We start from the raw sequence: 230,686 nt of genomic DNA, 5'->3' as shown, positions 1-230,686 counted from the left end.
TGGCAAAGCCATCAGGACAGCATTCAGCAACTGACGAAAAACACCATCACCACGCTACCGGAGATGATGGAAGAACTGAAAACCATCCGCCAGCAGCAAACAGCGATGGATCGCGAAGAGAATGAATTGGGTGTTTCCTGTATCGCCGCCCCGGTGTTCGATATTCAGCAACGGGTGCCTTATGCGGTGTCGATTTCACTGCCTACCGCCAAGCTGCAACAGATCGGGGTGAAAAAGCTGATGGGTCCGGTGGTCGCCACCGCCCGTGCGATTTCGGAGGAGCTGGGATACGTGGTAGCGCAAAAGGCGTGCACGTTACCGTAAAAAAATCCGTACCGTAGCGGCGCGATTTATCGCGCAGGTTTTACACCCCAAAGGTCAAAAGCGCGCGATAAATCGCGCCGCTACGCATGAGATGACGTTCCGCTACTGGTCGTTGGTAAAGCGCCCTACAATCGTCGCGGCGCCGAGTGCATGCCCTTTCAGTTTAGCGACCAGTGCATCATGGGTCAGCCCGGCCGGTAAGCTGTTGGCGGGTAGATCGGTCGCGACCAGCACAAAGTTATAGTGATGTATGCCACTCCCCACTGGCGGGCATGGGCCGTAGTAATGGTTGGTGCCGGGTGAGTTTTTCCCACCGGTATAACCAACGCCTTTCGCCAGTTCGCCCTGTGCAAAGGCGCTGCGATCGGCCGCGATGTTATAGGCCACCATATGCGTCACCCCTAACCCTTTGCCACCCACCGGGTCGGTGATCATCAACGCAAAACTGCGCGTGCCCGCGGGCGCATTTGACCAGCTCAGTGCCGGTGAGACATTTTCCCCGGTACAGGAGGGATTCCCCTGCGCATTTCCGGCAAACTCCTTATTCAACATCGCGTTATCGGTAAAATCGGGCGACTGTAAGGTAAAAATCGGGGCTGCCATCACCGAGGCAGGCAACAGCGCCAACATCAGCGCGCGCTTAAGCATAACCATCATTCACTCCTGTTGATGAAAAAACCGACCAAAGAAACAAGTATATACGCTCGCTTTCGCTACACTGCAAAACGCACCTCCAGTGAAATCAGGGAAACCGGATGTCAGACGCAGCCCTTCAACACTTCTTACCCACCACCCAGGCATGGTTCCGGGCGGCCTTTGCTGCGCCTACGCCCGTCCAGGTTGAAGCCTGGCAGGCCATCGCCAGCGCTAAAAATTGCCTGGTGATTGCGCCGACCGGATCGGGCAAAACCCTCGCCGCCTTTTTGCATGCCATCGATGCGCTATTCCGTGAACGCAGCCAGCCAGCAACCGTTGCCCGCAGCCATAAAACCCGCATCCTGTATATTTCACCGGTGAAGGCCCTGGCCGCCGATGTGCAACGCAACTTGCAACTGCCGCTGGCAGGCGTGGAAGCACAACGCCGCCAGCAGGGCGAAGCGGAAATCGCCTTGCAGGTAGGCATGCGTTCGGGCGATACACGCAGTGCCGAACGGGCGCAGTTACAACGTCGTCCGCCCGATATTCTGATCACCACACCCGAATCGCTGTTCCTGATGCTGACGTCCAAAGCACGTGAAACGCTGCGCGGGGTATCTACGGTGATCGTCGATGAAGTGCATGCCGTGGCGGGCAGCAAACGCGGTTCCCATCTGGCGCTCAGTCTGGAACGACTGGATACGTTACTGGCGCAGCCGGCACAACGTATCGGGTTATCCGCGACCGTGCGCCCGCCCGAGGCCGTGGCGCGTTTCCTCGGTGGCGCGGGTGAAACCCTGGTGGTCAATCCAGCGGCCACGCGGCCGTTGCAACTCACCATTACCGTACCCGTGGCGGATATGACCGATATCCAGCAGCGTCCCGATGCCCAGGCGGCACAGGATGGCACCCTGGCCGCCGGATCAATCTGGCCGCATATTGAAGCGGGCATCCTTGACGAAGTGCTCCGTCACCGGGCCACGCTGGTGTTCACCAACTCGCGCGGGCTGGCGGAAAAACTCACCGCGCGACTGAATGAACGCTATGCCCGTCAGTTGGGCGAGCAGCCGACCGAACCGGAAGCCGCTTTTGGCTATGGGTCTTTTACCGGTGGCACGGAAAAACGCGCGCAACTGCCCGATAACCTGATTGCCCGCTCGCATCACGGTTCAGTATCGAAGGAACAACGGCTGGAGATTGAGAACGCCCTGAAAGCAGGCGAGCTGCGATGCGTGGTGGCGACCTCCAGCCTCGAACTGGGTATCGATATGGGCGATATCGACCTGGTGATTCAGGTCGGGGCACCGCTGTCGGTTGCCAGCGCATTGCAACGCGTCGGACGCGCCGGGCATCAGGTGGGCGGTACACCAAAAGGAATTTTTTGGCCACGCACCCGGCGTGATTTGCTGGACACTGCCGTGACGGTCGAGGCGATGCTGGCTGGCGAGCTGGATGCGATTGCCCCGCCCCATAATCCGTTGGACGTGCTGGCCCAACATACCGTGGCTGCGGCGGCGATGGAGACGTTGCAGGTTGATGACTGGTTTGCGCTGGTACGCCGCGCCGACCCTTTCCGGGCGTTGCCACGCGCAGCCTTTGAGGCAGTGCTGGATATGCTCTCCGGGCGTTACCCTGCGGATGAATTCGCCAATCTGCGCCCGCGCATCATCTGGGATCGGCACAACCATACCCTGAGCGGCCGTCCGGGTGCGCAACATCTGGCTGTCACCAGCGGCGGCACCATCCCGGATCGCGGCATGTTCAGCGTCATGTTGCCGGAGGGCGAAGAACAAACCGGCGCGCGGCGCGTTGGTGAGCTGGATGAAGAGATGGTGTATGAATCGCGGGTTAACGACATCATCACCCTCGGAGCCACCTCCTGGCGTATCCAGCAAATCACCCATGATCAGGTGGTGGTGGTGCCCGCCCCCGGACGCTCAGCGCGTCTGCCATTCTGGCATGGCGAAGGTGTGGGCCGTTCTGCCGCATTAGGTGAAGCCATTGGACGCTTTCTGCGTGAAGTGGATCAGGGCGCGCCGCTGACCGACACGCTGGATGAGCATGCCCGGCATAATATTCAGACGCTGATCGCCGAACAACATCAGGCCACTGGTGTACTCCCCACTGACCGCGCACTACTGATTGAACGTTGCCGGGATGAAACCGGCGACTGGCGCGTGATTCTGCACTCGCCTTATGGTCAACGCGTGCATGCGCCCTGGGCGCTGGCGGTGGCGGATCGGATTGCTCGGGTGATGGGCATCGATCCCGCCGTCGTAGCCAGTGATGACGGGATCGTTGCGCGTTTTCCCGACAGCGATGGCCGTGTCCCGGGCGCGGAACTGTTCCTGTTTGCACCCGATGAGCTGCAACGGGTGGTGAACCATGCCGTTGGTCAGTCCGCGCTATTTGCCGCCCGCTTCCGCGAATGTGCCGCCCGCGCCCTGCTGTTGCCACGCCGTAATCCGGGCCAGCGTTCGCCACTATGGCAGCAGCGATTGCGCGCCGGACAGTTGCTGGAAGTTGCGCGCCAATTCGATGATTTTCCCATCCTGATCGAAACCGCCCGTGAATGTTTGCAGGATGTCTATGATCTTCCCGCCCTGCATCGTCTGATGGCGCGTTTGCAACGGGGTGAAATCCAACTGGCAGACGTCACCACCGAATCCCCCTCTCCCTTTGCTGCGCCGCTGCTGTTCGGTTATGTAGCGGAATTTATGTATGCCAGCGATGCTCCCCAGGCAGAGAGACGCGCATCCATGCTGGCGCTGGACAGCAAGCTGCTCAAGAGACTACTCGGCGAAGTGGATATGCGTGAGCTGCTGGACACCACCCTGGTGGCACGCGTGGAACAAGAGTTGCAGCGCCTGCCTGCCGGGTATCACGCCACCAGCATTGAAGCGCTGTCGGACCTGCTGCGCGAAGTGGGTCCGTTAACCGACGCAGAACTGGCGCTCCGCTATAGTGGCGATGCACCACTGGCCGAGGGCTTGCAAGCCTTACAACTGGCGCAGCGCATCTTTTCCGTGCGCATTGCCGACCAGCAACGCTGGGCGCTGGCAGAAGATGCCTCGCGTCTGCGCGATGCGCTGGGATGCCACGTGCCGGATACCCTGCCGCCTGCGTTGCTCCAGCCCGTGACGCGCCCCTTGTATGACCTGCTGCACCGTTATGCCCGTACCCATGCGTTATTCACTGCTTCTGAACTCGCTCACCATTTCGGCCTGGGTGTCGCCGTGGTGGCCGATGCGCTGGGGGAGCTGCGTCAACAGGGCAAAGTCATCAAAGGTGATTTCACCCCATCAGACGATGAAGAGCCGCAATGGGTGGCAGAAAATGTGTTTCGTCGCCTGCGCCTGCGCTCACTTCAGGCCGCACGTGACGCCACCAAACCGGTTGATCCAGCGGTCTATGTGGCACTGCTGCTGGAACGTCAGGGGGTCGTCAGCGATGCCAGCGCCCGCCAGACACAAGGGGCTTTTAGTGGCGTCAACGGCGTGGTACGCGTGATCGAACAACTGGCGGGAATTGCCCTGCCTGCCGCGCTCTGGGAAACACACATCCTCCCGGTGCGGGTGCGTGATTATCAACCGGCGATGCTGGATGAGCTGCTCTCCAGTGGCGAAGTGGTGTGGCATGGCCAACGCGCACCGGGTGCCGCTGAGGGGCTGGTATCGTTACATCTGAGCGAGTATGCCGCCGAGACCTTACCGCCTGCGGATGAAGGCAAGACCATCGCGCTGACACCGTTACAACATCAGATCCTGACGCTGTTGCAGGACGGTAGCGGTTGGTTTGTGCGCCAACTGATCCCGCGCCTCGCGCAAGACAGCCCCGACCCGGCACTGATTTATCAAGCCATGTGGGATCTGGCCTGGCGCGGTTATCTCACCACCGATACCTGGTCGGCGTTACGCAGTGTCACCGGTCATGTCAACTCGCCACGCCCGCGCCCGGCTCGTCCCAGCCGTCATCGCCGGGGACATGCCGGATACGCCGCGCCTGCCAGCCGGATTGCCAGTGGCCCTGGTCTCACTAGCATGGCGGGACGCTGGTCGTTGTTAGCGCGATCCGCGATTGCCGACACTGAACGCGCCCTGGCGCTGACGGAAAATATGCTCGATCGCTTTGCTGTGGTGAGTCGAGGTGCCGCCATTGCCGAACAGGTACCCGGCGGTTTCCCGGCGTTGCAACCGGTACTGCGTGGCCTGGAAGATAGCGGGCGCGTGTTGCGCGGACGCTTTGTGGCCGGTATGGGCGCTGCACAGTTCGCCGACCACACGGTGATTGACCGCCTGCGCCAACTCGCCAGTCATCAACGTCTGACCGGCAGCCCGGTTGCCCTTGCTGTACTCGATCCCGCCAACCCCTTCGGCGTGCAATTGCCGTGGCCCCTGAGCCTGGCCGGGAATCGTCCCACCCGCCGCCATGGCGCGCTGGTGGTGATCGGCCATGGTCGTGTGTTGTTGTATCTGCCGCAAGGGGGTAAGGAACTGATGACCTTTGCGTCTGCCGCTACGCTCGATGAGCAACATGCGGCGGTGCTGGCGCTGGGCGCGGCGCTAAAACGGGAAAAACACCTTAGTTTTACCCTCGAACGGGTTGACGATCAGCCCGCCGGGCAATCCCCGCTGCTGGCCGCGCTAAAAGAAGCGGGGTTTTCCCGCGTGCCACGGGGGTACAGTTGGTATGGCTAGTAGCGGCGCGATTTATCGCGCGGATTTTTCATGCATCGCGCACGAAACAGCGCGATAAATCGCGCCGCTACGAAAGTCAGTAGCTCACCACCGTTACCCAGTTCGCATCTCCCCCGGCGGGTGCGCTGCCGACATGTTTCAGCACTCCGCTGCGTCGATTGATGGCGTAGCTGCCGGTGACGTTGCTTTTCTCTCCACTGGCAATCAACCAGCGCCCGTCGGGCGAAATCGCAATCCCGCGCGGCTGTTTTTCTACCGGCCAGCTGCCGATTAAGGTCAATTTTCCGTCCTCTTTATTAATGCGATAACCCGACACCGTGCTGGTGGTACGTTCCGTCACGTACAAAAATCGGCCGTTGGGGGTAATACGAATATCCGCTGACCAGATACGAGGCGTGGGATCGTTATAATCAGCCAGGCGCTCGCGACCCTGTTGCAGATGGTATTGCGTGGCCACCGCGTTGGGCCACTCGGCGATCTTTTTCAATGCCCCGTTGGGTTGACGCTGGAATTGGGTAATGATGCCGCCCATCTCACCAATGTTGTAGAGATAACGGTTATCCGGTGACATCACTGAATGGCGTGCGCCATTGTTGGCCTCAGTTTCCACGTATCCCTCACCAATCGGTGTCAGGCTGCCGTCCTGAGTAAGATTGAGTTGCAGCACCCGATCCGTCCCCAGGTTGCCGACATAGACCGAGCGGCCGGTCGCATCACTGATCACCGAGTGCGCCGCGTGGCCGGTTTTGTATGCTGCGACCGGTGGCGCAATGACCTTGCCGTCACCCGCCAGACGATAGACATGCACCACATCGCCATCATAGGAGGAACCCAGCAGGAAACGCCCCTGGCTGTCGGTGCTGATGTAAGGGTAACTGGCTGCGGCTGGGGTTTCGCTGGCCTGCAACAAATCGCCGGTTTGCGCATCAATTGTCCAGCTCATCAACCTTAAGGGCTGACTGCGAATCGCAGCGTACAGGCGGTGATGATCGGCACTCAGCGCCATCGGCATCACTTTCCCCCCTGCGGAGGTTTGTCCAAGTAAGGTCAGCGCACCGGTTTTCTCATTCAGACTGTAACGGGCAATGTTGCCGTCACTGGCTTCGGATACATAAACAAAGGTTTGCGCCAGCAAGGGCGCACTAAATGTCAGCGCAGAGAGGAGCGCCAGACGTAGAGCAATTTTCATTATTATCTCCGTGATTCAGGAGCAACCCCACACAGGCCGCTTAACCGCCTATAGATATAAGTGGCGTAAAGGTCACCGGGTAATGTGTGATTGCCTGACTCGCTTTGGGCATCCTGCCAAAGAGCGTACTATTTCAATGGGTTATTGATTATTAACTTAAAAAGTTTAATCCAGGATTGTGCACTGGCTCACTGGTGGCGGATGGCTTAACATCAGGGCAATGATGATGGCAATGGAGTCCCGAATGTCGAGTTTGCGCTTGTTGGTGTCCCAGTCCAACGACCCCTGGTTTAACCTTGCGGTGGAAGATTGTATTTTCCGCCAGATGCCGACCACCCAGCGCGTGCTGTTTCTCTGGCAAAACGCGGAAACCATCGTGATTGGGCGCGCGCAAAATCCGTGGAAAGAGTGCAACACCCGACGTATGGCAGAAGATCACATCAAACTGGCACGCCGCAGCAGTGGCGGTGGTGCCGTGTTTCACGATCTGGGTAACTGTTGCTTTACCTTTATGGCCGGCAAGCCGGAATACGATAAAAGCGTCTCGACCGCCATTATTCTCCAGGCGCTGGCAAGCCTGGGTGTCAGCGCAGAGGCGTCGGGCCGTAACGATATTGTGGTGAATGTAGCAGGCGACGTCCGCAAAATCTCTGGTTCTGCATACCGCGAAACGCCCGATCGCGGTTTTCATCACGGTACTTTTCTGATGAACGCAGATCTGTCACGGCTGGCGGATTATCTCAATCCTGACGTCAAAAAATTGCAGGCCAAAGGCATCACCTCGGTGCGCTCACGTGTCGCCAATCTGGTCGAGCTGATGCCGGATATCAGCTATGCAAAAATTTGTGACGCCGTCACGCAAGCCTGGTTCACTTACTATCAGGATCAGTGCCAACCCGAGTTTATCTCCCCTGAGGCACTACCTGACCTGCCCGGCTTTGCTGAACAATTTGCCAAACAAAGCAGCTGGGAATGGAATTTCGGCCAGGCACCGGATTTCTCTCACCTGCTCGATCAGCGCTTTGCCTGGGGCGGCGTGGAAATCCATTTCGACATCGAACGCGGCAGCATTAGTCGCTGCCAGATCTTTACCGATAGTCTCAACCCGGCACCGCTGGAAACACTGGCAACCCGTTTGAGCGGCATCGCCTACCGCCCGGAAGCCGTGGCTGCGCAACTGATGCGTCTGGAAAGCGAATTTCCCGCACAGCAAACCGAACTGGCGCAACTTGGGCAATGGTTGCTTGCCAGCTTGCGTTGAGCAGATTGCACTCCATCACCATATGGTTATAATGAATTAACCAAATGGAGGTGTACGATGAAACAATTCACACTCCCGGCCACCCCTGCCGCGCCCGAACGTTTGTGGCAGTTTGCCGGGCTAACCAGCGCAGATGGCGTGCAGTTGATGGGCCAGATTGATGCGGGCCTCGACGGTTCCGTTGCCAGCCGCATCGTGTCATGGGCGCGAATAACGCAGGCTGATCTGCGCCATATGACCGGCATTCCCGGTACCACCTTTACCCGTGGGCTAAAAAACCGTTTTACCTCGGAGCAAAGCGAGCGCCTGGTACGCTTTATCCGCGTGATGGATCGCGCGGTGGAGTTGTTTGAAGGCGACCGGGAAAAAGCGCTGCAATGGTTGAATGAACCGGCGCGCGCCCTCGGGAATCAGAAACCGGGCGATATCGTCTCGTCTGAAACCGGCGCGTATGAAGTACTGAAACTGATCACCCGCCTTGAGCATGGTGTCTATTCGTGAAGTTATACCGCATGACCAAAACCCGCTTTCTCAGTTCAGCCTGGAGCGGCTACGGTGCCAGGGAAGGTGGCGGGCGCTGGAACAGCATCGGTGTCTCAATGGTTTACGCTTCCGAGACCGCCTCGCTTACCATGCTGGAAACCCTCATTCATCTGCAAAGCGCCAGCATTCTCGATTTCTTCACGCTGTTAAGCATCGACGTCCCGGACGAGATGATCCAATGGATTGATGCTGCGCAATTACCGCAGGACTGGGCCGCAGCGCAGGCACCCGCCGCGCTGCGCCAGTTTGGTGATTTTTGGATCGACAGCCAGGCGTCAGTCGCATTACGCGTGCCCAGCGCGCTGTCTCCGGTAGAATTTAATTACCTGCTCAATCCGGAACATCCGCAATTTACGGCTCTGGTTAAAAATGCGGTAGAAATCCCCTTTCGTTTCGATGCGCGTTTTGCACGCTGAATTATTTAAACAGCACCCCCATTTCCTCATTATGATTATAAATACAAATATCGCGACCATGTTGTTTGCCGTGATACATGGCTTTATCCGCCAGCTCGATGCTTCTTTCCAGTGAACCGTCATCACGCACCGGCGCAACACCAAAGGTGGCGGTGACATTAATAATGTGGTGTTCATAGGAAAAGGTTTCATTACGCATTCTTTTCATTAAGCGTTCAACGAGTTTTTTGATATCAGCCAGACATGGCGCTTCAACTAAAATAACGAACTCCTCACCACCATAGCGATAGCATTTTTCGCATTTCCTCATGGTCTCCAGCAGCAACTGCGCCAGACCTTTCAGCACCGTATCACCGCCATTGTGACCATATTGGTCATTCACTGTTTTAAAGTGGTCGACATCGAGAATAATGACATAGAGGGTGTGTTCGGTGAGGGCGCAACGCTGCTGCAAGCGTTCAAAATCACTGATCAATTTACTGCGCATCGGTAGTTCGGTAAGCGCATCGTAGCTACTGCGGCTCGCCAGCAGCCGCGTCTTGTAGCCGTCGAGCGCATCGAGGAAGCTTTTCTGTTTTTGAAAATATTCCTCCAGCTGGGGATGGGTAAAGCTATTCGCATTGATCGCTGTGATAATTTCCCTGACCGCATCATGCATTTTTATATGGCTATCGGAGATGCGTAAGAGATCATTGTCATTAAAATTATACTTAATTAGCATGGCATCGATCCACTTACCAAAGTCACAATAGCCGTGTGAATGTGGGTCTGCCAATGACTTATCAAAATTACCGCCAAATAAACTGATTTCCAGTAACCGATTTGACCATTCATAGTGGTTTTTGATAGCGTGATTTAAGCTGGCAATATCGACTTCAATGTCATAAATAGTTCGTTGCATTTTTCCTCCAGGATTTTTAAAACTATGGACAAGCTTACAAAACCCACCTTATAGATTTGATTGTTTTTGTAAAAAAGAATCATCCTGGTGACTAATTTTTAATTTTATGATCAGAGAACAGTTTTATCACGCAAGTTGCTGATCTTCGGCGCGGGGAATAAATAAAACCTTTTCGCCAATGTTTTATTTGTCGATCAGCGCGATGAGTTGTTAAATATTCGGGCTAAATATGAGTAAAGAAATGTCGGCGCACCGCCATGATGCGCGCACTTATCTCAACCGCTCTCTGACAAACCCGGTGAGCGCTTTTAACGCCGGGGGCACCAGTCGGTGACCCGGATAGTAAAGACACAGCTCGCCAAGATTGACCTGCCACTCAGACATCAACTGAACCAGCCTGCCAGCCTGCACATCTGCCGCCACATGACGCTCTGACATACAGGCGATGCCCAATCCCCCGGTGACCGCTTTCTGTGCCGAAGCCAGATCGTTCACAATCAACTGTGGCTCAACCTGCACCTTATAGCTATGTTGCTGATGACTCAGTTCCCAGCGATAAATGCTGCCATCAGCCATGCGCATACAAATACAAGCATGCTCGTGCAACGCCTGTGGCTGCTCAGGCGTGCCGCAACGGGAGAGATAATCGGGCGACGCCACCAGAATCATGCGCAACGGTGGTGTCAGTTTGACCGCAATCATATCTGCCGGGATATCATCCGCCAGACGGATACCCGCATCAAAGCCCGCCGCAACAATATCCACCTTCTCCTTCTGGCTGTGGATCTCCGCACGAATTCGTGGATAGCGGGCGAGAAACGGCAGCAGAATTTCGTCATACCAGAGCGCACAGCTTTCCGGCGGCACATTAAGACGCAACGTACCGGCCGGATCGGCGGGTTGACTGGCAATTTCTTCCGATGCGCTGCGGATCACCTCCACCGCCGGGGCGATCTTCAGGGTAAAACGCCGCCCGGCTTCCGTTAACCCCACGCTGCGCGTAGTCCGGTTGAACAGCCGCACCCCCAGCCGCTTTTCCAGTGCCGCGATGGCGTTGGTCACCGCCGAAGGTGAGATTTCCAACTCACTGGCTGCCCCGCTAAAGCTGCCGCGACGCGCGACGGCCAGCATAATTTCAAGTTCACTGATACCGGTTCGATTCATCGATTATTCCGTCAGACGCAATACCCTTTGCAGGCTAAGGCGGATTATAGCGCCAATGCTCGCGTGCTACCTTGCTCTGCCTACCCGCTTAATAAGGAGAACCGCCAGATGCGCACCTTCGAACACATCTATATTAATGGCCGCTTTGTCACCCCGGCGGGCACCGAGTGGCTGGATATTATCAAACCTGCTGACGGTAGCGTTATCGGTACAGCCCGACTGGCAGATGAAACCGATGCGTTACACGCCATTGCGGCGGCCAAAGCCGCTTTTAGCGATTTTTCTCGTCTGAGTGTCGCCGATCGCCTGGCACTGCTGGCGAACATGGTCGAAGTCCTGCAACAAAGCGAAGACGAGTTACATCATGCCATTCGCGAAGAATATGGCGCGCCCGCTTCACGTTCGCAATGGATGGCGACGTATCCGGCAGCGGTAGTGCAACAGGTGATGGCCGAATTGCGCGCCTACCCCTTTGTGCAGCAGGCGGGACGCGCCACGGTGCAGATGTTACCGCTGGGCGTTGCCGGTCTGATCACGCCATGGAACAGCAACGCCGGGTTTATCTGCCATAAACTGGCGACCGCCATCGCGGCCGGATGTACCACGGTGATTAAACCGAGTGAGTTCAGCATCTGGCAAACTGACGTGGTGACCCGGGCGCTGGATCGCGCCGGATTGCCGCCCGGCGTGTTCAACATCGTTACCGGACGCGGAGCCAGTGTCGGCCACGCCATCAGTACCAGCCCCGATGTGGCGAAAATTTCCTTTACCGGATCGACCGAGACCGGCAAAGCGATTCTGCGCAATGCCGCAGACAGCTTTAAACGCGTTACGCTGGAGCTGGGAGGGAAATCCCCAACGCTGATTTTACCCGATGCCGACGCGCGCTCTGCTGCCGAGCTGGCGGTACAGGCAGGATTTATCAACAGCGGGCAGGCCTGCATCGCCGGTACCCGGATTCTGGTGCCGCAAGCACGGAAAGCCGAGTTTGAGCGTGAACTGACCGCCGCAGTGCAACGCCAATCTTCCGGTGATCCTTCAGACGCAGCCACGACCATCGGTCCGATGATCAATCAGCGCCAGTGGGAACGCGTCCAGCGTTACATTGCGCTGGGTGAGCAACAAGGGGCGCGTTTGTTGGCCGGTGGCACTGGGCGGCCTGCGGCTTTGACGCACGGCTGGTATGTTAAACCCACCCTGTTCAGCGATGTCAGCAATGACATGACGCTTGCGCGTGACGAAATCTTTGGTCCGGTGCTGTGCATGCTGACCTATCGTGATGAACAGGAAGCGATCGCCATCGCCAATGACACCCAATATGGTCTGTCGGCGCTGGTGATTGGCGCGGATGAAACCCATGCCCGCAACGTGGCTGAACAGATTCTGGCCGGAAGAGTGATGATCAATACTCTGGCACATGAACCCCGCGCCCCCTTTGGCGGATTCCGTTGTTCGGGCATCGGCCGCGAGATGGGACAAGCCGGGATTACGGCGTTTCTGGAGTCACGGGCGCTGACCATCGCTTAATAACAGAATTTGTCGTAGCGGCGCGATTTATCGCGCAATTCCGTGTGCTGTGGCGGAAAAACCGGCGTGATAAATCACGCCGCTACGAAATGTGCCCAATCAGGCCTTCGCCTCCTGCAACAATTGCTGAATCACCTTTTCCTGTCCGGCATAATCCCCTTCACCAAACGCGGTGTAACGCAGTTGCCCGTGAACATCGAAAATGTAATGTGCTGGCCAGTACATATTGCCGAAACGGTTCCAGATAGCGTAATTGTTATCGGCCACCACCGGATACGACAACCCCCACTGCTTAATGGCACGCGCTACCGCCGCCGGATCGCGCTCCCATGGATACTCCGGGGTGTGGACACCAATCACCGTCAGGCCATCCTGCTGATATTTCTTCGCCCAGTCACGCACATGCGGCAGCGTGTGCTGGCAATTGATGCAGTCATAGGTCCAGAAATCAATCAGCACGACTTTGCCTTGCAGATCCGCCCGATTGAGCGGTGCGCTGTTGAACCAACCGGTTCCCCCCGCCAGTCCGGGGAATGCACTCTGCGTCTGTTCAACCACCGGCACCGGAGTGATCTTCGGTGCACTTGTTGGCAGAAAGTGACTCAGACGTTGCTCAAGATTCTGTGCCAGTTGCGGTCCCGCCTGCACCAGCCCTTGTCTGCCGCTGGCAAGTAACACCACGGAAGCCAGCATCAACACGCCAGCGCCCTGCCGCAAACGTGCCATCACCGTTAGCCCGAGGCGCAGACGGGTCAGCAATCCCCGTCCAGCAAACCACAGCAGCGCCAGCATCAGCGCACAGCCGCTGCCATAGGCAATCAGCAAGACGCCTGGCGAAAGCGGATCTTTAGCCGTAATGGCAAGGCTGAGAATCGCCCCCAATACCGGCCCGGCACAGGGCGACCACAACATGCCAATCGCCAGTCCCGCCAGCAAGGCAGCCGTCAGTCCGCTGCGGCGATGGCTGGCATCATTGATTCGGTTACCCAACAGCATCAAGGGTGCGGTGATGATCTGTGCTGCCCGCGTGGAGAGCAGCGTGATGGCGGTCAGTGCCAGGAACAACAGCGCCAGCCAGCGGCCCGCTTGCGTCACCTGCACTACCCAGTTGCTGGCGACCGAGATCAACAGCGATATCAGGGTGAAGACCAGCACCATCCCCACCAGCAAGGCTGCCATCTGCCCTTTTTTGCCACGAACGCTGGCAAACACCAAGGGGATCACCGGCAAGGTGCAGGGACTCAGCAGCGTCAGCATCCCAGCGAGAAACGCGATAATGAATGACATAGATATTCCCCCCGCTGGGTTATTGAGCGTTGCTACTGTCGACCGCCTGAGTGATGATCTGCGCGACGCTGCCAGGATGACTCAACATTGAGGTGTGGCTGGCCGTCACGCTACGGGTGTGCGCATGAATGTGCTGCGCCATCGCCCGCTCCAGGTCGGGATTGATCATGCGATCCTGGCGACTGACCAGATACCAGCTCGGTTTTTGCGTCCAGGCCGCCTGGCTGACTTTGTCACCAAAGGCAGCGGCGCGGATCGGCCCCTGGGTCACGCTCAGGATTTTCTGCTGCGAAGCCGGGCTATCTTCGGCAAAGTCCTTCGCCACCGTCGCCGCAGGCAAATAGAGGAATCCGTCCGCTGTTTTGGCGATATCTGCGCTACCCGCCGGGGCAGGAAAACTGCCTGCCAGGTCACCGGTTGATTGTCCGGCGTTCGGTGCAAAGGCAGCGATATACACCAAACCTTTGACATGCGGATCGTTCCCGGCTTGGGTGATCACCGTACCGCCCCAGGAGTGTCCCACCAGCACCACATCGCCTGATGCGCGTGCGATGGCGCGCTGGGTGGCGGCCACATCATCCTGTAACGAGGTCAGCGGGAGTTGAACGGAAATCACCTTCAGGTGGTGAGATTGCAGTTGCGGGATCACCCGGTTCCAGCTGCTACCATCGGCAAAAGCGCCGTGTACCAGTACCACGGTGTTGACCGGTGCCGCGAGAGCAGCACATGAAGCGGACAAGGTAACAGCAGCGAGTGTACTTAACAGAAACGTTTTCATCAGAAACCTCGTGAACATGATTGAGTGAAATTAGCCACTGCGTCATCTGGCAGTGGGTGTATTTAACCCGTCAGATGTGTTCACGCTGTTTCCACCACCCCCGGTTTTTGTCGCCTTGCGTGTCGGGAAGTGGCGTTGATACATAACGCTACAAAGTTGCAGCTCGCGCTTTAGCCCGGCAAGAAAATCTCCACATCCAACCCGCCCTGTGCACGGTTACTTAATGTCAGGCTACCGGCCATCTGATTGACTAATTGCGAAGCGATCGCCAGCCCCAACCCGGTACCGCCGGTATGGCGATTGCGGGAACTTTCCACCCGATAAAAGGGTTGCAGCACGGCCCCCAGCTCCTCTTCCGGGATACCTGGCCCGTTATCGCGCACATGAATCTTCATGCCGCCATCCGCCATTTTTAACAGCTCGACCTCAGCCTGATGGCCAAATTTCAGCGCATTATCAATCAGGTTAGTCATGATGCGTCGCAACGCCTGCTGACGAATGCTGAAATTATCCGGCCCGGTGCAGGGTGAAAAGCTGACCGCTTTGCCGACGTCCTGATAATCACAGGCGATGCTATCAAGAAACGCATTGAGGCTGACCCGGTGCGGCGTCTCATCCGGTATCTGCGCCGAGCGGGCGTAATCAATGCCCTCGCGTACCAGGCGGCTCATATTGTCTAAATCGCCCAGCAATTTGTCGCGCAGTTCGGGCTGTTCCGACATTTCTACGCGCAGCTTCATCCGGGTGATGGGGGTTTGCAGATCGTGGGAGATCGCCGCCAGTATCTGCGCCCGCTCCTGCAAATGATCCTGAATACGCAACTGCATGGCGTTAAAGGCGCGCGCGGCTTGCTGCACCTCTGCCGGGCCATTTTCCGGCATGATGCTGGCACGGGCGCTGGCCGGTTTTAATTCCTCAACCGCCTGAGTGAAACGCATAAAAGGCCGCACCACCTGGCGCACCGCGATCCAGGCACAGGCGGCCAGCAATATCAATTGCGCAAACAACACCACCGGCAACCAGCGGGCGATAGCAGGCATACGCGGCCAGAGATCCAACGTCAACGGCGCGCCATCATGCAGAGTAATATGCGCCTGAATATGCAGGCGCGGGCCAGGTACATTGGTAAAGGTCAGCGGATACTGCCCGCCGAGCGTCTGTTGCAGCGAGCGGATGGCATCGCGCGCGCGCCAACTATCCGGCCAGGGACCGGGCTGCCCGGCCGATAACGCGTAGCGGTAATTGCCGCGTGCCAGCTTTGCCAGCCAGGCGGGACGCTCTGACGGGGAGAGGTGATCGAGGATCGCTACGCTGGTGGCAACATCGTATTCAAGGTTACCCAGCATCACCGTTTTGGCGCTACTCATCCGCTCAATCATCAGACTGACCACCGTCATGCCGTTCGCCAGCACCAACCCAAGCAGCACGATCAACACCAGACGCGACAGCAGCGAACGCGGCCAGAGCGTCATAAGTTCACCTCTTTAATGGTGACCGGCGCGGCCAGCACATAGCCTTCGCTGCGCACCGTTTTGATGTAGGCCGGTTCACGGGCGTCCTCGCGCAGCCGTTGACGCAAACGACTGACCAACAGGTCAATCGAGCGTTCAAACAGCTCCGCATCGCGCCCCTGGGTCAGATTCAACAACTGGTCACGGGTCAACACGCGCTGCGGATGATCGAGAAACACCCGCAGCAAACGGTACTCCGCCCCGCTCAACGCCACAATCACCCCGTCGTTATCCAGCAGATGCCGCGCCGAGGTATCCAGTTGCCAGTCACCAAAGGCAATCAGGCGACCGGTTTCCGTGATTTGCAGGTTAGGCGGCAACGCGCGGGTACGCCGCAGAATCGCTTTGATCCTGGCCAGCAATTCACGCGCGACAAACGGTTTGATCAGATAATCATCCGCGCCCATTTCCAGCCCGAGGATGCGATCGCTGTCTTCACTGCGCGCTGTCAGCATCAAAATCGGCAGGTTGCGCTGTGGATCGCTGCGCAGCTGACGGCACAAGGTCAAACCATCATCGCCGGGCATCATAATGTCCAGTACCACCAGGTCCACCGCATTCGCCGCCAGCACGGCACGCATTTCACGGCCATTGGCAGCACCGGTGGCGCGATAGCCGGATTTCATCAGATAGTCGGTGATCAATTCGCGGATGTCCCGGTCATCATCAACAACCAGGATGTGATCAATGTGCTCCAAAACAACCTCCTGCCAGGGCGAAGACAAAAAAGACCGGTAATAAAATACCGGCCTGACAATAACTTATTACCACAAAATTACATTTTTGCCGCATCGACCACTGCTTTCACAAAATCCTGTGGGTCTTCGGCGGGCGGGTTATGACCAATATTGCCGCTAAAGGTGCGATGCTCATATTTGCCGCTGAATTTTGCCCGATAGGCGGAAGGAGCCGGATGCGGTGCACCATTGTTGTCCCCTTCGATGGTAATGGTGGGTACGCTAATCACCGGCAGCGTTGCCAACTTTTGCTCATAAGCGGCATATTTCGCTTCACCCGCTTCCAGCCCGATACGCCAGCGATAGTTACTGACCGTCACGGCGACCTGGTCCGGGTTATCCAGCGCCTGCGCGCTTTGGTTAAAGGTCGCATCACTGAATTTCCAGCCCGGCGACGCCTGCTGCCAGATTAATTTGGCGAAATCATGGGTGTTTTTCGCATAGCCTTCACGACCACGTTCGGTGGCGAAATAGAACTGATACCACCATTGCAGTTCGGCCTGAGGCGGCAACGGTTTTTTGCCGATCGCCTGGCTGCTGATCAGATAACCACTGACAGAAACCAGCGATTTCACCCGTTCCGGCCACAGCGCCGCAACGATATCTGCCGTGCGTGCACCCCAGTCAAACCCGGCAAATACCGCCTGTTTGATCCCCAATGCGTCCATCAATGCCACGGTGTCAGCCGCCAGTGCTGAGGGCTGTCCGTTACGCGGGGTACTGGCCGAGAGAAAGCGCGTAGAACCGTAACCACGCAGGTAAGGCACGATCACGCGATAGCCCTGTGCTGCCAACTGTGGCGCAACCTGAGCATAGCTTTGGATATCGTAGGGCCAGCCGTGTAACAGAATCACCGGCTGCCCATCACGCGGGCCAATATCGACATAACCGACATTCAACACACCGGCTTTTACCTGGTGGATGGTGTGGAATGCCTGGGCGTAATCGGCCTCGGTCGGGGCAGCCACCGCAGCAGTGGTAGCAAACAGTGCAGTCGCGGTCATCAGGGTAGCTAACAGTGATTTACGTAACATGGCGGTATCTCCAGAAAATTTGAGGTGTAAGTGACAACGCCTGAATTACACCACCCCGATGTATAGGGCTTGTTTCTGCCTGGGCGGATTTTTGCCTCGCGATGTATTGGTGAGCGAGGCAGATACAGTGCGATACAAATCCCCTTGCCCCCGTAACGGCGCGATTTATCGCGCGTTCATTCACCTGATGCGGCAAAAACCTGCGCGATAAATCGCGCCGCTACCGAACCTGGCATTATTCGATTTATCGCGCCGCGAAAATTTTCCCTCCGATCTGTGCGCTCGATCTCCAATCGCCGTGAAGTTATGAGATATATCTATTAACACGATATATCTAAATTTATTACAACAACACTGAGCGGTACCCCTTTTATCTGAAAGAGAGAACATACCCATGCCACAGATCGATGAGTTGGTTCTGGAGCCACCTTTCAACGTGACGCGTGCCAGTCATGTTGTCCTGAACGTTCGCGACCTTGAGGTCAGCAAGCGCTTCTATACCGATTTAATCGGATTGGTGGTCAGTGATGAGGATGCGTCCAGCGTGTATCTGCGCGGATTAGAGGAACGTGGGCATCACAGCCTGGTGTTGAAAAAGGCCAGCGATACCCACTGCACCCGCATCGGGATGCGCGTTCGTTGCGATGACGATATCTATAAAGCAGAAGAATATTTCGCTTTGCAGGGCAAGGAGACACGCATCGTTGAGGTGCCTTTTCAGGGCTTAACGCTGCATGTGACCGACCATGTTGGTGTGCCGCTGGAATTATGTGCCTCGATGGATGCCTGTGAACGCATGCTGAAAAACTATCAGCACTATCGTGGAGCCAGCGCCCAGCGCCTCGACCACTATCAGTTACAAACCAGCGACGTGCGTAAGGCGTGGTCGTTTTATCAGCCGTTGGGTTTTCGTGTCAGTGAATATACCTGGTCGCAGGTGGAACAAGATCAGCACCTGTGGGGCATCTGGCTGCAACGCAAAGGCAATCCTCACGACATCGTCTTCACCCAGGGACCTGGGCCACGCCTGCACCATTTTGCCTACACCTTGCCCGATACCAACGACATGATCCGCGCCTGCGATGTCGCTGGCGCACTCGGCTACGCACCGCAACTGGAGCGTGGTCCGGGCCGTCACGGCATTAGCGGTGCCCTGTTCGTCTATTTCCGCGATCCCGATGGGCATCGTATCGAACTGTTTAATACCCACTACCAACATATCGACATCGAACCGGCACTCGGCTGGAATCTGGCCGATCCCAAACGTGCCGACCAGTGGGGACTCCCGGCACAAAATAAATGGTTTACCGAAGCGACACCGTTCGCCAACGTGCCGGTCATTCAGCCGGAAACCCCGATCGATCCGCCCACGCTGGAGCGCTTTCTCGCCCTTGCTAATGATGGCTAAGCGCCTGCATCAGGCCATAACGCTAAATCCTGTGTGAAATCAGCTATTGGGAGAATGGATCGTGAGTACATTTATTCAAAACCCGCTGGTGCGGATTCTGGTTGCCTACGCACTCGGCGTGATGGCAGCAATGACCGTCAGCGAAGCGGTAACGGAATTGGGTTCGATTGCGCAAGAGTTTCATGTCTTTGAACACAGCCAGATCGGCCTGATCATGTCGCTGCCGTCGTTGATGGTGGCCCTCGGCGCACTGCTGGCGGGTTACATCGTCGACCGCGCCGGTGACCGGGTGGTGTTGCTGATCGGGGCCGTGGTGATCGTGTTGGGGGATGTCTGCGTGGTCGCCGCCCCATCCTTTAATCTGCTGCTGGCCGGGCGCATCGTTACCGGCATCGGTTATGTATTAACTGCCGTGGCCGCCGTGACCTTGTTGATCCGTATCACCACCGGCAAACAGCGCAATATGGCGATGGCACTGTGGTCCACTTTTGTGCCTGCCAGTTTTCTGCTGCCGTTCCTCTCTGCCGGGCTGGCTGACCATTTTGGCAACTGGCGCGCGGCCTTTCTGGCGCACTCAGTCCTGACGCTGGCCCTGGCGTTTGTCGCGACCGTCAGCTTGCCGCGCCGCACGCCTGAAGAGAAAGCGCAGTTCTCCCGTACCCGCGGTTTACGTTCCGTACTGCGCAGCCCGCTGATCTATCTGCTGGGGATTTCCTTCGGTGCCGATGCCTTTCTGCAAACCGGCATTATCTCCACCCTCGCCCCGTATCTCGCCAAACGCTACAGCGTGCCGCTGCTGGAAGTTGCCCACTGGAACGTGGTGGCGATGGTGTGTAACGGCATCGGCTGCCTGATGGTTGGCGCACTGCTGAATCGGGGCGTCAAAGCCGCCGCGATTGGTGTGGTGGGCCTGGTGCTGACCGGTGCGCCCGCACTGGCGATTTTCACTCTGCCGCTCGGCTTTATGTTCTCCATCGGTGCCTCCTGGCTGTTTATGTTCGGCAGCGGTTTGCTGGTGGGCATGTGGGCACTGGCTCCGGTGGTCGCGCCGTCACGCGAAAGCATCGGGGCCACCAGCGGCCTGATCACCCAACTGACGCTGGTCGGCGTGTTCTTAGGCCCACCGTTGTTTATCGCCGCGCAGAACAGTGACAACCCACAGTCGCTGGCGCTGCTGGTGATTGGCGGACTGGTCGTCTGCCTCGCCGGATTGCCGATCTGGCTGCGCGATGTACAGCGTCAGACCGGTCACGATCTCAAAGCTAATACCCTGAAAAGCCACAGTTAACTCTGAATAACAAGAGGAAGTCATTATGTTGGATATCGTCATCATTGGTGCTGGCCCGGCTGGCCTGGCTGCTGCTCTACGTCTGCATCAACAGGGTTTTCGCCCGCGCCTGTTTGAAGCCGTGGCCGAAATCAAACCACTCGGCGTCGGCGTGGATATCAAACCCTACGCGGTGAAAGAAATCACCGAAATGGGCCTGTATGACGCGTTTGTCGACATCTCGGTAGAGGCCAAAGAATCCATTTTCTATACCGGCTACGGCCAGCAGATTTTCGCTGAACAGTGCGGCAAGCATATGGGTTACGAATATGACCAGCGCTTTGTCCATCGCGGCCATCTGCAAATGATGTTGTACCGAGCGGTGCAGGAACGCCTGGGCGCGGACGCCATCACCCTCGGTTGCCGTTGCAGCCATTTCGAACAGGACGACAGCGGCGTCACCGTACATTTCGATACCCGTCTCAACCCTAATGCGCCGCAAAGCGTGCGCGCGGATGTGGTGATCGGCGTCGACGGCATTCGTTCGGTGGTGCGCAGCAAATTGCTGCCGGAATCTGCCCGCAGCCACTTCTCCGGTCTGACCTTATATCGCGGCGTCACGGTGATGCCTCCGTTCAAAACCGGCGGCAGCATTCTGCATATTGGCGATCCGATTCGTCAGGGCACGCTGATCGTTTATCCGATCCAGAACAACGTCGATGGCAAAGGTAATCAGCTGGTGAACTGGGTGATTGAACAGGACGAGAAGCCACAAAGCGAAGAAGACTGGAACCAGGAGACTGGCGTCAAAGAGATCGAGCATGTGTTTGACGACTGTCAGCTCGATTTTATCGATGTCAGCGCCATGATCCGCAACGCCCGTGAATGCTACCTGTTCCCGCTGATCGACCATGACCCGTTACCGCAATGGTCATTTGGCCGTATCACCCTGCTCGGCGATGCGGCTCATGCCATGTATCCGCGCGGTGGCAACAGCGTCTGTCAGGCGTTTGTTGATGCCCGCGTCATCGCCGAAAAACTGGCCAGCATCGCCGACCCGGTCGCCGCGCTGCAAGCCTACGAGCTGGAACGCCGCGAGAAGGTGAACTGGCTGGTGCTGGCATCACGCGGTGAAGGCCCGGAAGTGGTGCGCCGTATCGTCGAAGAACGCAGCGGTGGTAAACCGTTCGACGACATTGAAAAAATCTTCCCGCACGAAGAAGCCCTGTCGATTTTCAGCGAGTACCACGCCAAAGCCGGTATGCGCATCCCGACAGAAAAAGAGACCGACCAACCGACGAAATACCAATCGGTTTTTGCCACCCAAAAATAATTTACCCCCTTAATTGAGACAGAAAGGAACTGACTATGAGCAAGATTATCGATGCCAACATGCACTGGCTGCCGGGCGAGCTGTTTTCTGACAAGAAACTGCTGAATTCATTTCTCGACTGCGTGCCAAAACAGTATGGCGTGCACACCCGCGTGGAGAAAATTGAAGGCAAGGAACTGAGCCAGCTGATCATCGAGCAGCCGAAAGGCTTTGTTAACCTGAACTATGCCGAAGGGCAATACACGCTGGAAAGCCAGTTGGCGGATATGGAGAAAGCCGGGGTCGACCATGCCATTTTCCGTCTGCCGGTATGGCAGGAGTGGCTGGATCTGGAGACCTGTAAAGAGGTCAACACCCGTATGGCGGAATACGTGAAGCGCAGCGAAGGCCGCATGTCCGCGTTGGCGGTCGTGCCACCGTGGGGCACCGACGATTGCCTGCGCGAAGTGGATCGCTGCCTGAATCAACTCGGTTTCCGTGGCGCGCAGATCGTGGCGCACTACGGTCAAATCTATCTCGACGATCCGGCCTTCCGTCCGTACCTGACGTTCCTCAACGATCTTAAGGTACCGGTGGTGGTCCACCACACCCCGCTGCCAGTGGACTTCAACTCGGTGCTGCCTTACACCAACCAACGTCGCCAGTTTGGGCGCTGCGTGGATCAGGCAACAGCGGTCGGTCGCGAGCTGTTCAGCGGCATGTTTGATGAGCTGCCCAATCTGCGTTTTATCCACTCCATGTTGGGCGGCGCGTTCTACGCCTTCGCCGATATGCTGGTACCGCCACAACATCAGTTTAACGATGCAGTGGATCGTTTCCAGACCGGCACGGGCAACCTGCGCGCGCAGTTGAGCAACAACATCTTCTTCGATACCTCCGGCGCGCCGCAATGGGGTAAAGCGCAGCTGGAAGCGGCGGTGAAGGTGATCGGCGGCAAAAACATCCTGTACGGCAGCTCCTACCCGATCCGTAAGGACTGGTTCTTCAAAGGCATTGAAACCATTGAGAGTCTGGATATCAGCGCCGAAGACAAAGCCAACATTTTGGGTGGTAACGCCGCGCGCATGTTTAACCTGGCATAACGCGCCACGGCGCTGCGTCAACGCCGTAAACCCTCCTGTGTCTTGAAAACTGCTCAGCCTTCATGCTGGGAGCGGCGGGCTTCTGCTCGCCGCATTTTTGCCAAAATAGGGAGAAACCCCGTGGAACGACCGCAATTTATCCGCTTTTCCGCCGAACAAGGTCAGGTAGATGCTTATGGTTTAGTCAGTGGAGCTGGCGTGATTGACCTGACGCGGCACTTTGCCGATCGCTGGCCGACACTGGATGCCGTGATCGCGGATAACGCCCTCGCCGCGCTGGCCGCCGAAGCGCAACACCTGCCGGTGGATTATGCCCTGAGCGAAATCCAGTTTGAGATGCCGCTTCAGCAACCGGGCAAAATTCTGTGTATCGGTGTCAACTATCCTAACCGCAACGCCGAATATAAAGACGGACAGAGCGCACCGGATTACCCGTCGATGTTCGTCCGTTTTCCTGAATCACTCACCGGACATCAGCAACCGCTGCTGCGCCCTGCCGAGAGCGCACAGCTTGATTACGAAGGTGAAGTGGTGATCGTGATCGGCAAATCTGGCCGCCGCATCGCCGAAAATGCAGCGTTAGACCATATCGCCGCTATCACCGTCGGCAATGAAGGCACGGTGCGTGACTGGGTGCGGCACAGCAAATTCAATGTCACCCAGGGCAAAAACTTCTATCGATCCGGCGCGATTGGCCCGTGGCTGGTGCCCTTTACCGATGCTGCGCAGATCGCCGATATCCGTCTGACCACCTATGTTAACGGCGAGCTGCGTCAGGACGATCGTACCCGCAACATGACCTTCTCATTTAGCTGGATCATCGCCTATATCTCGACCTTTATCCCGCTCAATCCTGGCGACATCATTTTTACCGGCACCCCTACGGGCGCGGGCGCGCGTTTCGAACCGCCAATCTGGCTGAAGCCTGGCGATGTGATTGAGGTGCATGCTGAAGGCATCGGCACCCTGCGCAACCACGTTCAGGATGAGGTGTAACCATGTTAAGCCAGAGCGAATTGTTAGCCGCCGTCGCGGCGCTGGATCAGGCCGAGCGCCATCGCAGCCAGACCGGATTGCTGTCACTGCGCTACCCGGAGATGACGCTGGATGACGCTTATGCGGTGCAGCAGGCGTGGGTGCGACAAAAAATTGAGGGTGGCCGGAAGGTGATTGGCTGGAAGATTGGCCTGACCTCCAAAGCGATGCAGTACGCGCTGAATATCGACACCCCTGATTCCGGCGTGCTGTTCGACAACATGGTGTTTGATGACGGGGCCACCATCCCGGCTGACCGCTTTATCCAGCCACGTATCGAGGCGGAACTGGCCTTTGTGCTCAACGCACCACTGTGCGGGCCAGGCGTGGACGTTGAAGCGGTATTGGCCGCCACCGCTTATGTGCTACCGGCGCTGGAGATCCTCGATACCCGCATCGTGCGTAGCGATGCTGCCAGCGGCAAAGCGCGCACTATCGTCGATACCGTCGCTGATAATGCCGCCAATGCAGGCATCGTATTAGGCAGCCAGTTGTTCGCGCCAGAAAATGTCGATATGCGCTGGATGGGCGCGATTGTGGCACGCAATGCCACCGTCGAGGAGACCGGGCTGGGTGCCGGCGTGCTGAACCATCCGGCACGCGGTATTGCCTGGCTGGCAAACCGGCTGGCGCACTATGGTGACCACCTTGCCGCCGGGCAAATCGTCCTCGCCGGTTCGTTTATCCGTCCGATTGAAGCCCGTCATGGTGACACCATTCATGCTGACTATGGCCGCCACGGTTCCGTCAGCTGCTACTTTGCGTGAGGTAACGATGTCCGCACCCATCAATGGTTTTAAACAGGCGCTACACAACAAACAGCCGCAAATTGGCCTGTGGCTGGCGCTCGCCAGCCCTTACAGCGCCGAAATTTGTGGCGGGGCCGGGTTTGACTGGTTGCTGCTGGATGGCGAGCACGCCCCTAATGATGTGCCGCTGTTGATGCAACAGTTGCAGGCCCTGGCCGCTTCCCCGGCCCATACGGTAGTTCGCGCGCCAATGGATGCCCCCTGGCTGATCAAACAGTTGCTGGACATTGGCGCGCAGACGCTGCTGATCCCCATGGTGGAAAGTGCCGAACAGGCGCAGAGGTTGGTGCAAGCGGTGCGTTATCCGCCGCACGGCATACGCGGTGTGGGTGCAGCGCTGGCACGGGCCTCGGCCTTTAATCGCACGCCAGATTATCTCACCACCGCCAATGCACAGATTTGCCTGTTGCTACAGGTGGAGAGTCGTGCCGGGCTGGCGCAGCTGGATGCGATTGCGGCGACCGACGGGGTCGATGGCGTATTTATTGGGCCTGCCGATCTGGCAGCAGACATGGGGTTTCCCGGCAAGCCGGGTGCGCCGGAAGTCCAGGACGTGGTTGAAGCGGCGTTGGTGCGTATTCAGTCACATGGCAAAGCGGCGGGAATATTAAGCGCAGATCCAACGCTTTGCGCCCGTTATCTGGCGCTGGGCGCGACCTTTGTGGCGGTGGGCAGCGATGTCGGGTTGTTGGTGAAAGCCACCTCAGCACTGGCGGCGGATTTTCGTTAGCCGCACTGATCTGCGCGATAAATCGCGCCGCTACGGACCGGGCAAATTTCGGTAGCGGCGCGATTTATCGCGCGGTTTTTACCTTAAACCGGCTGCCATATCACTTCCAGCGTTTCGCGCACCGCAGCCTCTTCCAGATGACGCACCAGAATATGCTGCATCTCGGTCAACTTCTCCTCATTCAGCGCGGTGAGGGTGACGCGAAAAATGCCCTCCAGGACTTCCATGCGGACTTCGCCCATACTCATGCGAAAATGGCCGCTGTTCTCATCCATCACCACCGGCGTGCGATGCTGAAAGTGGCTACCGAGGCGGCGCAGAAAACGCTCGCCATTCGGCGTCACGATATCCGCCACACATTTTGCCGCCCCTGCGCTTAAAGTGGGCGCATTCAGCAACGCTTCGATCTGGTTGGCGGCAACATGGATAATCTCCCCGATACGCGTGACCACCTGATCCGCCACCGGCTCCATTTTGGCACGCAGACTGAGCGCACGTTTCAGATGATCCATCGCCTCAACAATCGCCTGCGGCGACTTGCCATGCCCCTGCGCCTTGGGCACCACGCGCGCCACCAGCATATCAATCACGGTTTTATTGGCGCTGAGGAATGCATTCCCTTCGTCGGTGATGCGGTAGCGTTTACGGCCACCCTTCTCTAAATCGATTTCGGCGTAGCCGCGATCGTACAGCCAGGTAAGCGCCGGATAGAGCACGCCAGGGCTGGGTTTGTAGGTGCCGCCCAGACGTTCATTCACTTCATGAATCAGCTCATAACCGTGGCTGGGCTGTTTGGCGATAATCGCCAGCAACAGCAGGCGCAACTCGCCGTAATCGAAAGCGCGCGCCCGGCGACCCGTTTTGCCAGCCGCAGGCTGCGTATCCAATTCGCTTTGTCCAACCATGACTGCCCCCACGCAGTTGTCCGAATAACCACACAATGATCACTGAATTTAAATATATCGAAATTTCCGACATAGTCCAAGTCGTTACAGCAATCGTTTCCGTTGAACAGGGAATATAGAGAAAGGTGCGGGCAGATACAATCACTGCCCGCAATGAGGGATTAGCGATCGAGGACGGCGATAAAATCGCACTGAATTAAGGTATTACCGCTGAAGTTCCCGTCCAGCGCATGGCGCGCCGGACGCGAGTTCTCGTCCGGGAACGCCGCCAGCCAAAAGTGATTCACCACCTCACGCTGCGATTTGTCCTGCATCCAGAGTGTCACCTTGATCACATCGTTCAGCGTGCCCCCCGCTGCCTTGACGATGCTTTCAATATGGCTAAACATCAGCGCGCACTGCTGAGCGAGATCGGCGGGCACCTGCTGGGTCTGCGGGTCACGTCCGTAGATCACCCCGGAATACAACATCGCCCCTACCCGACACGCCGCCGGGATCGGATTGGCATGGGGGAAGGCGTCAATATAGATACTTTCGCGACGGCTCATATCATCTCCTGATTAATAATCATCATCGGCCATTTTCGCGCCAAAGCGATACACCAGGCGCAGACGTTCCGCATGGTAGTTCCCCGTCACCTCATTGGGCGAATGGACGTAGTCAAATTCGAACTCCAGATGCAGACGCGGCGTGAGGTTATAGCCAAGGATCATAAAGGCGGCGTTGATGTTCTCCGCCGGTAACGGATAGTAGATCCCGCTGGAATCCTCCAGCTCCAAACGCGTCACGCCGAACACCCCAAGATACTTTTCATCATGGTAGGCATAGCGTAAGGCAAAGGCCTTGCCCGGCTGGTTGGTGGTGACCATCGACACCAGCGGCTGCCCACTCTCCAGCGGGGTATGATCATAAATCCCGTAGCTGTAGGGGGCGAAGAAGCCGCCATTGAGGAAGGCATCATCTTTGCGCGGCACATAAGTGGCGGCGAAATACAGATCGTGATTGCGGGTTTTCATGCCGATACGCCCCGAATAGAGGTCAGTATCGATATTGTGATAAGGATACGCCTGGTCGCTGGCATCCCATTCATGCAGATACTGCGCGCCCCAGTACGGCGTCCAGTTGCCGAATTTCAACGCTGAAACCGGTAGCTGGACCCCACCGTAGCCGAGTTGGGCGCGTTTATCGAAGTTGTAGTACCAGGCTTCCGCCACCGTATTCCACTGCTGACCGTAGCGCAGCCCCACCGTAGTGAAGCCGTCGCTGTCCACCGACGGCATGCTGGTGTCCTCGATTTCTGGATTACCGGCATCGCCTTTGCCGAACTGGTCGGAACTTTCCGGTTTGAAGCGGTAGATGCGATACGCATTCAGTTTCAGATCACCTTTTTCATCAAAGGCATAGCTGCCGCCGAACCCCTGATACAACGCCGGGATCATGGTCCAGCCTTCGCCTTCATTGGCAAACGGCGTATCCAGACCAAAACGTCCTCCCTGGAGATCAAAGCCATACCCCTGATAGCGCAGGAAAGCTTTCCCCAGTACCGTGGTATTTTCCGACGGCAGATAGATTTCAGTACGTTCCGGGTCGGAAGGATTCAGCCCGAGGTTATAAGCGCCATAGACCCCGACCCCGGCGCTAAAACCGCCAATCTCAGGACTGCGATACTGGATATCACCGCCCGCCGAGCTGGTCCGTTTATTGACCTGAGTACCGCTGAACTCTTTAAAAAAGGTCATGGTTTTCAGCTCGCCGGAGATGTTGCCTTGTGCGAGCCAGTCATTAAAGCTGTCGGAGTCTGTTGCAGGTGATGCCTCCGCACAGCAAGTACCGCAGAACAACGCCAGAGGCACTACGGTTAATGCAGCAATTTTGGCTTTTTTGTGAACATGCATTGCCTGATAACCTCGTCATTAATGATGTGTAGCAGCGCGATTTATCGCGCAGATTTTTCTCAAAAGCGGCAAGATAACTGCGCGATAAATCGCGCCGCTACCAATTTGGGACACAGCGAGGCCGTCCGAAATCCCTGCCGGGAACGGTTAACGGACGCTGTGGGTTATCCGGGCAGAACGACGTCACCCGGTACGACAGGAATTCAGGCGTTGCGCCTGAGCTTACTTCTGCAACTGCGACAACAACGCCTTGCCGTAGTCGTTTCCGTTGGGAATCCGGGTAATGGTGTGGATATGGAAGCGCGCCGGTTCTTCATTGGTCAGCCACATGCCGCTGTGATGATCAAACTCCAGCATCACTACCGGGCTTTGCAGCCGGTAATAGAACACATCGTCATCACCACAACCGCCAATCCAGCTCCACCAGGTATCATCGAGATGCGCCTCAATCTGTTGCAGGCGCGCCGCGCGGGGCGCATCGGGTAGAAAACCGAGAAACACCGCCACCAGCGCCATTACTTGCCGACGCTGTGCCGGGGTAAACTCCGCCACGCACACCCCTTCCAGCGGGATCACCCGGTTATCCTGAAACGCGCCGCCGAGATGCCGCTGATCGGCAAAGTTGAAACGATCAGCAGGCATGGCGGGGTCTTCCATTAACTGATAAATCGTGGCGCGATGTTGCTGACGGGCGCTGAGCGATTGCATCAAGGCCAGACCGAGCTGTTCCTCTGCGCGAAACAACACACAATCGCTGGCATCACCACGGGCAATCACATTGGGTTCGACGCCAAAAAAAGTTGGGGCGATCACCAGTTGCCGCCCGACGATAAAACAACAAAACGCCACATGATGACCGTAAATCGACCAGCCCCATGGCTGAGTGGTCGATGGCGTGCCAAACAGCAGAAAATGGAAACTCCAGCGGTTCATAATGTGGGTGAGATCGTACAGTTCACCGAGAAAATGGTTAGCATCCATCACCTGCTGCACCCGGGTAAAACCCGCCGCGCTGGTACAGCTACGCAACAGTGACCAGAATGCCTCATGGGTAGCGGCGGTGGTTTCATCCAACCGGACGCCGTAATCATTGAACGGAATCTCCGGGTTGTACCAGGCGCGCCACTGCGGCGCATCTATGGCATAACTCACCTGTTGTTGGCGGGTGCGATCGAGCGTGGCAAACAGCGCCTGCGCCGCCCTCACCGCCTCATCTGACGCAAAACCTTCATCCTGCAAGGTAAAAAGATCGGGCTGCACCTCGCCGTCGCGGGTAATGCCGCGAAAAGTTTCATCCAGCATCGCCTGCCAGTGAGCTTTGAGTTTCTGGGCTTTTTCCGTTGCCAGCATCCGTGCGCCGTAGGTGTGCAGATCAACCCCGCGCGCCAGTCCGATACGTTCGGCATCGTTGGGCATCAGATAATCGCGAAAATTTTGGCTGGTCATAACCGTTCCTCAACCACCGGATTTTCAATATGGCCAAGACCTTCAATCTCCAGCCGCATCACATCTCCCGGCTGCAAGAAGCGTCCGGTTGGTGCACCGATGCCGGAAGGTGTTCCGGTCGCCAGAATGTCGCCCGGTTCCAGTGTCATCACGGTTGAGAGGTAGGCTATCTGCGCGTAGATGTCGTAAATCATGTCGCCACTGTCGGCGTGCTGGCGTAGCTCACCGTTCACGTACAGCTTCATCTCCAGCCGCAGCGGATCGGGGATCTCATCGGCGGTGGTGATCCACGGGCCAATCGGGCCGTGGGTGTCGAAGGATTTGCCCAGCGTGAAGGTCGGCGATTTGTGCAGCCAGTCTCGCGCCGACACATCGTTGACGATCAGATACCCCGCAATCACGCTGGCGGCATCGCTGGCGCTGACATGGCGGCAGCGCTGGCCTATCACCACCCCCAACTCGATTTCGTAATCCATTTTCTCGCTGGCGGCCGGTTTCACCACCGGGGCGAAGGGGCCATTAATGCAGGAGACTTGTTTGTTAAACCACAGCTGGCTTTCCGGGATCGGAATCCCCGCCTGACGCGCCTCTTCAGCGTGTTTACGGTAATTCATGCCAATGCCAAGGAATTTCTGCGCATCCTGAATCGGTGCTTCCAGTTGCACCGCAGACAGGGCGAACGCCGGGCTATGGACCGCGTCCAGGCGCGGGCGCAGCGTCGCCAGGCTGGTCAGCAATTGGCGCATCGAACCACTCACGCCAGGCACCCCGGAGAGGTCAATCACCTGATCACCCACGACCTTGCCAATACGTGTGCGGCCCTGTTCGGTAAAACGTACCAGTTTCATGTTGTTTTCCTTTGCTGTCAGACCTGATGAGGCGTTAATTGCGAGAGCAAAATTTGCCAGCCGGAGGAAGTGCGGCGTAGCACCAGCGTCGAGAAACCGTAGCGCTCCGCCTCTTCTCCCGTTTCCAGCCGTCGTACCCGGTTGCGCGTGTCACCGCTGAGGATGGCAATATCACCTTCCAGCCGGATATCGGGCGCATCACGCTGAATGGCGACAAAACCGCCCATGCGTTGCACATGCGCCAGAAATTGCGCTTTGTTGTGCACCAGGCCGGTGCTGTGGATATGCACTAAATCGTCGGCCAACATGCGCTCCAGTCGCGGCAGATCGGCGTGGATTAACGCCTGCTGACGCTGTTGTTCAAACTCAAGTAATTCCGCACGCGTGTCGTTCATCAGATCAACCCCGGATAAGAGCCGCCATCCAGCTGTAAATTTTGGCCCGAAATAAATCCAGCCTGCTGGCTGCACAGAAACGCACAGGCCGCACCAAACTCTTCCGGCGTGCCATAGCGCCGGGCGGCGATGGATTGCACATTGCGCTCCCGCGCCTGTTCGCGACTAATGCCCTCTTTGGCGATCAGCCGTTGCAGCATAAATTCCTGGCGCGGGGTGTCGATACGCTCCGGCAACAGGTTATTAATGGTGACGTTGTCACGCACCACTTCCTGGCTGATGGCTTTACACATTGCCGTCAGGGCCGCGCGTGCCGAGGTGGACAGCCCCATCATGTAGTGCGGGGTTTTGACCATCGCCGAGGTGATGTTGATGATGCGGCCAAAATGCCGCGCCTGCATGGCGGGTAACCAGGCGCGGATCAGTTGAATAGCCGGAATAAAATTGGCCTCCATCGCCTCGCGCAATGCCGCAGCTTGCCAATCCGCCAGCGCGCCAGGTTGCGGCCCGGCATTGTTGGTGACCAGGATATCGATGGTGGGCAACGCCGTGAGGATGGTATCGCGCCCGGCGGCACTGGTTAAATCCGCGCAGATATAGCTGACCTGCGCCGCAGGATGCTGCTCACGCAAACGCTGCGCGGCCTGCTGCAATTTGGCCTCATTGCGCCCGTTCAGGATGACATGCACGCCTTCCGCCGCCAGCGCCTGCGCGCACGCCAGGCCCAACCCCTGCGACGATGCACAGATAAAAGCGAGTTTGTTACCAATGCCCAGATCCATGATTGCTCCCGGAAAACATTGCGTTGATGAGTGTGCGATAACGAATAATTAGATATATCTAGTATTACGATATGTCAGAATATTGCACGGCTCCGCCTGGCAAAACTCAGAGGCGGGTCACGGATCGTTAACAAGATGTGAAAAATGAGCGAGGGTGTGGAATGCGGTCAGGTCGGCCTCAATGCCGACCCGGGATGATTGATAAATATAGGGATTTTAAGGGTGCGCCTGCATGCGCACCCTTGCTTATTGCCCGCTGACCGTGCCGCTCATCACGGCGGGGGCATCGGCCTGTACCAGGAAAGCGATCAACGTAGCGTCACGTTCGCCGCGTATTGCTGGCAGAGAGACGGCATCGCTGATGGCATCCCCCTGGTGCAGACGCTGATCACCGACCCGCACCACGCCTTCCAGCAAGGTGACCCAAACGGCAAAACCTTCGCGTTGCGGGATCGCCAACTGCTGATCGCGTTCCAGTTTCAGGTCGTAGACATACACCGCCTGGCGCAGTGTCAGTGGCGCATCACTGCCTTCAGGCCCGGCCAGTAACGTCCAGGCATTCAGCGCCGCACCCTCGGATCGGGTAAATTGCTGGACACGGCCTGCGCCACCTTCCTGCGCCGGACGAATATAAGCCTGCAACATTTCCGTGTCGATCAATGGCGCGGACTCCTCATGACGCAGGCCATCACCGGCACTGACCACCATTACGCGTTTGGCGTTCAACGGAGTACGTTCACCATTTTCATGCTGGTGCTGAGAAGAGCCACGCCAGACATAGGTGAAGATCTCATCGTTCTGATGGCGGTGCATCGGCACCTGCGCCCCGGTTTTGAGTGTCATCTGGTCGATGATCGCCAGCGGACCAAAGGCTTCACCCGGGCGCTGGCGGCGAATGGTGAAAGGGCCATATTCAAACAGTTGGTCGCGCTGTGCGCGTAACAGGTTCATGGTCAGTCTCCGTGAATGCGGTTTGATGCCACCATGATAAAGAAGGCAGGCGTCCACACCAGTAGGTCGATTTGCTGGCTTACGTCAAAATTTTTGACAATAGATAATTAGTCAACACGGGCGAAGTTGCGTAAAATAACCTTTTATTTTCCGCAGGCCAGTCATCATGAACCGCAAAGATCAAATTCTTGACGCCGCTGAACAATGCATGCGATTAAAAGGCTTTCATCAGACGTCAATTCAAAATATTGCCAGCCAGGCCAATATTAGTGTGGGGTTAATCTATAAATACTTCACGAATAAAGAGTCGATCATTGAAGCGCTGGTACTGAATGTGGTGCAGCGTTTAAAAGATATGCTGAAAAAAGATCTTGAACAGATTGCCACCTCTGACGTGCAGCAACACCTGCCGCTGATCTCTGCTGATCTGGTGCCGAGTGAGCTGGAAAACAGTATTGTTTTATTAATGGAGGTGTCGTCAGAAGCGATGCGCAATGCGCGGATCAAAGCCATTCTCAGCGATGCCTGGCAAACGTTAAAAGACAATTTTATTGCGCAGGAGAAGTCGCTCTACCCGAATAAAGACGCCAGTGTGATTCAAACCCGCTTATATGTGCTGTCGATGATTATTGATGGCATTATCATCCGTCGCTGTATGAAAAAACGCGAGATCATCCCGGCGTTTGTGCCGTTCTTTGACGGTATCATCAACGAGGTAAATATTAACGTTGCACAACAGTAAGTTAAAACAGAAGATGGCGAGTCAGGATAGCGCTAATCCGCTCCAGTTCCCGCTGATTGAGATCATTATCAGCAAAAGTACGGTTGGCAGCACCATCGATTAATAACAACAAAAAGTGAATTTTATTTAAGCGCGTTTCCGCTGTCATTTCTGGTGATCGTTGCTGCAACAGATTATCCAGCGTAGCAACTAATTGCTGTTCCTCATTAGCCAAAATATCGCGAATGGCATCATTACGCGAGGCTTCTGAATACATTTCGAGTAACAAGCATTGGTCCTGTAATGACCAGTCCTGCCAGAATGCCGAGTCTCTGACAATAATATCCTGAACCCGAGGCTGCTGCGTAAGTTTGTTTTGCAGAAAAATCCGCCAGTCAGCCGCAATCACTTTTACCGTTTCGCTGACTAATAATTCCTTGCTGCTAAAATAACGATATATTTGCCCGGCACCCAAGCCACTTTCGGCGCTAATATCCGCCATGCTGGCACCATGAAAACCAGAACGACTGAAACAGACTTTTGCCGCAGCAATAATCAGCTGTTTACGCTGGTGCAAAAAATCTTGCTGGTCTGCCCTGGTCAAATTTAATTCCTTAAATGCAAAAAACTGCGCGATAAATCACGCCGCTACGTATCCGCCCCTGTCGTTAAGGTGCGGCATAATACAGCACGCGGATTTTTGCCGATAGCAGTGGCAAAAATCCGCTTACATTTTACCGTGGGCCGACACGAAATCGGCCCGGGGTGTGGCTTACAGCTTCAGTTCAGATTCTTTCAACGCCGTACCGCCGCCCATCACCTTGTAGAAGGTGATCAGGTTCTGGTAATACGCCTGCTGCGTGCTGACCAGGCTGGTACGCGCAGTGTAGAGCGTGCGCTGCGCGGTCAGCGCATTCAGGTAAGTATCGATCCCATTGCGATAACGCAGATCGGCCAGGTGATAATAGGTCTGCGATGCCGCGACGTTATTACGCTGGCTGGTCAACTGATCATTGATGGTACCGCGTCGTGCCAGCGCATCCGCCACTTCCTGGAAGGCGGTTTGCACCGCTTTCTCATACGCCGCCACGTAGTATTCCTTCTGCGCTTTGGTGTATTTCAGGTACGACACGTTGTAACCACCACTGAAGATCGGCAGTGATATGCTCGGCGCGAAGGACCAGATCCCGGCACCGTTTTTGAACAACGACGAGAGATCGGAGCTGCCGACACCGCCACTGGCGGTCAGCGAGATGCTCGGGAAAAAGTTGGCCCGTGCCGCGCCAATGCTGGCATTGGCTGACTTCAGGTTATGCTCCGCTTCCAGCACATCCGGACGATTCAGCAAGGCATCGGATGAAATTCCGGCAGGAACTTCACGGAACGCCTGTCCCAGCGCATCGATATTGGCCGGTAACAGGTTATCCGGCACGCTGCGCCCCACCACCAGGTCCAGCGCGTTTTTGTCCTGCGCCACATCGGTGGTGTAGCTGGCAACATCCGCCATGGCTGACTGGTAAGTGGTTTCCGCCGACGAGACATCCACCATCGAAGCCGTGCCATGCTCCATCTGCTTACGCGTCACCTCCATCGACTGACGTGCGCTTTCGGCCGTCTCTTTGGCGATCGCCAGATTGCTGCGATCGGCTGCCAGCGTCAGCCAGTAATCCACCGTATTGTACAGCACGGTCAGACGCGTGCTGCGTGCCCCCTCCAGGGTGCTGAGGTAGGTTTCATACTGTTCGCGCGTCAGACTCTGATTCTTGCCAAACAGATCCAGTTCGAACGAGCTGACGCTGCCTTCCGCACTGTAAGAGTTGCTGATCGCGGTCTGATTGCCCTCGCCGGTCAGCGCACGCGAACGCGTGCCACTGAGTCCGGCGCTGATGGTCGGGAACAAGTTAGAACGTTCCTCGCCATACTGCGCATGGGCCGATTTCACGCTGGCTACCGCTTCACGCAGATCGCGGCTGCTATCCAGCGCCATCGCCACCACCTGACGCAACTGGGGATCAAGAATATATTCCTGCCAGCCAATATCACGGTAGTTAGCCGCCTGCGCACCTTGCAATGAGCGATAGGCATCCCCGCTCGGCGTGGTGGTGGCAACCGGTGACGCCGGACGTTTGTAGTCCGGGTCGAGTGACATACAACCCGCGAGGAAACAGGGTAAAAACACCACCAAAAATTTTGCTGACATGTTATTCCCCCGTCTTCTCAGCAGATTCAGTGTGGCTCGCATGACTATGCGGCAGGCCTGGGAACACACGACGGACCAGCACAAAGAACAGCGGGACTAAGAAAATGGCGAGCAGCGTGGCGGAAATCGTCCCACCGATGATGCCCGTACCGATGGCGATACGGCTGTTCGCCCCTGCACCGGTGGATATTGCCAGCGGCAGTACCCCGGCGGTAAACGCCAGCGAGGTCATAATGATCGGACGCAAACGCATGGCGGCCGCATGAACCGCAGCTTTCACCAGGTTTTCCCCTTTACGGTAATTCTCCTCCGCAAATTCGACGATCAGGATGGCGTTCTTCGCCGACAGGCCAATGATGGTCAGCAGCGCCACCTGGAAATAGACATCGTTTTCCAGCCCACGCAGCGTCACCCCCAGCAGCGCACCGAATACGCCGAGTGGCACCACCATCATGACCGAGAACGGCACCGACCAGCTTTCATACAGCGCTGCCAGACACAGGAACACCACAATCAGCGAAATGGCGTACAGCGACATCGCCTGGTTACCTGACAGGCGTTCCTGATACGACAGGCCACTCCAGGCATAGGTGGTGCCCGCCGGCAGTTTACTCGCCAGTTTTTCCATTGCCGTCATCGCATCACCCGAACTTTTGCCAGACGCAGCAGAACCTTCGATTTCATAGGATGACAGACCGTTGTAGCGCGACAGCACATCCGGGCCGTAAGACCAGTGTGAAGAGGAGAACGACGAGAATGGCACCATGGTGGTGTTGCCATCGCTGTCGGTACCGGCGACAAACCATTTATCGATATCTTCCGGTTTGCTGCGGAAATCCTCGTCACCCTGCATGTAGACCTTTTTCACCCTGCCACGATCGGTGAAGTCATTGACGTAAGTACCGCCAATCGCCGCGCTGAGCGTGCTGTTGATATTGCTGACCGACAAACCAAGCGACTGCGCTTTTTCATCGTCGATATCCACCTGCAACTGCGGCAGATCCGGCAAGGTATTCGCACGCACGCTGCTGAGTACCGGGTCCTGATTGGCGGAGGCGATCAGCTGGTTGCGCAGTTTGAGTAAATCGTCGCGAGTGGTGTTGCCGCGCGCCTGCAACTCGAAGGTAAAGCCGTTCGACTGGCCCAGACCGGAGATCGACGGTGGCGACAGCACAAACACCTGCGCATCGCGGATACCAGACAGATTCATCATGGCGCGACCGGCGATAGCGTCGGCGGTGTTTTCCGCCCCTTTACGATCGTTCCAGTTCTTCAGGGAGATAAAGCCAATCCCCGCATTCTGCCCGCTACCGGCAAAGCTAAAGCCATTCACCAGCATGCTGACGTTGACGTTATCTTTCTCTTTGGTGGCGAAGTATTGCTGAATCTGACGACGTACTTCGCTGGTGCGGTTTTCGGTAGCCCCCGGTGCCAGCGTGTACTGCACCATGATGTAACCCTGATCTTCGGTCGGCAGGAAGCCGGTCGGCAGACGCAGGTACATAAAGGCACAGCCAATCAGCAGCACCGCGTACAACAACAGATAACGCACCGAGCTATGCACCACATGGCCGACTTTCTCCTGATAGCGCGCCTGGATTTTTTCGTAGCTGCGATTAAACCAGCCGAAGAACCCTTTCTGGCCGCTTTCGTGATCGTGCGGTTTCAACAAGGTTGCACACAATGCTGGCGTCAGCGTCAGCGCCACCACCACCGACAGCACCATCGAGGAGACGATAGTGATGGAGAACTGACGGTAAATCACCCCGGTGGAACCACTGAAGAAGGTCATCGGCAGGAATACCGCAGACAGCACCAGCGCGATACCAATCAACGCACCGGTAATTTCCTTCATCGATTTTTCGGTGGCTTCACGCGGTGGTAGCCCTTCTTCGCGCATCACACGCTCGACGTTTTCCACCACCACGATGGCGTCATCCACCAATAGCCCGATGGCGAGCACTACCCCAAACATCGTCAGGGTGTTGATTGAGTAGTTAAACACCGCCAGCACCCCAAAGGTGCCCAGCAGCACTACCGGCACGGCAATCGCCGGGATCAAGGTGGTACGGATGTTTTGCAGGAACACAAACATCACGATCACCACGAGGATGATGGCTTCCACCAGCGTTTTAACCACTTCCTCAATCGAGATTTTGACGAAGTCGGTGCTGTCGAGCGGATAGGCAATGTCATAGCCGGTCGGCAGGCTGGAACGGAACTCATCCACGGTGTTTTTCACGTTCTCCGCGGTGGAGAGCGCATTGGCCCCCGACGCCAACTGAATCGCGATACCCGATGCCGGATGGCCGTTAGCCAGCACGTTGGCGCTGTAGTCGTCATCGCCCATTTCCACGCGTGCGACGTCACTCAGGTGCACCACCGAACCGTCGGTCTGGCTCTTCAGCACGATATTGCGGAACTGTTCCGGCGTTTGCAGACGTGAACGGGAACGCACGGTGGCGACCAGTTGTTGTTCTTTGCTCGCCGGTTGTGCACCAATTTGCCCCGAAGACACCTGGGTATTCTGTGCTTCCAGCGCGGTTTCCACGTCAGAAGGCATCAGCGAATAGGAGGCCAGTTTGGCCGGGTCCAGCCAGATACGCATGGCGTATTCTGCACCAAACACCTGCACGCTACCGACGCCTGGCAGACGCGCCAGGGTATCTTCCATGTTACTGACCAGGTAGTCGGCAACATCGGACGAGGTCGCTTTGTCGTTTTTGTCGTACAGCGCCATGATCAACAGGAAGTCGCTCTGCGCCTTCTCGACCGTCACACCCTGCTGGGTCACGGCGTCGGGCAAACGGCTCTCCGCCTGTTGCACTTTGTTCTGTACCTGCACCTGAGCGATATCCGGATCGGTGCCCTGCTCAAAGGTGACGGTGATTTTGACCTGACCGGTAGACGCGGTACTGGTGGAGGAGAAGTAGAGCAAACCGTCGAGGCCGGTCAGCTGCTGCTCAATCACCTGGGTGACACTGCTTTCCAGCGTCTCCGCTGACGCACCGGTATAGGTGGCCTGGATACTGATTTGCGGCGGTGCCACATCAGGATATTGCGCAATCGGCAGGTTTTTGATGCTGAGGATACCGAACATCATAATGCAGATGGCGATCACCCAGGCAAAAACCGGCCGTCGGATAAAGAACTGAGCCAACATAATCAGTTCCCTCCGCTGGTGTTCGCGCTGGCATCAGTCGGCGTAGTGGTGCCTGTTTCAACCGCTTTCACGGTCTGCCCCGGCTGTACTTTACCGGTTCCTTCAACAATCAGTTTATCGCCGCTTTGCAGACCGCTGTCGATCAGCCATTTGTTGCCAATCACCCGATCGGTCACTACCGCACGGCTTTCCACTTTGTTGTCTTTATCCACCACCAGCGCAGTCGCATTGCCTTTCGCATCGCGGGTAATGCCTTGCTGCGGTGCCAACAGCCCATCATTTTTCACACCGTTGCTGACCGTGGCGCGCACATACATGCCTGGCAACAATTGGTGATCCGGGTTGGGGAAAATAGCCCGCAAGGTGACGGTACCGGTTGATTCATCCACTGACACTTCCGTCAGTTCCAGCTTACCGGTGCGATCGTAGGTTGAACCGTCTTCCAGTTGCACCGTTACCGGCACTTCGTCAGGGTTTTGGTGCAGCGAGGCCTGCTGACGTTTAAGTTTCAGCAATTGCACGCTGGACTGCGTCAGATCGACATAGATCGGGTCCAGCGCACGAATGGTCGCCAGCGCAGTGGTCTGCTCTGACGTCACCAGCGCGCCTGGCGTCACGGATGAAATACCAATGCGGCCACTGATGGGCGCTTTAATTTGCGTGTAATTCAGGTTGATGCGGGCGCTCTCAACCGCCGCTTTATACTGCGTCACTGACGCCAGGTTTTGCTGGTAAGTGGCTTCCGCATCGTCAGCATCCTGACGGGAAACGCCGTTTTCTTTCACCAGCGCCGCATAGCGTTCGGCTTTCAGTTTGCTGCTTTTAACCACGGCGACGGCATTTTTTAGCTGTCCGACCGCTTCGTCATAACTGGCCTGATAACTGGCAGGATCGATCTGATAAAGAACCTGACCGGCTTTAACCTCATCACCCTCGGTAAACAGACGCTTCTGGATAATGCCGCCGACCTGAGGACGCACATCCGATGTCATGGTGCCGGTAACACGTCCTGTCAGTTGACTGGTTATGGTAACCGGCTGCGTTTGGAGCGTTGTTACGCCAACTTCCGTGACCATTGCCCCGGGGTTGTTCTCTGCACTCTGGTCACAGGCGACAATCAAAAATGCCAGACCTGCAATAACATACCGCTGAAAAACCATCATGGTAATCCTATAGTGAACGTTCATTCTCAGCGCAGGAGTTTAACAAACAACCAGCAAAACGTATGTAAGCAAAACGAAAAGAGAGAATTTAATGACCTTGTATTGCGTGCCAGATTGTCAGCGGTGAGGGTTGTTGAATAAGCAACATGCTCTACATTGATATAAATAATCGTGCATTCACCACCCGTCACTCAATTATTTATGGCCCTGATTGGGTTAATAATTTGCTGTCGACGGGGGCCACTTTTTTTTCGTTAAGATTACCGATGGGAGATAAACCATGCTGGTCATCGCCATTATCCAACACACGCCAATCTGGGTGTGGATTCTGTTTATCTATCTTCTTTCACGCGGTATCAAAGCGCTTAAAACGCGTGAAGTGCCGGTCAGTAAACTCTTCCTGATCCCGGTGTTATTCCTGCTGTGGGCGATTCATGGGGTGTTTATGGAAACCCACTGGCCGCTGGCCGCGCTGGGTGCCATGCTGGTCGGATTATTACTGGGCGGCCTGCTGGGGGCGCTGTTGGGACGCCGTAATATGCCCACCACGCCAAGTCATCAGCCAGGGATGATAATTCGCCCCGGCTCCGTGCTACCGCTTATTTTTATGCTGGTCGCCTTTATTGCCAAATACGTGCTTTCGGTGTCGATTGTTTTACAACCAGAGCTGATGGATTCACTCACCTTTAATCTGACGCATGGCTTAATTAGCGGTTTAACGGCGGGCGTGTTCTGGGGAAATATGCTGATTGTGTTTATTCCGTGGTATCGGTCACGCATAAAGCCGGCTTAACAGGTTCCGTAGCGGCGCGATTTATCGCGCATTCTGACAGCAACGTCAAAATCAAATACGCGCGATAAATCGCACCGCTACAGGGGGCATTTTTTACACGAAACGCTGCAACGCTAGCAACGGACTGGTGAGCGGGCGTTGTCCCTCCGGGAAGTCCTGCGCCGCCACGGCCATCGATACCTGCGCCAGCGCCACATGGTCAGCGCCCTGCTGACGCGCCTGCTCAACGGCGTCTTTGATCAGACGGCGATAGCCCTGCTGATCGCCTGCTTTGAAGATCGCCCACGCATCAGGAATCAGACGCACTTCCGGTGGCCGTCCGGCTAACGTCGCCGGGCAAAACAGCGCCGTGGTGGCCGCCAGCGTGGATTCTGCGGCGCACAGTACCCGTGATTTACCGCCACGGCGATGCACTTCATCAGCCAGCATGCGATCGGTGCGATACACCACACAACCATTGGCCTCATTGTGAAAACTATCCGCGACCGGTCCCAGCGTAGAACAGGTAATCAGAATCGCATCGAACCAGGGGGTCAGGCTGTGCAGCAGCGCCGTAAGCTGCGCCTGCTGTTCGCGGGTCATGCCGCCGCTCAATTCAGCTTCAGCCAACAGATGCGGCATCACCAGATGGCTTAAGGCGGTTGGCGCGATACCCAGGCTGGCCGCCGCCTGATCAAAGATGGCAATATTACTGGCCGCGGTGTGTAAACAAGCGATAGTCACAGGAAATCCTTTTGTCATGATCAACGAGGTAGCTCACTATCCTGCTTAGCTGCATTGCATTAGTCACGAAATTTCATCAGAATTATTTCACATTGCCATCAGTAGCTTATCCGCAAGCCGTGTAAAGCATGGACCTGAACCTTGTCGCCTTTATCATCGCCATCTTACCGGTTGCCTTGTCACCGGGAGCCAGTTTCACCCTGGCAATCAACAATACCCTGACGGCAGGCAGCCGGGGTCTGGCTGCGATCATTATCGGCACTGCGCTGGGTATTTATACCCACGCGCTGCTGATTGGCTCCGGTATCAGCGCCCTGCTGCTGCATTCCCCCACCGTTTTTACCTTGCTGAGTTTCGCCGGTACGGTTTACCTGTTCTGGCTTGGGGTGCAGTTGATCAAGCGGGGGCGCAATGTCGCCTCGCCCTATGTTTCCCCTCACCCTCGTCGCACCAGCGTGAAAGAGGCGTGGCTGGCGAATGTACTGAATCCCAAAGCGGTGATGCTCTACCTGACCGTGGTGTCGCAGTTTGCCGGAAAACAGGGGGCGCTCGCCCATTTTTTGCTACTGGCAACGGTCCATATCCTGATCATGAGCCTGTGGCTGATCGTGGTGTGCTACGCGCTGCTGACCTCGGCAAAACTGATCAACATTCAGAAAATAGGTTTCTTTATTAACGTTATCGGCGGTGCGGTGTTGGTGATTTTCGCCATGCACAGCTTCGCCCAATTGCTGCTAAAACTGATGGGACTGTCATGGTAACACCCGCACTTTCTCTGGCCGATCTCGGCCCGCGCATCTGCATTCTTGGCCCGTCGAACAGCGGTAAATCCACGCTGGCCCACGCCATTGCGCATAAAACCGCGCTACCGTTAGTCCATCTCGATCAACTTTATCATCTGCCCAATACCCACTGGCAGGCGCGTGGTGAAGCCGAATTTCTGCAACTGCATCAGGCGGCAATCGCTGAACACCGTTGGGTGATGGACGGAAACTATGTACGTTGTCTGCCCGACAGGCTGGCGCGGGCCACCGGTTTGATTCTGCTCGAAATCAGTACCACCCGCAGTGTGTTACGCTATTTTCGTCGGACATTACTGGATGCACAGCGGGTTGGCGGTGTCGTTGCCGCAGGCCAACAGGAGCGTATCAGCTGGGAGATGCTGCGTTACCTGTTGTTATACACGCGCAGTAAGCAACCGCGTAATCGTGAGATGTTCGCTTCGTGGCAGCAGCCAAAACTGTTGCTCTCTTCCGCAGCGGAATTGCAGGCCTGTTATCAGGCGTGGGGATTAACACGTTAACCCCTGACCGTAGCGGCGCGATTTATCGCGCATTCAAAATCAAAGACGCGCGATAAATCGCGCCGCTACGGATGAAAATGCCCGGTCCGTGTTGCGACAAGGCATCTTTTTCAGCTTACTTCAGGCGGAATGCCACCACGCTGTCACCTTGTTTGGTGCCAAGTGAACCGTGACCACCGGCAGCAATCACCACATACTGCTTACCATCTTTACCCATAAAAGTGGCTGGCGTGGCTTGTGCGCCTGCACTCAGTTCGGTCTGCCACAGCAGTTCGCCAGTGGTGCTGTCGTAGGCACGGAAGAAGTTATCTGCCGTCGCGCCATGGAACACCAGGTCACCTGCCGTCACCAGCGGTCCACCGTGCGCCACCATCCCCATCGGGAAACCAATCGGGAAGCGCCCCGGCAGGAAACTGGTGTTGAGGTTTTTGGTGGTGCCGACACGACGCAACCATTCGGTTTTGCCGCTCTTCAGATCCACGCCCACCATACGGCCCCAAGGGGGTGCGATGCACGGAATCCCGAGGTCGGAGGCCAACTGTTGGATATGGATGGCATAATCACCGTGGAAGTTTTCATTCCAGTATGGCTGACCATCTTTGGTGAACATACGTTCCGTGGCCGTCTGCGGGGTACGCTTAATCAAGGTGTATTTGTAAGCGAGGCGCACCGGTGCCGCAATCAGCAACTGACGTTGTGGGTCAACCGCCACCGACCCCCAGTTGAACACCCCGATATTGCCCGGGAAGATCAATGAGCCTTGTTCGGTGGCCGGCGTCCACGGGTTGCCATCGTAACGCAGAGTGCGGAAGTCGATACGGCATGACATCTGGTCAAACGGTGTGATGCCCCACATCGATTTTTCCGTCAGCGGCTGCGGAATAAAGTTCAGGCTGGAGACCGGCTGTGTAGCCGCAAACTTCTCGCCCTCTACGCCACCGGTCGTCGATACCGGCACCTGATTCACCGGATAAACCGGTTGTCCGGTAAGGCGATTCAACACGAACAGGTTGCCGGTTTTGGTCGGCAGGATGACCACCGGTTGACGATTACCCTGATAATCGATATCCACCAGCGACGGCTGTGACGGATTATCACGGTCCCACAGATCGTGGTTCGAACTCTGATAACGCCATTTGAAAGCACCGGTGTTCAGGTCCAGCGCCACCAGCGCATCACGGAATTTCTCGGTATTGCTGTTCGCATCACGCTCGATACCGACTTCATCCGGTGAGGCGTTGCCAAACGGCACATACACCAGACCGTTTTTCAGGTCGGCGCTCAGGGTGCCCCAGGCAACCGGCGTATCCTGCGGATAGGTTTGACCCGCCGCAATTGGCGCGGTGTTTTCCGGGTTAGCCGGGTCGAAGTTCCACACCAGGCGGCCCGTCTGCACATCATAGGCACGGATCACCCCTGACGGGTTGCCGCTGTTGAAGCCGTTATCCATCACGGAACCGCCGACGATCACCAGATTGCCAGCCACCAGCGGCGCAGCGGTTTGCATCAACGCATGTGGGCGCACTTCGCCCATGTTGCTGTGCAGATCCACGACACCCTTGTTGCCAAAATCAGCGCAGGGTTTGCCGGTATCCGCGTCCAGCGCCACCAGTTGAGCATCGGTGGTGGCGTTAAAGATCCGCTTACGGCACAGGGCCGGATTAGCCGCCGCGTTGTCCGTGGCGGCTGGCGTCTGCTGGTAATAGCTCACGCCACGGCAGGTCTGGTGCTGCTGCAAATACGACCGATCTTTCGCCGGGGTATATTTCCACTTCACCGCACCAGTTTCCGGGTCAAGTGCATGGACTTCATTATGCGGGGTACAGAAATAAAGCATGCCGTTGGCTTTCAGCGGCGTGGCTTCGAAGGTGTATTCGCTGGCATCATCACCCTGACGCAGGTCGCCGGTGTGATAGGTCCAGGCCACTTCAAGATCGTTGACGTTCTGTCTGGTGATCTGATTCAACGCTGAAAAACGCAGACCGTCGGTCGAGCCGCCGTAAGCGGTCCAGTCGTTCTGCGCGCCCTGCTGGTTACCCGGTACACGTTCATTGCTGATGGTGCCTGCCTGCGGCAGTGGATCGTAGAAGCACAAGCCAATCACTACCAGAATCATCACGATCACCGTACCACCCAGCAGCGGATGAAAACGACGTTGTGACTGATACAGCGGCTTCACCACCCACGGCATCGCCAGCCACAGGCCGATGACGCCAAACAGGTCACCACGGGGAATCCATTGCCACTTATCAAAGCCCACTTCCCAGATAATCCACACCAACGTAATCCACATCAGGACGGCATACAGCGTCAATGCACTACGTTGTTGTCTGAACAGTAAAATCGCGGTGATCAGTAACCCAACCGCCATCAGTGCATAGAATGCACTTCCTCCCAGCATCAGCAACTTACCGCCCATATAGAGCAGCGCGATGCCCAGTATCGCCAGGACGATACTGGTAAGTTTGTTAACCATGCTTATCCCTCAAGCTTTGCAAAATTAGCTAAATTCTCTTAAAAGAAACCTACAGATGTTCAACATAATTTTAACTAACGTTAAGGAAATGCTAAACAGCATGTCCAAACGTATCGTAAGAAACGCTTATCAATTTAGCGCAGCTAATTTCAACCTGCCGTAGCGCGCATCAATCTGTGATTGAAATCACGTTTCATTATTGATGGGGATAATTAATCATTAGTAAGGATAAATAGCATCTTTTGTTCATTCAGCGATTAACAATCATCCCGATAAACCTGCGCAATAAATCGCGCCGCTATGCAATCTGCATCATTTTGCATCAAATGAATTAATTTAACCGGTCAGTTTTCGTGCATTGCGATTATTCCCATCCAGGCTTCCTTGCTCCATTGCTATGACGGCAATTTTATTCACTTTTTAATTAACCTCGCACCTGACGGTTATTTATTAATGATAAGAGACTGCGCAGGATGGGTATTTTGAGAGTTTCCTCAGCCTCTCTCTCTGACAACGTTGTGATATAAGTCACGCGACTGTTCTGGAGCAGGTCTGCTGATAACAAGAAGGTTAATGATGATCAGTGCCAATTCACTTTATCGCAAATTACGTTTCCCCTTTAAGTTCACACATGCTGCGTTGAAATATCCCCGTGCCAATGCCCGTGTCAAACAATATAAGGTACTGTCACCCGAGCAAACAATTGACCTGCTGTTAAACAATGATCACCTCTCCATCAGCCGCTACGGCGATGGTGAGCTGGAGATGACATTGTTTAAAAACATTGGTTTTCAGGCATTTGACGAACGGTTATCGATCCGCTTAAAAGAGATTTTGCGCCGGGGCGTCAATCATAACCCCAGCTGTTTATTGTGTCTGCCCGATGCTTTCCGCAGCACACGCAATATGCGCTTCGGCTCTGCCCTGTTCTGGTTCTTTCATAAGGCATTTTGCTTTCTGCGTTATGAGCCATTATTAAGTAGAAAATATTTATACGGCAACACCTCAGTCACCCGCCCTTATCATGACTATAAAGACAAAACGTTGTCTGGGGTGATTTTTGCCAAGTTCCAGCAATTATTTAAAGACAAAAAGATTTTAATTGTGGAAGGCAGTGGCACGCGTTTAGGTATGGGCAATGATTTATTAGCGGGCACACGCGAAATAAAGCGCATTACCACCCTGAACCGTAATGCCTTTTCGGTCTACAACGATTTATACAGTGCGGTACTGGCCCATGGCCGCCATTTTGACATGGTACTGATTTCGCTTGGCCCCACGGCAACGGTGTTGGCGTATGATCTCAGCCAGCAGGGAATTCGTTGCATAGACAGTGGACACATTGATATTGAATACGAATGGATGCGCAGCGCCGCACGCGACAAGGTGCAGGTGGCCGGGAAGAACGTCAATGAAGTCGGCGTGTTGTTAAGTGACGAGCTGGTCGACACCGATGAACACTATCGCAGCCAGATTCTGCAACATGTCGGATTGGCAGCGGAAGCGGTGCCAACGCCCTCTCCCCTGCGCCAGCCGATGATGTAAAACAGCAGGCAGCCGTGAGCGCTGTGCCAGCTATCGCCGTGGACAGCGTCTCTTTGATCTCAGGCAATCTCAAAAAATGGCTTTTTTGAGATTGCCTGAGATCATCCAAAAGAAACGTTATCGCGTCACGACGTTAGCCGTTCACCTAACTGGTGACGCTGGCAAAACGCAGCAATGTCGCCGGACTGAAAATCGCCGAGATGCGCCATCAGTTTCTCCAGCGGCCAGTGCCACCAGGCAATTGCCTGCAACTGCGCGGCAATCGCCGGGGTAAAACGCATACGGATAGGCTTGGCCGGAACACCACCGACGATGGTGTAAGGCGCGACATCTTTGCTCACCACCGCGCCCGCCGCCAGTACCGCACCATCACCTACCGTTACGCCTGGCAGCACGATCACACCATGACCAATCCACACATCGTGGCCGATGATCACCCGGTCGGCACGTCGCTCGGCAAAAAATGCACTGTCACGCTGCGCGTGGCTGTCATAGTACTCAGGACAATAGGTAAAGCGATGTTGTGAAGCACGATCCATCGGATGATTTGGCGCACCGATGCGCACCTGATTGGCGATCGCCGTAAAGCGACCGATTTGGCTATCAGCGATGCAGCAGTGTTCACCTACATAGGAAAAGTCGCCCAGTTCGCTATATTCGAGATAACTGTGGGCGAGGATTTCACACTGTTGACCAATGTGGGTTTCGCGCATACGCACGCTGGGATCAATGACGGTTTGTTGCAGTTTGGCCGGTTGCACAGCAGCGAGTGCCATAACGAAAACTCCATAGTGGTCAGAGGTCTGGATAACTGCGCTGCGCGAGGGCAGCAACGAGACATTAACCTAACCGGACAAGATGACAGCCAGATGGCAAATGTGCCATCTGGCGTCGCGTTTATGGCCGTGCTGCCGTGCCATCCGGTAAACGTGCATTGGTCCACTCCGGCAGACCACCGGAAACCGGATACTTCGCCGCCAGCGCCTCGTCGATATCCACTCCCAGCCCCGGACGATCGCTCAGGTAGGCGTAGCCACGATCAATTTCCGGGCATCCCGGGAACACCGCCTGGAGCGCGTCATTGACCGGGGTATATTCCTGAATCCCGAGATTGGTAATACTCATATCGATATGCAGATTCGCCGCCACGCCAACCGGCGAAATATCGCCCGGACCATGCCACGCGGTCCGCACGCCGTACAACTCCGCCAGTGTGGCGAGTTTCTTCGCCGGAGTGATGCCACCAATGGTGCTGACATGGCAGCGGATGTAATCGATCAATTGCTGCTGGATTAGCGGCTTCCATTCGTTGATCTGGGTAAAGAGTTCCCCCATCGCTATCGGGGTGCTGCTCTGCGCACGCAGTTTACTTAACCAGTCGATATTCTCCGGTGCAACCGGGTCTTCGAGGAAAAACAGCTGATACGGCTCAAGGGATTTAGCCAGCTGAATCGCCGCGATCGGCGTGATGCGCTCGTGTACGTCGTGGATAAATTCCACACCGAAACCCAGCTTGTTACGCAGGTGATCGAACAATCGCGGCACCGCACGCGCATAGGCATCCGGGTCAAAATAAACCCCGTGGGTCTGGCTACGCGGCGACACTTTAGGCTGGATATTTCTCGCCCGTGACAGTTTTCCAGCGATCAGACGCAGATCATCGGTGCCAGCTCCCCCGTACATGCCTACCTGGCAACGGACATACTGATAGCCTTCTTCCATCCGTGCGCGAATATTATCCTCAACCTCCACTTCATCCGCGCCATCGCAGTGCCGGTACAGGGCAATACCATCGCGGCATTTACCGCCCAACAGTTGATATAGCGGCAGGTTGGCGAGTTTGCCTTTGATATCCCACAACGCCATGTCCATTCCCGACAGGGCATTGTTCATTACCGGGCCATTGCGCCAGTAGCCGCTGACCGCAGCAGACTGCCACAGGTCTTCGATCCGTGCCGGATCTTTGCCGATTAAAAAGGGTTTGATGTAGTTTTCAATCGCGGCCGCCACGGCATAAATACGTTGCGTAAAGGTGGCACAGCCCAAGCCGTACAGTCCTGGCTCGCTGGTTTCGATCTTGACCACGACCAGATCAATCCCCCCTGGGGCGGTAAGGATGGTTTTGACGTCGGTAATTTTCAGCTCACTCATGAAATCCTCACTTATCCTGTATGATGTCCTACATGTTATGCGGTAAAAAAAGCCCGTGACGGGCTTTATAGATTAAGAATTGTGACGCACGTCTTCGATGGCATGCACGTTGTGGGTCATGGCACTGTTCAATGTCTCGGTGGCCAGCGTCGCATCCCGGTTTTTCAACGCCATAAATACCTTGATATGCGCTTCCACACTCTCCAGGGTAATACCCAACACCCGGTTCAACTCCTCAAGGTAATGCACATAGATCCCCTTCAGAGACTCCATGACGTGAATAAACACCTTGTTATGGGAGGCTTTGACGATCGCCAGGTGAAAATCATAATCCGCCAGCGAATACTTTTTATAGTCATCGCGGCTGACCAGCATGCGATTCAACGCCTTTTCCAGCGCCTGCACATCGTCATCTGTCGCATTCTGCACCGCCAGCTCCATGCAACGGAATTCCACCGTCTGGCGAAATACCCGCATATCATCGAACTCTGCCTGTGACAGATGCAGGATCGGCGCATTATCACTGAAGGCGTCGTAGCGTGCGAGGTCGCGGGTCACATAGGTCCCCTTCCCCTGATGCGTGACCACCACGCCCAAATCACGCAGCTTCTGTACCGCACTGCGTACACTGACGCGGCTCACCTGAAAGGTCGCGGTTAGCTCTGCTTCAGAAGGCAACTTGCAACCTGACTCCCAGACGCCGTTCTGAATGTTTTGCTTCATTTGTTCGTAGATAACGTCGACGACATTATGCTTTTGGATACTTTCCAGACTCACCGGCTGCTCTCACTTGTCCTACATGTATGAGGTTTTAACGTTTCAGGGTACGACTGACAAGGGAAAAATGTTCTCCTGATGCAATGCTCACCACCCAAAACCACCATTAAATCATTATATTTCATTACTTTAACAAAAGTTTCATTGATTTTCGTCAAGACATTCTCTGCGCAAAACTGTGAGCTGATCGGCAATTACTGACCCTGGTAATTGCTGTCGTTACTGGCTTCACGTACAACGTCCCCATGCAACTTGTTAGTCATGTTACATCAAGGGATAAATTTCTATGCAAAGCTTATTTAACCTCAGCGGCAAAACCGCGTTGATTACCGGCTCTACCCGTGGCCTTGGCCTGGCTTATGCGCAGGGTCTGGCACAGGCTGGCGCTCGCGTGATCCTAAACGGCACCCGTGAAGAACCTATGCAACAGGCGCTGGCAAACCTCAGGGAACAGGGCTGTGATGCGCGCGGATTCCTGTTCAATGTGGCGGATGAGGCCGAAATCGAAGCGGTTTTCGCCCGGTTAGATGCCGAGCAGATCGCGGTGGATATCGTGATCAATAACGCCGGGATTCAGTTCCGCAAACCCATGCTGGAACTGGCGCTGGCCGACTGGCAACGCGTACTGGATGTCAATCTGACCAGCGCCTTTCTGGTGGCACGGGCGGCGGCGCGACGCATGGTGGCACGTAACAGCGGCGGCAAGATTATCAATATCGGATCGCTAACCAGTGAAGCCGCCCGCGCGACTGTCGCGCCCTACACCGCTGCCAAAGGCGGAATCAAGCTGCTGACCAAATCGATGGCGGCCGAATGGGCACCGTTCAATATCCAGAGCAACGGCATCGGGCCGGGCTACATCCTGACCGATATGAACGCCGCCCTGGTCGATAACGCAGCATTCAATCAATGGGTGTGCAACAGCAACCCTTCCGGCCGCTGGGGTAAACCTGAAGAACTGATTGGCACTGCAGTTTATCTGGCTTCTGACGCCTCAAATTACGTCAACGGTCAGATGATCTACGTCGATGGCGGCTGGCTGGCGACCCTGTAACGCCTGCATCACTACACCAATAAAAAAACCTTCACGCTAAAGGCTGAATATGAAACCGACTCGTACCCGACTTTCTGTTCTGGCGATGCTGTTCGTTGTAACGGCAATTAATTATATGGACCGGGCCAACCTGTCCGTTGCTGGCTCTCATATCCAGGGAGAGTTCTTCCTCTCAGCCACCCAACTGGGGCTGCTGTTCTCGATGTTCACCTGGTTCTATGCCATGAGCCAAATCCCGGTGGGCTATCTGCTCGACCGTATTGGTTCGCGCTGGTTGTATGGCAGCGCCATTGTATTGTGGAGTGTTTTCACCCTGTTGATGGGCCTGGCATCGCATCACTTTTTCACCACCGCCACCGCTTCATTTATGATGTTGCTGGTGTGCCGTGCGTTGATCGGTGTGGCGGAAGCGCCCTCTTTCCCCTCCAACACCAAGATCATCGCCACCTGGTTCCCCGACCATGAACGCGCCCGCGCCACCGCCACCTACTCCAGCGCGCAATATATCGGTCTGGCCCTGCTCACCCCGGCGCTGTCGTTTATTGTCAGCCAGTGGGGATGGGAGATGTCGTTTTACATCTCAGGATTGATTGGCATTGTGTTCGGCATCTACTGGTTGATCGCCTATCGCGACCCGCAGCACAGCTCCCGCGTCAACAGCGCGGAACTGGCAGTGATTCGCCAGGGCGGTGGCTACGGTGCCAATAATCCGTTGAATCACAACTCCGGCGTTAACTGGTCGTCGGTGCGTTATATCCTGCGGCAACGTATTACCTGGGGGCTGTTTATTGCGCAGTTCGCCGCGTCCTCAACGCTCTACTTTTTCCTGACGTGGTTTATCGTTTATCTGGAGAAAGGGTTGCACCTGTCAATTGATAAAGCCGGGATGGGAGCCATGTTCCCCTATCTGATGGCGATGGCGGGTGTGCTGTGCGGCGGCACGTTAAGCGATATGTTGCTGAAACGCGGCCACACCCGCACCTTCGCACGCAAGCTGCCGGTGATGGCGGGTATGCTGCTGACTTGTTCCATTGCACTGGTGAATTTTTTCCAGGACAGTCCGGTGATTGCCATCGCCATCTTGTCCATCGCTTTCTTTGCCAATGCCTTTTCCAACCTCGGCTGGGTGGTGTGCAGTGACGTGATCCCGCGTCATTTGATCGGCACCATTGGCGGCTTCCTGAATATTTTCGGCAATCTGTCCGGCATCGTCAGCCCGATCATTATTGGCGTGATTTTGCAGCGCACACAGAATTTCCAGTACGCGATGTGGTACATCGCTGCCGTGGCCCTGTGCGGGTTCCTGGCTTATCTGTTGCTGGTCGGGAAAATCGAGGTGCTGATGCCCCCCGGTGAAAAAACCACGGAAAACGCGAACCCTCGTTTTGATACTCCATCCGATTTACAGAGAGAAGCATGATGCAACAGAAAACAGTCAAAGCCGTTGTTGTCAGCGCCGCGCATGATGTGCGCTGTGAATCCCGCGACATTACATGGCATGATCATCAGGTGCTGGTGCGCGTTGAACGAGGCGGCATCTGCGGTTCCGATATTCATTACTACCAGCATGGCCGGGCCGGGATGTCGGTTTTGCAACAGCCAATGGTGCTGGGGCATGAGTTCGTCGGTATTGTCGATCAGGCTCCGGCGGATAGCGGTTTGCAGTCAGGCCAACGCGTGGCGATCAATCCCTCGCAGCCCTGCCAGCAGTGCGCGTTTTGTCTTGAAGGCAAACAGAATCTCTGCCGTTCCATGCGTTTTATGGGCAGCGCCCAATTCTATCCGCACGTTAACGGTGGGTTTGCCGACTATGTTGCCGTCAACCCGGTACAGTGCGTCCCCTATCACGCCAGCGCCGATGCCAAAATCATCGCCTTCGCTGAACCGCTGGCGGTGTGCATCCATGCGGTGCGTCAGGCGGGAGATTTGACCGGTAAACGCGTGCTGGTCACCGGAGCGGGGCCGATTGGGTGTCTGGTGATTGCCGCCGCGCTGGCCTCGGGAGCGACCGAGGTGATGGCGACCGATATCAGCGCACGTTGTCGCGATCTGGCACAGCAAATGGGGGCCAGTCTGACAACAGACCCACGCGACAGTGATATCACTCAAGGCTGGATGGAAAATGGCGGTGCGTTTGATGTCTGTTTTGAAGCCTCAGGAGCATCCGCAGCCGTGGCTTCCGCCGTCAGCTTTACCCGCCCCGGCGGCATTATCGTGCAACTGGGGATGGGGGCATCTGACGTGAACTACCCGATCGGCCCGCTGCTGGTGAAAGAAGTGCAGCTACGCGGTTCTTTCCGCTTTACCGGGGAATTCACCACTGCGGTGCGCTGGCTGGAATCCGGCAAGATCAATCCTTTGCCGCTGCTTTCCGCTGAGATAGCGATGACCGAAGCGGTCAGTGCGCTGGAACTGGCCGCCGATAAAGAACGCGCAGCCAAAGTGCAACTGGTGTTCTGAAGCCTGTCACGGCGCGATTTATCGCGCCGTGACGTATCATTGCTTCAGCAGTTGCTGTCCGGCGTTCTTCTCCAGTCGCCAGACATTGATCAGCGAACACGCCACCAGCAGCGATATGCCGATAAAGGCCACATTGACATCCGCCTGACCCGGCACCGTGCTGTCGCGCCATCCCATTGAGATGCGCATCAGCAGCGCCGAAATTGCGATACCCGCACTCATACTGAACTGGAAAAAGATACTGAAAATCACCGAGGCATCCGCCATTTTCTCCTGCGGCACGTCGGCGAAACCAAGGCTGTTGTAACAACTGAATTGCAGCGAGCGCGTCAGCCCACCGATAAACAAAATGGTAGCGATGGCGAAATAGCTCAGGGAGGGGCTAAGTAACACACAACTCAGGACCGCCAGCAGACTGATCAGGCCATTCCACAGCAAGATGCGCCGGAAACCAAAACGGTTCATCAGCCAGGTGGTGGCCGGTTTCATCGCCAGATTCCCGGCAAAAACCCACAACACCATCGAACCTGCCTGCACGGCGCTCCAGCCGAAACTGAGCTGAAACAGCAGCGGCAACAGGAAAGGAATGGCGTTGATCGACGCCCTGAAATACGACCCGGCAATTGCCGTGCTGCGGAAGGTGGGTATGGCGAGCGTACCAAACGGCAACAGCGGTGCCGGATGACGCAGGCTGTGGCGATAGCTCAGCACCGCGCTGGTCCCCCCCAGCAATATCAACAGTAATCCGCTGGTCAGTTCGCTGTGACCCAGCAGTTCCAGTCCGCTGACCAGCGTCACGCAGGCTAAGGCGGTATAGACAAAGCCCTGACCATCAAACGCGCGCGTCGCGTTGTTACGGCTTTGCGGCACCAGCCACCAGGTAGCAACCAGCGCCAGGATGCCTAACGGAATATTCAGCCAGAAGATCCACGACCAGTGTCCGTAAGTGACGATAAAACCGCCAAGCGGTGGCCCCAGTACCGGCGCAATCAGTCCGGGCCAGGTAATCACGGCGATGGTTTTCACCATCTGCTTCTTTGCCGTCACCCCCAGTACCACCATGCGGCCAACCGGCACCATCAGCGCGCCGCCGATGCCCTGCAACACCCGGCTAAAGGTGAAAAATGGCAAGTTGTCGCTAACGCCACACAGCACCGACGCGAGGGTAAATAACAAAATCGCGGCGGCGAACAGGTTGCGCGCGCCAAATCGTCCGGCCAGCCAGCCGCTGATCGGGATAAATATCGCCACCGCTAATAAATAGGCACTGATGCCAACGTTCAGTGCCACCGGCCCAACAGCAAACTCTCGCGCCATTTGTGGGATGGCGGTGACAATCACCGTGGCATCAAGGTTTTCCATAAAGAAGGTCAGCGCCACCAACAGCGCCAGCCAAAGCGTGCTGCCAGCCGGGGCGGAGGGTTGCGACGAAGGGTGTGGCATTCCGTTGGCGTCCTGTTCAGGTCAGAAAATACGTGCAGAATTCCACACCTTAGCATGTTGCAGCACGATTTATCGCACCCCGGCTTAAAACACGCGCGATAAATCGCGCCGCTACAGTGCCAACCACCGTACCGCCACATCCAACAACACCTGGGCACCGGCGCTGACGTGCTCCGGCTCCGCCCACTCTTCCGGGGCATGGCTGATACCCGCGCGACAGGGAATAAAAATCATCGCCGACGGGCAGATCGCCGCCAGATAACGCGCATCATGCCCGGCGGCAGAAAGCAGTGGAATGGCCGGATAGCCGCGAGCATCAGCGGACTCGGCGATCCACTGCTGCAAACGTTGATCAAAGGCGTTCGGTGCCGCCTCGCTCAAACGCGTGATCGTGACATCACAGGGAGACGCCAGCTCGCCAATGCGCTGCTCGGTCTGCGCCGTGAGTTCTGTTAACCGCTGAGGGTGCGGATGCCGCAGATCGATGCGAAACGTCAGCTTATCCGGGATCACCGAAGGGGCATTGGGCTGCATCTCCAGCCGACCAATGGTAAACATCACCTGCGGGTCGGCCTCACCCACCGCTTGATACAGTTGCTGCGCCATACCGGTAAAACAGCGCAACACATCTCGCCGCGCCGTCATCGGCACCGTCCCGGCATGACCTCGTTCTCCTCGCAGCGTCACCTGCCAGGTCACTTTGCCCTGGATCCCCGTCACCACGCCGAGGGTCGCGCGCGCCTGCTCCAGTTGTGTCGCCTGCTCAATATGCGCTTCCAGATAGGCCGCGGGGGGATGCACACCAGAATAACGCGGCAGCGGCACGGCCTGCCGCAGATGATCCAGCGCCTGCCCCACGGCGATCCCCTGCGCATCGGTGACGGCGCGGATCGTTGCCAGCTCACGCGCCCCGGCGAAACAGGCAGAACCCATCATCCCCGGCGCAAACCGTGAACCTTCTTCATTCATCCACGATACCGCTACCACATCACAAACGGGCTGGATGCCGCCTGCGCGCAACACCGTCAGTACCTCCAGCGCCGCCAGCACACCGTACACACCGTCGAATCGCCCGCCGGTGGGTTGGCTATCCAGATGACTGCCCAGCAGCAACGGCGCAGCCTGCCGATCGATTCCGGGTAAAATGACAAACAAATTACCGGCCGCATCGCTGCACATCTCCAGATCGCTGGCCTGCGCCCAACGCAACATCAGCCGCCAGCTTTCTGCTTCCTCGCTGCTCAGCGCCTGCCGGTTGACGCCATCACCGGGTATCGCGCCGATCTGCGCCATCGCCATCAGCCGCTGCCACAGGCGTTCCGCGTTAATCTTCATACTTACTCCTTGTCCCGCCGGGCAATCAGTCGGTACGCATAATCTGCGCGGGATTGGCGCGCGGATCGCGCACGCCCCAGTGACCACTCTCCACCTGAGCAAAGAACTCTGCCAGTAACTGATTAAACAGCTGTGGCTCCTCCAGATTCAGCGTATGCCCGGTCTTGGGCAAGATCGCCAGTCCGGCGGCCGGCAGATGCTTTTTCAGGTACAACCCGGGTTGCAGGCAGTGATCGTCTTCATCCCCCACCATGATCAATACCGGCAACATCAGCGCTTTAATCTGCGCTTCCAGTTGATAAAACGCCGGTCGGCGCGCCTGCACGCCGCGCATGGTGAGCGAAGCACCCAGCGAGTCATGCTCTGCCAGGCGGTCGGCAAAACGTTGCCAACCCAGTGGGTCTTTGTTCTGGAACTGGACGCGGCTGGCCCCCAGCGCATAGGTCGGCGCGAACTGTTTGGCCCCCTGGCGGGCAAAGTTTTCACCGACTTGCAGTGAAACCTGGCGAAAATAGGCTTCGGTTTCCGGTTCACAACCGTAACCGGCACCGGCAATGATCAGTGACAGCGCGCGCTCTGGCGCATTCAGGCCAAAATGCAGTGCGGCAAACCCACCCATCGACAAGCCAACAATATGCGCCTGCGCGATACCCAGGCCATCCAGTACCGCCAGCGCATCCTCCACCGCCCGCTGTTGCGAATAGGCGTCCAGATCGTGCGGCACCGATGACGGTGGATAACCGCGCGCAGCATAGGTGATGCACTGGTAACGGCGGCTAAAGGCATGGATCTGCGGCTGCCAGCTATCATAATTGCCACCAAATTCGTGGATAAATAGAATCGGTGTCCCTGTGCCGTGGCATTCGACCCACAGCTGAACATCATCATTGGTGGTGATATACATGGAGTGATCCTCAGAATGGTTGGCGAAATTCACGTTGCTGCGCCGCCTGCGCCACCATATCCGGCAACAACGCGGCAAATTTCTCCGCCCAGGCGGCAGGTACGGTGGTGCTGACCTTGATAAAACGATCGCCGAAGGTGGCGGTGTGATAACCGCCATGGCGGATCTGAATACCCTGTTGCAGGTAGCACTCCACCAACGCTTCCGGGCGGATATCGGCCCCCGTCACATCAATCACCAGGAAATTGCCACCAGAGGGATAAACCGGCAGCGACAGACCCGGAACCCCGGCCACCGCCTCAGCGATGCGTGCTTTGTTACGTTGATCTTCCGCCAGCAGCGTCGCCATCCACTCGGCTTTCACCGTTAACCCGGCTTCAGCGGCACGCTGTGCCGGGACACTGGCCCCCAGCACGCCACCGTTGTAGGGTGCCAGCTCAGCCAGCAACGCCGGGGCGGCAATCAGCGCCCCAACGCGCAATCCCGCCAGCCCCAACCATTTGGAAAAACTCACCGACATCACCACCTGCTCGCTATCCAGTCCCAGCGCGGCGACATGCTGCGGCGCAAAATCGCGGTAGGTGCAATCATGGATCAACAACGCATTGTGGCGACGGGCAATGGCGATAAAGGCCTGCAACTCTTCGCGGCTGTAATGAATACCCAGCGGATTATTCGGGTCGACGAGATAAATCAAGGCGGTGTTGTCGTCCACCGCCGCCGCCAGCGCTTCCGGCGTCAGGCGATAGTGACAATCGGCATTCCAGATCGGGATTTGTATCACCTGCGCACCCATTTGCTCGGCAAACTGACACGGCCACTTCCAGCTGGGATCGGTGGTGACAAAGGTGGTGCCGGGACGACAGCGCGCGCGACACAGGGTCGCCAGCGCATTCACCCCACCATCGGTTACCATCGCCTCCACACCGCTGATGCCAATGTCGTCCACGATGGCACGCCGCAGCGACTCAAAACCGAGCGGTGGCGCATAGGCGTTAAATTCGGCGGCTGCCACCGAGGTATGCAGCGCCGCCTGCACCGCCGGATGGGGGGGTAAATGGTTGGTGTTCTGCCCCATCCAGATCAAGCCTTCAGTGGCAAACAGGCGATCGAACCAAGCGTTACGCGTATAGATATCAGACATGCTGCGCTCCCGGTTAGATGACCGATCCACGCGCAGCAATGCCGCCGTCGATAGTGATATTGGTGCCGCTGATGTAACCGGCGCGATCGGAAGACATAAACGCCACCAGATCCGCCACCTCTTCTGAGGTCGCCGGACGTTTGCCCGGATAAAGCGCGAACAGTTCTTCCCAGCGGGCTTCATCGCCCAGCATATCGATCGCTTTGCGTTTCATGATTTTCAGCATGCGATCGGTGGCCACCGGGCCAGGGTTGATACCAATCACGCGGATACCGTCATCAAGGCTGCGGCCTCCCAGCGCTTTGGTAAACGACATCAGCGCCGCATTGCCAGTACTGCCCGCGATGTAACTGGCATCCCAGTTTTCTCCCGAGTTACCAATCACATTGATGATCACGCCACTTTTCGCCGCTTTCATTTGCGGGTAATACAGACGGCACAGCGAAATGTAGCCAAAGACTTTGAGATCAAAGCCAGCGCGCCATGCCTGATCGTCGACGATATCCAGCGATCCGGCAGGGATATCACCGGCGTTGTTGACCAGGATATCAATCGCGCCAACTTCCGCCGCCAGTGATTCCATCGCCGCGGTCGAACTCAGATCTTTTTCATACACCGTCACGCTGACGCCATATTCCGCGATCAACGCCTGTTGCAGGTCGCGCATCGCCGCACCGTTGCGCGCCGCCAGATGCAAGGTACAACCTTCCGCTGCCAGCACGCGCGCCGTTGCTTCACCAATGCCTTTTGATGCACCGGTGATCAGTGCGCTTTTGCCGTTCAGATTCAATTTCATGTTGTGCTCTCCTGATTAGGTATACAAGACAAAGCAATTTGCATACCAGGAAAGTCAACAGCTGTCAGGAAAACCCGGCGATAAAGTCCACGAGGTCATCGCCTAACAAGGTTAAATGCTTGCGCATCGCGTCGTGCGCGGCATCCGCATCATTACGGGCAATCGCCTCCAGAATCGCGCCATGCTCCTCCAGGGTTTTATTCACGCGCCCCGGATGAAAGGTGACACGGCGGCGGTAGACACCCACGCGGTTACGTAAGGCGCGCGTCTCTTCCGCTAAAAATTCATTGCGGGCAAAGGCATAGATCGCCTCATGGAAATTGAGGTTCATATCATAAAAGGCCGCTGGCGAGATCGAGGTGCCCTGATCCGCCATCTGCTGTTGGATCTGCCGCAGTTGCGCCAGTTGATCCGGCGAAATTCGCCGTGCCGCAAGACGCGCGCACAGGCCTTCCAGCTCGGCCATCACCTGGAACATTTCCAGCAGCGTATTCATACTCAACGCCCGCACCATCACGCCCTGGCGGCCATTCAGATCCACCAGCCCATCTGCCGCCAGTAAGCGAAAGGCTTCACGTACCGGGGTGCGCGATACCTCAAAGCGCGCGGCAATTTCCTTTTCATCCAACCGCTTACCCGGTTCCAGTACGCCACTGGCGATCTCTTTTTCCAACGTCTGTTTCAGGCCATCCGCCAGCGACGTTCCCGTCAGACGGGAGAGGCTTTTTTGCTCACTCATGGTGCTTTTTGCTCGTCAGGTTGCACTGATATGATCCGTTTTGCATACCTTAACATCAAACAGGTATACATGCTTTATTTCACTTCATCGTGCGTATTGTCGCTGATTTCTGGCGTGGGTCAATGCCCTTTACGGAAGCTGGCACACATCCTGCAAGTCACCAACCGTAGCAAAGCCATTAAAAGGGCGATGCGATGTATACATAGAAGGATTACCAAGACATCACCAGGCTATTTGACACCCGAGACCAGAGGATAACCCCATGCCAAGACTCACCTCGCAGTTCGTCCGCCGTTGTCTGACAGGATTGCTGTGCACCGCGCTGCTCAGCAGCGTCGCGCAAGCGGCCCAGGAGAAAGTGTCCGTGCGCCTGAAATGGCTGGCGCAGGCGCAGTTTGCCGGTTTTTATGTGGCCAAAGCCAAAGGGTTTTATGAACAACAGGGGCTGGACGTCACCATCAATCCGGGTGGCCCGAACATTAACGTCGAGACTTTAGTGGCTTCCGGTGCCGATACCTTTGGCCTGGCGGGCGGCATGGAGAGCGTGTTGGCGGCACGTGAGAAAGGGTTGCCGATTGTCGCGCTGGCGATGTCACAACAGCGTACCCCGTTTGTTTTCGTCACCTATGCCGATTCCGGTATCAACAGCTTTAAAGATTTTAAAGGTAAGAAAGTGTCGGTGTGGTTTACCGGCGTGCAATATCCGCTGCTGGCCTCGCTCGGCGCGGCGGGTCTGAAGAAAGAGGATATTACCCTACTGCCGCAGTCGGTTTCGCTTAACCCGTTTATTGATAAGCAGGTCGATGTCGCGACCGTCACCCTGTACAACGAATACAACACCCTGAAAGAGAAAGGCGTTACTAACCTCAAACTGATCTCACCCGATGATGTCGGCGTCACCACTCAACAGGATGCGTTGATCACGTCAAAAGCGATGGTGGAAAAACACCCTGAACAGGTACAGGCGTTTGTGAATGCCACGCTGGAAGGCTGGCAATACGCGCTGACTCACCGTGCTGAAACCATCGATATTCTGATGAAAACCAACCCGAGCCTCAACCGTCAACATCAGGTCGCGATGCTCGATAGCGTCGCCAAACTGATGTACCCGCAAGGATCGCCAGGGCTGGGCAATGTCGATATGCCGAAAGCCGAGAAGATGATGAAGCTGCTGGTGCAGTACGGCGCACTGAAGCAACCGGTGGATGTGAATCAGACCTTTGATCTCAGCTTCTGGCAACAGGTCCCGACGCAATACAAAACCCTTAACTGATATCTGCACGGAGAAGCCTGATGACCGTGGCACCGAAAAAACATCTGCCGTTGTTGCAGTTGGATAATTTATGGAAACGCTTTGGCGATGCGCAGCAACCGGTGATCGCCGTCTCAGGCGTCAATCTGACGGTGAATGAAGGCGAATTTGTCACCCTGGTCGGCCCTTCCGGCTGTGGCAAGTCGACGCTGTTTAACATGATTGCGGGCCTGCTTGATCCCGACAGCGACGGCGCGATCCTGTTTAAAGGCCAGTCGCAGCAGGATGGCGAGCTGTTGGGCAAAGTGTCGTTTATGCCGCAACGCGATCTGCTGCTGCCGTGGCGCACCATCATGGATAACGCGATTCTGGCGCTGGAGTGTGAAGGCGTGCCGCGTAAAGAAGCGCGCAAACGCGCCGAGGCGCTGTTTCCCAGCTTTGGTCTGAGTGGTTTTGAGCAAAGCTATCCGCATCAACTCTCCGGCGGGATGCGTCAGCGCGTGGCGCTGATGCGGACCTTCCTGTTTCAGCGTGATCTGATGCTGCTGGATGAACCCTTTGGCGCGCTCGACGCTCTGACCCGCACCCTGATGCAGCGCTGGCTGCTGAATCTGTGGGAGCAGAACCGCCGCACCATTCTGTTTATTACCCACGATATTGATGAAGCGATTTTCCTTGGCAGCAAAGTGGTGGTGATGAGCGCGCGTCCCGGCACCATCAAATGTATTGAGCCGATTGAGCTGCCACGCCCACGCACCCCGGACATCGTCACCTCCGCCGAGTTTATCGCCATTAAAAAACGGCTGCTGGACGCAATCGAGGAGGAGAGCATGAAGTCGTTTCGCTTTACCCAGCATGAGGCGCAATCATGACCAAACGCCTGCTGACTCACCCGCTGATGGTCACAGTGTTGCTGGTGCTGTTGTTCTGGCAAGGCAGCGTCACGCTATTTTCCATCAGCCCGCGTTATCTGCCGTCGTTACTCATGGTTGCGCAGGATATCCGGGCTAACGCCGATCAACTGCTGGTCAGTACCGGACGCACCGCGCTGGAAACCCTGCTCGGTTTTGCCCTGGGATCGGCCTTTGGCGTGGCCTGCGGCATCCTGTTTTTTTACGTCAGCTGGATCGATCGCGCCTGGTTTCCGTTGTTTGTGGTGTCACAAACCGTACCGGTGATCGCCTTTGGCGCGCTGGTGGTGATTTGGTTCGGTAATACCTTGTTCGCCAAGGTGATGATCGCCTTTTATTTGACGTTTCTCCCGGTCACGTTAAATACCAAACGCGGGCTGCAAATGGTCGATCCATTACATATCAGCCTGCTGCGCAGCTTTGGTGCCAGTGGCCTGAAGCGTTTTCTGGTGTTGCACTTCCCCGCCGCCGCCCCCGCGATTTTCGTCGCCCTGAAACTGGGGATCTCTCTGAGCCTGGTCGGCGCGATTGTCGGTGAATGGTTCGGCGATACGGTGGGCCTTGGCGTGCTGTTGATCCAGTCGATGTACAACGAAGACGTGGTGCGTATGTGGACGCTGATCGTCATCTGTGGGCTGACCGGCGCGTTGCTGTATGGCGTGGTGGAGCGCTGCGAGAGGAAACTGGCATGGTGGGGAAAATAACCGTGACACGCAAACTTCTGCCGCCGCTGGTCGGCGTGCTCAGCCTGATCCTGTTGTGGGAAGGCAGCATCTGGTTGTTCAACATCCAACCCTTTGTACTGCCCTCGCTGCATAGCATCGTGCTGGCGATTATCAACAACGGCAGCAGCCTGTGGATTTCCATGGGCTGGACGCTGGTAGAAGCCTTAAGCGGCTTTGTCCTTGGGCTGCTGGCCGGTCTGGCGCTGGCGATACTCATGACGGTGTTTCGCACGCTGGAAGCGATGCTGCTGCCGCTGGCGGTGGCGATTAACTCGGTGCCAACCGTGGCGTGGATTCCTCTGGCGCTGATCTGGTTTGGTATGGGCGCGCTGTCGAAAATCGTGCTGGTGATCCTCGCGGTCAGCTTTGTGATTCTGGTGAACAGCCTGCATGGGTTGAAGCAAGCCGACCCGCAGATGATCAATCTGATGCGCAGCTTTGGTGCCAGCCGCCTGACCATCATGCGCAAACTGCAACTCCCCGCCGCGCTACCCAACATCGTCAGTGGCCTGCGCGTGGGCCTGGTGCGCAGCATTATCGTCGCCATCGTCGCGGAAATGCTCGGCGCGTACCAGGGTATCGGCTGGACCATTTTCCAGTCCACACAGCAGGTGGATCTGCTTACCGTCTGGGCCGCCGTCGTCGTCTCTTCACTGGTCAGCATCGCGCTCTATGGCCTGCTGGCCTGGCTCGACACAACCTTTATCTGGTGGAAATAATCATGACGCAAACCGAACAGCAACTCCGTATTCAGCTTGCCGCCTGTTACCGGCTGGTGGCGCATTTCGGCATGGATGACTTGATTTATAACCATATCTCGGTGCGCCTGCCGGGGCCGGAGCACCATTTCCTGATCAACCCGTATGGGCTGTTTTTTTCTGAAATTACCGCCTCCAGCCTGATCAAAATCGACCTGGAAGGCCATGCGCTGGAAGCAAGCGACTATGAAGTAAACCGCGCCGGGTTTGTGATCCACAGCGCGATCCACGCCGCGCGTGAAGACGCCATCTGCGTGTTGCATACCCATTCGGATGCCGCGACGGCGGTGTCGGCGCTGGAAGAAGGGTTACAGCCGGTGAGCCAGTTTGCCATGCATTTCTGGAATCGCCTCGGTTACCACGCCTATGAAGGCGTGGCGCTGGATACCGACGAGCGGGCACGACTGGTGCGCGATCTCGGTCCGCATCAGGTGATGGTGCTGCGCAACCACGGCATTCTTGCCGCCGGTCGCACCATCCCGGAAGCCTTTATGCTGGCCTATTACTTCGAACGTGCCGCCCGCATTCAACTGATGGCTCAGGGGAGCGGCAGCAAGCTGTTGTTGCCACCGGAAGCCGTCTCCGAAAAAGCCGCCCGTCAGTTTAACCAATGTGAAGGGGATATCCGCCTGCGTGGTGAGCGTGAGTGGCCCGCCTTTATCCGTCTGCTGGACAAACTTGATCCCAGCTATCGTCAGTAAACATTCAGGAGGTTACCGATGTTAGAGTTACGCCCGTTGACAGACCATATCGGCATGGAAGTACTGAACGTCGATGCCACGCAGCCGATTGATCCCGCCACCTTTACCGCGTTGCGCGACGCACTGAATACCCACTCGGTGCTGTTATTACGTAATCAGCCGGTGACGGAAGCCCAGCATGTCGCGTTTGCGCGTGAGTTTGGCGAGCTTCAGGTGCATGTGCTGAGCCAGTATCTGACCACCCCCTACCCGGAGCTGTACGTGTTATCGAATGTGAAGCAGGACGGCAAACCGATTGGCAACCATAAAGAGGGCTGGAACTGGCACTCCGACTGGTCTTATTACGAGGTACCCTGCTTTGGCTCGGTGCTGCACGCGGTGGAAGTGCCACCCGTCGGCGCGGATACGCTGTTTTCCTCGATGTTTGCGGCTTATGATGCGTTGGACGACGACACCAAACGTCTGATCCAGCCGCTGAGCGCGGTGCACTCCTACTCCACTTACTACGCCAAAGCCTTTGCCGATCGTGAGCCGCTAAGTGCCGAGCAAAAAGCCGCCACACCGGATGTGGTACATCCGCTGGTACGTCGCCATCAGGAAACCGGGCGGCCTTCGCTGTTTGTTGGACAGGACATTGTTAAAGAGATCGTCGGCCTGACACCGGAAGAGAGCACAGCGCTGCTGGCGCGTCTTAATGCGCATGCCATCAGCGAAACCTTTACCTATCGCCATAAGTGGCAGGCGCACGATCTGCTGATCTGGGACAATCGCTGCACCATGCACCAGGCGACCCCCTATGACGATGTTGCTTACCGTCGCGTGATGCATCGCGCCACGGTGAAAGGCAGCGAACGTCCACAGGCGATGGTGTAAATCATGGCGCAATCCGGCGAACGACTGCATCGGGCGTTGCTACAGGCATATAAGCAACGTCATCTGAATAGCCTGAGCTGGCTGGCTGCTGAATCCGCGCTGGCACTTGCCGCTGCTGGCAGCGATGCGCCGCTTGCCGGTTTGCCGTTGGTGGTTAAAGACAACATTGATGTCGCAGGTATGCCGACCAGCATCGGCACGGCGCTGCTGGCGGAAGAACCTGTCAGCCACAGCGCCGAATTGATCGTCCGCCTGCAACAGGCAGGCGCGATTATTATCGGCAAAGCCAACATGCATGAGCTGGCTTCCGGTACCAGCGGGTTGAATGCAGCACGGGGCGATGTGCGACACCCGTTTCTGCCTGGCCGAGTGGTGGGCGGCTCCTCCAGCGGCAGTGCGGCCGCAGTAGCCGCGGGCATTGTCCCGGCCAGCATCGGCACCGACACCGGCGCATCGGTGCGGCTTCCCGCCTCTTTCTGCGGGTTGATCGGTTTTCGTCCTTCGCTGTTGCGTTATCCACAACAGGGCATCGCACCGATCTCGCTCAGTCGCGACACCGCCGGTATTCTGGCGCAGCGGATGGATGATGTGCTGGCGCTGGATAGCGCTATCAGCGGCGAATCCGACCACCCCACGGTGGCGCTGGCTGATTTACGCCTTGGCGTACCGCGTGCGCATTTCTGGCACGGTTGTGAGCCTGCGGTGGCAGCAGCGGCGGAAGCGGTATTGCAGCAACTGCGCGATCGTGGCGTCACCTTGATCGAAGTGGAAATCGCCCAAGTAGCCCAACTGGCAGTGCAAGCCGGGTATCCTCTGGCCTCATTTGAGATGCTGCGCGACCTACCGCGCTATCTGCAACAACGCGGTAGTCAGTACAGTTTTGCCGAGTTGAAACAGGCGGTGCAAAGCCCCGATGTGCAGGCATTGTTAGCCGATGCCGCCACGGTCAGCATGGAGCAATATCATGCGGCGATTACGCACTGGAAACCGCTGCTCACCGCTCGCTATCAGGCGGTTTTCCAGCAACATCAGCTTGATGGCCTGATTTTCCCTACCGTCCCGTTGTTGCCGCCCCCGCCAGCAAAAGCCAACACGTTGTTTCGTCAGCTGATTGCCAATTGCGAACCGGCCACCGTGGTGGGCCTGCCGTGTATCAGCCTGCCGCTGGCGCAGACGCCTGATGGCATTCCGGTGGGTATCGAGTTGCAGTTTGCCGCGGGTGAGGATCGGCGATTGCTGGCAGTGGCAAGCGTCCTGCTGGCCCGCTAGCAACGAAAAAAGGCGGAGTGGTCAGCTCCGCCTTGATTCAAGTTCCGGTCAGTGCGCCTGGCCGGTCAGTTGCAAAAGGGCAACGATGATCTGCAAGATAACCCGGACTAAGTCCAACAGTAATCTGACAAGTTCCATCACTTTCCTTCTCCTGTGACAGGAGCGCGCCTTACAGCATTCGGGACTTTGACTCCACCCGCCGAACGCCTTAGCACATCTGTGATGAGTGCTGAGCGGCGCTCATTGTGAAAGCCACAGGCCAGCACCACCTGATACCTGCCGGGATTTTGACAATCCGCGCCCCTGGGAGTCATCAGTAAGCAATGAGATCACGCCCGGCACTCAACACCTGTATAACCATACAGTATATTCTCCAAACTTGAAATCTTTCTCTGCACAATTTATGATTCGCCTTGTGATGAGTGCTGAGCACCCCGTTCACCACACGGTTACCAGCCGATGAGTGAACAAAAAAAAAGGATTTGGCGTTGCTGCCAAATCCTTTTTTATTGCCCGGCGTTTAGCCGCGCTCTCAGGACTTATCGGCCGGTAATGTCACCCAATACCCCGGCTGATACGGCAGCGGCAGGAATTTCTCGTGAAATTCACGGAAGGTCGCGTCCGGATCGAGATCGGCAAACAGCGCCGGATGCAGCCACTTCGCCAGTGCCTGAATGGCGACAAACTGGTATGGGCTGTCGTAGAACTGATGCCAGATCGCGTGGGCATTACCGTTGTGCGCCACCGGCAGGGTTTTAAATGCATCACGCATCATCAACGTGCGCAGACGCGCTTCGGCTTCTTGCGTGTCAGCCCCTGGCCCCACACCGACCCATTTACCCACGGTGTTGTAGTTCTTCCAGTTGGCTCCGGTCACCACGACCACTTCCGGCTGACTGGCGATAATCTGTTCGGGGTTCAGGGTACCAAAGGTGCCCGGAATCAGATCCTTCGCGATATTACTGCCTCCCGCCAGCTCGACCATCTGACCAAAGTTCTCGTTGCCAAATGACATGCAGCACTCGTCGGTATAACCCCCGGCCCGGTCGATCATCACTTTCGGGCGTTTGCCGTTAAAGTTCTTCAGGCGATCGGTCACTTTGGCAATCGCAGCGCGGCGGAAAGCGATAATCTCTTCCGCGCGCTGTGGCTTATTGACCAGCTCCCCCATGATGCGGATGCTCTGCTCGGCATGCTCCATCGGCTTTTCACGAAAATCGATAAATACCACCGGAATGCCCACCGCCTGCAACTTCTCGATCAGTTTGCCTTCATCGGTCGCGGCTTTGGATTCAAGGTTCATCAGCACCAAATCGGGTTTCAACGTCAGCGCCTGCTCAACGTTGAAGGTGCCATCTTTTGCACCACCAAACGTGGGTAACTGCTTGATCTGCGGATAGCGTTTTTCATAGGCCATGTAGCCATCGTAATCCGCCTTGTGGAAATCATCGCGCCAACCCACGACACGCTGGAAAGGCGCTGTGGTATCGAAGGCCGCCAGCAGGTACATCTGCCGTCCTTCACCCAAAATGATACGTTTTGACTCCTGCGCGACTTCCACCTGCCGTCCGGCCACATCGGTAATAACCTTGGCGGACGCATGACAGGCGACCGTCAGTAACCCCAGCGCTAACATCCAATTCTTCATGTGATCTACCCATACAAATGATAATGATTATTATTAATGCATTTCGCGGCGTCACTATTACCTGGCGCAAGCAAAATGAAAAGCCTCGGCGACACATTTTTTTACATCCAGCACGCTGTGTCGCCGCTCACAAAACGCCCGGCTTTCGTGAAAACCCTCACAACACCCCATGCAATTGCCCAATTTATCGCCGCCATTTACCGCATTTTGGCTAATGCGTTAACCAAAGGTGAACGCTAGATTAAAAAATGAAACAACGTTTTAATTTATTTTTAACGCCCAGGCATGGGCATGGACATGTGTTACCGGAGGAGTTGCCGTGAAGATCAGCGCCATTGATGTCACCCTGTTCAGTTACCCCACCCGTCGCGTATCCGACAGCGCCGGGCATTCGCATCCCGGGCCGGAGAGCGATGCGCAACTGGCAATGCTTACCCTGACCAGCGAAGACGGCCACTGCGGCTATGCCTTCGCCCCGGCGGAGGTGGTACGACCGCATGTGGTCAACGCCTTCTTCCGCAAAGTGCTGCTGGGGCAAAATGCCTTTGATCGCGAGCGGTTATGGCAGGAGTTGGTGCACTGGCAACGTGGCAGCGCCCACCAGTTAACGGAACGCGCCCTGTCGGCGGTGGAACAGGCGTTATGGGACCTGATTGGCCGTAAATTACAGCTTCCGGTACACAAACTGCTCGGCGGCTACCGTGAAAAAATTCCCGCCTATGGCAGCACCATGTGTGGCGATCAACTGCCGGGTGGCTTATCAACCCCCGATGAATACGCGCAATTTGCCGAGCAACTGGTAGCACGCGGCTATCGTGCTATCAAGCTGCATACCTGGATGCCGCCCGTGTCGTTTGCTCCCAGCCCGACCATGGATATCAAGGCCTGTGCGGCGGTGCGTGAAGCGGTTGGAGCGGATATCGCCCTGATGCTGGATGGCTACCACTGGTACAGCCGCAGCGATGCCCTCACCATCGGCAAGGCGCTGGAAAAACTCAACTTCACCTGGTTTGAAGAACCGATGGAAGAAGAGAGCATGGCGTCTTATGCCTGGCTGGCAGAGAACCTGAGCATTGATGTGCTCGGCCCGGAAAGCCTTGGCGGCAAACATCACAGCCGCGCTGACTGGGTACGAGCGGGTGCCTGCGACATTCTGCGTGCCGGTGCCAACGGCGTGGGCGGTATCGCTGCCACCCTGAAAGTCGCCAGTCTGGCCGAAGCCTTTGGTATGGACTGTGAAGTCCACGGCAACGGTGCCGCCAGCCTTGCGGTGGTGGGTGCCATCCGTAATTGCCGCTGGTACGAACGCGGCTTGCTGCATCCGTTCCTCGACTACGAACACCCCCCTGCATATCTCAACAGCCTGGTCGATCCGATGGATAACGACGGCTTTGTTCATCTGCCAACCCGACCCGGACTGGGCGAGGATATTAATTTCAGTTGGATTGAAACCCATACCCTGAATCGCTGGTAACACACCGACACAAGCAGTACGGCAAACAACAATAAACCTCTGACCTGCTGGACTTTGCTTATGAATCTTTTGCTCCGTTGCACAGCGTGCTGCATAGCGCTGCTGCTGGCGGCCAGCCCCGGTTTGCGGGCCGCCACGCCGGATGATCAGTTGATCGTCGGCATGAATATGAACAACCTGTTGACCCTCGATCCCGCCGCCATGACTGGCAATGAAGTGGTCGGTATCGTGGTGAATTTGTATGACGGGCTGGTGGAGCTGGACCCTCGCCAGCTCACCCACGTGCGTCCGGCGCTGGCGGAACGGTGGGAAATCAGCCCTGATCATCGTCAGCTCACCTTTCACTTACGTGACAATGTCACCTTTCATTCCGGTAATCCGCTCTCCAGCGCCGATGTGGTGTGGTCGATGCGCCGGGTATTGCACTTGAATCTGGCGCAGGCGTCGGTGTGGAAATCCTACGGTTTCAGCAAAGACAATGTTGACCAGATGATCACCAACCCGGACGCACGCACCGTGATCTTGCGTCTGCCGAAAGCCAACGATCCGATGCTGGTGCTGTATTCACTGGCAGCGCTCGGCAGCATGGTGGTACTGGACAGCAAAACCGTGCAGGCGCATGCCAGCAACGGTGACTGGGGCAACCGCTGGCTAACCACCCATGAAGCCGGATCCGGTCCGTTCCGCCTTGATGTCTGGCAGGCGAAAGACGTACTGCGCATGAACCGCGATCCTGACTACTGGCGTGGCGCGCCGAAATTGTCGCGCGTGGTGTTCCGCCATTTACAGGAATCGCAGACACTGCGCCTGATGATGGAAAAAGGCGATATCGATATTGCCAGCAATATGGCCATCCCGGATGTCAAAGCGCTGCGCCACGATGCGGATCTCACCGTCGATGCGGTGCCAAAAGGCACGATTTACTATCTGGCGATGAGTATGAAAGACCGGCATTTCGCCAATGCCAAAGTGCGCGAGGCGGTACGCTATCTGGTGGATTATCAGGGGATCAATAAAAGCCTGCTGGCCGGTTATGGTGAACTGCATCAGCGTCCTATCCAGGCCGGGATGCCTGCCACGTTGCCGGACCCGGGTTATACGCTGGATATTCGCCGCGCCAAAACGTTGCTGGCGGAGGCCGGTTATCCTGACGGGTTTGATACCACCCTGCGCGTGCTGGCTGACCAGCCATTTCTCAATATCGCCATCGCCATTCAGTCGACGCTCATGCAGGGCGGCATTCGCGCCAAAATCATCACCGGCACCGGCAACCAGATCTACGGAGCGATGCGTGAACGGCAGTTCAACCTGCTGGTCGGGCGTGGCGGCAGCGGCGTGGAACCCCATCCCCACTCCAGCCTGCGTTCGCTGGTCTACAACCCAAACAACGCCGATAGCGCCAGACTGACCAATTTTCAGGGCTGGCGCACCGGTTTCTACGACGCCCAACTCAACCAGATGATCGACCAGGCCCTGCTGGAGCGTGACAGCGCCCGTCAGCAGCAGGATTACTTCGCCATTCAACGCCGCTACGACCAACTGATTCCGGCGTTGATGCCGATTTCACAAATGGTCGATTCCGTGGTGGTCAATAACCGGGTGCAGGATTATGTCCCACACCCGTCCGCCACCACCTTCTTACGTGACGTGTGGAAAACCCCGGATAGCCTGGCGGGAGGTACACCATGAAACTGACGCGAAGCCACTGGCGGCGCATCCGTAGCCGTGGATTGCAGGTGTTGATCACCCTGATGGGGCTGCTGCTGTTGACCTTTTTTATTGGCCGCGTGATGCCGCTCGATCCGGTACTGGCGATTGTCGGACCAGACGCCGATCACGCCACTTATCAGCAGGTTTATCACCAGCTTGGCTTTGATAAACCCCTGTGGGTGCAGTTTGCTATCTACCTCAATGGCCTGCTGCACGGCAATCTCGGCATGGCGCTACTGACCGGCCAGCCGGTGGTCAACGATATCCTGCGCGTCTTCCCGGCGACGGTGGAACTGGCGACGCTGGCGATTGTGATTGGCACCGGGTTGGGCGTGCCGCTCGGCGTTTGGGCGGCAGCCCGGCGCAATGGCGTGGTGGATTACATGGTGCGCATTATCAGCCTCGCGGGCTACTCCACCCCGATTTTCTGGGTGGGTATGGTCGGGCTGCTGCTGTTCTATGCCCATCTGGGCTGGGTCGGTGGGGCCGGACGGGTGGATTTCAGCCTCGACGGTGTGGTGCCACGTCGCACCGGGCTGTTGTTGGTTGATGCCTTACTGGCCGGTAATGGCAGCGTATTCGCCAGCGCGCTCAATCACCTGATCCTGCCCGCTTCCCTGCTTGGCTTTCACTCGCTGGCATATATCAGCCGCATGACGCGCAGTTTTATGCTGGCACAACTGTCGCAGGAGTTCATCCTGACGGCTCGCGTGAAGGGGCTGACCGAGTGGCAGGTGATCTGGCAACACGCCTTTCGCAATATCCTGGTGCAGTTGTTGACGGTGGTAGCGCTGGCCTACGGATCGCTACTGGAAGGCGCAGTGCTGATCGAAACGGTGTTTTCCTGGCCGGGATTTGGTTCTTATCTCACCGGCAGCCTGATGCTGGGCGATATGAATGCGGTGATGGGCTGCGTGCTGGTGGTCGGCCTGATTTTTGTCCTGCTCAACCTGGTTTCTGACCTGCTTTATCAGGTATTCGACCCGAGGACTAAAGTATGACGATTTCGCTGGATACCCCTCACACCAGCGCGGCGCAGGAGCGCCTGGCACGTTGTCGCCGTCTGGCGCGGCGCAGCGGCCAGTTTCTCTGGCGGATGGCCTGCAATCCGCTCACCGCGATTGGCGGCGCGATCATCCTGCTGTTGCTGGTGACGGCGTTATTTGCGCCATGGATCGCGCCTTACCACCCGCTGATTCAGGATCTCAATAACGCCCTCAGCCCCCCCAGTGCGCAGCACTGGTTTGGCACCGATGAGTTTGGTCGCGATATCTTTAGTCGCCTGGTGTGGGGGGCACGCATCACGCTGTATATCGTGCTGCTGGTGTCGGTCACGGTCGGGCCGCTTGGCCTGCTGCTCGGTGTGAGCGCCGGTTATTTTGGCGGCAAGGTGGATAGCGTGCTGATGCGCGTCACCGATATCTTTATCTCCTTCCCCAGTCTGGTGCTGGCACTGGCTTTTGTCGCCGCACTCGGCCCTGGTCTCGAACATGTGGTGATCGCCATTACCCTGACCGCCTGGCCGCCGATCGCCCGTCTGGCCCGTGCCGAAGCGCTGTCACTGCGTCAGGCCGATTTTATCTCTGCGGTGCGTTTGCAGGGGGCCTCACCACTGCGGGTGCTGTGGAAACATATCGTCCCGTTGTGCCTGCCGTCGGTGATTATCCGTATCACCATGAATATGGCGGGCATCATTCTGACCGCCGCCGGGCTGGGCTTTCTTGGCCTTGGCGCACAGCCCCCCGATCCCGAATGGGGCGCGATGATCGCCAGCGGACGCAGCTACATGCTGGAGTGCTGGTGGGTAGTGACGGTGCCGGGTCTGGCGATTCTGGTGAACAGTCTGGCGTTTAATTTCTTAGGAGATGGCTTACGTGACATCCTCGATCCCCGTAGCGAGTAAGGCCCAGCCCTTGCTGGATGTAGACGATTTACAGGTCAGTTTCGCTCATGGACGCCAGCTCACCCCGGCGGTACGCGGCGTTTCCTTCCAGCTTGGGCAGGAGAAACTGGCGATTGTTGGTGAATCCGGTTCCGGTAAATCCACCGTTGGCCGCGCCCTGTTGCAGTTGCATCCACGCAGCGCACGCATTACCGCGCAGCGCATGCACTTTGCCGGGTTGGATTTGTTGCACGCCACCCCGGCTGAGATGCGTGCCATCCGCGGGAAACGTATCTCGATGATCATGCAGGACCCGAAATACTCCCTTAACCCGGTGGTGCGCATTGGCGAACAGATTGCCGAAGCCTGGCGCAGCCATCATCCCGGCCAGCGAGACGAGGCGCGACAACGCGCGCTGGCGATGCTGGAGGTGGTGCGCATCCGCGATCCTGAGCGGGTGTATCAACTCTATCCGCACGAAATCTCCGGTGGACAGGGGCAACGCGTGATGATCGCCATGATGCTGATTACCGACCCGGAGCTGGTGATCGCCGATGAACCCACTTCGGCGCTGGATATTTCGGTGCGCTTACAGGTGCTGGGATTGCTGGATGATCTGGTGAAGCAACGCGGACTGGGACTGATTTTCATCAGCCACGACATCAATCTGGTGCGCCATTTTTGTGACCGGGTACTGGTGATGTACGCCGGACGCGTGGTCGAGTCATTAGCTGCCGCCGAGTTGCATCAGGCACAGCATCCCTACACCCAGGGGCTACTGGCGGCGCTGCCCGATATCGACCAGCGCCGCCCCCGACTGCCGGTGCTGCAACGTCAGGCCAGTTGGCTGCAACCTTAAGGAGAACGCATGAAACCGATGATCGGGGTACAGCATCTTAACCTCAGTTTTGGCGAAGACGAGCAGCGCCATCAGGTGTTGTTTGACGTTAACCTCGCGGTACGGGAAGGTGAAATCTTCGGCCTGGTGGGCGAATCCGGTTCCGGCAAAACCACGGTGCTCAAGTGCCTCGCCGGATTGTTTACTCACTGGCAAGGTGAGTTAATGATTGACGGGCAAGCGCTGGCACACCGCATTACGCGACCGCTGTGTCGCAAAGTGCAAATGGTGTTTCAGGACCCTTACGGTTCGCTGCATCCGCGTCATACCCTTGGCGATATTCTTGAGGAGCCATTGCACATTCATGGCATCGGTCAGCGGCAACAACGGGTGGTCGCCATGCTGGAAAAGGTCGGTCTGAACCGTGCCTGGCAGACGCGCTATCCCCATCAGCTTTCCGGCGGCCAGCGCCAGCGCGTGGCGATTGCCCGCGCCCTGATCCTGGAACCGCGCGTGTTGCTGCTGGATGAGCCGACCTCGGCGTTGGATGTGTCGGTGCAGGCGGAAATCCTCAATTTACTGAGTGACTTGCAGCAACAGGAACATTTGACCTACCTGATGGTCACCCACGATCTTGGGGTGGTGGCTCACCTGTGCCATCGTGTTGCGGTGATGCAACATGGCAAAGTGCTCGAAACGCTGGATGTGGATGCGTTGGTGGCGGGACAGGCGGCGGTGCCGTATACGCAGATGCTGGTGGAGGCGAGTCGACATCCGGAGATAGCTGCGGTTTGATGCCCGGCGGCCTTCTGCCCTCACCCCAGCCCTCTCTCGCAAGCGGGAGAGGGAGATGTGCTATATGCTCGATCGGTCCCCTCTCCCGCAAGCGGGAGAGGGAGATGTGCCGCAAGCGAGAGAGGAAGATGTGCCATATGCTCGATCGGTCCCCTCTCCCGCTTGCGGGAGAGGGTTAGGGTGAGGGTTAACGCGCCACCACCTCACGCACAAAACGCACAATCTCGTCGTTCTGCCCATGTTCGAACAGACAATGTTGCAGGCGCGGGCCGCTCAGCGCGGTTTTCACCAGTTCAGGATCAATCGCGCGCAATGTGTCGAGATAATGTTCTTTGACCACCGCCGCTTTGACCTGGTTAAGGATACCGGCGTTACGCACCTGCGGCTCTTTGCGCTCTGGTGGATAACCCAAACCTTTCTCACCGGTGAAGGCTTTCTCGAAGATAAAGCGCAGGTTGAGTTCCGCACCCCAGCCAAAGCCTTTGGCGAAGGGCAGCGACAAGGCATTGCCGTTGTTGATTTGGGCAAACAGATAGGCATCCGCCGGATCGATGCAGTAGCCACACACCACGCCGGGATGGATATTCAGCGACATCAACGCGCCCTGCCCGGTGCCACAACCGGCGACCACAAAATCCACCGCGTTGCTGTTCAGCAGCACGCTGGCCATGATGCCGAGGTGAATATAGGTCAGATGATGATCCTGCTCGTCGCTCATGCCGACGTTAAACACCTGATGGCCCAGCGGTTGTGCCACCGTCTCCAGTTGAGTTAACACGGTGGCGTTTTTCGCCGCCTGGCTGTTTTCCATCATTAACGCGATTTTCATGATCCATCCTTCAGATTAAATTGAAACACCGTTTCATTTTAATCAAAGATGATTAAAATGCAGCACTGAAATGCCTTTTTGCTTGTGAGTTATGTCACACAACTGCGAGGAATGACGATGTTTATCTACCGCAATGCCACGCAGGTTGAGGATTTGGGAAATGGCGTGACCCGCCGGGTACTGGCACACGGTGGCCGCATGATGGCGGTTGAGGTCAGTTTTGCAACTGACGCGATTGGCCCGCTGCATCACCATCCGCATGAGCAGTTGACCTATGTGCTCTCCGGGCGCTTTGCCTTCACCATCAACGGCGTAACCAAAGAAGTCAGCGCCGGTGACACCCTGTATAAAGCGCCAAATGTGGTACACGGTTGTGTCTGCCTGGAAGCGGGCACGCTGCTGGATACCTTTACCCCGCAGCGTGAGGATTTCCTCGCGGCAGGCGATTAAACAATATCATCCACCACGCCACCATCGACGCGCAGCGCAGCACCGGAGGTGGCTGAGGCCTGGGTGGAGCAGACATACACCACCATGTTCGCCACTTCCTCCACCGTGGCGGCACGCTGGATCACCGAACTCGGGCGTTGGCTCATGACAAATTCTTTCCCCAACGTCTCCAGCGATTTACCGGTGCGCTTCACCTCATCCGCCATCATGGTGGCAAAACCATCCGACATCGTCGGGCCAGGCAACACGCTATTCACGGTGACGCCGGAACCGGCCACCACTTTCGCCAGACCGCGCGCCAGTGAAAGCTGCGCGGTTTTGCTTACGCCGTAATGCACCATATCAGCCGGAATATTGCGCGCGGATTCGGACGAGATAAACACCACGCGTCCCCAACCTTTCTTCACCATCGCCGGGAGCAAAGCGCGTGACAGCCGTACCCCGGACATCACGTTGGTCTGCCAGTAGGCTTCCCAGGTCTCATCGTCGGTGGCAAAGAAATCTTTCGGGCCAAAGATCCCGGCGTTATTTACCAGAATATCGATGGCAGGCAGTCCGTGCAGCAACGTATCAACGCCCTGTGCGCTGCTGAGGTCAGCAATATGGGTATGGATTTTGGCCCCCACCACGGCAGCATTGAGTTTTTCCCGCGCCCGGCTGACCGACGCTTCACTCCGCCCGTTCAGCACCACTTCCGCCCCGCTTTCAGCCAGCCCCTGAGCAATGGCAAACCCGATGCCGCCCGTGGACGCCGTGATTAACGCTGTTTTGCCGTGTAGATCGATTTTCATCACATTCTCCATGTTAGTTACGATACCTGCACACGATCGAAAAGCCTGGTCGATGCGCCGCGCACTGCATTAACGAAACATGCTTTGTAACCAAAGAGTTTGCCAATAGCGCAGCAAACGCAGCCACACTCAATGCTTTCACTCCCGTGGGACCACATCATGAAAACCCTTGCCTTTGCCGCACCGGGTGCGATGGGCGCGGCAGTTGCGGCGGTGCTGACCCAGCACGGCGCGCGCGTCATCAGCCCGTTAAGCCAGCGATCTGCCGATTCACAACAACGCGCCCAGGCCGCGCACATTATCGATGCCAGTGAAGCGGCGCTGTGTGACGCCGACATTATTTTCTCCATTCTGCCCCCGGAATTTGCCCTGAGCTGGGCGCAGCAGATGGCACCGCATCTCCAGGCAGCGACCCGCAAACCGCTGTACGTCGATTGCAATGCCATCAGCCCGGAAACCCTGCAACAGGTGGCCGCGGTGATTGAAGCCACCGGTACGCCCTTTGTCGATGGCGCGATTATCGGGCTGCCGCCCGGCGAGCAAAATCCTGGCGGTCCACGCTTTTGGTTTTCCGGTCCCCATGCCAGCCAGTTAGCGGATTTGAGTGAACTGGGCCTGCGGGTACGGATTATGCAGGCAGAAAACGGCGCGGCATCGGCACTGAAAATGTCCTACGCCGGGATCAATAAAGGGATCATCCTGCTGGTGTCGGCCATGCTGATTAACGCCAGTCGTGTTGGCGCAGCGCAGGCATTGCATGAAGAGATGGCGGAGAGTCAGCCACAGATCCTGAAAAGAATGAAAAAAGCCGCCCCGGACATGCTGCCAAAAGCCTGGCGCTGGGCGGCTGAGATGGATGAAATCGCGACGCTGAATCAGGGTGAACTGGCCACCGATCGTCTGTATCAGGCCTTGGGCGAGGTATGCCGCCAACTGGCTGCCGACCGCAAAGGCGATCAGCAACTGAGCGCCCTGCTGGCGGCATTCTTTCAGCCCGATGCGGATAACGCTCGCGTCGACTGACGCTGGAGTTGTCGTTGCAACCATGCCTGCGCGGCGGCCGCATCCGGCGCGCGGGCATCCAGTTGCAACACCGGCCCCAGTGCCATTGGCTGCGCCCGCTCTGCCAGTTGTCGCAGTTCGGGCAGATACTCTGCCCCCGGATGTCCCGGCATCCGCTGTTCCAGACGCGCCTGATAGCGTGCCACCACCTCATCCGGGGTGATCGCCATCCATAGCTCCAGCACCCGCGTCACGCCAGCCTGTTGCAATCCTTCCTCCAGCACCGCTTTGGGTTGAAAACCAAACCAGGCATCAATCAGCCAGACGCAACGGGCCGGTGCCTGACCGACGATCTTCCAGATTGCCTGATACGCCGCACAACCGAGCTGGCGGTTGCGCAGGCGATCCACCGGCGCGAAGCTGGCCATAAACGGCTCTTTCAGGCTATCCAGCGTCAGGATCGGCAGGCCAAACTGCTGAGCCAGTGCGCGTGCCAGCGTGCTCTTACCGGAGGCCGGAATGCCGTTGACCAGTACCACACATTTTTCTTCAGTGGGGGTTGTCATAGGATATCTATTACCTCCGCCACACTGCTGGCCTTGCGCAGCCGCACCAGCGTCTCCTCATCCTCCAGCATCGTGACAATCGCGCGGATGCCCTCCTCGATATGCGCATTGCTGTCACGTGCGCCAAACATAATGACGATATCCGCCTTGTCGCTGCCGTCGAACGAAACCGGTTCCGCCAACACAATCAGGCTAAAGCAATCCTTCAACACCCCGGTTTCTGGTCGGGCATGGGGAATGGCAATCCCTTCTTCAAACACGTAATACGCACCGTGCGTCAGGGTGTTGGCGATCACCGCCTCGGGATAAGAGGCGTTAACATAGCCGCCCTGCACCAGTGGCCGGGCTGCAAGGCTGATCACTTCCCGCCAGTCGCGGCTGGCAATCCCCACCTGGATCGCGTTCGCCTCCTGCAACAGTTGTTTGATGCTCATGCCGCCTCCTTAAATCGATTTGCGGATGGTATTACGCAGCTCATCGATTTTGACGAACAGCGGATCAATCTCCTGACGAAAGCGACGACTTTTGGCAAATAAACTTAATGCCCGATTATATTCCAGCATTAATTGTTTTTGCGTGTCACCCGCCCGTGGATTATTTGCCAGCTGTTGCTCCAGCGCGCTTATTTTCTCGCTGATACTTTCAGCCTGACGATCTATTTCCTGTTGATCCTGCCCGTTATTTTCCGGGACTTTTTTCCTGAATCCAAACATAGCGTCTCCTGCCCCGAGTGGCACCAGGGCACCTCAGGTTAATACGTCATGAAAGAGGCGGTTTAGCGGAATAACTGAATCTTTTCGACTAATACGTCGGTCACCGCATCATTCGCGGGCACAAGGAAATTACGCACGCTGTCGTTGACTTTGCCCTTTTCGAAGGTCTGTTTACAGCGCGCGACCCATTGCACATTCATTTCTGTGCCGACGTTCACCTTTTCGATGCCGCTACGCACCGCCAGACGCATATCTTCATCGCTGACGCCGGTGCCGCCGTGCAGCACCAGCGGCGTATGCGTTGCTTCGGTGATAGCCGCCAGTCGCTGATGTTGGATATGTGCTTTGCCGGTGTACAGACCATGCACCGTCCCGATCGAGATCGCCAGCATGTCTACCCCGGTTTCATCGACGAAACGCTTCGCATCGTCCACCGTGGTGAAGGAGGTTTCGTTCATCTCCACCGATTTACCATCTTCAGAACCGCCGATCGCCCCCAGTTCCGCTTCGACCGAAACATGCAGCGGGCGTGCCATATCAATGACTTTGCGCGTGTTGGAAATATTCTCTTCAATTGGCAGATGTGAACCGTCGTACATCACCGAACTGAAACCGGCATCCAGTGCGGTTTGAATCGCATCAAGGTCGGAACAGTGATCCAGATGTAAACAGGTCGGCACATTGCGGCTTTCCGCCAGTGAGCGAATCGCATCAACCAATAATTTATGGCCGAGATATTTCGCCGTGCCGGTTGAGATCTGAATCATCAATGGACTATTGGTTTTTTCGGCCGCTTTAAAATAAGCCGGTAACATCTCCAGACAGTGTAAATTAAAGGAACCCAGCGCTTTAAATTCACGTTGTTTGGCCACCTGTAACAGATCGGTAAAGTTATAAAGTTTCATGAATATTTTCCTCGTGGGGCTTAGTGGATTTTCCGTTAACAAACCAGGCGATCAGGGTAATGAAGACAATAAACAGGGCGACGAACAGCCAGTTATTCTGGAAGGCATGACCCAGTACCAGGCCGGTGCTGATCACGTCGGAATCGCTGAAGGTCACGCCGGTGAAACCGTAGCTTTCCAGCATCGGCACCAGAATGGCCGGCAGCAGCGTAATAAACAGGCCGTGGACAAAACCGCCAATCATCGCGCCACGACGGCCACCCAGTGCGTTACCAAACACCCCGGCCGTGCCACCGGCAAAGAAGTTGGTCAGCAGCCCTGGCAAGATCATCGCCAGACCGAACATCGGGAATACCAGCATCCCGACGACGGAACCGAGGGTGGTGGCGAGGAAGCCAACGATGACGGCATTCGGTGCATAGGGGAACATCACCGGGCAATCAAGCGCGGGTTTTGCATCCGGCACGATGCGCATCGCAATACCACGGAACGCTGGCACCAGTTCATTCAGCAGCAGACGTACACCGCTATACAGCACAAACACCCCACACACGAACTGAATCGATTGCATAAAGGCGTACATCAGGTAGTTCATACCGTTGCTGTACTGGGCGATAAACGCCGGGCCTGCCGCCAGTGCGGGGATCAGGTACATCGGCACCATCACCACGGCCATCGACAGATAGGTGTCTTGCAGGAACTTGAAGTTATCCGGCAGTTTCAGGTCTTCGGTGGAGCGCGAGCCTTTACCCACCACTTTTGCGACCGCCGCAGTGACCAGATAGCCGATGGTGCAGAAGTGACCGAGGGCAACATCGTCCGAGTCGGTGATGCGGCGTACCACCGGTTGTGCCAGCGCGGGCATTACCACCGCCATCACGCCACCAAAAATGCCGCCAGTAAGGATCAGAGGTAAGCCTGTCAGCCCCGCTTTGTAGCCGATCACCGCACCGATGGTCGCCATCCACAGCAGCGCCTGACCGGTAAGGAAGATGTATTTGAACGGTGTCAGGCGGGCAATAATGATGTTGACGATAAAAATCACCAACAGCGTCAGCGCCACTTCTGAACCCAGCTCGCGGTTCGCTAACCCGGCGATGGCGGCAACATCGGTGATGTAACCTTGCATGCCAAAGCCGTGGGTAAAGATGGTATTCAGGAAGGTCAGCGTACCCACAATGATGTTGATACCTGCCATCATAATTAAGAAACCGAGCAGGGTTTTAAAGGTGCCTTCCACCACCTTACCTGCGGATTTTTTTTGTAGCAGCAGACCCACCAGGGCAATAAAGGCGATCAGAATCGATGCCTGCCCCAGTAAATCTTTTACCAGGAAGTTAATAACACTATTCATGGCTGGCAACCTTCATGTTGTGTTCTTTCATAAACGCCACGATCTTTTGCTCAATTTCCGCTTTATCGGTCAGCTTGTTGAGAATAATCACGCGTTTCATTTGCTCCGGGCTGGCATCGGCATTTAAAACATCGGCAAATGCCTTTTGCGTTAAAATCATGTCGGATTTAAATGCATTGGCTTCAGAAATGGTGGTGTGGTCGATATCTGCGTCAATTTCTAACTTTTTTAATACCGCTTTGGCGCTCATTTCGATGGCGAAACTGGACCCCAGACCACATCCGCACACACATAATATTTTCAGCATGGCTATCTCCTCACAGAATATGCAGTTGTTTAGCGAGTTTGTAATGATGCCCTTCGGTGTCAACCAGGCGTTTTTTCATGCTTATTAAATCAATGGGTATCGGTTTATTGCTGCCATTAATAATGACGGCTTTATTGCGCATTCCCGACTGAATACAACGCGCCACTTCGCTGGCCATAATGGTGCCCTGATAAATTTCTTCACAGGTCGGTTCACCATTACGCAGGCCATAGCCGATGATGGTTTTACGGACACGTACCCCGATCAGCGGTTCCAGTTGTTTAATTAAGGTATCGATCGCCCCCTGAAATCCCGGCGAATACTCACGGGTGTAGGCTTCCGAACACAGGATCACCACGCTGTTCTGCTGCTCCAGCCGTGCGGTGATGCGCTGCGCCAATTCCTGTGTGGCAATCTGGCACTCGGGGATCAAGGCAAAATCTGCGTTGGATTTAATCGCCGATTGCAGGGTTAATTCGCCGCAATACCCCCCCAACAGCTCCACCATAAAGACACGACCTGGCAAGCCACGGCCGGTATTACGTAATTTCGCCACTTCCTTCAGCACTTGCTCACAGGCGGTGGAAAAACCAATGGTATAATCGCTGCCAAATACGTCGTTATCGATGGTCATACCCACGCCGAAACAATTGACGCCAAATTCACTCAGAATATGGAGGAATTGCAACGATCCATCGCCACCCGCCATAATTAACACATCAATGCGCAGCGACTTAAGTTGTTTGGCTATGGCTTCATATTCCGGGCGAATTAATTTTCGCGTTGGTCTTCCTGACTGCATTATCGGGATCGCCGCAATGGCATAATCCACCAAATCACGCTGGGATACTTCCTGGTGTTTATTTTCCAGCAAACCGGGAATGCCACCATTAAATAACACCATATCCGCCTGCGTTAAGCGGGAAATTTGAAAGATAAAGTTATTTATGCCGGTAACATCACCACCGCTGATCACCATGCCAATTCTCATTATCCTGATCCTTACGCTGCGCCTCTGACAGCCATTCTTCCGATGAAGAGGATTCTTATTTGCAATGGAGATCACATTTTTGCCACGATTTTATTGCGACAGATGATTGACATAGCCGGTATACAAGCCATTTTTGTGATGTTAATCACATGACAAAACATTCCATACTTCTGGAATTATTATATTTTTCATGTGGTTATATTTAACTTACGCACCTGGAAGTTCACCACGATTTAACAATTTATCCGTCTGGTTTATTTCCCTCTATTTTGTGATACCCCGCGCATTTTTATCGGCCCATTACGCGTTTCCCGCGCACGATAAAGGGATAATGCTTCAGTGCGTTATTTTAACCTTAGTGCCGATGAATGATTGACAGGGTGCCTTGTCCGCTTGTCCAATAACCCGGCAGACACATGACACAGAAGAGAAAACATGACATCCCCGCAGGAAATGTTGCGTCAACTGAGTGACGTGGTAGGTGAAAAACAGCTGTTAACCCATTCTGATGATAAAGCCTGGTACACCAAAGGATTCCGCGTTGGGCGCGGTGAGGCGTTGGCCGTGGTGCTGCCGCAGAGCTTATTGCAACTGTGGCAAACCCTTCAGGTATGCGTGGCGCACGACGCCATTATTCTGATGCAGGCGTCGAACACCGGTGTCACCGGGGGATCGACCCCGGACGGCAACGATTACGATCGTGAGGTGGTGATTGTCAGTACCCGCCAGTTACAGGGTGTGCAGGTGATCGACGAAGCACGCCAGGTGATTGCCTTCCCCGGCACCACCCTGACCGAACTGGAACAGACGCTGCAACCGCTGGGGCGCGAACCGCATTCGGTGATTGGCTCCTCATGCATCGGTGCCTCGGTGGTGGGTGGCATCTGCAATAACTCCGGCGGTTCACTGATTCGCCGTGGCCCGGCGTTTACCGAAAAATCGTTATTTGCCCGCATCCATGACGATGGCCGTCTGGAGATGGTCAACCATCTTGGCATTGCGCTGGGCGACACGCCGGAAGCGATGCTGGAAAACCTCACCCGTCAGCAGTATCAAACCGGTGACCAGCCAGACTGGCAGGGAAAAATCTGGGCGGATGACTACGCCGATCGCCTGCGCGATGTCAGCGCCGACAGCCCCGCGCGCTTTAATGGTGATCTGCGCTACCTGCATGACAGTTCGGGTAGCGCAGGTAAAGTGGTGGTGTTTGCGGTACGCCTCCCCACGTTTGAAGCCAGTGCCGGTAGCGACACCTTCTATATTGGCACCAACGATGAAACGGTGCTGGTGGAACTGCGGCGCTATCTGCTGACCCGGATGAGTGAGTTGCCGGTACAGGCGGAATATATCCACCGCAACGCTTTCGATCTCACGGTGCGTTACGCTAAACATATGTATCTGGCGATCCGCAAACTCGGGCCACAGGCGATTCCGCGCCTGATGGCAGGCAAAGCCAAATGGGATGTGCGTGTCAGCCACCTGAAGTTTCTGCCGCGCAATTTTGTTGATCGGGTACTGCAATTCTTTAATCAGATCACCCCGCGCTTTGTGGCTCCGCGCATCATGGATTACCGCAGCGAGTACGAACATCATCTGATGATCAAAGTGGAGTCGGCGCAGACCGCCGAATTGCAGGGCTTGCTGGCGGACTTTTTTGCCCGTCACCGTGGCAACTTTTTCCACTGCGATGCGCGCGAAGCGGCTGATGCCTTCCTGGTTCGCTTTGGCGTTGGCGGTTGTACCATTTCCTACTGTGATGCGCTGGGCTACAACCCTAATGAGCGTCTGGTGGCGTTTGATGTGGCACTGCGACGTAATGATGATGCCTGGCGGTTAACCTTGCCGGACCATCTGGCGGCGCAGGTGCAGGTGGACTCCTGCTGTGGACACTTCTTCTGTTACGTCAATCACCAGGATTATGTGCTGAAAGCGGGCGTGGACGCGAAAGCGTTTAAAGAGGCGGTGAAAGAGGTGTTGGAGCAGCGTGGCGCGAAGTATCCGGCAGAACATAACGTCGGCCATCTGTATCACGCGTCCTGCGATCACGTGGCGCACTGGCAACAGCTCGACCCGACCAACAGCTGCAATCCGGGGATTGGCAAAACCAGCAAGAAAAAATTCTGGGCGGAATAACCACCGCCTCAGGCGGAAGCGGCGCGCTACATCACGCCGCTTCCGGGAAAGATTATTTCGCGTAAGCTTCAGTCGAAATGGTCAGCGTCACATCGTCGCTCACCGCCGGAACGTATTTATCCAGCTTGAAGTCAGAACGCTTGATGGTGCCGGTGGCATCAAAACCAATGGCCTGTTTCTTCACCATTGGATGCTCACCCTGCTGGTTCAGCGTGGCGTGCAGGGTAACCGGTTTAGTGATGCCTTTCAGCGTCAGATTCCCTTCCACATCGAACTTGTTGTCCCCCTTCGCCACCACTTTGGTGCTGTGGAATACCGCTGACGGGTATTTCGCAGTGTCGAAATACTCTTTGCCGAGAAACTCTTTGGTCAGCGCCGGGACATGGCTATCGATCTGGGTGATCGGCAGCGTAACGTCAACGCGTGACTGTTCCGGGTGGTCCTTATCGAACACCAGCGTGCCTTTGCTGTTCGGGATGTCGGCCGTCGGATGAGAAAAACCGAAGTGGGTCCAGGTGACAATCACCGAGGTATGTTCCGGGTTGAGATCGTAATGCATGGCTGCTGCCTGTGACAGCGGTGCATACAGCGTGGCGGCGGCCAGCAGCGGCAGCGCAAAGCGAGTAACGTTTTTCACGGATGTTCCTTTTTGCTCAGAATATGCCTTGAGTGTCCGGCATTATGCCGCGCGGGAACAGTGAAGAGTTTTGGCCGATTTTTTCAAAAAAATTCAGCAATATCAATGTGAAACAGTTACTTTTGGGGACAATTCAGCGACTGACTTAACGCCACCAGCACCCGCCAGCGGCGGCGATTGCGCAGCAAATGCTGATGCAGTTGTTGTAGCTGCGCCAGGCTGACATCGTCAATCGCAGCCGACGACAGTTCCGCCAGGCCCTGCTGCTGACGCAATGCCTGCAACGCGGCGCTGGCGTTATCTACGCAGGTAAGCGAGTTTTGCAGTGTCTGCCGCAACATAACGAGGTCAGCGTCGGCCACATCCAGCGTGCGCAGGAAACGTTTGCAATGCCCGAGCAGCACACGCCAGGGAATGTCAGGAGACTGGAGTGCCAGCAGAATGCCATCCACATCCGCCACTCGCTGATAACGCGCTGTCACCACATAGCCAATTTGTTGGTCGATGCGCAGGCGCTGGAAAAAGCATGGTTCATAAATCAGCGCCAGCAAGCGTAACGCCGCCAGTGAAGCCGCATCAGCCGCCACCAGCGGTATAAACAACAGCAGTGCCTGGTCGCTTCCGGTGCATGGAATGGCGGTCACGCCGGAGGTCAATAGCGGCGGGCCAGCCGCTGCGGCCGCCGGCAGATCACTCAGCACCCGCGCCACGGCAGCCGCCAGTACCCTGTCGCTGCCACACCAGGCCGCCTGCCAGCCAGGCGCAGTTGCCGGTGCCAGCAGTTGATGCGGCAAGGCGGCCAACAGCTGGCGAATGGCGATGCCATCGGCAGCGCTGACGGGCTGAGATTCGGCGGGGGTGACCAGTCGTGCTACCAGCTGCTGCAGTGCCGCCAGTGCCGCATCCGGTGCCGTCGGCAGATGCAGGACCAATTGCCAGATCCCCTGCATTTGCTGCCAGCTACCACGCCCGCCCATATGACGCAGTGCGGCGAGGATCGGGCGCAGCACTTGCTGACGCGCTCCGGCCACCTCATCGCTCAGAGGCTGATAAAACGCCGGACGCAGCAACAAGGTCTGCTGTGGCTGAACGGGTACAACGGACAGCAGCGGGAAAGCCCTGTGCGGCAAGGCGCGCAAAACCGAGGGTTGCGCCAGGGGATAAAACCAGCATGGCCGCGCAGAAACCGGATGCCTGGCAGGTGCAGGCCAGTCGGCAAGCGCGAGGCTGAATCCCTGAGTCTGGCGGGATGTCGCCGCCAGCTGGGATTGGGTCAGCAACGTCAGTGGCTGACTGTGTTGCAATGCAACGAGTAGATCCGCCAGACCCGCTGCCGGGCCTGGCGCAAATCCAGTAGCACGGTTGCGTAATTGCTCCAGCGGCGTCAGTTGGCTGAAATCCTCCTGCGCCAGTTGCTGATAATGCTGACGCTGTGCCGCAGTGGTTTGCGTCAGGGCGCGCAGATGCTGGCGGAACTGCGCTTCTATGCCTTGAGCCTGCACTGACGAGAGGCTGCGAGCGGAAAATTTCAGCGCCAGCCAGCTGTGTCGGGTAGCGCGCCATAGCCACTGCACACTGAGGTTTTCGCACAACCCGGCGGCCCGTAACTGCGCCAGCAGGCTACCCGGGGCTTCATCCAACCAGAACTGGCGACACAAGGTGACATTGTCACGCAATGTGTCTGTTCCTCCGGGCAACACAAAGGTTAACCAGAAGGCTTCTTCACCCGGTAAACGGATCTGACGACGTGCGACGCCAGCGGACGGGGCTGGTAACGCCATGACCGGGGCGATGCCCGAGCCGAGTTGCTGACCATAGCGTTGCGCCAGCTGTGCCAGTTCCGTCAGCGATTGCGGGCCTTGCAGCCACAACGTCATGTTCCCCGCCACATAATGCTGCTGATGAAACGTATGCAGCGCCTGCTGCAACTCCGTGACGTTGTCACCAAAGACCGCATGACTGCCAACGCGAAAACGTCGCAACGGCGCAGGCGTGTCGGGCATATCCAGCAACGCCGCCTCACTCAGCGTGGCCGCATGACGCTGCAACAGACGGTACTCCGCGTCAATGACGGCACTTTCCTGGCGGATGGCCGCCTCACTGAGACGCGGCGCGGCAAGCATATCCATCAGGCGCGCCATGCCCGCTTCCAGCGCCCTGGCCGGTAGCTGAAAGAAAAACGCGCTGTCACCCAGTTGGGTCGTGGCGTTGACCTGGCCGCCCTGTTGCTGCACCCACGGCATCAGACGCTGTTCATCAGGGATACCCGCGCTGCCGCAGAACAACAGATGTTCCAGCAGATGCGCCAGCCCCGGCCAGCGATCCGGCTCATGCAGGCTGCCTGCCTCCACCTGCACCAGCGCAGCAGCATCACGCGCATCAGGCTGGTGGTGGAGGTGACAGCGCAGGCCGTTAGGCAGCCGCAGGTAGCGCGTGGTCATCAGAGAATGCGCTGTTTGTAGATCAGCTGTGAGTTGGTGCGGTTACGAAATTGCAGCTGGGCGATTTTGATGTCGCTACAGCTGGCTTCGCGCCGGGCTTCAAGGATTTTGCCGTGGTGCGGCGATTTGCTGCACACCGGATCGGTGTTATCGGCGTTGCCGGTCAGCATATATGCCTGGCAACGGCAACCGCCGAAGTCCTTCTCTTTTTCGTCACAGGAACGGCACGGCTCTGGCATCCAGTCATAACCACGGTAACGGTTAAAACCAAACGAGTTGTACCAGATGTCGTCCAGCCGCTGTTCCAGCACCGACGGGAACGCCACCGGTAGCTGACGGGCGCTGTGGCACGGCAATGCCGTTCCTTCTGGCGTGACGCTGAGGAAGATCGAACCCCAGCCGCCCATGCACGGCTTCGGGCGCTCTTCGTAATAATCCGGCGTGACGAACAACAGGTTGGTCAGATTGCCGCTGGCTTCCATACGTGCGCGGTACTGCGCCACCACCGCTTCCGCCCGGGCGATTTGCTCGCGTGTCGGCAGCAATCCCTGACGATTGATATGCGCCCAGCCGTAAAACTGGCAGGTCGCCAGCTCGACGTCATCCGCTTCCAGCTCGATACACAGGTCGATAATTTTGTCGATCTGATCGATGTTATGACGATGCAGCACGAAGTTCAGCACCATCGGATAGCCGTGCGCTTTTACCGCTTTCGCCATCTCCAGCTTCTGCTGGAAGGCTTTTTTCGATCCGGCCAATGCCGCATTCAGCGTCTCATCACTGGCCTGGAAGCTGATCTGGATATGGTCCAAACCGGCATCGGCAAAGGCATCAAGTTTGTTCTGCGTCAGACCGATGCCGGAGGTGATCAGGTTGGTGTAGAAACCGAGATCGCGTGCTGCCTTGATCAGTTCCGGTAGATCTTTACGCGTCAGCGGTTCACCACCGGAAAAGCCGAGCTGCACGCTGCCCATGGCACGTGCCTGACGGAACACCTCAATCCACTGTTCGGTGGTCAGCTCTTTTTCCTGCTGGGCAAAATCGAGCGGGTTCGAGCAATACGGACACTGCAACGGGCAGCGATAAGTCAGCTCGGCCAGCAGCCACAGCGGTGGCGTCACGCCTGGTTTATTCGGGTTCACGACACTGGATCCATTTCTGTTCAACCGCGGATTGCAAAAACGCTTTTACGTCTTCATCCACGCCACCCGCATCCGGGAAACGCGCGTTCAGCGTAGCAATAATCGCGGCGATATCTTGTTTGCCCGTCACCAATTCGAGGATGGCGGTGGCGGTTTCATTCAGTTTAGCCATCCCTTCCGGGTAGAGCACCACGTGGCTCTCCTGCGCCGGTTCCCATTGCAGACGATAGCCACGGCGGAACGCAGGAATCAGGTTATCTTTCATCAGTTTATACCAGTCGGGTGGTGTGCCAGGCCGCCTTGTCGGTGACCGTGTGATAAGGCGGACGTTGCAACGCATAAGCCATCGTCATGGCATCCAGCATGGTCCACAGGATATCGAGCTTGAATTGCAGGATTTCCAGCATCCGGTTCTGCTGTTCAGCACTGGTGAAAATCTCCAGCGCCAGCGCCAGGCCGTGCTCAACATCCCGGTTCGCCTGACTCAGACGGCTGCGGAAGTAGAAATAGCCTTCCTCTTTGATCCACGGGTAGTGCTGCGGCCAGCTGTCGAGACGCGACTGGTGGATTTGCGGCGCAAACAATTCAGTCAGCGAGCTACAAGCGGCTTCCTGCCAGTTGGCTCGGCGGGCAAAGTTCACGTAGGCATCAACAGCAAAGCGCACGCCTGGCAGTACATGCTGCTCAGACAACAGTTCTTCACGCGTCAGTCCCACGGCTTCGCCCAATTGCAACCAGGCTTCAATGCCGCCCTCCTGTCCCTGGCTGCCATCGTGATCGAGAATACGCTGAACCCATTTACGGCGCGTCGCCGGGTCAGGACAGTTCGCCATGATCGCCGCATCTTTCAGCGGGATGTTGGTCTGGTAGTAAAAACGGTTCGCCACCCACCCTTTAATCTGCTCCGGCGTCGCCTCACCGTTATGCATGGCGATATGGTACGGGTGATGGATGTGGTAATAGGCACCTTTGGCGCGCAGTGCCTGTTCGAAGGCGGCTGGCGTCAGGGCTTCAGTAATGATCACGATGAAGACTCCTGCAAATGGATCGCCATCCCATCCCAGCTCACTTCAATGCCCTGCTGCGTCAGGAACTGGCGCTGCGGCGACTGCTCGTTGAGGATCGGATTGGTGTTATTAATATGAATCAAAATTTTGCGTTTCGCCGGTAAGGACGCCAGCAGCGCCATCAGCCCCTGCTCCTCCGCCAGGGCTAAATGGCCCATCGCCTTGCCGGTATTTTTACCGACACCGGTGGTCAGCAACTCGTCATCCTGCCAGACGGTGCCGTCAATCAGCAGGCAATCCGCCTTTTGCAACCACGGCATGATCACCGCATCCGGTTCACCAAGACCCGGCGCATACAGTAGCGTCTGCCCGTTCGCGCGGTTGGTGATAAACAGTGCCACATTGTGCCCGGGCAGCGGACGATCGCGGAACGGCGAGTACGGCGGCGCATTGCTGAGAATCGGGATGGCGGTGAACTCAAGGTCGCGGCAGACATCAACGCGGAAAGGTTCCAGCGGCGTCAGCGCGTGATGCTGCAAACCGCCATTCCAGTGTTGCAGCATGGTGAAAATCGGGAAGCCGCTGGTCAGATCCGCATGGACTTCCGGGGTACACCACACCTGATGCGGGCAGCCTTCGCGCAGGCTCAGTAAGCCAGTGGTGTGGTCGATCTGGCTGTCGGTAAGAATGATGCTGCCAATCGCCGTTCCACGCAGCACGCCCTTTTTGTTGAGTTCTGGCGTGTGGGCAATTTGCTGGCTGATATCGGGTGAGGCGTTACACAACACCCAGTCTTCCCCGTTATCACTGACAATGATCGAGGATTGGGTCCGCGCCTGCGCCTGGATAGTACCGTTACGCAAGCCGCTACAATTGGCGCAGTTACAGTTCCACTGCGGAAATCCACCGCCCGCCGCTGAACCGAGAACTTTAATAAACATGAGAGATGACCGGAGAAAGAAAACAAAATGCCCGCGCGAGTGGCGGGCAGAAGTCTTAGCGGTTGGAGATGTACAGAGTCACTTCCAGGCCCAGACGCAGGTCAACAAATTCAGGTTTTTTCCACATAATATTCTTCCTCTAAAGTCTCTTAACGCAGAGCACACTCTGCATGGAATGTTTGCGGCGGGAAACGTGATCCCGATCGCAATACACATCGCGGGCAGATGTTGCGCCAATGTGACGAACAGATCAACCCTGTTTCGGTAAGGGAATTGTGTTATTCCCGCCAAATCTGTTTCAACACCCGCTGCCAGTTGCCCCACGCAAGTTGCTCCAGTAATGGCTGATCATAGCCAAACTCGCGCAACAGCGTGAAAATCCGTGGCAGCCCGGAAACATCTTTCAACGCATCCGGGGTGCTGATACCGTCAAAATCGGAGCCAAAGCCCACGTGATCGCGCCCCATTATCCCGATTAAGTGATCAAAATGTTTACCAATTTCGATCAGCGGCGTATCACTGTCGCGTTTGCCATCGGCGCGTAAGAAGGCGTTACCAAAATTCACACCTACCATGCCGCCGCTGTCACGGATGGCGCGCAATTGATCATCGGTAAGGTTACGCGGCTGTGGGCACAGCGCATGCGCGTTGGAATGGGTGGCGACCAGCGGCGCATGGGACAAGCGCGCCGTATCCCAGAACGCCTGCGCGTTCATATGCGAGACGTCAATCACCATGCGATGTTGATTGGCGGCGGCAATCAACGCCTCTCCGGCGGCGGTTAAACCAGGGCCGCTATCGGGGGAGCCGGGAAAATTACCGGTGACGCCTGCGCCGAAGCGATTGGGCAGATTCCAGAACGGCCCGATACTGCGCACGCCAGCCTGATAAAACGCCGCCAGCGCGTCTCCGTCACCATCAAAACCATCCGCGCCCTCGATATGTGCCACCATCGCCAGCACGCCCTCTGCCCGACAGGCGGCGATATCCGCAGCGTTCAGACACAAACGGGCGCGGCCCTGCGATTCGGCCACCAGGGTTTTCAGAATGGCTAATTGCTGCCACAGAATCTCCAGCGGCGCGACGCGCTCCTGCGCACGTTGCGGTGCTACCTGCTCGATATAGCGTTGCGGCGGCACAAATAACGCAAACAGACCACCGGCAAAACCACCCTGCTGCATACGCGGATAGTCGAGGTGACCGTTATCAATGCCGGAGAAAAAAACCTCAGCCGGATTAGCACGATGATGCAGCCACAGGTTCAGCAGCAGATCGTTATGACCATCAAAAGTGGCAAGTGACATAAGCGGGGGAAAGAAGAGAAAACGTCACACTATGCTACGCGTGCGCCGCGATTTCTCCAAATGGTGGCGCACGTGGTTATCAATCCTGTGCCACCTGCAAGCCATGGTAGAAGGTGGGTTTCACATCCAGCGTTTTCTGAATCAGGCCGTATTTCTGATAGAAATCGGCGGTCGCCTGCTGCTGGGCAATGGTGGCATCATCAACGCGTTGCCAGTGCGACTGGCGGCGCGCAAAGGACTTCTCCGCCGCAGCCGCCGGGAAGCCGATGATTTTCGCCAACTGGGCGGAATAGGCGGATACATGGCTGTTGGCCCAGCGATCGGCGGCAGCCAGTCGGTTGACATAATCCTGTAACGCCGCGCGTTTCGCATCGTCCCTGAGCGCCGCATCGGTAGCAGCAAGGAAGCTATTGCCGGTCGAGAGCCCCTTACCGTTCACCAGCACGCGACCGCTGTGCGTCACCTCCGCCAGCGCGGTATAGGGATCCCAGGTGGCCCAGGCGTCAACGGCGCCATTGGCCAGCGCGATGCGCGCATCCGCCGGGGTGAGGAAGCGCCACTGGACATCTTTATCGCTCAGACCCGCCTGCTCCAGCGCTTTCAGTGCGAGGAAGTGGCCGATGGAACCGCGCCCGGTGGCGATGCTTTTGCCCTTTAGCTCCGCCACACGTTGCAGTGGCGAGTCCGGGCTGACCAGCATGGCCGTGCCCACCGGCACCGATTTACTCACCGCCACCGCCTGCACCTGCGAACCCGCTGCCAGCGAGAACAACAACGGCGCATCACCGATGATGCCAGCGTCCACCGCCCCGGCGTTCAGTGCTTCGGCCAGCGGTGCCGCCGCCGGGAATTCAGCCCATTCGATATGATAATTAAGGTTATTCAACTGCTGCGCGGCTTCCAGCTCCGCACGCATATTCCCTTTCTGATCGGCGATACGCAGTGTCACCGTTTCTGCGCTTGCGCCGGTACTGATCGCCAGCGTCAGTGCTATCAAAGCGGCTCTTTTCATTGGATTTTGCCCTTCTCACACAAAAATCACAGCCTAAACCGAAGCCGTAAAATGACCGATGCTGATTTCTGCTGAGAATTTCCAGTTGGCGCATAACGCGCGATAAATCGCGCCGCTACGAGTTTGCACCATCTGTAGCGGCGTGATTTATCACGCCGGGTTTGTCAGTTTTGCGCGCGCGGTTGTCAGCAATGGGCGAGCCGACACCGCAGGGCTTGGGTGACACTGACCGCAGACCATAAGGAGAACCCCCATGCTTACCCAACCCGCTGAAAAATATCGCCCTTACCCGGTGATCAACTTACCCGAGCGTCAGTGGCCGTCACGTCAGCTGACCGCCGCCCCGCGCTGGCTGTCAACCGATCTGCGTGACGGTAATCAGGCGTTAGCCACGCCGATGGACAGTGCGCGTAAGCTGGAATTCTGGCAATTGCTGCTGCGTTGCGGCTTCAAAGAGATTGAAGTGGCGTTTCCGGCCGCCTCACAAACCGATTTCGACTTTGTCCGCCTGTTGATTGAGCAGCGCCATATCCCCGACGATGTGGCGATCCAGGTGCTGACCCAGGCGCGTGCCGACTTGATTGATCGCACCTTCGACGGGCTGCGTGGCGCACCGCGTGCCATCATCCATCTGTACAACGCCACCGCCCCGCTGTTCCGTGAACGCGTGTTTCGCCAGAGCAAAGCGGAGATCATCGAGCTGGCCTGCGCCGCCACGCGTCAAATCCGCGACCGTTGTGCCCGCCAGGACGACACCGCCTGGACGTTCCAGTATTCCCCAGAAACCTTCTGCTTCACCGAACCGGCGTTTGCGCTGGAGATTTGTGAAGCGGTAGCGGCTATCTGGCAACCGCATGCGCAACGGCCAATGATCATCAACCTGCCCGCCACCGTGGAGGTCAACACCCCTAACGTCTATGCCGACCAGATTGAATATTTCTGCCGCCACTTTAGCCAGCGTTCACAGGTGAGTATCAGCGTCCATCCGCATAACGATCGCGGCACCGGGATCGCCTGTGCCGAGTTGGCGCTGCTGGCGGGTGCCGATCGCGTGGAGGGATGCCTGTTTGGCAACGGTGAGCGCACCGGCAACGTCGATCTGGTGACGCTGGCGCTCAATCTCTATACCCAGGGCGTGGCACCTCAGCTCGATTTCAGTGATATCCAGCAGGTGCTGGAAGTGGTGACGCGTTGCAATCAGTTGCCGGTGCATCCGCGCCATCCCTATGCCGGGGAGCTGGTGTTTACCGCCTTCTCGGGTTCACATCAGGATGCGATTCGCAAAGGTTTTGCCGAGCGCGCCCAACGTGAAGAAACCCTGTGGCAGATGCCCTACCTGCCACTTGATCCAGCGGATATCGGTTGTAGCTATGAAGCGGTGATCCGGGTTAACAGCCAATCCGGCAAAGGCGGTGCCGCCTGGCTGCTGGAGCAGAATCACGGTCTGCAACTGCCGCGGGGTCTGCAACAGGATTTCAGCCGCGTGGTACAGCAGCAGACCGATGCCCACGGTCAGGAGATGACGCATCACGCCCTGTGGCAGCTGTTTTGTGAACACTACGGTTTGACCCACCCGGCGCGACGCTTGCTGGAAGCGGAGAGTCACAGCGATGACAAAGGTGAAACGCGCCTGAAAGCGCGCGTGCAACAGGCTACCCAGCACATTCACCTTGAGGGCAAAGGCAATGGCTTGCTGTCAGCCGCGGTCGCAGCACTGCGTCAGCGTTACGGCCTGACACTGAGTATCGAGGATTACCACGAACATACGCTGGGCAAGCGCAGCGACAGCCGCTCGGTGACCTATCTCAGCTGTGTCAATCCCCGTGGCGAGCGCGCCTGGGGGGTGGGTATCGATAATGACGTGGCACGCGCCTCATTGCAGGCGTTGCTTAATGCCGCCCACGCTTTTCTGCCGCAGGAAAGTAGTTCGCAGGTGTAACGCCCAGCAGGCGACGAAACATCGCGCTGAAGGCGCTCGGACTGTCGTAACCGAGATCGAGCGCCACCGCCAGCACCGAATCGCCCTGGGCCAGCCGGGTCAGGGCGACACCAAGACGGGCGCGTCGCACCCAGTCGCTGAACTGTAGGCCGGTTTCGCGACTGAAGTGGCGTGCCAGGGTACGCTCTGCCACGCACAGTGCCGCTGCGGCCCGCGCCAGCGTCCAGTTTTCACCGGGCTGCTGCTGGATCTGCTGGCACAACGTCAACAAACGTGCACTCTCCGGCCACGGCAGGCCAAACGGCAGTACATCCATCACGCGAATTTCATCCAGAATCAACTCATAGATGCGCTCGGCACGGCTGCCGGGTTGATAGCTTTCGGGCAGAGCAATGGCGCTGACAATCAATTCACGCAGCAACGGCGAGATTTGCACCACCTGACAGCTGGCGGGCAAGTCGGCGCGCGCCAGCGGATCAACAAACACCGTGCGCGCCGCCACCTGGCCGATGATCTGCAACGCATGGCGCGTACCGGCAGGCAGCCAGACGCCCCGGCTCGGCGGCACGATCCAACTGCCGTGTTGCGTCTCCACCTTCACCACGCCACTGAGGGTATGAATCAACTGCGCGCAGTCGTGATGGTGCCACGGCTCCACCGCGCCGTGCGCGTAATCATGGGCGTAGGGCACCAGCGGGCGACTGGCAAAATTGAAGTTCAGCACCGCCGTCATCAGGTTAGCGCTTCAGGAACTGATACACCGCCGCCAGATCCTGCTCGCCATAGCCAGCATCAACCGCTTGCTGCCAGACATCGACGATATTCTCCAGCGCCGGTAATTTCGCCTCACCTGCCGCATCGAGCGCCAGACGTGCATCTTTCAGCGCCCAGATCAGGTGCATTTGCGGGGTGAAATCCTGACTGGCGATCATGCCAAGTTTCATTTTGGCGTAAGGGGCTGCCAGCGGGCCACCGTCCAGTACTTTCCACAGATCGTCGGTGGTAAAACCAAACTGCTCCGCCAGACGGGTACTCTCCGCCAGGCTCTGCATCAGACCGATCAGCCAGCTATTCACCACCAGCTTCATGCGTGAACTGGCACCGGCCTCACCCAGCCATTGCGTACCTTTGCCGATTGCCGCAAACACCTGCTCCGCTGCGGCAGCTTTGCTTTGGTCACCGCTCGCCATCACCAGAATCTGCGCATTTTCCGCCGGGGCTTTGGTACCAGAAACCGGGGCGTCAATAAACACCACGTCCGGGCGAGCGCTCGCCAGTTCGGCGATCAGCGCATCGGTCGCTTCGACGCCGATGGTGCCCATCTGGCACAGGGTCGCGCCCTGCTGCAATGCCTGCTGTGCATCTTTCACCACCTGACGCGTCGTCTCGCCATCGGACAACATGGCGATTACCACATCGGCACCGTCCACCGCCTGGAGGGCGCTATCGCTCAGGATCAACCCGGCAGACACTAAATCTTCGCCACGCGCGCGGGTGCGGTTCCAGCCTCGCACCACAAAACCTTTTTTCAGCAGGTTGGTCGCAAAGGCATGACCCATTGCACCCAGTCCTAACACCGCTACCACAGGTTGCTGACTCATCTTCTCTCCCTTCTCTGATTTCGCATAAACACGTTAGCCTGACAGGAATTATTGCCCACAGCCAGGCCAGAGGTGCGGTGAAAATTATTTTTTAACACAAGGCAGTGGCCGCTGGCGCATCATCCGCCAGGCGCTGCTGTACCGCCGCCAGAAACAGACGTAAAGCCGCAGGCTGGCGATCGCGTGACATGTACAGACCATAGATACCCAGCGTTTTTGGCGTGAATTCCGGCATCACCGCGTGCAATTGTCCGCTGTGCAGCGCCGCCCGCGCCTCCATCTCCGGCACCATTGCCACACCACAACCGGCGATAGCGGCATCACACAGTACCGAGGAGATCCCGGCGCTGAAATTGCCGCTGATGGTGGTACTGATCACCTCGCCTTTACGGTCGTGAAACTCCCAGCGTTGCCCGGCGAAACGGCTGTAGTGCAGGCAGTTATGCTGCACCAGGTCTGGTGGCGTGTGCGGGGTGCCGTGTTGCTGCAAATAAGCCGGTGATGCGCACACTACCGATACACATTCACCCAGTCGGCGCGCAATCGCGCCCGCTTCAGGATCGTTGGTGATGCGCACCGCCAGGTCAATGCGTTCGCCCACCAGGCTGACAGGCTGGTTGTTGATCTCCAGCTCAATACGCAGCGCCGGATAGCGGGCCAAAAATGCCGGGATCATCGGGCCAAGGATATGGGTTGCGGTGGAGTGCGCGCAAGCCACGCGCAGAATGCCCTGGACTTCGCTTTGCGCCTCCTGGTCAGCAATTTCCCCGGCCAGGCGTGCCAGCGCACGGCTCTTTTCGAGGATTTTCTCGCCTGCCGGAGTAATGGTGAGACGGCGTGATGAGCGGTGCAGCAAGCGTGCCCCGGCCCACTTCTCCATTTCATCCAGATAGCGGCTAACCATCGGTCGCGAGATATCCAGCGCCCGTGCCGCCGCGCTCAGACTCCCCAATTCGCAGATGCGATTAAACACCGTTGCCGCTGTCACTCGGTCCATATTCGCTCCATCTGATCGTTTTATGAAACTGACCATCTCTGATTACGGGAATTCTAACAGACGCTGATTTCCCTACAATGAGGCTTTTAGTGACGGCATGCTGCCGATGAAAGGAATAGGTGATGAAAATGAAGAGATTACCGTGGGTTTTGCTGCTGGCTGCCGGTCCGGTATTGGCTGCGCCGCTGCACCTTGAGGTCTATAACCCGCAGGAACAGGGACTGTTCCCGGTCTCCTCGACGCTGGTCTCAGGCCCGCACGAAGCGATATTGTTTGATGCGCAGTTCAGCCCGAAAGATGGCGAAAACCTGGTGGCAATGATTAAAGCGAGCGGCAAAAAGTTAACGCAAATTGTGATTACCTCGGGCGATCCTGACTTCTATTTTGGCCTGGGGCCGATTGTCAAAGCCTTCCCGCAGGTGAAAGTGGTGGCTTCGCCGCTGGTGGTGGAACATATCGAAGCCACCAAACAGGCCAAGTTGCAATACTGGGGGCCTAAAATGCCTGGCGGCGCGCCATCGCAGCTCGTGGTGCCTCAGACAACCTATCAGACCGGTTTTAGCGTGGATGGTGAGCGTATCGAAATGCGCCACGCCGGAGATAAATCCGCCTATGTCTGGATTCCGGCCAACCGGGCGATTCTCGGCGGGACTGCGGTAGCAGCCGGTATTCACGTCTGGACGGCAGATACCCAAACCCCCGCCAGTCGCGAACAGTGGCGCAGCGTACTGCGTGAAATGCAACTGTTGAAACCCAAGGTGGTGATCCCAGGCCATTATATTGGCGCACGTCCAAAGGGCGACCAGGCGGTGACTTTCACGCTCGATTATCTGCAAAAGTTTGAAGCCGCGCTGGCACAGCAGAAAGGCTCGGCAGCGGTAATTGAAACCATGAAAGCTGCCTGGCCCAATCTGCCGGATGAGAGTTCGCTGGCGTTAAGCGCGAAGGTGAACAGCGGTGAGATGAAGTGGTGATATTGCTGGCTGCCTGTTCTGACAGATTATCAGGCAGGCGGCCCGTTTTGTCAGCACTCCTAAAATGGCATCAGGTTTTCCTCAGTTTGAATCTCAGAAAAAATACCGGGATATACTTCTGATACGGGGATGTGCCCGTGTTCAAAGGGGAAAGAAATGGTCACTGACATTACTTTCTACGAAATATCCGACCCTTCAACGATTTATCGCGGCACCCTGACCGAAACACCCGGCAATGATGGATACCGCTCAATCAGAATTAAAGATTTGCGCATTCGCATCGCTGAAGACAAAAAAAGAAAGTTCAATTCCTTGCAGGAGCATGAGGCTATTTTTCTCAGTATTGATGGCGAGCAGATTAAATTTTATAAAGCGACGTCGAATCAGAACGAGCACCTCTTTACCACCTATCCCTGACGGCAAGGTTTTTACGCCAGGCCAGCGCGGCCCATAGCCTATTTATTTGTTAAAAAAAGAATCAATAGCTTAAAATGTAATGCCAGACCGTGTAAAAACTATTAACATATGCGTCATTATGTTCCATTCGGTTCATTTCCTTTTATTTGTTACGGTCTTTCATAATGAAAATTGCTTTACTGCGCCAGGCGCTGTGGCTGGCGCTGCCTGCGGTGTTTCCGCTGCCGCTGCTGGCCGCCGATGATGCCAGCAACACCATGGTGGTCAGTGCCACTCCCGACAGTTCCGGATTATCTGAACTCGATACCCCCGCAGCCGTCAGCGTCGTGTCCGGCGAAGATATGCGTCATGCCGCTCCGCGCGTAAACCTGTCAGAAAATCTGATGGGGGTGCCGGGCATGCAAATTCAGAACCGGCAGAACTATGCCCAGGACCTGCAAATTTCAGTACGCGGTTTTGGTTCGCGCTCGACCTACGGCCTGCGCGGTATTCGCATGTACGTTGACGGTATTCCCGCCACCATGCCGGACGGCCAGGGCCAGACCTCCAACGTTGATATCGGCTCGATTGACCACGTTGAAGTGCTGCGCGGTCCCTTCTCCGCGCTGTACGGTAACTCCTCCGGTGGGGTGATCAATGTGGATACCCAAACCGGTCAGCAGCCGACTACGCTGGAAGCCAGCACCTGGTTTGGCAGCTATGGCAGCTGGCGTAACAGCGTGAAAGCCAGCGGGGCGACCGGCGATGGCACCCATGCCGGTGACGTCAACTACACCATTTCTGCGTCACGCTTTACCACCCACGGCTATCGCGATCACAGCTCGGCAGAGAAGAACCTCGGCAACGCCAAGCTGGGCGTGCGTATTGATGATGTCAGCACCCTGACGCTGCTGTTCAACAGTGTGCATGTCGATGCGCAAGATCCCGGCGGTTTGACTCAGGCGCAGTGGGAACAGAATCCGCGCCAGGTCGTCAGTAACGTCAGCCTGTACAACGCGCGTAAAACGGTCGATCAGACCCAGGGTGGCCTGCATTATCAGCGCCAGATGAGTGAAAACGACGACCTGAGCGTCATGATGTATGCCGGGGTGCGCGAAACTACCCAGTACCAGTCGATTCCAGCCAGCTCGCAGACCAGTCCGGCCCACCCGGGTGGCGTCATCTCTCTGACGCGTCATTATCAGGGCATCGATACCCGTTGGACACATCGCGATACCCTGTTCACCATTCCGGTGACGCTGACCGGCGGTCTGGATTATGAAACCATGACCGAACGCCGCAAAGGTTACGAAAACTTCACCACCAATAACGGCGTCACCGATTACGGCGTGATGGGGGATATGCGGCGTAATGAACGCAATCTGATGTGGAACCTCGATCCCTACGTGCAGACGGCGTGGCAGCTCACCGATAAATGGTCACTGGATGCAGGTGTGCGTTTCAGCACCGTCAATTTCGACTCCAACGATTTTTACATCACCTCCGGTAACGGCGACGACAGCGGCAATGCACGCTACCACCGCTGGCTGCCTGCCGCATCGTTAAAATACGCGATTGATGATAGCTGGAACGCCTATGTTTCTGCGGGTCGTGGCTTTGAAACCCCCACCATCAATGAGCTGTCCTACCGTTCTGATGGGCAGTCAGGCCTCAATCTGGGTCTGAAACCGGCTACCAGCGACACCGTCGAACTGGGCACCAAAAAACGCATTGGCTATGGCCTGCTGACTGCGGCCATTTTCCAGACCGATACGGATAATGAAATCGTCGCGGACAGTAGCAGCAACGGACGGACCAGCTACAAAAATGCCGGGCAAACCCGCCGTCGCGGCCTCGAACTGGGTCTCGATCAGCAATTCGGTGAGGACTGGCGTCTGAAAGCCGCCTGGACCTTGCTGGATGCGCGCTACCGCAGCAACGCCTGTGGCACGGAAAGCTGCGACGGCAACCGCATTCCGGGCATCGCACGCAGCATGGCCTATGCCGGGCTGTCTTATGCGCCGGAACAAGGCTGGTATGCCGGTGCCGATGTGCGTTATATGAGCGACATCGCCGCCGACGATGAAAACGATGTGAAAGCCCCGGCCTATACCGTGGTGGGCCTGAACAGCGGCTATAAGTGGTTGGTGAGAGAGAACTGGACGCTGGATCTGTTTGGCCGCGTCGATAACCTGTTCGACCGCAACTACATCGGTTCCGTGATCGTTAACGAGAGCAATGGCCGTTATTACGAACCAGCACCGGGCCGTAACTACAGCGTCGGTCTGACCGTAAGCTACGCGTTCCAGTAATCAGTAATTTTGCGCGATAAATCGCGCCGCTACGACCTGGTGCAGGAAAGCGTAGCGGCGCGATTCATCGCGCGATGTTGTTTAGCCCAGCAGCGCCAGCACATCCGCCGTCGAACCGGTTTCACCCAGGCGCGGGAAAATACGCTCAACGCTATTCTGATGGGTATCCGCATTCAGGCAAGTCATGGCATCGGTCGCCAGCGTGACGTTGTAACCGAGTTCATAAGCCTGACGCGCAGTGGATTCCACACCGATGCTGGTGGCGATACCGCACACCACCACCTGAGTGACACCGCGCTGTTGCAGCTGTTCGTGCAAACCGGTGTTGTGGAAAGCACCCCAGGTTTTCTTGGTCACACTGAGGTCGCCCGGCTGTGGCGTCATTTCCGGCACCAGCACCGCCCAGTCAGCCGGCAGTTCACCGCCGTGACGCGCCTGCTCGTTACGGCCCGGTGCACCCCCCGCGACATTCACCAGCACCACCGGCAAATCGTGCGCGCGGAAGGCATCGGTAAGACGTTTGCAACGCTCAATCACCACTTTCGGATCATGCACCACAGGCAGCGCCACAATCCCGTGTTGCAGGTCAATCACAATCAGGGCGGTTTTTGCGTCTAAAGTTGTTACAGCCATCTCGAGTCCTCTCAGGATTATTGGTCGGCAAGTCGTTGCAGTAAGGGAATGGCGGCCAGCAACGTGTGCTGTTCCTGCGGGCTAAACGTCGCCATGCTGCGCACCAGCCAGTCATCGCGCTGGGCGCGATTGGCCGCTACCAGCGCGCGGCAGGCTTCCGTAGGATAGTAGCGTGTTTTGCGTCCATCATGCGGGTCCGCTTCGCCCAGCACCATCCCGGCACTGACCAGACTGGCAACGGTGGCGCCCATTGATTGCGTGCGCACCCCTTCTGCTGCTGCCAGTTCAGTGACCGTCATGGCACCATCGCGCACCAGATAGCCGAGTACCGAAACTTGCGACCAGGTGAGATCACCCGGCGGGGCCGATTCGCGTAGACGCCGTCCCAGTTTGCCGTTGACGCTACGCAGCGCCGCTGCCGCGCTGTTCAGATCGCTCATGGCGACTTCTCCCTTACAGTGAAACGCGAGTATATAAATACGAAGGCAAACTGTGTAGTTTACCTTCGTATCAATTTGTAAGCCTATGGCCGATGCGGGTAATGAATCAGACTATGAAAACGCAGCGGCGTGCTGAGCGGATTGCGGTAGCTGTGGGGTTGATCACCCGCAAATTGGCTGGCTTGTCCGGGTTGCAGGCGTCGCCAGGTGCCCTCAACGCCGAGTAACAACTCGCCCTCCAGCACCACCACTTGCTCAATCACCCCGTGTTCGTGCGGCGAAGAATCGCTCTGCGCGCCGGGTGCCAGCGTCACTTCCAGCAGGTCAAAACGTAACTGCGCATCGTAAGGCAACAGCGATTTTGCCTGCATTTGGGCATTGGTTTGGCTAAAGGTCGCGGCTGCGCCGGGCGGCAGTTCGCTGCCCTGAATAAAGAACGAAAACGGCACGTTGAAGCCGGTGGCAATTTTCCACAAGGTCGCCACGGTCGGGCTGGATTCACCGCGTTCGATTTGACCCAGCATCGCTTTACTGACGCCGGTGCGTTCTGCCGCCAGCGTCAGACTCCAGCCATTGGCCTGCCGCAGTTGTTTCAGCGCCAGACTCAGATGTTGATGCAGATTTTCCATAGGATCTCCAGACAAGCTCGCGCGCAGTGTACCACTTGTGCGCTATAGCGTCCCATGCAACAATGTGCGCTATAACGCACACCCGGATGTCCCTATGATCATTGTCACCCCGCGCAGTGGGTTTTCGCTGCCGATCTTAATCTCAGGTTTTATTGCCGTGCTGGTCGGTTACAGCAGTTCAGCGGCAATTATTTTCCAGGCCGCTCAGGCCGCAGGTGCCTCTCCGGCGCAGATTGGCGGCTGGCTCTCAATGTTGGGTATCGGCATGGGCGTCGCCTCGCTCGGGTTATCACTCTGGACGCGGATGCCGATCCTCGCCGCCTGGTCGACACCCGGCGCGGCGCTGCTGGCCACCAGCTTGCACGGTCTGACCATTAATGAAGTGATTGGTGTGTTTGTCTTTACCAACGCCCTGATTGTGCTGAGCGGCGTCACCGGGCTGTTTGCGCGCCTGATGAACCATATTCCGCAATCGCTGGCCGCCGCCATGCTGGCGGGGATTCTGCTGCGTTTCGGCCTGAATACCTTTACCGGTTTGCAGGGCAATTTTGCGCTGTGCGGCAGCATGTGTCTGGTATGGCTTCTGAGTCGCCGTTGGTTACCGCGTTACGCGATTATCCTCGCACTGGTCACCGGCGTGTTGGTGGCGATCGGACAACACAGCATTCACTTCCCATCGCACACGATCAGCCTCAGCGTGCCGCAATGGATAACGCCGCACTTTACCCTGACGGCGTTGATTGGCGTCGGTTTGCCCTACTTTCTGGTTACGATGGCGTCGCAAAATGCGCCCGGCATCGCCACCTTACAGGCGCATGGTTATCAGCCGCCCATCTCGGCCCTGACCAGCTGGACCGGACTGCTGGCCCTGGTGTTGTCGCCGTTTGGCGGCTTTTCCGTGTGTATCGCCGCCATCACCGCCGCCATCTGCATGGGTGAAGAGGTCGATGCCGATCCGCAAAGACGCTGGATGGCCTCGGCGCTGGCGGGGTTCTTCTATCTGCTCACCGGGCTGACTGGTGCACTGATTGCGGTACTGTTCAGCGCACTGCCGCAGGTGTTGATTGCCACGCTGGCCGGTCTGGCGCTGCTGGCGACCCTCTCCGGCAGCCTGCATCGCGCGCTGGCGGAACCGCAACTGCGCGATAGCGCGGTGGTGGCGTTTCTGATCACCGCCAGCGGCGTGTCGCTGCTGGGGATCGGCTCGGCTTTCTGGGGCCTGTGCGGTGGAATGCTCACGCATCTGGTACTGATGCCACGCTCCCGCGCTTAAATTTTCGCCAACCCATCGTCCAGCCGGGGAAAACCGCCCTGTTTTCCCCCTTATTTCCGCCGTTTGATTTGCCCTTATTTGGCTTAAGATCACCAAAATCGATTTTTTCTGCCTGAGACATTCACCGATAAGGGCCAACGAGTGGCAAAAACTTTTCTGCGCAGCGGCAATCTTGACGCGGTTCTGGCACTGGGTGAGAACGGCCAGCCCGTCTGGGCTTCTGCTCTGCAAATTCGCGAAACCTTGCGGCTACGCCGCCAAACTACGCTGGCGAACTGCCTCGCCATTCCGCAACCCAATGAACGCGGTGACCGCCTCGACTGGTACGCGCCCTTCAGTGGCAAAGTTCGCTCATGGCTGGCAGCCAGCGATCACGAACGACGTCAGGCACTGGAACAACTCACCCTCAATCAACAGGATTTGCAGGCACTGAGCCTGCGTGCACGTGAGGCAGAAAACCCGGCGATGCGCTTGTTTGGCGCGCTGCTCAGCAAAACCCTGCAATTCCCCGATCAGCAATATGTCTATCTGGTGGACGGCAAACCGGTGATTACCTTCTGGGGCTTTGTCGATCCCCAGGCCCGCTCGCGCGATGACGCGCTGGCCTGTCTGCGCGACAGCCTCGACGACGAATTGCCATCGCTGTTACCTGAACCGCCGCCGGTGGTGGAAACCCCGATCATCATGGCCGAGCCGGAGCCGGAGCCGGCAGCGGTTGAAGCGATCGCTGAGCCTGAGCCGGACATGAGCGAACCTGAGCCGGTGATCGCGACGGTCCCTTCACCCGCCAGGACCCGAACGCTGCGCCCGTGGTTACTGCTGCTGCCGGTGGCGCTGGCTGCTGCCGCGGGCACCGCCTGGTGGTTGCACAGCACGCAACCGGCTGCCACTGCGGTGGTCGCTGCTGCGGCACCCGCCCCGGTAGCGAGCCAGCCAATCGCGCCACCGCCGGTGTTGGTGCAAGCCGAAAAACTGGCAACCACCCTGCCACAGGCCAGCGCCACCGTGGTCGCACCACCGCCACCGCCTGCGGCACCCGCTGCGCCCGCCGTGGTAGAGGTGGCGGCTCCGCTGCCCACCGCACCCGCCAGAGCGGATGACCTGGTGATCACCGCCGAAGATGTGCGTGTGGGGTCGGTTCGATTCCTCGATGGTCGCTGGCGCGTCACCCTGCGCCAGACCAATCTGCCCACCGGCAAACCGCCGAGCCTGCGTTATCAGATCCGCAACGGCAAAGGCACGGCACTGATTACCCAGGGCGATGGCATTCGCTGTAAGGCTGATGTTACCGCTGCCATGACCAGCGTCGGCACCATGGTGGTACGCAGCCGCTACACCGCCAGCTGTAGCGACAAATCACGCTACCGCATGCCGGAACTGGTGTGTAAACAAGGCGATGGTATCGCCAGCTGTGAAGCGCAATATGGCGCGGACCAGGTTTTCCCGTTGACGATTAAGCGTGAGAGTAAGTAACCATGTTAGCGCCCCTCATCGATGACAAACAAAAAATCACGCTGATTGAAGATAGCGGTGTCCAGTTTCTCGACTTTGGTCTGCGTCTGCCAGCGTTACAGGCACGCCGTCAGTTTGTACGCCAGACGGCGAACGGCCCGCTGCTGCGCCTGAACGTCGACGGCAACAGCGGAAAATTTCTGCTTTATCCTGAAGACGGCGGCGCGCCGGAAGTGGTGCGCCCGGAATCGGATATTGCGCTGGCTGACTCCCTGACCTTGTTAGCCAATCAGTGGTTACCGCTACCGGTGCTGCGCTGCACCAGCGGTCGCCGCTTTATTGGCGGGCCGGAAAACTGGGCGCGCCTGCGTCTGGCTCCGCTGTCTCAGCCGGATGCGGCAGGGAATACCCATCGCATCACCCTCGCCTTTGATACCCGTCTGGTCGCGGAAAGCGACGGTGGTGAGCAGCTGGGCCTGAGCCAGGCGGATGCGCAAAACGGCGTCAGCTTTGCCCTCGCCTGGCATAACTATGAACTCGGCGAGTTTCTTGACCTCACCTGGGTGGATGGCTGGCTGCGTGAAACCTTTAGTCAGCAGGTAACCGCCCTGGAATCGCGCCGTGAGCAGGAACTGGTGCAGGCGCTGCGCGAATTTGAGTATCAGGCGCATTACCTTAATTTGCTGGAACTGCTGGGCGAGCAACTCGATCTGGCGGAGATCGCCATTCAGGCTGCTTCGCTGCAATCCCCGGCCGTCAATGTCGATATCATTCTCGATGTCGGTAACTCGCACACCTGCGGTATCCTGGTGGAAGATCACGCCGAGGAGAGCAACGGTCTGCGTCAGACTTACGAGTTGCAACTGCGCGACCTGTCTGAACCGCATCAGGTGTATAACGAATTGTTCGACAGCCGTCTGGAGTTTGCCGAGCCACGCTTCGGCAAAGCCAATTTCTCATTGGAAAGTGGCCGCGAAAACGCCTTTATGTGGCCGTCGCTGACGCGTGTTGGCCGCGAGGCCAGCCGTCTGGCGCTGCTGCGCGCCGGTACTGAAGGCAGCACCGGCCTCTCCAGCCCAAGGCGTTATTTGTGGGACGAAGCCCGCTATCAGCCCGGCTGGCGTTTCAATGCTAACGGCAGCGGCGATGAAGCACAGGCAACTGCGCTGCCGTTTACCCTGCTGCTGAACGATGAAGGTCAGCCGCTGCATGCGCTGGCGGCCGACGAACGCCTGCCGGTGTTTTCGGCCAGCTACAGCCGCAGCTCATTGATGACCTTTATGCTGTGCGAACTGCTGGCCCAGGCGATGATGCAGATGAACAGCGTGGCCCAGCGCCAGCGGATGCCGCAAAGCCAGGCTCCGCGCCAGCTACGCCATGTCATCCTTACGCTCCCCTCGGCGATGCCAAAACCGGAGCGCGAAATTTTCCGTCGTCGTATGCAGGAAGCCATTGCGCTGGTGTGGAAAGCGGAAGGCTGGCATCCGGCAGAAGAAGACTTTACCGCGGCTAGCCAGGCGAACAGCCTGCGTCCGGTGCCGGATGTACAGATGGAGTGGGACGAAGCTACCTGCGGCCAGATGGTGTGGCTGTTTAACGAAACGCAGGTCAACTTTGCCGGTCGTGCCGAAGATTTCTTCACCAGCATGGCGCGGCCAGACCGCCCACGTGAAGCCGATGAACTGCCGGGTAAAAGCCTGCGTATCGCCTCAATCGATATTGGCGGCGGCACCACCGACCTCGCCATCACCCAATATCGCCTCGACGACGGGCAGGGAAATAACGTCAAAATCACCCCGCGCCTGCTGTTCCGCGAAGGCTTTAAGGTCGCCGGGGATGACATTCTGCTGGATGTGATTCAGCTGTGGATTCTGCCAGCGTTGCAACAAAGTTTGCAGAAAGCCGGTCTGACCCTGCCCGAACCGCTGATGAACAAATTGTTCGGCCACGACAGCCGTATGGACGGACAAGCCACCCTGCGTCAGCAGGTGACGTTGCAGTTGTTTATCCCGCTGGCCCAGGCGGTGCTGGAACGTTATGAAAACTGGAACCCGCTCGATAGCCACAGCGAAATCAACGCGCTGTTTGGCGAACTGGTGCCACAAAAGCCCAGCAACGCGGTACTGGCCTTTATTAACGGCGAAATCCAGCGCACCCTCGGTGGCGACAGCCGTTTCGACCTGCTGGAGGTGCCGCTGGTGGTCAGCCTGGCGCAGCTGCATGGCGAATTCCTGCAACATCGTATGGCCATCATCCCGGCGTTGCGAGCCATGTGCGAAGTGGTGTCGCTCTACCAGTGCGACGTGCTGCTGCTGACCGGTCGCCCATCACGCTTCCCGGGCATCCAGGCGCTGGTACGCCACCTGCAACCGCTGCCGGGCAGCCGTATTCTTTCGCTGGAGGGTTATCACACCAGCGACTGGTATCCGTTCAACAAACAGGGACGCATCGACAACCCGAAATCGACCGCCGCCGTGGGTGCCATGCTGTGTCTGCTGGCGCTGGATCTGCGTCTGAGCAGTTTCTGGTTCCGCGCCGGTGATTTTGAACCTTACTCCACCATTCGTTACCTCGGCGTGCTGGATGAAACCCAGGCGTTGAGCGATGACAACCTGTGCTATAGCGAGATCGATCTCGACAGCAGCAGCTTCGTCCTGGATCGCAAAAGCAGCTTCCGCATTCGCGGCAACGTCTGCCTTGGCTTCCGCCAGTTGGAGAATGATCGCTGGCCCGCATCGCCGCTCTACAGCCTGAGCATCACCGACCCTCAACTGGCGCGTAAAGTCGCCGGGGAAAGCGTGCTGCGGATTAAGCTGGCGGTGCAACCCGGACCGGATAACACCGGACCAGAGCGTCTGGTGCTGAGCGATGCCCGTCTCGATGACGGCAGCCGCGTGCCACTGGAACAACTGAGCCTGAAACTGAACACGCTTTCCGCCACGGGCAATGCGAATGCGCAATACTGGATTGACAGCGGGAGCGTCTGCAAAAAATGAGAACCGCAAAAAAACAGCCACAGGCCACGCTGGCTAAACGCCTCGGCCTGTTGCAAGAAACCCTCGATGGCGCACTGAACTGGGTAGAAAACCAGCAGGGACATTCCACGCGTCTGAGCATGGAAGGCGACACCCTGAGCCTGCAACTGCGACGCGCCCGTGTGGAGAGCCACGCGCTGGCACGTCAGTTAGCACGCCCGGTAACGCTGGCGTTGTTTGGTCAATCGCAGGCGGGCAAAGCCTGGTTGCTGAGTGAAATGGTTGGCGACGCGCAGGGGCAGTTAATGGCGCGTCTGGGTGACAAAACCCTGAACTATTTCCAGCATATCAATCCGGGTAACCTGGATTTCGCTATCGCCACCCGTTTCAGCCATCAACGTGAAACCTCATCCAGCGCCTGGCCGCTGGAGATGACGCTGCTGAGCGAAGTTGAGCTGATCCGCCTGATGCTGGCCTGCGCCACCAGTGAACCACAACCGGATACCGCCGCCATCGACAGCGCGCTGCAACGCCTGCAACGTCATCGCCAGAGCGAGATCCAGCCAGGGCTGGAGAGCGATGCCCTGGTGACGTTATGGGCGTGGAGTCGTCGTCATCATTGCCACGCTGAGGTGCTGGATCGCCATTTCTGGCCGCAGGCCATTACTCTTGCGCCCTGGCTCAGTGTTGATGATCGCGTACAGCTGTTCGCCTTGCTGTGGCCGGGTCAAAACGCCTTAAGTGAAAGCCTGCGCAGCCTGCTGCATTTGCGACATCAATTGCGCCATGCGCCACGGGTGCTGGCCCCGCTCAGCCTGCTGGTGGATGACGCCTCACTGCCTGCCGAGAAACTGATTGCCAGCGATGCCGATTTGCTGGAGATGATTGAGGTGTGTCCGATAGTGGCAAATCGGGTCGGTAAAGCGCAGCCAGTACCCTTGGGCCTGTTGGCCTTGCTAACGCTGGAAATCACCATCCCACTCAGCTCAACACCCCGTCAGGCGTTGTACGATGAAGCCGATATGCTGGAGTTGCCGGCACCCGGTACGCCTGCCGATCGTGGTCAAAAAGAAGATCGTCTGCGCCTGCAAACCCGTGACGCGCTGCGCGCCACCTTGCTGGAACAGAAACGCGCCCTGCTGCCTGGCTGGTATGCCGCGCGACAGGATATTGATCTGTTATTGATCTGTACTGCCGCCAGCCAGCGCCAGGATGCCGATCTCGCCAGCCAGGCTCTGCGCGAATGGCACCTGCATCAAGCGGTGCCCGCCAGTGGTGAGAAGCCCCGGCTGATCTGGGCCATCACCCCTTATGATGCCCGCCACCAGCAGATTAACGTCGATGAAGCGGTACAACGGCAGATTGGTCAGCCCGGCCAGAGTTGGGGGTCAATGCTGGCGCTGGATCGTGCAGGCGTTGATCGTATGGGAAGCTGGTTGCAGGATGAAATGCAGCCCGATGCACGCCGCGACCGCCTGGCCTTGCAGCTGAGTACGTTGCAACAGACTCTGGTGGATCGTTTGCAACCCTGGACTGAGGCCAGCGCCACACCGGAACAGGCGGCGCGCAAACAAACCATCGCCGATACCCTGCTGAAATGCCTGCAACATCGTACCGGCCTGCACGGCGAACTGCTGGAACGTTTGCAGCCGTCCCGCGACGCAGTGCGCCAGCTGTGGCTGAGCCAAAGCAACAGCGGGACGCAGCACAAAGCCGCCAGCGCGGCCGCTGAGCAAAGCTATTTTGGCATCGGTTTTGAATTCGACTTGTTTAAAGACGAACCGGTGGCTGCGACGGAACCGCGCAATCACGCGGGGCAGCGTGATCAGCAGTTCCCACAGCAGGTATTCGCTTTATGGCTGGATCATCTGCGTCAGCTCCCGGAGAGCCGCAGCCTGCTGGCATTGCTTAATGTCGATAAACCGACGCTGGAATTGTTGGTGGAGGAGTTAATTACCGCCAGCTTCCGTCACAACATGCTGAGCATCTTACAGGCGGCGCTGAACGAGCCGGATGCGCAGGCCAGCGCGCATGAAGCCCGTACCGACCGTCAGGTGTCACGTGCCATGACGGTGTTGGGCGATTTTGTTGCCTGGCTGGGCTTCCTGCAACGCCCGGAGAGTGAACGTCCGGCCAGCCGCGTCAATCGTGGTCAGACGATTTTCGCCCGCCCACCGGCCCCCAGCGTCAGCTTTTCATCAGGCCAGCGCCTGACGCGCCTCTCTGCCGCGCCTGCCAACCATACGGCGTATTACATTTACGACTGGCTGGTGGGGCTGAATAGCGTGATTGTTGAGAACAACGGTTATACCGGCGGCGGCGATCTGTCTGCTGCCGCTCGGCAGACGCTGGCAATGATGTTATTACCTCTGCACGCTTAATCACGCACCAGGCGCAGCTCACCATCGAGCTGCGCTACCGCTTCTTCCAGCAACGCCACGACCGGCGCGAACTCCGTGCTGCTGTCATCCACATGGCGTAAATGCAGGGTTGCCGGCAGCGCCATGCCGCCGGTCAGCCAATCCCACAATGCATCGAGATTGTTGCCAAAGGCAAACGGACAGTGGCTCTGCTGCGTCAGCGCGTGATAAAACGCCTGACGATCGGGCAACTGTTGGAAATCAAAGGTGAGAGTCAACATCATCAGGGTACCGGCTTAAAGCTACGATAATGATCGGTGGTGAGAAAAATCAGGCCATCTGAAGAGTAAAGCAGACGATCGGCATCGCGGTGGCCGCAATCGTAATTGACATCAGCTTCATACCATTGGCGTCCTGCCTGTTGTGGCAAGCGCTGCTCACGGTTAGCAAAACGGTCACCCCCAATCGCCCTACCGGGCAGGACATCGCACAGGTTGCCTTTGCCGGGGTTCCAGCCCTGACGACGTGCCTCATTTTTGGTGAGATAAACATCGGGTAATTTATGGTGTTGTTGCAGCCAGCGCGCGACCGTTTCAGCATCGGTCAGTTGCGCGATATTGGTTTTAGGTGCCGCAGAGAAATGCGGTTTTAGCCCGGCCCATGAAGCGACCAGCGCGATAATCAATCCAATCCAGAGTTTCTTCGACATAGTGACTTCCTGAGGTTCAGGAGGCCGATAATAGCAGCTTTTCAGGCGGGAAAAACGCGGGCCAGCATCGCTGGCCCTGGCGGAGGTTACTGCATAACGCTGGGTTGGTGTCCGGCATGACGTCGCCATGCACCCGGTGCCACACCATACTGACGTTTAAAGCTGCGGTTAAATGACTGCTGCGAGTCAAACCCCAGCGAAATCGCCACGTTCAGAATCGGCTCGTTGGTGGTGGTCAGCCGGTCTGCCGATTTTTTCAGTTTCTTGGCACGAATGTACTCACCCAGCGGATAACCGGTGTGCTCTTTGAACATCCGTTGCAGATGCCATTTCGAGTACCCGGCACGCCCTGCTACGGTGTCCAGATCCAGACGTGCTTCAATGTTGTTATCAATCCAGTCGATCAGATCGTGAATAAATGCGTCGCTCATCATCCCATTTTCTCCCGTCGCCGTGGCGATCAGTATCAGTATCTGTTGCAGTTACACTTTAAGGGTGACTGACTATGCCATTTAGTGCAAGTTTTATTATTGCATTAAATGCCGCACTTCGCGTAGGGGTATTCCCCTGCATGATCCGTTGCGATCAAAACCGCACTTAAAGTGTATCAGATATTCTTGCAGAAGCAGTTTGCACAAGCCTACACTCATCCCGTTTTAATGCAACCGTCAAAGTTGCAAAATTTTTTGTACATGACCTTTCAATTTTTTGACTAACGCGGAATAACTACAATGCATCTGCAGACATATGGGGTTCGTCTGGGCGTAAGCCTGTCAGGAATGGTGCTGCTGGGAAGCCTGCTGGCCGGCTGTGATAGCGGTGTGGCGAAAAACGCCCCACCGCCACCGCCTGAAGTGAGTGTGGCGCAGGTGGTACAGCAGAAAGTCAGCCAGTGGGACAGTTTTAATGGCCGCATCGAAGCGGTGCAAAGCGTACAGCTGCGCCCGCGCGTTTCCGGTTATATCGATCAGGTGAACTATCGCGAAGGCGATGACGTGAAAAAAGGCCAGGTGCTGTTCACTATTGATGATCGCACCTATCGCGCGGCGCTGGAACAGGCACAGGCTGAACTGGCGCAGGCACGCAGCCAGGCGGCACTGGCACGCAGTGAGTCGGCGCGTACCGAAAAACTGATTGGCACACTGGCGGTATCACGTGAAGAGGCAGAACAGCGCCGTTCAGCCGCCAGCCAGGCGCAGGCTACGGTGCTGTCCGCTCAGGCGGCGGTCGATATGGCGCAACTCAACCTCGACTTTACCCGTGTCACCGCGCCGATTGATGGCCGCGCCAGCCGCGCCATGATCACCATCGGCAACCTGGTGACCGCCGGTGACAGCGCCAGCGTGCTCACCACGTTGGTGTCGCAGGATCGCGTCTACGTCTATTTCGACGTCGATGAAGCCACCTATCTGCGTTATCAGGCTATGGCCCGCGAGGGACAAAACCGGGGAGCGTTGCCGGTAGAAATCGGCCTGACCGGCGAGCAAGGTTACCCGCATCCGGGCAAAGTCGATTTTCTCGATAATCAACTGACCGCCAGCACCGGCACCATCCGGATGCGCGCCACCCTGGATAACCAGCAGCGTCAGTTCACGCCGGGGTTGTTTGCCCGCGTGCGCCTGCCCGGTAGCGCCGATTTCACCGCGTTGCTGATTGACGATAAAGCGGTGCTGACCGATCAGGATCGTAAATATGTTTACGTGGTTGATGCCAGCGGTAAGGCCCAGCGGCGTGACATCCAGCCAGGTGATATGGCCAATGGCCTGCGCGTGGTGCAGAACGGACTGAAACCCGGTGACAAGGTGATCGTTAACGGTTTACAGAAAGTGTTTATGCCCGGCATGCCGGTCACCGCGCAACCGGTAGCGATGCGCTCCGCCCAATAACTTTCGAGACTGCCTGTTATGGATTTCTCCCGCTTTTTTATCGACCGGCCGATTTTTGCGGCTGTGCTGTCGATTTTGATATTTGTGACCGGGCTGATCGCCATTCCGCTGCTGCCGATCAGTGAATATCCCGACGTGGTGCCGCCCAGCGTACAGGTACGCGCAGAATATCCCGGTGCCAACCCCAAAGTGATTGCCGACTCGGTGGCGACGCCGCTGGAAGAAGCGATCAACGGGGTGGAAAATATGATGTACATGAAATCAGTCGCCGGTTCCGATGGCGTACTGGTGACCACCGTGACATTCCGCCCAGGGACCGATCCCGACCAGGCACAGGTTCAGGTACAGAACCGCGTGGCGCAGGCGGAAGCGCGTCTGCCAGAGGCAGTGCGCCAACTGGGCCTGACCACGCAGAAACAGTCGCCGACCCTGACGCTGGTGGTGCATCTGTTCTCGCCGCATGGCAAGTACGATTCGTTGTATCTGCGTAACTACGCCACCCTGAAGGTGAAAGATGAGCTGGCACGCCTGCCGGGTGTGGGGCAGATTCAGATCTTCGGTTCTGGTGAATATGCGATGCGCATCTGGCTTGACCCGAATAAAGTCGCGGCGCGCGGCCTGACCGCTTCCGATGTGGTGACGGCCATGCAGGAGCAGAACGTGCAGGTTTCTGCCGGGCAACTCGGTGCCGAACCGCTGAAGAAAGAGAGCGATTTCCTGCTGTCGATTAACACCCAGGGACGACTGGAAAGCGAGCAGCAATTCGGCGATATCATCCTGAAAACCGCCGATGACGGTTCACTGGTGCGCCTGCGTGACGTCGCCCGTATTGAGATGGGTTCCGGCAGCTATGCGCTGCGTTCACAGCTCAATAATAAAGATGCGGTCGGCATCGGTATCTTCCAGTCACCGGGGGCGAATGCCATCGATCTCTCCAACGCGGTGCGCGCCAAAATGGCAGAGCTGGCGACCCGCTTCCCGGACGATGTGCAGTGGGCAGCGCCGTATGACCCGACGGTGTTCGTGCGTGACTCGATCAAGGCCGTGGTGCAGACGCTGATGGAAGCGATTGTACTGGTGGTGCTGGTGGTGATTCTGTTCCTGCAAACCTGGCGTGCATCGATCATTCCGTTGCTGGCGGTGCCGGTTTCCGTGGTGGGGACCTTCAGTGTCTTGTATTTGTTGGGCTTCTCACTCAACACCCTGAGCCTGTTCGGTCTGGTGCTTGCCATCGGTATCGTGGTGGATGACGCCATCGTGGTGGTGGAGAACGTCGAACGTAATATCGAACAAGGGTTATCGCCGGTGGCTGCGGCGCATCAGGCGATGCGTGAAGTCTCCGGGCCGATTATCGCCATTGCACTGGTGCTGTGTGCGGTGTTCGTGCCCATGGCGTTCTTGTCCGGGGTGACCGGTCAGTTTTATAAGCAGTTCGCCGTCACGATCGCGATTTCGACGGTGATTTCGGCGATTAACTCGCTGACGCTCTCTCCGGCGCTGGCAGCCAAATTGCTGAAGGCACACCATGCGCCGAAAGATCTGCCATCGCGCCTGATTGACCGGTTACTGGGCTGGCTATTCCGTCCGTTTAACCGTTTCTTCCAGCGCAGCGCTGACGGTTATCAATCGATGGTAAGCAAAACCCTGCGGCGTCGCGGTGCGGTGTTTGGCGTCTATGTGCTGTTGTTGGCAGGTGCAGGCTGGATGTTCCACAGCGTGCCGGGCGGCTTTATCCCGACCCAGGATAAGCTGTACCTGATTGGTGGTGTGAAGATGCCAGAAGGATCGTCGCTGGCGCGTACCGATGAAGTCATCCGCAAGATGAGTGAGATTGGCATGAATACCGAAGGTGTTGATTATGCCGTCGCCTTCCCCGGTCTGAACGCGTTGCAGTTCACCAATACGCCGAATACCGGAACGGTGTTCTTCGGTCTCAAACCGTTTGACCAGCGTAAACGCAGTGCGGCGGAAATCAACGCCGAGCTGAATGCCAAGATCAGCAAGATTCAGGATGGTTTCGGTTTCTCCATTATGCCGCCGCCGATTCTGGGCTTGGGTCAGGGGTCGGGGTATTCGCTTTACGTGCAGGATCGCGCCGGTCTCGGTTATGGCGAGCTGCAAACGGCGATCAATACCCTCTCCGGTGCGGTAATGCAGACGCCAGGCATGATGTTCCCGATCTCTTCCTATCAGGCCAATGTACCGCAGTTGGATGTACAGGTTGATCGTGATAAAGCCAAAGCGCAGGGCGTGTCGCTGACTGACTTGTTCAGCACCCTCCAGGTGTATCTCGGCTCCTCTTATGTGAATGATTTCAATAAGTTTGGCCGCACCTGGCGCGTGATGGCACAAGCGGATGGCGATTTCCGCGATAGTGTGCAGGATATTGCTAACCTGCGTACCCGCAACGATCGTGGCGAGATGGTGCCGATCGGCAGCATGGTGAATATCACCACCACCTACGGTCCCGACCCGGTGATCCGCTATAACGGTTATCCGGCGGCGGATTTGATTGGTGATGCCGACCCGCGCGTGTTGTCGTCAGCGCAGGCGATGACCAAAGTGGAAGGACTCGCTAACCAGTTGTTGCCGAATGGTATGAACATTGAATGGACCGATCTCAGTTACCAGCAATCCACTCAGGGCAATGCGGCGTTTATCGTGTTCCCGGTGTCGGTGCTGCTGGCCTTCCTGGTGCTGGCGGCGCTGTACGAGAGCTGGACGTTGCCGCTGGCGGTGATCCTGATCGTACCGGTCACCATGCTGTCGGCACTGGTCGGCGTGTGGCTGACCGGCGGTGATAACAATGTGTTTGTACAGGTCGGTTTAGTGGTGCTGATGGGGCTGGCGTGTAAAAACGCGATTCTGATCGTCGAATTTGCGCGTGAGCTGGAGATGCAGGGTAAAGGGATTGTCGAAGCGGCGCTGGAAGCCTGTCGTCTGCGTCTGCGCCCCATCGTCATGACCTCTATCGCCTTTATTGCCGGGACTATCCCGTTGATTCTCGGTGAAGGTGCCGGTGCCGAGGTGCGCGGGGTGACCGGCATTACCGTGTTCTCCGGCATGCTGGGCGTGACGCTGTTCGGCTTGTTCCTGACGCCGGTGTTTTATGTCACGTTGCGTAAGTTGGTGACACGCAAACAGCCGGAAGGCGAAATGCAGACGGTGTAATCACTCAGCGGTTCCAGAGCAACACCAAATCCGGTCTACTGGCCTAATGCTGGTCAGTTAAGGCCATATTCGGGTAAGGCTGCCATTGTTTAAAGAATGGCAGCCTTTTTTCATGCGTACTCTGCTGTGGGCCATCGCCCCTCTGCTGCTGCCGGGCAGCCCTTTGCAGCAGCAGAGGGGCGATGGCCTTCACGATTGTGCCCTTTCTGACACCACGCACCGACGCTTCGGAGCAGGCTGGGGCCGCTCTGGGGCAGGCAATCCGCAGCGCTGAACAGAATGAGTCTGCCAGGAGAGCGCGCATGGATGCGCGCGAAAGGCGGGGTGGAACAGGGATGTTCCATCCCCGCCGGTCCGTCAGGCAGACGAATGACGTGAAGGCACCGCGTCAGCGGCGCGAGGACCGCCAGCCCCAGAGCGACACCAGACGGCGTTATCACCGATTACGTAACTGACCAGCATCAGGCCATGCGCCCGGATTTTTTATGCGCGAAACATCCATATCGGCGCGATTTATCGCGCAGGTTTTGGCGGCTGCTTTAAGGTCAAAGGCACGCGATAAATCGCGCCGCTACGGAACTGGGAGCGCAGCAATGCGCTCCGGGAGAATCAGCGGGATTTCTTGCAGAGGTCTTCGATTTCGAAGTCTGGCAGGGGTTCGCAGTTGCTGGTGTCGCGTTTTTTCAGTTCAGCCAGCGCATCGGCTACCGTGCGTTTTTCCAGCACGTTTAATGATGCCTGTTCGGCTTCATCGGCAATCGATTTGAAATACCAGCACAGGTTAGCGCTCACCAGACAACGCGGCGCGACGTCCGGACGCGATGCCCAGAGTTTTTTGTCTTCAATCACCGAGGTATAAATATCGCGCAGGGTGATCTCGCTGGCAGGACGGCCCAGATGAATCGAACCGGTGCGCCCAAGCGTCGAGACAATGATGCCGTCGCGTGTGAGCGGAACCATAAGTTTCCGAATGAAACTGGGGTTCGCCTCCAGACCATACGCCAGAATGGCACTGGTCGAGCGTTTACCCAATTGCTCCGCCATCGCTACGCTCAAAACCATCTGCAAAGCTGTCGGGAAGCGGTAATCAAGCATTTCTTTAATCCTGAGTTGCGGTCTATCTTGTTGTTTTCATGCCGCGGCAGTGAGTAATCATTGAGCAATAAATATAACAAACACTGTTGCTTTTTAGAAGCGAGCGACTGTGATCAAGGCACGTATTCATCATTTCCTTAGCCACAAGCGCACAGGGTGCTTAATTTATCACTTCCCTTTCCTGCTGCGGGCTGGACTGCGGCAATTTTTGCTTCAGCACTACCACCAACAGCACGTTAATTAACGCCAGCAGGCAAAGCATCCACAGGGTGGCGCTCGCGCCCAACTGCTGAAAAACATAGCCGCCAACCAGCGGCGTCAACGCCTGTCCAATCAACGCCGGACGAGCCATACGCCCGACCACTACGGCATAGGCCTCTGGTTTGACCATCACCAGCGGTAAAGTTCCCCGGACGATGGCGCGTAAACCATTTCCGGCACCGTAAAGCACCATACTCAGCAACGCAAACTGCGGAAAACAGGCCAGCAGCAGCAGGCCAACGGCAACCAAACCCACCGAGAAAAAGGTGGTCCAGATGGGATGGCCGCGTTTGAAAGCGATATCGACAATGCGCGATCCTACCTGGCAAGGCCCGAGAATCGCGCTGATCGCCAGCGCCGCCGTCAGAGAGTGACCGCTGGCCTGTAACAAGGTAATCAATTGCACCGAGATAGCGGTCATAATCACCGAGGCCAGCGTGAAGATACTGCACAGCAACCAGAACAGCCCGGGCGCTAAATCACTGTGCGCCGCTGATTTGGTCGGTTGCAGCGTTTTCTTTTGTAACCTCGCCGGGGGCAAGGCATAGCCATACGCCGGTAGCACCGCCACACATAACAACAACGCGATGGCAAAGCAGGCTCCGCGCCAGTCAAGCCAGTGGATCAGCAACGCCGTACCCGGCCACACCAGCGTGGTGCAGAAACCGGAAATCAGCGTGATACCGGTAATGGCACCACGCGCTTGCCCGCCGTACAAGGTGCCAAGGGTGGCAAACAGCGCATCGTACAGACCCATTGCCATGCCGATACCGATAATCACCCAGGCGAACAGGAACAGGAGCAAACTGTGGCTCAACCCCATCACCACCAGCCCGATCGCCATCATTGCCCCGCTTCCGGCCAGCAAAGCACGGCCTCGTGCGCGCGCAATTAACCGGCCACTCAACGGTGCCAGTAACCCGGACACCAGAATGCCCAGCGACAAGGCACCGTAAACCCACTGTTGTGACCAGCCGGTTTCTGCGACGATCGGATTGGCCATCACCGCCATCAGGTAAAATGAGCCGCCCCAGGAGAGAATTTGAACCAGCCCGAGAGTGATAATGGCGGGAACGCCGGGCTTTGCGTGATGCTCCACGTGAATATTCCGCTAGCAGGCAAAGTATTTGTTATAACACGTTCATCCATCACGAAAAATGCTTATGCCTTCTGGTTAGCGTAATCCTTACATCATGGCTGCAAACCTGCGGTATATTTCAACAAATAAAAAGTATGTTGTAATTATTAACCGCGCTTGCCATCGCTGTCATCTCCTGCCACATTTGGTATGTTGTAACTATGGAGACATGCTATGGCTCGTTACGATTTAATTGCTGACCTGCACGCCTGCGTGAACACGCTGGAGGAGCATCTGGGCGCACTGCGCCAGCAGGTCGAGCAGCAACCTTTACTGATCGCGCGCGTGTTTGGTTTGCCGGATATCGAAAAAGGCCATGAACACGACGAGATATCACGCATTAAAGTGACGCAGCACCTGGGCGCTGAAGCCCGGGAGATGGCGCTCACCCATTATTGTCGGCTGTTTATGCAGCATCAGTCAGAAAAACTCAGTACCAAAGCGGCGGTACGCCTGCCGGGTGCCATCTGTATTGAAGCGGATCAGCTGGCCAGCGAAATGATCACCCGCCAGGTGGCGGAGATTAACGCGCTCAAACAGCGGCTGGAACAGTTGATCACCGTAGAGTCCGGCCTGCCGAGTGAAGCGCGCTTCGAGTTTGTCCATCAGCATTTACGTGGGTTGATTACCCTGAACGCCTACCGCAATGTCACCCTGCTGGACTCCCCGGACAGCCTGCGCTTCGGCTGGGCCAACAAGAACATCATCAAAAACGTTAAGCGTGAAGAGATCATTGAACAGCTGGAACGCAGCCTGAAAGCGAACCGCGCTCAGGCCCCCTGGTCGCGTGAACAGTGGGCAGAGAAGGTGCAACAAGAGCTGGAAGCGGTGCGTGATCTGCCGATCTCCGCCCGCCTGAAAATCAAGCGCCCGGTGAAAGTTCAGCCGGTAGCGCGCGTCTGGCGTGCCGAGGAAAAGAAACAAACCCAGCTTGCCTGCCCTTCTCCGCTGCTGGTGTTATGCCGCGATCGCAGTCAGGTGCCGGTATTGGGAGAACTGCTTGATTATGATGCCGACAATGTGGCGCACCGGTATAAACCGCAGGCTGAACCCCTGCATCTGATTATTCCGCGCCTGCACCTGTGGTGCGATCGGCTGGCCTGATGATGGCCGTAGCGGCGAGACTTATCGCGCGATAAATCGCGCCGCTACGGATTTTTGCAGACTTGAGTAATTTACGCCTTCATACTGCCAACCATCTCTTCCGGGCGCACCCAGGCATCGAATTGCTCTTCAGTCAGATAACCCAACTTCAACGCTGAACCTTTCAGGGTTAGACCCTCTTTATGGGCTTTCTTGGCGATTTCCGCCGCTTTGTCGTAGCCGATATGGGTATTGAGCGCGGTGACCAGCATCAACGACTCGTTCAGCAATTGTTCGATACGGTCGCGGTTTGGTTCAATGCCCACGGCGCAGTGGTGATTAAAGCTGTCCATGCCGTCAGCCAGTAAACGGATCGATTGCAGGAAGTTGTGGATCACCATCGGACGGAAGACGTTCAACTCGAAGTTACCGGATGCGCCGCCCACGTTGACCGCCACATCATTACCCAGTACCTGGCAGCTCAGCATCGTCAGCGCCTCACACTGCGTCGGGTTCACTTTGCCCGGCATGATCGAGCTACCCGGTTCGTTTTCCGGGATGGAAAGTTCGCCAATGCCGCAGCGCGGGCCGGATGACAACCAACGCACATCGTTGGCGATTTTCATCAGTGACGCCGCCAGACCTTTCAACGCGCCGTGCGCATGCACCAGCGCATCGACCGTTGCCAGTGCTTCGAATTTATTCGGTGCGGTAACAAACGGCTGCTCGGTCAGCTCGGCCAACGCTTTTGCCACGCGCACCGCATATTCCGGATGGGTGTTCAGACCGGTGCCCACCGCCGTTCCGCCCAGCGCCAGTTCGGCCAGATGCGGGATGCTGTGTTCAATGTGCTTGAGGTTATGTTCCAGCATCGCCACCCAACCGGAAATCTCCTGGCCGAGGGTCAAGGGTGTCGCATCCTGTAAGTGGGTTCGACCAATTTTGACGATGTCTTTAAACGCTTCCGCTTTGTCGTTGAGCGTTTTTTTCAGCACCAGCAATTGTGGGATCAGCTGCTCCCGCACCGCAATCACTGCCGCAACGTGCATCGCCGTCGGGAACACATCGTTGGAGCTCTGGCTTTTATTGACGTCATCGTTCGGATGCACCAGACGTGACATACCGCGTTCGCCACCGAGGATCTCGCTGGCGCGGTTCGCCAGCACTTCGTTCATGTTCATGTTCGTCTGGGTGCCAGAGCCGGTCTGCCAGATTGCCAGCGGGAATTCATCGCTGTGCTTATCGGCCAGCACTTCGTCGGCAGCCTTCATAATGGCATCAGCACGCTCGGCCGGTAGCAGGCCCAGATCGCGGTTGACCTGAGCCGCCGCACGTTTGGTCAGCGCCAGAGCATGCACCAACGCAACCGGCATTTTTTCTGTCGAGATACGGAAATGTTCCAGTGAACGCTGCGTTTGCGCGCCCCACAACTTATCTGCCGGTACTTCAATCGGTCCCATTGAGTCTTTTTCAATGCGATGGGCTGCCATGACTACGTCTCCTTAACTCAGATATTGAGGTTTAGGCTCAGCGTCACGTCATGCGCGATCGACTGAGCGGGCAAGATTGTCACTTTTCAGAATTTTACATTATGAGAGTCATTCGCATTTATTGCACTGATTGATGTATTTTCAATGGCTGTTTATGCCTTAAAATGCTTATAGCCTTACCGTTATCGGGGATGAATGATGCAAAAATTGAACAATTCGCTGCAAAACTACGCATGGGGCAGCACAACAGCGCTGACCGAACTGTATGGCATCGCTAACCCGCAAGGATTACCGATGGCTGAACTCTGGATGGGAGCCCACCCTAAAAGCCCCTCCACCGTCGAGATCAATGGCGAGACACGCTCACTGCGTGACGTGATTGAAGCCGATAAAACCGCGATGTTGGGTGCGGCGGTCGCGCAGCGCTTTGGAGAGCTGCCGTTTCTGTTTAAAGTGCTGTGCGCCGATCAGGCGTTATCGATTCAGGTCCACCCAAGCAAAAGCGCTGCCGAAGCAGGTTTTGCCCGGGAGAATGCCGCCGGGATCCCCCTGAGTGCCGCCGAACGTAACTATAAAGATGCCAACCACAAGCCAGAGCTGGTTTACGCGCTGACCCCTTTTCAGGCGATGAATGGCTTTCGTGAGTTGCATGAAATTGTTTCGCTGTTCGAGCCGGTGGCAGGTGCGCATCCGCAGATCGCCCACTTCCTGGAGCATGCCGACGAAGCCAATCTGGTGACCCTGTTCACCACCCTGCTTTCGCTCACCGATGATGCCAAATCACGTGCCCTCGGCGTGTTGAAAGCGGCGCTTAACGCCCATGAAGGCGAACCCTGGCAGACGATTAAAACCATTGCCGCCGATTATCCGGATGACAACGGCCTGTTCTCACCGTTGCTGCTGAACGTGATCACCCTGCAACCGGGCGAGGCGATGTTTTTGTTTGCCGAAACGCCGCATGCCTATCTGAAAGGCGTGGCGTTGGAAGTGATGGCGAACTCAGATAACGTGTTGCGTGCTGGTCTGACACCGAAGTTTATTGATATCCCGGAGCTGCTGGCGAACCTGAAATTCCACGCCAAACCGGCAGCGACGCTGCTGACGCAACCGCAGCAACAGGGCGACACGCTCAATTTCCCGATTCCGGTCGAGGACTTTGCCTTCGCCATTCACACCCTGCATGCCCAACCGCAAACCCTGGCACAGCAAAGCGCCGCGCTGTTGTTTTGCATTGAAGGTCAGGCGGTGATTGAGAAATCGGGGCAGCAACTGGTACTGCAACCGGGTGAGTCCTGCTTTATCGCCGCCAGTGAATCGCCCGTAACCGCCGTCGGCAGCGGTCGCCTGGCTCGCGTCTTCAATACCCTCCCATAAGCGGCTGACGACCGTCCGGTTAACTGCTATCATTTTCAAACTATTAATTTAAAACGCCTGCGGGCGTTTTTCTTCACCCGCCGCACACACCAGGTGCCTGCGGACGCATGGATAAGGACGACTCAGCGATGAAAAAGACCAAGATTGCCGTAGGTGTCATTGTGGCCCTCGGGGTAATCTGGACCGGCGCCGCCTGGTTCACTGGCAAGCAACTGGAAAGCCATATTGACCAGATGGTGCAAAACGCCAATGCACAAATCAACGCTTACGCGCCCAACAGCCGCCTGACGCTGAGTTATCAGGATTACCAGCGCGGCCTGTTCAGCAGTAAAGCCAAACTGGTGCTGCAAGCCAGCTCGCAAACTGAAGACAACCCGCTGCTGAAGCCGGGCCAGAGCATTGTGCTGAACACCGTGATCGACCACGGCCCCTTCCCCTTTTCTCAGCTGAAGCATGGCGTGCTGATCCCCAGCATGGCCTCGGTGCATAGCGAGCTGGAAAACACCGATGCGGTGAAGAAACTGTTTGAACTGACCAATGGCAAATCACTGGTTAACGCTGATACGCGCATTGGCTATAGCGGCGCGACGGATACCGCACTGACCCTGTTACCGGCCGATTACCAGGATGCGCAGAATGGCGTGCGTCTGGCAACGAACGGCGGCACGCTAAACGTCAGTGCTGACCAGCAGGGCAACAACATTGGCCTGCAGGGGGATTTCTCCAGCATCGCCTTTGCCAGCAAGAACGAAGTCAACCAGCCGGTGCTGTTCACGCTTAATGGTCTGAAGATGAGTGGTGACACCCATTTGAGCCCGGAAGGGGTACGCGTGGGCGATCAACAGATCACCCTGGATAAGCTGACCGCCAGCGTCAACGGCCAGGAAGGTCTGACGCTGGAAAAAATGAACGGCACGTCATCATTTGACAACAAAGACGGTAAAATTGGCGGCCAGATCGATTATCAGGTCGGCAATATCAGCCTGCAAAAACAGCCATTTGGCGAAGCCAAAGTGACAATGAAACTGGCGCAGTTTGATGCCCAGGCGGTCAAAGCCTTCTCCGATAGCTACAACACGCAAATTCAGAGCCTGCTTAATCAGCCGGGTCTGATCGATGATCCGATCCGTTATCAGGAAGGTGTTCATACCATTCTGATGAACAATCTGCCGACCTTGTTGAAAGGCTCACCCACAGTCAGCATCGCACCGCTGAGCTGGAAAAACGATAAAGGCGAGAGCACCTTTAACCTGAATGTCGGTTTCAACGATCCGGCCAGTGTCACCGGTGAGGCGCAAACCCTGAGTGCGGCTGTGGATCGCGTGCTGAAAACCCTGGACGGTAAGCTGGTGATCAATATGCCGATGGCGACCGAGGTGATGCGCCATGTGGGGCTGGCTGAAGGCTACCAGGGCGATGACGCCCAGAAGCTGGCAGATCAGCAGGTAAAAGGCCTGGCGGCCATGGGCCAGATGTTCCGCCTGACCCAGCAGCAGGATGACAACATCACCACCAGCCTGCAATACGGCAACGGTCAGGTCACGATGAACGGCGATAAGCTGTCGCTCGAACAGTTCCTGTCTCGTTATATGCTGGGCAGCCAAACCAGTGAAGGAATGCCGGAGTAATCCACAACGAAACAAGCGGCTTACCAGCCGCTTTTTTTTATGCCCGCCCGGGCAGCAGCAGTGGCGGAACGATTAAGGTCTGCACCTCACCTGACGGCTGTGCCAGCCGCTGCAACATGCGCTGCCCGGCGCGACGTCCCACTTCACGCGCACCGCTACTGACAAAGGTCAGCGCCGGATCGTACAACTCCCGCTGCGGGTCGTCATTGAAGCCGACTAACGCCAGTTGCTGACTGTAGTAGCTCCCCACCGCCCCTTCCGCCAGCGTTCTGCCGCTATGCAGCGCGCCAAAATAACAGCCCAGCGTCACCGTCGCGTTGTGTGCCAGAATTGCCGTGATACCCGGATGCTGGCGCAACAGCTGCGCGGTGACCGCTGCCACCTCGGGCTGACGGTCACCACATTCAATGATCCATTCAGGCCGGAAGGGTAAGCCATATTGCAGCAAGGTGGCACAGTAGCCTCCGATACGCTCAGCGCGCGTCAGCGATGCGGTGGAGCCGCCGATCCAGGCAATACGTTGATGTCCCTTACGAATCAGGTATTCGGTGGCGAGACGCGCGGCCTGGCTATTATCCGGATGGAGGGAATCCACCTGGTCCAGGCTACTGGCCCGCGCCGCGCAGACCAGGGCGATCCCCTGCTCCTGCGCCTGCGCCACCCATTTTTCGGCCTGCTCCGGAGCACCGCCTAAAATCACCCCATCCACTCCCTGCGCCACTAATGAGGCAAAGCAGCGCTCCAGCTGCTGCCCGTGGTGGCCGCTTTGCGTCAGCACCAGCATCTTACCCTGCTGTTCCAGCACCTCACTCAAACCGGCGGTCATGGCGGCATAAAAGGGTTGGCTGAGGTCGCGCACAATCAGGCCAATCACACCACTTTCGGCCCCGCGCAACACGGCAGCCGATCGATTGCGGATATAACCCAGTTGTTCAATCGCCTGATTGACGCGGGCACTGGTGGCGGTGGATATACGCCCTTTACCGGAGAGCACCAGCGAAACGGTGGTGACGGAGACACCGGCTGCCTCAGCGACTTCATGAATGGTTATCTTCTGCTGCGTCATGGTGTGGGTCACGGCTGTAGAGTGTAGAAACAATGAGATAAAACGTTACACCGTTCAACATAAAAAGAAAGCGTAACGTTAATCACAATTTTGGATTTTGGCAGGAATATCTCTTGGTAAAACGTTTTATCATGCGCGCACTTCACGTTGATCATTGCTTTGCCAGGAGAACGCTATGTCCAGTAGTCGACCGAAAATGTCGCTTTGGGAGTTTTTTCAAAGTTTGGGTAAGACTTTTATGTTGCCGGTGGCGCTGCTGTCGTTTTGCGGCATTTTGCTGGGTATCGGCAGCTCACTGAGCAGCCACGATGTTCTGCGGTTGATTCCGCTGCTCGACCAGCCGCTGTTGCAGTATCTGTTTATCTGGATGGCGAAAATCGGATCATTTGCCTTCAGCTATCTTCCGGTGATGTTCGCCATCGCCATCCCGCTCGGGATGGCGCGCGAAAACAAAGGGGTTGCCGCGTTCGCCGGTTTTGTCGGCTATGCGGTGCTCAATCTCAGCATCAATTTCTGGCTGAATATCAACGCGATTCTCCCTACCACCGATACCGCGGTACTGAAAGCCAACAACATACAAACTATTCTTGGCATTCCCTCGATCGATACCGGTATTCTCGGCGCGGTGATTGTGGGTATCGTGGTGTTCTGGCTGCATGAACGCTTTCACAACATCCGTCTGCCGGATGCGCTGGCCTTTTTCGGCGGCACCCGCTTTGTCCCGATTATCACCACGCTGATGATGGGTGTGCTGGGCCTGGTGGTCCCGATGATTTGGCCATGGTTCGCACGCGCCATTACCGGTCTGGGTTGGATGATCAATAGCGCTGGCGACTTTGGCCCGATGTTGTTTGGTACTGGCGAACGTCTGCTGCTGCCCTTTGGCCTGCAACATATCCTCGTCGCCATTATCCGCTTCACCGATGCGGGCGGCACCCTCGATGTGTGCGGCCATTCGGTGAGCGGCGCATTGACCATTTTCCAGGCCCAACTGGCGTGTCCGTCAACCCAGGGATTTGCCGAGAGCGCTACGCGCTTCCTGTCGCAAGGTAAAATGCCCGCCTTCCTCGGCGGCCTGCCCGGTGCGGCGCTGGCGATGTATCACTGCGCCCGGCCGGAAAATCGTCACAAAATTAAAGGTCTGCTGATTTCTGGCGTGGTGGCCTGTGTGGTCGGCGGCACCACGGAACCGATTGAATTTCTGTTCCTGTTTGTCGCCCCGGTACTCTATCTGATCCACGCCCTGCTGACCGGCCTTGGCTTTACCGTGATGGCCATTCTCGGCGTCACTATCGGTAATACCGACGGCAATGTGATCGATTTCCTGGTATTTGGCATCCTGCATGGCCTGTCGACAAAATGGTACTGGGTGCCGGTGATCGCCGCGATCTGGTTTGCCGGTTATTATTGCATCTTCCGTTTTGCCATTACGCGCTTCAACATCAAAACCCCGGGACGCGAAGTCGATAACAGCCAGCTGGAGCAGCAGGTCAGCCGCGCTGGCGTGGGCAAATCCGGCTATAACACCCCGGCCATCCTCGCTGCGCTTGGCGGCATCGAAAATATCACCTCATTAGATAATTGCCTGACCCGTCTGCGCCTGTCGGTTGCTGATATGAGCAAAGTCGACGATGCCGCGCTGAAGGCGAATGGCGCAATTGGTGTGGTACATCTTAATCAAACCAGCGTGCAGGTGGTGATTGGCCCACAGGTGCAGTCGGTGAAAGATGAAATGGCCCATTTGATGAGTGCGACGGTGTGATGATGCCGACCTTCAACTTTGACCAGGTGATTGACCGCCACGGCAGTTGGTGCACCCAGTGGGATTTCGTTGCAGACCGCTTTGGTGTGCCCGACCTGCTGCCCTTCACCATCTCAGATATGGATTTTGCAACCGCGCCTTGCATCATTACGGCCCTGCATCAGCGGCTTGATCACGGCGTATTGGGTTATAGCCGCTGGCAACACGAGGCCTTTCTCAGCGCCATTCAGCACTGGATGCAGACGCGCTTTGCTTACCCAGTCGCTGCGGAATCGATTGTGTATGGACCTTCGGTGATCTATATGGTGGCGCAGTTACTGCGCCACTGGACACAGCCTGATGATGAAGTGCTGATCCACACTCCGGCTTATGATGCGTTTTACCACACGATTGAAAGCAACCAACGCCGGGTGCTGGCCCTGCCATTACGACCGGACGGCCAGCAGTGGCATTGCGATATGCAACAGCTTGAGCAACAGCTGGCGCGCCCACGCTGTAAAGTGATGCTGCTGTGTAGCCCGCACAATCCGACCGGCAAAGTGTGGCGACACGATGAGTTACAGCAGATGGCAACGCTGTGCGCCCGGCATGGGGTAAAGGTGATCAGCGACGAAATCCATATGGATATGGTGCTGAGTGACGCGCAGCATCTCCCGTGGAGCACCGTGGCCCAATCGGGCTGGGCGCTGTTCACCGCTGCCTCGAAAAGTTTCAATATTCCGGCGCTGACCGGGGCTTGGGGGATCATTGACGATAGCAATGATCGGCAGGCATGGTTTCGCGCTTTGAAGCAGCAGGATGGTTTATCCTCTCCGGCGGTGATGGCTCTGGCAGCCACCATTGCCGCCTATCGCGAAGGTGCCCCCTGGCTGGATGCACTGCGTCGTTATCTGCACGCGAATATGCAGCACGTGGCACATCGCCTGAACCAGGCTTTTCCGCAGCTCAACTGGCAACCGCCAGCCGCCACCTATCTGGCATGGATCGATCTGAATCCGCTGGATATTGATGAACAGCAATTACAGCAACGCCTGATTCACCACTACAAGGTCGCCATGATGCCCGGCTCCACCTATGGCGCAGCCAGTCGCGGTTGGCTGCGACTCAATGCCGGGTGCCCACGCACCAAACTTGACGAGGGACTCAATCGCTTAATTGCCGCCCTGCAAACCCGCTGAACCGGATCAGATGCTGCTTTATGCAGCATCTGCCCTGGCATTTGCGCAAATTGCTGGCGTTGTTGCGCAAGATATTTTTATAATGCTCTGCACTTTACGATAACTCTGCGAGTGCGACATGATTGATACAAAAATCCCTCTGACCGACATCCACCGCCACCTTGATGGCAACATCCGTGCACAAACCATCCTCGATTTAGGTCGCCAGTTTAATCTTGCCCTGCCCGCAACCACCCTTGAGACGCTGCGCCCACATGTGCAGGTCACCGCGAATGAACCGGACCTCGTCAGCTTTCTGCAAAAGCTGGACTGGGGCGTAAAAGTGCTGGGCGATCTCGATGCCTGCCGTCGCATTGCACTGGAAAACGTCGAAGATGCTGCGCGTGCGGGGATTCACTACGCAGAACTGCGCTTCTCGCCGGGCTATATGGCGATGACTCACCAGTTACCGATTGCCGGGGTCGTTGAAGCGGTGATCGATGGCGTGCGTGCAGGCGTGCAGCAATACGGCGTCGATGTGCGTCTGATCGGCATTATGAGTCGTACTTTTGGCGAAGAAGCCTGCCTGCGCGAGCTGGAAGGTTTACTGGCGCATCGCGACGGGATTACCGCTGTCGATCTGGCCGGTGACGAGCTGGGCTTCCCGGGTAGCGAGTTCCTTAGCCACTTTAATCGTGCCCGCGATGCTGGCTTCCGTATCACGGTCCATGCCGGTGAAGCCGCTGGCCCGGAAAGCATCTGGCAGGCAATTCGTGAGTTGGGTGCCGAACGTATCGGCCACGGTGTGAAGGCAATTGAAGATCGCGCACTGATGGATTTTCTTGCCGAGCAGAAAATTGGTATCGAATCCTGCCTGACGTCGAACATTCAGACCAGCACCGTCTCCTCGTTCGCCAGTCATCCGCTGAAAGCCTTCCTCAACCACGGAATTCTCGCCACCATCAACACCGATGACCCGGCCGTACAGGGCATTGAGCTGGCGCATGAGTATCAGGTAGCCGCACCACAGGCCGGTCTGACTGCCGCCGAACTGCGTCAGGCGCAGGAAAATGGTGTGACGATTGCGTTCCTGAGCGATGCAGAGAAAGCCGCACTGCGCGCACGCGTAGCGGGATAAGGTTCACATGCCGTAGCGGCGCGATTATCGGGCGTGTTCTGCTGGTTAGCCAATCGCGCCGCTACGAATACTGATGGCCATGATCCGATACTTCTTTGTCAAAACAAGAATCCACTTGAGTGGCTAATGAATTTGATATCGAACAAGATTTAAACAAATCCACAATGGTTTCATTCATCCTCCGGTTGCCTCGCTTGCGGCACCTTCTTGTTATATTTTTGAATGAGATCATTTGAGTGAAAAATAAGTACCAATTCCAGGGCGTGGCATTATCCCTGCTCAGCGCCAGCATGCTGTTATCCTTTCAACTGCATGCCTATGAGAAATACGATATCAACAAAGCCTACACCGGTGGAGAAAAGGTCACCTGGCAGGGAAATGATTTCCAAGCACAATGGTATGCCAATCCGGGCGAAACACCCAATGCAGCGGTAACGCACGTCTGGGAAAACGTCTGGGAAAAAATAGGTACCGCACCTGAGACCGATCCAGAACCGACGCCGGACCCGGAACCCATCCCCCCTACGCCACCTGAAACCGGCCCCTCCGACTATCCACCCTACCAGGCAGGTAATCAGTATAAGCAGGGTGATATTGTCAGCAATAAGGGCCAAGATTATCAATGTCTGGTAGCGAACTGGTGTAGTGGGCAAGCCTCTGCCTATGCACCGGGTGAAGGTTGGGCATGGGAAGCCGCCTGGCACCTGCACGGTGTTGCACCTGAAGCTGGCATGGAAATTAGCCAGAAAGCCCTGAATGCGCGTGAAGAAACCCTGACAAACTTTCCTCAACTGGTTGCGGTGAAAAACGCCATCCGCACGTTGAGTAACGATAAGGTTGAGCAGATTAAACCCGGAGCGGCAACTAACCCAGCGAACGTGAAACGGGTGGAAGCGCTGGTAACAGCGGATAAATGGGAGACTTTCTTCCCACACCGCGATGCAGCCTACACCTATGAAAATTTCCTGAAAGCCGTCGGGAAATTCCCGGTGCTGTGTGCTGATGGTGAAAATGGACAGGACGCCGATGCCATTTGTAAAAAGACCCTCGCCACGATGTTTGCGCACTTTGTTCAGGAAACCGGTGAACATGCCAATCAGAGCGACGTCGCGCAGTGGCAACAGGGCTTGCATTGGGTGCGGGAAATGGGCCTGGATGAAACCTCTTATGATAAATACACTGGCGCAACCTGTAATCCTGATACCTGGCAGGGAAAAGCCTGGCCGTGCGCGAAAGACGCCCAGGGCAATGCCCTCAGTTACTTTGGCCGTGGTGCCAAACAACTGAGTTATAACTTCAATTATGGTGCCTTCTCGCAAGCCATGTTTGGCGACGTGAATGTCCTTCTGAAGGCTCCCAATCTGGTTGCCGATACCTGGCTTAACCTGGCCAGCGCGATATTTTTCTATGTACAACCACAACCGCCGAAACCAAGTATGCAGGCGGTTATCGATGGTAGCTGGCAGCCGAATGATGCTGATAAAGCCAATGGTCTGGTGCCCGGTTTTGGTGTGACGACGCAGATCATTAACGGTGGCGTCGAATGTGGTGGTAGCGTGGAAATTCAGCAGTCATTAAACCGTATTGAGTACTATAAAGCATTCGCCAAACAACTCGGGGTTAGCATTGCTGATAACGAGGTTCTGGGTTGTAAGGGGATGAAGCAATTCAGTGAAGCCAGTTCAGCGGCTATGCCGTTGTTCTGGGTAAAAGATGATAGCTACGTGGCTGAGAATCCGGGTGGTAAGTCTTATGCCTGTAAGCTGGTAAATTGGCAGGAGAACGATTTCAGCGCATTGACTCAGGGAGATTATACTCGCTGCGTCAAAGCCAGTTTCCCGGATGTTGTCATCAAGGATTGATGTTCTAACGGTCCTCTCCCACTGACGGCAGAGGACCGTGTGCAATTACTTCAGTGACAGGGTCTGGCGTTTTTCGGCCGATTGCAGACCCAGCTCGATTAACTCCATCACCTGAATCGCTTCCTCCGCCGTCACCGGATTCGCAGCGGTGCCCGCGATCGCGTCACGCACGGCCGCATAGTAGGCCGGATAGTTGCCCGGCAGCGTCAGCAGTGCTTTCTCCACCATCACATCACCGTCCGCCAGGGTCAGCACGCCATCACGCATATCGTAACCCCACTCCTCTTTAGGCGGACGTTCGCCAGCTTTCAGGCGATCCTCCTGCGGATCGAGGCCATATTTGACGTAGCTACCCCGGGTGCCGTGCACAATAAAACGTGCCGACTCCGCCGCCGCCAACATACTGGCATGCAGCACCACACGCCGTTGTGGATAGGTTAACGTGGCATGGAAATAGTCAGTGGTTTGCGCACCGGTGCGCAACTCCGCCATATCCACATTGATCGCCACTGGCGTACCAAACAACTGCAACGCCTGATCCAGCACATGTGGCCCAAGATCAAACCAGATACCGCTGCCCGGCCCTTTCATCTCACGCCAGCGCTGACGGACTTCCGGACGGAAGCGGTCAAAGTGCGACTCCAGATAACGGATCTCACCCAAGGTGCCATCCGCCAGCAGTGATTTCAATGTGAGGAAGTCGCTGTCCCAACGACGGTTATGGAACACGGACAGCAGCAAGCCTTTGGCTTTCGCCAGCGCATCGAGTTCGCGCGCCTGCGACAGGGTGACGGTAAAGGGTTTATCAACCACCACATGTTTACCGGCGTTCAATGCCGCTTTTGCCAGAGGGAAGTGGGTGTCATTCGGCGTAGGAATGACAATCAGATGCAGTGTCGGATCGTCCAGCAATGTTTGGGGATCGCTGACCACCTGCACCGATGGCCAGTCAGCGTGCACTTTAGCAGCGTCGCTGCTGGAAATCGCCGCCAGTTCAACATCTGGCGTTCCGGCGATCAGCGGTGCATGGAAAGTTTTGCTGGCAAATCCGTAGCCTATCAGGCCGACACGAAGTTTATCGCTCATTATCATTCCTCTTGTTCGTTACCTGACTGATTTAAGACGAATCAGCGCGTAGCGACAAGCGGGAATCAGCCGAAAACTCAGGATATCGCACTCCGTGCCGGTTGCCAGCTCTCTTGCGCCACCAGCGCATCGTGCGCATCCTGACTACGACGGCGGAAATCACTCGGGCTGACACCGACGCGTTTGCGGAACACCCGCGAGAAATACAGCTGGTCATCATAGCCCACTTCACGCCCCACGGACGCGATCGGTTCCTGGGTGGTCTGCAACAGCAATTTCGCGCGGATCACGCGCTGATCTTCACGCCAGCGCAGTAGGTTAATCCCCATCTGCTCACGGAACAGGTGGGCCAGACGCGACGGCGACAGACAGACATGACGCGCCACTTCTTCGATTTTTACCTCGCTGGCCAGATGATTGGTCACATACTGGCAGGCTTCAATCACGCGTGGATCGCGAATTTGCTGATGGCTGCGCGGATCTTCTTCCACCGCACGCAATAACAGCCGCTCCAGCAGGTTCATCGCCAGTTCTTCGGCGAAGCGCCGTCCGGAGTTATGGGTCTGTTCAATGCTGGCAAACAGACGGTCAAATTCTGCGCGCTGTGCTTCCGGCAGACGCAAGCGCCCGACACCCTGGGTTTCATCCTGCCATTGCAGCCAGTCGGTCCAGTAAGCACGTGGGCGGAAATAGACCCAGCGATGGAACCAGCATGGGCTGTCTGGCGCACGGCCATAATAATGCGGGGTTTTCGGCTGAAACAGCAGCATATCGCCTGGCAGGCAGTCGAATGACTGTTCGCCATCAAATACCCGGCCTTCACCCTTGATGGTCAGGTTGAGGATATAGCCTTTCATACCGAGCGGACGGTCGATAAAAAAATCGAGCGGGCCATCGGCGGTAATCGGCGTTAGCCCGGCCACCAGCCAGGCATTAAAAGGGTAGCCCGGCAGTAACGGGTTTTGTTGTGCCACAGGGGGTTCACGGTGGTACATAATGCCCTCACTTTTCGCGTGATTGATTACCGTAGCGGGACGGCCTGCGCCGTCCCGTGCTGTTCACCGATTCAGGCGGCTTTATTTTTCTGTTTGTAGCGGTCAAAAATCACCGCTGCTAACAATATCAAACCGCGTACCACATACTGTGAGAAGGGCGAAATATTCAGGAGATTCATCGCATTCTCAACCGTCCCGAGGATCAGCACCCCGGCAACCACGTAGGAAATCTTGCCGATGCCCCCTTTCAACGACACCCCACCCAACACGCAGGCCGAGATGACGATCAACTCGTATCCCAGCGAGGTCATCGGCTGACCGCTGGTCATACGCGAGGCCAGAATGATACCGGCCGCTGCCGACACCAGTCCGGAAAGGATAAAGATGATGATACGGGTACGCACCACCGGCACCCCGGCGAGGCGCGCCGCTTCCTCGTTCCCGCCAATCGCCAGCGTGTTGCGGCCAAAGGTGGTTTTATTCAGCAGAAAGCCGAACACGATCATGGTGGCGATAGTCAGCCAGATCGGGGCCGGTAAGCCAAACCAGTTGGCATAGCCGAGGGCGAAGAAACGTTCATCTTCGATCCCCACCGCTTTACCGTCTGAGAAGATATAAGCCAGACCGCGCACAATCTGCATGGTCGCCAGCGTGGTGATCAACGCATTGATCTTCAGCCGCGCGATAACGAAACCGTTGATAAAGCCGGTCGCCATACCCAGCAGTAACCCTGCCGCGACCCCAATCCACAAACTTTCGGTGAGGTTGATCACCACCGCCGTCACCACACCTGCACAGGCGATAACCGAGGCCACCGACAGGTCAAAATCGCCGGAGGCGAGGCAAAACAGCATGCCGCACGCCACCATCCCGGACATCGACATCGCCAACCCCAGCCCTTTCATATTGATAAAGGAGCCGAAGTTGGGAACAAAAATGGTACAGGCAATAAACAGCAGCGCGAACACCACCAACATGCCGAAATTATCCCAGATACGCCCCAGTTGCAGGCCGCTGCGCTGCGCAGGTGGCGTATTAGAAGTGGTAGATGAAGCCATAATTGCTCTCCTTTACATCAGGCCACGGCGGCCGCTTGAGTCGTTTTCGGCATCGCCAGGCCCAGCGTCAGCTGTTCCGTGGCACGGTCGTGTGGCAGTTCACCGGCAATTTCACCTTCGCGCATCACCACGATACGGTCAGCAAGGCCCATCACTTCAGGTAAATCGCTGGAAGCAAACAACACGGCAATACCTTTGTTTGCCAGTTGATAAATCAGGTTATAAATCTCATGTTTGGCACCGACATCAATGCCACGCGTCGGTTCATCCAGCAGGATCACGTTCATCTCCTCCGACAGCCAGCGGCCAAGAATCGCCTTCTGCTGGTTGCCGCCGGACAGGTTCATAATCAGCTGTTGCGCATGCGGGGTTTTGATATTGAGCGAGCGGATATGGCTGTCGGCGTTTTTCGCTTCCCACCCCGGCTTAATCAGACAACCGGCGGTGAGATTGTGGCGGCGCGCGCTGATATTGATGTTGTCGCGTACCGAGTGCACCGGGATGATCCCTTCGGCTTTACGATCTTCCGGACACAACATAATCCCGGCACGGATCGCATCGATCGGTTGACGAATGTTGAGCTTTTTGCCGTCCAGTGACACGCTGCCGCCACGCAGGCGGGTGGCACCAAACAGCCCCTTCATCAATTCACTACGGCCCGCTCCCACCAGACCGAACAACCCGACAATTTCACCGGCCCGCACCTCTAGCGAAATGGGCATACGCACACCCTGCGCCTCCACCTGGTCCAGCTGCAAACGCACGGGGCCCAAATCACGTGGCGCGTAACCATAGATATCCCCCAGATTGCGGCCCACCATCGCCTGTACCAGGTCTTCATGGTGAGTGTTGTGCATATCGGTGAAGGTACGGACGTAACGGCCATCTTTAAACACGGTAATGGCGTCACTCAGAGCAAAAATCTCTTCCATACGATGCGAAACATACAGCACCACCCGTCCCTGCTCACGCAACTGACGGATGACGCGGAACAGATGTTCAATCTCGCGCGCTGACAACGAGCTGGTGGGTTCATCGAAGGCAATAATGCGCGCGTTGCGTGCCAGTGCTTTGGCGATTTCCACCATCTGCCACTGGCCGAGCGACAGGTACTTCAGCGGCATATCCGGATCGATATCCATGCCGAGATTTTTAAGTTGTAACCCTGCCTCATAACGCAGCAGTTTGCGGTTCACCAGACCGTGACGATGCGGAATCTGACCGAGGTAGATGTTCTCTGCCACGCTCATTTCCGGCACCAGATGCAGCTCCTGATAGATAATCGCCACGCCCGCGTCCAGCGCTTCGGTGGTGTGATTAAAACGTACCGGCTGGCCTTTGATGTGGATCTCACCGGCGCTTGGCTGGTAGCTGCCGCTGAGAATTTTCAACAGCGTGGATTTGCCCGCGCCGTTTTCGCCCATCAGCGCATGCACCTCACCGGCGCGGCAACTGAACGAGATATCCTGTAACGCTTTAACGCCAGGGAACGTTTTGCTGATGCCATGAAACGACAGAAAAGCGGGATCAGTGTTCATGGAGACTCCTCTATGCCTACATACTTCGTGCGCAACGGCTTAAGCAGCGCGCTTATCCCAGGTGGCTCAGGCCATCAAGCGCCTGGGGATAAGCGCACTTGTGGTTTGGCGACTTACATCAGCCCTTTTTTCGCCAGCTCAGTTTTGAAGTTATCGCGGGTGATCAGCACCACGTCGGTCACTTCAGTAAACTTCGCCGGTTCTTTCCCTTTGGTTACCCAGTCATACAGCATCTGGCTGCTTTTATAGCCGTGTACGTCCGGGCTGGGCAGCAGCGAACCATAGAAGCCGGTCGGCTCCCCTTTCGACAGCTCGCTCACCGCGTCCACCCCGTTGATACCAATACCGATCACGTCTGGTGCCTTAAAGCCCTGACCTTCGGTGGCGCGCACGCCGCCCAACACGGTGTTGTCATTCATACCGATGATCAGCCAGTGTTTTACTTTCGGGTGCTGCACCAGCAGCGAGTTACCGGCGTCAAATGCGCCCGGGATATCGTTGGATTTAGTCGGAACCTGGTAGATTTGCGCAGCCGGGAAACCTGCCGCTTTTAACGCATCCATGGAACCGGAAGTACGGCGACGGGCAGTGTCCAGTTCATTCGCGGTGATCGCCATCACGCCGGTTTCTTTCACATCCCAGCCACGTTTCTGCATCTCTTTATACAGTTCCTGGCCCTGACGCTCGCCGATTTTGGTCGCGGCCATCATCACCAGTGGCACGGTATCCATCGGCTTGCCTTTGGCATTGACGAACTGATCGTCAACCGCAATGACCTTCAGATCGTAACTGCGCGCTTTCGCCATGATCGCCGAGCCCAGTTTCGGGTCCGGCGTACAGATGACGAAACCTTTCGCGCCGCTGGCGGCCAGGCTATCGATCGCATTCAGGGTTTTTTCGCCATCCGGCACGGCGATTTTGATCACTTCAAAACCCAGATCTTTGCCAGCTTTATCGGCGAAACGCCACTCAGTCTGAAACCAGGGTTCCTCCGGTTGTTTGACGAGAAAACCGAGCTTCATCGTCTCGGCGATAGCGGAATGTGACATAACCGCGGCGAGACCAACCGCCGCCAGCGCTTTAGTGAATTTATGCATGATGCTCTCCGGCACAATGGTGTTTTTAGCGTGCAATAAACGAATCGGTGTAAGCGCTACCACTCTGATTTCTCTTGCGGGTACAGCGAAAAATCAGCGCGTTAGAGCAAGGTTTGTACAAAGGCTGTGCAAACGCTGGGCTAGTTGTAGCGGGAAAAGCGCCAAAAAATGTAGAGCGGTATCACATCCCGGAACGACGACAAAAACATCCATATATTCAGCAAAATTAACCGGTCATTAACTTTTGCAGTGGATCACGAAATGGCTGCTGATGGCAGAAAAGTGCATATTCTCAGCCGGGGATGACTAACCGCTCCAGCCCACCCATTCCAGGATACACACAGATAAATGACACAGGAGAATTTCAATGGGCGCTGGCGCTATCACCATCGGGCTGGATTTTGGCAGCGATTCTGTCCGAGCCCTGGCCGTGGATTGCCAAAGTGGCAAAGAACTGGAAAAAGCGGTGGTCAACTATCCGCGCTGGGCCAAAGGATTGTTTTGCGATGCGCATGCCAACCGCTTTCGCCATCATCCGCAGGACTATATTGATGCACTGGAACAGGCACTGGTTGCCGTGGTACAGGCACTCAACCCCGAACAGCGTGCCGCGGTAGTCGGCATTGGCGTCGACAGCACCGGTTCGACCCCAGCACCGATCGACCGCGAAGGCAAGGTGCTGGCGTTACGTCCTGAGTTCGCCGACAACCCCAACGCCATGTTTGTGCTGTGGAAAGATCACACCGCCATAGAAGAAGCCGAAGCGATCAACCAGCTTTGCCACAGCGGCCGCTTCACCGATTACACCCGCTATATTGGCGGCATTTATTCGTCTGAGTGGTTCTGGGCCAAAATTCTGCACGTTTCGCGGGAAGATGCTGCGGTACGCGACGCGGCCGTCTCCTGGGTGGAGCTGTGTGACTGGGTTCCGGCGCTATTGAGCGGCACCACGGCACCGCACCAACTGCGTCGTGGCCGTTGCGCTGCCGGGCATAAATCGCTCTGGCACCCGGACTGGCAAGGTCTGCCACCTGCCGATTTCCTCAACGCGCTCGATCCACTACTGACCGAACAGCTCGACTATCCCTTATTTACCGATACCTGGACGGCAGATATCCCGGTCGGCACGTTGAGCGCCGAATGGGCACAACGCCTCGGTTTGTCCCAGCAGGTGGTGTTGTCGGGCGGTGCCTTTGACTGCCATATGGGTGCCGTCGGGGCCGGTGCACAACCTTATACCCTGGTAAAAGTGATTGGCACCTCAACCTGCGACATTTTGATTGCCGACAGTGACAAAGTCGGAGAGCGCGCGATTAAAGGTATCTGCGGTCAGGTGGATGGCAGCGTCGTGCCGGGAGCCATTGGCTGCGAAGCCGGACAATCCGCCTTCGGTGATATTTATGCCTGGTTCAGCCGTCTGCTCGGCTGGCCGCTGCAACAGGCGGCGCAACAACATCCTGAGCTGCGCGCCCAGCTGGAGAGCCTGCAAAAAGATCTCATCCGTCAACTGACTGAAGCCTGGGCTGCCGATCCGCAACTCGACCATCTGCCGGTGGTGCTGGACTGGTTCAACGGACGTCGTACCCCGGATGCTAACCAGCGTCTGAAAGGGGTGATTACCGACCTGAATCTCGGCACTGATGCTCCGGCCTTGTTTGGCGGACTGATCGCCGCGACCGCCTTCGGTGCACGCGCGATTATGGAGTGTTTCGAGCAGCAGCAGATCCCGGTGGAGAACGTACTCACCCTCGGCGGTATTGCGCGCAAATCCCCAGCCATCATGCAGGCCTGCTGTGATGTGATGAACCGACCGTTGGATATTGTCGCCTCCGATGAATGCTGCGCCCTTGGTGCCGCTATTTTTGCCGCCGTTGCCGCGCAGGTCTATGCCGATGTCCCGGCAGCCCAGCAGGTGATGGCCAGCCCGATCGACGTCACGCTGCAACCAGACAGCCAGCGCGTGGCACGCTATCAGCAACTTTATAAACGCTATCAACATTGGTGCCAGGCCGCTGAACCGCAGTATGCCGCACGCACCGTTTCCGCTAAGTGAAGGAGTGGTTTTATGGAACAGCACAACACACAACAGGTGTGGTTTGTCATTGGTACGCAACACCTCTACGGGGCGGAAACGTTACGCCAGGTGGAACAGCACGCGCGTCAGGTGATGGACGGCCTCAACCAGGCGGGCATCCTGCCCCTGCAACTGGTACTGAAGCCGCTGGTGAAGTCACCAGATGAAGCGCTGGCGCTGTGCCGCGAAGCCAATCACGCCAATGAATGTATCGGCATCATTACCTGGCTGCACACCTTTTCACCGGCCAAAATGTGGATTGGTGGCCTGAGCATCCTGAACAAGCCGTTGCTGCAATTCCACACCCAGTTCAATGCTGAGATCCCATGGGACAGCATGGATATGGATTTTATGAACCTGAACCAGACCGCACACGGTGGTCGCGAGTTTGGTTTCATCGGTGCCCGCATGGGACTCCAGCACAGCGTGGTGACCGGCCACTGGCAGGATAAAGAGAGCCAGCAGCGCATTGGCCGCTGGGTCCGTGCCGCCCAGGCGCGTCAGGCCAGCCAACAGCTGAAAGTCGCCCGCTTTGGCGACAATATGCGTGAAGTGGCGGTGACCGAAGGTGACAAAGTGGCGGCGCAGATTCAGTTCGGCTATGCAGTGAATGGCTGGGGCGTCGGTGATTTGGTCGAGGTGGTCAACAGCATCAGCGATGGCGACGTCAACGCGTTGATCGATGAATACGAGAGCCATTATCGCTTCAGCGATGTGGCGGCCGTGAACGGTGAGAAACGCCAGAACGTGCTGGATGCCGCGCGTATCGAACTCGGTCTGAAACGTTTCCTTGATAGTGAAGGCTGTAAAGCCTTTACCACCAACTTCCAGACGCTACACGGCATGACGCAACTTCCGGGTCTGGCGGTACAACGTCTGATGGGTCAGGGCTATGGTTTTGCCGGTGAAGGCGACTGGAAAACCGCCGCGTTGTTACACATCCTGAAGGTGCAGGCAGGCAACCGTGCGGGCGGCACCTCATTTATGGAGGATTACACCTACCACTTCTCTCCTGGCAATGACCTGGTACTGGGTTCGCATATGCTGGAAGTGTGCCCGTCAATCGCCAAAGAAGAGAAACCACTGATTGATGTGCAGTTCCTCGGTATTGGCGGCAAAGCCGATCCGGCACGCCTGATTTTCTCTACCCCAGCCGGACGTGCGGTCAATGCGAGCGTGATCGATCTGGGGGATCGCTTCCGTCTGCTGGTGAATGTGGTCGATGCCATTGAACAGCCCAAACCGTTACCGAAACTGCCGGTGGCACGGGCGCTGTGGCGTGCACAGCCATCACTGGCAACGGCGTCTGAAGCCTGGATTTTGGCCGGTGGCGCGCATCATACAGTGTTCAGCCAGGCGCTGGACCTCGACGATCTCTATTTGTACGGCGAACTGAACGGTATCGAAGTGCTGGTGATCGATGAGGAAACGCGTTTACCGGCGTTCAAAGATGCGCTGCGTTGGAATGAGGCGTATTACCGCTTAATGCGTTGATGATTTTCTGGTGAGTACCGGGTTGCGATCAATCGCGACCCGGTTATTCGCGCTGATGAACAGACCTGCACTGTGGCGCTATCTTTTCAGGAACACAGTTGTTGCAGCTCACCTGCGCTTAAACCGGTAACCTTGCTGATGGTTTTAAGGTCTAATTTTTCAGCAAGCATATTTCGCGCTATCTCCAGTCGGCTTTCCTGAAGTCCTTCCATTCGACCTTCCATTCGCCCTTCCATTCGCCCTTCCTGCCGCCCTTCCAGACGTGACTCCAGCCGCCACTGTTGTTCAATAGTCATAATCTGTTCCTTTAGTTGCGGTTTGCCCTGCATCAGTATATCAATCACCTTCTCCTGATCATCCGTATCGCCATGTCGCAGCAGGTAGAAGATGACATCGATTGACAGGTCATCATTGTAATCCACCGCCAGCAAGGTTGCCATTGGGTCGATATTTTCCAGTAGGTCGCGCAAGCGTACAATCTTATGCGCCATTTCCAGCCGGGCAACGCCGCGGTGTGTCATGATCTGCTCATCCGGAAGCACAGTGACATCCACCAGCGGAAAAGGTTGGCAGAAGATTTGCGTAGCCAGCTCCCGATCGCGAAAAGAAGATAGCCAGTCCATCGTGTAAGGATAGGGACTGGTTTTACCGTGATAGAACAGCATCGGCACCACGATCGGCAACTCGCTATGCCCCTCATCAATGTGGCGCTGCATCGCCGCGATGGTATAGCGCATCATCCTCAGGGTCATAAACTTGTCGGGAGAGCTTTGATGCTCAATCAAGGCATAAATATATCCCTCACCTCCCTCCATCTTCATCGACATGAGCACGTCAGAATAGAGCGCACTCAGGTCCCGTTCTATAAATGTGGTTGGGATCAGTTGCAATGTGTCGAGGTCACAGCGCTGAAGTAGGCGCGGTGGCAAGTGAATTTCCAGGAACTGCCTGGCGATACCCTGATGGCTGAGAAACCGTTTGAATAACGCATCATGGGGTGTGGCGGTGGCACTCATTCAGGTTGTCCCTGCCAGGATGATCAACATGGCCGGACGTTAACACAATCGCTATCCTACTGAAATATAAGGCTGGGAAATCTCAGAGGGATATAAGTAATTCAGAATTGATTCAGGAAAAACTCACAATGCAGCACCGTGTTTGTGCATGGACGGCCATTCATGGCCGTCCTGTGCATGAAATATCACGATGTTAAGCGTTTAACCGGTGCGTTCTGCTGGCGATCCCACATCACCGTTAACAGACGTTGCAACGCGATGAAAGCGAACAACAGGATGCCAATGGCGATTTTGGTCCACCAGGAACTCAGAGTACCGTCGAAGTTAATCCAGGTCTGAATCAACCCCTGAATCAGCACACCAAACAGCGTACCCAACACCGTTCCCACGCCGCCGGACAGGAGCGTACCGCCAATCACCACCGAAGCGATGGCATCCAGCTCCACACCCAGCCCCGCCAGCGCATACCCCGCCGAGGTATAAATGGAGAACACAATGCCTGCCAGTGTTGCGAGGGTGGTCGACAACATATAAATTTTGATGGTGGTGGCGCGTGTGGAGATCCCCATCAATTGGGCCGACGTCAGATTGCCGCCAATGGCATACACCTGATTACCAAAACGCGTGCGATGCGCCAGTAAAATGCCACCCACCACGACCACCAGCATTATCACCGCCAGCAAGCTTAAGCGCCCACCGCCGGGGATTTTCCATGCCAGACTCGACAGCGTGACATATAACGGATGGTCGATGGGGATGGAGTTTTCTGATACCAGATAGCTGCACCCACGCAGGAAAAACATGCCAGCGAGAGTGATGATAAACGCCGGGATTTTTAACGCATCGATCAACCAGCCCATCATGGCACCAAAGGCAGCCCCCAACGCCAGGATCAGCGCAAACGCCAGTATAGGATCGACATGGTAATCACCAATCAACCGGGCGAGAAATACGCCGGTAAAAGCAATCACCGCCCCCACTGACAGGTCAATACCGCCGGACAGGATGACAAACGTCATGCCGACGGCAATAATGCCAAGAAATGCGTTATCCGTCAGGATATTACAAATCACCCGCGTGGAAGCGAAACCGGGGAACTGACTGAGGCAGAACAGATATCCGGCGACAAACACCAGCAAAGTAATCATCAGTGGCAGATGACGTTTAATCATGATGGACGTCTCCGTTTCAGCATGGCAAGAAAACGCGGTGACTGAATCAACAACACGCACATCACCACTACGGCTTTCACCACCTGGTTCAGCTCGGGTGGGAAACCCGACAACAAAATCCCGGTGTTCATCGACTGAATAATCAGGGCACCAATCAGCGACAGCACCAGGTTAAACCGCCCGCCCATCAGCGATGCGCCACCAATCACCACCGCCAGAATTGCGTCCAGCTCCAGCCACAAACCGGCGTTATTGGCATCCGCACCGCGAATATCGGCAGCCACAATCAAACCGGCAACCGCAGCGCACACGCCACTGATGGCGTAAGTTGACATCACCACCAGCCAGCCGGTCACCCCGGCATTGCGCGCCGCGCGCAGGTTAATCCCTACGGCTTCGATAAACAGCCCTAACGCCGTCTTACGCGTCAGCAACCAAACCGCCAGCGCGACCACCAGCGTGATCCAAACCGGCACCGGCAGCAGCCACAGCGAGCCACTACCAAACCATGACAGGTTGTCATTATCGAAGGTGACGATCTGTCCCTGGGTGATGAGCTGCGCCACACCGCGCCCGGCCACCATCAGGATCAAGGTGGCAACGAACGGTTGAATGCGCAGCAATGCCACCAACACACCGTTCCATAAACCACATGCCAGCCCGGTTCCCAGTGTCGCGAGAATGATAAACGGCAGACTGTGCCCCGCAACGGTCAGCGTCGCCGCCGTGGCCCCGGCAATCGCCATCACCGCGCCTACCGACAAATCAATCCCGCCGGTGGCAATCACCAGCGTCATCCCCACGGCCAGCAACGCGACGGGAGCGGCACGGTTGAGAATATCAATGGGGCTGCCAAACAGGCGGCCATCCTGTAAGTGCACGGCAAAAAAGTTATTTGCCACCAGGCTGTCCACCAGCAGCACCAGAATCAACGCGGCGATTTGCGGCATGCCGGGCGGCAGTTTCGGCTTGCGCCGGTTCGGTTTTTCAGACGTCATATCGGATTCAAGCATGTTGTTCTCCTCCGTGGGCGATAGCGTTGACAATGGACGCTACCGACAGCTGCTCAAGCGGGATCTCAGCCACCTGTTTCAAATCGCGCATAATCAACACGCGATCGGCGTAACCCACCAGTTCTTCGAGTTCAGAGGAGATAACCAGTAGCGCCAGTCCGTCGGCGCACAGGGATTCAATCAGACGAATAATCTCCGCATGGGCACCAACATCAATGCCGCGTGTGGGTTCGTCGAGGATGAGAAATTGCGGTTTGGTCACCAACCAGCGCGACAGCAGCACCTTCTGCTGATTACCGCCTGACAGCAACTCAACCGGCTGATCGGCATGCGGGGTACGGATGCCGAGGCTTTTAATAAAACGTTCGGCAATCGCCTGCTGTTCACGTTTCTTAATCGGCCGCAGCCAGCCGCGCTGCGCCTGCAACGCGAGGATAATGTTTTCCCGTACCGATGCCTTGCCAATGATGCCATCGGTTTTGCGATCCTCCGGGCAAAACCCCATCCCCAGCTTCGAGGCTTTGGCCGGGGTACGGATCTGCTGCACTTTGCCCTTAATGGTGGCGGTGCCGCGATCGGCACGGCGGATACCAAACAATACTTCGGCGGTTTCGGTACGCCCTGACCCCAATAGCCCGGCCAGCCCGACCACTTCCCCCGGTCGCACCTGCAAACTAAACGGTTCGATAGTGCCCTTTTTGCCGTAATCTTCGAACGCCACCACCGGCTGATTGCTGCGCAGGGTGCTGCCCTGACGCTGCAACGCCGTTTCCAGCAGTTCGCGCCCCAGCATCAGCTTGATTAATTCGATACGTGGTAACGACGCGGTGTCGCGGGTGGCAATATATTGACCGTTGCGCAGCACGGTAATGCGATCGGTGATGCGATACACCTGATCGAGAAAATGAGTGACAAAAATCAGGCTCATCCCTTTCGCTTTTAACTGCGCCATCAGGGTGAACAACATCTCGACCTCACTGGCGTCGAGGCTGGCGGTTGGCTCGTCGAGAATTAACACCTGCGCGGACAAATCCACAGCACGACAGATCGCAATGATTTGCTGCATCGCCACCGAGTAATGGCCAAGCTGGCGTGTCACATCGAGGGCAAAACCATATTTACGCATTAATGCATCGGCATCGCGCACCATGCGTTTGCGATCGATCATGCCAAAACGGCGCGGCTCGCGACCAATGTATAAATTATCCGCTACCGACATATTGGGTAGCAGATTCACTTCCTGGTACACCGTGCCAATACCCATCAATTGGGCATCACCGGTGTTATGTGGCGTGATTGCTTTGCCATTCAGGGTGATCACCCCGGCATCGCGGCTATAGACGCCGGTCAGCACTTTAATCAGCGTCGATTTGCCCGCGCCGTTCTCTCCCAGCAGCGCCATAATTTCGCCTTTGCGGATACTGAACGACACGTTATCCAACGCTTTCACGCCGGGGAAACCTTTACTGACGCCGCTGATGGTCAGCAGTGCCTCTTCTTGTGGTGTAGTCATACGCACCTGCCTCGCCTTACGTCATGAAAAACCGCCCCGAAGGGCGGTGCGGGGATCAGTAACCCATGCCTTTTTTCTTATCGAGTTGTGTCTGCGCATCCGCAGGCAGGAACAGTTTCGATTCAGTACGGATGATTTTCGGCGGTTGCGTGCCGTCTTTTTTCAGTTTTTCCAGCGCATCAAACGCCGGGCCAGCCATATTTGGCGTCAGCTCGACGTTGGCGTTGGCTTCGCCAGCCAGCATCGCTTTGTAGATATCCGGGACACCGTCAATCGAGCCGGTCAGGATATCTTTACCCGGCTTCAGGCCGGCTTCTTTGATGGCCTGAATGGCACCGATCGCCATATCGTCGTTGTGCGCAAATACCATGCAGATGTTTTTGCCGTTGTTTTCCGCTTTGATAAAGCTTTCCATGACCTCTTTACCTTTACTACGGGTAAAGTCGCCAGACTGAGAACGGATGATTTTAATGTTGGGGTGTCCGGCAATCGCTTCAGCAAAGCCTTTTTTACGGTCAATCGCCACGCTGGCTCCGACGGTGCCTTGCAGTTCCACCACGTTACATTGCTTGCTGCCGACGGTTTTCACCAGCCAGTCACCAATCAGTTTGCCTTCCAGCACGTTATCCGCCGTCACCACCGATTCGTACAATGACTTGTCATTGACCACGATCGCGCGGTCAAGCAGGAATACTGGAATCTTGGCGTCTTTGGCTTCTTCCAACACCGGTTCCCAGCCCGTCTGTACCACCGGGGCGATAAAGATGGCATCCACACCCTGGGCGATAAATGAACGTACCGCTTTGATCTGGTTTTCCTGTTTCTGCTGACCATCCGCGATTTTCAGCGTGATGCCCCGCTTCTGCGCTTCGGTTTTTGCCACATTCGTTTCCGCAGAACGCCAGCCGGATTCCGAGCCAACCTGTGAGAATCCAACTGTCATATCAGCCGCCAGAACCGGTGCGCTGATTGCCGCGCTCACCATGACGGACAAGAGTAAACGTTTCCACATAATTTCATTCCTCTGAAGGGACTGTGCTGTAGGGGGTACAAACGCGGTTTAAGCCTGGCGCAAAAGCCGCTTCCTGAGCGCGACACACCTCACAAAACAGAATGAATTAAAGGAGTTACGCTAAGATTAGCGCTAAAACGCTCACGACAGTTATGGACAAAACACCTGGTGTTTATCGTCTCAGCCGTTAAATAAATGTAATAAAGAGAATCGCTTATGTTGCCTGGTGCTGGAAACGATTACAGACACCGCGTAAAGAATGGTTACGCGGCATTCCGGAAAGGAATTGAGCAATTTGTGACTGGACGCACACAATGTGATGTAAGGTTTCATGGCGTGTGCAGAAAATTACTGACCAGTTGGTAATAAATCGCGGACTCTCTCCACCCGGTGCGGGAAAATAACGTTATAAAGCCGGGAAAATAACGCTGGCGATTTTGATGAATGAGGTTGTGAATTTTTCTCACCACGGCCCGAATAACCGGCACGGATTTGGCTTAATTTCGCCATTTTGACGAGCAATAAAAGACATAAAGGGTAAAAAAGTGTCTTTTGATGAGCGAATTAGCTCACTTTGTCTGATTTTTGAATTTTTTTACCGTTGACATATGGACTCTGGCTGCGTGCTCCCTATACTTGGCGCTTCCCTGTTCTTTATTTTTTAATGGCAATCATGACTGCGCTCGATTACCTGCTGAAATTTCGTAAAGTGAATAATCTTGAGAGTCTGGAAAAACTCTACGACCACCTCAATTATTCTCTGACTGATGATAATGAGATCATCAATATGTATCGCGCCGCCGATCATCGTCGTGCCGAACTGGCTTCGGGTGGCCGCCTGTTCGATCTCGGTCGCGTACCGAAGTCAGTCTGGCGTTACGTGGTATAATTCGCTGCTGTTTCCTGCTTATCGATAATATTGCGTTGTCCAGGTCGGGCGTGCCCCGTTTGGACATGATACGCTCTGCCACACCTGATCCTGGTAACTGGACTTATTTCATGACCGAACCGGTAAATCCCCCGCGCATTGCTGGCTGGCTGTTGCTGCCGCTCGCCTGGCTGATTATGACCATGCTCACCAGCGCCCTGGTGGTTGCCATGTATCTCAGCCCGTTGTTTAACCCTGAACTGCGTACCACGCTATTTTCGCACGGCGGATTGTTGTTGACGCAATGGTCGATTTCCTTGCTGACGGCAGGTCTGGTTTGGGTATATAGCATTTGGGTCTGCTGGATTTTTTGCAAACGCTCACGCCGCCTGCCACGCCATTACATTCTCTGGCTGCTGATGACGGTGCTGCTGGCGATGAAAACCTTTGCGTTTACCCCGGTATCCGACAGCAAAGCGATTCAGACATTACTGCTGTCACTGCTGGCTGCGGCGGTTTTTGTTCCCTATTTCAAACGTTCCCGGCGCGTAAAACAGACGTTTATCCAGCCGTAATGGCGCAAGAATCGTCAGGAATTTAATTCTGAGTGCTCTCAACCGCGCTGCAAACGCGGCTCGGGTTGAGATACCGCGCTCAATTCCGGATAATAGACGCCTTTCGGCTTCCCAGGTTTCATAATGACCGATTATTTACTGCTCTTTATTGGCACCGTACTGGTGAACAACTTCGTTTTGGTAAAGTTCCTTGGACTTTGCCCGTTCATGGGTGTGTCAAAAAAACTGGAAACGGCCATTGGCATGGGACTTGCCACCACCTTCGTGATCACGCTGGCCTCAATCTGTGCCTGGTTAGTCAACCATTTGATCCTGGTGCCGCTCGACTTAGTTTATCTGCGAACCATGGCCTACATCCTCGTGATTGCCGTGGTGGTGCAGTTCACCGAAATGGTGGTGCGGAAAACCAGCCCGTCGCTCTATCGCCTGCTCGGTATCTTTTTGCCGCTGATCACCACTAACTGTGCGGTGCTGGGCGTGCCCTTGTTGAGCGTCAACCTGAACCACACCTTTTTGCAGGCGGCGTTGTATGGATTCAGCGCCTCGCTCGGTTTCTCGCTGGTGATGGTGCTGTTCGCTGGGATCCGTGAACGCCTGGTGCTGGCTGATGTCCCTGTGCCGTTCAAAGGCAACTCGATCGCCCTGATCACCGCTGGCCTGATGGCGCTGGCGTTTATGGGCTTCAGCGGTCTGGTGAAATTCTGATGACCGCGATTTGGATTGCTATTGCCGTATTAAGCGCGCTGAGCCTGGTTTTTGGTGGCCTGCTCGGCTACGCTGCACGCCGTTTTGAAGTCGAAGAAGACCCGATTGTTGAACAGATTGATGCCATTTTGCCGCAAAGTCAGTGTGGTCAATGTGGCTATCCGGGTTGCCGTCCCTATGCCGATGCCGTCGGGAATAATGGTGAGGCGATTAACAAATGCGCCCCCGGTGGTGAGCAGACCATGCTGAAACTGGCGGCGTTGCTGAACGTTGAGCCACAACCGCTGGATGGTGGTGAAGAGGTGCTGGCTCCGGTCCGTACCGTGGCATGGATCGACGAAGCCAACTGCATCGGCTGTACCAAATGTATTCAGGCGTGCCCGGTTGACGCGATTGTCGGTGCCACCCGCGCAATGCACACCGTGCTGAGCGACGTCTGCACCGGTTGCGATCTCTGCGTTGCCCCTTGTCCGACCGACTGCATCGAGATGCGTCCGGTTGCCACCACCACGGCCAACTGGAAGTGGGATCTCGAAACTATTCCTGTACGGGTGATCCCGGTAGAAAGTCATGCTTAACTTGCTCAACACCTTGTTCCGCAAAGAGAAACTGTGGGATTTTCAGGGCGGTATTCATCCGCCGGAAATGAAAACACAGTCCAACGGTACACCGCTCAGCCAACTTCCGCTGCCGGATCGTTTTATCATCCCACTGAAACAACATATTGGTCATGAAGGCGAGATCTGCGTCGCGCCCGGTGAACATGTGTTGCGCGGCCAGCCGCTCACGTTCGGCAATGGCCGGATGCTGCCGGTGCACGCCCCCACGTCCGGCACCATTGAAGCCATTGCGCCTCATATGACCGCCCACCCGTCCGGGCTGTCTGAGTTGTGCATTTTCCTCACCGCCGACGGTGAGGACCGCTGGACCACGCTCGATCCGCAACCGGATTACCGTGCCCTGCCGCGTGAAGAGGTGGTCAAACGCATCCATGACGCCGGCATCGCCGGGCTGGGCGGTGCGGGTTTCCCCACGGCCACTAAATTGCGCGGTGGCCTGCGCGGCGTCAAAACCCTGATTATCAATGCCGCCGAGTGCGAGCCGTATATCACCGCTGATGACCGCCTGATGCAGGATTGCGCCGCGGAAGTGCTGGAAGGCTGCCGTATTCTGGCTTGGGTGTTACAGGCCGAGCGTGTGTTGATCGGTGTCGAAGATAACAAACCCGCAGCGATTGCCGCGCTGAAACAGGCGCTGGCGGGTGAGCGCGATCTGCAACTGCGGGTGATCCCCACCAAATACCCTTCCGGTGGTGCCAAGCAGCTGACCAAAATTCTGACCGGTCTGGAAGTACCGCATGGTGGCCGTTCCACCGATATCGGCGTGCTGATGCAAAACGTCGGCACCGCCTGGGCGGTGAAGCGCGCGATTGTTGATGGTGAACCGATCACCGAACGTGTGGTAACGCTAACCGGCGAGGCCATCACCCAACCGCGTAATGTCTGGGGCCGTCTTGGCACGCCAGTAAGTCATCTGCTGCACCATGCTGGCTTTAACCCATCAGCACGCCAGATGGTGATTATGGGTGGCCCGCTGATGGGCTTTACTCTGCCGTCGCTGGATGTGCCGGTGGTAAAAATTACCAACTGCATTCTGGCCCCGTCAGCCAGCGAGATGGGCAGCAACCCCGAAGAGCAATCCTGTATCCGTTGCAGTGCCTGTGCTGATGCCTGTCCGGCCAAACTGTTGCCACAGCAACTTTACTGGTACAGCCAGGGCGGCGATCACGATAAAGCCCGGGCACATCATATTGATGATTGTATCGAATGCGGTGCCTGTGCCTATGTTTGCCCAAGCAATATTCCACTGGTGCAATACTATCGCCAGGAGAAAGCCGAATTGCGTGCGATCGACCTGGAAGCAAAACGCACCGCCGAAGCTAAAGCGCGCTTTGAAGCACGTCAGGCGCGTCTGGAACGCGAAAAACTGGCACGCGAAGCCCGCCATGAGCAGGCGAAGCAGCGCGTGGCGCGTAGCGATCAGGGTGAGCTGGATGCTGCCGTGGCGCGAGTGAAAGCACGTCAGGCCAAAACCCCGGAACAGGAAGCTGCGGAGCGCGAAGCCCGTCACGCCCAAGCGTTGGCACGTCAGGCAGAAACCCAGGCTGAAACCCAGGCGCTGAGCCGTCAGGCCGCCGATCCGCGTAAAGCGGCGGTTGAAGCGGCGATTGCCCGCGCCAAAGCGAAAAAAGCGACGGCGGCTGAGCCAGCTGAAAGCGCGCCCACCGCAGCGGCCGATCCACGCAAAGCGGCGGTCGAAGCCGCCATTGCCCGAGCCAAAGCGAAGAAAGCCGCAGCCGCAGAACCGGATGCAGCCGCCCCGGCTGAAACGGTTGACCCGCGCAAAGCCGCGGTCGAAGCCGCCATTGCTCGCGCTAAAGCGAAAAAAGCCGCGGCCGCAGCAGAGGCGCAGCCGGTTGAACCGGTGACGGCAACCCCGGCTGAAACGGTCGATCCGCGTAAAGCCGCGGTCGAAGCTGCCATTGCGCGCGCCAAAGCGAAAAAAGCCGCGGCCGCAGCAGAGGCGCAACCCGTTGAACCGGTGACGGAAACCCCGGCTGAAGCGGTCGATCCGCGCAAAGCGGCGGTGGAAGCCGCCATTGCCCGCGCTAAAGCGAAAAAAGCCGCAGCGGCGCAACAGGCGCCAACCCCGGCCACCGCAATAGAACCGGAGGCCGCTGCGTCTCCTGACTCCGCCGATCCGCGTAAAGCAGCTATCGCTGCCGCGGTCGCCCGTGCCAAAGCGCGCAAAGCCGCGCAGCAGCAGCCTTCGACGTCTGAGGATTAAATGGCTTTTCGTATCGCAAGTTCCCCGTATACCCACAACCGCCGCAGCACCGGTAATATCATGCTGCTGGTGGTGCTGGCTGCGCTACCGGGCATGGCCGCGCAATGGTATTTTTTTGGCATTGGCTTTCTGATTCAGGTGATTCTCGCGATTGCGACCGCATGGGCAACAGAAGGGGCGATTCTGCGTCTGCGCAAAACCCCGGTGGTGCCGACGCTGGCTGACAACTCCGCGCTACTGACTGCCCTGCTGCTGGGCATTAGCCTGCCGCCACTGGCCCCCTGGTGGCTGGTGGTGATCGGTACGGTGTTTGCCATTGTCATTGCCAAACAACTGTATGGCGGTCTGGGGCAGAACCCGTTTAACCCGGCTATGGTCGGTTATGTGGTGCTGCTGATCTCCTTCCCGGTGCAGATGACCAGCTGGCTGCCGCCGGACACCTTGCAGTCGATCAAACCTGGCCTGCTTGATTCCCTCAGCATGATCTTCACCCACCACACGCTGGCGGGCGAAACCATGCAACAGTTACAAATTGGCGTAGATGGCGTCAGCCAGGCAACACCGCTCGATACCTTTAAAACCGGGCTGCGCGCGGGCCACAGCGCCGAGCAGCTATTGGCAGAGCCGATTTATCATGGTGTGCTGGCCGGACTTGGTTGGCAGTGGGTGAACCTTGGTTACCTGCTGGGCGGTATGCTGTTGCTGGCGAAAAACGCCATCCGCTGGCATATCCCGGTGAGCTTTCTGCTGTCACTGGCGTTCTGCGCCACCCTCGGCTGGTTGTTCTCGCCGGAATCGCTCAACTCACCGCTGATTCACCTGTTTTCGGGTGCCACCATGCTGGGCGCATTTTTTATCGCCACCGATCCGGTGACCGCCTCTACCACCAATCGCGGCCGTCTGATTTATGGCGCGCTGATTGGCCTGTTGGTGTGGTTGATTCGCAGTTTTGGCGGCTATCCGGATGGCGTGGCCTTTGCCGTGTTGCTGGCTAACATCTGTGTCCCATTGATTGATTACTACACCCAGCCGCGCGTGTACGGCCATCGCAAGGATTAACCGATGTTCGAGACTATTCGTAAAAATGCGCTGACGCTGGCGATTTTCGCGGTGATCACCACCGGGGTAACGGCGGTGGTAAACTTTGTCACCAAGCCGACGGTCGATCACCAGACCGCGCTGCAACAGAAAAACCTGTTGGATCAGGTGGTACCGACGGATTTGTACGATAACCACATTCAGCAGGAATGTTACCTGATCACCGATCCGGCACTCGGCAACGGTAAACCGCACCGTCTCTATCTGGCACGCAAAGGCGACACGCCGGTCGCGGTGGCGCTTGAGACCACCGCGCCAGACGGCTATTCTGGAGCGATTGAAATGCTGGTGGGCGCGGATTTCCACGGTAAAGTGTTGGGCGTGCGCGTCATTGAACATCATGAAACGCCCGGCCTCGGCGATAAAATCGAGCTGCGCGTTTCTGACTGGATCAACAGTTTCAACGGCAAAGTGGTGCACGGTGCCGATGACAAGAATTTTGCAGTGAAGAAGGATGGTGGTGAGTTTGACCAGTTTACCGGTGCCACCATCACCCCTCGCGCGGTGGTCAATGCCACCAAACGCGCCGCGTTACTGATTGAAACCCTGCCAGCGAAACTGTCATCGCTGCCCGATTGTGGAGAGGCAAAATGAGTGAAGCGAAGAACTTACTGATCGGCGGCCTGTGGAAAAATAACTCCGCGCTGGTGCAGTTGCTCGGACTCTGCCCGCTGTTGGCAGTGACGTCCACCGCCACCAACGCCCTCGGTCTTGGCCTGGCCACCACGCTGGTGCTGACCATCACCAACAGCGCGATTTCCGCCTCACGTCGCTGGGTGCCTGCGGATATTCGTATCCCGATTTATGTGATGATCATCGCCTCGGTGGTGAGCTGCGTGCAAATGCTGATCAACGCCTATGCCCACGGCTTGTATCAATCGCTGGGTATTTTTATCCCGCTGATTGTGACCAACTGCATCGTGGTGGGCCGTGCCGAAGCGGTGGCTTCCAAAAGCAGCATTCCGCTCTCGGCGCTGGATGGTTTTGCCATCGGTATGGGGGCCACCTGCGCAATGGTCACCCTCGGTTCGATTCGTGAAATCATCGGCAGCGGCACCCTGTTTAACGGCGCAGACCAGTTACTGGGCCCGTGGGCTAAAGTGCTGCGTATTGAAGTGGTGCATTTTGATTCGCCGATGCTGCTGGCAATGCTGCCGCCTGGCGCGTTTATCGGGCTTGGCATGCTGCTGGCTGCTAAATATTTGATCGACCAGAAAATGAAACAGCGCGCCGCTCATCGCGCTGAGACACCTGCCGCACAACCGCAGGGCCAGACAGGGAAAGCCGTGTGAATCAGGATAAACGCGTACAAATTCTGACGCGCCTGCGCGACGAGAACCCGCATCCCACCACGGAACTGAATTTCAGCTCGCCGTTTGAATTGCTGATTGCCGTGCTGCTCTCGGCACAGGCGACTGACGTCAGCGTGAATAAAGCTACAGCCAAGCTCTACCCGGTGGCGAATACCCCGGCCAGCCTCCTGGCGCTCGGGGTGGATGGCGTCAAGGAGTACATCAAAACCATCGGTCTGTTTAACAGCAAAGCGGAAAACGTCATCAAAACCTGCCGTATCCTGCTGGAGCAGCATGGTAGCGAGGTGCCGGAAGATCGTGCTGCGCTGGAAGCGCTACCCGGTGTGGGCCGCAAAACCGCCAATGTGGTGCTGAATACCGCCTTCGGTTGGCCGACGATTGCCGTCGATACCCATATCTTTCGCGTCAGCAACCGCACCCGTTTTGCCCCAGGTAAAAACGTCGAGGAAGTGGAAGAAAAACTGCTCAAGGTGGTACCGAAAGCCTTTAAGGTTGATTGCCACCACTGGTTGATCCTGCATGGTCGCTACACCTGCGTGGCACGCAAGCCGCGCTGCGGCTCCTGCTTAATTGAAGACCTGTGCGAGTTTGACGCCAAAACGGAATAATGAGGGATGCCATGACCGCGGCTGAGAATACAGCGTTAATTTTCCGGCAGTTTGGCAACCCCTCAGAAGTCCTTTCCCTCGAACCTTCCCCGCTTACGCCGCTGGCGTCTTCGCAACTGCGCGTACAAATGCAGTTTGCCCCGGTCAATGCCTCTGATTTGATCCCGATAACCGGTGCCTATCGTCACCGCGTCACCCCGCCGCAGGTCGCGGGTTATGAAGGCGTGGGCACGGTGGTCGCTGCCCCGGCGGAGTATGCCGCGCTGTTGGGTAAACGGGTGCTGCCGCTGCGGGGGACGGGAACCTGGCAACGCTATGTCACTTGCGCGGCTCCCCTCGCCATTCCGGTGCCGGACGATATCGACAGCACCCTGGCCGCCCGCGCCTATATCAATCCGCTGGCGGCGCTGCTGATGCTAAAAAACTGGTCACCGGCCAATCAACACCTGCTGCTCACCGCTGGCGGCTCGGCCTGTACGCAGCTGCTGGCGCAATGGGCATTGCGCCTGGGCGCACGCAGCGTGACCGTCATCTATCGCGCGTCCGCGCACGCGGCACGGTTACAGCGTTCTGGCCTGCGCGCATTACAGCAGGATCAGCAGGCTGAGATCCGCCAGGTCGCCGCTGCGGTAGATCTGGTGTTCGACGCCACGGGGGGCACCACCGGACAGCTTATCTGGCAATCGCTGCCTGCTGCGGCGCAGTTTATCGCCTATGGCGTGCTGAGCGGCCAACCGGTGCGGGTAAATGCCGCGCGCCCCGCCCTGCACTGGTTTCATGTCCGTCATTATCTTGATGCGCTAACGCCAGCCGCATGGCAGCAACTGTTTGCCGAACTCTGGCCGCTGCTACGAGACAGTGATTGCGGCGAGGTTGCCCTGTTCCCGTTGGCGCAGTGGCAGGAGGCCATCCACTTTTATCATCAATCCGGACGCAGCCAGAAACCGCTGCTGCAACTGGCATAACCGGCACCAACGCGCGATAAATCGCGCCTGAGAGGCACTATGTCGCAACAACCTTTTATGTTTGAACGTGTGTTACTGACCAACGATGATGGTATCAATGCGCCGGGCATCGCGGTGCTGGAGCGAGTAGCACGACGCCTGGCCCGTGAGGTATGGATTGTGGCACCGGAGCACGATCAGAGCGGCACGTCGCACTCCATCAGCCTGCACCAGCCGCTGCGCGTGGCACAGCGCGATGAATTCCGCTTCGGCGTATCCGGCACGCCCGGAGACTGCGTGGCGATGGCGGTGAGCCATCTAATGCAGGGAAAACGCCCGGATCTCCTGTTGTCGGGGATTAATCGCGGGGCCAATCTCGGGGTTGAAACCTTGTTCTCAGGCACCGTCGGCGCAGCGATGACCGGCATGCTGTTGGGCGTTCCCTCGCTGGCGCTTAGCCAGGCGTTTCACGATCGCGCGAATGTGCCATGGCAGATTGCAGAACATCATGCCGAACGTGTTATCCGCCAATTGTGTGCCGATAAACGCCAGCAAAATGCCTGCCTCAACGTCAATTTCCCGGCGCAGTTGCATCATGAACAATTGACCTTCACGCGCCAGGGCAACGGTCATCTGAATGGCATCAATGTGTTGCCGTTAAAAGACCCGCGCGCTCTGGATTATTACTGGCTACAACTGAGCCGCCATCATGATGGTGATCAACCGGGCACGGAAAGCGATGTACTGGCTAAAGGCGGAATCACGGTAACGCCGCTGGGCTTTGATCGCACCCTGGCCTGAAGCGCGCCAGGATGCGTTATTGCGCGCCAGAATTAACGCGTGGCAGCCTGCAACCACGCGACCACCAGCGGTGACAAGCGGTTTTGCAACGCGGCACGCTCCGACTGGAACAGCGTCGCAATAAAGAACGGGTGATCGTTCAACTCAATGCCGCGCACATCGCCGTCCGCATCCCAGGAGGTGATGTGCAGGTTGCGCGTCTCCAGCGCCTGGCTGAATTCAGGATTAACGCCGAAGTTGCAGTGATAACCTTCGTCACTTTGCAGCGCATGATACGCCGTCGCGATGCGTGAGCCGGGTTTAAAGGTCACTGCGCCACGCTGTTCCACCAGCGAACAACTGAGCGGCGCAATCACCCAGCGCCCTTCTTGATCCGTTTCCGCATGGGCGGCATCCTCCCAGCCGAGCACGTTGCGTGCATACTCAATCACCGCGTACTGAAAACCACCGCAGGAACCGAGAAACGGTTTGTCATTTTCACGCGCCCACTGAATGGTGGCGAACACCCCAGCATCGTTTTGATAAGGGCTGCCAGGCACCACCCAGATGGCATCATAATCAGTAAAAGCGGGCAGGTGGATTTCGGGGGTGGCTATCCAGTCGGCGGTGACGTTGAGGTTGAGATGTTGCGCGGCGAGCTGTACTGCGGGAGGAATGGCCTGGTGCGCGACGGCACTGGCACGGTAATCGCCAACAAGGGCGACACGAACTGACTGCGTCATGGTAACGTCCTTTCGGGGAAAAAAGGAGGTTACAGCAAACCGATTCAGCTGTCATGTAGCGGCGCGATTTATCGCGCGATTCCGCGCACGTTGCCAGAAAAACCACGCGATAAATCGCGCCGCTACAGGGGGTTAGCCTTGCACGTAATAATCCGCTGCTGAGGCGGCCAGCGGCACCCGGCCACGAATGGCATCGGCAATTTTCTCGGCGATCATCACCGTTGGCGCATTCAGATTGCCGGTAGTGATTTGCGGCATAATCGAAGCATCAACCACGCGCAACTGCTGCATGCCATGTACACGGCCAACGCTGTCCACCACATCCATCTCACCATAACCCATCGCACAACTGCCGCAGGGATGATAGGCCGTCTCGGCATGTGAACGGATAAAGGCGTCAATTTGCTCATCACTTTGTACCGCCAGTCCCGGCTGAATTTCAGCGCCACAATAGTCGGCCAGCGCCGGTTGGCGCATGATTTCACGCGTCAGGCGCACGGCGGCACGAAACTCCTGCCAGTCACGCGCCTGTGACATGTAATTGAAAAAGATGGAGGGTGCGGCATAGGGATCTTTCGAGGTCAGTTTTACCCGCCCACGGCTCAGGGAACGCATCGGACCGACATGGGCCTGAAAACCGTGTTCTTTAACCGGGCTGCTGCCGTTGTAGTTAATCGCCACCGGCAGGAAATGGTATTGCAAATCCGGCCAGTCTGGCTGGTCATCACTGCGGATAAACCCGCCAGCTTCAAACTGATTGCTGGCCCCGACGCCTGTCCCTTTCAGCAACCATTCCGCGCCAATCGCCGGTTGGTTCCACCACTGCAAGGCCGGATAGAGACTGACCGGTTGTTTGCAGCGATATTGCATGTAAATTTCCAGATGATCCTGCAAATTGCGGCCAACGCCGGGTAACGCATGAACGACGTCAATCTCCAGTTCGCGCAGCCACTCCTCTGGCCCGACCCCGGAACGTTGCAGAATTTGCGGCGAGGCGATCGCCCCGGCGCATAGCAATACCTCGCGTCGTGCCTGTGCCTGTTGCGGCTGCCCTTTGACCAACCAGCGCACGCCGGTGGCCGTTTTGCCGTCAAACACAATGCGGTCGGTCTGCGCATGGGTGAGGATGGTCAGGTTAGGACGCTGCTTTGCCACATCGAGATAGCCACGGGCAGTACTGGATCGACGGCCCTGTTGGGTGACGGTGCGGTCCATCGGGCCAAAGCCATCCTGACGATAACCGTTAAGATCTTCAGTTTCCGCGTGGCCGGCCTGTTTGGCAGCATCAACAAAGGCGCGATACAACGGATTGTTACCGCTTTTCGCAGTGGTCACGCTGAGATACCCTTCCGCGCCATGATACGCATTGGCACCAACATCACGCTTTTCTGCTTTGCGGAAATAAGGCAGGCAGTTGCGGTAGGCCCAGTTCTCCAGTCCGTCCTTCTTTGCCCAGTTATCGTAATCCAGCGCATTGCCACGGATATAACACATGCCGTTGATTAAGGAGGAACCTCCCAACCCCTTACCACGGCCACACTCCATACGGCGATGATTCATGTGCGGTTCCGGGTCGGTTTCATAGGCCCAGTTGTAACGCTTGCCCTGCAACGGATAAGCCAAAGCGGCTGGCATTTGGGTACGGAAGTCCCAGCGGTGATCGCGACCGCCCGCTTCCAGTAACAGTACCGATACGTCAGCATCCTCAGTTAAACGGGTCGCCAGCACATTGCCTGCGGAGCCCGCACCAATAATGATGTAATCAAATTTCTGCATTAAACCTCCCGTTCACACCGGCGGCATGCCGCCGGTGGTCAAAACTCAAAATGCGCTCGGGTAGTCGCCCAACTCAATCAACACCGATTTGGTGCGCGTGTAGTGTTGCAACGTGGCGATGCCGTTTTCACGCCCCAGACCGGATTGCTTATACCCTCCCACCGGCATCGGTGCGGGCGATTCACCCCAGCTGTTAATCCAGCAGATCCCCGCCTCTATCTGATGGATCACCCGATGGGCACGGTTCAGGTCGCGGGTGAAGATCCCGGCGGCCAACCCCAGCTCGGTATCGTTAGCCCGGCGTATCACTTCTTCTTCACTGTCGAAGGTGAGGATGCTCATTACCGGGCCGAAGATCTCCTCACGCACAATCTGCATTTCATCGTGGCAATCACTGAACACCGTCGGTTCGATGTAGCAACCACGCGCCAGCGGACCGTCGATAATGCGGTGCCCCCCCGCCAGCAGGCGTGCGCCTTGCTCCTTGCCGAGTTTCAGGTAGCTCTCAACTTTGCGGCAATGCTGCTCGCTGACCAGTGGGCCGAAATTCACCGTGGCATCGCGCGGATCGCCCATACGGATGCCCTGCATTTTCTCCAGCAGGCGCTGCTCAAACTGCGCCTGGATGCTGCGATGGACAAACACCCGGGTGCCATTGGTACAGACCTGACCACTGCTGTAGAAATTCGCCATCAGCGCGCCATCAACAGCACGCTCCACATCGGCATCCGCAAACACGATCAGCGGCGATTTACCGCCCAGCTCCATGGTGACCTCTTTCAGATTGGCCAGTGCGGCATCCGCCATCACCCGTTTACCGGTGCTGACTTCGCCAGTGAAGGAGACTTTATCGATATCCGGATGCTGACTCAGCGCCTGTCCAACCTCGCCCGCGCCCTGCACCACATTAAATACGCCATCCGGTAGCCCGGCTTCGCTGTAGATTTTCGCCAGCTCCAGTGCACTCAGCGGTGTGACTTCACTGGGCTTAAACACCATGGCATTACCCGCAGCCAGCGCCGGGGCGCTTTTCCACAAGGCGATTTGAATCGGGTAGTTCCAGGCGCCAATACCGGCACAGACGCCCAGCGGTTCACGGCGGGTGTAGACCAGTGCGCTATCGCGCAGTGGGATTTGCTCGCCCTGTAATGCCGGAGCCAGACCGGCGTAATATTCCAGCACGTCCGCTCCGGTGACGATATCAACCGCTGCCGTTTCACTGATTGGCTTGCCGGTATCGGCGGTTTCCAGTTCTGCCAGCCTCTGATTGTGTTCACGCAGTAAAGCAACGGCTTTTAACAGCACGCGACTGCGTTCCACCGGTGTATAGCCTCGCCAGATGCGCTGTCCTTCGCGCGCGGTAGCGACCGCGCGATCCACATCTTCACGACTGGCGGAGGTAATTTCTGCCAGCACCTCGCCATTCGCCGGGTTGATGGTAGTAAACAGCGGCCCGTTACCCGGACACGCCTGACCATTGATATATAAGCCGCAGCGCGTAATGTCAGCCATGGGTCCTCCTCAGGATGGGGTTGGCCCGGCGGCAGCCAGCCACAGGGCGAGATTCTGATAGCAGAGCTGGCGCGCCTGCGACAGTCCCTGCGCCATGGGTTGCGGTGCCAGCGTCATTCGCAACCACAGCCCGTCAATGAGCGCCGCCAGACTGCTGCCAGCCGCTCGAGCCTGCTCACGTGGCATCACCCGGGCAAACTGCGCGGTGATGTTCGACCACAAGCGTTTGTCATTAATACGCTGTAAACGTTGCAGGCTGTCGTGATGCAGGCTGCTGGTCCAGAACACCAGCCAGGTCGTGAGCACCGGCCCTTCAACCTGCGACAGGTCGAAATTGCCATCAATGATGGCGCGGATCTGCGCCGCTGGCGTGTCATCCACCAGCCGTCTTTGCCGCTCAACGGCCAGATAAAGATCGGCGAGGATTTGCCGCATACAGGCATCCAGCAGACCGTTTTTGTCGCCAAAATAATGGCTGACGATGCCGGTCGATACCCCCGCTTCTTTGGCTATCAACGCAATACTGGCCTCAGCCAGCCCCACGCGGTCGATCACCGTTAGGGTCGCCTGAATCAACTGCGCCTGGCGAATGGCTTTCATTCCAACTTTTGGCATGGTGTTCATCGGTTTTGTCTATCGAATGTGAAGAAGTGTAGTCTTTTTATATTGAACGTTCAATCAATAAAAACTACACTTTCTAACAATCGGGTAACAATCCCGCGTTAAATACAGGGATATCTTGCAAGGACGCTTCATCGCAATTTTGAGGAACAGACATGCTGGGGATTCAGGACCGGCCCGACGGACAGCCGGTCAGGCTCAATAAAGCGGTATTCTGGGGTGCCGCACTGATTATCGTGTTGTTTTCATCCATGGTGCTGCTGTTTCCGCATCAGGCCAGCGCCACCCTGGGACGGGCGCAGCGCTGGGCTTCCGCCACTTTTGGTTGGTACTACATGCTGGTGGTGGCGTTTTATCTTGGCTTTGTGTTGTTTATTGCCCTGTCGCGCTATGGCGATATCAAACTGGGACCGGATCATGCACGGCCAGATTTCAGTTACGGCACCTGGGCAGCGATGCTATTTTCCGCCGGCATCGGTTCCGAGTTGCTCTTTTTCGGCGCGTCTGAGCCGCTGGATCACCTGTTGCAGCCGCCGCAGGGTATCGCGGGGTCAGCCGATGCCGCGCGCGACGGCATGGTACTGACCATGATGCACTGGGGCCTGCACGGCTGGGGGATTTATACCCTGGTGGCGATGGCGCTGGCCTATTTCGCTTACCGCCACAACCTGCCGCTGGCGCTGCGTTCAGCGTTTTATCCACTCATCGGTGAGCGTATCAACGGGCCAATCGGCCATGCGGTAGACATCTTCGGGATTGTTGGCACGATGTTTGGCCTTGCCACCAGCCTCGGCATTGGTGTGATGCAGATCAATTCCGGCATCAGCTGGCTGACCGGCATTGCCCAGTCTCCCGGCATGCAGGTGCTGCTGATTGTCATTGTGATGGGTGCGGCGACGCTGTCGGCTGTCAGTGGGGTCGATAAAGGCATTCGCCGTTTGTCGGAGGTCAATATGCTGCTGGCGCTGCTGATGTTTGGCTTCGTGCTGTTCGCCGGACCCACCGGCCATCTGCTGAATGCGTTGGTGCAAAATTTTGGCGACTACGTCACGCGCCTGCCGGGTAAAACCTTCGATCTCTATGCCTATAGCGACAGCAACAAAGACGCCTGGCTCGGTAGCTGGACGGTGTTTTACTGGGCATGGTGGATTGCGTGGTCACCGTTCGTCGGCATGTTTATTGCCCGTATCTCCCGTGGACGCACGCTGCGAGAATTTGTGATTGGCGTGCTGCTCATCCCGATGGGCTTCACCCTCGCCTGGCTGTCGGTGTTCGGCAACAGCGCGCTCTCCCTGTTCCAGCAGGGAATGAAAACCTTGGGTGATGTCGCTCTGAGCGATCCGGCCCAGGCGGTGTATCACATGCTGGCGACCTATCCGCTGGCAACACCGGTGATTGTGCTGGCAGTGGCGATCTGTTTTATCTTCTTTGTCACCTCCGCAGACTCCGGAGCATTGGTGGTCGCCAATCTCTCCTGTGCAGGCGAAAATGGCGGTGAAGATGCGCCCAACTGGCTGCGTATTTTCTGGGCCGCCGCAGTTTGCATCCTGACGCTGTCGCTGCTGTTCGCCGGTGATTACACCGCGTTGCAGACCGCCGTGGTGCTGAGCGCGCTCCCCTTTTCGCTGGTGTTGGTGCTGTATGTGGTCGCAATGTACCGGGCATTGCACCATGAAAAACAGCGTGATCGCAGCCGTTCCGTCGCCATCGCCTCCCCGATGATTCACGATCGCTATCGTCCCGGCCATACTCGTAGCTGGCGTCATCGTCTCAATCGCGCCATCAGCTACCCCTCACGCGACACCGTGTATCGTTTTATGGATGACACCGTGCGTCCGGCGCTGAGTAAAGTGTCATCCGTGTTGCAGGAGAAAGGGTTGCAAGTCGAAAAGGATCTGTCGCCGCAGGATTTCACCCTGGGTTTGCGCGTTGCACACGGTGAAGAAGCCCCCTTCCACTACGCGGTACAGATGACCGGCTATGCCACCCCTTCTTTTATGCGTGCGGGTCGTCATGCCAACCTTGCAGCCAGTCGTTACTATCGCGCCGAAGTGCATCTGTGGGAAGGCAGCCAGGAATATGATCTGGTGGGTTACAACGAGGAGCAGATTATCAATGACATCCTCGATCACTACGAGCGCCATTTGCAATATTTGCATTTAGTGCGATAAACCGCTCGCTTATCCCTGATAAGCCGCCCTAAGGGCTAATGCTGGTCAGTTAAGCAATCGGTGATGACGCAGTCTGGTGTCGCTCAGGGGCTGGCGGTCCTCGCGCCGCTGACGCGGTGCCTTCACGTCATTCGTCTGCCTGACGGACCGGCGGCGATGGCACATCCCTGTTCCACCCCGCCTTTCGCGCGCATCCATGCGCGCTCTCCTGGCTGACTCACTCTGTTCAGCGCTGCGGATTGCCTGCCCCTGAGCGGCCCCAGCCTGCTCCGAAGCTTTGGTGCGTGTGTCATAAAGGGCACAATCGCGAAGGCCATCGCCCCTCTGCTGCTGCAAAGGGCTATTCGCAGCGCTGAGGCTTTAACGTTGTGCCAGGAGACTCACGCAGGGATGCGTGAGTCAGTTCGGGGTGGACAGGGATGGACTTCCCCGAACGGTCCGTCGGCACGACGTTGAAGCCGAAGGCACCGCGTCAGCGGCGCGAGGACTGCCCGGCAGCAGCAGAGGAGCGATGGCCCACAGCAGAGTACGCATGAAAAATGGCAGCCTTACCCGAATATGGCCTTAACTGACCAGCATTAGCCTTAAGGGAGGCTTTTATCTGTCTGAATGACCATCCGCAAACGTTTTCTTTTTTTACATCTGAAAATAAAGCGTATTTTTGTGCGCAGGATCAACTAATTAGCCACTCGGAATCTTCATGGCGGTTTTTTTGGTTAATTATCAATCCATCATGCTTAAAAATACGCCAATAACAGGTTTATTTTTTGTTTATGTTTCATACAGCAGGTATATCTCCTGAAAATCAGAATTTTCGCAGTTTATATCAGGAAAATGATCTTCTGGATCTGCAAATCAACCGATTATACTGATATAATGACCTCATCCGGCATTTAACACTAATTAACAACTTTTTATAATTGCTTTAACCCTACCCTTAGCAGGTATTTCAGCGTGTAAAAAGTACTTGCCCTGCTGGCCTGATTCAGCCAAATTAGGCGCCGTTTTTCCTTTCTAATAACAATGTTGCGCAGGATTTACCCGGCCTGACGCAGACTTAATTCCTGTCAAAAAACAGGCTATGTATAAACTGAGGTACTCGTGTCAACTGCAAACAAACACACTGATGAGGCAGTCAGCCTCAACGCGTTCAAGCAACCGAAAGCGTTCTACCTGATCTTCTCGATCGAACTGTGGGAACGTTTTGGTTACTACGGCCTGCAGGCCATTATGGCGGTTTACCTGGTGAAACAGCTGGGGATGTCTGAAGCAGACTCCATCACCCTGTTCACCTCGTTTAGTGCACTGGTTTACGGTCTGGTTGCCATTGGCGGCTGGCTGGGTGATAAAGTGCTGGGCACCAAACGTGTCATTATTCTGGGCGTGATGGTACTGGCGCTGGGTTACGCGTTTGTCGCCTTCTCCGGTCATGACACCACCATGGTGTATGTCGGCATGGCCACCATTGCCGTCGGTAGCGGTCTGTTTAAAGCCAACCCGTCTTCCCTGCTCTCCACCTGCTACGAGAAAGACGACCCGCGTATCGACGGTGCATTCACCATGTTCTACATGTCGATCAATATCGGTTCGCTGTTCTCTATGATGCTGACACCGTGGCTGGCAGCGAAGTATGGCTGGGGCGCGGCGTTCTCACTGTCGGTGGTGGGTCTAGTCATTACCCTGCTGAACTTCCTGTTCTGCCAGCGCCTGGTGAAAAACTACGGTTCTAAACCGGACTTCGCACCGTTGCAGATCAACAAATTACTGATGACACTGGTTGGCGTAGTGGCACTGATTGCCCTGGCAACCTGGTTGCTGCATCACCAGAGCATTGCGCGTATGGCTCTGGGTGTGATCGCCATTGGTATCGTGATGGTGTTTGCCAAAGAAGCCTTTGCCTTGCAAGGCGCAGCACGTCGTAAAATGATCGTAGCGTTCCTGCTGATGGTTGAAGCGATCGTGTTCTTCGTGTTGTACATGCAGATGCCGACCTCATTGAACTTCTTCGCCATCCGTAACGTAGAGCATGCCATTCTCGGCATCACCTTTGAGCCGGAGCAGTTCCAGGCGCTGAACCCGTTCTGGATCATGCTTGCCAGCCCGATTCTGGCTGCGGTGTACAACAAAATGGGCGACAAACTGCCGATGCCGCACAAGTTTGCCATCGGTATGGTGCTGTGTTCAGCGGCCTTCCTGGTACTGCCGTTTGGTGCGAAGTTCGCCAATGAAGCCGGAATCGTGTCGGTCAACTGGCTGATCCTCAGCTATGCGTTGCAGAGCGTGGGTGAACTGATGATCTCTGGCCTCGGTCTGGCGATGGTGGCACAGTTGGTTCCACAGCGTCTGATGGGCTTTATCATGGGTTCATGGTTCCTGACCACCGCAGGTGCCGCAATGATCGCCGGTAAAGTGGCTAACCTGATGGCCGTACCGAATGATGTGACCGATCCGCACGCCTCACTGGCCGTTTACAGCCATGTGTTCCAGCAAATCGGTATCGCGACCGGCGTGATTGCCATCCTGATGCTGCTCACCGCCCCGCTGCTGAACCGCATGACGCAGGACGATGCCCAGACTGAATTGCAGCGCGCAAACGCCAATTCCTAATCTGTCGGGCCAGTCCGGAAAAACGATTAAGCCGTCATCCTCAGGGATGGCGGTTTTTTTATGCGGCAGCGTCCGTTTGCCAACAGGCCCCTGCTCCCAACCGCATCACCCGCTGCGGCGTAAACCACAAACGCCGGATACCCTTCCCTTCATCATTATGTGCGGTCCAGTCGATGGTCATCTCACCCTGCAAATGCAATGCGCTGCCCTGGTGCCAGTCCGGGATCAACAACGCACAGCGCGCATCCAGCAGCAGATTACCCAGGGTATTCATATAGCGGTTGCCAGGAAAATCATCAAACGACAACGCCCCTGACGGATGGCAGCGCAGAAAACCGGCTGGCCCCCCACGATGAGAAATATCCATACTGCCGGAGGGCGCACCGCTGGCGATAAAAAACGTTTGGCTACGGTGCAATAACTGCCGGTCTGCCGGGTTTAGCGTGGTGTCCTGTTCAACCTCCACCCGCTGCACAACAGGAACATGCCACGGATACTGATGGATATATTGTGGACAGTTGCCAAAGCTCTCGTTAACCCGCATCACCAGATGTTCCGGCCCAATAGCGGCGACCTGCCCATTGGCGCGATTGCGACGGCGGGTGGCAAAGTCAATGCCGAGTATCGCCAACGCATCCCCTTCCACCAGCGGTTGTAACAGCGCCGCACGTTGTAACGCGCGGGCGTTGATTGCCAGATGGTGTTCATCCAGCGGCTGAACAAAGCCGGGCTGCGCCATCAACAGATGCGCCCATGGCCAGCCGTGATCATCGCGCTGCGCCAACAGCAGATACGGCAGTTGCGCGAAAAACAGCTGATGTTGCTGCGGCATTTGATCGTAAATCGCGGCGCGGACCTGACTAAAACCCGCCAGCTGCTGCGCGCGTTGTTCACCGGGATGAAACATTTTGGCAGTCCTCGGGCAGGGGTAACGGCGGTAACGCTTCGAAACCCGGTAGCGCCTCCACCTGGGTCAGCCACTGGCGAATCGCAGGCCACGGCTGTAAGGCGATGCCACCCTGCGGTGCGCAGGCCACGTAAGCGTAACAGGCAAGATCGGCGATAGTGGGCAACTCGCCAGCCAGCCAGCGTTGCGAGCGTAAATGCGCCTCCATCTGCGGCAGAAAACGCGCCGCCACGCTGCATGCCGAGGCGTAATCTTCCGGGGTGTGAAATTGTTTAATTAAGCGCGCCGAGCCGACGCCATAGCGAATCTCTCCGGCCGCTTTCCCCAGCCACAGCTGTACCTGCGCGGCGGCGACCGGCTCATCCGGCATCCAGTGGCTGTCAGGGGCATAGCGCCGCACCAGATACACCAGGATGGCGTTACTGTCGTAAATCACCACATCATCATCCACCAGCACCGGGATCTGCTGCCAGGGATTCAACTGGCGAAATTCAGGTTGCTGACGCAACGCCGCCGCCGCTTCGATGCAGTGATAATCCAGTTGCAACATGTTCAATAACAGCCGTACACGGTGCGCATGGCCAGATAACGGGGTGCTGTACAGTTTCATGATGATCTCCTTTTTTGCTTAGCTTACTCTTGTGATTAACGTAATGAAGATCGGGTTATGACAAGAGACTGTTACCAAAACAGGAATAATGATGGACAGATTCGATGAGCTACAGGTGTTCGTCACCGTCATTCAACAGGGTAGCCTGGCGGCAGCCGCACGTCGTTTGCAGCGCTCGCCGCCGGTCATCACCCGCACCCTGGCGGCACTGGAGCAGCGCTTCGGCACCACCTTAATTGAACGCACCACGCGCCAACTGGCCCCAACTGAAGCCGGGTGGCAACTGTTTGAGCAGGCACGCCAGTTGCTGACGGACTATCAGGCGGCAATGGACAGCGCCCATCACAGCGGCTTGCAGGGATTGCTACGTGTTACCGCACCGGTTCAGTTTGGCCGACGTCATGTTATGCCGCTGGTGAACGCCTTTCTGGCGCGCCATCCGGAAATTCAGCTGGAGTTGGTGCTGAGCGACAGTTATCAGGATCTGATTGATAACGGGCTGGATATTGCGCTACGGATTGGCGAGCTACAGGATTCGTCCATGGTAGCGCGTCGGGTCGGTACTGTGCGTAGCATGCTGATTGCCAGCCCGGCGTATTTGCAACGCGCGGGTTTCCCGCCGCATCCTTCCGCGCTGAGCGAACATGCGTTGATTGCCGGAACCCGCCAGACGCGTGAATGGCGCTTTGCCCGTGATGTCCGGGTGCGTATTACTCCCCGGCTGCGCGTGAATGAAGTAGAAAGCCAACTGCTGGCGCTGCGCAGTCACCAGGGTATTGGCCGCTTGCTTTCCTATCAGGTGTTGGACGATCTGCGCGCCGGAACCTTGATCCGTTTATTGCCGGAGTGGGAACCTGCCGCCTTGCCGGTCCAGCTGGTGACGCAGCGGGTGAGGAATATGACGCCGAAAGTGCGTCAATTCTGGGATTTTGCGCTAACGCGTCTGCCCGCACTCGCCTGCTTTAATGAAGAAATTTACCCTGTCAGCCACGATTCCTGATCGGTATCACTGGCAAATCTTTTTTGCCGAATTATGCTGGTTTGATCACAACAAACCCAGGAGAGGCCATGATGAAACTCTATTGCAAGCCCGGTGCCTGTTCGCTATCGCCACACATTGTAATGCGCGAATGCGGACTGGACTTCACGCAGGTTAATGTCGACCTGCAACAGAAACGTACCGAGCGAGGAGAAGATTACTGGCAGATAAACCCGAAAGGACAGGTTCCGGCTTTACAGTTTGATGATGGCACGTTACTGACGGAAGGGACGGCGATTGTGCAATATCTGGCCGATCAAAAACCGGATCGACACCTGCTGGCACCGACCGGTAGCCTGACGCGTTATCATACGCTGGAATGGCTGAGCTTTATCGGCACCGAACTGCACAAAGGCTTCAGCCCTTTATTCAGAAAGGACACCCCTGCCGAGTATAAAGAGCAGGTGCGTGAGCAACTGCTCAAAAAATTCGCCATTGCTAATCGTGCGTTGCAGGACAAGCAGTGGCTGATGGGGCTACGTTTTACCGTGGCCGATGCCTATCTGTTTGTGGTGACGCGCTGGGCGCATGCATTGCAGCTCGATTTGAGTGAATTCGCGGCGCTGAATAACTGGTTTGATCGGGTGGCAGAACGCCCGGCGGTCCAGGCAGCGCTGAAGGCGGAAGGTCTGGTTTGATGCAGAGCGGCGCGATTAATCGCGCCGCTAACGATGTTTTACAGCTTTTCAGCCGCAAAATGCTGCGTCGGTTGCGCGATGGCGTCCTGCGCCGCCACCAGTTGCAGTTCATACTCGCCCATTTCATGGGTTTTCAGCATCACTTCATAAACCGCTGCCGTGACGTGCTCCAGCGCATCACGCAGTGACTTGCCATGCAGCAGATCCACCAGCAACAGCCCGCTGGTCAGGTCGCCCACGCCCACCGGCTGACGCACGCCAAAATCGACCAGTGGACGGTCGATATGCCAGCATTCATCAGCGGTGACCAGCAGCATCTCAAAGCGGTCGCTGCGACGTCCGGCCCGCGCCAGATGTTTTACCAGCACCACTTTTGGCCCCTGGGCAATCAGCGCACGCGCCGCAACCACCGCCTGATCAACATTGGCAATGCTATGCCCGCTGAGCATCTCCAACTCCAACAGGTTCGGCGCAATGATATCGCTGGCAGGCAGCGCCATTTTGCAATGAAACTCTGCCACGCCTGGCGCGACAATACAGCCTTTTTCCGGGTGTCCCATCACGGGATCGCAGAAGTACCAGGCATTCGGGTTGGCGGCTTTCACCTGACGGACGATTTCAAGGATTTGCTCGCCCTGCTCAGCAGAACCCAGATAACCGCTCAGTACCGCATCACAGGTTTTCAACCGATCAATGGCAGCGATACCCTGGACGATATCGGTCAGATGGGTTGCAGGCATCACGGTGCCAGTCCAGTGACCATACTGCGTGTGGTTGGAGAACTGTACGGTATTCAGCGGCCAGACATTGGCACCCATACGACGCATGGGAAATTCTGCCGCGCTGTTGCCGGCGTGGCCATAAACAACATGTGACTGGATTGCGAGAATATTTTTCATTATTGCCCTGTACTGCCTTGCCATAAAAAAAGGGCCGGAGACCGGCCCTGAACCTCTTACTGCCAGTTGATCAGGCAGTAGTGTTTTTTGCCGCGACGCAACAACGTAAAGCGACCAAACAGTTTATCGCTATCGCTGAAACGGTATTCCGCGTCAGACTGTTTTTCACCGTTCAGCGAAACGGCGTTTGAACCGATCATGGTGCGTGCCTGACCGCGTGATGGCACCAGCTCCGCTTTCACCAGCGCCTGTTGCAGGTCATCTTCTGCACTCAGGTTGATGGTTGGCATACCGTCCTGCGCCAGCTGCTCAAAATCTGCTTCGGTCATGTCGCTCAGGCTGCCTGAGAACAGGCTCTCGGTAATACGCTTGGCTGCGGTCAAACCGGCTTCGCCATGTACCAGACGGGTCACCTGCTCTGCCAGCACGTACTGCGCACGTGGCGCGGTGCCGCTGTTCTTGTCTTGTTCTTCCAGCGCATTGATCTCTTCAATGCTCATGAAGGTGAAGAATTTCAGGAAGCGATACACATCCGCATCAGCGGTGTTGATCCAGAACTGGTAGAACTTGTACGGACTGGTTTTCTTCGCGTCGAGCCATACCGCGCCGCCTTCGGTTTTACCGAATTTGGTGCCGTCAGATTTGGTGATCAACGGAACGGTCAGACCCCAGGTCTGCTGCTGGTGCAGGCGACGGGTTAAATCGATACCGGAGGTGATGTTGCCCCACTGGTCAGAACCGCCAATTTGCAGTACCACGCCATAACGCTTGTTCAGCTCGGCGAAGTCATAACCTTGCAGCAGGTTGTAGGAGAACTCGGTGTAGGAGATGCCCTGATCTTCACGGTTCAGACGCTGTTTGACCGCTTCTTTGTTGATCATCTGGTTCACTGAGAAGTGTTTACCGATGTCACGCAGGAAGGTCAGCACGTTCATGCCACCGAACCAGTCATAGTTATTGGCGGCGATGGCGCTGTTGTCGCCACAATCGAAACTGAGGAATGGCGCGACCTGATGGCGGATTTTCTCCACCCACTCGCCCACGGTTTCGGTCGTGTTCAGTTTACGTTCTGCTGCTTTAAAGCTGGGATCGCCAATCAGACCGGTGGCACCACCCACCAGCGCGACCGGCTTGTGTCCGGCGTCCTGAAAACGTTTCAGGCAGAGCAGCGGCACCAGATGGCCCAAGTGCAAGCTATCAGCGGTGGGATCAAAGCCGCAATAGAGTGCAATTGGCCCTTGCGCCAGTCGCTCTGCTAACGCTTCCTCGTCCGTTACCTGGGCAATCAAGCCCCTCTCTTGCAATTGTTGTATCAGGTTACTGCTGGTCATCACTGACTCCAAATTGATCAGACTGCACCTAGGCTGGTACACAGCTTTCCGCTGATTTGCGGAAGTGAAAAAAATGAGGGCTATAGCATAAAGCGCTGAAGCCAACTGCGCCAGCGTTGAAAGGGGTTAAAACGCAGTTTTACGGGGCGAGACGGTCGATTGACCAGCCATTGTCCTGACGTTGATAGAGGAAGCGATCATGCAGGCGATGTTCTCCCCCTTGCCAGAACTCCATGGTGTGAAATTTGACCCGGAATCCGCCCCAGAAACTCGGCAACGGCACTTCACCCTGCTGGAACTTCTGCTTCAGTTCGAGGAATTTGCCTTCCAGCACGCCACGCGCTGAAATACGGCTCGACTGCTTCGAAACCCAGGCACCAATCTGGCTATCACGCGGGCGGCTGTGGAAATACTTCAGCACCTCGAGTGCGGACAGTTTTTCCACTTCACCCAGCACCATTACCTGACGTTCCAGGTAGTGCCACGGGAAGTGCAGCGATATGCGCGGATTATCTGCCAGCTGCAACGCCTTACGGCTGCCAAGATTGGTGTAAAACACCATGCCTTTGTCATCGTAGTGCTTCAGCAACACGATGCGCTGATAAGGCTGACCGCTGCTGTCAACCGTCGCTACCGTCATGGCGGTGGGATCGGGCAGTTGGGCGGTGCAGGCCTGCTGTAGCCACTGCTCAAACAGCGCCAGAGGGTCCTCTGGCAGATCTTTACGGCGTAAACCACCACGGGTGTATTCACGACGCAGGTGGGCAATATTTTGCAAGCTGTCACTGTCGCTCATGCTGTTCACTCTTTCTCAACCGATTACTGGGCGGAACCATCCGCATTCTGCAATTCGCAGTCATTAATCACAATTTTATCGTTACGTTCGACAAAGGCGCCATTACCTTTCGACCAGAAAACGTAAGTGCCGTCACTGTAGCGCGCGCCGGAAGCGGAAACCGTTTGTGTCAGCGTCAGCGGTTTGCCATCCAGAATAAAGCTGACCTGCTGACGCGGGTTATCAAGGGTGACCGTCAACGGCAATGTGCCACAGCGGTAATGCAGCGTTTGCGGTGCCGGCGCCGATTTATGCATTAAACCACAACCGCTCAGCAGCAGAACGCCACCCATTACTATCGCCTTTTTCATCTTTACTCCTTAACGTATCTGCCGGGGATTGGCCGGATAGATGGCACCCAGCACGCTCATTGCACGTGCGCCAGTCACTGCCGGTAAATTGCCCGGTAAACCGGACAGGGTTCGGAAGGCCAGCCAGGCAAAGGCCAGCGCTTCCATATCATCGCCGCTGATACCGGCCTGGTCGGTGGTGTTGACCTCCGTACCTGGCAGCAACGCCGCCAGACGTGCCATCAGCAGCGGATTACGGCTGCCGCCTCCGCACACCAACAGACGGTCGCAGCCATCATTGAGTTGTACTTGTTGCGCAATGGTCAACGCGGTGAGCTCGGTCAGTGTAGCCTGGACATCCTGCGCTGCCAGCGCCGGGAAACGTTGTAATTGCTGTTCGATCCAGCCCAGGTTGAAGTATTCGCGGCCGGTGCTTTTCGGTGGCGGCAAGGCAAACCACGGGTCGGCCAGCATCTGATCGAGCAGCGCCGGGACCACCTGGCCACTGCGCGCCCAGACAGCATCTTTGTCGTAAGCCTGACCTTTGTTGCGCCAAATCCACGCATCGATCAGCATATTGCCCGGCCCGGTGTCGAAGCCCCGTACTGCAAGACCAGGGATCAACAGGGAGAGGTTGGCAATACCACCAATATTCAGCACCATGCGCCGTTCAACGCTGTCCATTAACAGCGCCTGATGAAACGCGGGCACCAGCGGCGCACCCTGCCCGCCCAGCGCCATATCGCGGCGGCGAAAATCCCCGACCACCGTGACGCCAGTTGCAGCAACGATTTGGTTATTATCACCAATCTGGAGGGTGTTAGGCGCATCGCTCAACGGTTCATGCCATACCGTTTGCCCGTGGCAACCAATCGCCATGATGTCGCTGGCTTCCAGCGACTGTTGTCGCATCAGCGTCAATACCGCGTCGGCGAACAGCTGACCCAACCGGGTATCCAACTGCCCCAGTTGTGACAACGTCAGTGCCTGCCCCTGACAGATCGCCAGCACCTGCTGACGCAAATCTTGCGGTATCGGGTGACAATAACTCGCCTGCTGCGCCACCATGTGTTCATCAATAGCCGCCAGCACCACATCAACACCGTCAAGACTGGTACCGGACATCACGCCGATATAGCGTCCTGATTTCATAGCATTTCCTTACTCGCCCACGAGCAAATGATTCATCTCTCAGTAGCCTGGCAAATTACGGTGGCTAATTCTATGATTAAATTCCGCTTTTTAAGCACATTGCGAAGCGCATTCCAGGTTAAAATATTTCGTGTTCAATTGAATTTTTGTTGAGATGCAATGGTCTATGCTTCGCCTCCAACCGCGTATTATCCGGACGAAGAGTCAATTGCCAGTTTTGTGTCTTATACTCTGTGCAGAACAGGATGAGAACATGGCACATTTTTGCATGAAGGAGCTTTCTGATGATTAAGCGTTTTCTGGTCGTCTCGCTTGCTGGCTTGACGCTGGCAGGTTGCGTGAGTAACGACACCCTTTCTGGTGATGTTTACAGTGCCAGTGAAGCAAAACAGGTACAAAGCGTTTCTTACGGTACGCTGGTTTCTGTTCGCCCGGTCAAAATTCAGGGTGGTGATGAAAACAACGTCATTGGTGCCATTGGTGGTGCCGTATTGGGTGGTTTTCTCGGTAACACCATCGGCGGCGGCAGCGGCCGTAGCCTGGCAACCGCTGGCGGTGCCGTGCTCGGCGGTGTAGCCGGTCAAGGTGTACAGAGCACCCTGAACAAGAGTGATGGCGTTGAGCTGGAGATCCGCAAGGATGACGGTAACACCATCATGGTGGTACAGAAACAAGCCGCAACACGCTTCTCAGTTGGCCAGCGTGTTGTGATGGCATCGAATGGCAGCCAGGTAACGGTGTCTCCGCGCTAAGCTTTGCCGCTGACGATCCCCTCTCTGTCTTGAATCCGGAAATAGTCTTTATTTCCGGATTATTATGCACGTGCTCCTGCGACTAGTACTTATGCGCCAGCATATGGAAGGCAATATCATTCCCCATTTTCTTCTTGATCGCTGACTTATGGATATACACGCTTTTAACGCTACAGCCCAAGAGCGTGGCGATTTCCTGAACCGTCCGGCCAGCGTAAATCATCGCCAGGACATGCATCTCTCGCTCGGTCGCAACCGGCGTTTTACTTTGCCTGTCACTGCCGCCACACAGCCTTTTTTTTAAATCACGCATAAAGTTGCCCATCCCCGCATCAGTTGAGATAACACCTTTGATACTGGTTGATTTTCGCCACCAATAATGTGCAATCGCGATCATTCTTCGGTCAGGAATGAGCACCATTCCCATGCCTTGCGCGGAGAGAAACGTCAGCCATTCATCATTAATGAATAAACCGAGATTTCTCAAAGAGCAATCAATAATCAGGGTATCTTCACTTAACTCGCAGCCATTACCCTTAAAAATCAACTCATGTAACGCCAATTTTAAATAATCGTTACCCTCCGGCCAAAGCACTAACTTTTTATCCGTGCAAAATTCAACGTTAAAATCTTCGTCACCACCAATACGACAACCGAGCCGGCATCCCATGCAGCTCAATGCGCCAACAATCCTCTGTTTCAAAAAGGCTTACCTCATCCATGTATGTTACCGCCATTCTCACTCGCTGGGGTAAATTACGCAGGGTGATGACCTTTGAGAAATAAGATTTCTCTCAGATTGTAATTATTTACCTTTTTAAAGATTATCTTAGTAGTTGTACAACCTCTCCTCTGATCAAGATCAAAGCGTGCGCTTGTTAAAGACATCATAGCGAAAGTACATATCACAGGCCATCATGAACTCATGATGCCATTTCCACCAAGTGTGTAAAAAGTAATAACCTATACAGGGTAGAAAACAGAGAAAAAAGTAGAGTTCAAATCCAGGCTGCCAATGCAATAGATTTAATGCACTGCTGATCAGTATAATCCATAGCAATAGAACCCACTCAACAATCAATAGTCTGACGATAAAAGGCATCATCGAAAAAGTGTTTAAGGGAATGGAGGTTGAAAAGTAAAAATCTATTTCCTTCAACAAGATCCGACCTAAGAATACGTATCGCTTAGGCAGACGCGTAAAAAATAAATTTATGGCTAACACAATTGTACAAAGCATCAGCATGGCCACCATTAGCCTGGCGGAAAAGAAACCTTCCCGTATGGAAAAATCGGCACTCGCTGCCAAAGGACTGACTGAAATAAGATTCAGCACAGTGACAGAACAGAGATAGCACATGACATATTGATACATATGCCGGTATTTCACCCCTGGTGCAACAGCGGTCAGGACTTGCCGGATGTACAGCGGTCTAACCCAGCGAAACACCAGATAAATGGTGAATGGCGAGATGAGAGACAGATAAAGCATGGGATAAAATTTTGCGGAACTTAACAAACATACGTTTGCCACGGTCCAAAATACAGCTAGCGAGAGTGCACTGAGCAATATCGGTCGTGAAACCACATTCAGCACCGGGTGACATCGCTGGCCATTAAAACGATCGACATCAACACGACCCAGGACGCAGCTATACGCCCATGAAGCTTTAAGGTCATAAATAATGTGGAACAGCATGATAGCCAGCACTGCACTAACAGACCATGCGTTATTCTGTGTCAGTTCGTAATCATTATTCTTCCAATAAAAACCCAATACAATAAAAATTAAAACATAAAAAAAAGGAATGGCTCTTTTATCCTGAAAATAGATAAACTTCTGATAATCTGGAATCATGCGACACCCGTAATATTAAATCTTGCGACAATGCAGCGTCATGTCCGGTGTGAAACCGGCAAAGTCATGCAGCATATGCCCGAGGTAGGGTTTATGGCTCACTTCAACCAGTAGCGGTTTTGCCGGATGATCTAACAAATGGTTAATCGTATCCGTCCATTTAACCGTATGGGTAAAATGCAGTGATAAATTCTGTTTTATCTGTTCCAGCTCAACTTCTTCTGTGCCGGTAACATTCATCAGAACCGCATAATCAGGACGCTTGATCGCCACCGTCGCTAAAAAATCGCGCATGAGACTGACCCCCTTCGCCATTAATCGACTATGCCAGGCACCACTGACACCGGGTTTGATGACGGCATAGCCTTCCCCGACCAGCCGCTGTGCGAACGCGGTAAGTGCCGGGGTGTGCCCACCAATAACCTGTTGGCGCGGGCTGTTATCACAGCTCACATCCAGATCAGCATCAAAACGGGTCATCATTGCGCTGATCGCCTGATAATCCACGCCCTTAACGACGCACATCGCGCCTTTATTTTCCAGGCTCAGCTCATGCATTAATTGCGCACGAAAGTGGATCACGTTAAACAGATTTTCCAGCGTTATGGCATTGGCGGCATACAACGCACTGTATTCCCCCAGACTATGGCCGCAGCTACTGATGACGGCGTCAGCATGGAGTTTTTCTCGCAACAAGGCGTAGAGTGAAATGTTAATTGCAGTCACTGCCAGTTGCTGGCAGGACGTTTGTACCAGCTTGTTCATGGGGCCTTTCAGGCAGAGGCGGCGAAGATCCATGCCTGAGATATCGCTTGCGCAATCCCAGATTTGCCGGGTTGTCTCGTTAATACTCCATAAATCCGCGCCCATGCCGATAACCGGGTTGCCCTGGCCGGAAAACATCAAGCTGATCGGCTGCCGTGGTCTGCTATCCATAAAAGAACCTTAAAAAGTGTAATGAAAACCCATATAGGTGCCAAAAGTTTCACCAAACAGGCCGAATTCCGAATGTTTATTGCCCACCGCCGCATAAATGCCGGTATATATTTCCATCTGTTTGTTCAGACTATTCAGTCGTCGGGTGAACGTTACCCCAAGCATTGAACTCTTATCCGTTATATTTAAAACCGACCAGGGATGAAGAGTGCCATGCTCATCAAGAACAATGCTGGCATAACTGTTAATATAATGTTTTCCGATAAAGTGACCTTTTCCGGTCGTATTATAGATCTCCGAAGCCATTAAATATTTATAATTATCAAAGGCACTCTCCAGCGCAGGATTTTGCGTTCTTTGGTTGAGAAAATTAATCAGATCGGTTTGTTTACGCCATTGTCGCGCAGAATAACCTGCACTTTGAAAATAGTACGCTACGCCAAACTGGCTAAAACGGTCGCTGGTATATTGCAGGCCCAGCGCCAGTTCGACGTTTTGTTTCTCAGGAGTATGGTAGAGCGCATCAGGAAAAGTGTAATTTTGCAACTGACTTACCTTTTCCTCATCCAGATGTCGCCATGGTGACTTTCGGTGCCAGGCGAGCTCACTATTAAATGTCAGCTGTTGCGATACATTATAGCTATTGCCCAGCGCAACAGCGGGCGTATCTCCCAGCATGAGGCTGGCAGAGGGAACGTTATTGCCGTAGCGGTAGTCTGTATAACTCAGTAAATAACGTTCATTGCTATTTGACCGTTCGAGTGAAGACCAGGCAGTAGACGATGCATAACGAGCTCCCGGTTGAGTTAATTTCGGCGCGACGGAGAATGACAATGCGTGTTGCTCACCGGTTTCGGACAGCTCTGCCCCCCAGGATGACTCCGTTGTGGCTTGCTTCATCGCCGGATGGTATATACGCGTAGGTTTGAAGCCGCCAGCGTAGTTGTTCAACAAATCGGCCGGAGATACGAGATAGAACAATCCGCGATGACGGCTTATTTTCCCGGTTTCCAACTTGATGGTTTCACTAATGTTGTAAGTAAGGCTTAGACGGTCAAACAGCAATTTGGCTCGCTGATCATCTTGCTCGAATGTCCCGGTATGGCGCAATGGATAATAAGCGAAGCCATACAGAGCCATATTGAGTCTTAATTGATCTTCAACCAGCGAACAACGGTTACTGTATTTAATCGCGATGTCGTTATAGCCATTATAAGCCTGCCAGGGACGTTGTCCTTCAACCTGCCAGATCGCCGATTTTTTGCGCACCGCAGACATCTGGCTAAATAGCGCCACATCGCCATCAGACCAACATGCAGCGACTTTTTCTCCAGGTAATATCGCGAGTGGCAACATTAACCAACGAAGCGAAGGCATCAGTTATCCCCTCGTTGCATCGACTCACGCGTGAAATGGGATAATGGCAGGGCTTCGAACCTGAGATTACTGTATTCCATCACCGAATAACCGTTACCGTGGCGTGTATCTGTCACCACAATGCGCGCCGGTCTCTCCTTGCCCAATAACGGTTTGTAATCCTGATACAGCACCTCTTTCATCAGTTTGTTATCCTGGGAAAAATAGGCGGCTTTGTACGGCCGATAGCTGCCCTTTTCCACCAGATAATTGACTTTCGGCCAGGTCACTTCTGGCGATTTCCGTTGCAACTCAAGTTGATAACAAATAGCGTTTCCACAGCGTAGATCGTCTGACAAGGTTGCGTCGTAGGCATCCTCGAAGTTCGTAACAATGACGTCACCGTTTGAGATTTGGCCTACCAGTCTTTGTTGCCGGGAGATCGGAATGGGACGACGCAGTTCCGGTGTGTAAAACCAGAGATCGTACCAGTCCGACAGCATCACTTTGCCTTTATCCTTTGGTGGGAAAATAAAGCGTATCAGTGAGCGCGCTTCTGCCTGCGTTTTATCTTCAGGTTTCAGAAAACGCATCGATATATCCAGAATCTGCTTATTCGTGGGTCCTGCAACACCGGTTTGATACTCCAGCACAGTTACGGTATAGCGAAACGGTTTATCCGGTGAACGAATGGCATCCGAGGCGCGGATAATATCCCGTGCCGATTCTCCCCAGGCACAAGTTGAAACTAAAAATGAAAACAAAATGACGAAGCTGGCATAAACGTTCATACTCTTATCCCTGAGCTGATTTAAATGCATCGGCAATATTGAGCCTCGATGCTCTTAGTGAAGGTAATATGGATGCCAGTGACGCCGTTAATATTGGCAACACCAACGTAATCCAGATCAGATCGACATTGTCGGTTTTAATAAATGCGGTGTAACCTTGCGTCTGCCCCGGAGAGGGTGGCATCACAATCCCCTGAATATTGATTATGCTGGCCAGAGCAAAACCCATTGCCAGGCTAATTATTGCCCCGAGTACACCAATGAAACTGCCTTCCAGGAAGAACAAGCGTGAGATATGCCCTGGCCGAAGCCCAATTGCCCTTAAGGTCGTAATTTCGCGGGTTCTTTCCATGACATTCATGCTCATCGAATTACTGATCATAAAAACCACAATCAGTGCAACAATAAGTTTAATAAAAAAATAAATCCCTGACAGCAAACTCTCCACCTGTTGATAGAATAGCGACAACGTTTTCCAATCTTTGACAATCAGGGGGAGATGGTTATCGGCGATATATTGCTCCAGCTTTCCTCTGAACACATTGAGATCACGATCGTCATTGAGGAGAATAACAATTTTACTGACACCGTCCGTATCCATTAATCGCTGTGCTGTTTGCAGCGGCATTTTCAACGCGACGTCATCATAATCTTTTATTCCAGAGGAGAATACCCCTCGCACTTTGAGCGACAATGCCCCTTGCCCACCGTAACTATTAACCACCAGCATATCCAGCCAATCGGCATAGTGTGCATTAAGGGATCGCGCCAGACCGCTACCCAGCGTTATTTCATCATGTTTTACCCGTGATAAATCGCTACCGGAGATTAACTTATCAAACGAGCCGAGCCTGACAGCAGGAAGGGGTTCTATGCCGAACGCTGAGAAAAAACTCGATGTCTGGTGTTCATAGTGGGAAACCACACCAGAAAACTCCAACTGCCCGGAAATGGTCGATATATATTTAGATAAATCAGCGCGTTGAAGAATTCCATTTTTCAACCTCTGGTAATCACTAATGATAGTTTTATTCTTGTTAGAGGTGGTGAAATATGATCTGTCATAAATTTGGATATGTCCAACATTAGTACGCACTGTTTGTTGCTGTAAAATCCAGAAAGAGTAATCGATAAATCCACCATAGAGAAATATCGCTACGCCCCCAAGCATGATTGCAAACAAAGTCGAAACCGTGCGTCTCTTATGTCTGAACATATTTAAGAAAGCAAACTTTGCATCCTGACAGGTAAATATGACGCTGTACATCATGAATCCTATGATCATGAAAACAACGCTACTGATGACAATCATGAAAATATCCATTTACTCACCTTTCACCAGCGGGATCAATATGTCATTGATTTCGTTGACGTCCCAGTCAGGTGCACGATCACTTTCCAGTGCTAAAAACGGCAAGTCACTCTGATGGCTATTTTTCATTGCTTTCATCAGCGCATCAGCACGTGCACTTTCATCACAATTACGCAAAGCGCGATAACGCATCAAATTCACTTTCGCCAGCAGGGTGGCGTCAAGCCGGTTACTTTCCTCCAGGAATATCTCCGTATCATGCAATGTCACGACACAACGCCCCAGCGTAGCGGGGAGCCAGGCATCAACCCTTGCTCTCAAATAACGAATACGGTGATTTGACTCATAACTATCGACGGCTTCATCGAGAAAGAAGAATCCCAGCTTGGCATATTCAGATGCCTTCACATAGTCATTGAGTAACTCAAAATGGTTTGCCAACTGCAACATCGCATAGGAATAAAAAATCAGTGAAACAGGTTCATTCTGGCGTTGATACTCCTCAAATAAAGCATCGCTGGTGTTTAATAATGCATCGGGTTGGCTGGGAAAACCTAATTGGATAATTTTCTCCGCAACCGGCAACGGCGCAAGTTTTGCCATCCCTTGCTGAGATGCAAAGAAACCCGCAAGTATAATGAGTATTATCTTATAGCGCTGTATCACCGACTAACTCTCCATCCTTGATTTCAATAACACGTTTGGCGCGGTCCTTTAATTGCGTAGAGTGTGTTGAAATAATAAATGTCGTGCCCGTCTCCTGGTTAATCTTCATCAACAGATCAAGGATCGCCTCGCCGGTAGCTAAATCGAGGTTTCCGGTTGGCTCATCGGCAACGACCACCGCGGGTTTATTCGCTAACGCTCGGGCGATCGCCACACGTTGTTGCTGGCCGCCGGAGAGTTGTCCCGGACAGCGGTCACGCAGTGCGTTGATTCCCACACTATCGAGATAGTGCGACGCCAATTCCCTGGCGGCTTTCCTGCTATAATTGCCATTCAAAATCAACGGGTAATATACGTTATCAAATGCACTCAATACGGGAATAAGATTGAAGAACTGAAAGATGAAACCCAGACATTTACTTCTGATAGCAGAGAGTTGATTTTCATTCAGATCGTTGAGCGCTTTATCCAGAAATAACGTTTCCCCTCGCGTTGGCTTGTCGATTCCTGACAAAATATTTAATAACGTACTTTTACCGCTCCCCGAAGGACCACACAGCGCGAGAAACTCACCTTTCTTGATCTCCAGATTAATATGCTTTAACGCATCAACTTTATTTTCACCCAAACCATAACTTTTCCATACATCGATAAGTTGTATTGCGGGTAACGCCTGTATGCTGTTTGTCATCATCTATCCCTGATGGTATCGATTAATAGCGCGTGTCAAACCAGCTATAACCACCAAAATTATCCGGCACCAGCGTGCGCATTTTCCCGTGGCCTGGCGCTGCCTGCTGCGCCAGATAAATCCAGCTCAGTGCCGGGGAAAGACAACCGCTGCCGCCATACATCTCGACGAGATTCACTACGTGGTATGACGGCTCTTTATCGACGTTTGACAACTGCTGTTCGATGGCCGACTTTCTTAGCCCGCTACAGGCAAACAGATTAACCTCTGGCTGATTCTCAACCAGGCTCGCCTGCCAGTTTTTGTCAATCTCGGGTGTAATGTACTGCCCACAATTAACCTGCAATTCAGCTTCTCGCTGACTAAAAATAAAACAACCGACACGTTCAACTGATCGATTCATGACACAATCGTTATTGCTGATTTTGTCACTCCTGCTCGTGGAAATATCCTCTTCAGAAAACACCAAAATGGGCACTGCACGATACGCGGCGCAAATCACCACAAAGTCAAAAAGTTGCCATTTCAGATAGTCCTCCGCTAACTGCATTGCCTGCATCAATGACTGTTTTTCCCCGCGAATTTTGCAGGTGAAATCGCTGGCGGAGAATTTTTTCACTAAATTCTTCGGCAGCGTATCGATCATCGCGGTATGCAAAGCACTGGAGATATTCTCAAAAGGTGCTGATTCTCCCCAGCTGTCTACATAAATAAAAGCCGTGCGCGATTTGAACAATTGCATCCGCTCGCGTGCGGTTAATTTTTGCAATGCCGTTTCAGACACCTGCTCCATCGCATCGATATACTCTTTGTAAGAGGGTGTTCTGATCATCTCTCTGGCATACTCATTGTGATGAGTACCAAAACGTTTAAATCCCCAGGCATGTGCTGCGGTTGATTTAAGCGCTTGCTTATACAAATGCGACTCCCATACGTTGAGCCAACAGGGGTAATAAAGATATACGCTTTCCCGTGGCTCCATCATGGAGAATGAAGATAAAAACATATGACTTCCTGTCTATGCCTGATGTCTGGTATCACTGTTGGACATCACCAGTGCGATAATTGAACCATCGACACCCAATCCTGTTTTCAGCAAGTGGTGTTTGTTGTGTTTTACAATTCCTTTATTGACCCACAGATGCGGGGCGATATTTTCACGGATTGCTACGTTTCCCACCGGGGAAATAAGTTCGCCACTACATAATGTATAATGACCAATGATTAAATCAATAATACCGGACCCCGTCGGGTTATATCCTATCTGTCCTTTATAAGCCAGCACAGGTAGCGAATGTTCCGCCAGCAATGTGGCTAGCGCCTGCGCTTCCGCTTTGTCGGTGGCCTCTGAGCCGTTGCCATGCGGCAAAATAGCGCATAACTGCTCATAATGAATGCCGGCATTGCGGATAACCTTATTCATTAATTTCAGCAAATTAGCACTCAATTGTGCGGCATCATTCCCTCTACCCGAGCTGATTTGTTGATACGCTGAAGTCAGACATATTCCACCCGCCAGTCCCCGACGATGCCGATGTCTGGCGCTTTCCAGCACCATCCCACACTGCCCTTCGGCAAATAACACGCTTTTGCTTGTTTCGCCAAAGGGCTGTACTTCTTCACTCTCCAGCATCGATTGCCCGGCAAGAAAAGCGATATCCTGGGTAGTAATCTGTGAACAATTAATGACCACTACCAGGTCAATGTCCCCGCTTGCTATCGCCTGAATGGCCAGATGCACAGCAGACAGTGCTGAATTGCTGGTACACTGCAAATTGGGTGGCGCATATTTAAGACGATATTTCTCCGCGATATCATGCGCCAATTTATCCTGACAAATTTTTGCCACATGCAAATGGGTGATCGATTTATTCAGTGTGACATCTTCAATATCGTTGTGATCATAAAACGCTTTATAATCGTTCACATCCACCCGCGGCCCTAATCCGCTCAGATACACCCTGACATTCTCACCCGAAAGGCAATGAGCATCGAGCATGGCATGTTCCAGCGCTTGATCAATTAACGCAAAAACCTGTTCAGCCAGACTTTGTTTCTTCAACGCCAAGCGGGCAACCCGCTTGTTATCTTTGATTCCACATTTCACGGCAGCCTGATCAGAGACAAACCAATACTCTGTCGCCGCCATCTTGCCCTGCTTCAGGTTTTGAATTAACGCTTCGCCAGTGTCGGCAAACGCCAGTTTTGCGCTGTATCCCGAGATAAGGGTGACATGGTCCAAAATATTAGCCCTTTATAACAAACGCGGTGTAATTCCCACCTTCATTAGCGCCAACCAACAGTACCTGTCGGATGGTTTTTTTCAGGGGGGTGCGAACAAAGTTAATACGGTCATCGCAGAACGTTTCGGTGTATGGAATCGCAGGGATCGCTTGCTTCTTGATACAATCAACAATCACCGCGAGATTTAACAATGCCGCACAAGAGTCGACAAAACCGAAAAATGCATTGTAGTTAACCACCGGTACGTGTGGATTCTCACGCTGGAACGTTTGGTGAATCGCACCGAGTTCTACCTGTACACTCTCCGCCGCACCATTGGTGGTACCGCAAACCAGGTCAATTTCCGCTGCGGTTATACCGGCGTCACACAATGCCCGTTGCATGGCCAGTGCCATTGCATGGATATTCTCTTCCGTCTGCTGCGTATCGAAGTAGCTGTTGCTGTTTGATTTTCCATATCCCATGATCTCTGCCTGCACCTCAATATGACGCGTCGCTGCGGCCTCCAGATCCTCTAACAACAGCATGCAAGCTCCCTCACCCGGCACAAACCCTTGTGGATTTTCACCGTATATCTGGTATTCACATGCCTCAGACGTCATCTGAATTTTTTTTGTTGCCGCGTCCATATACAGCGACATGGAAGGGAAATATTCATCCGCCCCGCCGACCAGCACTTGAGGTTGTAACTGCTGACGTACCATTTCGTAACCGTAAGCCAGGGCACCCAGCGCCGCGTTCTGCCCGTTTGCCAAGGTGGTGGTATAGCCTTTGATACCTTCGGAAATGCCACAAAAGGTGGCAATCGCGTTCATAAGCGAGCCGGGAAATTCGGAGGTTCGCACTTTCCGAGGGTCCGGCTTCAGGCTCTGCAGATATTTATAGGTTGTCTCCTGTGGACCGCGCGCCATCCCCATCACTAACCCTAACTCTTCGCCATCACGGCGGATCTTGCGCTGCGCATGATTTAATGCTTCCACCAGTGAGATCAGGGCAAAAGTGCTGCCACGCGTCGCTTTACGTGGATCGTAGCGCCGCAGATGTTTGCGCGGTTCAAGATTCTGCACCTGGAAGGTTTTAAAACTGGGTACATTTTGCTGCGAGGTAAACTGGCCGGTTTCTTTCAGCACATCCAGTAACTCTCTGGCTTCAGCCAGCGTATCTTCATAAAACCCGACCGGGCTCAGTTCGACAGCGTTTTTCTGCGACCAGACATATTCAAGAATGTCGTTAAGACTGTGGCCGATGGCGGATACAGCACCCATGCCGGTAATGGCAACCCGCCTGGCAAAATATGTCGTGGGTGGCACAACCTCTGGTCTGGTGCCAACAATCATGCAGCAGTTGTTACCCCCGAAGGCATAATTGTTCTTCATGAAAATATTGACTTCTTTTTCTCTGAACGCGTTTGGCACGTAATCCAGATCACAGTTGGCACGCGGCACAGTGAAATTCAGCGTGGGCAGCAAATTATTTTGCGGCAAGGTCACCAGGCAACTAATCAATTCGACAATCCCGGCAGCACCAATGTTATGACCGAGGAAAGATTTGGTTGAACTGACCGGTAACCTCTCAATGTCAGAGAACACTTTCTTCATCGCCAGCGTCTCAATGCGATCATTGGCTTCAGTACCGGTACCATGCGCGTTCACATAGTCGACCTGATCTGGCGTGATCCCGGCATTTTGCAACGCTTTGTTCATCACCTGCACCGCGCCGCTGGCGCGCGGGTCTGGCCCGGTTTCGTGATAGGCATCGCAGGAGGTGGCATAAGAAAGAATTTCGCCATAAATGGTCGCACCACGGGCAAGCGCATGCTCATACTCTTCCAGCACAATGGCACCCGCCCCCTCACCGATGGACATCCCGGAGCGGCCAGAGAAAGGCGAGCAAGACGCCGGATGCATCACGTTCAGAGCATAAAACCCGGCAAACGTGGGCAGATAGATCGGCTCAGTGCCCACTGCCAGCATGGTGTTGTTTTTACCATTTTGGATAAAATCAAACGCGATACCGATGGCGTTAGGACTGGCGGTGCAAGCAGTGGCAACCAATTCCGTCCCGCCCTTCAAACCGAGTAGCGTCGAAACGCTGGCACAACAGGATGAGAAACCGCCGGAGTAAATGGCTTTCTTGAGTGAGAAGTCCTGAATACGCTGCTCAAACAGCGGCAAAAACGCCTCAGTGCCAGCAGAAGAGACACCAATAATTAAGCCGGTATTAGCCAGACATGCGTGATCATCAACCAGGCCAGCCTGAGTTAATGCATCCTTACTGACTTTATAAGCCCACAAAGCAGCATTATCCTGGGTTTCCAGGATCTCGTCAGGGATCGCCGAATAATCGATCTCATGCAGTACCTCAGCCGCGCGTGCATTTTCAAACCATTGAGAAAAACGCTGACTGTCAGCCACGCCGCATTGTTTATTCAGCAGTGCCTGTCTGAAATCTACTATATTATCTGCCAGGGATGATAATATTCCCATCCCGGTAATGACCACTCTTTTTCTGTTCGTCTTCATAACGGATTCACTAAACTTTAATGCCGGATAATGCGCACTTCGGCTTTGAAGGGTCGATATAACTGTGTTCAGTTGGGTTTACCCACATACTGAAATTATATATAAAAGGGAGATTATGCGTGGTAGCGGCAACATCGCCTGCCGATGTTCGAAGAGTAAAACCGGCAATATCAGACCATGCGTATGGGCTATCAATTAAAGCCAGTGCGATATAAGATTGTCTTGCGGGTGAATAACCACCTTTGACAATCACCCCAACCTGTACACCGTCCACCAGGACTTTGCTATCAGCCGCGATATCACTGCATCCGGCAACGGGCATGATGCCCACTAATTTGCGCTCAATACCGGAACGGGAAAACGCTTCAACTGCAGATTTGCCAATAAAACTCTCTTTATCGTATTGAATAGCCCACTGCATCTGTAATTCAAGTGGATTACGGGTGTAGTTTTGATAAATGGATGCATCCCAACAAGGATTTTCAATGCGCACAATCTGCTGGTAATCCAGACCCGCAATTTTCAGCTGATATTTATCACCCTTATCAACCAATTGTTTCCATACACCCACCAGCTTCTGCTGTTCACCAACCACTAAATAGGAAAACTCACCGTGTCGGCCACAACGGAAAGTCATCAGGCCATCATCGGTATTCATATATTCATGATAAGGCAGACCGATGATATCAAAGCCGTAAATTTCAGAAAGCAGCTCCCAGGCATACGGACCTTCCAGCAAAATTGCGCCCCATTCTTGCGCCTCTAATGCATTGATCTCAGGGATTTCCTGAATATCCAAATCCTCTCTGTTTTCTAAAATACACTTAAGGCGTTCTATCACTTCACCTGAGGAGAGCGATTCAGAGAGAATATAATACCCTTCGGCTGTGCATAGCATATAAGCATCTCCCCATACCGAGCCATCTTCATTCAGCAGCAGTGTATAAATCCCTTGCTCGTCTCGAATGATGGAAATATCAGCTGAAGCCAGATGATTTACCAACGACCATGCATCATCTCCCACTACGCTGACAATGGACATGTGTGAATAGTCCACCAACAGCACATTTTCTCGTACTGCTTTATAAGCCAGATCAACGGGGCTGTAAGAAATTGGGATTTCTTTCCCATTGTACACACCCATTATTGCCTTGTTTTCTAAATGCATGCTATGAAGAGCACTCATAAAATCACCCTACGATAATAAAATGAAAATTGTTAATGCTTTCTGTTTTTCAACACAAATGAGGCCAACGTGTTGATGCTTCGCATATAAGATGGGTCTTGACCTTCACTGACCTGAATACCAAAAGTCTTATCCAGTAATACCAGAATTTCCGTAGCATCGACTGAATCCAGTTTAAGTCCATTGCCAAACAAGGGCGTATCATCATCAATCTGCGCTGCATTCTTCTGTATATGCAGACGCTGAATGATTTCCGTTTTAATGGTGAGCAACACCGCTTTGCGCGCTTCAATATCTTCTTGCATCATATTCATCTCTATTTACCGTAATGGATTATTTAACGTCTCGAAAGTTAATGATTACGCCCTGACTGATCAGTTTTTTACCGACATGGGCAGATACCGCATAGTGTCTGAAGCCATTACTGTCTGCGAAAGAGAGCTTACTGATGACCTCAATCGTATCTCCGGGCCATGCGATATCCTTGAATTTTAAATTCTGTGCGGCAAGCACGCCGCGAACTTGTGAACGCCGTGCTCTAATAATCGCAGCCAATTTATCATTCGTGATATTTTGGTGAATATCGCGTAATGAACGCATTTCTTGCTGATACTCATCCTGCCAGATATCGCAGACATCAGACAGAAAAGAGAAATACTCACTGGCCTGGCCGAATATTTCCGCAATAAGTACGCCTGGCATAATGGGGTCTTCAGGAAAATGCCCGGCCATATAAGGTTCGTTAAATGTCACATGCTTTATGATTTTGATGTAACCATTTTCCCCATACTTATAGTCATCAATTCTGTCGACCATAACCAACGGCTGTCGCCAGCCACCCATTTCGAGAAATACTCTGGCAGGAATCGCATATTTTGACATAAGTCACCGCATAACCAGGCCACCATCGATCACGATGGTCTGGCCAACAATATAGCTAGATGCTGAGGAGCTTAGATAAACGATCGTATTCGCCACTTCTTCACATTTACCTAACCGTCTTAATGGCACAGATGACACCACATCACGCACAACGGTACGCGGTACTTTCTTCACCATTTTTGATTCGATCATTCCTGGTGCCACCGCATTGACTCGCACCCCTCTGGGGGCCAGTTCGGCTGCCAACGTTCGCGTGAACCCGAGCAATGCCCCTTTCGAAGCACTGTAGTTGCTTTGACCAATACTGGGGATAATTGCGGCAATAGAGGCAACATTGACAATTGCCGCGCTTTCCGCGGCTCTCAATAGCATCAGCGCCTCTTTCGTCAGTACAAAGGTATTAATCAGATTGGTATCGATTACCGTAGTGAAATCATCATTGCTCATTGCAGCAAAGAGTGCGTCGCGTACAATTCCGGCATTATTCACCAGAACATCCAGTTTTTTGGCCTGAATACTCAGATACTGGCACAGCTGCGTGACCGCTTTCTTATCGGCAAGATCGCACTGGAGAATATGCAGTCGCTCACCCTGTGGATGACTCTCTTTCAGACGCTGTAAGTCAGCTGAGTTTGATTTATACAACGCATAAACCTGGCATTGCTGTTGTAAAAACCCGGCGCAAATACCCATGCCAATATCACCACTGGCACCGGTTACTAAAACATTCTTGTCAATAAGGTCGTGATATTTATACATAGTCACACTTCAATCGGATGAAATTAAGTCAAAACCGTAACTGCAATTGCATGCAGGCGACAATGCGAAATACTTAATGCTATTTTTGAAAAACCTTTTTCCGCGATAACATCCTTTAACTTTCCAGACAACTGAAAATGAGGAGCACCGTATTCATCATGAATAATTTCAACGTCGTGAAAACAGATGCCATTACGAAAGCCCAATCCCACCGCTTTAACAATCGACTCTTTCGCAGCCCAGAAACCAGATGCTCTTGCATAATCCGGCTGATCGCTACCAATCTTTGAAATTTCCGCCTCGGTGAAAACACGCGGCAAAAAAGACATTTCTGAACGAATAATAGCGTTTTTTATGCGTTCTACTTCTACGATATCCGTACCAACCGACATGGCCTCTCCCGAAAACTAGAGTTGATAAGAAATATTAAAATTAAAATTGACTTTATCAGCATTTAATTCACGTGGGTAAAGCAAGGGTTTTGACAAAGAAAGATCATAGTTCAACGCGTTAATGCTTCCTTTCAATCCCGTCACAGCCCCAATTAACTGCCGGTTCTTAATACTATCCTGTACAGCTTTATCTTTAAAAATTGCTCCGTAGTCAGTGCCAAGGTACCACTCCAGATTACTTAACCCGGTAATAACGTTGGCGGTATTCTGTGCATAGAAACCTTTATTGCCGTAAATACCGGCGCTATTCTCAAACCCGCGCACATTCCATCTGTCACCAATGCTAAACTGGTCTTGTAATGTTAAAGCATCTGGAGAATACTGTGTACCCAACCGCAATTCATAATAACTATCCACCCAGGGGATATTCAGCAATGTTGTATAGCTCATATCCAGATTCAAAACATGGCTCTGTCGGCTGACATCTCCCGACTTCATATCAGGTGTTGCTTCAGCACCCAACCACGGCATGAATCGCTGATATGAAAACGTAGTATCAAATAATGCGCCAGGTATATTTCTTTTAAAATTAGCCCCTAAGCGCAGGTTCGTCATATTGCGTTTTTGTAATGCCAGCGCTATGTCTTCTAATTTGTAGCCCACCTTCCTGCGGAGTAGCTCAGCACTCAACGCGACTTTCTTATCCTGATCACGATAGACGGTTCTTGAAGCTTTCAGGCTTAAGTTTGCACTCTTGCCTAAATAATTGAAATCGTAAGGACCAATATTAATAATTTGCCGCGACTGAGTATTACTGTAAAAAAATTCGTAATCCCAGTAACCATAAGGTATTGAGTAATAGGTACTAACACTTTTATAGCGGCCGCTTACCTGTTCAGCATTCGCTGTTCCCGACAAGTAAAAAACATCATTCATTTTTGTCAGGTTATAGAGATAACCCGCAACACCGAACAAATTTTTACCTGTCCCGGCATCACCCCAGTTGTTCACCCAGGTTCGGGCATTCCAGTTAGTTGCACGCTCCATGTTGATCACAACATTGCTGTAGCCCGCCAGACTGCCAGGTTCAATATTGATCCCGACTTTTACACCCGGTGTTTTTTGCAACACCTCTAACCCCTGCTCGATATCTCTGATATTAAGAATCTGTCCTGATTTAAACGGTCATATCCATTCTTTAACACCACTGTTATCAAGCAGAACTTTTTCAATCCTGCCCGGCACAACCGCCAACGTTAACTTTCTTGTGGTTAAATCCTGGTTGGGGATCTCAATGCGCGTCGTGATATAGCCTGAATTAATAAAATGATCCTGTAATACATTCGCAAGTTGCTCAATCCCCTTCGTCCCCAGACAGCGCCCGACAATTTTTGACTCAACCGCCTTTATCAAGGCATCATTTATAAAATTTTCTTCGATAATTAAACCATCAACTTCGACGCAGTGTTCCTCAACAGGAAAATCAATGTTATTCAGGGTTAATCGTTCAACCTTCGAATAGACATCCTTTTTTACCAACTTGTTTTCCTGTCGCGTGTTATTTTCAAGATCCTGTTGTGATTTAACAAGGCGATTTAAATCGATATCTGCCGTCGTTGATTCGCTGGCACTCAGCACGGCAAGAGCCAGTAGGGGTCTGATTGTTTTTTTCATAGCATGCTTATCGAGGATGAAGCAGCATTACAGCTGCTTCATCTCACTCAATTTCTACAACCCGACGATTTTCCCGCTATTAATTACAGTATCAGCATTCAGATCAACCCCCTGACGGCCACCCATGACTGCTGATTTACCGTCATTCTGGACTCTTTTTGCTGAAATAGTGGCGTGCCCTTCGGTAAACAAGTTTCCGGCGTTATAGACTGTATCGGTAGCGCTAACGGTTAATTTAGCACCCGCAACCATGTCCTTATAATTATAAACTGCAGTCTTCGCATAAACCTCAGCTTCATTGTCTGAATAAATAGTATTTCGGTTGTATAAAACGCCACCGGAGTTGACGCTAACCTTCTGCTTACCGGTGATCCAACCATAGTTGGTAAAGCTACCCCCCACATTGAGAGCCAGAGCGCCATCCGCAGCGATAATACCGGTGGCATTATTATCGATAATGTTTCCGCTACTGGCTAACGACAAGCTGCCAGTGTCAATCGTCAAATCCCCTTTTGAGTGGATAGTCGAATAGTTACTGCTCAGACTTTTTGCCTTAATACTGGATACGCCAGCGCCAATCAGCAAGCTTCGATCATTATACAGAGTACCGGTGATCGCCAGAGTTAAGGGCGCATTTTGCGCAATGATTCGGCTATTATTATTATTTAATGTAGTGGCGATAATTTCTACCCCACCATTACCAATCATGCCGCCTTGCTGATTTGGCATGCCGAAATACAATCCCCAAGTGTTGCCAAAATTGTTGCCATTCTGATTGGCCACTGTGCCGCCAGCATGAATGGTCAGTTTCTTTTGCGCTACGATTAATGCAGTATCGTTATTAACATCATTAACGGCTTCGATATTTACATTTTGTCCCAGCAACAAGCCAGCACTGTTATTGACATGTCGCGCACGAATATTGACATCACCATAGTCAGACGAAATGATACCGATACGGTTAGTCATATCGCCGGTCAGTTCAATGCCCACTCCAGATTGACCGACAATACTCGATTGTCCGTTTGTCAAAGACACTGCCTTGATTGATACATTCTTGGTTGTTGCGACTTTGCCGTTGAAGTTGTTGACGCCAGATGTCGCCAGTAATCCAATATCTCCGGAAGAGGCAATCTGACCGTCGCTGTTATTCAGGTTGGCAACGGCGATGTCAATACCGCCTTCACCCGCAATAATTCCCAGTGAATCAGAACTTCCGGCATCAGCAGATTTGGTACCACTGTTGGTGAGAGTTCCCTTTGATGCAGCAATTTTAACATGACCATTCGCTGCGCGAATCCGGCCACCGTTATTATTCACCGATCCCGTAGTGGACATATCCACATCGCTATAGGACTCGATAATACCGTTGTTATTTTGCACGTTCGTTGATTGAGAACCAACGTAATAGCCTTTAATTTGACCATTGTTATTATTCAGCGTGCCCGTTTGTAATGCGACCACACCTGCCTCAATCCCAACAGTGTTACCTTTCCCGGAGTTAATCAGCGCAGCATTATTGGTGTTCATCGCCAACGTTCCACTCGCAGCAACTTTACCATTGGTATTGTTAAACTCACCACTGCTGATATAAACATCTGCACCGGACATGATATTGCCCGCGCGGCTGTTGTTGATGACGTTTTTATTCGTATCAATTGAAACGGTCTGGTCGCTTACAATTTTACCGGTAACATTTTCGAGTGTACCTTTGGTTTTAACCGCGATAACACCTGTTGATTTAATCTGCGCTGCGTTATTGGTCAAACGACCATTAGCATCGATCTGAATGCCACCGTTACCGGCCGCCAACACGCCAGCGTTTCGCACGCCAATCCCGTTTTCGGTACTGATTAGATTGATTTTATTGGCGTACATACCACCAAGTTTAGCTACATCAACCCCATAACTATTTCTTGCACCACTGGCGTTAACGCTACCTGTCACCTTATTTGTCGTATCAATATAGTTGTTACCCGCAATCAGGGTAAGTTCCTGTCCCGATGCATTAATGTCTCCATTAACGACAATTGACCGCGCCAAAATGGCTGTTGGTGAATCACTGGTCAAACCATCAGTGGTGATAATGCCACCGTTGACGGAATACCCTTTCAGTTCACCATTGTTCAGATCAGCTTTACCTGTCGTCATGGTGACTTTATCCGCGTTGATAAAGCCGCAGCTGTCACAGCTGATGCCATTAGGGTTGGCGATGATCAAATGCGCCTTATCACCGGCCACCTCCATCTGGCCATTCAGACTACTTTTATTTTTTGACGTTACTTCATTCAGGATAACTTTTGCCGTACCTGATGCCAGGTTACTGTTGCCAGCGATCTGCCCCGCCAGCGCAGTATTGGCACCATTCTGGCTATTATTAAAAATCAAACCTTCTTTACCAACATTCAACTTGTCATAAATATTATGAGATATGCCATTTCCGTTAGCTCCATTAATATTTACGACCGGAACACCATTCGCCATGCTGGTAGTACCGTTTATCATACTAAGGTCAGCAGCATTGACCATCACTGGCAAAGCCAACAGTATCGATGAAGCTAAGGGGCTGACTTTTAATAAGCCATGCTTAATTTTCATTTTTACCTACTTGATAAGTGAGTATCATTGTTACGCGCAAAAAACAGTGTTCGTTAAGATATCAATATTATAATTCAACAACCAATAAAATGCCGCCGAACGCTATCGGTTCAGATTATTTTTGGATGAATTAAGAATATTACCAGCTCATATTAGTTTCTATAAAATAAAGCAATACCCTGCCATCTCATAAAACCTTGCATGTGTTATTTTTATTACTTACAAAATTATCCTGTTGCAACACTACTTTTCATCTTTTAAAAAAAAATGTCAAGCATGCAATAAGTGAAAACTTCAGGATGTAAAATAAGTGCCTGCCCCAATGAGAAATTATTCCCCTTCGCCTGCTAATTGCTAAAATTATCGTAACCAGACAACCCTTCAGATTATTACTTATATACTCAGGATAAAACTTGCCATATTAGCCTCCTTTACAGTCAGGAAAAAAGACAGACTCCCCCGCTTCGTGCGGCGTGGCATGCAGCCTTCTCGGCATAATATAAAGCATGCTTCTCACTATTTTTCGGTTTAAATAATCTTAAATTTCATCGTGCAACATCCATGATGTTTGGAAATGAACATCAAAATCTATCATTCAATCAATCACATCTAAAAAGATGCTTTTTTTTGCTGTAAATCATTAGCATTACATAAACACCGCCCCAACATTATCCTTACCACTTAATAGCGGCATCATCTTTTTAGCTTTTTGTGCCATTATCCTTTCATGATTTGTAAAGGTCGCTATCATAGCTTCGAGATAACCAGGTAATATTCTTATTTATTTCCACGAGCCGTACCTTTAATCGATTATTATCCTGCTGAAAATAAGACAAAAAGATATGCTGGTTTCATTTATAAGCCGCTGTACTTTCAGAATTTCTCTTATCCTGGGAATTCCTGATAGCGGGTAACAGCCTTGCTGTATTTTTTTCGGATTTGTATGATGCGCCACATTCAGACATCACCATGGAAATTGGACAGGGATTGTTGATTCCAATGCAAAATGAACCGTGTAAAACCAATTGGACCGATTATCAGCTGGCAACAACGCCTGCTCAGCTGTCAGACATGCAGGATCATTCCGACGTTGAATACGCTATCTGGCCCGACAGAAACTATTATTTACGGCTGGGTATCCATGCTACGCTACGTGAAAAGCAGCATAACCATCTGAAGTTTAGTTTTATCTTTGTCGACTTCTCTCACTACAACATAAAATTTTTCTCTGATGCCGACTGGATTAAAAACTTAGCCAGAAGTGGTAGCGGATTAATCTTATTATCTGATTATAGGATGGATAATCTTGCCTCTTGGTGGTGGAAGCATCACCAGCGTATCGCCACCGTTATCTATTCCAGCGATTGCCAGCAAACCATTAATAAAAAGATCAAAGATGTTCTTATTGGTCGATGGGGTAACGGGGTCAAAGCGGGCAGTCTGACCACGTCAGAGGTGGAGGTATTGAATCTTCTGGTGCGGGAATACACCCTGACGGAAATCGCGGATTCTCTGCAACTGGATAAAAAAAAGCTTTATAACATCCGCTTCTCTTTACAAAAAAAACTTAACGGTGAGATTAACACCCTGTTCTTGTTTTAAGTAACGCCGCCCCAGCTGCGGGGCGGTGTTTTATTTTTCGCGATTCTGCAACTCAAGAATATTTTTCTCCAGTCGGGCAATCAGGGTCACCATCTGGTTGACCTCTTCCAGGCTGATGCCGTTGAGAATGTCATCTCGGGTGGCATCGATCACGTTCTCAACCTGTTCGATGATCGGCTCTGCCTGACGGGTCAGCTTGATACGTTTCGCACGACGGTCGTTGGCACAGGTAGAACGGGTGATAAGCCCCTTCTCTTCCAGTTGATCAAGTGTACGCACCAGCGAGGGTTGCTCAATACCAATGGCTTTCGCCAGCTGTATCTGCGACTGCTCTGGCGGGAGTTGATGAATATTGTGCAACGTCACCCAATGTGTTTGCGTCAACTCAAGCGGTTTCAGACGCTGGTCGATCAAGGCACGCCAGATGCGCACCAGGCGAGACAGATCCGTTCCGAGTGTCGTATCCATTTCATCTCCTTATAATTAGCTTGCTAGCTATCAAGCCAGATTTTACACTATTCTGCGAGTTTACAGGACAAAATACAAATCCCAGGCCAGCTGACACACGCACTCATCTACGCTTCATTAAGAGAGAATCTGGGTTTACTAAGGATGATAACACGTGTCTGTTTTCCCCCTGACCGCTAATGCGCCACTCACTGACCTGGTTTTTGGCGCTTCCTTGTTCTTCCCACCGCTGTTCAAAGCGGTGTTGCTGGGTTTCTTTTTCTGGCTGCTGATTCATCCCTTGCTACGTGGCTGGATGTACTCCGGTGATATCTGGCATCCCACCTTAATGGATCTTTCCTTGTTTGTGCTGTGCGTTACCGCCGCACTTTGGTTATTGAGCCTCGGATAAATCACCATGAAATTCAATCCCTTTAAATATTTTTCTACCCTGATTGTGTTTGCGCTGGCGTTGCTGGCGGGTTGGTGGATGTGGAATTACTACATGCAATCGCCGTGGACGCGCGACGGTAAAGTCCGTGCCGAGCTGGTCGACATCACCCCACAAGTCTCCGGGCGTATCGTGTCGTTGGTGGTGCGTGATAATCAATTTGTGCATAAAGGGGATACCTTGTTGACGCTCGATCCGGTGCCGTGGCAAATCGCGCTGGATAATGCTGAGGCGCAGTTGGCAAAAGCACAGTCAGATCAGGAAAAGGCCCAGCATGAGTTGAGCCGTCGTAGCAACCTGCCACGTAACGTGATTTCAGCGGAGGATCTCGATGCTGCGCATCTGACAGCCAATGCCGCGGCAGCCACCACCAAAGCTGCTCAGGCGACCCTCGATCAGGCGCGCTGGAATCTGGAGCAAACGCAAATCAGCGCTCCCACCGATGGTTGGGTGAGCAATCTGACGCTGCGACCGGGCAATTACGCCACGGCGGGCACCCCGCTGTTCTCACTGGTGGATAGCCATTCCTGGTATGTGATGGGATATTTCGAAGAGACCAAACTGCGCCATATCCAGCCAGGCGCGACCGCCAACATCGTGCTTTACAGCAACGGCCAGCGTTTGCAAGGCAAAGTTGAAAGCATCGGACGCGCCATCTACGACCAGAGTGTCGACAGTGACAGTGGCCTGGTACCGGATATTAAACCGAATGTTCCCTGGGTGCGGCTGGCGCAACGTGTGCCGGTGCGTATTCGTCTTGACGCCATTCCGGATGGCGTCCCGCTGGTGGCGGGCACAACCTGCACGATCTCGATTGAGCGCTGAGGCCGGGCATGAATTTACAGTGGCTGGCATGGCAAAATCTCCCCTGGATCAAAGCCAGCAGCGGCGAATGGCGTTATGCGTTACGCAATGCCATCGCCATGTGTCTGGCGTTAACGGTGGCATATGCCCTGCAACTGGATCAGCCCTACTGGGCCATGACCTCTGCCGCAGTAGTCAGCTTTCCCACGGTCGGTGGTGCTATCAGTAAAAGCCTGGGGCGCATTGTTGGCAGCTTACTCGGTGCCACTGCTGCGTTACTGATTGCCGGCCATACGCTAAATGAGCCGTGGCTGTTTGCTTTTTTTATGGCGGGTTGGCTGGCGCTCTGTACCTGGATTGCCAACCACTACCAGAACAATGTGGCCTATGCCTTTTCGCTGGCCGGGTATACCGCCGCCATCATCGCCTTCAGCAGCGTCAATATCACCGATATCAGTGATCTCTGGACGATTACCCAAGCACGCGTTTGTGAAGTGATTTCCGGGATTTTATGTGCCGGGTTGATGATGATGGTGCTGCCCAGTACCTCAGATGGTCACGCGTTGATGCGATCGCTGCGCCAGATGCACGCCCGACTGCTGGAACACGCGGTGCTGTTGATGCAGCAAGGCAGTACCGACAATGTTCGCAGCGCACATGAGACGGTGATCAGCCAGATCCTGACCATGAACCTGCTGCGCATCCAGGCGTTCTGGAGCCACTACCGCTTTCGTCGGCAAAATAACGTCCTCAACTATGTACTGCATCAGCAATTGCGCCTCACCAGTGTGCTCTCCAGCCTGCGCCGGATGCTGCTGAACTGGCCTGAAGCGCCGCAGTCACTGTTTGATGCCATCCAAAAACTGCTGCACGAATTAGCGCAGCCTGAGTGTGATAAATACCAGTTGGCGTTGATTCTGCGCGGTATCACTCCCGCCGCCGCTGGTGATTATCGCCAACGTGCCTTTGTCCAGCGCCTGCGCTACTTTTGTTGGGTCTACCTGAACGTGCAACGCTGGATCAGGTTGATTGAACGTGCGGATGCAGATACACAATTCCAGCCGCCGCGCGTGCCGTCGCTGGCGCGCGAAAGCGATAACGCCGAGGCCGGATGGAGTGCACTGCGGACGTTCAGCGTGATTATGCTGGGCTGTGCATTCTGGATCGCCACGCAATGGGATTCTGGTGCGGCGGCACTGACACTGACGGCAATTGCCTGTGTCCTCTATTCTTCAGCCCCCTCGCCAACCGGCAGTATCTCTCTGTTGCTGAAAACCCTGCTGTGGCTATCGTTGTTTAGCTTTGTGCTGCAATTCGGCCTGATGGTGCAAATTAGCGCGTTGTGGCAGTTTTTGTTGGTGTTGTTCCCCCTGCTTACCACGTTACAACTGTTCAAATTGCAACAGAAAACCCGTGCCGGTATGTGGGGGCAATTTATCGTGTTCATGGGATCGTTTATCGCGGTCAGCAATCCCCCGGACTGGGATTACCAGAGTTTCCTCAACGATAATCTGGCAAAGGTGTGTGGTGTGATGCTCGCCTGGCTGGCGTTTCAGGTACTGCGTCCCAGTTCCGATGCCAGACGTAGCCGTCGCCATATCCGCGCCTTACGCCACGCCTTTCTCGATCAGTTACGTCGTCATCCACGCCTGAGCGAAAGCCGTTTTGAGTCGCAGATTTATCATCATATCAGCCAATTGAGTAATAGCCGTGATGAGCAGGCGCGAGTGTGGTTGTTGCGCTGGGGCGTGGTGTTGCTCAACTGCTCGCATCTGGTCTGGCAATTGCGCGAATGGCAGCCTGCCTCTCCAACACTGGCAACGATGCGCGACAGCAGCCTGCAAGATTTGCAGCGCATTATGAGTGTTCGTGGGGTGCGTCATATGCCATTGCAGGCCACGCTGGATGAACTGGAAGCGATGATTGCGCAATTGCCAGTGACGCAGGATAGTGAGGCCAATACCCTGGCGGGTATTCTCTGGCGACTGCGCTGCTCGCTGGCACAGTTAAAACAGGCGGTGCCAGGATAATTACTGGCAATATTGCTGTAGCTGGCGATTAAAGTCATCCTGCAACTGTTGCAGCGTTTTCCGTCCTTCAAAACGGGTTTTATCCTGCTCCGACATCGGCTCAATCACCAACGCTTTCTCCTCGGGTGAGTAGATAAAACGTCGCGTCAGCTCCGTGCCGGTAAAACTTTTGCCCTCAATGCCCCCACACACCATGGTTAAGGTATGGTGAAAGGTCTCAGCATGGGTGAAATCAGTCTCGGTCGCGCTACGTAACACGTTCTGGCACCCTTTTGCTTCCAGCTTTTGCAGGGTGTGTTGTGTCAGCCATTCACGTCCACGGGCAATGCCTTCACAACTGGCACGCAGCGGATTGCGGTCAATCTCCCTTTGCAGCTGCCGACTGGCATCGAGCCGCAATTGCGTATCATTGGGTTGATCACAACCGACCAGCAACGCACATAACAACATGATCCCACACGTTTTCATTCCTGCCCCTGAGCTGTTTTTCCCTGCAAGTATCATAGGCGGGAAAAAACCATGGGAACAGCGCAAAAATCAAAGAAGAAACGTCTGGTTACGCAAATCAAGGCGGCATCGGGGTTGCCGCCTCGCGGTTAAATTACGCCACAGGCAAAACGGGCACCGCCGCCCCCCAGCGGCTGAGGGTGATCGGCGTGATTATCGCCCCCCATATGCACCATTAGCGCCTTGCCTTTGATTTCACTCAGGGATTTGATGCGTGGCGCCAATACCGGATAGTCGGCCTTGCCCTCGTCGGTGACAAACAGCGCGGGCAAATCGCCAAGATGACCGTTGGCATAAGGCCCAAGATGCTTACCGGTGTTCGCCGGATCAAGATGTCCACCCGCCGCGCCCGCCGCAACCATTTTGCCACCCGATTCGCCCGGTTCGCAGCTCCCTTTCGCATGAACATGGAAACCATGAATACCCGGCGGCAGACCGCTTAATTCGGGGGTAAATTGCAGTCCCCAGGGTGTTTCACTGATGGTCACCTTACCAATAGCCGCACCAATGCCTTGCTCAGTAACCTTATGCAGCGTCACCTGTTCCGATGCCGCTTGCGCAACACCGCTACAAAACAGCGCCAGAACGGCGATCAGGATTCTATTCATAACGCCTCCTTATGGTTAGCTTCCCTGTAAGTCTGGACGTATTTTGTCCCGCTCGCCGTAATTTGACGCTTTTTTACGCATCAGGGTACATCGTAACCCAATGCCGCCTTGCGAATGCGGAACCACTGCTGGCGATCCAGGGCGAGTTGGCAACCGGCGACGGCATCACTGACACGGGCTGTTTTGCCGGAGCCAATGATTGGCAGCGGACGGCTTGGCAGCTTCATGACCCAGGCATAAACCACCTGTTCAATATTGCTGGCACCGATTTCTTGCTGCACCTGATGGAGTTCATCGCGCAGCGGCTGGTAATGCGGGTCATTAAAAATGCGGCCACCTCCCAGACACGACCAGGCCATCGGGCGCATACGCAATTGCTGGCATTGATCCAATGTACCGTCCAGCAAGGTGGACTGCTCCAGCGGCGAGATCTCTAACTGGTTAGTTGCCAAGGTAAAAGGCAGACGAGATTGCAACAAGGTAAATTGTGCCGGTGTGAAATTGGATACGCCAAAGTGACGCACTTTGCCGCTTTGATGTAAGGCAAGGAAAGCCTCCGCCACTTCATCCGCATCCATCAGGGGATCGGGACGGTGAATCAACAGCAGGTCAAGATAGTCCGTAGCGAAGTGGCGTAACGAATTTTCGGCACTGTGCAAAATATGTCGGGCTTCGGTGATGTAATGACCGATACGGTGTTCCGGTTTCGCACGCGTGGCAATGCCACACTTGGTGACGATTTGCAGTTTTTCGCGTAAGCCCGGCACCAATTTCAGTGCCTCACCAAACGCCGCTTCACAGCGGTAATCACCATAGATATCGGCGTGGTCTACGGTGGTGATGCCGAGCGACAGGTGGTGCTCAATAAATTGTGCACACTGTGCCGGGGTCATCCCCCATTCCATCAGACGCCAGTAACCCATAATCAGCGGCGAGAACGAGGGACCCTGTGGGGCAATTTGTTGCGGTTGTAGCATCAAAACTCTCCCTTAAACACAATTCCGAATGATGAATCGGCAGTATAACGGAAAGTCAGCGGCAGGGACGGTCAGAACAGTGAAGGTTGTTGCGGTTCGTCAGGTTGTTCACTCTTTTGACTACGCTGGATACGTAACCAACGCTGGCGACACAGGCGCAACACATCACGTTTTTGTGCATCACTGTATTGCATCCAGTTAAAGCGTTCTTCCCGGCTGCGCAGGCAACCACGGCAATAGCCACGCGCATCGCTCTGGCAAATACCGCGACAGGGACTGGGTACGGGGAAAAACTCAAGTTGCTCGGCCACTTCAACTCCGACGTCATTGGTTTGCAGCATATTGATAACAGCTTAGTGGCATTGTGCAAGGAGTAAACGCTGCTGGTCTACTTTTCACACAATAAATCCGTCAGCCCCTACAGGGGTTACGCCTGCTTACCAAACAGGTCACACCGCCGGTCCGCGCATTTAGGTTTCGTTAAGGTTTTCCTCATATTTTGTCTCTACTCTGGCGCCATTCCGTTCCATGATTGAGTTTCCATGAAATTCCCGAATAAGTTACAGTGTCACACTGGTTGGTTTAATTTTAGTGCCGCCCTGTTCTTTGCCATCGTTTTAAACGGCCTGTTTTTATTTCGTGCCTGGCAAATTATTACCTACGATCGCCTGCATGATTATCTGTTTGCCGCCAGTATTCCGGTGGTCCTGATTTCAGCGTTCTACTTGATTTTTAGTCTGATCGCCTGGCCATTTATCCGCAAACCGCTATTGATTGTGCTGGTACTGGCCAGTGCCGCTGCCAACTACTTTATGCACAGTTTTGGTACCGTCATCGACACCAACATGATCGAGAACGTGTTCGAATCGAATGCCCAGGAAGCGGGTGCCCTGATCAGCCGTACCTGGGCAATCTGGATGCTGCTGATGGGGATTCTGCCGGTGGCTATCATCAGCAGCGTCCGCATCCGCCATGGGCAACGTTGGTGGTGGAGCCTGCTGCAACGCCTGGCAGGTGCACTTGGCGCGCTGCTGGTGATTTTGTTGATGGCGGTGCTGTTTTATAAAGACTATGCCTCGCTGGTGCGCAACAACAAAGGCCTGGTAAAAATGATTACCCCGGCAAATATCGTCAGCGGTACCGGCCACTATGTCGATCAACGTTGGTTACAAGGCAGTCAGCAACTGGTCAAAATTGGTCAGGATGCACGTAAAGGTCCGTTAATCGCGGCTGAGCAGAAGAAAACCCTGGTGGTACTGGTGGTGGGTGAAACCGGCCGTGCAGAGGACTTCTCACTGGGTGGCTATAACCGCGACACCAACCCGCAACTGCAACAGCAGCAAGTGATCTATTATCCGCAAGCCAGTTCCTGTGGCACCGAGACCGCCGTCTCCGTACCTTGTATGTTCTCCAACATGCCACGTGAGCATTACGACGCTAATCTGGCGCATCATCAGGAAGGCTTGCTCGATGTCTTGTCACATGCCGGGGTGAGCGTGCTGTGGCGTGAAAATGATGGAGGCTGTAAAGGTGCCTGTGACCGGGTGCCGCACACCGACATGACCCTGTGGAATCTGACGCAATATTGCCACGATGGCTTTTGTCTCGACGATGTGCTGCTGCATAACCTCGATAATTATATCGGCAGCCTGCATAACGACGGCATCATCGTACTCCATCAGATGGGCAGCCATGGTCCGGCTTATTATCAGCGCTATCCGTCTGAATTCAGACGTTTCACCCCGACCTGTGATAGCAATCAGATTCAGGATTGTGACCATCAGGCGCTGGTCAATACCTATGATAATTCACTGCTCTACACGGATGATATGCTGAGCCGTACTATCGACAAACTGAAAGGATTGAGCGACCGTTTCAACGTAGCGATGGTTTATCTCTCCGATCACGGTGAGTCGCTGGGTGAACACGGCATGTATCTGCACGGCGCGCCATATATGTTTGCCCCTTCACAGCAAACGCATATTCCGTTGCTGATGTGGATGTCGCCGGGTTACGCCTCCGCGTATCACATTAATCAGAGCTGTTTACGCCAGCAAGCGGCGGAAACTCCGGTATCACAGGACAACCTGTTCCATACCCTGTTGGGCATGTTCAACATCCAGACTGGCGAGTATCAACCTCAGCTGGATATGATCAGATCGTGCCAGACGCTCAGTTAAGCATTGCATTAGACTGACTGGTCTACTAACCTGCTGCTCATGAACAAGACTCAGCAACGCAACGAAACCCGAGAACATCTGCTCGCTACCGGCGAGCAGTTGTGCCTGCAACGCGGTTTCACAGGCATGGGCCTCAGCGAGATGTTGACGCTGGCCGAAGTCCCTAAAGGCTCGTTTTATCACTATTTCCGCTCGAAGGAAGCCTTTGGTGTCGCCCTGCTGGAGCGTTATTTTGTCCATCATTTGCAGATGATTGAGCACCAGCTTGATCAGCCGCAAATGACTGCGCGCGAACGGTTTCTCCAGCACTTCCGCAGCGCGGAGAAGGTGTTTATCGAACAGGGCCATATTATGGGTTGCCTGGGGGTAAAGCTCTCCGCTGAAGTCTGCGATCTGTCGGAACCGATGCGCGATGCGCTGCAACTGGGCGCGAATGCGGTTATCAGTGCCTACGCCCGCTGTCTGAAAGACGTGGCCGCAGAACAACCGTTGCCTTATGGTCAAACGCCGCAGCAACTGGCGCAGCGCTGTTATTTGTTATGGCTGGGTGCCAGCCTGCAAAGCAAAATTTCACGAGAGCCAGGGCCAATCAGTCTGGCACTTGAAACCATTGAACAGTGGCTGAATAGCCACTGATTTTAAAAACCGCAGTTTCTAGACGACCGGTCTAATACAGGAGTCAACATGGCGAGTAAACAGCTGTTCTCCCCACTGAAAGTGGGTGCGATTACCGTACCTAACCGCGTTTTTATGGCACCGCTGACGCGTCTGCGTAGCATTGAGCCAGGCGATATCCCGACACCGCTGATGGCGGAGTATTATCAGCAGCGCGCCAGCGCCGGGTTGATCATTACCGAAGCCACGCAAATTTCTTTCCAGGCGAAAGGCTATGCAGGTGCACCGGGGTTGCATACCCAGCAACAAATTGCCGCGTGGAAAGCAATTAACGAAGCCATTCATGGTGCGGGTGGACATAGCGCGGTTCAGCTGTGGCATACCGGCCGTATCTCGCATAACAGCGTGCAGCCCAATGGCCTGCCGCCCGTCGCGCCTTCAGCGCTGGCTGCGGGTACGCGCACCTCACTGCGCCATGCCGATGGCAGCGTCTATCGTGAAGATACCTCACTGCCGCGTGCACTGAGCATTGCTGAAATTCAGCAGATTGTGGCGGATTTTGGCCAGGCAGCCGCCAACGCACGTGAAGCGGATTTTGATCTGCTGGAGCTGCACTCTGCACACGGTTATTTGATGCACCAATTCCTCGCACCGGGATCAAACCAGCGTACCGATGAATACGGCGGCTCGATTGCCAAACGTGGTCGTTTCGCGCTGGAAGTGGTCGACGCAGCCATTGCCAACTGGTCAGCAGACCGTATTGGTATCCGTATTTCACCGATTGGTGCCTTCCAGAACCTGGAAAATGGCCCGGATGAAGAAGCCGCCGCGCTGTGGTACATCTCTGAACTGGGTAAACGTAAACTCGCTTATCTGCACCTGTCAGAACCAGACTGGGCAGGCGGTCAGCCTTACAGCGATGCATTCCGTGAGAAAGTGCGCGCCCTGTTCCCCGGCGTGATCATCGGTGCCGGTGCCTATAGCGTAGAAAAAGCGGATGACCTGATTCAGCGTGGCCTGATCGATGCCGTGGCCTTTGGCCGCGATTTTATCGCCAACCCGGATCTGGTGGCGCGTCTGCAACAAGATGCGCCGCTTAACCCACAACGCCCGGAAAGCTTCTACGGCGGTGGTGCGGAAGGCTATACCGATTACCCGACCCTGTAAAATCTCCCCCACTGCCGCGCCAATGTGCGGCAGTGCTGTTTTTTCGTAGCGTTAACTCGCTATACTTAGCCTTTGTGCTTTTTAAAAGAGGATGTTATGCGTTTACTTCACACTATGTTACGCGTTGGCGATTTACAGCGTTCCATCGACTTTTATACCCGTGTGCTGGGCATGCGTCTGCTGCGTCAAAGCGAAAACACGGAATACAAATACACGCTGGCTTTTGTCGGTTACACCGAAGAGAGCGAAGGTGCAGTGATCGAGCTGACCTACAACTGGGGCGTGGAGAGTTATGATCTTGGCAACGCCTATGGCCATATCGCGCTGGGTGTGGATGATGTTGCTGCCACCTGTGATCGCATCCGCCATGCCGGTGGTAAAGTGACGCGTGAAGCCGGTCCGGTAAAAGGCGGCACCACGGTGATTGCGTTTGTTGAAGATCCCGATGGCTACAAAATTGAGCTGATCGAGAACAAACATGCCGGACACGGCATCGGCAACTAACGTTGTTTGCCCGGTCAGCCTGGACTTTTACAGGCTGGCCCTCCTCTGCTGCTGCACCCTCCCGCGATTTTTGCCATAATGCGCGCTGCCCTTTTATTGCTATGAGATCCTGATGTCTGAATCGAACGCCTTAAACGCTCTCCATCAACGCTTTCGCGGCTTTTATCCCGTGGTGATCGACGTCGAAACGGCCGGTTTTAATGCCAAAACCGACGCCCTGTTAGAAATCGCGGCCACCACCTTGAAGATGGATGATGACGGCTGGCTGCACTGCGATGAAACGCTGCATTTCCACGTTGAACCTTTTGAAGGCGCGATTCTTAACCCGGAAGCACTGGCGTTTACCGGGATTGATCCCAGCAACCCGCTGCGTGGCGCGGTGAGCGAGTATGATGCATTGCATGCCATTTTTAAGATGGTGCGCAAAGGGATGAAAGACAGCCATTGCAACCGTGCGATTATCGTGGCGCACAATGCGACCTTCGATCATAACTTCCTGATGGCCGCAGCAGAACGTGTGGGTCTGAAGCGCAATCCGTTCCATCCGTTCGCTACTTTCGATACCGCCGCATTGAGTGGGCTGGTGTTAGGTCAGACAGTGTTGGCAAAAGCCTGTAAGGCGGCAGGGATGGATTTTGATAGCACTCAAGCGCATTCTGCCCTGTACGATACCGAACAAACCGCCATTCTGTTCTGCGAACTGGTGAACCGCTGGAAGCGTCTGGGAGGCTGGCCACTGGCGTACAGCGACGACCTGTCGGAAGAAGACGCCGCCGAGTGACCAAAAGAAAGGCCGACAATTGTCGGCCTTCGCTTTTATTCTGCTTCTTTATACTTCTCAGCAGTTTCTTTAATCAGCGGCTGAAGTTCACCACGCTGGAACATCTCTACAATGATGTCGCAACCACCGACCAGCTCGCCATCAACCCACAGCTGCGGGAAAGTCGGCCAGTTGGCGAATTTTGGTAACTCAGCACGGATGTCCGGGTTTTGCAGGATGTCGACATACGCGAAGCGCTCACCACAGGCAGACAGAGCCTGTACCGCTTGTGCAGAGAAACCGCAGCTTGGCAGTTTCGGCGAACCTTTCATGTACAGCAGGATCGGGTTTTCTGCGATCTGGCGCTGGATTTTCTCAACAGTACTCATTATTGCCTTCCTTAATTCCTCACTTCGTGTTTGTTTATTGTAGCGACTTCACCCCCGCACTGAAAACGGGATTTTGCGGTCCGGGCACATCAATCGCCATGTTTGTTAAGTTCCAGTGCCATAAATAACATTTTCATATCATGAATAAGCATGAACCGATTAATAATTAGCAATATTTCTGCTGGGTTAACCAGCTGAAATCGCTCATTTTTGCCCCATATCAACTCTGCTAACAGATTAATGGAAAAATGCCTTACCTTTTGGAAAAAAACTGGATTAGAATCATCTCGGCGCTGATCATTGATCAGATTTTTCTAACATAGCCGCAGGCTGTTTTCTTCAGACTGCTTAACCTGTAACCGGACTATGCGTTTACTCATTACGCTTTTTATGCTGGCTTTCGCCCAACTGTTTTTTAATGTGGCTTCTGCGTCACCGCATGCGCCCATCAATGCCAGTTTGCATAACGCAGAGAAGAAAAGTGCGCGTGAAGATGAGCGTCGCAAACGACGTCCGGTAAAAACCAGCACGAAGAAATCCCGTCTTGCCACCAGTGTTCAGAAGCTAAAACTGAAAAAACAGCCGAAAACGGAAACGGCGCTGCACAAAACCACCCGCAGCAAAAAATCTCTGCTGAAGTCACCGTCTAAAAAATATGGCCACCAGCGCACCGCCAAAAGAGCGGAGAAGCAGGATGATGGCGGCGATCTGACCACCATCAAGATGAGCAACTCCCACCGTCAGCGCTATCAGAAAGCCCGTGAAACCGCCATGAACAAACTGATGGGGCAGATTGGCAAGCCTTATCAATGGGGTGGCACCTCACCGCATACCGGTTTCGATTGCAGTGGCCTGGTGTGGTACGCCTACAAGGATCTGGTCAAATACAAATTCCCCCGCACCGCCAACGAAATGTACCATCTGCGCGATGCGGCACCGATTAAGCGCGATATGCTGGAGAAAGGCGATTTGGTGTTCTTCCGCATCAATCATCGCGGCACCGCTGATCATGTGGGTGTTTATCTCGGCAATGGCAAATTTATCCAGTCACCGCGTACCGGTAAAGACATTCAGATCAGTGCGTTGGGTGAGGACTACTGGTTGAAACATTATGTTGGCGCTCGCCGGATGATGACGCCCAAAACCATCCGCTAACCCGCCGCCCGCGAGCAGAAAAAGCCGGACTGATTTTTCAGATCCGGCTTTTTTTATTAATGAAGGATCGCGGTGAAGCTGAACACGATAATCATTAACAGCGCGCCCACAGTGGTAAACAGCGCCAGTTTCAGGTCGGTACTCATCACAACTCCTTAGTCACATTAATTGAAGGGTTATCGTAATTTTGTCACAGCCCCCGGCAAAAATCTCGTCTTATCCGCGCCAGCTTGCTAGAATCGCCGCCTTTCGTTGCGCAACAGATTTTGCGCACGCTGTGTTTGCGGCAAGTTAAAGTGTTATTGACTGAGTGTTAAGGTCTTTTTCTTCGCCATTTGCCCCGAAAATCGGGGCGTAAAACCATTAGCAGACGCAAACGTTTAACAATATACTTATCAGTTAGTTGCGATAAGCCCGGGAGTACCATTTTCATGGCAACAATTAAAGATGTGGCGAAACGCGCCGGTGTCTCCACCACCACGGTTTCGCATGTCATCAACAAGACGCGTTTTGTCGCGGAAGAGACGCGTAACGCCGTATGGGAAGCGATCAAAGAGCTGCATTACTCGCCCAGCGCCGTGGCGCGCAGCCTGAAAGTCAACCACACCAAAACGCTGGGACTGCTGGCGACCTCCAGCGAAGCCCCCTATTTCGCCGAGATTATCGAAGCAGTGGAGAACCATTGTTTCGACCGTGGCTACACGCTGATCCTTGGCAACGCGCATAACGATCTGCAAAAACAGCGCGCTTATCTGTCGATGATGGCGCAGAAACGCGTCGATGGCCTGCTGGTCATGTGTTCTGAGTACCCTGATGACCTGCTGACCATGCTGGAAGAGAACCGCAACATCCCGATGGTGGTGATGGACTGGGGCGCATCGCGCGGCGACTTCACTGATACGGTGCAGGATAATGCCTTCCAGGGCGGCTATCTTGCGGGTCGTTATCTGATCGAACGTGGTCATCGCGACATTGGTGCCATCCCCGGGCAAATGGAACGTAACACCGGCGGTGGCCGCCATGCGGGTTTCATGCAAGCGCTGAATGAAGCGGGTATCAACGTTCGGCCGGATTGGATCGTGCAGGGCGACTTCGAACCGGAGTCCGGTTATCAGGCGATGCAGCAGATCCTCAATCAGAAGCAACGTCCGACTGCCGTGTTCTGCGGCGGCGATATCATGGCGATGGGCGCGATTTGCGCTGCGGATGAGATGGGTCTGCGCGTGCCGCAGGATATTTCCGTGATCGGCTATGACAATGTGCGCAACGCGCGTTATTTCACTCCGGCGCTGACGACCGTGCACCAGCCTAAAGCTCAACTGGGTGAAAAAGCCCTGGAGATGTTGCTGGATCGCATCACCAGTAAGCGTGAAGAACCCCAGACCATTGAGGTTCAGCCCACGCTGATTGAACGCCGTTCCGTCGCTGACGGCCCGTTCCGCGATTATCGTCGCTAAGCCTCCGTTTCGCTCAGCCATTCCTGGTTGAGCGTTTCGGCATCACCGAGATAGCTCAGCAACCAGCCTAATGCCGGTGAGTTGCGTTGTTCCGACCAACTGACACAACACGGGCTATCCGGGAATGGCGTGGGTAACGCTAATTCGGTCAGTGCACCGCTATCCAGCAACGGTCGGGCTAAATGGCCCGGCACCATGCCGACGCAGAGTCCGGCAAGCAGGCAGTCAAGGCCGGTTTCCCATTCCGGCACCACCAGCCGACGCTGATTATCCAGCGTCCATGTCATACGTCGCGGCAACGCCCGCGAGGTGTCTTCCAACACCAGCGAAGGCCAGGCGCGCAGCGTTTCGTCGTCCAGCCGTGCGCTTTGCGCCAGCGGATGTTCGGGGCTAACCACACAGCGCCAGTTCAAGGCCCCCATATCCTGAAACGAGAAACGTCCACCGACCGGGATCGCTTGGGTCGCACCAATTGCCACATCAACCCGCCCGTCCGCCAGCGCATCCCAGACGCCATTGAACACCTCATAGCTGATAATCAGCTCCATGTCGGGAAAGTGACGGTAGAAATCCCTGACCAGTTGCCGGGTACGCTGCGGCTTCACAATACAATCTACCGCGATACTGAGCTGCCCACGCCAGCCGTTCGCCAGTTGCTGACACTGTCGCCGCGTCGCCAGCATTTTTTTGATAACACTGCGCCCCTCACGGACAAAATGCTCCCCTGCCGCCGTCAATACCACTTCCCGATGCTGACGTTCAAACAGCGGCACGGCCAGCCAGGTTTCGAGCTGACGTACCGTATAGCTGATGGCAGAAGGCACCCGATGCAGCTCCTGCGCCGCTGCACTGAAACTGCCGGTGCGCGCCACCGCATCTACCACTTCAAGCGCGTATTCAGACCACATTTTTCTGCCTGCAAATTTTTTGATAGCAACGCGCAAATATTAGCGTTTCACAAAGCCCGGCGCACGCTTTTACACTCCTCCGCGTTCAACCTGTCTAAAGAGAATTACCAATGTTGTCATCAAAAGGATTTCTGCCTTACCTTGCTTTACTCAGCATGCTGGGCTTTCTTGCTACGGATATGTACCTGCCGGCATTCGGTGCGATGCAGCAGGATTTTGCCACCGCACCGGGTACCATCAGTGCCAGCCTGAGCCTGTTCCTTGGTGGGTTTGCCTGTGCACAGGTGTTCTGGGGACCGCTGTCTGACCGCTTCGGTCGTAAACCGATTCTGCTGGCGGGATTAGTGATCTTTGCCCTTGGCTGTCTCGGCATGTTGTGGGTGACTGACGTTCGTTTGATGCTGGCGCTGCGTTTTGTGCAGGCAGTCGGCGTCTGCGCGGCGGCCGTGAGCTGGCAGGCGTTGGTGGTCGATCGTTATCCCCAAACTCAGGCCAACAAAGTTTTTGCCACCATTATGCCGCTGGTTGCCTTGTCACCGGCGCTCGCCCCGTTACTCGGAGCCTGGCTGATGGGGCATTTTCACTGGCGCAGCATCTTCCTGCTGCTGACCATCGTCACCCTGGTCTTGCTGATCGGCACTCTGCGCCTGACCAATCCCGTGCGCACACCAACCGCCCAGACCTCCCAGCCAGGCTGGCTGGCGCTGCTGGCGTCACGCACCTATAGCGGCAACGTGCTGATTTACTCCGCCTGTTCCGCCAGCTTTTTCGCCTGGCTGACCGGTTCTCCCTTCATCCTCGCCGATGCAGGGTTGTCTCCGGCGGATATTGGTCTGAGCTACGTGCCGCAGACCATCGCCTTTCTGATCGGCGGGTTCGGCTGCCGTGCACTGCTCAATCGTTTTCAGGGGAAACAACTGCTGCCGTGGTTGCTGGTGATCTACAGCCTGAGTATCTTCGGCCTGTTTGCGGTGGCGCAATTTTCCGCGCCGGCGCTGTGGGCATTGCTGTTGCCGTTCTGCGGCATGGCGCTGGCAAACGGCGCAATCTATCCGATTGTGGTCGCCAGTGCCCTGCTGCCCTTCCCTCAGGCGACCGGCAAGGCCGCTTCGTTGCAAAATCTGCTGCAACTTGGATTGTGCTTTGTAGCCAGTCTGGTGGTGTCTGCTGGATTGCAGCAAGCGCTGCATAGCACCAGCCTGGTGATGCTTGCCACCGTTGCACTCGCCTGGGCCGGTTTCGGCTGGCAACGAACCGCAAACGCACAAAGTGATGTTGCTCACAACTCCTTAGCCTGCGAAGATAATCACTGAGGCAACGACTTTAGTTAGCAACCTAACGATAAGTCGTTGAACATTGACCCACGGAAGCATATACTGCGTGGGTCAGCATTTCTGTAACAAATCAATAACATAATTGTATTAATATTAAGCGACTCTGTCGCTGGGATGGCGTCTGCACGATATTCTCCCGCGGTGTTGTGCCAGACATTTCTATTCAGATTCATACCTCTGTAAAACGTCGGATATCTGGCGCACGGATTTTCCGTGAGTTCTCTCACAAGCCTGGAGAAATTGACTATTCTTTTCTCAGGTTGAAATCGGAAAGGTGATGGAGAAGCTATGAGTTCATCGTGTATAGAAGAAGTGAGCCTTGAAGAAAACCACTGGTTTCGTATCGCCCATGAATTATTGGAACGGGCTGATATTGCCATTAATGGCACTCGCCCCTGGGATATTCAGGTTAAGCATCCGGATTTTTTTAAACGGGTCCTGCAAGAAGGTTCACTGGGCCTGGGTGAAAGCTATATGGATGGTTGGTGGGACTGTGAAAGCCTCGACATGTTTTTCCACCGCGTACTGAAGCATCATCTGGATCAGCAATTACCTCATCATTTTAAAGACACGTTGCGTATCGCAGCCGCGCGTCTGACCAATTTACAATCGAAAAAACGCGCCTGGATTGTCGGTAAAGAGCATTACGACCTTGGCAACGATCTGTTCTCTCTCATGCTCGATCCTTTCATGCAGTACTCCTGTGGTTACTGGAAAGAGGCAGAGACGCTGGAACAGGCGCAGCAAGCCAAACTCGATATGATTTGCCGCAAGCTGCAACTGGAACCCGGCATGACACTGCTGGACATCGGTTGTGGTTGGGGTGGTCTGGCGGAGTTTGCCGCACGCAATTATGGCGTGAAGGTACATGGCGTCACCATTTCGGCAGAACAACAGAAGATGGCACAGCAACGGTGCGCCGGTCTCGACGTCACCATTCTGTTGCAGGATTATCGCGATCTGAATCTGCAAGTTGACCGTATCGTCTCGGTCGGCATGTTCGAACATGTGGGTCCGAAAAATTACGCGACCTATTTTGAGGTGGCCGATCGTAATTTGAAGCCGGACGGTATTTTCCTGCTGCATACCATTGGGGCGATTAAAACCGATATGAATGTTGATCCCTGGATCGACAAATATATCTTCCCGAATGGTTGCTTGCCCTCCGTTCGCCAGATTGCCAATGCCAGCGAATCACATTTTGTGATGGAAGACTGGCACAATTTCGGCGCGGATTATGACACCACGTTGATGGCCTGGCATAGCCGTTTTCTCGATGCCTGGCCGCAGCTGGCAGAAAAATACGGTGACCGTTTCAAACGCATGTTCAGCTACTATCTCAATGCCTGCGCCGGTGCATTCCGCGCACGTGATATTCAGCTGTGGCAGGTGGTATTCAGCCGCGGTGCGGAAGGTGGCCTGCGCGTTGCGCGTTAGCTTCCCGTTTGTAGCGGCGTGATTTATCACGCGCTTTTAACACAGCGCGATAAATCGCGCCGCTACGATTACCAGGTTATTCGCTCTCGTCGGACGGGTGCTGGGCCAGCGCTGCTGCTTCGCGTTGTGCCAGTACGCGCTCGACAGTTTCCACAATCGCCTGCGTGTGCGGGTCAATCTCGATATTCACCTTATGACCCAGTTTCTTCGCCCCCAATGTGGTGCGCTCCAGCGTTTCCGGGATCAGGTGCACACAGAATTTACTCTTGGTCACATCGCCAACCGTCAGGCTGATACCATCAATGCCGACAAAGCCTTTATGCAGAATATATTTGATCTGCGCTGGGTCCTGTAATTTAAACCACACTTCCCGGTTGTTTTCTGACTGGATAATTTTGCAGATTTCCGCCGTGGTCATAATATGACCGGACATTAAATGACCGCCAATTTCGTCGCTGAATTTTGCGGCACGCTCAATATTCACCACATTACCAACCTGCAATTCACCCAGGTTGGTAATCCGTAACGTTTCTTTGATTAAATCAAAGCTGACCAGGTCACCCTCAATCGCCGTCACCGTCAGGCAGCAGCCGTTATTTGCCACCGATGCACCCAGCGCCAGTCCCGGCAGTAACTCTTCAGGCAGCTTCACCACATGGGTACGAAACAACTCTTTTTCTTCGATAGCAACAATCTCTGCTGTGCCTTGCACAATTCCAGTAAACATAATCTCAGCCTCTGCGAAGTTTGTGCCAGTTTATCACAGCTGAGTCGTTCGGGTTTAATTTGCCGGCGGGTAAAATTTACACAACCGTTTTAACAAAATGCGAACAAAGTTTGGCGAAGCGTCATCAGACCGGTACACTAGGCCGCGCATTCTTTGGGGATTTCTCCCCGTTCTCTTCTTATTTAAATGCAGGTGATACGTGCAGAAGTATTTAACAGAAGCGCGTCAATTGCTGGCCCTTGCGATCCCGGTCATCCTTGCTCAGGTTGCCCAGACTGCGATGGGGTTCGTAGATACCATTATGGCCGGTGCGGTAAGCGCCACGGATATGGCCGCCGTTGCGGTGGGCACGTCTATCTGGCTTCCCGCCATTCTGTTTGGTCATGGTTTGCTGCTGGCATTGACGCCCACCGTTGCGCAACTCAATGGTTCGGGACGCCGTGAGCGCATCGCCGAACAAGTTCGTCAGGGTTACTGGCTGGCGTTTTTTGTCGCGCTGCTGATCATGCTGGTGCTGTGGAACGCAGGTTATCTGATTCATGCAATGCATGATATCGATCCGCTGCTGGCCGCCAAAGCCGAAGGCTACCTCCATGCGCTGCTGTTCGGTGCACCGGGTTACCTGTTTTTCCAGGTGGCGCGTAATCAGTGCGAAGGTTTGTCGAAAACCAAACCCGGAATGGTGTTGGGTTTTCTCGGGTTGCTGACCAATATTCCCCTCAACTACGTGTTTATCTATGGCCATTTCGGCATGCCTGCGCTGGGCGGCGTGGGTTGCGGTGTCGCTACCGCCAGCGTCTATTGGGTGATGTTTATTGTGATGCGCTTCTGGCTCAAACGCATGGGCAGCATGCGCGATATTCGCATGAGCAGCGGTTTTTCCGCGCCGTCGCGCGTGATTCTCTCGCGGCTGTTTGGCCTTGGGCTGCCCGTCGCGCTGGCGCTGTTCTTTGAGGTCACGCTGTTTGCCGTCGTCGCATTGCTGGTTTCGCCACTCGGCATCGTTAAAGTGGCCGGGCATCAAATCGCGCTGAACTTCAGTTCGTTGATGTTTGTCCTGCCGCTGTCACTGGGCGTGGCCACCACCATCCGTGTCGGTTATCGCCTCGGCCAGGGTTCAACCGAACAGGCACGCGTCGCAGCATGGACCGCGCAAGGTGTTGGGATCAGCATGGCGGCGCTCACGGCGTTGTTCACCGTGACCTTTCGTCATCATATTGCGGCACTGTACACCGCCAACCCGGAAGTCATTACCCTGGCTGCGCAGCTGATGCTGTTGGCCGCGATCTATCAGTTCTCCGATTCGATCCAGGTGATTGGCAGTGGCATCCTGCGTGGCTACAAAGATACGCGTTCTATCTTCTTTATCACCCTCGTGGCCTACTGGGTACTGGGTTTGCCTGTCGGTTATATTCTGGCGCTGACGGATCTGGTGGTGCCAAGGCTGGGACCGGCCGGTTTCTGGTGTGGCTTTATTGTCGGGCTGACCTCTGCGGCGGTCATGATGATCTGGCGAATTCGTCGTTTGCAGCGCTTACCGGCTCAGGTGATTCTGACACGCGCCGCACGCTAAGTGGCTGAACGGGCCGGAAAAGGCCCGCAACGCCTAAAAAAACGACGCATAGCACAGATGCTGGTCAGTCATGATGAAAAATCGCTTTTTCCCCTTGCCAGCTCATCAGCCTGCCGTTAATATTCGTCCCCGCTGTCGCCCTGACAGCGTGTTGCGCTCTTAGCTCAGTTGGTTAGAGCACCACCTTGACATGGTGGGGGTCGATGGTTCGAGTCCATTAGAGCGCACCAAGTGCGTCCGTAGCTCAGTTGGTTAGAGCACCACCTTGACATGGTGGGGGTCGGTGGTTCGAGTCCACTCGGACGCACCATTTCTTTTGCATTACATAATGCGCTCTTAGCTCAGTTGGTTAGAGCACCACCTTGACATGGTGGGGGTCGATGGTTCGAGTCCATTAGAGCGCACCACTCTTTTCAGTTTCCCGTTGCGCAACACCCCATTCCTTGATCTGTATCGTTTTATGTTACTGCTTTCATATTGGTTTTCGCATACTTAGCGACTATACTATGCCGCGTTGTTCCACTTGAAAGGTTTCAGCGCTAACGTGTTTATGGCGAGAACTCAAATTATTTGCGCAACACCGCCTGGTCGGTTCTCTCGCGAACCGCACAACTTCCCTGCACGCTTAGCTATCGTCTCCTATTCTTACTCTGTATTACCCTTATCAACACCAAACGAATTTCCACTTCGGTGCCTGCGCATCGAATCCCAACCTTTATCATCCATCACAACTTACAGATAAGCTGACATGAAAAAGACCAAGATCGTTTGTACTATCGGTCCGAAAACCGAATCGGAAGAGATGCTGACTCAACTGCTGGAAGCAGGCATGAACGTCATGCGCCTGAACTTCTCTCACGGGGATTATGCCGAACATGGTCAGCGCATTACCAACATGCGTGCTGTCATGGAAAAAACCGGTCGTCAGGCCGCCATTCTGCTGGATACCAAAGGTCCGGAAATCCGCACCATGAAACTGGAAGGCGGCAATGACGCCCCACTTAAAGCCGGCCAGACCTTCACCTTCACCACTGACCAGTCGGTTATCGGTAATAGCGAGCGCGTTGCCGTCACCTATGCTGGCTTTACTGAAGACTTGAAAATCGGCAACACCGTGCTGGTCGATGATGGCCTGATCGGTATGGAAGTGATTGAAGTCACCGAAAACACCGTGGTGTGTAAAGTGCTGAACAACGGCGACCTTGGCGAGAACAAAGGCGTCAACCTGCCAGGTGTCTCCATTCAGCTGCCTGCGCTGGCGGAAAAAGACAAACGTGACCTGATTTTCGGTTGTGAACAAGGTGTCGACTTCGTTGCGGCTTCCTTTATCCGTAAACGCTCTGACGTGCTGGAAATCCGTGAACACCTGAAACAGCACGGTGGCGAACACATTCAGATCATCTCGAAAATCGAGAACCAGGAAGGTCTGAATAATTTCGACGAAATTCTCGAAGCCTCTGACGGCATCATGGTGGCACGTGGCGATCTCGGCGTTGAGATCCCGGTTGAAGAAGTGATCTTCGCGCAGAAGATGATGATCAAGAAGTGCAACAAAGCACGCAAAGTGGTGATTACCGCGACGCAGATGCTCGATTCGATGATCAAAAACCCGCGTCCAACCCGCGCTGAAGCAGGCGATGTGGCGAACGCCATCCTCGACGGCACCGATGCAGTGATGCTGTCTGGCGAGAGCGCGAAAGGGAAGTATCCGCTGGAATCGGTCACTATCATGGCGACCATCTGCGAACGCACTGACCGCGTGATGAAATCACGCATTGACTCGCTCCAGGACTCACGCAAGCTGCGTATTACTGAAGCGGTATGTCGTGGTGCCGTTGAAACCGCTGAGAAACTGGAAGCACCGCTGATCGTGGTGGCGACCGAAGGTGGTAAATCAGCCAAAGCCATCAGAAAATACTTCCCTGATGCGACCATCCTGGCATTGACCACCAATGCTACCACTGCACGCCAGCTGATTCTGAGCAAAGGTGTTGAGACTCACCTGGTGGCCGAAATTGCCTCAACTGATGATTTCTATCGTATCGGAAAAGAAATGGCCCTTGAGAGCGGTTATGCGCAAAAAGGCGATGTCGTCGTGATGGTTTCTGGTGCACTGGTGCCAAGCGGCACCACCAACACCGCATCCGTACACGTACTCTGATTTTCGCTTTAATGTTTATTAAAAAGCGCCCTTTTCGGGCGCTTTTTTTATTCCCTGCCTAATACAAAAGCACGAAATTACCAATCGATAATAACTATTCAAAAACCCGGAAAATTAAGGCTAATCCGATTAAATATCTCTGTTTTAGCTAAATATTTTTATCATCTTCTGCTAAACGATGCTTCTTTGAGCGAACGATCAAGTTTAAGCGTGTTCTCAGCAAAAATTTATTCTCAACTCAAAAAGCTTTGTGTAATACTTGTAACGCTACATGGAGATTAACTCAATCTAGAGGGTATTAATAATGAATCGTACTAAACTGGTACTGGGCGCGGTAATCCTGGGTTCAACTCTGCTGGCTGGTTGCTCAAGCAACGCTAAAATCGACCAGCTGTCTTCAGACGTTCAGACTCTGAACGCTAAAGTTGACCAGCTGAGCAACGACGTGAACGCAATCCGTTCTGACGTTCAGGCTGCTAAAGATGACGCAGCTCGTGCTAACCAGCGTCTGGACAACCAGGCTCACTCTTACCGTAAGTAAGAGTTCTGGTACTAAAAATGGCGCCATTATGGCGCCATTTTTTTTGTGCTGAACTCATCTCAGTGCTGGGTCACTGACGTTCCACTGGCCTCACTGATGGTTGCCCGCCCCGCTTCATTCCCTTGCTGAGACTGCACCACCTGCGGCATCGCTGTATCCTGCGTCACCGGCTCTCCACTGCTCACCAGCACCGGCATGCCTGAGCGTCGCGCCAGCGCGGCCTTAATCAACGCAGTGTCGCTTTGCGGGCTATTGATGAAGGTCTTCATCGCCGCCGTTAAAGCAATTGGCATGGTCTGCGGATCGTCTTTATCGGTATGGGAAAGCGGCTGATGCACTTCGATGTAGCGCTTACCATCCGGTTCAATGGCGTATTTCACCGGCTGGTTGATCACCTGCACACGCGTGCCCTTGGGCACACTGTCGAACAGCGCTTCAATATCTTCCGGGCGTAAACGGATACAGCCGGAACTGACGCGCATGCCAATGCCGAAATCTGCATTGGTGCCATGGATCAGATATTGCCCGGTACCACGTGCCAGACGCATCGCAAACAGCCCCATCGGGTTATCTGGCCCCGCCGGGACGACACCCGGTAAGGTGATACCCTCTTTGGCATAGCGCTTGCGAATATTGGGCGTTGGCGTCCAGGTTGGATTGGGGATCTTTTGGCTGATACTGGTCACCATGACCGGCGTGGCTGCACCAAGCTGACCAATACCGATCGGATAGACAATCACCCGATCTTCCCCTTTGGGGTAGTAATAAAGACGCAACTCAGCAAGGTTAATCACGATGCCTTCATGCGGCGTATCCGGCAGCAACATCTGCAAAGGCACCGTCAGTTGTGTACCGGCTTTCGGTAACCAGGGATCGACGCCAGGGTTCGCTTCCAGCATGCCCAACAAACCAATCTTGTAGTGGCTGGCAATGCTTTCCAGTGGCCGCTTATCATCCGGGACGATAGTCAGGGTATTCTCGCCTATTAAACGACTGCCCGTCTCGGGCATAGGGTATTCCGTGGCAAGCGCAGGTGCAGAGAGTCCGCAGCAGGACAACAGCAATGCACCGGCCAAACGTAACGCTGGTCTCATGCAATTTTCTCTTTGTCGGAAGAAACAGACCCCGGTCAGGTTGGCCGGGGTCTTGAGAGTGTATCTTAGCTGAGGGTCTGAGCGTTATGACGGATAGCGCGAATCATCGCTTCCAGCCCCTGCGAACGTGAGGGGGTGAGGTGTTGAGTGAGCGCCAGTTGTTCAAACCAGTAGCGCACATCAAGGTCCAGGATTTCAGCCGCTTTCAGCCCCTGATACAGGCTAAACACTACGGCGATCAAGCCCTTAACGATGGCAGCATCGCTGTCACCGGCAAAGGCAATAGTACCATCCGATTGTGGAGTCATGGTGATCCACACCTGGCTCTGGCAACCCGAAATCACGTTTTCCGGCTGATATAAGCTTTCAGACGATTCTGGTAATTTTGCCCCGAGTTCAATGATGTAGAGGTACTTCTCTTCCCAGTTAGCGCAACGGTTAAAGTTGCGCACCAGTCTCTCTTTGTCTGGCAAATTTGCCATTTGATACTCCTGAATCTGCTCAACCGCCCAGCAGACGATGAATTCGCGTCAGACCTGCCGCCAGACGGTCGGCTTCTTCTTCACTGTTATACAGCGCGAAAGAGGCACGGCACATGGCGGGCACCGCATAATGACGCATCAGCGGCATTGCGCAATGATGGCCGGTGCGGATGGCAATACCGTACTGATCGAGGAAGCTCCCGACATCAAACGCGTGGTGCTTGCCCAGATTAAACGCCACCACACCGCTACGTTCAACCGGACCATAGATGGTCAAGTCTGGCACAGAAGCCAGCTTATCCAATGCATAGCGCATTAGCATCGATTCACGTTGGTTAATGGTGTCCAGTCCCAGTTCGCTGATCCATTTCAATGCCGCGCCCAGGCCGATGATACCCCCGGTATTCGGGGTTCCGGCTTCGAAACGCCACGGCGCGGTATTCCAGGTGGTGCCGGTGGGCAACTGCACCTGATCGATCATTGAACCACCGCCTTCCCACGGAGGCATGATATCGAGCAGTGCTTTACGACCATACAACACGCCAATCCCGGTCGGACCGTAGATCTTATGCCCTGAGAAGACGTAGAAATCGCAACCGATATCCTGCACGTCTACCGCATGATGCATCACCGCCTGTGCGCCATCCACCAACGTCACCACACCTGCCGCTTTGGCCTGGGCAACAATGGCTTTCACCGGGTTAACCGTGCCCAACACGTTAGACACGTGGGTCACTGCCAGCAAACGGGTACGGCTGTCAATCAGCCCTGCCAGCTGTTCCAGCGCCAGCTCACCCTGCTCATTAAGAGGCAAGACACGGATTTCCGCGCCGGTGCGCTGCGCCACCATCTGCCATGGCACGATGTTGGCGTGGTGCTCCATCTCGGTGATGATGATGTTATCGCCGGGCTGCAATTGACTGCCGCCCCAGCTGTTCGCCACCAGGTTGATCCCCTCGGTGGTGCCTTTAACGAAAACGATCTCTTCCGGCGATGAGGCATTAAGAAAACGTGCCGCCTGAATGCGCACGTTTTCCATATCGGTGGTGGCCTGCGCACTCAGCGAGTGGATGCCGCGGTGCACGGCTGCATAGCCGTGCTGATAGAAATGACTTTCCGCATTAATGACGGCCAGCGGACGCTGTGCGCTGGCCGCACTATCCAGATAAGCCAGCGGATGACCGTTGACCTCGCGTTTCAGAATCGGAAACTCCGCTCTGATTCGTTCGAGATCGAAACTCATGACTCAACTCCTGGGATGCGCGCGGCAATACGCTGCAACACCGCCTGACGCAGAACCGGATTTTCTAATGTCTCAGTCAACTCAGCGGCAAATGCATGGATGATCATCCGCTGAGCGGCAGATTCTTCAATACCGCGCGAACGCAGGTAGAACATCTGCTCGTCATCGATACGGCCAACGGTGGCACCGTGGCTGCACTTGACGTCATCCGCGTAGATTTCCAGCTGCGGCTTGGTGTCCACTTCCGCCAGACGTCCCATCAACAGGTTGTTGTTGGTCATCTGTCCGTCCGTTTTCAGCGCATGCTGGGCGACTTTGATCATGCCGTTGAACACCGCACGGCCTTTGTCACGCACAATCGTTTTGTGCATCTGACGGCTCATGCAGTGGCCTTTGTTGTGTTCCAGGTAGCTGCGGGTATCACACACTTCCTGGTTAATCGGCAACGCCAGGCTGTTCATCGCCAGATTGGTGTTCTCACCGTTCAACTGTGCACTGGTGTTGTGACGAGACAAACCGGCACCCAGCAGGAAACTGGTGGTGCTGACCTGCGCATCACGACCAATCACCACATCGTTATGGGCGAAGTGGTAGCTCTTATCGCTCTCGAACGACAGTTTGATATGCGACAGTTTGGCATTATCCGCCACATCAAAGGTGAAACGCGCACCCGTGAAATGGGCAACATCATTCAGCGTGACGTAGTGCTCAATCACTTCCGCCTCGGCACTGGCTTCCAGTTGCAGATGGTGGCGGTGATGTACGGTATTCATGCCCGCGTCCTGACCGCTGGTAATGTGCAGCAAATACAGCGGTAATGCCGCCGCTTTGCCACGGGCCAGGCGAATGCTGGTGGCTTCTTCCGCCAGGCTTTCCGTCAGGTGCAGGAACACTTCCGGCTGAATCGGTGCCGGCAGCGGACGGCGTTCAGCCGCCTGCGAATGTTGGATCTCAAACAGGCCAGTATCACGGCTGCTGAGCGCAGGCTGGAAGCGGCCATCAACAAACACCAGACGCACGGTTTCGATCGGCAACGCCAGTGCTTCCACCTGCTCCGCCGTCACGTCCTGCGGTTGGGGTAACACAAACTGCTGACCCAACAGGCCTTCCAGTGGAGTGTATTTCCAGTTCTCATGCTTGCGCGTCGGCAAGCCGAGACGCATCAGTTGCTGCCAGTGTTGCTGCGCCTGCAAAGAGCGCACGTCGCCGCGCGATTCAAACAGGTGATGCCACTGTTGCAGCGCGTTATCACTCTTCGTCGGTAAGCCAGCCATAGCCTTGCTCCTCCAGCTGTTTCACCAGCGTAAAGTCACCAGACTTCACAATTTTACCCTGATACAGCACGTGTACATGGTCTGGCTTGATGTAATCAAGGATACGCTGGTAGTGGGTGACGATAATGAATGAACGCTTGCCGTCACGCAGGCTGTTGACGCCGTTAGCCACAATTTTCAGTGCATCGATATCCAGACCGGAGTCGGTTTCATCGAGGATGCACAGATCCGGCTCCAGAGCCGCCATTTGCAGAATATCGTTACGCTTCTTCTCACCACCGGAGAAGCCCACGTTCACGGAACGGGTCAGCAAATCTTCCGGCATCTTCAGCAGATGGATTTTATCTTCGATAAAGTCCTGGAAATCGAAACGATCCAGCGCTTCCTGCTCACGGTATTTACGCACCGCGTTGACCGAAGTCTGGAGGAAAAACTGGTTGCTGACGCCCGGAATTTCAACCGGGTACTGGAACGCCATAAAGATGCCTTCGCCCGCACGTTCTTCCGGTTCCAACTCCAGCAGGTCTTTGCCTTTGAAGGTGACGGAACCGCCGGTGATTTCATAATCTTCACGGCCAGCCAGGGTTGCAGACAGGGTACTTTTACCCGAACCGTTCGGTCCCATGATGGCGTGCACTTCACCCGGTTTCACTTCGAGGTTCAGGCCGCGCAAAATTTCTTTGTCTTCAACACTAACCTGTAAATCTTTGATGCTTAACATACTCTTTCCTTCACATTGCTTCCGGCAACGGGCCATCAGCCCACGCTGTGCTCAAGGCTGATTGCTAACAATTTTTGCGCTTCCACGGCGAATTCCAGTGGCAGCTCGGAGAAAACATCTTTACAGAAGCCGTTCACGATCATGGAGATCGCATCTTCTTCGCTGATGCCACGCTGGAGGCAGTAGAACATCTGATCTTCACCGATACGCGAAGTCGTGGCTTCATGCTCCAGCTGCGCCGTGTTGTTACGCGCTTCCACATACGGGAAGGTATGGGCACCGCAGTCCGGTCCAATCAACATGGAATCGCACTGGGTGAAGTTACGCGCGTTAGTCGCGGTCGGCATGATTTTTACCAGGCCGCGATAGGTATTCTGGCTCTTACCGGCCGAAATCCCTTTCGAGATAATGGTCGATTTGGTGTTCTTACCGATGTGGATCATCTTGGTGCCGGTATCGGCCTGCTGATGTCCGCTGGTCAGTGCGACGGAGTAGAACTCACCAATGGAGTAATCACCACGCAGAATGCAGCTCGGGTATTTCCAGGTGATGGCAGAACCGGTCTCTGACTGTGTCCACGACATTTTACTGTGGTCACCTTCACACAGGGCGCGCTTGGTTACGAAGTTGAGGATACCGCCCTCACCTTCACCGCCCGGGAACCAGTTCTGTACCGTGGAATATTTCACTTCGGCGTTTTTGTGGATAATCACTTCCACCACGGCCGCGTGCAGCTGATAGGTATCGCGCACCGGTGCCGAGCAGCCTTCGATATAGCTGACGTAGCTGTCTTCGTCCGCCACCAGAATGGTACGTTCGAACTGACCGGTTTTAGCGGCGTTAATACGGAAATAGGTCGACAGCTCCATCGGGCAACGCACGCCTTTCGGGATGTAGACAAAGGTACCGTCTGACGCTACCGCCGAGTTAAGCGCAGCGAAGAAGTTGTCGTTGGCCGGAACAACAGTGCCAAGATACTTTTTCACCAGTTCCGGATGTTCCTGAATCGCTTCACCGAAGGAACAGAAGATGATGCCCTGCTCCGCCAGTTTGCCACGATAGGTGGTCGCGACCGAGACCGAGTCAAAAATCGCATCAACAGCGACTTCTTTACCCTCACGCACCGGCACACCCAGTTGGTTAAAGGCGTTTTCTACTTCCTGCGTCAGGTACTCACTGGCAGGCGCACTGCCGGAAGCCTGCGTGGCACCCGGCTCTGACGCACAGGTGTCGTCACAGTTGCCGCAGGATGGCGCGGAGTAATAGCTGTAATCCTGGTAGTCAAGTTTCTCATAATGCGCTTTCAGCCAGTGCGGTTCTTCCATTTCCAGCCAGGCACGAAAGGCTTTTAGACGAAACTCCAGCATCCACTCTGGCTCGTTACGCTTAGCCGAAATTGCCCGTACCACGTCCTCATTGAGGCCATGGGCAAATTCTTCGGTTTGCAGTTGGGTAAAGAAGCCCTCTTTATAATTGAGCTTGCCTTCCCACATTTGTACATCGTCAGATGTTTCGCTGTGTCGTGACATATTTCACTTACTCGACGCCAAAGCTCTCACCGCACCCGCAGGCGTGCTGAGCTTTAGGGTTGTTAAATTTAAAGATCTGGTTCAGGCCTTCACGGACGTAGTCCACTTCGGTACCGTCGACAAACGGCATTGCCTGAAGCGGCACAAACAGCGTTGCGCCGAAGTATGAGAACTGCAGGTCGTCATCGGCCAGGTCTTTCACCAGGTCCATGACATAGCCAAACCCGGCACAGCCGGACTGTTTCACCCCTACCCGCAGGCCCTTAACTTCAGGATCCTGTGCGACCAGGTTAAGAATTTGTTTTGCTGCCGATTCGGTCAGCGTCAGCCCCTTCCAGACGAAATCATCGGGTGAAAAAGAAGCTGCATTTACTGATGACATAGTGCTACCTCGTAAGTCTGGGCCTTTTCAGGCTATCCCCCTATGGTAGTGATATCAGATATCACTTCAACCTCTTGTTTTGCAGGGATAATCATCTCGTGCTATTTTTTACTGTTGCTTTGTTAAGCATAGTCGCTTCGCACTGCTTTGCGGCGGGTAAAACTGCCGCATTGACGCTGTTGTAACCTGTTAAAAAATCGCAAAATTTCGTTTTTCCACTTTACGTTTTTCCGTTAATTGATAGGTTACGCCTTTCCTTAATGTAAAGAAATTGTTATTGCCGATTTGAGCAACAGGCAAAGTAAATCAATAAAATTTCTCTGCGGGAATTGCATTCCTGACGTGGTTGAATATGATAATGATTATCATTAACCCATTAAGGTGGCGACATGACGCTTTCCGTCTCAGCCTGGTTACAACACAAAATCGATGAATATAAGTTTTCGGTGCGTGATATCACCGTTGACTTCTATATGGCTCAGGCAAAGCTCAACCGCACCGATTGTACTATCGAACAACTGCGTCGCTTTAACGACACCTGTCTCGATATGGCAGAAATCTGCCAGTTGAATGGCGACGACCAGAGCTATCTGCACGCCATGGGCAAGCTCCATCACCGCTTAGTGCAGGAGATGGGCAATGCTGACCGCGACCGTCTGTTCCGTATTCAGGCCTATCAACTGGCGCGCCTGTCACTGACACGTTTATGTCATCAACTGGCACTGAGCGGCGAGTGGGATCAAGCCACCAGCCTGCAAAGTGATTTCGTCCGCCACGCAGGCTGGATATTCTAATCCAGCTGCGCCCTGACGTCTCCTGGAATTCTACAATTTGTTTACAACATTTCCAGCAACGCTTGTAGCGGATGGCGCATACCATTGCCTTCCGCGCGTTTCACCTGGCTGCGACAGGAGAAACCGGTAGCCAGACAACGCTGACGCGGCAGCTTTTGCATTTGTGGATGCCAGGACAGCGCGTAAATACCCAGCGAATTCTCCAGGTTTTTACTTTCGTGTCCATACGTACCAGCCATACCGCAGCAGCCCACATTAATGTTTTCCAGCTTCGCACCAAAGCGGGCAAAGATGTCCTGCCACTGATTGGGGGTCGAAGGCAGCGCTGTCACCTCGGTACAGTGGGCAAACAGATACCAGGCTTCTCCGCCAGGTTGCTGCACGGCGCGCTCCGCCACTGCGCTTTGCAACCATTCATGCACCAGCAGCACCGAAAACTCACCACGTTTGTCACCCAGCACCTGATGGTACTCATCGCGGTAGCACAGCACGGTGGCCGGATCGACACCGACCATCGGCATGCCCAGTTGCGCCACGCGGTTCAGGAAGTCAGCCGTTTTCTCTGCGGTGCGGGCAAACCGTTGCAGAAAACCTTTCACATGCTGCGCTTTACCATTCGGTGAAAACGGCAACAGCACCGGGCGATAACCCAGCTTTTCAATCAGTTTGACGAAGTCGGTCACCAACTGGGCTTCGTAATAGCTGGTAAACGGATCCTGTACCACCAGCACACACTCTTTGCGCGCTTCGCTATCGAGCGCCTCCAGTTGCTCCAGCGTCAAATTCATCGCCGGATGGCCACTCAGCTGCTGTTTCAGGCTCGGCGAGGAGAGCAGCGGCAAATCCACCATACCAATATGGTTTTTGCTCAGCTCCCGCATCCACGGTTGTTTCAGAAAGAAGTTAAATACTTTCGGCGCTTTCGCCATCAGTGGCGCGTAGCTTTCTACGGTGGCGACCAGATGATCACTTACCGGGCGCAGATAACGGGTGTGATACAGTTGCAGGAAGCGTGAGCGGAAATTGGGCACATCAATTTTGATCGGGCACTGGGTTGAACAGGCCTTACACGCCAGACAGCCGGACATCGCTTCTTTTACTTCATGCGAGAAATCATATTCCCCCTGCTGCGCATGCCAGGAGTTACGCGTCCGTTGGATCAGGGTGCGCAGGCTGGTGCGCTGCTCCGGCAGGGATTTCTCCAACTGAACCGGGTCAACGCCCTGCTCCGACAGCAGACGCAACCACTCACGCGTCAGGGTCGCACGCCCTTTCGGTGAATGGATACGATTACGGGTGATTTTCATCGACGGACACATCGGACTGCGTACATCAAAGTTGAAGCACAGGCCGTTGCCGTTGCACTCCATCGCACCGCGCCAGTCGTTGCGCACCGTCAGCGGGATCTGCCGATCATAGGTGCCGCGTTTCACCGCATCGACCTGCATCATCGGTTCGTTGCTGTCGAGCGGCGTACAGATTTTACCGGGATTCATACGGTTATCTGGATCGAACGCGGCTTTGATGCGACGCAGCTCGTTGAACAGGGTTTCCCCGAAAAATGCCGGACTATATTGCGCACGGAAACCTTTGCCATGTTCCCCCCACAGCAAACCGCCGTAGCGCGCCGTCAGGGCCACCACTTCATCGGAGATCTGTTTCATCAGCATCTCCTGTTGCGGATCACACATATCCAGCGCCGGACGCACGTGCAGCACACCGGCGTCAACATGGCCGAACATGCCATAGCTCAGGCCGTGGCTATCGAGCAGGGTACGAAAATCGACGATGTAATCGGCTAAATGCTCCGGCGGCACCGCGGTATCTTCAACAAACGGAATCGGCTTGGCGCGCCCTTTGGCGTTACCCAGCAGCCCAACGGCTTTTTTGCGCATATTATAGATACGCTCAATACCGCCTAAATCATTACACAGCTGATAACCGATCACGCCGCCCTGCTGCTGCGTCATTAACTCATCGAGACGCGCGCATAAGGTTGACACCTGTTGTTCAATCAACTCACCGTCATCCCCGGCGAATTCAACGATGTTCAGCCCGAGCATCTCTTTATCCGGCACATCGGTAATCAATGCTTTCACCGAGTGCCAGACGATATCTTCACGCGCCAGATTCAGTACTTTTGAATCGACGGTTTCCACTGACAACGCTTTTGCTTCAACCATAAAGGGCGCATTGCGCAGCGCGGAGTCGAATGAATCGTATTTGATATTCACCAAACGACGCACTTTGGGGATTGGCGTGATATCGAGCCGCGCCTCGCTGATAAACGCCAGCGTCCCCTCGGCACCACACAACAGGCGCGTCAGATCGAAGGTTTGCAGATCGTCACTGAACACATGGCGTAAATCGTAGCCAGTAAGAAAACGGTTCAGTTTCGGGAATTTTTCCAGAATCAGCGCACGCTGCTCACGGCAACGTGTCATCACCTGCTGATAAATCCGCCCTTCTTTGGTGGGCGTTTGCGCCAGCTTCTCGGCTAAATCGGTGGGCATCGCACGGGTATCGAGGATATCGCCGCCCAGCAACACCGCACGCAGGCCCAGAACGTGGTCGGAGGTTTTGCCATACACCAGCGAGCCTTGCCCGGACGCATCGGTATTGATCATGCCGCCCAGCGTCGCGCGGTTGCTGGTGGAGAGTTCCGGGGAGAAAAAGAAGCCGTAGGGTTTCAGCCAGGCATTTAATTGATCTTTCACCACGCCCGCTTCAACTCGCACCCAGCGTTGCTCAGTGTTGATTTCAAGGATGCGGTTCATGTAGCGCGACATATCAACCACGATCCCCTGGTTCAGGGACTGGCCATTGGTTCCCGTCCCGCCGCCGCGCGGGGTAAACACCAGGCTGGCGAAACGCTCTTCTCCTGCCAGGCGCGCAATCAACGCGACATCGGCGGTAGAGCGTGGGAACAGCGCGGCATCAGGTAGCAACTGATAGATGCTGTTATCGGTGGAAAGCGAAAGACGATCAGCATAGCTGGTGGCGGTATCGCCGGTGAATCCTTGCTCTTTTAAGGACTGCAGGAATGTCAGCACCAGTTGAACGAGGCCCGGTGCCTGGGAAATCTGTGGGATCATTATTGGGTGACCGAGATGTTGTAAACGTTTGCGTAGTCGATTCTTATGAACCATTCGTTTTATCACATTTTTCTGCCGCACGCTGTTTTTTCAGGAAACGTAAAAAGCGCCCTGCATTTCTCTGTTTAATCCCCCTGAAATAGGTAATCATTAATTGGGGGAGAAAACCCCACCGTGAAGGATTCAATTGAGGTCAAAACGCTGTTATGAAAAACCTGCAACGCGGTCTGGATTTACCGCAAATGCTGTTCTCACTGATGTTCATCCTGATCATGATCGTCGCCTGTCTATGGGTGGTTCAGCCTTTTATTCTGGGTTTCGCCTGGGCCAGTATGGTGGTGATCGCCACCTGGCCGCTGATGATCAAGTTACAGCGTTTGCTGTGGGGACGCCGTTCACTGGCGGTGGTCGCCATGACCATTTTGTTACTGCTGCTGTTTATCATCCCAATTGCGGTGTTGGTGAATAGCCTGATCGACAACAGCGCACCGGTCATCGCCTGGGCCACGCAGGGCCACCTGGCAGTACCGCAGCTGGACTGGCTAAAAGAAGTGCCGATGGTAGGTGACAAGCTGTTTTCCAGCTACCACAAGCTGGTGGATGGTGGCGGTTCCGCGATCATGAGCAAGTTGCAACCCTATATTGGCCGCACCACCGGCTTCTTTGTTGCCCAGGCCGGACATTTCGGTCGCTTCATGTTGCATCTGGCACTGATGCTACTGTTTAGCGTGTTGTTGTACTGGCGGGGGGAGCAGGTCGGACAGGGTATTCGCCATTTTGCTTATCGCATGGGCGGGCGGCGTGGTGATGCTGCGGTATTACTGGCCGGTCAGGCCATTCGCGCTGTGGCATTGGGGGTGGTGGTTACCGCGCTGGTGCAGGGCGTGTTAGGCGGGATCGGTTTAGCCATCTCCGGTATCCCTTACGCCACCTTGTTAACCGTGGTGATGATTCTCTCCTGCCTGGTACAACTCGGTCCGCTGATTGTGCTGGTTCCGGCGATTATCTGGTTGTACTGGAGTGGCGATACCACCTGGGGCACGGTGCTGCTGATCTGGAGTTGTGTCGTTGGCACACTCGACAATGTGCTACGACCGATGCTGATCCGTATGGGTGCCGATTTACCGATGATTTTGATTCTCTCCGGGGTGATCGGGGGCCTGGTTGCCTTTGGCATGATCGGCCTGTTTATTGGCCCGGTGGTACTGGCGGTATCCTATCGTCTGGTATCAGTATGGA

212 protein-coding genes, 3 tRNA genes and 1 pseudogene (2 of these 216 only partly in view) are annotated in these 230,686 nt (G+C 55.2%); 94 read left to right on the top strand and 122 right to left on the bottom strand.

Annotation, left to right across the window (positions count from 1 at the left end):
• On the top strand, positions 1 to 324 hold the 3' end of the coding sequence (locus PAT9B_RS09505; RefSeq protein ID WP_013509044.1) for an IclR family transcriptional regulator. The gene continues 513 nt to the left of window position 1, outside the view; only the last 324 of its 837 coding nucleotides appear in the window; its start codon lies off the left edge, out of view; its stop codon occupies positions 322 to 324.
• Positions 325 to 426: 102 nt separating this feature from the next.
• Here PAT9B_RS09505 and PAT9B_RS09500 read toward each other — a convergent pair whose 3' ends face one another.
• Positions 427 to 978, bottom strand: coding sequence for a YbhB/YbcL family Raf kinase inhibitor-like protein (locus tag PAT9B_RS09500; RefSeq protein WP_013509043.1), 552 nt, complete (start codon positions 976 to 978; stop codon positions 427 to 429).
• 101 nt (positions 979 to 1,079) lie between these two features.
• On the opposite strand from PAT9B_RS09500, the gene PAT9B_RS09495 reads away from it, so the two are divergent.
• Positions 1,080 to 5,657, top strand: a complete 4,578-nt coding sequence (locus PAT9B_RS09495; RefSeq protein ID WP_013509042.1) for an ATP-dependent helicase — start codon at positions 1,080 to 1,082, stop codon at positions 5,655 to 5,657.
• Positions 5,658 to 5,733: 76 nt separating this feature from the next.
• On the opposite strand, the gene PAT9B_RS09490 is transcribed toward PAT9B_RS09495, so the two are convergent.
• Positions 5,734 to 6,846 carry a beta-propeller fold lactonase family protein gene (locus PAT9B_RS09490; RefSeq protein ID WP_013509041.1) on the bottom strand — a complete coding sequence of 371 codons (1,113 nt, stop codon included), beginning with the start codon at positions 6,844 to 6,846 and terminating at the stop codon, positions 5,734 to 5,736.
• A gap of 244 nt (positions 6,847 to 7,090) precedes the next feature.
• On the opposite strand from PAT9B_RS09490, the gene PAT9B_RS09485 reads away from it, so the two are divergent.
• From PAT9B_RS09485 to PAT9B_RS09475, 3 genes are read left to right on the top strand one after another with little or no spacing between them, the layout of a single operon-like run.
• Positions 7,091 to 8,107, top strand: coding sequence for a lipoate--protein ligase A (locus PAT9B_RS09485; protein ID WP_013509040.1), 1,017 nt, complete (start codon positions 7,091 to 7,093; stop codon positions 8,105 to 8,107).
• A gap of 57 nt (positions 8,108 to 8,164) precedes the next feature.
• Positions 8,165 to 8,608, top strand: a complete 444-nt coding sequence (locus tag PAT9B_RS09480) for an antitoxin Xre/MbcA/ParS toxin-binding domain-containing protein (protein WP_013509039.1) — start codon at positions 8,165 to 8,167, stop codon at positions 8,606 to 8,608.
• Positions 8,605 to 9,066 (top strand): RES family NAD+ phosphorylase, encoded by a 462-nt coding sequence (locus PAT9B_RS09475; protein ID WP_041525784.1) that lies wholly within the window; start codon positions 8,605 to 8,607, stop codon positions 9,064 to 9,066. Before PAT9B_RS09480 ends, PAT9B_RS09475 begins: the two co-directional genes overlap by 4 nt.
• Position 9,067: 1 nt before the next feature.
• On the opposite strand, the gene PAT9B_RS09470 is transcribed toward PAT9B_RS09475, so the two are convergent.
• Complete coding sequence (locus PAT9B_RS09470) at positions 9,068 to 9,967, bottom strand: diguanylate cyclase (protein ID WP_013509037.1); 900 nt, start codon at positions 9,965 to 9,967, stop codon at positions 9,068 to 9,070.
• Between the two features lie 270 nt (positions 9,968 to 10,237).
• Positions 10,238 to 11,131 (bottom strand): LysR family transcriptional regulator, encoded by an 894-nt coding sequence (locus PAT9B_RS09465; RefSeq protein ID WP_013509036.1) that lies wholly within the window; start codon positions 11,129 to 11,131, stop codon positions 10,238 to 10,240.
• Positions 11,132 to 11,239: 108 nt separating this feature from the next.
• Between PAT9B_RS09465 and PAT9B_RS09460 the strand changes: the two genes are divergently transcribed.
• The gene (locus PAT9B_RS09460; RefSeq protein WP_013509035.1) at positions 11,240 to 12,658 is read left to right on the top strand and encodes an aldehyde dehydrogenase family protein; all 1,419 of its coding nucleotides are present in this window, start codon (positions 11,240 to 11,242) and stop codon (positions 12,656 to 12,658) included.
• 99 nt (positions 12,659 to 12,757) lie between these two features.
• Here PAT9B_RS09460 and PAT9B_RS09455 read toward each other — a convergent pair whose 3' ends face one another.
• The 5 genes from PAT9B_RS09455 to PAT9B_RS09435 all read right to left on the bottom strand — a co-directional run bounded on the left by PAT9B_RS09455 (position 12,758) and on the right by PAT9B_RS09435 (position 17,975).
• The gene (locus tag PAT9B_RS09455; RefSeq protein WP_013509034.1) at positions 12,758 to 13,945 is read right to left on the bottom strand and encodes a cytochrome c biogenesis protein DipZ; all 1,188 of its coding nucleotides are present in this window, start codon (positions 13,943 to 13,945) and stop codon (positions 12,758 to 12,760) included.
• Between the two features lie 19 nt (positions 13,946 to 13,964).
• Positions 13,965 to 14,723, bottom strand: a complete 759-nt coding sequence (locus PAT9B_RS09450; RefSeq protein WP_013509033.1) for an alpha/beta fold hydrolase — start codon at positions 14,721 to 14,723, stop codon at positions 13,965 to 13,967.
• A 170-nt stretch (positions 14,724 to 14,893) separates the two neighbouring features.
• A complete protein-coding gene (locus tag PAT9B_RS09445; RefSeq protein WP_013509032.1) occupies positions 14,894 to 16,195 on the bottom strand; it encodes an ATP-binding protein in 1,302 nt (433 codons plus the stop codon).
• Positions 16,192 to 16,932 (bottom strand): response regulator, encoded by a 741-nt coding sequence (locus PAT9B_RS09440; protein WP_013509031.1) that lies wholly within the window; start codon positions 16,930 to 16,932, stop codon positions 16,192 to 16,194. Before PAT9B_RS09440 ends, PAT9B_RS09445 begins: the two co-directional genes overlap by 4 nt.
• 77 nt (positions 16,933 to 17,009) lie before the next feature.
• Positions 17,010 to 17,975 (bottom strand): alpha/beta fold hydrolase, encoded by a 966-nt coding sequence (locus tag PAT9B_RS09435; protein WP_049792205.1) that lies wholly within the window; start codon positions 17,973 to 17,975, stop codon positions 17,010 to 17,012.
• Positions 17,976 to 18,399: 424 nt separating this feature from the next.
• On the opposite strand from PAT9B_RS09435, the gene hpaD reads away from it, so the two are divergent.
• The 7 genes from hpaD to hpaI all read left to right on the top strand — a co-directional run bounded on the left by hpaD (position 18,400) and on the right by hpaI (position 25,669).
• Positions 18,400 to 19,413, top strand: coding sequence for a 3,4-dihydroxyphenylacetate 2,3-dioxygenase (hpaD, locus tag PAT9B_RS09430; RefSeq protein ID WP_013509029.1), 1,014 nt, complete (start codon positions 18,400 to 18,402; stop codon positions 19,411 to 19,413).
• Positions 19,414 to 19,474: 61 nt separating this feature from the next.
• Positions 19,475 to 20,701, top strand: a complete 1,227-nt coding sequence (locus tag PAT9B_RS09425) for an MFS transporter (RefSeq protein WP_013509028.1) — start codon at positions 19,475 to 19,477, stop codon at positions 20,699 to 20,701.
• 25 nt (positions 20,702 to 20,726) lie between these two features.
• The gene (locus PAT9B_RS09420) at positions 20,727 to 22,013 is read left to right on the top strand and encodes an FAD-dependent monooxygenase (protein WP_013509027.1); all 1,287 of its coding nucleotides are present in this window, start codon (positions 20,727 to 20,729) and stop codon (positions 22,011 to 22,013) included.
• A gap of 35 nt (positions 22,014 to 22,048) precedes the next feature.
• Positions 22,049 to 23,095, top strand: coding sequence for an amidohydrolase family protein (locus tag PAT9B_RS09415; RefSeq protein WP_013509026.1), 1,047 nt, complete (start codon positions 22,049 to 22,051; stop codon positions 23,093 to 23,095).
• A gap of 120 nt (positions 23,096 to 23,215) precedes the next feature.
• The gene (locus PAT9B_RS09410) at positions 23,216 to 24,091 is read left to right on the top strand and encodes a fumarylacetoacetate hydrolase family protein (RefSeq protein ID WP_013509025.1); all 876 of its coding nucleotides are present in this window, start codon (positions 23,216 to 23,218) and stop codon (positions 24,089 to 24,091) included.
• Between the two features lie 2 nt (positions 24,092 to 24,093).
• Positions 24,094 to 24,897, top strand: a complete 804-nt coding sequence (gene hpaH / locus PAT9B_RS09405; protein ID WP_013509024.1) for a 2-oxo-hept-4-ene-1,7-dioate hydratase — start codon at positions 24,094 to 24,096, stop codon at positions 24,895 to 24,897.
• Positions 24,898 to 24,904: 7 nt separating this feature from the next.
• Positions 24,905 to 25,669 carry a 4-hydroxy-2-oxoheptanedioate aldolase gene (gene hpaI, locus PAT9B_RS09400; RefSeq protein ID WP_013509023.1) on the top strand — a complete coding sequence of 255 codons (765 nt, stop codon included), beginning with the start codon at positions 24,905 to 24,907 and terminating at the stop codon, positions 25,667 to 25,669.
• A gap of 83 nt (positions 25,670 to 25,752) precedes the next feature.
• On the opposite strand, the gene PAT9B_RS09395 is transcribed toward hpaI, so the two are convergent.
• The 8 genes from PAT9B_RS09395 to PAT9B_RS09360 form a co-directional block, all read right to left on the bottom strand.
• On the bottom strand, positions 25,753 to 26,574 hold the full coding sequence (locus tag PAT9B_RS09395; protein WP_013509022.1) for a DUF2218 domain-containing protein: 822 nt from the start codon (positions 26,572 to 26,574) through the stop codon (positions 25,753 to 25,755).
• Between the two features lie 161 nt (positions 26,575 to 26,735).
• A complete protein-coding gene (locus PAT9B_RS09390; RefSeq protein WP_013509021.1) occupies positions 26,736 to 27,122 on the bottom strand; it encodes a RidA family protein in 387 nt (128 codons plus the stop codon).
• Between the two features lie 12 nt (positions 27,123 to 27,134).
• Positions 27,135 to 28,469 carry a hypothetical protein gene (locus tag PAT9B_RS09385; protein ID WP_013509020.1) on the bottom strand — a complete coding sequence of 445 codons (1,335 nt, stop codon included), beginning with the start codon at positions 28,467 to 28,469 and terminating at the stop codon, positions 27,135 to 27,137.
• 222 nt (positions 28,470 to 28,691) lie between these two features.
• Positions 28,692 to 29,915, bottom strand: a complete 1,224-nt coding sequence (locus PAT9B_RS09380; protein WP_013509019.1) for a DUF3500 domain-containing protein — start codon at positions 29,913 to 29,915, stop codon at positions 28,692 to 28,694.
• Positions 29,912 to 30,763, bottom strand: a complete 852-nt coding sequence (locus tag PAT9B_RS09375; RefSeq protein ID WP_013509018.1) for a fumarylacetoacetate hydrolase family protein — start codon at positions 30,761 to 30,763, stop codon at positions 29,912 to 29,914. Before PAT9B_RS09375 ends, PAT9B_RS09380 begins: the two co-directional genes overlap by 4 nt.
• 17 nt (positions 30,764 to 30,780) lie before the next feature.
• On the bottom strand, positions 30,781 to 31,158 hold the full coding sequence (locus tag PAT9B_RS09370; protein ID WP_013509017.1) for a nuclear transport factor 2 family protein: 378 nt from the start codon (positions 31,156 to 31,158) through the stop codon (positions 30,781 to 30,783).
• Positions 31,158 to 31,940, bottom strand: coding sequence for an SDR family oxidoreductase (locus PAT9B_RS09365; protein WP_013509016.1), 783 nt, complete (start codon positions 31,938 to 31,940; stop codon positions 31,158 to 31,160). The genes PAT9B_RS09370 and PAT9B_RS09365 overlap by 1 nt, the downstream gene beginning before the upstream one ends.
• A gap of 246 nt (positions 31,941 to 32,186) precedes the next feature.
• Positions 32,187 to 32,891, bottom strand: a complete 705-nt coding sequence (locus tag PAT9B_RS09360; protein ID WP_013509015.1) for a pirin family protein — start codon at positions 32,889 to 32,891, stop codon at positions 32,187 to 32,189.
• A gap of 166 nt (positions 32,892 to 33,057) precedes the next feature.
• Here PAT9B_RS09360 and PAT9B_RS09355 point away from each other — a divergent pair, with 166 nt between their 5' ends.
• Positions 33,058 to 33,633 carry a TetR/AcrR family transcriptional regulator gene (locus tag PAT9B_RS09355; RefSeq protein ID WP_013509014.1) on the top strand — a complete coding sequence of 192 codons (576 nt, stop codon included), beginning with the start codon at positions 33,058 to 33,060 and terminating at the stop codon, positions 33,631 to 33,633.
• A 1-nt stretch (position 33,634) separates the two neighbouring features.
• Here PAT9B_RS09355 and PAT9B_RS09350 read toward each other — a convergent pair whose 3' ends face one another.
• The 4 genes from PAT9B_RS09350 to PAT9B_RS09335 all read right to left on the bottom strand — a co-directional run bounded on the left by PAT9B_RS09350 (position 33,635) and on the right by PAT9B_RS09335 (position 40,138).
• The gene (locus tag PAT9B_RS09350; protein WP_223300469.1) at positions 33,635 to 34,189 is read right to left on the bottom strand and encodes a TetR/AcrR family transcriptional regulator; all 555 of its coding nucleotides are present in this window, start codon (positions 34,187 to 34,189) and stop codon (positions 33,635 to 33,637) included.
• Between the two features lie 195 nt (positions 34,190 to 34,384).
• The gene (locus PAT9B_RS09345; protein WP_013509012.1) at positions 34,385 to 35,812 is read right to left on the bottom strand and encodes an efflux transporter outer membrane subunit; all 1,428 of its coding nucleotides are present in this window, start codon (positions 35,810 to 35,812) and stop codon (positions 34,385 to 34,387) included.
• Between the two features lies 1 nt (position 35,813).
• Positions 35,814 to 38,975, bottom strand: a complete 3,162-nt coding sequence (locus tag PAT9B_RS09340) for an efflux RND transporter permease subunit (protein WP_013509011.1) — start codon at positions 38,973 to 38,975, stop codon at positions 35,814 to 35,816.
• A 2-nt stretch (positions 38,976 to 38,977) separates the two neighbouring features.
• Positions 38,978 to 40,138: an efflux RND transporter periplasmic adaptor subunit gene (locus PAT9B_RS09335; protein WP_013509010.1), complete on the bottom strand. Its 1,161-nt coding sequence runs from the start codon at positions 40,136 to 40,138 to the stop codon at positions 38,978 to 38,980.
• A 280-nt stretch (positions 40,139 to 40,418) separates the two neighbouring features.
• On the opposite strand from PAT9B_RS09335, the gene PAT9B_RS09330 reads away from it, so the two are divergent.
• The gene (locus PAT9B_RS09330) at positions 40,419 to 40,931 is read left to right on the top strand and encodes a DUF6622 family protein (RefSeq protein ID WP_013509009.1); all 513 of its coding nucleotides are present in this window, start codon (positions 40,419 to 40,421) and stop codon (positions 40,929 to 40,931) included.
• A gap of 93 nt (positions 40,932 to 41,024) precedes the next feature.
• On the opposite strand, the gene PAT9B_RS09325 is transcribed toward PAT9B_RS09330, so the two are convergent.
• Complete coding sequence (locus PAT9B_RS09325) at positions 41,025 to 41,654, bottom strand: aspartate/glutamate racemase family protein (RefSeq protein WP_013509008.1); 630 nt, start codon at positions 41,652 to 41,654, stop codon at positions 41,025 to 41,027.
• Between the two features lie 128 nt (positions 41,655 to 41,782).
• Between PAT9B_RS09325 and PAT9B_RS09320 the strand changes: the two genes are divergently transcribed.
• Together PAT9B_RS09320 and PAT9B_RS09315 are read left to right on the top strand one after the other, a co-directional pair.
• A complete protein-coding gene (locus PAT9B_RS09320) occupies positions 41,783 to 42,415 on the top strand; it encodes a LysE family translocator (protein WP_013509007.1) in 633 nt (210 codons plus the stop codon).
• Positions 42,409 to 42,957, top strand: coding sequence for an ATPase AAA (locus PAT9B_RS09315; protein ID WP_013509006.1), 549 nt, complete (start codon positions 42,409 to 42,411; stop codon positions 42,955 to 42,957). Before PAT9B_RS09320 ends, PAT9B_RS09315 begins: the two co-directional genes overlap by 7 nt.
• A gap of 115 nt (positions 42,958 to 43,072) precedes the next feature.
• Here PAT9B_RS09315 and PAT9B_RS09310 read toward each other — a convergent pair whose 3' ends face one another.
• On the bottom strand, positions 43,073 to 45,433 hold the full coding sequence (locus tag PAT9B_RS09310) for a membrane-bound PQQ-dependent dehydrogenase, glucose/quinate/shikimate family (protein ID WP_013509005.1): 2,361 nt from the start codon (positions 45,431 to 45,433) through the stop codon (positions 43,073 to 43,075).
• A 576-nt stretch (positions 45,434 to 46,009) separates the two neighbouring features.
• Between PAT9B_RS09310 and PAT9B_RS09305 the strand changes: the two genes are divergently transcribed.
• Positions 46,010 to 46,978: a GT-D fold domain-containing glycosyltransferase gene (locus tag PAT9B_RS09305; protein ID WP_013509004.1), complete on the top strand. Its 969-nt coding sequence runs from the start codon at positions 46,010 to 46,012 to the stop codon at positions 46,976 to 46,978.
• A 125-nt stretch (positions 46,979 to 47,103) separates the two neighbouring features.
• On the opposite strand, the gene PAT9B_RS09300 is transcribed toward PAT9B_RS09305, so the two are convergent.
• The 3 genes from PAT9B_RS09300 to PAT9B_RS09290 form a co-directional block, all read right to left on the bottom strand.
• Complete coding sequence (locus PAT9B_RS09300; protein WP_013509003.1) at positions 47,104 to 47,754, bottom strand: DapH/DapD/GlmU-related protein; 651 nt, start codon at positions 47,752 to 47,754, stop codon at positions 47,104 to 47,106.
• Positions 47,755 to 47,875: 121 nt separating this feature from the next.
• Positions 47,876 to 49,129 (bottom strand): enolase C-terminal domain-like protein, encoded by a 1,254-nt coding sequence (locus PAT9B_RS09295; RefSeq protein ID WP_013509002.1) that lies wholly within the window; start codon positions 49,127 to 49,129, stop codon positions 47,876 to 47,878.
• Positions 49,130 to 49,201: 72 nt separating this feature from the next.
• The gene (locus tag PAT9B_RS09290; RefSeq protein ID WP_013509001.1) at positions 49,202 to 49,906 is read right to left on the bottom strand and encodes a FadR/GntR family transcriptional regulator; all 705 of its coding nucleotides are present in this window, start codon (positions 49,904 to 49,906) and stop codon (positions 49,202 to 49,204) included.
• Between the two features lie 286 nt (positions 49,907 to 50,192).
• Here PAT9B_RS09290 and PAT9B_RS09285 point away from each other — a divergent pair, with 286 nt between their 5' ends.
• Genes PAT9B_RS09285 through idnD form a run of 3 tightly spaced genes read left to right on the top strand, consistent with a single transcriptional unit; the run spans position 50,193 to position 53,420 of the window.
• Positions 50,193 to 50,960 (top strand): SDR family oxidoreductase, encoded by a 768-nt coding sequence (locus tag PAT9B_RS09285; RefSeq protein WP_013509000.1) that lies wholly within the window; start codon positions 50,193 to 50,195, stop codon positions 50,958 to 50,960.
• A 49-nt stretch (positions 50,961 to 51,009) separates the two neighbouring features.
• The gene (locus PAT9B_RS09280) at positions 51,010 to 52,380 is read left to right on the top strand and encodes an MFS transporter (RefSeq protein ID WP_013508999.1); all 1,371 of its coding nucleotides are present in this window, start codon (positions 51,010 to 51,012) and stop codon (positions 52,378 to 52,380) included.
• Positions 52,380 to 53,420 carry an L-idonate 5-dehydrogenase gene (gene idnD / locus PAT9B_RS09275; protein WP_013508998.1) on the top strand — a complete coding sequence of 347 codons (1,041 nt, stop codon included), beginning with the start codon at positions 52,380 to 52,382 and terminating at the stop codon, positions 53,418 to 53,420. Before PAT9B_RS09280 ends, idnD begins: the two co-directional genes overlap by 1 nt.
• Positions 53,421 to 53,456: 36 nt before the next feature.
• On the opposite strand, the gene PAT9B_RS09270 is transcribed toward idnD, so the two are convergent.
• The 6 genes from PAT9B_RS09270 to PAT9B_RS09245 all read right to left on the bottom strand — a co-directional run bounded on the left by PAT9B_RS09270 (position 53,457) and on the right by PAT9B_RS09245 (position 59,781).
• Positions 53,457 to 54,863 (bottom strand): MFS transporter, encoded by a 1,407-nt coding sequence (locus PAT9B_RS09270; RefSeq protein ID WP_013508997.1) that lies wholly within the window; start codon positions 54,861 to 54,863, stop codon positions 53,457 to 53,459.
• A gap of 111 nt (positions 54,864 to 54,974) precedes the next feature.
• Complete coding sequence (locus PAT9B_RS09265; protein WP_013508996.1) at positions 54,975 to 56,198, bottom strand: hydantoinase/carbamoylase family amidase; 1,224 nt, start codon at positions 56,196 to 56,198, stop codon at positions 54,975 to 54,977.
• 25 nt (positions 56,199 to 56,223) lie between these two features.
• Complete coding sequence (locus PAT9B_RS09260) at positions 56,224 to 57,102, bottom strand: alpha/beta fold hydrolase (protein ID WP_013508995.1); 879 nt, start codon at positions 57,100 to 57,102, stop codon at positions 56,224 to 56,226.
• 10 nt (positions 57,103 to 57,112) lie between these two features.
• A complete protein-coding gene (locus PAT9B_RS09255) occupies positions 57,113 to 58,246 on the bottom strand; it encodes a pyridoxal phosphate-dependent aminotransferase (RefSeq protein WP_013508994.1) in 1,134 nt (377 codons plus the stop codon).
• Positions 58,247 to 58,259: 13 nt separating this feature from the next.
• Complete coding sequence (locus tag PAT9B_RS09250) at positions 58,260 to 59,042, bottom strand: SDR family oxidoreductase (protein WP_013508993.1); 783 nt, start codon at positions 59,040 to 59,042, stop codon at positions 58,260 to 58,262.
• A 64-nt stretch (positions 59,043 to 59,106) separates the two neighbouring features.
• The gene (locus PAT9B_RS09245) at positions 59,107 to 59,781 is read right to left on the bottom strand and encodes a GntR family transcriptional regulator (protein ID WP_013508992.1); all 675 of its coding nucleotides are present in this window, start codon (positions 59,779 to 59,781) and stop codon (positions 59,107 to 59,109) included.
• A 262-nt stretch (positions 59,782 to 60,043) separates the two neighbouring features.
• On the opposite strand from PAT9B_RS09245, the gene PAT9B_RS09240 reads away from it, so the two are divergent.
• Genes PAT9B_RS09240 through PAT9B_RS09210 form a run of 7 tightly spaced genes read left to right on the top strand, consistent with a single transcriptional unit; the run spans position 60,044 to position 66,270 of the window.
• Positions 60,044 to 61,054 carry an ABC transporter substrate-binding protein gene (locus tag PAT9B_RS09240; protein ID WP_013508991.1) on the top strand — a complete coding sequence of 337 codons (1,011 nt, stop codon included), beginning with the start codon at positions 60,044 to 60,046 and terminating at the stop codon, positions 61,052 to 61,054.
• A 20-nt stretch (positions 61,055 to 61,074) separates the two neighbouring features.
• On the top strand, positions 61,075 to 61,905 hold the full coding sequence (locus tag PAT9B_RS09235) for an ABC transporter ATP-binding protein (RefSeq protein WP_013508990.1): 831 nt from the start codon (positions 61,075 to 61,077) through the stop codon (positions 61,903 to 61,905).
• Positions 61,902 to 62,648, top strand: a complete 747-nt coding sequence (locus PAT9B_RS09230; RefSeq protein WP_013508989.1) for an ABC transporter permease — start codon at positions 61,902 to 61,904, stop codon at positions 62,646 to 62,648. The genes PAT9B_RS09235 and PAT9B_RS09230 overlap by 4 nt, the downstream gene beginning before the upstream one ends.
• Before the next feature lie 2 nt (positions 62,649 to 62,650).
• The gene (locus tag PAT9B_RS09225; RefSeq protein ID WP_223300468.1) at positions 62,651 to 63,388 is read left to right on the top strand and encodes an ABC transporter permease; all 738 of its coding nucleotides are present in this window, start codon (positions 62,651 to 62,653) and stop codon (positions 63,386 to 63,388) included.
• A 2-nt stretch (positions 63,389 to 63,390) separates the two neighbouring features.
• A complete protein-coding gene (locus PAT9B_RS30250) occupies positions 63,391 to 64,128 on the top strand; it encodes a class II aldolase/adducin family protein (protein ID WP_013508987.1) in 738 nt (245 codons plus the stop codon).
• A gap of 18 nt (positions 64,129 to 64,146) precedes the next feature.
• Positions 64,147 to 65,001, top strand: coding sequence for a TauD/TfdA family dioxygenase (locus tag PAT9B_RS30245; protein WP_013508986.1), 855 nt, complete (start codon positions 64,147 to 64,149; stop codon positions 64,999 to 65,001).
• Positions 65,002 to 65,004: 3 nt separating this feature from the next.
• Positions 65,005 to 66,270, top strand: a complete 1,266-nt coding sequence (locus PAT9B_RS09210; RefSeq protein WP_013508985.1) for an amidase family protein — start codon at positions 65,005 to 65,007, stop codon at positions 66,268 to 66,270.
• A gap of 532 nt (positions 66,271 to 66,802) precedes the next feature.
• Here the strand turns inward: PAT9B_RS09210 and PAT9B_RS09205 are convergent.
• Positions 66,803 to 67,918, bottom strand: a complete 1,116-nt coding sequence (locus PAT9B_RS09205) for an ABC transporter substrate-binding protein (protein ID WP_013508984.1) — start codon at positions 67,916 to 67,918, stop codon at positions 66,803 to 66,805.
• A gap of 75 nt (positions 67,919 to 67,993) precedes the next feature.
• Here PAT9B_RS09205 and PAT9B_RS30910 point away from each other — a divergent pair, with 75 nt between their 5' ends.
• The 7 genes from PAT9B_RS30910 to PAT9B_RS09170 all read left to right on the top strand — a co-directional run bounded on the left by PAT9B_RS30910 (position 67,994) and on the right by PAT9B_RS09170 (position 74,617).
• A complete protein-coding gene (locus PAT9B_RS30910) occupies positions 67,994 to 68,158 on the top strand; it encodes a hypothetical protein (RefSeq protein ID WP_190274647.1) in 165 nt (54 codons plus the stop codon).
• Positions 68,159 to 68,237: 79 nt separating this feature from the next.
• The gene (locus tag PAT9B_RS09195; RefSeq protein WP_013508983.1) at positions 68,238 to 69,392 is read left to right on the top strand and encodes a mandelate racemase family protein; all 1,155 of its coding nucleotides are present in this window, start codon (positions 68,238 to 68,240) and stop codon (positions 69,390 to 69,392) included.
• 60 nt (positions 69,393 to 69,452) lie between these two features.
• The gene (locus PAT9B_RS09190; protein WP_013508982.1) at positions 69,453 to 71,081 is read left to right on the top strand and encodes an ABC transporter substrate-binding protein; all 1,629 of its coding nucleotides are present in this window, start codon (positions 69,453 to 69,455) and stop codon (positions 71,079 to 71,081) included.
• Positions 71,078 to 72,103 carry an ABC transporter permease gene (locus PAT9B_RS09185; protein WP_013508981.1) on the top strand — a complete coding sequence of 342 codons (1,026 nt, stop codon included), beginning with the start codon at positions 71,078 to 71,080 and terminating at the stop codon, positions 72,101 to 72,103. The genes PAT9B_RS09190 and PAT9B_RS09185 overlap by 4 nt, the downstream gene beginning before the upstream one ends.
• Positions 72,100 to 73,005, top strand: coding sequence for an ABC transporter permease (locus tag PAT9B_RS09180; RefSeq protein WP_013508980.1), 906 nt, complete (start codon positions 72,100 to 72,102; stop codon positions 73,003 to 73,005). Before PAT9B_RS09185 ends, PAT9B_RS09180 begins: the two co-directional genes overlap by 4 nt.
• Positions 72,977 to 73,843 (top strand): ABC transporter ATP-binding protein, encoded by an 867-nt coding sequence (locus tag PAT9B_RS09175; RefSeq protein ID WP_013508979.1) that lies wholly within the window; start codon positions 72,977 to 72,979, stop codon positions 73,841 to 73,843. Before PAT9B_RS09180 ends, PAT9B_RS09175 begins: the two co-directional genes overlap by 29 nt.
• 18 nt (positions 73,844 to 73,861) lie before the next feature.
• Positions 73,862 to 74,617, top strand: a complete 756-nt coding sequence (locus PAT9B_RS09170) for an ABC transporter ATP-binding protein (RefSeq protein WP_190274661.1) — start codon at positions 73,862 to 73,864, stop codon at positions 74,615 to 74,617.
• Between the two features lie 187 nt (positions 74,618 to 74,804).
• Here the strand turns inward: PAT9B_RS09170 and PAT9B_RS09165 are convergent, their stop codons facing one another.
• The gene (locus PAT9B_RS09165) at positions 74,805 to 75,446 is read right to left on the bottom strand and encodes an RpiB/LacA/LacB family sugar-phosphate isomerase (protein WP_013508977.1); all 642 of its coding nucleotides are present in this window, start codon (positions 75,444 to 75,446) and stop codon (positions 74,805 to 74,807) included.
• Positions 75,447 to 75,563: 117 nt separating this feature from the next.
• Between PAT9B_RS09165 and PAT9B_RS09160 the strand changes: the two genes are divergently transcribed.
• A complete protein-coding gene (locus PAT9B_RS09160) occupies positions 75,564 to 75,896 on the top strand; it encodes a cupin domain-containing protein (protein WP_013508976.1) in 333 nt (110 codons plus the stop codon).
• Here PAT9B_RS09160 and PAT9B_RS09155 read toward each other — a convergent pair.
• A complete protein-coding gene (locus PAT9B_RS09155; RefSeq protein WP_013508975.1) occupies positions 75,893 to 76,687 on the bottom strand; it encodes an SDR family NAD(P)-dependent oxidoreductase in 795 nt (264 codons plus the stop codon). The genes PAT9B_RS09160 and PAT9B_RS09155 overlap by 4 nt on opposite strands.
• A gap of 159 nt (positions 76,688 to 76,846) precedes the next feature.
• On the opposite strand from PAT9B_RS09155, the gene PAT9B_RS09150 reads away from it, so the two are divergent.
• A complete protein-coding gene (locus PAT9B_RS09150; RefSeq protein WP_013508974.1) occupies positions 76,847 to 77,710 on the top strand; it encodes an NAD(P)-dependent oxidoreductase in 864 nt (287 codons plus the stop codon).
• Here PAT9B_RS09150 and PAT9B_RS09145 read toward each other — a convergent pair.
• The 7 genes from PAT9B_RS09145 to PAT9B_RS09115 all read right to left on the bottom strand — a co-directional run bounded on the left by PAT9B_RS09145 (position 77,677) and on the right by PAT9B_RS09115 (position 82,525).
• Positions 77,677 to 78,255, bottom strand: a complete 579-nt coding sequence (locus PAT9B_RS09145) for a hypothetical protein (protein WP_013508973.1) — start codon at positions 78,253 to 78,255, stop codon at positions 77,677 to 77,679. The two genes, PAT9B_RS09150 and PAT9B_RS09145, sit on opposite strands and share 34 nt — an antisense overlap.
• A complete protein-coding gene (locus PAT9B_RS09140) occupies positions 78,252 to 78,689 on the bottom strand; it encodes a PTS sugar transporter subunit IIA (RefSeq protein ID WP_013508972.1) in 438 nt (145 codons plus the stop codon). Before PAT9B_RS09140 ends, PAT9B_RS09145 begins: the two co-directional genes overlap by 4 nt.
• Positions 78,690 to 78,698: 9 nt before the next feature.
• Positions 78,699 to 78,968, bottom strand: a complete 270-nt coding sequence (locus PAT9B_RS09135) for a hypothetical protein (RefSeq protein ID WP_013508971.1) — start codon at positions 78,966 to 78,968, stop codon at positions 78,699 to 78,701.
• Between the two features lie 62 nt (positions 78,969 to 79,030).
• Positions 79,031 to 79,873 carry a class II fructose-bisphosphate aldolase gene (locus PAT9B_RS09130; RefSeq protein ID WP_013508970.1) on the bottom strand — a complete coding sequence of 281 codons (843 nt, stop codon included), beginning with the start codon at positions 79,871 to 79,873 and terminating at the stop codon, positions 79,031 to 79,033.
• Positions 79,860 to 81,227 (bottom strand): PTS sugar transporter subunit IIC, encoded by a 1,368-nt coding sequence (locus PAT9B_RS09125; RefSeq protein WP_013508969.1) that lies wholly within the window; start codon positions 81,225 to 81,227, stop codon positions 79,860 to 79,862. The genes PAT9B_RS09130 and PAT9B_RS09125 overlap by 14 nt, the downstream gene beginning before the upstream one ends.
• On the bottom strand, positions 81,220 to 81,534 hold the full coding sequence (locus PAT9B_RS09120) for a PTS sugar transporter subunit IIB (protein WP_013508968.1): 315 nt from the start codon (positions 81,532 to 81,534) through the stop codon (positions 81,220 to 81,222). The genes PAT9B_RS09125 and PAT9B_RS09120 overlap by 8 nt, the downstream gene beginning before the upstream one ends.
• Positions 81,535 to 81,544: 10 nt before the next feature.
• Positions 81,545 to 82,525: a 6-phosphofructokinase gene (locus PAT9B_RS09115; protein ID WP_013508967.1), complete on the bottom strand. Its 981-nt coding sequence runs from the start codon at positions 82,523 to 82,525 to the stop codon at positions 81,545 to 81,547.
• Between the two features lie 435 nt (positions 82,526 to 82,960).
• Between PAT9B_RS09115 and dld the strand changes: the two genes are divergently transcribed.
• Positions 82,961 to 84,658 carry a D-lactate dehydrogenase gene (gene dld, locus PAT9B_RS09110; RefSeq protein ID WP_013508966.1) on the top strand — a complete coding sequence of 566 codons (1,698 nt, stop codon included), beginning with the start codon at positions 82,961 to 82,963 and terminating at the stop codon, positions 84,656 to 84,658.
• Positions 84,659 to 84,710: 52 nt separating this feature from the next.
• Here the strand turns inward: dld and PAT9B_RS09105 are convergent, their stop codons facing one another.
• The 9 genes from PAT9B_RS09105 to PAT9B_RS09070 form a co-directional block, all read right to left on the bottom strand.
• Positions 84,711 to 85,295 (bottom strand): YceI family protein, encoded by a 585-nt coding sequence (locus PAT9B_RS09105; RefSeq protein WP_013508965.1) that lies wholly within the window; start codon positions 85,293 to 85,295, stop codon positions 84,711 to 84,713.
• Between the two features lie 116 nt (positions 85,296 to 85,411).
• Positions 85,412 to 87,736, bottom strand: coding sequence for a pyrroloquinoline quinone biosynthesis protein PqqF (gene pqqF / locus PAT9B_RS09100; protein ID WP_013508964.1), 2,325 nt, complete (start codon positions 87,734 to 87,736; stop codon positions 85,412 to 85,414).
• On the bottom strand, positions 87,736 to 88,878 hold the full coding sequence (gene pqqE / locus PAT9B_RS09095) for a pyrroloquinoline quinone biosynthesis protein PqqE (RefSeq protein WP_013508963.1): 1,143 nt from the start codon (positions 88,876 to 88,878) through the stop codon (positions 87,736 to 87,738). Before pqqE ends, pqqF begins: the two co-directional genes overlap by 1 nt.
• Complete coding sequence (gene pqqD, locus PAT9B_RS09090; RefSeq protein WP_013508962.1) at positions 88,865 to 89,143, bottom strand: pyrroloquinoline quinone biosynthesis peptide chaperone PqqD; 279 nt, start codon at positions 89,141 to 89,143, stop codon at positions 88,865 to 88,867. The genes pqqE and pqqD overlap by 14 nt, the downstream gene beginning before the upstream one ends.
• Positions 89,144 to 89,147: 4 nt before the next feature.
• The gene (pqqC, locus tag PAT9B_RS09085; protein WP_013508961.1) at positions 89,148 to 89,903 is read right to left on the bottom strand and encodes a pyrroloquinoline-quinone synthase PqqC; all 756 of its coding nucleotides are present in this window, start codon (positions 89,901 to 89,903) and stop codon (positions 89,148 to 89,150) included.
• Positions 89,900 to 90,826 (bottom strand): pyrroloquinoline quinone biosynthesis protein PqqB, encoded by a 927-nt coding sequence (gene pqqB, locus PAT9B_RS09080; protein ID WP_013508960.1) that lies wholly within the window; start codon positions 90,824 to 90,826, stop codon positions 89,900 to 89,902. The genes pqqC and pqqB overlap by 4 nt, the downstream gene beginning before the upstream one ends.
• Before the next feature lie 55 nt (positions 90,827 to 90,881).
• Entirely contained in the window at positions 90,882 to 90,953 is a 72-nt protein-coding gene (pqqA, locus tag PAT9B_RS29635) for a pyrroloquinoline quinone precursor peptide PqqA (RefSeq protein ID WP_010617686.1), read from the bottom strand.
• Positions 90,954 to 91,104: 151 nt separating this feature from the next.
• Positions 91,105 to 92,130 (bottom strand): dipeptidase, encoded by a 1,026-nt coding sequence (locus tag PAT9B_RS09075; RefSeq protein ID WP_013508959.1) that lies wholly within the window; start codon positions 92,128 to 92,130, stop codon positions 91,105 to 91,107.
• A 79-nt stretch (positions 92,131 to 92,209) separates the two neighbouring features.
• Positions 92,210 to 93,142, bottom strand: a complete 933-nt coding sequence (locus tag PAT9B_RS09070) for an ABC transporter substrate-binding protein (RefSeq protein ID WP_013508958.1) — start codon at positions 93,140 to 93,142, stop codon at positions 92,210 to 92,212.
• Positions 93,143 to 93,395: 253 nt separating this feature from the next.
• Between PAT9B_RS09070 and leuA the strand changes: the two genes are divergently transcribed.
• Positions 93,396 to 95,081 (top strand): 2-isopropylmalate synthase, encoded by a 1,686-nt coding sequence (gene leuA / locus PAT9B_RS09065; RefSeq protein ID WP_013508957.1) that lies wholly within the window; start codon positions 93,396 to 93,398, stop codon positions 95,079 to 95,081.
• Here leuA and PAT9B_RS09060 read toward each other — a convergent pair.
• The 3 genes from PAT9B_RS09060 to PAT9B_RS09050 form a co-directional block, all read right to left on the bottom strand.
• Entirely contained in the window at positions 95,032 to 95,814 is a 783-nt protein-coding gene (locus tag PAT9B_RS09060) for a helix-turn-helix domain-containing protein (protein WP_013508956.1), read from the bottom strand. The two genes, leuA and PAT9B_RS09060, sit on opposite strands and share 50 nt — an antisense overlap.
• Positions 95,815 to 95,818: 4 nt before the next feature.
• Positions 95,819 to 96,682 (bottom strand): NAD(P)-dependent oxidoreductase, encoded by an 864-nt coding sequence (locus PAT9B_RS09055; RefSeq protein WP_013508955.1) that lies wholly within the window; start codon positions 96,680 to 96,682, stop codon positions 95,819 to 95,821.
• 91 nt (positions 96,683 to 96,773) lie between these two features.
• Entirely contained in the window at positions 96,774 to 97,679 is a 906-nt protein-coding gene (locus tag PAT9B_RS09050) for a LysR family transcriptional regulator (RefSeq protein WP_013508954.1), read from the bottom strand.
• Positions 97,680 to 97,801: 122 nt separating this feature from the next.
• Here PAT9B_RS09050 and PAT9B_RS09045 point away from each other — a divergent pair, with 122 nt between their 5' ends.
• The 3 genes from PAT9B_RS09045 to pqqU all read left to right on the top strand — a co-directional run bounded on the left by PAT9B_RS09045 (position 97,802) and on the right by pqqU (position 101,361).
• On the top strand, positions 97,802 to 98,653 hold the full coding sequence (locus PAT9B_RS09045) for a Vmh family MBL fold metallo-hydrolase (RefSeq protein WP_013508953.1): 852 nt from the start codon (positions 97,802 to 97,804) through the stop codon (positions 98,651 to 98,653).
• A 156-nt stretch (positions 98,654 to 98,809) separates the two neighbouring features.
• Complete coding sequence (locus PAT9B_RS09040; RefSeq protein WP_013508952.1) at positions 98,810 to 99,070, top strand: hypothetical protein; 261 nt, start codon at positions 98,810 to 98,812, stop codon at positions 99,068 to 99,070.
• A 164-nt stretch (positions 99,071 to 99,234) separates the two neighbouring features.
• Positions 99,235 to 101,361: a TonB-dependent receptor PqqU gene (gene pqqU / locus PAT9B_RS09035; RefSeq protein ID WP_013508951.1), complete on the top strand. Its 2,127-nt coding sequence runs from the start codon at positions 99,235 to 99,237 to the stop codon at positions 101,359 to 101,361.
• An 81-nt stretch (positions 101,362 to 101,442) separates the two neighbouring features.
• Here pqqU and PAT9B_RS09030 read toward each other — a convergent pair whose 3' ends face one another.
• From PAT9B_RS09030 to PAT9B_RS09020, 3 genes are all read right to left on the bottom strand, one after another.
• Positions 101,443 to 101,994 carry an isochorismatase family protein gene (locus tag PAT9B_RS09030; protein ID WP_013508950.1) on the bottom strand — a complete coding sequence of 184 codons (552 nt, stop codon included), beginning with the start codon at positions 101,992 to 101,994 and terminating at the stop codon, positions 101,443 to 101,445.
• Between the two features lie 17 nt (positions 101,995 to 102,011).
• Positions 102,012 to 102,434, bottom strand: coding sequence for a MarR family winged helix-turn-helix transcriptional regulator (locus PAT9B_RS09025; protein ID WP_013508949.1), 423 nt, complete (start codon positions 102,432 to 102,434; stop codon positions 102,012 to 102,014).
• A gap of 83 nt (positions 102,435 to 102,517) precedes the next feature.
• Entirely contained in the window at positions 102,518 to 103,063 is a 546-nt protein-coding gene (locus PAT9B_RS09020; protein WP_013508948.1) for a helix-turn-helix domain-containing protein, read from the bottom strand.
• A gap of 94 nt (positions 103,064 to 103,157) precedes the next feature.
• Between PAT9B_RS09020 and PAT9B_RS09015 the strand changes: the two genes are divergently transcribed.
• The 4 genes from PAT9B_RS09015 to PAT9B_RS09000 all read left to right on the top strand — a co-directional run bounded on the left by PAT9B_RS09015 (position 103,158) and on the right by PAT9B_RS09000 (position 111,144).
• Positions 103,158 to 104,336 (top strand): benzoate/H(+) symporter BenE family transporter, encoded by a 1,179-nt coding sequence (locus tag PAT9B_RS09015; protein WP_013508947.1) that lies wholly within the window; start codon positions 103,158 to 103,160, stop codon positions 104,334 to 104,336.
• A gap of 141 nt (positions 104,337 to 104,477) precedes the next feature.
• Positions 104,478 to 105,809 (top strand): SrfA family protein, encoded by a 1,332-nt coding sequence (locus PAT9B_RS09010; protein ID WP_013508946.1) that lies wholly within the window; start codon positions 104,478 to 104,480, stop codon positions 105,807 to 105,809.
• A 2-nt stretch (positions 105,810 to 105,811) separates the two neighbouring features.
• Complete coding sequence (locus PAT9B_RS09005; protein WP_013508945.1) at positions 105,812 to 108,784, top strand: virulence factor SrfB; 2,973 nt, start codon at positions 105,812 to 105,814, stop codon at positions 108,782 to 108,784.
• Positions 108,781 to 111,144, top strand: coding sequence for a virulence factor SrfC family protein (locus tag PAT9B_RS09000; RefSeq protein ID WP_013508944.1), 2,364 nt, complete (start codon positions 108,781 to 108,783; stop codon positions 111,142 to 111,144). The genes PAT9B_RS09005 and PAT9B_RS09000 overlap by 4 nt, the downstream gene beginning before the upstream one ends.
• On the opposite strand, the gene PAT9B_RS08995 is transcribed toward PAT9B_RS09000, so the two are convergent.
• The 3 genes from PAT9B_RS08995 to PAT9B_RS08985 all read right to left on the bottom strand — a co-directional run bounded on the left by PAT9B_RS08995 (position 111,141) and on the right by PAT9B_RS08985 (position 112,266).
• A complete protein-coding gene (locus PAT9B_RS08995) occupies positions 111,141 to 111,404 on the bottom strand; it encodes a barstar family protein (protein ID WP_041525939.1) in 264 nt (87 codons plus the stop codon). The genes PAT9B_RS09000 and PAT9B_RS08995 overlap by 4 nt on opposite strands.
• Positions 111,405 to 111,406: 2 nt before the next feature.
• Positions 111,407 to 111,832, bottom strand: coding sequence for a ribonuclease domain-containing protein (locus PAT9B_RS08990; protein WP_013508942.1), 426 nt, complete (start codon positions 111,830 to 111,832; stop codon positions 111,407 to 111,409).
• Between the two features lie 86 nt (positions 111,833 to 111,918).
• Positions 111,919 to 112,266 (bottom strand): helix-turn-helix domain-containing protein, encoded by a 348-nt coding sequence (locus tag PAT9B_RS08985; RefSeq protein WP_013508941.1) that lies wholly within the window; start codon positions 112,264 to 112,266, stop codon positions 111,919 to 111,921.
• Between the two features lie 297 nt (positions 112,267 to 112,563).
• On the opposite strand from PAT9B_RS08985, the gene PAT9B_RS08980 reads away from it, so the two are divergent.
• Complete coding sequence (locus PAT9B_RS08980; RefSeq protein ID WP_013508940.1) at positions 112,564 to 113,718, top strand: efflux RND transporter periplasmic adaptor subunit; 1,155 nt, start codon at positions 112,564 to 112,566, stop codon at positions 113,716 to 113,718.
• Positions 113,719 to 113,736: 18 nt separating this feature from the next.
• On the top strand, positions 113,737 to 116,889 hold the full coding sequence (gene oqxB, locus PAT9B_RS08975; RefSeq protein ID WP_013508939.1) for a multidrug efflux RND transporter permease subunit OqxB: 3,153 nt from the start codon (positions 113,737 to 113,739) through the stop codon (positions 116,887 to 116,889).
• Between the two features lie 609 nt (positions 116,890 to 117,498).
• Here oqxB and PAT9B_RS08965 read toward each other — a convergent pair.
• Together PAT9B_RS08965 and PAT9B_RS08960 are read right to left on the bottom strand one after the other, a co-directional pair.
• Positions 117,499 to 117,984, bottom strand: coding sequence for an Rrf2 family transcriptional regulator (locus PAT9B_RS08965; RefSeq protein WP_013508937.1), 486 nt, complete (start codon positions 117,982 to 117,984; stop codon positions 117,499 to 117,501).
• A gap of 160 nt (positions 117,985 to 118,144) precedes the next feature.
• Positions 118,145 to 119,344 (bottom strand): MFS transporter, encoded by a 1,200-nt coding sequence (locus PAT9B_RS08960; protein ID WP_013508936.1) that lies wholly within the window; start codon positions 119,342 to 119,344, stop codon positions 118,145 to 118,147.
• Between the two features lie 213 nt (positions 119,345 to 119,557).
• On the opposite strand from PAT9B_RS08960, the gene tus reads away from it, so the two are divergent.
• Complete coding sequence (gene tus, locus PAT9B_RS08955; RefSeq protein ID WP_013508935.1) at positions 119,558 to 120,487, top strand: DNA replication terminus site-binding protein; 930 nt, start codon at positions 119,558 to 119,560, stop codon at positions 120,485 to 120,487.
• 71 nt (positions 120,488 to 120,558) lie between these two features.
• On the opposite strand, the gene fumC is transcribed toward tus, so the two are convergent.
• The gene (gene fumC, locus PAT9B_RS08950) at positions 120,559 to 121,956 is read right to left on the bottom strand and encodes a class II fumarate hydratase (protein WP_013508934.1); all 1,398 of its coding nucleotides are present in this window, start codon (positions 121,954 to 121,956) and stop codon (positions 120,559 to 120,561) included.
• A gap of 198 nt (positions 121,957 to 122,154) precedes the next feature.
• Between fumC and manA the strand changes: the two genes are divergently transcribed.
• Positions 122,155 to 123,330, top strand: coding sequence for a mannose-6-phosphate isomerase (gene manA, locus PAT9B_RS08945; RefSeq protein WP_013508933.1), 1,176 nt, complete (start codon positions 122,155 to 122,157; stop codon positions 123,328 to 123,330).
• Positions 123,331 to 123,458: 128 nt separating this feature from the next.
• The gene (locus PAT9B_RS08940; protein WP_013508932.1) at positions 123,459 to 124,958 is read left to right on the top strand and encodes a YdgA family protein; all 1,500 of its coding nucleotides are present in this window, start codon (positions 123,459 to 123,461) and stop codon (positions 124,956 to 124,958) included.
• 37 nt (positions 124,959 to 124,995) lie between these two features.
• On the opposite strand, the gene malI is transcribed toward PAT9B_RS08940, so the two are convergent.
• A complete protein-coding gene (malI, locus tag PAT9B_RS08935; protein WP_013508931.1) occupies positions 124,996 to 126,024 on the bottom strand; it encodes a Mal regulon transcriptional regulator MalI in 1,029 nt (342 codons plus the stop codon).
• Positions 126,025 to 126,199: 175 nt separating this feature from the next.
• On the opposite strand from malI, the gene malX reads away from it, so the two are divergent.
• The 4 genes from malX (at position 126,200) to PAT9B_RS08915 (ending at position 131,943) form a co-directional block, all read left to right on the top strand.
• Positions 126,200 to 127,786, top strand: a complete 1,587-nt coding sequence (gene malX / locus PAT9B_RS08930) for a maltose/glucose-specific PTS transporter subunit IIBC (protein WP_013508930.1) — start codon at positions 126,200 to 126,202, stop codon at positions 127,784 to 127,786.
• Complete coding sequence (locus tag PAT9B_RS08925) at positions 127,786 to 128,964, top strand: MalY/PatB family protein (RefSeq protein ID WP_013508929.1); 1,179 nt, start codon at positions 127,786 to 127,788, stop codon at positions 128,962 to 128,964. Before malX ends, PAT9B_RS08925 begins: the two co-directional genes overlap by 1 nt.
• A gap of 118 nt (positions 128,965 to 129,082) precedes the next feature.
• On the top strand, positions 129,083 to 130,081 hold the full coding sequence (add, locus tag PAT9B_RS08920; RefSeq protein WP_013508928.1) for an adenosine deaminase: 999 nt from the start codon (positions 129,083 to 129,085) through the stop codon (positions 130,079 to 130,081).
• 290 nt (positions 130,082 to 130,371) lie between these two features.
• Entirely contained in the window at positions 130,372 to 131,943 is a 1,572-nt protein-coding gene (locus PAT9B_RS08915) for a glycoside hydrolase family 19 protein (protein ID WP_041525938.1), read from the top strand.
• A gap of 45 nt (positions 131,944 to 131,988) precedes the next feature.
• Here PAT9B_RS08915 and PAT9B_RS08910 read toward each other — a convergent pair whose 3' ends face one another.
• The 5 genes from PAT9B_RS08910 to PAT9B_RS08890 form a co-directional block, all read right to left on the bottom strand.
• Entirely contained in the window at positions 131,989 to 133,029 is a 1,041-nt protein-coding gene (locus PAT9B_RS08910) for an oxidoreductase (protein WP_013508926.1), read from the bottom strand.
• Positions 133,030 to 133,106: 77 nt separating this feature from the next.
• Entirely contained in the window at positions 133,107 to 134,024 is a 918-nt protein-coding gene (gene araC / locus PAT9B_RS08905; RefSeq protein ID WP_013508925.1) for an arabinose operon transcriptional regulator AraC, read from the bottom strand.
• Positions 134,025 to 134,095: 71 nt separating this feature from the next.
• Positions 134,096 to 135,082 carry an L-arabinose ABC transporter permease AraH gene (gene araH, locus PAT9B_RS08900; RefSeq protein WP_013508924.1) on the bottom strand — a complete coding sequence of 329 codons (987 nt, stop codon included), beginning with the start codon at positions 135,080 to 135,082 and terminating at the stop codon, positions 134,096 to 134,098.
• 17 nt (positions 135,083 to 135,099) lie between these two features.
• Positions 135,100 to 136,620 (bottom strand): L-arabinose ABC transporter ATP-binding protein AraG, encoded by a 1,521-nt coding sequence (gene araG, locus PAT9B_RS08895; protein ID WP_013508923.1) that lies wholly within the window; start codon positions 136,618 to 136,620, stop codon positions 135,100 to 135,102.
• A gap of 113 nt (positions 136,621 to 136,733) precedes the next feature.
• Positions 136,734 to 137,717, bottom strand: a complete 984-nt coding sequence (locus PAT9B_RS08890) for an arabinose ABC transporter substrate-binding protein (protein WP_013508922.1) — start codon at positions 137,715 to 137,717, stop codon at positions 136,734 to 136,736.
• A gap of 367 nt (positions 137,718 to 138,084) precedes the next feature.
• Here PAT9B_RS08890 and PAT9B_RS08885 point away from each other — a divergent pair, with 367 nt between their 5' ends.
• Positions 138,085 to 139,770 carry a ribulokinase gene (locus PAT9B_RS08885; RefSeq protein WP_013508921.1) on the top strand — a complete coding sequence of 562 codons (1,686 nt, stop codon included), beginning with the start codon at positions 138,085 to 138,087 and terminating at the stop codon, positions 139,768 to 139,770.
• Between the two features lie 12 nt (positions 139,771 to 139,782).
• Positions 139,783 to 141,285 carry an L-arabinose isomerase gene (gene araA, locus PAT9B_RS08880; RefSeq protein WP_013508920.1) on the top strand — a complete coding sequence of 501 codons (1,503 nt, stop codon included), beginning with the start codon at positions 139,783 to 139,785 and terminating at the stop codon, positions 141,283 to 141,285.
• Positions 141,286 to 141,371: 86 nt separating this feature from the next.
• Here araA and PAT9B_RS08875 read toward each other — a convergent pair whose 3' ends face one another.
• From PAT9B_RS08875 to ytfQ, 5 genes are all read right to left on the bottom strand, one after another.
• On the bottom strand, positions 141,372 to 142,301 hold the full coding sequence (locus PAT9B_RS08875) for an Rpn family recombination-promoting nuclease/putative transposase (RefSeq protein WP_013508919.1): 930 nt from the start codon (positions 142,299 to 142,301) through the stop codon (positions 141,372 to 141,374).
• Between the two features lie 185 nt (positions 142,302 to 142,486).
• Positions 142,487 to 143,473 carry a galactofuranose ABC transporter, permease protein YjfF gene (gene yjfF / locus PAT9B_RS08870; RefSeq protein ID WP_013508918.1) on the bottom strand — a complete coding sequence of 329 codons (987 nt, stop codon included), beginning with the start codon at positions 143,471 to 143,473 and terminating at the stop codon, positions 142,487 to 142,489.
• Positions 143,470 to 144,486, bottom strand: coding sequence for a galactofuranose ABC transporter, ATP-binding protein YtfT (gene ytfT / locus PAT9B_RS08865; protein ID WP_013508917.1), 1,017 nt, complete (start codon positions 144,484 to 144,486; stop codon positions 143,470 to 143,472). Before ytfT ends, yjfF begins: the two co-directional genes overlap by 4 nt.
• Entirely contained in the window at positions 144,479 to 145,999 is a 1,521-nt protein-coding gene (locus PAT9B_RS08860) for a sugar ABC transporter ATP-binding protein (RefSeq protein ID WP_013508916.1), read from the bottom strand. Before PAT9B_RS08860 ends, ytfT begins: the two co-directional genes overlap by 8 nt.
• A gap of 55 nt (positions 146,000 to 146,054) precedes the next feature.
• The gene (gene ytfQ, locus PAT9B_RS08855) at positions 146,055 to 147,011 is read right to left on the bottom strand and encodes a galactofuranose ABC transporter, galactofuranose-binding protein YtfQ (protein WP_013508915.1); all 957 of its coding nucleotides are present in this window, start codon (positions 147,009 to 147,011) and stop codon (positions 146,055 to 146,057) included.
• Positions 147,012 to 147,684: 673 nt separating this feature from the next.
• Here ytfQ and ydgT point away from each other — a divergent pair.
• The 11 genes from ydgT (at position 147,685) to surE (ending at position 156,770) form a co-directional block, all read left to right on the top strand.
• Complete coding sequence (gene ydgT / locus PAT9B_RS08850; protein ID WP_041525780.1) at positions 147,685 to 147,900, top strand: transcription modulator YdgT; 216 nt, start codon at positions 147,685 to 147,687, stop codon at positions 147,898 to 147,900.
• Positions 147,901 to 148,010: 110 nt separating this feature from the next.
• Positions 148,011 to 148,454 carry a DUF2569 domain-containing protein gene (locus PAT9B_RS08845; RefSeq protein ID WP_013508913.1) on the top strand — a complete coding sequence of 148 codons (444 nt, stop codon included), beginning with the start codon at positions 148,011 to 148,013 and terminating at the stop codon, positions 148,452 to 148,454.
• 123 nt (positions 148,455 to 148,577) lie between these two features.
• Positions 148,578 to 149,159 carry an electron transport complex subunit RsxA gene (rsxA, locus tag PAT9B_RS08840; protein ID WP_013508912.1) on the top strand — a complete coding sequence of 194 codons (582 nt, stop codon included), beginning with the start codon at positions 148,578 to 148,580 and terminating at the stop codon, positions 149,157 to 149,159.
• Positions 149,159 to 149,737, top strand: coding sequence for an electron transport complex subunit RsxB (gene rsxB, locus PAT9B_RS08835; protein ID WP_013508911.1), 579 nt, complete (start codon positions 149,159 to 149,161; stop codon positions 149,735 to 149,737). Before rsxA ends, rsxB begins: the two co-directional genes overlap by 1 nt.
• On the top strand, positions 149,730 to 152,006 hold the full coding sequence (rsxC, locus tag PAT9B_RS08830) for an electron transport complex subunit RsxC (protein ID WP_013508910.1): 2,277 nt from the start codon (positions 149,730 to 149,732) through the stop codon (positions 152,004 to 152,006). The genes rsxB and rsxC overlap by 8 nt, the downstream gene beginning before the upstream one ends.
• Entirely contained in the window at positions 152,007 to 153,065 is a 1,059-nt protein-coding gene (gene rsxD / locus PAT9B_RS08825; RefSeq protein WP_013508909.1) for an electron transport complex subunit RsxD, read from the top strand.
• 3 nt (positions 153,066 to 153,068) lie between these two features.
• Positions 153,069 to 153,698: an electron transport complex subunit RsxG gene (gene rsxG / locus PAT9B_RS08820; protein ID WP_013508908.1), complete on the top strand. Its 630-nt coding sequence runs from the start codon at positions 153,069 to 153,071 to the stop codon at positions 153,696 to 153,698.
• A complete protein-coding gene (locus tag PAT9B_RS08815; protein WP_013508907.1) occupies positions 153,695 to 154,396 on the top strand; it encodes an electron transport complex subunit E in 702 nt (233 codons plus the stop codon). Before rsxG ends, PAT9B_RS08815 begins: the two co-directional genes overlap by 4 nt.
• A complete protein-coding gene (gene nth, locus PAT9B_RS08810) occupies positions 154,393 to 155,025 on the top strand; it encodes an endonuclease III (RefSeq protein WP_013508906.1) in 633 nt (210 codons plus the stop codon). The genes PAT9B_RS08815 and nth overlap by 4 nt, the downstream gene beginning before the upstream one ends.
• 11 nt (positions 155,026 to 155,036) lie before the next feature.
• A complete protein-coding gene (locus tag PAT9B_RS08805; protein WP_013508905.1) occupies positions 155,037 to 155,990 on the top strand; it encodes a zinc-dependent alcohol dehydrogenase family protein in 954 nt (317 codons plus the stop codon).
• 39 nt (positions 155,991 to 156,029) lie between these two features.
• Positions 156,030 to 156,770: a 5'/3'-nucleotidase SurE gene (surE, locus tag PAT9B_RS08800; protein WP_013508904.1), complete on the top strand. Its 741-nt coding sequence runs from the start codon at positions 156,030 to 156,032 to the stop codon at positions 156,768 to 156,770.
• Positions 156,771 to 156,802: 32 nt separating this feature from the next.
• On the opposite strand, the gene PAT9B_RS08795 is transcribed toward surE, so the two are convergent.
• The 4 genes from PAT9B_RS08795 to betI all read right to left on the bottom strand — a co-directional run bounded on the left by PAT9B_RS08795 (position 156,803) and on the right by betI (position 161,395).
• Positions 156,803 to 157,492 carry a CTP synthase gene (locus tag PAT9B_RS08795; protein WP_013508903.1) on the bottom strand — a complete coding sequence of 230 codons (690 nt, stop codon included), beginning with the start codon at positions 157,490 to 157,492 and terminating at the stop codon, positions 156,803 to 156,805.
• 132 nt (positions 157,493 to 157,624) lie between these two features.
• A complete protein-coding gene (betA, locus tag PAT9B_RS08790; protein ID WP_013508902.1) occupies positions 157,625 to 159,268 on the bottom strand; it encodes a choline dehydrogenase in 1,644 nt (547 codons plus the stop codon).
• A 45-nt stretch (positions 159,269 to 159,313) separates the two neighbouring features.
• On the bottom strand, positions 159,314 to 160,771 hold the full coding sequence (gene betB, locus PAT9B_RS08785) for a betaine-aldehyde dehydrogenase (protein WP_150105817.1): 1,458 nt from the start codon (positions 160,769 to 160,771) through the stop codon (positions 159,314 to 159,316).
• Between the two features lie 18 nt (positions 160,772 to 160,789).
• Positions 160,790 to 161,395, bottom strand: coding sequence for a transcriptional regulator BetI (gene betI, locus PAT9B_RS08780; RefSeq protein WP_041525779.1), 606 nt, complete (start codon positions 161,393 to 161,395; stop codon positions 160,790 to 160,792).
• A 164-nt stretch (positions 161,396 to 161,559) separates the two neighbouring features.
• On the opposite strand from betI, the gene betT reads away from it, so the two are divergent.
• Positions 161,560 to 163,572: a choline BCCT transporter BetT gene (gene betT / locus PAT9B_RS08775; protein ID WP_369700783.1), complete on the top strand. Its 2,013-nt coding sequence runs from the start codon at positions 161,560 to 161,562 to the stop codon at positions 163,570 to 163,572.
• Between the two features lie 1,101 nt (positions 163,573 to 164,673).
• Positions 164,674 to 166,179, top strand: a complete 1,506-nt coding sequence (gene dtpA / locus PAT9B_RS08770) for a dipeptide/tripeptide permease DtpA (RefSeq protein ID WP_013508898.1) — start codon at positions 164,674 to 164,676, stop codon at positions 166,177 to 166,179.
• A gap of 58 nt (positions 166,180 to 166,237) precedes the next feature.
• Here the strand turns inward: dtpA and PAT9B_RS08765 are convergent, their stop codons facing one another.
• A complete protein-coding gene (locus tag PAT9B_RS08765) occupies positions 166,238 to 167,086 on the bottom strand; it encodes a pyridoxamine 5'-phosphate oxidase family protein (protein ID WP_013508897.1) in 849 nt (282 codons plus the stop codon).
• Positions 167,070 to 167,696, bottom strand: coding sequence for a glutathione S-transferase family protein (locus tag PAT9B_RS08760; RefSeq protein WP_013508896.1), 627 nt, complete (start codon positions 167,694 to 167,696; stop codon positions 167,070 to 167,072). The genes PAT9B_RS08765 and PAT9B_RS08760 overlap by 17 nt, the downstream gene beginning before the upstream one ends.
• Before the next feature lie 91 nt (positions 167,697 to 167,787).
• Between PAT9B_RS08760 and PAT9B_RS08755 the strand changes: the two genes are divergently transcribed.
• Together PAT9B_RS08755 and gstA are read left to right on the top strand one after the other, a co-directional pair.
• Positions 167,788 to 168,696: a LysR family transcriptional regulator gene (locus tag PAT9B_RS08755; protein ID WP_013508895.1), complete on the top strand. Its 909-nt coding sequence runs from the start codon at positions 167,788 to 167,790 to the stop codon at positions 168,694 to 168,696.
• A 71-nt stretch (positions 168,697 to 168,767) separates the two neighbouring features.
• The gene (gene gstA, locus PAT9B_RS08750) at positions 168,768 to 169,373 is read left to right on the top strand and encodes a glutathione transferase GstA (RefSeq protein WP_041525935.1); all 606 of its coding nucleotides are present in this window, start codon (positions 168,768 to 168,770) and stop codon (positions 169,371 to 169,373) included.
• Positions 169,374 to 169,411: 38 nt separating this feature from the next.
• Here the strand turns inward: gstA and pdxY are convergent, their stop codons facing one another.
• From pdxY to anmK, 5 genes are all read right to left on the bottom strand, one after another.
• The gene (gene pdxY, locus PAT9B_RS08745) at positions 169,412 to 170,272 is read right to left on the bottom strand and encodes a pyridoxal kinase PdxY (RefSeq protein ID WP_013508893.1); all 861 of its coding nucleotides are present in this window, start codon (positions 170,270 to 170,272) and stop codon (positions 169,412 to 169,414) included.
• Positions 170,273 to 170,328: 56 nt separating this feature from the next.
• Positions 170,329 to 171,603 (bottom strand): tyrosine--tRNA ligase, encoded by a 1,275-nt coding sequence (tyrS, locus tag PAT9B_RS08740; RefSeq protein ID WP_013508892.1) that lies wholly within the window; start codon positions 171,601 to 171,603, stop codon positions 170,329 to 170,331.
• A gap of 139 nt (positions 171,604 to 171,742) precedes the next feature.
• Complete coding sequence (pdxH, locus tag PAT9B_RS08735; protein WP_013508891.1) at positions 171,743 to 172,399, bottom strand: pyridoxamine 5'-phosphate oxidase; 657 nt, start codon at positions 172,397 to 172,399, stop codon at positions 171,743 to 171,745.
• 23 nt (positions 172,400 to 172,422) lie between these two features.
• Positions 172,423 to 172,749 carry an MliC family protein gene (locus tag PAT9B_RS08730; protein ID WP_013508890.1) on the bottom strand — a complete coding sequence of 109 codons (327 nt, stop codon included), beginning with the start codon at positions 172,747 to 172,749 and terminating at the stop codon, positions 172,423 to 172,425.
• A gap of 9 nt (positions 172,750 to 172,758) precedes the next feature.
• The gene (anmK, locus tag PAT9B_RS08725; protein WP_013508889.1) at positions 172,759 to 173,880 is read right to left on the bottom strand and encodes an anhydro-N-acetylmuramic acid kinase; all 1,122 of its coding nucleotides are present in this window, start codon (positions 173,878 to 173,880) and stop codon (positions 172,759 to 172,761) included.
• A gap of 284 nt (positions 173,881 to 174,164) precedes the next feature.
• Between anmK and slyB the strand changes: the two genes are divergently transcribed.
• Positions 174,165 to 174,632 (top strand): outer membrane lipoprotein SlyB, encoded by a 468-nt coding sequence (gene slyB, locus PAT9B_RS08720; RefSeq protein WP_013508888.1) that lies wholly within the window; start codon positions 174,165 to 174,167, stop codon positions 174,630 to 174,632.
• A gap of 82 nt (positions 174,633 to 174,714) precedes the next feature.
• Here slyB and PAT9B_RS08715 read toward each other — a convergent pair whose 3' ends face one another.
• The 20 genes and pseudogenes from PAT9B_RS08715 to PAT9B_RS08630 form a co-directional block, all read right to left on the bottom strand.
• The gene (locus PAT9B_RS08715; RefSeq protein WP_013508887.1) at positions 174,715 to 175,335 is read right to left on the bottom strand and encodes a helix-turn-helix transcriptional regulator; all 621 of its coding nucleotides are present in this window, start codon (positions 175,333 to 175,335) and stop codon (positions 174,715 to 174,717) included.
• Between the two features lie 159 nt (positions 175,336 to 175,494).
• The gene (locus PAT9B_RS08710) at positions 175,495 to 176,490 is read right to left on the bottom strand and encodes a hypothetical protein (RefSeq protein WP_013508886.1); all 996 of its coding nucleotides are present in this window, start codon (positions 176,488 to 176,490) and stop codon (positions 175,495 to 175,497) included.
• A gap of 15 nt (positions 176,491 to 176,505) precedes the next feature.
• The gene (locus PAT9B_RS08705) at positions 176,506 to 177,426 is read right to left on the bottom strand and encodes an ACP S-malonyltransferase (protein WP_013508885.1); all 921 of its coding nucleotides are present in this window, start codon (positions 177,424 to 177,426) and stop codon (positions 176,506 to 176,508) included.
• Between the two features lie 9 nt (positions 177,427 to 177,435).
• Positions 177,436 to 178,803, bottom strand: a complete 1,368-nt coding sequence (locus tag PAT9B_RS08700) for a hypothetical protein (protein ID WP_013508884.1) — start codon at positions 178,801 to 178,803, stop codon at positions 177,436 to 177,438.
• On the bottom strand, positions 178,803 to 179,603 hold the full coding sequence (locus PAT9B_RS08695; protein WP_223300467.1) for an outer membrane lipoprotein-sorting protein: 801 nt from the start codon (positions 179,601 to 179,603) through the stop codon (positions 178,803 to 178,805). The genes PAT9B_RS08700 and PAT9B_RS08695 overlap by 1 nt, the downstream gene beginning before the upstream one ends.
• A complete protein-coding gene (locus PAT9B_RS08690) occupies positions 179,578 to 180,897 on the bottom strand; it encodes an ABC transporter permease (protein ID WP_013508882.1) in 1,320 nt (439 codons plus the stop codon). Before PAT9B_RS08690 ends, PAT9B_RS08695 begins: the two co-directional genes overlap by 26 nt.
• Positions 180,898 to 181,551, bottom strand: coding sequence for a hypothetical protein (locus PAT9B_RS08685; protein ID WP_013508881.1), 654 nt, complete (start codon positions 181,549 to 181,551; stop codon positions 180,898 to 180,900).
• Complete coding sequence (locus PAT9B_RS08680; protein ID WP_041525776.1) at positions 181,535 to 182,242, bottom strand: ABC transporter ATP-binding protein; 708 nt, start codon at positions 182,240 to 182,242, stop codon at positions 181,535 to 181,537. The genes PAT9B_RS08685 and PAT9B_RS08680 overlap by 17 nt, the downstream gene beginning before the upstream one ends.
• Positions 182,243 to 182,264: 22 nt before the next feature.
• Positions 182,265 to 183,248 carry a hypothetical protein gene (locus PAT9B_RS08675; RefSeq protein ID WP_013508879.1) on the bottom strand — a complete coding sequence of 328 codons (984 nt, stop codon included), beginning with the start codon at positions 183,246 to 183,248 and terminating at the stop codon, positions 182,265 to 182,267.
• A gap of 12 nt (positions 183,249 to 183,260) precedes the next feature.
• Positions 183,261 to 184,484, bottom strand: coding sequence for a beta-ketoacyl synthase N-terminal-like domain-containing protein (locus tag PAT9B_RS08670; protein WP_013508878.1), 1,224 nt, complete (start codon positions 184,482 to 184,484; stop codon positions 183,261 to 183,263).
• A gap of 4 nt (positions 184,485 to 184,488) precedes the next feature.
• The gene (locus tag PAT9B_RS08665) at positions 184,489 to 187,008 is read right to left on the bottom strand and encodes a beta-ketoacyl-[acyl-carrier-protein] synthase family protein (protein ID WP_013508877.1); all 2,520 of its coding nucleotides are present in this window, start codon (positions 187,006 to 187,008) and stop codon (positions 184,489 to 184,491) included.
• Between the two features lie 10 nt (positions 187,009 to 187,018).
• Positions 187,019 to 188,194: an aminomethyltransferase family protein gene (locus tag PAT9B_RS08660; protein WP_013508876.1), complete on the bottom strand. Its 1,176-nt coding sequence runs from the start codon at positions 188,192 to 188,194 to the stop codon at positions 187,019 to 187,021.
• A gap of 32 nt (positions 188,195 to 188,226) precedes the next feature.
• A complete protein-coding gene (locus PAT9B_RS08655; protein WP_041525774.1) occupies positions 188,227 to 188,508 on the bottom strand; it encodes an acyl carrier protein in 282 nt (93 codons plus the stop codon).
• 19 nt (positions 188,509 to 188,527) lie between these two features.
• Positions 188,528 to 189,076, bottom strand: coding sequence for a 3-hydroxyacyl-ACP dehydratase FabZ family protein (locus PAT9B_RS08650; RefSeq protein WP_013508874.1), 549 nt, complete (start codon positions 189,074 to 189,076; stop codon positions 188,528 to 188,530).
• A gap of 3 nt (positions 189,077 to 189,079) precedes the next feature.
• On the bottom strand, positions 189,080 to 189,835 hold the full coding sequence (locus PAT9B_RS08645; protein ID WP_013508873.1) for an SDR family NAD(P)-dependent oxidoreductase: 756 nt from the start codon (positions 189,833 to 189,835) through the stop codon (positions 189,080 to 189,082).
• A gap of 23 nt (positions 189,836 to 189,858) precedes the next feature.
• On the bottom strand, positions 189,859 to 190,227 hold the full coding sequence (gene acpS, locus PAT9B_RS08640) for a holo-ACP synthase (RefSeq protein WP_013508872.1): 369 nt from the start codon (positions 190,225 to 190,227) through the stop codon (positions 189,859 to 189,861).
• 15 nt (positions 190,228 to 190,242) lie between these two features.
• Positions 190,243 to 191,304 carry a ShlB/FhaC/HecB family hemolysin secretion/activation protein gene (locus PAT9B_RS08635; protein ID WP_304413509.1) on the bottom strand — a complete coding sequence of 354 codons (1,062 nt, stop codon included), beginning with the start codon at positions 191,302 to 191,304 and terminating at the stop codon, positions 190,243 to 190,245.
• An 18-nt stretch (positions 191,305 to 191,322) separates the two neighbouring features.
• Positions 191,323 to 191,400, bottom strand: a pseudogene (locus PAT9B_RS31435) (POTRA domain-containing protein); the annotation flags it as partial.
• Positions 191,401 to 191,412: 12 nt separating this feature from the next.
• Positions 191,413 to 191,901, bottom strand: coding sequence for a POTRA domain-containing protein (locus PAT9B_RS31095; protein ID WP_223300466.1), 489 nt, complete (start codon positions 191,899 to 191,901; stop codon positions 191,413 to 191,415).
• A gap of 54 nt (positions 191,902 to 191,955) precedes the next feature.
• Positions 191,956 to 194,499: a filamentous hemagglutinin N-terminal domain-containing protein gene (locus PAT9B_RS08630; RefSeq protein ID WP_013508870.1), complete on the bottom strand. Its 2,544-nt coding sequence runs from the start codon at positions 194,497 to 194,499 to the stop codon at positions 191,956 to 191,958.
• Between the two features lie 969 nt (positions 194,500 to 195,468).
• Here PAT9B_RS08630 and PAT9B_RS08625 point away from each other — a divergent pair.
• On the top strand, positions 195,469 to 196,101 hold the full coding sequence (locus tag PAT9B_RS08625; protein ID WP_013508869.1) for a response regulator transcription factor: 633 nt from the start codon (positions 195,469 to 195,471) through the stop codon (positions 196,099 to 196,101).
• A gap of 30 nt (positions 196,102 to 196,131) precedes the next feature.
• Here PAT9B_RS08625 and slyA read toward each other — a convergent pair whose 3' ends face one another.
• The gene (gene slyA / locus PAT9B_RS08620; RefSeq protein WP_013508868.1) at positions 196,132 to 196,569 is read right to left on the bottom strand and encodes a transcriptional regulator SlyA; all 438 of its coding nucleotides are present in this window, start codon (positions 196,567 to 196,569) and stop codon (positions 196,132 to 196,134) included.
• A gap of 154 nt (positions 196,570 to 196,723) precedes the next feature.
• Between slyA and PAT9B_RS08615 the strand changes: the two genes are divergently transcribed.
• Genes PAT9B_RS08615 through PAT9B_RS08605 form a run of 3 tightly spaced genes read left to right on the top strand, consistent with a single transcriptional unit; the run spans position 196,724 to position 199,833 of the window.
• Positions 196,724 to 196,960 (top strand): DUF1656 domain-containing protein, encoded by a 237-nt coding sequence (locus tag PAT9B_RS08615; protein ID WP_013508867.1) that lies wholly within the window; start codon positions 196,724 to 196,726, stop codon positions 196,958 to 196,960.
• Between the two features lie 6 nt (positions 196,961 to 196,966).
• Positions 196,967 to 197,824, top strand: a complete 858-nt coding sequence (locus tag PAT9B_RS08610; RefSeq protein ID WP_013508866.1) for an HlyD family secretion protein — start codon at positions 196,967 to 196,969, stop codon at positions 197,822 to 197,824.
• A gap of 8 nt (positions 197,825 to 197,832) precedes the next feature.
• Positions 197,833 to 199,833, top strand: a complete 2,001-nt coding sequence (locus tag PAT9B_RS08605; RefSeq protein WP_013508865.1) for an FUSC family protein — start codon at positions 197,833 to 197,835, stop codon at positions 199,831 to 199,833.
• Here the strand turns inward: PAT9B_RS08605 and PAT9B_RS08600 are convergent, their stop codons facing one another.
• From PAT9B_RS08600 to PAT9B_RS08585, 4 genes are all read right to left on the bottom strand, one after another.
• A complete protein-coding gene (locus PAT9B_RS08600; protein WP_013508864.1) occupies positions 199,834 to 200,301 on the bottom strand; it encodes a hypothetical protein in 468 nt (155 codons plus the stop codon).
• 128 nt (positions 200,302 to 200,429) lie between these two features.
• Positions 200,430 to 200,948, bottom strand: coding sequence for a superoxide dismutase family protein (gene sodC, locus PAT9B_RS08595; protein WP_013508863.1), 519 nt, complete (start codon positions 200,946 to 200,948; stop codon positions 200,430 to 200,432).
• 80 nt (positions 200,949 to 201,028) lie between these two features.
• Positions 201,029 to 201,925, bottom strand: coding sequence for an aldo/keto reductase family oxidoreductase (locus PAT9B_RS08590; RefSeq protein WP_013508862.1), 897 nt, complete (start codon positions 201,923 to 201,925; stop codon positions 201,029 to 201,031).
• A 71-nt stretch (positions 201,926 to 201,996) separates the two neighbouring features.
• Entirely contained in the window at positions 201,997 to 202,266 is a 270-nt protein-coding gene (locus tag PAT9B_RS08585; protein WP_013508861.1) for a DUF1289 domain-containing protein, read from the bottom strand.
• 201 nt (positions 202,267 to 202,467) lie between these two features.
• On the opposite strand from PAT9B_RS08585, the gene eptA reads away from it, so the two are divergent.
• The 5 genes from eptA to rnt all read left to right on the top strand — a co-directional run bounded on the left by eptA (position 202,468) and on the right by rnt (position 207,172).
• Entirely contained in the window at positions 202,468 to 204,105 is a 1,638-nt protein-coding gene (eptA, locus tag PAT9B_RS08580) for a phosphoethanolamine transferase EptA (RefSeq protein WP_013508860.1), read from the top strand.
• A gap of 39 nt (positions 204,106 to 204,144) precedes the next feature.
• Positions 204,145 to 204,741, top strand: a complete 597-nt coding sequence (locus tag PAT9B_RS08575) for a TetR/AcrR family transcriptional regulator (protein ID WP_013508859.1) — start codon at positions 204,145 to 204,147, stop codon at positions 204,739 to 204,741.
• Positions 204,742 to 204,789: 48 nt separating this feature from the next.
• A complete protein-coding gene (locus PAT9B_RS08570) occupies positions 204,790 to 205,887 on the top strand; it encodes an alkene reductase (protein WP_013508858.1) in 1,098 nt (365 codons plus the stop codon).
• Positions 205,888 to 205,983: 96 nt separating this feature from the next.
• A complete protein-coding gene (gene gloA / locus PAT9B_RS08565) occupies positions 205,984 to 206,391 on the top strand; it encodes a lactoylglutathione lyase (protein ID WP_013508857.1) in 408 nt (135 codons plus the stop codon).
• Between the two features lie 112 nt (positions 206,392 to 206,503).
• The gene (gene rnt, locus PAT9B_RS08560) at positions 206,504 to 207,172 is read left to right on the top strand and encodes a ribonuclease T (protein ID WP_013508856.1); all 669 of its coding nucleotides are present in this window, start codon (positions 206,504 to 206,506) and stop codon (positions 207,170 to 207,172) included.
• A 35-nt stretch (positions 207,173 to 207,207) separates the two neighbouring features.
• On the opposite strand, the gene PAT9B_RS08555 is transcribed toward rnt, so the two are convergent.
• Positions 207,208 to 207,543 carry a Grx4 family monothiol glutaredoxin gene (locus PAT9B_RS08555; RefSeq protein ID WP_190274660.1) on the bottom strand — a complete coding sequence of 112 codons (336 nt, stop codon included), beginning with the start codon at positions 207,541 to 207,543 and terminating at the stop codon, positions 207,208 to 207,210.
• A gap of 363 nt (positions 207,544 to 207,906) precedes the next feature.
• Here PAT9B_RS08555 and PAT9B_RS08550 point away from each other — a divergent pair, with 363 nt between their 5' ends.
• Complete coding sequence (locus PAT9B_RS08550; protein ID WP_013508854.1) at positions 207,907 to 208,695, top strand: C40 family peptidase; 789 nt, start codon at positions 207,907 to 207,909, stop codon at positions 208,693 to 208,695.
• Positions 208,696 to 208,751: 56 nt separating this feature from the next.
• Here the strand turns inward: PAT9B_RS08550 and PAT9B_RS30570 are convergent, their stop codons facing one another.
• Complete coding sequence (locus PAT9B_RS30570) at positions 208,752 to 208,841, bottom strand: YnhF family membrane protein (RefSeq protein ID WP_150105780.1); 90 nt, start codon at positions 208,839 to 208,841, stop codon at positions 208,752 to 208,754.
• Positions 208,842 to 209,126: 285 nt separating this feature from the next.
• Here PAT9B_RS30570 and purR point away from each other — a divergent pair, with 285 nt between their 5' ends.
• Positions 209,127 to 210,152, top strand: coding sequence for an HTH-type transcriptional repressor PurR (purR, locus tag PAT9B_RS08545; protein ID WP_013508853.1), 1,026 nt, complete (start codon positions 209,127 to 209,129; stop codon positions 210,150 to 210,152).
• Here purR and punR read toward each other — a convergent pair.
• Positions 210,149 to 211,060, bottom strand: coding sequence for a DNA-binding transcriptional activator PunR (gene punR / locus PAT9B_RS08540; RefSeq protein ID WP_013508852.1), 912 nt, complete (start codon positions 211,058 to 211,060; stop codon positions 210,149 to 210,151). The two genes, purR and punR, sit on opposite strands and share 4 nt — an antisense overlap.
• A 110-nt stretch (positions 211,061 to 211,170) precedes the next feature.
• Here punR and punC point away from each other — a divergent pair, with 110 nt between their 5' ends.
• Together punC and cfa are read left to right on the top strand one after the other, a co-directional pair.
• A complete protein-coding gene (punC, locus tag PAT9B_RS08535; RefSeq protein ID WP_013508851.1) occupies positions 211,171 to 212,373 on the top strand; it encodes a purine nucleoside transporter PunC in 1,203 nt (400 codons plus the stop codon).
• Between the two features lie 309 nt (positions 212,374 to 212,682).
• On the top strand, positions 212,683 to 213,831 hold the full coding sequence (gene cfa, locus PAT9B_RS08530) for a cyclopropane fatty acyl phospholipid synthase (RefSeq protein WP_013508850.1): 1,149 nt from the start codon (positions 212,683 to 212,685) through the stop codon (positions 213,829 to 213,831).
• Between the two features lie 76 nt (positions 213,832 to 213,907).
• On the opposite strand, the gene PAT9B_RS08525 is transcribed toward cfa, so the two are convergent.
• Positions 213,908 to 214,558: a riboflavin synthase gene (locus PAT9B_RS08525; RefSeq protein WP_013508849.1), complete on the bottom strand. Its 651-nt coding sequence runs from the start codon at positions 214,556 to 214,558 to the stop codon at positions 213,908 to 213,910.
• Positions 214,559 to 214,757: 199 nt separating this feature from the next.
• On the opposite strand from PAT9B_RS08525, the gene PAT9B_RS08520 reads away from it, so the two are divergent.
• The 6 genes from PAT9B_RS08520 to PAT9B_RS08495 all read left to right on the top strand — a co-directional run bounded on the left by PAT9B_RS08520 (position 214,758) and on the right by PAT9B_RS08495 (position 218,833).
• Positions 214,758 to 216,131: an MATE family efflux transporter gene (locus tag PAT9B_RS08520; protein ID WP_013508848.1), complete on the top strand. Its 1,374-nt coding sequence runs from the start codon at positions 214,758 to 214,760 to the stop codon at positions 216,129 to 216,131.
• Between the two features lie 153 nt (positions 216,132 to 216,284).
• A tRNA-Val gene (locus tag PAT9B_RS08515) sits at positions 216,285 to 216,361 on the top strand.
• 3 nt (positions 216,362 to 216,364) lie between these two features.
• A tRNA-Val gene (locus PAT9B_RS08510) sits at positions 216,365 to 216,441 on the top strand.
• Positions 216,442 to 216,461: 20 nt separating this feature from the next.
• Positions 216,462 to 216,538, top strand: a tRNA-Val gene (locus PAT9B_RS08505).
• 341 nt (positions 216,539 to 216,879) lie between these two features.
• A complete protein-coding gene (pykF, locus tag PAT9B_RS08500; protein ID WP_013508847.1) occupies positions 216,880 to 218,292 on the top strand; it encodes a pyruvate kinase PykF in 1,413 nt (470 codons plus the stop codon).
• A gap of 304 nt (positions 218,293 to 218,596) precedes the next feature.
• Positions 218,597 to 218,833 carry a major outer membrane lipoprotein gene (locus PAT9B_RS08495; RefSeq protein ID WP_007374746.1) on the top strand — a complete coding sequence of 79 codons (237 nt, stop codon included), beginning with the start codon at positions 218,597 to 218,599 and terminating at the stop codon, positions 218,831 to 218,833.
• Between the two features lie 59 nt (positions 218,834 to 218,892).
• On the opposite strand, the gene PAT9B_RS08490 is transcribed toward PAT9B_RS08495, so the two are convergent.
• From PAT9B_RS08490 to sufA, 7 genes are all read right to left on the bottom strand, one after another.
• Positions 218,893 to 219,927: a L,D-transpeptidase family protein gene (locus PAT9B_RS08490; RefSeq protein WP_013508846.1), complete on the bottom strand. Its 1,035-nt coding sequence runs from the start codon at positions 219,925 to 219,927 to the stop codon at positions 218,893 to 218,895.
• A gap of 65 nt (positions 219,928 to 219,992) precedes the next feature.
• Positions 219,993 to 220,409: a cysteine desulfuration protein SufE gene (sufE, locus tag PAT9B_RS08485; protein ID WP_013508845.1), complete on the bottom strand. Its 417-nt coding sequence runs from the start codon at positions 220,407 to 220,409 to the stop codon at positions 219,993 to 219,995.
• A 19-nt stretch (positions 220,410 to 220,428) separates the two neighbouring features.
• The gene (gene sufS, locus PAT9B_RS08480; protein WP_013508844.1) at positions 220,429 to 221,652 is read right to left on the bottom strand and encodes a cysteine desulfurase SufS; all 1,224 of its coding nucleotides are present in this window, start codon (positions 221,650 to 221,652) and stop codon (positions 220,429 to 220,431) included.
• A complete protein-coding gene (sufD, locus tag PAT9B_RS08475; protein ID WP_013508843.1) occupies positions 221,649 to 222,926 on the bottom strand; it encodes a Fe-S cluster assembly protein SufD in 1,278 nt (425 codons plus the stop codon). The genes sufS and sufD overlap by 4 nt, the downstream gene beginning before the upstream one ends.
• Positions 222,901 to 223,647, bottom strand: coding sequence for a Fe-S cluster assembly ATPase SufC (gene sufC, locus PAT9B_RS08470; protein ID WP_013508842.1), 747 nt, complete (start codon positions 223,645 to 223,647; stop codon positions 222,901 to 222,903). Before sufC ends, sufD begins: the two co-directional genes overlap by 26 nt.
• 35 nt (positions 223,648 to 223,682) lie before the next feature.
• On the bottom strand, positions 223,683 to 225,176 hold the full coding sequence (gene sufB / locus PAT9B_RS08465) for a Fe-S cluster assembly protein SufB (protein WP_013508841.1): 1,494 nt from the start codon (positions 225,174 to 225,176) through the stop codon (positions 223,683 to 223,685).
• Between the two features lie 7 nt (positions 225,177 to 225,183).
• Positions 225,184 to 225,558 (bottom strand): Fe-S cluster assembly scaffold SufA, encoded by a 375-nt coding sequence (gene sufA / locus PAT9B_RS08460; RefSeq protein ID WP_013508840.1) that lies wholly within the window; start codon positions 225,556 to 225,558, stop codon positions 225,184 to 225,186.
• Positions 225,559 to 225,947: 389 nt separating this feature from the next.
• On the opposite strand from sufA, the gene PAT9B_RS08455 reads away from it, so the two are divergent.
• The gene (locus PAT9B_RS08455) at positions 225,948 to 226,352 is read left to right on the top strand and encodes a hypothetical protein (protein WP_013508839.1); all 405 of its coding nucleotides are present in this window, start codon (positions 225,948 to 225,950) and stop codon (positions 226,350 to 226,352) included.
• Positions 226,353 to 226,393: 41 nt separating this feature from the next.
• On the opposite strand, the gene PAT9B_RS08450 is transcribed toward PAT9B_RS08455, so the two are convergent.
• Positions 226,394 to 229,447, bottom strand: coding sequence for an FAD-binding and (Fe-S)-binding domain-containing protein (locus PAT9B_RS08450; RefSeq protein ID WP_013508838.1), 3,054 nt, complete (start codon positions 229,445 to 229,447; stop codon positions 226,394 to 226,396).
• Between the two features lie 206 nt (positions 229,448 to 229,653).
• On the opposite strand from PAT9B_RS08450, the gene ydiK reads away from it, so the two are divergent.
• Positions 229,654 to 230,686: the 5' portion of an AI-2E family transporter YdiK gene (gene ydiK, locus PAT9B_RS08445; RefSeq protein WP_013508837.1), read on the top strand. Its footprint extends 80 nt past the window's final position; 1,033 of the gene's 1,113 nt are visible here — the first part of the coding sequence; the start codon lies at positions 229,654 to 229,656; its stop codon lies beyond the right edge, outside the window.

Source organism: Pantoea sp. At-9b (assembly GCF_000175935.2).
In the GTDB taxonomy this organism is placed as follows: Bacteria; Pseudomonadota; Gammaproteobacteria; order Enterobacterales; family Enterobacteriaceae; genus Pantoea.
This window is presented reverse-complemented; position numbering and strand designations above follow the sequence as displayed.

Bases quoted from the DNA above. Each gene is read 5' to 3' on its own strand.
- PAT9B_RS09500 (WP_013509043.1), bottom strand. From the start codon at position 978: ATGGTTATGCTTAAGCGCGCGCTGATGTTGGCGCTGTTGCCTGCCTCG.
- PAT9B_RS09495 (WP_013509042.1), top strand. From the start codon at position 1,080: ATGTCAGACGCAGCCCTTCAACACTTCTTACCCACCACCCAGGCATGG.
- PAT9B_RS09490 (WP_013509041.1), bottom strand. From the start codon at position 6,846: ATGAAAATTGCTCTACGTCTGGCGCTCCTCTCTGCGCTGACATTTAGT.
- PAT9B_RS09485 (WP_013509040.1), top strand. From the start codon at position 7,091: ATGTCGAGTTTGCGCTTGTTGGTGTCCCAGTCCAACGACCCCTGGTTT.
- PAT9B_RS09480 (WP_013509039.1), top strand. From the start codon at position 8,165: ATGAAACAATTCACACTCCCGGCCACCCCTGCCGCGCCCGAACGTTTG.
- PAT9B_RS09470 (WP_013509037.1), bottom strand. From the start codon at position 9,967: ATGCAACGAACTATTTATGACATTGAAGTCGATATTGCCAGCTTAAAT.
- PAT9B_RS09465 (WP_013509036.1), bottom strand. From the start codon at position 11,131: ATGAATCGAACCGGTATCAGTGAACTTGAAATTATGCTGGCCGTCGCG.
- PAT9B_RS09460 (WP_013509035.1), top strand. From the start codon at position 11,240: ATGCGCACCTTCGAACACATCTATATTAATGGCCGCTTTGTCACCCCG.
- PAT9B_RS09455 (WP_013509034.1), bottom strand. From the start codon at position 13,945: ATGTCATTCATTATCGCGTTTCTCGCTGGGATGCTGACGCTGCTGAGT.
- PAT9B_RS09450 (WP_013509033.1), bottom strand. From the start codon at position 14,723: ATGAAAACGTTTCTGTTAAGTACACTCGCTGCTGTTACCTTGTCCGCT.
- PAT9B_RS09445 (WP_013509032.1), bottom strand. From the start codon at position 16,195: ATGACGCTCTGGCCGCGTTCGCTGCTGTCGCGTCTGGTGTTGATCGTG.
- PAT9B_RS09435 (WP_049792205.1), bottom strand. From the start codon at position 17,975: ATGACCGCGACTGCACTGTTTGCTACCACTGCTGCGGTGGCTGCCCCG.
- hpaD (WP_013509029.1), top strand. From the start codon at position 18,400: ATGCCACAGATCGATGAGTTGGTTCTGGAGCCACCTTTCAACGTGACG.
- PAT9B_RS09420 (WP_013509027.1), top strand. From the start codon at position 20,727: ATGTTGGATATCGTCATCATTGGTGCTGGCCCGGCTGGCCTGGCTGCT.
- PAT9B_RS09415 (WP_013509026.1), top strand. From the start codon at position 22,049: ATGAGCAAGATTATCGATGCCAACATGCACTGGCTGCCGGGCGAGCTG.
- hpaH (WP_013509024.1), top strand. From the start codon at position 24,094: ATGTTAAGCCAGAGCGAATTGTTAGCCGCCGTCGCGGCGCTGGATCAG.
- hpaI (WP_013509023.1), top strand. From the start codon at position 24,905: ATGTCCGCACCCATCAATGGTTTTAAACAGGCGCTACACAACAAACAG.
- PAT9B_RS09395 (WP_013509022.1), bottom strand. From the start codon at position 26,574: ATGGTTGGACAAAGCGAATTGGATACGCAGCCTGCGGCTGGCAAAACG.
- PAT9B_RS09390 (WP_013509021.1), bottom strand. From the start codon at position 27,122: ATGAGCCGTCGCGAAAGTATCTATATTGACGCCTTCCCCCATGCCAAT.
- PAT9B_RS09385 (WP_013509020.1), bottom strand. From the start codon at position 28,469: ATGCATGTTCACAAAAAAGCCAAAATTGCTGCATTAACCGTAGTGCCT.
- PAT9B_RS09380 (WP_013509019.1), bottom strand. From the start codon at position 29,915: ATGACCAGCCAAAATTTTCGCGATTATCTGATGCCCAACGATGCCGAA.
- PAT9B_RS09375 (WP_013509018.1), bottom strand. From the start codon at position 30,763: ATGAAACTGGTACGTTTTACCGAACAGGGCCGCACACGTATTGGCAAG.
- PAT9B_RS09370 (WP_013509017.1), bottom strand. From the start codon at position 31,158: ATGAACGACACGCGTGCGGAATTACTTGAGTTTGAACAACAGCGTCAG.
- PAT9B_RS09365 (WP_013509016.1), bottom strand. From the start codon at position 31,940: ATGGATCTGGGCATTGGTAACAAACTCGCTTTTATCTGTGCATCGTCG.
- PAT9B_RS09360 (WP_013509015.1), bottom strand. From the start codon at position 32,891: ATGAACCTGTTACGCGCACAGCGCGACCAACTGTTTGAATATGGCCCT.
- PAT9B_RS09355 (WP_013509014.1), top strand. From the start codon at position 33,058: ATGAACCGCAAAGATCAAATTCTTGACGCCGCTGAACAATGCATGCGA.
- PAT9B_RS09345 (WP_013509012.1), bottom strand. From the start codon at position 35,812: ATGTCAGCAAAATTTTTGGTGGTGTTTTTACCCTGTTTCCTCGCGGGT.
- PAT9B_RS09340 (WP_013509011.1), bottom strand. From the start codon at position 38,975: ATGTTGGCTCAGTTCTTTATCCGACGGCCGGTTTTTGCCTGGGTGATC.
- PAT9B_RS09335 (WP_013509010.1), bottom strand. From the start codon at position 40,138: ATGATGGTTTTTCAGCGGTATGTTATTGCAGGTCTGGCATTTTTGATT.
- PAT9B_RS09330 (WP_013509009.1), top strand. From the start codon at position 40,419: ATGCTGGTCATCGCCATTATCCAACACACGCCAATCTGGGTGTGGATT.
- PAT9B_RS09320 (WP_013509007.1), top strand. From the start codon at position 41,783: ATGGACCTGAACCTTGTCGCCTTTATCATCGCCATCTTACCGGTTGCC.
- PAT9B_RS09315 (WP_013509006.1), top strand. From the start codon at position 42,409: ATGGTAACACCCGCACTTTCTCTGGCCGATCTCGGCCCGCGCATCTGC.
- PAT9B_RS09310 (WP_013509005.1), bottom strand. From the start codon at position 45,433: ATGGTTAACAAACTTACCAGTATCGTCCTGGCGATACTGGGCATCGCG.
- PAT9B_RS09305 (WP_013509004.1), top strand. From the start codon at position 46,010: ATGATCAGTGCCAATTCACTTTATCGCAAATTACGTTTCCCCTTTAAG.
- PAT9B_RS09300 (WP_013509003.1), bottom strand. From the start codon at position 47,754: ATGGCACTCGCTGCTGTGCAACCGGCCAAACTGCAACAAACCGTCATT.
- PAT9B_RS09295 (WP_013509002.1), bottom strand. From the start codon at position 49,129: ATGAGTGAGCTGAAAATTACCGACGTCAAAACCATCCTTACCGCCCCA.
- PAT9B_RS09285 (WP_013509000.1), top strand. From the start codon at position 50,193: ATGCAAAGCTTATTTAACCTCAGCGGCAAAACCGCGTTGATTACCGGC.
- PAT9B_RS09280 (WP_013508999.1), top strand. From the start codon at position 51,010: ATGAAACCGACTCGTACCCGACTTTCTGTTCTGGCGATGCTGTTCGTT.
- idnD (WP_013508998.1), top strand. From the start codon at position 52,380: ATGCAACAGAAAACAGTCAAAGCCGTTGTTGTCAGCGCCGCGCATGAT.
- PAT9B_RS09270 (WP_013508997.1), bottom strand. From the start codon at position 54,863: ATGCCACACCCTTCGTCGCAACCCTCCGCCCCGGCTGGCAGCACGCTT.
- PAT9B_RS09265 (WP_013508996.1), bottom strand. From the start codon at position 56,198: ATGAAGATTAACGCGGAACGCCTGTGGCAGCGGCTGATGGCGATGGCG.
- PAT9B_RS09260 (WP_013508995.1), bottom strand. From the start codon at position 57,102: ATGTATATCACCACCAATGATGATGTTCAGCTGTGGGTCGAATGCCAC.
- PAT9B_RS09255 (WP_013508994.1), bottom strand. From the start codon at position 58,246: ATGTCTGATATCTATACGCGTAACGCTTGGTTCGATCGCCTGTTTGCC.
- PAT9B_RS09250 (WP_013508993.1), bottom strand. From the start codon at position 59,042: ATGAAATTGAATCTGAACGGCAAAAGCGCACTGATCACCGGTGCATCA.
- PAT9B_RS09245 (WP_013508992.1), bottom strand. From the start codon at position 59,781: ATGAGTGAGCAAAAAAGCCTCTCCCGTCTGACGGGAACGTCGCTGGCG.
- PAT9B_RS09240 (WP_013508991.1), top strand. From the start codon at position 60,044: ATGCCAAGACTCACCTCGCAGTTCGTCCGCCGTTGTCTGACAGGATTG.
- PAT9B_RS09235 (WP_013508990.1), top strand. From the start codon at position 61,075: ATGACCGTGGCACCGAAAAAACATCTGCCGTTGTTGCAGTTGGATAAT.
- PAT9B_RS09230 (WP_013508989.1), top strand. From the start codon at position 61,902: ATGACCAAACGCCTGCTGACTCACCCGCTGATGGTCACAGTGTTGCTG.
- PAT9B_RS30250 (WP_013508987.1), top strand. From the start codon at position 63,391: ATGACGCAAACCGAACAGCAACTCCGTATTCAGCTTGCCGCCTGTTAC.
- PAT9B_RS30245 (WP_013508986.1), top strand. From the start codon at position 64,147: ATGTTAGAGTTACGCCCGTTGACAGACCATATCGGCATGGAAGTACTG.
- PAT9B_RS09210 (WP_013508985.1), top strand. From the start codon at position 65,005: ATGGCGCAATCCGGCGAACGACTGCATCGGGCGTTGCTACAGGCATAT.
- PAT9B_RS09205 (WP_013508984.1), bottom strand. From the start codon at position 67,918: ATGAAGAATTGGATGTTAGCGCTGGGGTTACTGACGGTCGCCTGTCAT.
- PAT9B_RS30910 (WP_190274647.1), top strand. From the start codon at position 67,994: ATGAAAAGCCTCGGCGACACATTTTTTTACATCCAGCACGCTGTGTCG.
- PAT9B_RS09190 (WP_013508982.1), top strand. From the start codon at position 69,453: ATGAATCTTTTGCTCCGTTGCACAGCGTGCTGCATAGCGCTGCTGCTG.
- PAT9B_RS09185 (WP_013508981.1), top strand. From the start codon at position 71,078: ATGAAACTGACGCGAAGCCACTGGCGGCGCATCCGTAGCCGTGGATTG.
- PAT9B_RS09180 (WP_013508980.1), top strand. From the start codon at position 72,100: ATGACGATTTCGCTGGATACCCCTCACACCAGCGCGGCGCAGGAGCGC.
- PAT9B_RS09170 (WP_190274661.1), top strand. From the start codon at position 73,862: ATGATCGGGGTACAGCATCTTAACCTCAGTTTTGGCGAAGACGAGCAG.
- PAT9B_RS09165 (WP_013508977.1), bottom strand. From the start codon at position 75,446: ATGAAAATCGCGTTAATGATGGAAAACAGCCAGGCGGCGAAAAACGCC.
- PAT9B_RS09160 (WP_013508976.1), top strand. From the start codon at position 75,564: ATGTTTATCTACCGCAATGCCACGCAGGTTGAGGATTTGGGAAATGGC.
- PAT9B_RS09155 (WP_013508975.1), bottom strand. From the start codon at position 76,687: ATGAAAATCGATCTACACGGCAAAACAGCGTTAATCACGGCGTCCACG.
- PAT9B_RS09150 (WP_013508974.1), top strand. From the start codon at position 76,847: ATGAAAACCCTTGCCTTTGCCGCACCGGGTGCGATGGGCGCGGCAGTT.
- PAT9B_RS09145 (WP_013508973.1), bottom strand. From the start codon at position 78,255: ATGACAACCCCCACTGAAGAAAAATGTGTGGTACTGGTCAACGGCATT.
- PAT9B_RS09140 (WP_013508972.1), bottom strand. From the start codon at position 78,689: ATGAGCATCAAACAACTGTTGCAGGAGGCGAACGCGATCCAGGTGGGG.
- PAT9B_RS09135 (WP_013508971.1), bottom strand. From the start codon at position 78,968: ATGTTTGGATTCAGGAAAAAAGTCCCGGAAAATAACGGGCAGGATCAA.
- PAT9B_RS09130 (WP_013508970.1), bottom strand. From the start codon at position 79,873: ATGAAACTTTATAACTTTACCGATCTGTTACAGGTGGCCAAACAACGT.
- PAT9B_RS09125 (WP_013508969.1), bottom strand. From the start codon at position 81,227: ATGAATAGTGTTATTAACTTCCTGGTAAAAGATTTACTGGGGCAGGCA.
- PAT9B_RS09120 (WP_013508968.1), bottom strand. From the start codon at position 81,534: ATGCTGAAAATATTATGTGTGTGCGGATGTGGTCTGGGGTCCAGTTTC.
- PAT9B_RS09115 (WP_013508967.1), bottom strand. From the start codon at position 82,525: ATGAGAATTGGCATGGTGATCAGCGGTGGTGATGTTACCGGCATAAAT.
- dld (WP_013508966.1), top strand. From the start codon at position 82,961: ATGACATCCCCGCAGGAAATGTTGCGTCAACTGAGTGACGTGGTAGGT.
- pqqF (WP_013508964.1), bottom strand. From the start codon at position 87,736: ATGACCACGCGCTACCTGCGGCTGCCTAACGGCCTGCGCTGTCACCTC.
- pqqD (WP_013508962.1), bottom strand. From the start codon at position 89,143: ATGAAAGATAACCTGATTCCTGCGTTCCGCCGTGGCTATCGTCTGCAA.
- pqqB (WP_013508960.1), bottom strand. From the start codon at position 90,826: ATGTTTATTAAAGTTCTCGGTTCAGCGGCGGGCGGTGGATTTCCGCAG.
- PAT9B_RS09075 (WP_013508959.1), bottom strand. From the start codon at position 92,130: ATGTCACTTGCCACTTTTGATGGTCATAACGATCTGCTGCTGAACCTG.
- PAT9B_RS09070 (WP_013508958.1), bottom strand. From the start codon at position 93,142: ATGAAAAGAGCCGCTTTGATAGCACTGACGCTGGCGATCAGTACCGGC.
- leuA (WP_013508957.1), top strand. From the start codon at position 93,396: ATGCTTACCCAACCCGCTGAAAAATATCGCCCTTACCCGGTGATCAAC.
- PAT9B_RS09060 (WP_013508956.1), bottom strand. From the start codon at position 95,814: ATGACGGCGGTGCTGAACTTCAATTTTGCCAGTCGCCCGCTGGTGCCC.
- PAT9B_RS09055 (WP_013508955.1), bottom strand. From the start codon at position 96,682: ATGAGTCAGCAACCTGTGGTAGCGGTGTTAGGACTGGGTGCAATGGGT.
- PAT9B_RS09050 (WP_013508954.1), bottom strand. From the start codon at position 97,679: ATGGACCGAGTGACAGCGGCAACGGTGTTTAATCGCATCTGCGAATTG.
- PAT9B_RS09045 (WP_013508953.1), top strand. From the start codon at position 97,802: ATGAAAATGAAGAGATTACCGTGGGTTTTGCTGCTGGCTGCCGGTCCG.
- PAT9B_RS09040 (WP_013508952.1), top strand. From the start codon at position 98,810: ATGGTCACTGACATTACTTTCTACGAAATATCCGACCCTTCAACGATT.
- pqqU (WP_013508951.1), top strand. From the start codon at position 99,235: ATGAAAATTGCTTTACTGCGCCAGGCGCTGTGGCTGGCGCTGCCTGCG.
- PAT9B_RS09030 (WP_013508950.1), bottom strand. From the start codon at position 101,994: ATGGCTGTAACAACTTTAGACGCAAAAACCGCCCTGATTGTGATTGAC.
- PAT9B_RS09025 (WP_013508949.1), bottom strand. From the start codon at position 102,434: ATGAGCGATCTGAACAGCGCGGCAGCGGCGCTGCGTAGCGTCAACGGC.
- PAT9B_RS09020 (WP_013508948.1), bottom strand. From the start codon at position 103,063: ATGGAAAATCTGCATCAACATCTGAGTCTGGCGCTGAAACAACTGCGG.
- PAT9B_RS09015 (WP_013508947.1), top strand. From the start codon at position 103,158: ATGATCATTGTCACCCCGCGCAGTGGGTTTTCGCTGCCGATCTTAATC.
- PAT9B_RS09005 (WP_013508945.1), top strand. From the start codon at position 105,812: ATGTTAGCGCCCCTCATCGATGACAAACAAAAAATCACGCTGATTGAA.
- PAT9B_RS09000 (WP_013508944.1), top strand. From the start codon at position 108,781: ATGAGAACCGCAAAAAAACAGCCACAGGCCACGCTGGCTAAACGCCTC.
- PAT9B_RS08995 (WP_041525939.1), bottom strand. From the start codon at position 111,404: ATGTTGACTCTCACCTTTGATTTCCAACAGTTGCCCGATCGTCAGGCG.
- PAT9B_RS08990 (WP_013508942.1), bottom strand. From the start codon at position 111,832: ATGTCGAAGAAACTCTGGATTGGATTGATTATCGCGCTGGTCGCTTCA.
- PAT9B_RS08985 (WP_013508941.1), bottom strand. From the start codon at position 112,266: ATGATGAGCGACGCATTTATTCACGATCTGATCGACTGGATTGATAAC.
- PAT9B_RS08980 (WP_013508940.1), top strand. From the start codon at position 112,564: ATGCATCTGCAGACATATGGGGTTCGTCTGGGCGTAAGCCTGTCAGGA.
- oqxB (WP_013508939.1), top strand. From the start codon at position 113,737: ATGGATTTCTCCCGCTTTTTTATCGACCGGCCGATTTTTGCGGCTGTG.
- PAT9B_RS08965 (WP_013508937.1), bottom strand. From the start codon at position 117,984: ATGCTTGATTACCGCTTCCCGACAGCTTTGCAGATGGTTTTGAGCGTA.
- tus (WP_013508935.1), top strand. From the start codon at position 119,558: ATGGCTCGTTACGATTTAATTGCTGACCTGCACGCCTGCGTGAACACG.
- fumC (WP_013508934.1), bottom strand. From the start codon at position 121,956: ATGGCAGCCCATCGCATTGAAAAAGACTCAATGGGACCGATTGAAGTA.
- manA (WP_013508933.1), top strand. From the start codon at position 122,155: ATGCAAAAATTGAACAATTCGCTGCAAAACTACGCATGGGGCAGCACA.
- PAT9B_RS08940 (WP_013508932.1), top strand. From the start codon at position 123,459: ATGAAAAAGACCAAGATTGCCGTAGGTGTCATTGTGGCCCTCGGGGTA.
- malI (WP_013508931.1), bottom strand. From the start codon at position 126,024: ATGACGCAGCAGAAGATAACCATTCATGAAGTCGCTGAGGCAGCCGGT.
- malX (WP_013508930.1), top strand. From the start codon at position 126,200: ATGTCCAGTAGTCGACCGAAAATGTCGCTTTGGGAGTTTTTTCAAAGT.
- PAT9B_RS08925 (WP_013508929.1), top strand. From the start codon at position 127,786: ATGATGCCGACCTTCAACTTTGACCAGGTGATTGACCGCCACGGCAGT.
- add (WP_013508928.1), top strand. From the start codon at position 129,083: ATGATTGATACAAAAATCCCTCTGACCGACATCCACCGCCACCTTGAT.
- PAT9B_RS08915 (WP_041525938.1), top strand. From the start codon at position 130,372: ATGCTGTTATCCTTTCAACTGCATGCCTATGAGAAATACGATATCAAC.
- PAT9B_RS08910 (WP_013508926.1), bottom strand. From the start codon at position 133,029: ATGAGCGATAAACTTCGTGTCGGCCTGATAGGCTACGGATTTGCCAGC.
- araC (WP_013508925.1), bottom strand. From the start codon at position 134,024: ATGTACCACCGTGAACCCCCTGTGGCACAACAAAACCCGTTACTGCCG.
- araH (WP_013508924.1), bottom strand. From the start codon at position 135,082: ATGGCTTCATCTACCACTTCTAATACGCCACCTGCGCAGCGCAGCGGC.
- araG (WP_013508923.1), bottom strand. From the start codon at position 136,620: ATGAACACTGATCCCGCTTTTCTGTCGTTTCATGGCATCAGCAAAACG.
- PAT9B_RS08890 (WP_013508922.1), bottom strand. From the start codon at position 137,717: ATGCATAAATTCACTAAAGCGCTGGCGGCGGTTGGTCTCGCCGCGGTT.
- PAT9B_RS08885 (WP_013508921.1), top strand. From the start codon at position 138,085: ATGGGCGCTGGCGCTATCACCATCGGGCTGGATTTTGGCAGCGATTCT.
- araA (WP_013508920.1), top strand. From the start codon at position 139,783: ATGGAACAGCACAACACACAACAGGTGTGGTTTGTCATTGGTACGCAA.
- PAT9B_RS08875 (WP_013508919.1), bottom strand. From the start codon at position 142,301: ATGAGTGCCACCGCCACACCCCATGATGCGTTATTCAAACGGTTTCTC.
- yjfF (WP_013508918.1), bottom strand. From the start codon at position 143,473: ATGATTAAACGTCATCTGCCACTGATGATTACTTTGCTGGTGTTTGTC.
- ytfT (WP_013508917.1), bottom strand. From the start codon at position 144,486: ATGCTTGAATCCGATATGACGTCTGAAAAACCGAACCGGCGCAAGCCG.
- PAT9B_RS08860 (WP_013508916.1), bottom strand. From the start codon at position 145,999: ATGACTACACCACAAGAAGAGGCACTGCTGACCATCAGCGGCGTCAGT.
- ytfQ (WP_013508915.1), bottom strand. From the start codon at position 147,011: ATGTGGAAACGTTTACTCTTGTCCGTCATGGTGAGCGCGGCAATCAGC.
- ydgT (WP_041525780.1), top strand. From the start codon at position 147,685: ATGACTGCGCTCGATTACCTGCTGAAATTTCGTAAAGTGAATAATCTT.
- PAT9B_RS08845 (WP_013508913.1), top strand. From the start codon at position 148,011: ATGACCGAACCGGTAAATCCCCCGCGCATTGCTGGCTGGCTGTTGCTG.
- rsxA (WP_013508912.1), top strand. From the start codon at position 148,578: ATGACCGATTATTTACTGCTCTTTATTGGCACCGTACTGGTGAACAAC.
- rsxB (WP_013508911.1), top strand. From the start codon at position 149,159: ATGACCGCGATTTGGATTGCTATTGCCGTATTAAGCGCGCTGAGCCTG.
- rsxC (WP_013508910.1), top strand. From the start codon at position 149,730: ATGCTTAACTTGCTCAACACCTTGTTCCGCAAAGAGAAACTGTGGGAT.
- rsxD (WP_013508909.1), top strand. From the start codon at position 152,007: ATGGCTTTTCGTATCGCAAGTTCCCCGTATACCCACAACCGCCGCAGC.
- rsxG (WP_013508908.1), top strand. From the start codon at position 153,069: ATGTTCGAGACTATTCGTAAAAATGCGCTGACGCTGGCGATTTTCGCG.
- PAT9B_RS08815 (WP_013508907.1), top strand. From the start codon at position 153,695: ATGAGTGAAGCGAAGAACTTACTGATCGGCGGCCTGTGGAAAAATAAC.
- PAT9B_RS08805 (WP_013508905.1), top strand. From the start codon at position 155,037: ATGACCGCGGCTGAGAATACAGCGTTAATTTTCCGGCAGTTTGGCAAC.
- surE (WP_013508904.1), top strand. From the start codon at position 156,030: ATGTCGCAACAACCTTTTATGTTTGAACGTGTGTTACTGACCAACGAT.
- PAT9B_RS08795 (WP_013508903.1), bottom strand. From the start codon at position 157,492: ATGACGCAGTCAGTTCGTGTCGCCCTTGTTGGCGATTACCGTGCCAGT.
- betA (WP_013508902.1), bottom strand. From the start codon at position 159,268: ATGCAGAAATTTGATTACATCATTATTGGTGCGGGCTCCGCAGGCAAT.
- betI (WP_041525779.1), bottom strand. From the start codon at position 161,395: ATGCCAAAAGTTGGAATGAAAGCCATTCGCCAGGCGCAGTTGATTCAG.
- PAT9B_RS08765 (WP_013508897.1), bottom strand. From the start codon at position 167,086: ATGTTTCATCCCGGTGAACAACGCGCGCAGCAGCTGGCGGGTTTTAGT.
- PAT9B_RS08760 (WP_013508896.1), bottom strand. From the start codon at position 167,696: ATGAAACTGTACAGCACCCCGTTATCTGGCCATGCGCACCGTGTACGG.
- PAT9B_RS08755 (WP_013508895.1), top strand. From the start codon at position 167,788: ATGGACAGATTCGATGAGCTACAGGTGTTCGTCACCGTCATTCAACAG.
- gstA (WP_041525935.1), top strand. From the start codon at position 168,768: ATGAAACTCTATTGCAAGCCCGGTGCCTGTTCGCTATCGCCACACATT.
- pdxY (WP_013508893.1), bottom strand. From the start codon at position 170,272: ATGAAAAATATTCTCGCAATCCAGTCACATGTTGTTTATGGCCACGCC.
- tyrS (WP_013508892.1), bottom strand. From the start codon at position 171,603: ATGACCAGCAGTAACCTGATACAACAATTGCAAGAGAGGGGCTTGATT.
- pdxH (WP_013508891.1), bottom strand. From the start codon at position 172,399: ATGAGCGACAGTGACAGCTTGCAAAATATTGCCCACCTGCGTCGTGAA.
- PAT9B_RS08730 (WP_013508890.1), bottom strand. From the start codon at position 172,749: ATGAAAAAGGCGATAGTAATGGGTGGCGTTCTGCTGCTGAGCGGTTGT.
- anmK (WP_013508889.1), bottom strand. From the start codon at position 173,880: ATGAAATCAGGACGCTATATCGGCGTGATGTCCGGTACCAGTCTTGAC.
- slyB (WP_013508888.1), top strand. From the start codon at position 174,165: ATGATTAAGCGTTTTCTGGTCGTCTCGCTTGCTGGCTTGACGCTGGCA.
- PAT9B_RS08710 (WP_013508886.1), bottom strand. From the start codon at position 176,490: ATGATTCCAGATTATCAGAAGTTTATCTATTTTCAGGATAAAAGAGCC.
- PAT9B_RS08705 (WP_013508885.1), bottom strand. From the start codon at position 177,426: ATGGATAGCAGACCACGGCAGCCGATCAGCTTGATGTTTTCCGGCCAG.
- PAT9B_RS08700 (WP_013508884.1), bottom strand. From the start codon at position 178,803: ATGCCTTCGCTTCGTTGGTTAATGTTGCCACTCGCGATATTACCTGGA.
- PAT9B_RS08695 (WP_223300467.1), bottom strand. From the start codon at position 179,603: ATGCATTTAAATCAGCTCAGGGATAAGAGTATGAACGTTTATGCCAGC.
- PAT9B_RS08690 (WP_013508882.1), bottom strand. From the start codon at position 180,897: ATGGATATTTTCATGATTGTCATCAGTAGCGTTGTTTTCATGATCATA.
- PAT9B_RS08680 (WP_041525776.1), bottom strand. From the start codon at position 182,242: ATGACAAACAGCATACAGGCGTTACCCGCAATACAACTTATCGATGTA.
- PAT9B_RS08675 (WP_013508879.1), bottom strand. From the start codon at position 183,248: ATGTTTTTATCTTCATTCTCCATGATGGAGCCACGGGAAAGCGTATAT.
- PAT9B_RS08665 (WP_013508877.1), bottom strand. From the start codon at position 187,008: ATGAAGACGAACAGAAAAAGAGTGGTCATTACCGGGATGGGAATATTA.
- PAT9B_RS08660 (WP_013508876.1), bottom strand. From the start codon at position 188,194: ATGAGTGCTCTTCATAGCATGCATTTAGAAAACAAGGCAATAATGGGT.
- PAT9B_RS08655 (WP_041525774.1), bottom strand. From the start codon at position 188,508: ATGAATATGATGCAAGAAGATATTGAAGCGCGCAAAGCGGTGTTGCTC.
- PAT9B_RS08650 (WP_013508874.1), bottom strand. From the start codon at position 189,076: ATGTCAAAATATGCGATTCCTGCCAGAGTATTTCTCGAAATGGGTGGC.
- PAT9B_RS08645 (WP_013508873.1), bottom strand. From the start codon at position 189,835: ATGTATAAATATCACGACCTTATTGACAAGAATGTTTTAGTAACCGGT.
- acpS (WP_013508872.1), bottom strand. From the start codon at position 190,227: ATGTCGGTTGGTACGGATATCGTAGAAGTAGAACGCATAAAAAACGCT.
- PAT9B_RS31095 (WP_223300466.1), bottom strand. From the start codon at position 191,901: ATGAAAAAAACAATCAGACCCCTACTGGCTCTTGCCGTGCTGAGTGCC.
- PAT9B_RS08630 (WP_013508870.1), bottom strand. From the start codon at position 194,499: ATGAAAATTAAGCATGGCTTATTAAAAGTCAGCCCCTTAGCTTCATCG.
- PAT9B_RS08625 (WP_013508869.1), top strand. From the start codon at position 195,469: ATGGAAATTGGACAGGGATTGTTGATTCCAATGCAAAATGAACCGTGT.
- slyA (WP_013508868.1), bottom strand. From the start codon at position 196,569: ATGGATACGACACTCGGAACGGATCTGTCTCGCCTGGTGCGCATCTGG.
- PAT9B_RS08610 (WP_013508866.1), top strand. From the start codon at position 196,967: ATGAAATTCAATCCCTTTAAATATTTTTCTACCCTGATTGTGTTTGCG.
- PAT9B_RS08605 (WP_013508865.1), top strand. From the start codon at position 197,833: ATGAATTTACAGTGGCTGGCATGGCAAAATCTCCCCTGGATCAAAGCC.
- PAT9B_RS08600 (WP_013508864.1), bottom strand. From the start codon at position 200,301: ATGAAAACGTGTGGGATCATGTTGTTATGTGCGTTGCTGGTCGGTTGT.
- sodC (WP_013508863.1), bottom strand. From the start codon at position 200,948: ATGAATAGAATCCTGATCGCCGTTCTGGCGCTGTTTTGTAGCGGTGTT.
- PAT9B_RS08590 (WP_013508862.1), bottom strand. From the start codon at position 201,925: ATGCTACAACCGCAACAAATTGCCCCACAGGGTCCCTCGTTCTCGCCG.
- PAT9B_RS08585 (WP_013508861.1), bottom strand. From the start codon at position 202,266: ATGCTGCAAACCAATGACGTCGGAGTTGAAGTGGCCGAGCAACTTGAG.
- eptA (WP_013508860.1), top strand. From the start codon at position 202,468: ATGAAATTCCCGAATAAGTTACAGTGTCACACTGGTTGGTTTAATTTT.
- PAT9B_RS08575 (WP_013508859.1), top strand. From the start codon at position 204,145: ATGAACAAGACTCAGCAACGCAACGAAACCCGAGAACATCTGCTCGCT.
- PAT9B_RS08570 (WP_013508858.1), top strand. From the start codon at position 204,790: ATGGCGAGTAAACAGCTGTTCTCCCCACTGAAAGTGGGTGCGATTACC.
- gloA (WP_013508857.1), top strand. From the start codon at position 205,984: ATGCGTTTACTTCACACTATGTTACGCGTTGGCGATTTACAGCGTTCC.
- rnt (WP_013508856.1), top strand. From the start codon at position 206,504: ATGTCTGAATCGAACGCCTTAAACGCTCTCCATCAACGCTTTCGCGGC.
- PAT9B_RS08550 (WP_013508854.1), top strand. From the start codon at position 207,907: ATGCGTTTACTCATTACGCTTTTTATGCTGGCTTTCGCCCAACTGTTT.
- PAT9B_RS30570 (WP_150105780.1), bottom strand. From the start codon at position 208,841: ATGAGTACCGACCTGAAACTGGCGCTGTTTACCACTGTGGGCGCGCTG.
- purR (WP_013508853.1), top strand. From the start codon at position 209,127: ATGGCAACAATTAAAGATGTGGCGAAACGCGCCGGTGTCTCCACCACC.
- punR (WP_013508852.1), bottom strand. From the start codon at position 211,060: ATGTGGTCTGAATACGCGCTTGAAGTGGTAGATGCGGTGGCGCGCACC.
- punC (WP_013508851.1), top strand. From the start codon at position 211,171: ATGTTGTCATCAAAAGGATTTCTGCCTTACCTTGCTTTACTCAGCATG.
- cfa (WP_013508850.1), top strand. From the start codon at position 212,683: ATGAGTTCATCGTGTATAGAAGAAGTGAGCCTTGAAGAAAACCACTGG.
- PAT9B_RS08525 (WP_013508849.1), bottom strand. From the start codon at position 214,558: ATGTTTACTGGAATTGTGCAAGGCACAGCAGAGATTGTTGCTATCGAA.
- pykF (WP_013508847.1), top strand. From the start codon at position 216,880: ATGAAAAAGACCAAGATCGTTTGTACTATCGGTCCGAAAACCGAATCG.
- PAT9B_RS08495 (WP_007374746.1), top strand. From the start codon at position 218,597: ATGAATCGTACTAAACTGGTACTGGGCGCGGTAATCCTGGGTTCAACT.
- PAT9B_RS08490 (WP_013508846.1), bottom strand. From the start codon at position 219,927: ATGAGACCAGCGTTACGTTTGGCCGGTGCATTGCTGTTGTCCTGCTGC.
- sufE (WP_013508845.1), bottom strand. From the start codon at position 220,409: ATGGCAAATTTGCCAGACAAAGAGAGACTGGTGCGCAACTTTAACCGT.
- sufS (WP_013508844.1), bottom strand. From the start codon at position 221,652: ATGAGTTTCGATCTCGAACGAATCAGAGCGGAGTTTCCGATTCTGAAA.
- sufD (WP_013508843.1), bottom strand. From the start codon at position 222,926: ATGGCTGGCTTACCGACGAAGAGTGATAACGCGCTGCAACAGTGGCAT.
- sufC (WP_013508842.1), bottom strand. From the start codon at position 223,647: ATGTTAAGCATCAAAGATTTACAGGTTAGTGTTGAAGACAAAGAAATT.
- sufB (WP_013508841.1), bottom strand. From the start codon at position 225,176: ATGTCACGACACAGCGAAACATCTGACGATGTACAAATGTGGGAAGGC.
- sufA (WP_013508840.1), bottom strand. From the start codon at position 225,558: ATGTCATCAGTAAATGCAGCTTCTTTTTCACCCGATGATTTCGTCTGG.
- PAT9B_RS08455 (WP_013508839.1), top strand. From the start codon at position 225,948: ATGACGCTTTCCGTCTCAGCCTGGTTACAACACAAAATCGATGAATAT.
- PAT9B_RS08450 (WP_013508838.1), bottom strand. From the start codon at position 229,447: ATGATCCCACAGATTTCCCAGGCACCGGGCCTCGTTCAACTGGTGCTG.